This is a genomic window from Pseudorhodobacter turbinis (genome assembly GCF_005234135.1).
In the GTDB taxonomy this organism is placed as follows: domain Bacteria; phylum Pseudomonadota; class Alphaproteobacteria; order Rhodobacterales; family Rhodobacteraceae; genus Pseudorhodobacter; species Pseudorhodobacter turbinis.
The window spans coordinates 1,609,350-1,840,035 of the sequence record NZ_CP039964.1 but is presented as its reverse complement, the minus strand read 5'-3'; the positions used below and the strand labels follow the sequence as shown (position 1 = coordinate 1,840,035).

General features: G+C 58.0%; 202 protein-coding genes, 1 tRNA gene, 5 pseudogenes and 1 riboswitch (2 of these 209 only partly in view). Of the genes and pseudogenes, 98 read left to right on the top strand and 110 right to left on the bottom strand.

The genetic code is table 11. The features are described from left to right. Positions 1-373 carry the 5' portion of a tripartite tricarboxylate transporter TctB family protein gene (locus EOK75_RS08815; protein ID WP_137193596.1) on the bottom strand. The gene continues 68 nt to the left of window position 1, outside the view, so 373 of the gene's 441 nt are visible here — the first part of the coding sequence; the start codon lies at positions 371-373; the stop codon falls past the left edge of the window. A gap of 3 nt (positions 374-376) precedes the next feature. Continuing rightward, positions 377-1,357: a Bug family tripartite tricarboxylate transporter substrate binding protein gene (locus tag EOK75_RS08810; protein WP_168199195.1), complete on the bottom strand. Its 981-nt coding sequence runs from the start codon at positions 1,355-1,357 to the stop codon at positions 377-379. A 183-nt stretch (positions 1,358-1,540) separates the two neighbouring features. On the opposite strand from EOK75_RS08810, the gene EOK75_RS20805 reads away from it, so the two are divergent. Together EOK75_RS20805 and EOK75_RS08805 are read left to right on the top strand one after the other, a co-directional pair. Next, on the top strand, positions 1,541-1,684 hold the full coding sequence (locus EOK75_RS20805; protein WP_168199194.1) for a hypothetical protein: 144 nt from the start codon (positions 1,541-1,543) through the stop codon (positions 1,682-1,684). A 32-nt stretch (positions 1,685-1,716) separates the two neighbouring features. Then, positions 1,717-1,965: a hypothetical protein gene (locus EOK75_RS08805; RefSeq protein WP_137193594.1), complete on the top strand. Its 249-nt coding sequence runs from the start codon at positions 1,717-1,719 to the stop codon at positions 1,963-1,965. A 124-nt stretch (positions 1,966-2,089) separates the two neighbouring features. On the opposite strand, the gene EOK75_RS08800 is transcribed toward EOK75_RS08805, so the two are convergent. Further along, complete coding sequence (locus tag EOK75_RS08800) at positions 2,090-2,683, bottom strand: L,D-transpeptidase (protein ID WP_137193593.1); 594 nt, start codon at positions 2,681-2,683, stop codon at positions 2,090-2,092. A gap of 160 nt (positions 2,684-2,843) precedes the next feature. Here EOK75_RS08800 and dalA point away from each other — a divergent pair, with 160 nt between their 5' ends. After that, positions 2,844-3,356 (top strand): divisome-associated lipoprotein DalA, encoded by a 513-nt coding sequence (gene dalA / locus EOK75_RS08795; RefSeq protein ID WP_137193592.1) that lies wholly within the window; start codon positions 2,844-2,846, stop codon positions 3,354-3,356. A 17-nt stretch (positions 3,357-3,373) separates the two neighbouring features. Here dalA and EOK75_RS08790 read toward each other — a convergent pair whose 3' ends face one another. From EOK75_RS08790 to hslO, 7 genes are all read right to left on the bottom strand, one after another. After that, complete coding sequence (locus EOK75_RS08790; RefSeq protein WP_137194349.1) at positions 3,374-3,874, bottom strand: L,D-transpeptidase family protein; 501 nt, start codon at positions 3,872-3,874, stop codon at positions 3,374-3,376. Positions 3,875-3,962: 88 nt separating this feature from the next. Continuing rightward, positions 3,963-4,748: an ion transporter gene (locus EOK75_RS08785; RefSeq protein WP_137193591.1), complete on the bottom strand. Its 786-nt coding sequence runs from the start codon at positions 4,746-4,748 to the stop codon at positions 3,963-3,965. A gap of 33 nt (positions 4,749-4,781) precedes the next feature. After that, on the bottom strand, positions 4,782-6,002 hold the full coding sequence (locus tag EOK75_RS08780; RefSeq protein WP_137193590.1) for a class I SAM-dependent RNA methyltransferase: 1,221 nt from the start codon (positions 6,000-6,002) through the stop codon (positions 4,782-4,784). Next, positions 5,999-7,843 carry an ABC transporter ATP-binding protein gene (locus EOK75_RS08775; RefSeq protein ID WP_137193589.1) on the bottom strand — a complete coding sequence of 615 codons (1,845 nt, stop codon included), beginning with the start codon at positions 7,841-7,843 and terminating at the stop codon, positions 5,999-6,001. Before EOK75_RS08775 ends, EOK75_RS08780 begins: the two co-directional genes overlap by 4 nt. A gap of 70 nt (positions 7,844-7,913) precedes the next feature. Next, entirely contained in the window at positions 7,914-9,041 is a 1,128-nt protein-coding gene (locus EOK75_RS08770) for a CCA tRNA nucleotidyltransferase (protein WP_137193588.1), read from the bottom strand. Continuing rightward, positions 9,038-9,628, bottom strand: a complete 591-nt coding sequence (locus EOK75_RS08765; RefSeq protein ID WP_137193587.1) for a CoA pyrophosphatase — start codon at positions 9,626-9,628, stop codon at positions 9,038-9,040. The genes EOK75_RS08770 and EOK75_RS08765 overlap by 4 nt, the downstream gene beginning before the upstream one ends. After that, positions 9,618-10,604 (bottom strand): Hsp33 family molecular chaperone HslO, encoded by a 987-nt coding sequence (gene hslO / locus EOK75_RS08760; RefSeq protein ID WP_137193586.1) that lies wholly within the window; start codon positions 10,602-10,604, stop codon positions 9,618-9,620. Before hslO ends, EOK75_RS08765 begins: the two co-directional genes overlap by 11 nt. A gap of 76 nt (positions 10,605-10,680) precedes the next feature. Between hslO and EOK75_RS08755 the strand changes: the two genes are divergently transcribed. After that, positions 10,681-11,139 (top strand): NUDIX hydrolase, encoded by a 459-nt coding sequence (locus tag EOK75_RS08755; protein WP_137193585.1) that lies wholly within the window; start codon positions 10,681-10,683, stop codon positions 11,137-11,139. Here EOK75_RS08755 and EOK75_RS08750 read toward each other — a convergent pair. From EOK75_RS08750 to EOK75_RS08705, 10 genes and pseudogenes are all read right to left on the bottom strand, one after another. Then, positions 11,111-11,761, bottom strand: a complete 651-nt coding sequence (locus EOK75_RS08750; protein WP_137193584.1) for an ABC transporter ATP-binding protein — start codon at positions 11,759-11,761, stop codon at positions 11,111-11,113. The genes EOK75_RS08755 and EOK75_RS08750 overlap by 29 nt on opposite strands. A 2-nt stretch (positions 11,762-11,763) precedes the next feature. Continuing rightward, positions 11,764-12,528, bottom strand: coding sequence for an ABC transporter permease (locus EOK75_RS08745; protein WP_137193583.1), 765 nt, complete (start codon positions 12,526-12,528; stop codon positions 11,764-11,766). Between the two features lies 1 nt (position 12,529). Then, the gene (locus EOK75_RS08740) at positions 12,530-13,735 is read right to left on the bottom strand and encodes a KpsE/RkpR family capsule polysaccharide export protein (RefSeq protein WP_137193582.1); all 1,206 of its coding nucleotides are present in this window, start codon (positions 13,733-13,735) and stop codon (positions 12,530-12,532) included. Next, positions 13,728-15,164 carry a CDP-glycerol glycerophosphotransferase family protein gene (locus tag EOK75_RS08735; protein WP_137193581.1) on the bottom strand — a complete coding sequence of 479 codons (1,437 nt, stop codon included), beginning with the start codon at positions 15,162-15,164 and terminating at the stop codon, positions 13,728-13,730. Before EOK75_RS08735 ends, EOK75_RS08740 begins: the two co-directional genes overlap by 8 nt. Then, positions 15,157-16,896, bottom strand: a complete 1,740-nt coding sequence (locus EOK75_RS08730; RefSeq protein WP_137193580.1) for a hypothetical protein — start codon at positions 16,894-16,896, stop codon at positions 15,157-15,159. Before EOK75_RS08730 ends, EOK75_RS08735 begins: the two co-directional genes overlap by 8 nt. After that, positions 16,893-17,948 carry a hypothetical protein gene (locus EOK75_RS08725; protein ID WP_137193579.1) on the bottom strand — a complete coding sequence of 352 codons (1,056 nt, stop codon included), beginning with the start codon at positions 17,946-17,948 and terminating at the stop codon, positions 16,893-16,895. Before EOK75_RS08725 ends, EOK75_RS08730 begins: the two co-directional genes overlap by 4 nt. A 203-nt stretch (positions 17,949-18,151) precedes the next feature. Continuing rightward, positions 18,152-18,877, bottom strand: a complete 726-nt coding sequence (locus EOK75_RS08720) for an SDR family NAD(P)-dependent oxidoreductase (protein WP_240793953.1) — start codon at positions 18,875-18,877, stop codon at positions 18,152-18,154. After that, positions 18,874-19,575 (bottom strand): IspD/TarI family cytidylyltransferase, encoded by a 702-nt coding sequence (locus EOK75_RS08715; protein ID WP_137193578.1) that lies wholly within the window; start codon positions 19,573-19,575, stop codon positions 18,874-18,876. The genes EOK75_RS08720 and EOK75_RS08715 overlap by 4 nt, the downstream gene beginning before the upstream one ends. A gap of 23 nt (positions 19,576-19,598) precedes the next feature. Further along, positions 19,599-20,774, bottom strand: coding sequence for a polysaccharide biosynthesis/export family protein (locus EOK75_RS08710; protein ID WP_168199193.1), 1,176 nt, complete (start codon positions 20,772-20,774; stop codon positions 19,599-19,601). A 516-nt stretch (positions 20,775-21,290) separates the two neighbouring features. Further along, positions 21,291-21,992: pseudogene (locus tag EOK75_RS08705) on the bottom strand (transposase); the annotation flags it as partial. A gap of 35 nt (positions 21,993-22,027) precedes the next feature. Here EOK75_RS08705 and EOK75_RS08700 point away from each other — a divergent pair. The 5 genes and pseudogenes from EOK75_RS08700 to EOK75_RS21660 all read left to right on the top strand — a co-directional run. Further along, positions 22,028-22,548: pseudogene (locus tag EOK75_RS08700) on the top strand (IS5 family transposase); the annotation flags it as partial. A 61-nt stretch (positions 22,549-22,609) separates the two neighbouring features. Next, positions 22,610-22,992 (top strand): annotated as a pseudogene (locus EOK75_RS08695) (transposase); the annotation flags it as partial. Between the two features lie 102 nt (positions 22,993-23,094). Beyond that, positions 23,095-24,166: pseudogene (locus EOK75_RS08690) on the top strand (IS110 family RNA-guided transposase). Between the two features lie 683 nt (positions 24,167-24,849). Then, the gene (locus EOK75_RS08685) at positions 24,850-25,821 is read left to right on the top strand and encodes an IS5 family transposase (protein WP_137193576.1); all 972 of its coding nucleotides are present in this window, start codon (positions 24,850-24,852) and stop codon (positions 25,819-25,821) included. A gap of 594 nt (positions 25,822-26,415) precedes the next feature. Next, positions 26,416-26,811: a VPLPA-CTERM sorting domain-containing protein gene (locus tag EOK75_RS21660; RefSeq protein WP_137193575.1), complete on the top strand. Its 396-nt coding sequence runs from the start codon at positions 26,416-26,418 to the stop codon at positions 26,809-26,811. Here the strand turns inward: EOK75_RS21660 and EOK75_RS20800 are convergent. Together EOK75_RS20800 and EOK75_RS08675 are read right to left on the bottom strand one after the other, a co-directional pair. Continuing rightward, the gene (locus EOK75_RS20800; protein ID WP_168199096.1) at positions 26,737-26,931 is read right to left on the bottom strand and encodes a hypothetical protein; all 195 of its coding nucleotides are present in this window, start codon (positions 26,929-26,931) and stop codon (positions 26,737-26,739) included. The genes EOK75_RS21660 and EOK75_RS20800 overlap by 75 nt on opposite strands. Before the next feature lie 167 nt (positions 26,932-27,098). After that, positions 27,099-28,367: a PP2C family protein-serine/threonine phosphatase gene (locus tag EOK75_RS08675; RefSeq protein ID WP_240793952.1), complete on the bottom strand. Its 1,269-nt coding sequence runs from the start codon at positions 28,365-28,367 to the stop codon at positions 27,099-27,101. A gap of 165 nt (positions 28,368-28,532) precedes the next feature. On the opposite strand from EOK75_RS08675, the gene EOK75_RS08670 reads away from it, so the two are divergent. Further along, complete coding sequence (locus tag EOK75_RS08670) at positions 28,533-28,862, top strand: Hpt domain-containing protein (RefSeq protein WP_137193574.1); 330 nt, start codon at positions 28,533-28,535, stop codon at positions 28,860-28,862. Positions 28,863-28,866: 4 nt separating this feature from the next. Here the strand turns inward: EOK75_RS08670 and ilvA are convergent, their stop codons facing one another. Then, complete coding sequence (ilvA, locus tag EOK75_RS08665; RefSeq protein ID WP_137193573.1) at positions 28,867-30,114, bottom strand: threonine ammonia-lyase IlvA; 1,248 nt, start codon at positions 30,112-30,114, stop codon at positions 28,867-28,869. A gap of 142 nt (positions 30,115-30,256) precedes the next feature. On the opposite strand from ilvA, the gene EOK75_RS08660 reads away from it, so the two are divergent. Beyond that, on the top strand, positions 30,257-31,495 hold the full coding sequence (locus tag EOK75_RS08660) for an argininosuccinate synthase (RefSeq protein ID WP_137193572.1): 1,239 nt from the start codon (positions 30,257-30,259) through the stop codon (positions 31,493-31,495). Positions 31,496-31,659: 164 nt separating this feature from the next. After that, complete coding sequence (msrA, locus tag EOK75_RS08655; RefSeq protein ID WP_420821908.1) at positions 31,660-32,289, top strand: peptide-methionine (S)-S-oxide reductase MsrA; 630 nt, start codon at positions 31,660-31,662, stop codon at positions 32,287-32,289. Here the strand turns inward: msrA and EOK75_RS08650 are convergent. The 3 genes from EOK75_RS08650 to EOK75_RS08640 all read right to left on the bottom strand — a co-directional run bounded on the left by EOK75_RS08650 (position 32,286) and on the right by EOK75_RS08640 (position 37,261). After that, a complete protein-coding gene (locus tag EOK75_RS08650) occupies positions 32,286-33,152 on the bottom strand; it encodes a ribokinase (RefSeq protein WP_137193571.1) in 867 nt (288 codons plus the stop codon). The genes msrA and EOK75_RS08650 overlap by 4 nt on opposite strands. 65 nt (positions 33,153-33,217) lie before the next feature. Next, entirely contained in the window at positions 33,218-35,476 is a 2,259-nt protein-coding gene (locus tag EOK75_RS08645; RefSeq protein ID WP_137193570.1) for an NADP-dependent malic enzyme, read from the bottom strand. Positions 35,477-35,548: 72 nt separating this feature from the next. Continuing rightward, a complete protein-coding gene (locus EOK75_RS08640) occupies positions 35,549-37,261 on the bottom strand; it encodes a glycosyltransferase 61 family protein (RefSeq protein ID WP_137193569.1) in 1,713 nt (570 codons plus the stop codon). A gap of 172 nt (positions 37,262-37,433) precedes the next feature. Between EOK75_RS08640 and mutS the strand changes: the two genes are divergently transcribed. Beyond that, entirely contained in the window at positions 37,434-40,034 is a 2,601-nt protein-coding gene (mutS, locus tag EOK75_RS08635; RefSeq protein WP_168199235.1) for a DNA mismatch repair protein MutS, read from the top strand. A gap of 43 nt (positions 40,035-40,077) precedes the next feature. On the opposite strand, the gene EOK75_RS08630 is transcribed toward mutS, so the two are convergent. Together EOK75_RS08630 and hrcA are read right to left on the bottom strand one after the other, a co-directional pair. After that, positions 40,078-40,650: a nucleotide exchange factor GrpE gene (locus EOK75_RS08630; RefSeq protein ID WP_137193567.1), complete on the bottom strand. Its 573-nt coding sequence runs from the start codon at positions 40,648-40,650 to the stop codon at positions 40,078-40,080. A gap of 6 nt (positions 40,651-40,656) precedes the next feature. Continuing rightward, positions 40,657-41,736 (bottom strand): heat-inducible transcriptional repressor HrcA, encoded by a 1,080-nt coding sequence (hrcA, locus tag EOK75_RS08625; protein ID WP_137193566.1) that lies wholly within the window; start codon positions 41,734-41,736, stop codon positions 40,657-40,659. A 118-nt stretch (positions 41,737-41,854) separates the two neighbouring features. Here hrcA and rph point away from each other — a divergent pair, with 118 nt between their 5' ends. From rph to hemW, 3 genes are read left to right on the top strand one after another with little or no spacing between them, the layout of a single operon-like run. Next, positions 41,855-42,568 carry a ribonuclease PH gene (rph, locus tag EOK75_RS08620; protein WP_137193565.1) on the top strand — a complete coding sequence of 238 codons (714 nt, stop codon included), beginning with the start codon at positions 41,855-41,857 and terminating at the stop codon, positions 42,566-42,568. Beyond that, positions 42,565-43,176, top strand: a complete 612-nt coding sequence (gene rdgB, locus EOK75_RS08615) for an RdgB/HAM1 family non-canonical purine NTP pyrophosphatase (protein ID WP_168199192.1) — start codon at positions 42,565-42,567, stop codon at positions 43,174-43,176. Before rph ends, rdgB begins: the two co-directional genes overlap by 4 nt. Beyond that, the gene (hemW, locus tag EOK75_RS08610; RefSeq protein ID WP_137193563.1) at positions 43,173-44,345 is read left to right on the top strand and encodes a radical SAM family heme chaperone HemW; all 1,173 of its coding nucleotides are present in this window, start codon (positions 43,173-43,175) and stop codon (positions 44,343-44,345) included. The genes rdgB and hemW overlap by 4 nt, the downstream gene beginning before the upstream one ends. A 3-nt stretch (positions 44,346-44,348) precedes the next feature. Here the strand turns inward: hemW and EOK75_RS08605 are convergent, their stop codons facing one another. From EOK75_RS08605 to hemJ, 7 genes are all read right to left on the bottom strand, one after another. Further along, positions 44,349-45,260 (bottom strand): ParB/RepB/Spo0J family partition protein, encoded by a 912-nt coding sequence (locus EOK75_RS08605; RefSeq protein ID WP_137193562.1) that lies wholly within the window; start codon positions 45,258-45,260, stop codon positions 44,349-44,351. Then, complete coding sequence (locus EOK75_RS08600; protein WP_137193561.1) at positions 45,257-46,084, bottom strand: ParA family protein; 828 nt, start codon at positions 46,082-46,084, stop codon at positions 45,257-45,259. Before EOK75_RS08600 ends, EOK75_RS08605 begins: the two co-directional genes overlap by 4 nt. Continuing rightward, a complete protein-coding gene (rsmG, locus tag EOK75_RS08595; protein WP_137193560.1) occupies positions 46,077-46,682 on the bottom strand; it encodes a 16S rRNA (guanine(527)-N(7))-methyltransferase RsmG in 606 nt (201 codons plus the stop codon). The genes EOK75_RS08600 and rsmG overlap by 8 nt, the downstream gene beginning before the upstream one ends. 28 nt (positions 46,683-46,710) lie before the next feature. Continuing rightward, complete coding sequence (gene mnmG, locus EOK75_RS08590; protein ID WP_168199191.1) at positions 46,711-48,552, bottom strand: tRNA uridine-5-carboxymethylaminomethyl(34) synthesis enzyme MnmG; 1,842 nt, start codon at positions 48,550-48,552, stop codon at positions 46,711-46,713. Positions 48,553-48,563: 11 nt separating this feature from the next. Further along, positions 48,564-49,865: a tRNA uridine-5-carboxymethylaminomethyl(34) synthesis GTPase MnmE gene (gene mnmE / locus EOK75_RS08585; protein WP_137193558.1), complete on the bottom strand. Its 1,302-nt coding sequence runs from the start codon at positions 49,863-49,865 to the stop codon at positions 48,564-48,566. A 24-nt stretch (positions 49,866-49,889) separates the two neighbouring features. Next, on the bottom strand, positions 49,890-51,188 hold the full coding sequence (gene rho / locus EOK75_RS08580) for a transcription termination factor Rho (protein WP_137193557.1): 1,299 nt from the start codon (positions 51,186-51,188) through the stop codon (positions 49,890-49,892). A 132-nt stretch (positions 51,189-51,320) separates the two neighbouring features. Continuing rightward, entirely contained in the window at positions 51,321-51,770 is a 450-nt protein-coding gene (hemJ, locus tag EOK75_RS08575; RefSeq protein ID WP_137193556.1) for a protoporphyrinogen oxidase HemJ, read from the bottom strand. 394 nt (positions 51,771-52,164) lie between these two features. On the opposite strand from hemJ, the gene EOK75_RS08570 reads away from it, so the two are divergent. Genes EOK75_RS08570 through dnaQ form a run of 4 tightly spaced genes read left to right on the top strand, consistent with a single transcriptional unit; the run spans position 52,165 to position 54,878 of the window. Beyond that, positions 52,165-52,764, top strand: a complete 600-nt coding sequence (locus tag EOK75_RS08570; RefSeq protein ID WP_137193555.1) for a Maf family protein — start codon at positions 52,165-52,167, stop codon at positions 52,762-52,764. Further along, the gene (locus EOK75_RS08565; protein WP_137193554.1) at positions 52,761-53,600 is read left to right on the top strand and encodes a shikimate dehydrogenase; all 840 of its coding nucleotides are present in this window, start codon (positions 52,761-52,763) and stop codon (positions 53,598-53,600) included. The genes EOK75_RS08570 and EOK75_RS08565 overlap by 4 nt, the downstream gene beginning before the upstream one ends. Then, positions 53,600-54,190, top strand: coding sequence for a dephospho-CoA kinase (coaE, locus tag EOK75_RS08560; RefSeq protein ID WP_137193553.1), 591 nt, complete (start codon positions 53,600-53,602; stop codon positions 54,188-54,190). Before EOK75_RS08565 ends, coaE begins: the two co-directional genes overlap by 1 nt. Next, positions 54,183-54,878: a DNA polymerase III subunit epsilon gene (dnaQ, locus tag EOK75_RS08555; protein ID WP_137193552.1), complete on the top strand. Its 696-nt coding sequence runs from the start codon at positions 54,183-54,185 to the stop codon at positions 54,876-54,878. Before coaE ends, dnaQ begins: the two co-directional genes overlap by 8 nt. A gap of 28 nt (positions 54,879-54,906) precedes the next feature. Here dnaQ and serB read toward each other — a convergent pair whose 3' ends face one another. The 8 genes from serB to EOK75_RS08515 form a co-directional block, all read right to left on the bottom strand. Then, positions 54,907-55,785, bottom strand: a complete 879-nt coding sequence (gene serB / locus EOK75_RS08550) for a phosphoserine phosphatase SerB (protein ID WP_137194345.1) — start codon at positions 55,783-55,785, stop codon at positions 54,907-54,909. Between the two features lie 80 nt (positions 55,786-55,865). Beyond that, positions 55,866-56,309 (bottom strand): TspO/MBR family protein, encoded by a 444-nt coding sequence (locus tag EOK75_RS08545; protein ID WP_137193551.1) that lies wholly within the window; start codon positions 56,307-56,309, stop codon positions 55,866-55,868. A gap of 7 nt (positions 56,310-56,316) precedes the next feature. Next, positions 56,317-56,502: a Trm112 family protein gene (locus EOK75_RS08540; RefSeq protein ID WP_137193550.1), complete on the bottom strand. Its 186-nt coding sequence runs from the start codon at positions 56,500-56,502 to the stop codon at positions 56,317-56,319. Further along, a complete protein-coding gene (locus EOK75_RS08535) occupies positions 56,499-57,149 on the bottom strand; it encodes an LON peptidase substrate-binding domain-containing protein (protein WP_137193549.1) in 651 nt (216 codons plus the stop codon). Before EOK75_RS08535 ends, EOK75_RS08540 begins: the two co-directional genes overlap by 4 nt. 26 nt (positions 57,150-57,175) lie before the next feature. Next, positions 57,176-58,093: a thioredoxin gene (gene trxA / locus EOK75_RS08530; RefSeq protein WP_137193548.1), complete on the bottom strand. Its 918-nt coding sequence runs from the start codon at positions 58,091-58,093 to the stop codon at positions 57,176-57,178. 68 nt (positions 58,094-58,161) lie between these two features. Continuing rightward, positions 58,162-58,941 carry a 3'(2'),5'-bisphosphate nucleotidase CysQ gene (locus EOK75_RS08525; protein WP_137193547.1) on the bottom strand — a complete coding sequence of 260 codons (780 nt, stop codon included), beginning with the start codon at positions 58,939-58,941 and terminating at the stop codon, positions 58,162-58,164. Next, the gene (locus EOK75_RS08520) at positions 58,928-60,271 is read right to left on the bottom strand and encodes a TldD/PmbA family protein (RefSeq protein ID WP_137193546.1); all 1,344 of its coding nucleotides are present in this window, start codon (positions 60,269-60,271) and stop codon (positions 58,928-58,930) included. The genes EOK75_RS08525 and EOK75_RS08520 overlap by 14 nt, the downstream gene beginning before the upstream one ends. A gap of 114 nt (positions 60,272-60,385) precedes the next feature. Next, entirely contained in the window at positions 60,386-61,906 is a 1,521-nt protein-coding gene (locus EOK75_RS08515; protein WP_168199190.1) for a DUF2125 domain-containing protein, read from the bottom strand. Between the two features lie 177 nt (positions 61,907-62,083). On the opposite strand from EOK75_RS08515, the gene EOK75_RS08510 reads away from it, so the two are divergent. The 3 genes from EOK75_RS08510 to EOK75_RS20795 are packed head-to-tail and all read left to right on the top strand — an operon-like array spanning position 62,084 to position 63,662. Beyond that, positions 62,084-62,827, top strand: a complete 744-nt coding sequence (locus tag EOK75_RS08510; protein WP_137193544.1) for an SDR family oxidoreductase — start codon at positions 62,084-62,086, stop codon at positions 62,825-62,827. After that, entirely contained in the window at positions 62,824-63,447 is a 624-nt protein-coding gene (locus EOK75_RS08505) for an enoyl-CoA hydratase/isomerase family protein (RefSeq protein WP_137193543.1), read from the top strand. Before EOK75_RS08510 ends, EOK75_RS08505 begins: the two co-directional genes overlap by 4 nt. A 47-nt stretch (positions 63,448-63,494) precedes the next feature. Continuing rightward, a complete protein-coding gene (locus EOK75_RS20795; protein WP_168199189.1) occupies positions 63,495-63,662 on the top strand; it encodes a hypothetical protein in 168 nt (55 codons plus the stop codon). On the opposite strand, the gene EOK75_RS08500 is transcribed toward EOK75_RS20795, so the two are convergent. Beyond that, entirely contained in the window at positions 63,663-64,892 is a 1,230-nt protein-coding gene (locus EOK75_RS08500) for a UbiH/UbiF/VisC/COQ6 family ubiquinone biosynthesis hydroxylase (RefSeq protein ID WP_137193542.1), read from the bottom strand. A 123-nt stretch (positions 64,893-65,015) separates the two neighbouring features. Between EOK75_RS08500 and EOK75_RS08495 the strand changes: the two genes are divergently transcribed. The 4 genes from EOK75_RS08495 to EOK75_RS08480 all read left to right on the top strand — a co-directional run bounded on the left by EOK75_RS08495 (position 65,016) and on the right by EOK75_RS08480 (position 71,535). Beyond that, on the top strand, positions 65,016-66,347 hold the full coding sequence (locus tag EOK75_RS08495; RefSeq protein WP_137193541.1) for an amidase: 1,332 nt from the start codon (positions 65,016-65,018) through the stop codon (positions 66,345-66,347). Between the two features lie 147 nt (positions 66,348-66,494). Next, complete coding sequence (locus EOK75_RS08490; RefSeq protein WP_137193540.1) at positions 66,495-67,682, top strand: aminotransferase class I/II-fold pyridoxal phosphate-dependent enzyme; 1,188 nt, start codon at positions 66,495-66,497, stop codon at positions 67,680-67,682. A gap of 3 nt (positions 67,683-67,685) precedes the next feature. Next, complete coding sequence (locus tag EOK75_RS08485; protein ID WP_137193539.1) at positions 67,686-70,757, top strand: DNA translocase FtsK; 3,072 nt, start codon at positions 67,686-67,688, stop codon at positions 70,755-70,757. Positions 70,758-70,914: 157 nt separating this feature from the next. Then, entirely contained in the window at positions 70,915-71,535 is a 621-nt protein-coding gene (locus EOK75_RS08480; RefSeq protein WP_137193538.1) for a LolA family protein, read from the top strand. A 29-nt stretch (positions 71,536-71,564) separates the two neighbouring features. Here EOK75_RS08480 and EOK75_RS08475 read toward each other — a convergent pair whose 3' ends face one another. Beyond that, positions 71,565-72,146: a transglycosylase SLT domain-containing protein gene (locus EOK75_RS08475; RefSeq protein WP_137193537.1), complete on the bottom strand. Its 582-nt coding sequence runs from the start codon at positions 72,144-72,146 to the stop codon at positions 71,565-71,567. 74 nt (positions 72,147-72,220) lie between these two features. Further along, positions 72,221-73,102: an AEC family transporter gene (locus tag EOK75_RS08470; protein WP_137193536.1), complete on the bottom strand. Its 882-nt coding sequence runs from the start codon at positions 73,100-73,102 to the stop codon at positions 72,221-72,223. A gap of 84 nt (positions 73,103-73,186) precedes the next feature. Between EOK75_RS08470 and hspQ the strand changes: the two genes are divergently transcribed. Next, positions 73,187-73,513 (top strand): heat shock protein HspQ, encoded by a 327-nt coding sequence (hspQ, locus tag EOK75_RS08465; RefSeq protein WP_137193535.1) that lies wholly within the window; start codon positions 73,187-73,189, stop codon positions 73,511-73,513. Here the strand turns inward: hspQ and EOK75_RS08460 are convergent. From EOK75_RS08460 to EOK75_RS08445, 4 genes are all read right to left on the bottom strand, one after another. Further along, the gene (locus EOK75_RS08460) at positions 73,510-74,379 is read right to left on the bottom strand and encodes a DMT family transporter (RefSeq protein WP_137193534.1); all 870 of its coding nucleotides are present in this window, start codon (positions 74,377-74,379) and stop codon (positions 73,510-73,512) included. The two genes, hspQ and EOK75_RS08460, sit on opposite strands and share 4 nt — an antisense overlap. Before the next feature lie 19 nt (positions 74,380-74,398). Continuing rightward, a complete protein-coding gene (locus EOK75_RS08455) occupies positions 74,399-74,914 on the bottom strand; it encodes a DinB family protein (RefSeq protein ID WP_137193533.1) in 516 nt (171 codons plus the stop codon). 103 nt (positions 74,915-75,017) lie between these two features. After that, a complete protein-coding gene (locus EOK75_RS08450) occupies positions 75,018-75,305 on the bottom strand; it encodes an HU family DNA-binding protein (protein ID WP_137193532.1) in 288 nt (95 codons plus the stop codon). 145 nt (positions 75,306-75,450) lie between these two features. Then, entirely contained in the window at positions 75,451-76,932 is a 1,482-nt protein-coding gene (locus EOK75_RS08445) for an AMP nucleosidase (protein ID WP_137193531.1), read from the bottom strand. A gap of 136 nt (positions 76,933-77,068) precedes the next feature. Between EOK75_RS08445 and EOK75_RS08440 the strand changes: the two genes are divergently transcribed. Then, a complete protein-coding gene (locus EOK75_RS08440) occupies positions 77,069-77,911 on the top strand; it encodes an SDR family oxidoreductase (RefSeq protein WP_137193530.1) in 843 nt (280 codons plus the stop codon). Between the two features lie 7 nt (positions 77,912-77,918). Here the strand turns inward: EOK75_RS08440 and EOK75_RS08435 are convergent, their stop codons facing one another. After that, positions 77,919-78,191, bottom strand: coding sequence for an NfeD family protein (locus tag EOK75_RS08435; protein ID WP_137193529.1), 273 nt, complete (start codon positions 78,189-78,191; stop codon positions 77,919-77,921). Further along, on the bottom strand, positions 78,188-79,069 hold the full coding sequence (locus EOK75_RS08430) for an SPFH domain-containing protein (RefSeq protein WP_137193528.1): 882 nt from the start codon (positions 79,067-79,069) through the stop codon (positions 78,188-78,190). The genes EOK75_RS08435 and EOK75_RS08430 overlap by 4 nt, the downstream gene beginning before the upstream one ends. Positions 79,070-79,288: 219 nt before the next feature. Here EOK75_RS08430 and hslV point away from each other — a divergent pair, with 219 nt between their 5' ends. Together hslV and hslU are read left to right on the top strand one after the other, a co-directional pair. Further along, on the top strand, positions 79,289-79,852 hold the full coding sequence (gene hslV / locus EOK75_RS08425) for an ATP-dependent protease subunit HslV (RefSeq protein ID WP_137193527.1): 564 nt from the start codon (positions 79,289-79,291) through the stop codon (positions 79,850-79,852). A 12-nt stretch (positions 79,853-79,864) separates the two neighbouring features. Beyond that, the gene (hslU, locus tag EOK75_RS08420; RefSeq protein ID WP_137193526.1) at positions 79,865-81,172 is read left to right on the top strand and encodes an ATP-dependent protease ATPase subunit HslU; all 1,308 of its coding nucleotides are present in this window, start codon (positions 79,865-79,867) and stop codon (positions 81,170-81,172) included. 34 nt (positions 81,173-81,206) lie between these two features. On the opposite strand, the gene EOK75_RS08415 is transcribed toward hslU, so the two are convergent. Continuing rightward, positions 81,207-81,782, bottom strand: a complete 576-nt coding sequence (locus EOK75_RS08415; RefSeq protein ID WP_137193525.1) for a Smr/MutS family protein — start codon at positions 81,780-81,782, stop codon at positions 81,207-81,209. Between the two features lie 147 nt (positions 81,783-81,929). Continuing rightward, complete coding sequence (locus EOK75_RS08410; RefSeq protein ID WP_137193524.1) at positions 81,930-82,589, bottom strand: Tim44/TimA family putative adaptor protein; 660 nt, start codon at positions 82,587-82,589, stop codon at positions 81,930-81,932. Positions 82,590-82,740: 151 nt separating this feature from the next. Between EOK75_RS08410 and EOK75_RS08405 the strand changes: the two genes are divergently transcribed. The 8 genes from EOK75_RS08405 to EOK75_RS08370 all read left to right on the top strand — a co-directional run bounded on the left by EOK75_RS08405 (position 82,741) and on the right by EOK75_RS08370 (position 91,065). Next, positions 82,741-83,223, top strand: a complete 483-nt coding sequence (locus tag EOK75_RS08405) for an FxsA family protein (protein WP_137193523.1) — start codon at positions 82,741-82,743, stop codon at positions 83,221-83,223. A gap of 54 nt (positions 83,224-83,277) precedes the next feature. After that, entirely contained in the window at positions 83,278-83,781 is a 504-nt protein-coding gene (gene secB, locus EOK75_RS08400) for a protein-export chaperone SecB (protein ID WP_137193522.1), read from the top strand. 260 nt (positions 83,782-84,041) lie between these two features. Further along, positions 84,042-84,977, top strand: a complete 936-nt coding sequence (locus EOK75_RS08395) for an iron-siderophore ABC transporter substrate-binding protein (protein ID WP_205965445.1) — start codon at positions 84,042-84,044, stop codon at positions 84,975-84,977. After that, the gene (locus EOK75_RS08390) at positions 84,974-85,972 is read left to right on the top strand and encodes a FecCD family ABC transporter permease (RefSeq protein ID WP_137193520.1); all 999 of its coding nucleotides are present in this window, start codon (positions 84,974-84,976) and stop codon (positions 85,970-85,972) included. Before EOK75_RS08395 ends, EOK75_RS08390 begins: the two co-directional genes overlap by 4 nt. After that, on the top strand, positions 85,969-86,946 hold the full coding sequence (locus tag EOK75_RS08385; RefSeq protein ID WP_137193519.1) for a FecCD family ABC transporter permease: 978 nt from the start codon (positions 85,969-85,971) through the stop codon (positions 86,944-86,946). The genes EOK75_RS08390 and EOK75_RS08385 overlap by 4 nt, the downstream gene beginning before the upstream one ends. Further along, the gene (locus EOK75_RS08380) at positions 86,939-87,754 is read left to right on the top strand and encodes an ABC transporter ATP-binding protein (RefSeq protein WP_137193518.1); all 816 of its coding nucleotides are present in this window, start codon (positions 86,939-86,941) and stop codon (positions 87,752-87,754) included. The genes EOK75_RS08385 and EOK75_RS08380 overlap by 8 nt, the downstream gene beginning before the upstream one ends. A gap of 133 nt (positions 87,755-87,887) precedes the next feature. Beyond that, positions 87,888-90,029, top strand: a complete 2,142-nt coding sequence (locus EOK75_RS08375) for a TonB-dependent receptor (RefSeq protein WP_137193517.1) — start codon at positions 87,888-87,890, stop codon at positions 90,027-90,029. Further along, a complete protein-coding gene (locus EOK75_RS08370) occupies positions 90,013-91,065 on the top strand; it encodes a siderophore-interacting protein (RefSeq protein ID WP_168199188.1) in 1,053 nt (350 codons plus the stop codon). The genes EOK75_RS08375 and EOK75_RS08370 overlap by 17 nt, the downstream gene beginning before the upstream one ends. A gap of 21 nt (positions 91,066-91,086) precedes the next feature. Here EOK75_RS08370 and EOK75_RS08365 read toward each other — a convergent pair whose 3' ends face one another. Genes EOK75_RS08365 through EOK75_RS08335 form a run of 7 tightly spaced genes read right to left on the bottom strand, consistent with a single transcriptional unit; the run spans position 91,087 to position 109,708 of the window. After that, a complete protein-coding gene (locus EOK75_RS08365; protein ID WP_168199187.1) occupies positions 91,087-91,758 on the bottom strand; it encodes a 4'-phosphopantetheinyl transferase family protein in 672 nt (223 codons plus the stop codon). Continuing rightward, complete coding sequence (locus tag EOK75_RS08360; RefSeq protein WP_137193514.1) at positions 91,755-93,062, bottom strand: MATE family efflux transporter; 1,308 nt, start codon at positions 93,060-93,062, stop codon at positions 91,755-91,757. Before EOK75_RS08360 ends, EOK75_RS08365 begins: the two co-directional genes overlap by 4 nt. Further along, positions 93,059-98,314 carry a non-ribosomal peptide synthetase gene (locus tag EOK75_RS08355; RefSeq protein WP_168199186.1) on the bottom strand — a complete coding sequence of 1,752 codons (5,256 nt, stop codon included), beginning with the start codon at positions 98,312-98,314 and terminating at the stop codon, positions 93,059-93,061. Before EOK75_RS08355 ends, EOK75_RS08360 begins: the two co-directional genes overlap by 4 nt. Then, positions 98,311-102,114: a non-ribosomal peptide synthetase gene (locus EOK75_RS08350; protein ID WP_137193512.1), complete on the bottom strand. Its 3,804-nt coding sequence runs from the start codon at positions 102,112-102,114 to the stop codon at positions 98,311-98,313. The genes EOK75_RS08355 and EOK75_RS08350 overlap by 4 nt, the downstream gene beginning before the upstream one ends. Before the next feature lie 5 nt (positions 102,115-102,119). After that, positions 102,120-103,184: an LLM class flavin-dependent oxidoreductase gene (locus tag EOK75_RS08345; RefSeq protein WP_137193511.1), complete on the bottom strand. Its 1,065-nt coding sequence runs from the start codon at positions 103,182-103,184 to the stop codon at positions 102,120-102,122. Positions 103,185-103,214: 30 nt separating this feature from the next. Beyond that, entirely contained in the window at positions 103,215-107,573 is a 4,359-nt protein-coding gene (locus EOK75_RS08340) for a type I polyketide synthase (protein WP_137193510.1), read from the bottom strand. Continuing rightward, positions 107,570-109,708, bottom strand: coding sequence for an AMP-binding protein (locus tag EOK75_RS08335; protein ID WP_168199185.1), 2,139 nt, complete (start codon positions 109,706-109,708; stop codon positions 107,570-107,572). Before EOK75_RS08335 ends, EOK75_RS08340 begins: the two co-directional genes overlap by 4 nt. A gap of 186 nt (positions 109,709-109,894) precedes the next feature. On the opposite strand from EOK75_RS08335, the gene EOK75_RS08330 reads away from it, so the two are divergent. Genes EOK75_RS08330 through EOK75_RS08270 form a run of 13 tightly spaced genes read left to right on the top strand, consistent with a single transcriptional unit; the run spans position 109,895 to position 137,775 of the window. After that, positions 109,895-114,394, top strand: coding sequence for a non-ribosomal peptide synthetase (locus EOK75_RS08330; RefSeq protein ID WP_137193508.1), 4,500 nt, complete (start codon positions 109,895-109,897; stop codon positions 114,392-114,394). Beyond that, the gene (locus EOK75_RS08325) at positions 114,391-115,257 is read left to right on the top strand and encodes a class I SAM-dependent DNA methyltransferase (protein WP_137193507.1); all 867 of its coding nucleotides are present in this window, start codon (positions 114,391-114,393) and stop codon (positions 115,255-115,257) included. Before EOK75_RS08330 ends, EOK75_RS08325 begins: the two co-directional genes overlap by 4 nt. After that, complete coding sequence (locus EOK75_RS08320; protein WP_137193506.1) at positions 115,254-116,675, top strand: aminotransferase class III-fold pyridoxal phosphate-dependent enzyme; 1,422 nt, start codon at positions 115,254-115,256, stop codon at positions 116,673-116,675. The genes EOK75_RS08325 and EOK75_RS08320 overlap by 4 nt, the downstream gene beginning before the upstream one ends. Before the next feature lie 23 nt (positions 116,676-116,698). Further along, positions 116,699-116,890 carry an MbtH family protein gene (locus EOK75_RS08315; RefSeq protein ID WP_137193505.1) on the top strand — a complete coding sequence of 64 codons (192 nt, stop codon included), beginning with the start codon at positions 116,699-116,701 and terminating at the stop codon, positions 116,888-116,890. Continuing rightward, the gene (locus tag EOK75_RS08310) at positions 116,887-117,384 is read left to right on the top strand and encodes a hypothetical protein (RefSeq protein WP_137193504.1); all 498 of its coding nucleotides are present in this window, start codon (positions 116,887-116,889) and stop codon (positions 117,382-117,384) included. Before EOK75_RS08315 ends, EOK75_RS08310 begins: the two co-directional genes overlap by 4 nt. After that, a complete protein-coding gene (locus EOK75_RS08305) occupies positions 117,381-117,938 on the top strand; it encodes a siderophore biosynthesis protein (protein ID WP_137193503.1) in 558 nt (185 codons plus the stop codon). The genes EOK75_RS08310 and EOK75_RS08305 overlap by 4 nt, the downstream gene beginning before the upstream one ends. After that, positions 117,935-119,599: a condensation domain-containing protein gene (locus tag EOK75_RS08300; protein WP_137193502.1), complete on the top strand. Its 1,665-nt coding sequence runs from the start codon at positions 117,935-117,937 to the stop codon at positions 119,597-119,599. The genes EOK75_RS08305 and EOK75_RS08300 overlap by 4 nt, the downstream gene beginning before the upstream one ends. Continuing rightward, the gene (locus EOK75_RS08295) at positions 119,589-123,938 is read left to right on the top strand and encodes a type I polyketide synthase (RefSeq protein ID WP_137193501.1); all 4,350 of its coding nucleotides are present in this window, start codon (positions 119,589-119,591) and stop codon (positions 123,936-123,938) included. The genes EOK75_RS08300 and EOK75_RS08295 overlap by 11 nt, the downstream gene beginning before the upstream one ends. A 3-nt stretch (positions 123,939-123,941) precedes the next feature. Further along, positions 123,942-127,181: a non-ribosomal peptide synthetase gene (locus EOK75_RS08290; RefSeq protein WP_137193500.1), complete on the top strand. Its 3,240-nt coding sequence runs from the start codon at positions 123,942-123,944 to the stop codon at positions 127,179-127,181. Beyond that, positions 127,178-134,737 (top strand): non-ribosomal peptide synthetase, encoded by a 7,560-nt coding sequence (locus EOK75_RS08285; RefSeq protein ID WP_137193499.1) that lies wholly within the window; start codon positions 127,178-127,180, stop codon positions 134,735-134,737. The genes EOK75_RS08290 and EOK75_RS08285 overlap by 4 nt, the downstream gene beginning before the upstream one ends. Before the next feature lies 1 nt (position 134,738). Next, a complete protein-coding gene (locus tag EOK75_RS08280; protein ID WP_168199184.1) occupies positions 134,739-136,364 on the top strand; it encodes a condensation domain-containing protein in 1,626 nt (541 codons plus the stop codon). After that, positions 136,364-137,074 (top strand): thioesterase II family protein, encoded by a 711-nt coding sequence (locus EOK75_RS08275; RefSeq protein ID WP_137193497.1) that lies wholly within the window; start codon positions 136,364-136,366, stop codon positions 137,072-137,074. Before EOK75_RS08280 ends, EOK75_RS08275 begins: the two co-directional genes overlap by 1 nt. Continuing rightward, positions 137,071-137,775, top strand: a complete 705-nt coding sequence (locus EOK75_RS08270) for a DUF2306 domain-containing protein (RefSeq protein ID WP_168199183.1) — start codon at positions 137,071-137,073, stop codon at positions 137,773-137,775. Before EOK75_RS08275 ends, EOK75_RS08270 begins: the two co-directional genes overlap by 4 nt. 139 nt (positions 137,776-137,914) lie before the next feature. On the opposite strand, the gene EOK75_RS21365 is transcribed toward EOK75_RS08270, so the two are convergent. Next, the gene (locus tag EOK75_RS21365; RefSeq protein ID WP_240793951.1) at positions 137,915-138,877 is read right to left on the bottom strand and encodes a VPLPA-CTERM sorting domain-containing protein; all 963 of its coding nucleotides are present in this window, start codon (positions 138,875-138,877) and stop codon (positions 137,915-137,917) included. Between the two features lie 209 nt (positions 138,878-139,086). Between EOK75_RS21365 and EOK75_RS08260 the strand changes: the two genes are divergently transcribed. The 5 genes from EOK75_RS08260 to EOK75_RS08245 all read left to right on the top strand — a co-directional run bounded on the left by EOK75_RS08260 (position 139,087) and on the right by EOK75_RS08245 (position 141,867). After that, the gene (locus EOK75_RS08260; protein ID WP_168199182.1) at positions 139,087-139,416 is read left to right on the top strand and encodes a hypothetical protein; all 330 of its coding nucleotides are present in this window, start codon (positions 139,087-139,089) and stop codon (positions 139,414-139,416) included. Continuing rightward, positions 139,413-139,754, top strand: a complete 342-nt coding sequence (locus tag EOK75_RS21360; protein WP_240793950.1) for a hypothetical protein — start codon at positions 139,413-139,415, stop codon at positions 139,752-139,754. The genes EOK75_RS08260 and EOK75_RS21360 overlap by 4 nt, the downstream gene beginning before the upstream one ends. A gap of 172 nt (positions 139,755-139,926) precedes the next feature. Beyond that, a complete protein-coding gene (locus EOK75_RS21355; RefSeq protein ID WP_240793949.1) occupies positions 139,927-140,214 on the top strand; it encodes a hypothetical protein in 288 nt (95 codons plus the stop codon). A gap of 97 nt (positions 140,215-140,311) precedes the next feature. Further along, positions 140,312-140,557, top strand: coding sequence for a helix-turn-helix domain-containing protein (locus EOK75_RS08250; RefSeq protein WP_137193494.1), 246 nt, complete (start codon positions 140,312-140,314; stop codon positions 140,555-140,557). Then, on the top strand, positions 140,557-141,867 hold the full coding sequence (locus EOK75_RS08245; protein ID WP_137193493.1) for a type II toxin-antitoxin system HipA family toxin: 1,311 nt from the start codon (positions 140,557-140,559) through the stop codon (positions 141,865-141,867). The genes EOK75_RS08250 and EOK75_RS08245 overlap by 1 nt, the downstream gene beginning before the upstream one ends. Positions 141,868-142,014: 147 nt before the next feature. Here EOK75_RS08245 and EOK75_RS20790 read toward each other — a convergent pair whose 3' ends face one another. The 5 genes and pseudogenes from EOK75_RS20790 to EOK75_RS08225 form a co-directional block, all read right to left on the bottom strand. Beyond that, positions 142,015-142,155, bottom strand: a complete 141-nt coding sequence (locus tag EOK75_RS20790; protein WP_168199181.1) for a hypothetical protein — start codon at positions 142,153-142,155, stop codon at positions 142,015-142,017. Positions 142,156-142,172: 17 nt separating this feature from the next. Beyond that, a pseudogene (locus EOK75_RS08240) lies at positions 142,173-144,410 on the bottom strand (VirB4 family type IV secretion/conjugal transfer ATPase); the annotation flags it as partial. Positions 144,411-144,546: 136 nt separating this feature from the next. Continuing rightward, positions 144,547-144,615, bottom strand: a tRNA-Cys gene (locus EOK75_RS08235). A 9-nt stretch (positions 144,616-144,624) separates the two neighbouring features. Beyond that, positions 144,625-145,716, bottom strand: coding sequence for a cell division protein ZapE (gene zapE / locus EOK75_RS08230; protein WP_137193492.1), 1,092 nt, complete (start codon positions 145,714-145,716; stop codon positions 144,625-144,627). Positions 145,717-145,758: 42 nt separating this feature from the next. Next, on the bottom strand, positions 145,759-146,112 hold the full coding sequence (locus tag EOK75_RS08225) for a DUF1428 domain-containing protein (protein ID WP_137193491.1): 354 nt from the start codon (positions 146,110-146,112) through the stop codon (positions 145,759-145,761). A 132-nt stretch (positions 146,113-146,244) separates the two neighbouring features. Between EOK75_RS08225 and EOK75_RS08220 the strand changes: the two genes are divergently transcribed. Continuing rightward, positions 146,245-147,420 carry an acetyl-CoA C-acyltransferase family protein gene (locus EOK75_RS08220; RefSeq protein WP_137193490.1) on the top strand — a complete coding sequence of 392 codons (1,176 nt, stop codon included), beginning with the start codon at positions 146,245-146,247 and terminating at the stop codon, positions 147,418-147,420. A gap of 27 nt (positions 147,421-147,447) precedes the next feature. Here the strand turns inward: EOK75_RS08220 and pbpC are convergent, their stop codons facing one another. Together pbpC and EOK75_RS08210 are read right to left on the bottom strand one after the other, a co-directional pair. Beyond that, positions 147,448-149,466 (bottom strand): penicillin-binding protein 1C, encoded by a 2,019-nt coding sequence (pbpC, locus tag EOK75_RS08215; protein WP_137193489.1) that lies wholly within the window; start codon positions 149,464-149,466, stop codon positions 147,448-147,450. Then, positions 149,463-154,907 carry an alpha-2-macroglobulin family protein gene (locus EOK75_RS08210; protein ID WP_137193488.1) on the bottom strand — a complete coding sequence of 1,815 codons (5,445 nt, stop codon included), beginning with the start codon at positions 154,905-154,907 and terminating at the stop codon, positions 149,463-149,465. Before EOK75_RS08210 ends, pbpC begins: the two co-directional genes overlap by 4 nt. 224 nt (positions 154,908-155,131) lie before the next feature. On the opposite strand from EOK75_RS08210, the gene EOK75_RS08205 reads away from it, so the two are divergent. Further along, complete coding sequence (locus EOK75_RS08205) at positions 155,132-157,681, top strand: response regulator (RefSeq protein WP_137193487.1); 2,550 nt, start codon at positions 155,132-155,134, stop codon at positions 157,679-157,681. 410 nt (positions 157,682-158,091) lie between these two features. Here the strand turns inward: EOK75_RS08205 and EOK75_RS08200 are convergent, their stop codons facing one another. The 6 genes from EOK75_RS08200 to EOK75_RS08175 all read right to left on the bottom strand — a co-directional run bounded on the left by EOK75_RS08200 (position 158,092) and on the right by EOK75_RS08175 (position 164,070). Beyond that, on the bottom strand, positions 158,092-159,111 hold the full coding sequence (locus tag EOK75_RS08200; protein WP_137192363.1) for an IS1595 family transposase: 1,020 nt from the start codon (positions 159,109-159,111) through the stop codon (positions 158,092-158,094). 308 nt (positions 159,112-159,419) lie between these two features. Next, a complete protein-coding gene (locus EOK75_RS08195) occupies positions 159,420-161,651 on the bottom strand; it encodes a tetratricopeptide repeat protein (RefSeq protein ID WP_137193486.1) in 2,232 nt (743 codons plus the stop codon). Beyond that, positions 161,648-162,517 carry a flagellar motor stator protein MotA gene (motA, locus tag EOK75_RS08190; RefSeq protein WP_137193485.1) on the bottom strand — a complete coding sequence of 290 codons (870 nt, stop codon included), beginning with the start codon at positions 162,515-162,517 and terminating at the stop codon, positions 161,648-161,650. The genes EOK75_RS08195 and motA overlap by 4 nt, the downstream gene beginning before the upstream one ends. A gap of 68 nt (positions 162,518-162,585) precedes the next feature. Further along, positions 162,586-163,182 (bottom strand): MotE family protein, encoded by a 597-nt coding sequence (locus EOK75_RS08185; protein WP_137193484.1) that lies wholly within the window; start codon positions 163,180-163,182, stop codon positions 162,586-162,588. Beyond that, entirely contained in the window at positions 163,179-163,574 is a 396-nt protein-coding gene (locus EOK75_RS08180) for a hypothetical protein (protein ID WP_137193483.1), read from the bottom strand. The genes EOK75_RS08185 and EOK75_RS08180 overlap by 4 nt, the downstream gene beginning before the upstream one ends. A gap of 13 nt (positions 163,575-163,587) precedes the next feature. Continuing rightward, a complete protein-coding gene (locus tag EOK75_RS08175; RefSeq protein ID WP_137193482.1) occupies positions 163,588-164,070 on the bottom strand; it encodes a flagellar basal body-associated FliL family protein in 483 nt (160 codons plus the stop codon). A gap of 117 nt (positions 164,071-164,187) precedes the next feature. On the opposite strand from EOK75_RS08175, the gene fliF reads away from it, so the two are divergent. Genes fliF through fliP form a run of 4 tightly spaced genes read left to right on the top strand, consistent with a single transcriptional unit; the run spans position 164,188 to position 167,381 of the window. Beyond that, positions 164,188-165,804, top strand: coding sequence for a flagellar basal-body MS-ring/collar protein FliF (gene fliF / locus EOK75_RS08170; protein ID WP_137194343.1), 1,617 nt, complete (start codon positions 164,188-164,190; stop codon positions 165,802-165,804). Continuing rightward, positions 165,804-166,400 (top strand): FliH/SctL family protein, encoded by a 597-nt coding sequence (locus EOK75_RS08165; protein ID WP_137193481.1) that lies wholly within the window; start codon positions 165,804-165,806, stop codon positions 166,398-166,400. The genes fliF and EOK75_RS08165 overlap by 1 nt, the downstream gene beginning before the upstream one ends. Continuing rightward, positions 166,393-166,662: a FliM/FliN family flagellar motor switch protein gene (locus EOK75_RS08160; RefSeq protein WP_137193480.1), complete on the top strand. Its 270-nt coding sequence runs from the start codon at positions 166,393-166,395 to the stop codon at positions 166,660-166,662. Before EOK75_RS08165 ends, EOK75_RS08160 begins: the two co-directional genes overlap by 8 nt. Further along, positions 166,662-167,381: a flagellar type III secretion system pore protein FliP gene (gene fliP, locus EOK75_RS08155; RefSeq protein WP_137193479.1), complete on the top strand. Its 720-nt coding sequence runs from the start codon at positions 166,662-166,664 to the stop codon at positions 167,379-167,381. Before EOK75_RS08160 ends, fliP begins: the two co-directional genes overlap by 1 nt. A gap of 77 nt (positions 167,382-167,458) precedes the next feature. Here fliP and bhcR read toward each other — a convergent pair whose 3' ends face one another. After that, the gene (gene bhcR, locus EOK75_RS08150; protein ID WP_137193478.1) at positions 167,459-168,292 is read right to left on the bottom strand and encodes an HTH-type transcriptional regulator BhcR; all 834 of its coding nucleotides are present in this window, start codon (positions 168,290-168,292) and stop codon (positions 167,459-167,461) included. Positions 168,293-168,486: 194 nt separating this feature from the next. Between bhcR and bhcA the strand changes: the two genes are divergently transcribed. The 4 genes from bhcA (at position 168,487) to bhcD (ending at position 172,842) form a co-directional block, all read left to right on the top strand. Further along, positions 168,487-169,680, top strand: coding sequence for an L-aspartate--glyoxylate aminotransferase BhcA (gene bhcA, locus EOK75_RS08145; RefSeq protein ID WP_137193477.1), 1,194 nt, complete (start codon positions 168,487-168,489; stop codon positions 169,678-169,680). A 4-nt stretch (positions 169,681-169,684) separates the two neighbouring features. After that, positions 169,685-170,638 carry a beta-hydroxyaspartate dehydratase BhcB gene (gene bhcB / locus EOK75_RS08140; protein WP_137193476.1) on the top strand — a complete coding sequence of 318 codons (954 nt, stop codon included), beginning with the start codon at positions 169,685-169,687 and terminating at the stop codon, positions 170,636-170,638. Between the two features lie 10 nt (positions 170,639-170,648). Further along, positions 170,649-171,812 carry a 3-hydroxy-D-aspartate aldolase BhcC gene (gene bhcC / locus EOK75_RS08135; RefSeq protein WP_137193475.1) on the top strand — a complete coding sequence of 388 codons (1,164 nt, stop codon included), beginning with the start codon at positions 170,649-170,651 and terminating at the stop codon, positions 171,810-171,812. A gap of 64 nt (positions 171,813-171,876) precedes the next feature. Further along, positions 171,877-172,842, top strand: a complete 966-nt coding sequence (bhcD, locus tag EOK75_RS08130; RefSeq protein WP_137193474.1) for an iminosuccinate reductase BhcD — start codon at positions 171,877-171,879, stop codon at positions 172,840-172,842. Positions 172,843-172,876: 34 nt separating this feature from the next. Here the strand turns inward: bhcD and EOK75_RS08125 are convergent, their stop codons facing one another. Further along, positions 172,877-173,800, bottom strand: coding sequence for a LysR family transcriptional regulator (locus EOK75_RS08125; RefSeq protein WP_137193473.1), 924 nt, complete (start codon positions 173,798-173,800; stop codon positions 172,877-172,879). A gap of 105 nt (positions 173,801-173,905) precedes the next feature. Here EOK75_RS08125 and EOK75_RS08120 point away from each other — a divergent pair, with 105 nt between their 5' ends. Genes EOK75_RS08120 through EOK75_RS08110 form a run of 3 tightly spaced genes read left to right on the top strand, consistent with a single transcriptional unit; the run spans position 173,906 to position 176,259 of the window. Next, entirely contained in the window at positions 173,906-175,165 is a 1,260-nt protein-coding gene (locus tag EOK75_RS08120) for a urate hydroxylase PuuD (RefSeq protein WP_137193472.1), read from the top strand. A 30-nt stretch (positions 175,166-175,195) separates the two neighbouring features. After that, on the top strand, positions 175,196-175,546 hold the full coding sequence (locus EOK75_RS08115) for a CidA/LrgA family protein (protein ID WP_137193471.1): 351 nt from the start codon (positions 175,196-175,198) through the stop codon (positions 175,544-175,546). Then, on the top strand, positions 175,543-176,259 hold the full coding sequence (locus tag EOK75_RS08110; RefSeq protein WP_137193470.1) for an LrgB family protein: 717 nt from the start codon (positions 175,543-175,545) through the stop codon (positions 176,257-176,259). The genes EOK75_RS08115 and EOK75_RS08110 overlap by 4 nt, the downstream gene beginning before the upstream one ends. A 3-nt stretch (positions 176,260-176,262) precedes the next feature. Here EOK75_RS08110 and EOK75_RS08105 read toward each other — a convergent pair whose 3' ends face one another. Further along, on the bottom strand, positions 176,263-176,763 hold the full coding sequence (locus EOK75_RS08105) for a flavin reductase family protein (protein ID WP_137193469.1): 501 nt from the start codon (positions 176,761-176,763) through the stop codon (positions 176,263-176,265). Positions 176,764-176,894: 131 nt separating this feature from the next. Beyond that, a complete protein-coding gene (locus EOK75_RS08100; protein WP_137193468.1) occupies positions 176,895-177,851 on the bottom strand; it encodes a LysR family transcriptional regulator in 957 nt (318 codons plus the stop codon). A gap of 134 nt (positions 177,852-177,985) precedes the next feature. On the opposite strand from EOK75_RS08100, the gene EOK75_RS08095 reads away from it, so the two are divergent. The 8 genes from EOK75_RS08095 to EOK75_RS08060 all read left to right on the top strand — a co-directional run bounded on the left by EOK75_RS08095 (position 177,986) and on the right by EOK75_RS08060 (position 184,678). After that, complete coding sequence (locus EOK75_RS08095) at positions 177,986-178,771, top strand: transporter substrate-binding domain-containing protein (protein ID WP_137193467.1); 786 nt, start codon at positions 177,986-177,988, stop codon at positions 178,769-178,771. A 74-nt stretch (positions 178,772-178,845) separates the two neighbouring features. Then, the gene (locus tag EOK75_RS08090) at positions 178,846-179,493 is read left to right on the top strand and encodes an amino acid ABC transporter permease (RefSeq protein ID WP_137193466.1); all 648 of its coding nucleotides are present in this window, start codon (positions 178,846-178,848) and stop codon (positions 179,491-179,493) included. A 21-nt stretch (positions 179,494-179,514) separates the two neighbouring features. After that, a complete protein-coding gene (locus tag EOK75_RS08085) occupies positions 179,515-180,171 on the top strand; it encodes an amino acid ABC transporter permease (protein WP_137193465.1) in 657 nt (218 codons plus the stop codon). A gap of 15 nt (positions 180,172-180,186) precedes the next feature. Beyond that, positions 180,187-180,957 carry an amino acid ABC transporter ATP-binding protein gene (locus EOK75_RS08080; RefSeq protein WP_137193464.1) on the top strand — a complete coding sequence of 257 codons (771 nt, stop codon included), beginning with the start codon at positions 180,187-180,189 and terminating at the stop codon, positions 180,955-180,957. Position 180,958: 1 nt separating this feature from the next. After that, positions 180,959-182,290 carry an aminotransferase family protein gene (locus EOK75_RS08075; RefSeq protein WP_137193463.1) on the top strand — a complete coding sequence of 444 codons (1,332 nt, stop codon included), beginning with the start codon at positions 180,959-180,961 and terminating at the stop codon, positions 182,288-182,290. A gap of 1 nt (position 182,291) precedes the next feature. Continuing rightward, positions 182,292-183,218, top strand: coding sequence for a 3,5-dioxohexanoate:acetyl-CoA acetone transferase (kce, locus tag EOK75_RS08070; RefSeq protein ID WP_137193462.1), 927 nt, complete (start codon positions 182,292-182,294; stop codon positions 183,216-183,218). Continuing rightward, on the top strand, positions 183,219-183,662 hold the full coding sequence (locus EOK75_RS08065; protein ID WP_137193461.1) for a GNAT family N-acetyltransferase: 444 nt from the start codon (positions 183,219-183,221) through the stop codon (positions 183,660-183,662). After that, positions 183,659-184,678, top strand: coding sequence for a histone deacetylase family protein (locus tag EOK75_RS08060; protein WP_137193460.1), 1,020 nt, complete (start codon positions 183,659-183,661; stop codon positions 184,676-184,678). Before EOK75_RS08065 ends, EOK75_RS08060 begins: the two co-directional genes overlap by 4 nt. A gap of 13 nt (positions 184,679-184,691) precedes the next feature. On the opposite strand, the gene EOK75_RS08055 is transcribed toward EOK75_RS08060, so the two are convergent. The 11 genes from EOK75_RS08055 to EOK75_RS08005 form a co-directional block, all read right to left on the bottom strand. Then, the gene (locus tag EOK75_RS08055; RefSeq protein WP_137193459.1) at positions 184,692-185,030 is read right to left on the bottom strand and encodes a hypothetical protein; all 339 of its coding nucleotides are present in this window, start codon (positions 185,028-185,030) and stop codon (positions 184,692-184,694) included. Further along, positions 185,027-186,121: an EscU/YscU/HrcU family type III secretion system export apparatus switch protein gene (locus EOK75_RS08050; protein ID WP_137193458.1), complete on the bottom strand. Its 1,095-nt coding sequence runs from the start codon at positions 186,119-186,121 to the stop codon at positions 185,027-185,029. Before EOK75_RS08050 ends, EOK75_RS08055 begins: the two co-directional genes overlap by 4 nt. Further along, positions 186,118-186,897 carry a flagellar biosynthetic protein FliR gene (locus EOK75_RS08045; RefSeq protein ID WP_137193457.1) on the bottom strand — a complete coding sequence of 260 codons (780 nt, stop codon included), beginning with the start codon at positions 186,895-186,897 and terminating at the stop codon, positions 186,118-186,120. The genes EOK75_RS08050 and EOK75_RS08045 overlap by 4 nt, the downstream gene beginning before the upstream one ends. Then, positions 186,894-188,906, bottom strand: a complete 2,013-nt coding sequence (gene flhA, locus EOK75_RS08040; protein WP_240794044.1) for a flagellar biosynthesis protein FlhA — start codon at positions 188,904-188,906, stop codon at positions 186,894-186,896. Before flhA ends, EOK75_RS08045 begins: the two co-directional genes overlap by 4 nt. 56 nt (positions 188,907-188,962) lie before the next feature. After that, a complete protein-coding gene (locus EOK75_RS08035) occupies positions 188,963-189,664 on the bottom strand; it encodes a lysozyme family protein (RefSeq protein WP_137193455.1) in 702 nt (233 codons plus the stop codon). A gap of 125 nt (positions 189,665-189,789) precedes the next feature. Next, on the bottom strand, positions 189,790-190,929 hold the full coding sequence (locus EOK75_RS08030) for a TIGR03862 family flavoprotein (RefSeq protein WP_137194342.1): 1,140 nt from the start codon (positions 190,927-190,929) through the stop codon (positions 189,790-189,792). A 14-nt stretch (positions 190,930-190,943) separates the two neighbouring features. Next, positions 190,944-192,167, bottom strand: a complete 1,224-nt coding sequence (locus EOK75_RS08025; protein WP_168199180.1) for an HPP family protein — start codon at positions 192,165-192,167, stop codon at positions 190,944-190,946. After that, positions 192,164-193,177 carry a DNA polymerase III subunit delta gene (locus EOK75_RS08020; RefSeq protein ID WP_137193453.1) on the bottom strand — a complete coding sequence of 338 codons (1,014 nt, stop codon included), beginning with the start codon at positions 193,175-193,177 and terminating at the stop codon, positions 192,164-192,166. The genes EOK75_RS08025 and EOK75_RS08020 overlap by 4 nt, the downstream gene beginning before the upstream one ends. Continuing rightward, positions 193,174-193,662: an LPS assembly lipoprotein LptE gene (gene lptE / locus EOK75_RS08015; RefSeq protein WP_137193452.1), complete on the bottom strand. Its 489-nt coding sequence runs from the start codon at positions 193,660-193,662 to the stop codon at positions 193,174-193,176. Before lptE ends, EOK75_RS08020 begins: the two co-directional genes overlap by 4 nt. Further along, positions 193,649-196,201, bottom strand: a complete 2,553-nt coding sequence (gene leuS / locus EOK75_RS08010) for a leucine--tRNA ligase (RefSeq protein WP_137193451.1) — start codon at positions 196,199-196,201, stop codon at positions 193,649-193,651. Before leuS ends, lptE begins: the two co-directional genes overlap by 14 nt. Positions 196,202-196,294: 93 nt before the next feature. Further along, entirely contained in the window at positions 196,295-196,831 is a 537-nt protein-coding gene (locus EOK75_RS08005; protein WP_137193450.1) for a DUF3576 domain-containing protein, read from the bottom strand. 403 nt (positions 196,832-197,234) lie between these two features. Here EOK75_RS08005 and EOK75_RS08000 point away from each other — a divergent pair, with 403 nt between their 5' ends. The 3 genes from EOK75_RS08000 (at position 197,235) to EOK75_RS07990 (ending at position 199,474) form a co-directional block, all read left to right on the top strand. After that, positions 197,235-198,206, top strand: coding sequence for a porin (locus EOK75_RS08000; RefSeq protein ID WP_137193448.1), 972 nt, complete (start codon positions 197,235-197,237; stop codon positions 198,204-198,206). Positions 198,207-198,367: 161 nt separating this feature from the next. Further along, a complete protein-coding gene (locus EOK75_RS07995) occupies positions 198,368-198,724 on the top strand; it encodes a porin (RefSeq protein WP_137193446.1) in 357 nt (118 codons plus the stop codon). 96 nt (positions 198,725-198,820) lie between these two features. Then, positions 198,821-199,474 carry a YggS family pyridoxal phosphate-dependent enzyme gene (locus EOK75_RS07990; protein ID WP_137193445.1) on the top strand — a complete coding sequence of 218 codons (654 nt, stop codon included), beginning with the start codon at positions 198,821-198,823 and terminating at the stop codon, positions 199,472-199,474. 3 nt (positions 199,475-199,477) lie between these two features. Here the strand turns inward: EOK75_RS07990 and EOK75_RS07985 are convergent, their stop codons facing one another. Further along, on the bottom strand, positions 199,478-199,981 hold the full coding sequence (locus EOK75_RS07985) for a L,D-transpeptidase family protein (protein WP_137193444.1): 504 nt from the start codon (positions 199,979-199,981) through the stop codon (positions 199,478-199,480). Further along, a complete protein-coding gene (ribA, locus tag EOK75_RS07980; protein WP_137193443.1) occupies positions 199,978-201,054 on the bottom strand; it encodes a GTP cyclohydrolase II in 1,077 nt (358 codons plus the stop codon). Before ribA ends, EOK75_RS07985 begins: the two co-directional genes overlap by 4 nt. Positions 201,055-201,210: 156 nt before the next feature. Between ribA and EOK75_RS07975 the strand changes: the two genes are divergently transcribed. Further along, positions 201,211-201,897, top strand: coding sequence for a response regulator transcription factor (locus EOK75_RS07975; protein ID WP_137194341.1), 687 nt, complete (start codon positions 201,211-201,213; stop codon positions 201,895-201,897). 249 nt (positions 201,898-202,146) lie between these two features. Beyond that, positions 202,147-202,935, top strand: coding sequence for an exodeoxyribonuclease III (locus tag EOK75_RS07970; protein ID WP_137193442.1), 789 nt, complete (start codon positions 202,147-202,149; stop codon positions 202,933-202,935). Here EOK75_RS07970 and EOK75_RS07965 read toward each other — a convergent pair. The 5 genes from EOK75_RS07965 to EOK75_RS07945 form a co-directional block, all read right to left on the bottom strand. Further along, complete coding sequence (locus EOK75_RS07965; RefSeq protein ID WP_137193440.1) at positions 202,932-203,381, bottom strand: CreA family protein; 450 nt, start codon at positions 203,379-203,381, stop codon at positions 202,932-202,934. The genes EOK75_RS07970 and EOK75_RS07965 overlap by 4 nt on opposite strands. 101 nt (positions 203,382-203,482) lie before the next feature. After that, complete coding sequence (locus EOK75_RS07960) at positions 203,483-204,721, bottom strand: saccharopine dehydrogenase family protein (RefSeq protein WP_137193439.1); 1,239 nt, start codon at positions 204,719-204,721, stop codon at positions 203,483-203,485. A 12-nt stretch (positions 204,722-204,733) separates the two neighbouring features. Next, the gene (locus EOK75_RS07955) at positions 204,734-205,828 is read right to left on the bottom strand and encodes a carboxynorspermidine decarboxylase (RefSeq protein WP_137193438.1); all 1,095 of its coding nucleotides are present in this window, start codon (positions 205,826-205,828) and stop codon (positions 204,734-204,736) included. 68 nt (positions 205,829-205,896) lie between these two features. Beyond that, positions 205,897-206,601 carry a winged helix-turn-helix domain-containing protein gene (locus EOK75_RS07950; protein WP_137193437.1) on the bottom strand — a complete coding sequence of 235 codons (705 nt, stop codon included), beginning with the start codon at positions 206,599-206,601 and terminating at the stop codon, positions 205,897-205,899. Further along, a complete protein-coding gene (locus tag EOK75_RS07945) occupies positions 206,573-206,860 on the bottom strand; it encodes a hypothetical protein (protein ID WP_137193435.1) in 288 nt (95 codons plus the stop codon). The genes EOK75_RS07950 and EOK75_RS07945 overlap by 29 nt, the downstream gene beginning before the upstream one ends. A gap of 141 nt (positions 206,861-207,001) precedes the next feature. Between EOK75_RS07945 and EOK75_RS07940 the strand changes: the two genes are divergently transcribed. Then, on the top strand, positions 207,002-207,637 hold the full coding sequence (locus tag EOK75_RS07940; RefSeq protein WP_137193433.1) for a ribonuclease HII: 636 nt from the start codon (positions 207,002-207,004) through the stop codon (positions 207,635-207,637). A gap of 87 nt (positions 207,638-207,724) precedes the next feature. Beyond that, positions 207,725-208,843: a site-specific DNA-methyltransferase gene (locus EOK75_RS07935; protein WP_137193431.1), complete on the top strand. Its 1,119-nt coding sequence runs from the start codon at positions 207,725-207,727 to the stop codon at positions 208,841-208,843. A 91-nt stretch (positions 208,844-208,934) separates the two neighbouring features. Here the strand turns inward: EOK75_RS07935 and EOK75_RS07930 are convergent, their stop codons facing one another. After that, positions 208,935-210,074 carry an alkane 1-monooxygenase gene (locus EOK75_RS07930; protein WP_137193430.1) on the bottom strand — a complete coding sequence of 380 codons (1,140 nt, stop codon included), beginning with the start codon at positions 210,072-210,074 and terminating at the stop codon, positions 208,935-208,937. 44 nt (positions 210,075-210,118) lie between these two features. Then, positions 210,119-211,141, bottom strand: a complete 1,023-nt coding sequence (gene mutY / locus EOK75_RS07925) for an A/G-specific adenine glycosylase (protein WP_137193428.1) — start codon at positions 211,139-211,141, stop codon at positions 210,119-210,121. A gap of 77 nt (positions 211,142-211,218) precedes the next feature. Here mutY and EOK75_RS07920 point away from each other — a divergent pair, with 77 nt between their 5' ends. From EOK75_RS07920 to EOK75_RS07910, 3 genes are read left to right on the top strand one after another with little or no spacing between them, the layout of a single operon-like run. Then, the gene (locus tag EOK75_RS07920; RefSeq protein ID WP_240793948.1) at positions 211,219-211,761 is read left to right on the top strand and encodes a DUF721 domain-containing protein; all 543 of its coding nucleotides are present in this window, start codon (positions 211,219-211,221) and stop codon (positions 211,759-211,761) included. Beyond that, positions 211,758-212,375 (top strand): DsbA family protein, encoded by a 618-nt coding sequence (locus EOK75_RS07915; protein WP_137193426.1) that lies wholly within the window; start codon positions 211,758-211,760, stop codon positions 212,373-212,375. Before EOK75_RS07920 ends, EOK75_RS07915 begins: the two co-directional genes overlap by 4 nt. A gap of 2 nt (positions 212,376-212,377) precedes the next feature. Further along, entirely contained in the window at positions 212,378-213,511 is a 1,134-nt protein-coding gene (locus EOK75_RS07910; protein ID WP_137193424.1) for a CaiB/BaiF CoA transferase family protein, read from the top strand. 33 nt (positions 213,512-213,544) lie between these two features. Here the strand turns inward: EOK75_RS07910 and EOK75_RS07905 are convergent, their stop codons facing one another. Then, positions 213,545-213,850 carry a DUF1244 domain-containing protein gene (locus tag EOK75_RS07905; protein WP_137193422.1) on the bottom strand — a complete coding sequence of 102 codons (306 nt, stop codon included), beginning with the start codon at positions 213,848-213,850 and terminating at the stop codon, positions 213,545-213,547. Positions 213,851-213,960: 110 nt separating this feature from the next. Here EOK75_RS07905 and pyk point away from each other — a divergent pair, with 110 nt between their 5' ends. The 6 genes from pyk (at position 213,961) to aroC (ending at position 218,679) form a co-directional block, all read left to right on the top strand. Then, a complete protein-coding gene (gene pyk / locus EOK75_RS07900) occupies positions 213,961-215,409 on the top strand; it encodes a pyruvate kinase (protein WP_137193420.1) in 1,449 nt (482 codons plus the stop codon). A 24-nt stretch (positions 215,410-215,433) separates the two neighbouring features. Next, complete coding sequence (locus EOK75_RS07895; protein ID WP_137193419.1) at positions 215,434-215,658, top strand: hypothetical protein; 225 nt, start codon at positions 215,434-215,436, stop codon at positions 215,656-215,658. A 114-nt stretch (positions 215,659-215,772) separates the two neighbouring features. After that, entirely contained in the window at positions 215,773-215,973 is a 201-nt protein-coding gene (gene rpmI / locus EOK75_RS07890; protein WP_137193417.1) for a 50S ribosomal protein L35, read from the top strand. A 12-nt stretch (positions 215,974-215,985) separates the two neighbouring features. Further along, entirely contained in the window at positions 215,986-216,375 is a 390-nt protein-coding gene (gene rplT, locus EOK75_RS07885) for a 50S ribosomal protein L20 (RefSeq protein WP_137193415.1), read from the top strand. Positions 216,376-216,505: 130 nt separating this feature from the next. Then, positions 216,506-217,582, top strand: coding sequence for a phenylalanine--tRNA ligase subunit alpha (pheS, locus tag EOK75_RS07880; protein WP_137193413.1), 1,077 nt, complete (start codon positions 216,506-216,508; stop codon positions 217,580-217,582). Then, positions 217,579-218,679, top strand: coding sequence for a chorismate synthase (gene aroC, locus EOK75_RS07875; RefSeq protein WP_137193412.1), 1,101 nt, complete (start codon positions 217,579-217,581; stop codon positions 218,677-218,679). Before pheS ends, aroC begins: the two co-directional genes overlap by 4 nt. A gap of 25 nt (positions 218,680-218,704) precedes the next feature. Here the strand turns inward: aroC and EOK75_RS07870 are convergent, their stop codons facing one another. The 3 genes from EOK75_RS07870 to EOK75_RS07860 all read right to left on the bottom strand — a co-directional run bounded on the left by EOK75_RS07870 (position 218,705) and on the right by EOK75_RS07860 (position 221,145). Continuing rightward, positions 218,705-220,282: a gamma-glutamyltransferase family protein gene (locus tag EOK75_RS07870; protein WP_137193409.1), complete on the bottom strand. Its 1,578-nt coding sequence runs from the start codon at positions 220,280-220,282 to the stop codon at positions 218,705-218,707. A gap of 71 nt (positions 220,283-220,353) precedes the next feature. Then, a complete protein-coding gene (locus tag EOK75_RS07865) occupies positions 220,354-220,770 on the bottom strand; it encodes an ATP-binding protein (protein WP_137193408.1) in 417 nt (138 codons plus the stop codon). A gap of 39 nt (positions 220,771-220,809) precedes the next feature. Further along, positions 220,810-221,145 carry an STAS domain-containing protein gene (locus tag EOK75_RS07860; protein ID WP_137193406.1) on the bottom strand — a complete coding sequence of 112 codons (336 nt, stop codon included), beginning with the start codon at positions 221,143-221,145 and terminating at the stop codon, positions 220,810-220,812. A gap of 88 nt (positions 221,146-221,233) precedes the next feature. Between EOK75_RS07860 and EOK75_RS07855 the strand changes: the two genes are divergently transcribed. The 4 genes from EOK75_RS07855 (at position 221,234) to EOK75_RS07840 (ending at position 224,254) form a co-directional block, all read left to right on the top strand. Next, positions 221,234-222,406, top strand: coding sequence for a thiolase family protein (locus EOK75_RS07855; protein ID WP_137193404.1), 1,173 nt, complete (start codon positions 221,234-221,236; stop codon positions 222,404-222,406). Between the two features lie 23 nt (positions 222,407-222,429). Beyond that, positions 222,430-222,885 carry a GAF domain-containing protein gene (locus EOK75_RS07850; protein WP_137193402.1) on the top strand — a complete coding sequence of 152 codons (456 nt, stop codon included), beginning with the start codon at positions 222,430-222,432 and terminating at the stop codon, positions 222,883-222,885. Between the two features lie 43 nt (positions 222,886-222,928). Next, positions 222,929-223,576 (top strand): pseudouridine synthase, encoded by a 648-nt coding sequence (locus EOK75_RS07845; RefSeq protein ID WP_137193400.1) that lies wholly within the window; start codon positions 222,929-222,931, stop codon positions 223,574-223,576. Positions 223,577-223,621: 45 nt separating this feature from the next. Continuing rightward, positions 223,622-223,747, top strand: a riboswitch (FMN riboswitch). A 63-nt stretch (positions 223,748-223,810) separates the two neighbouring features. Continuing rightward, positions 223,811-224,254 carry a 6,7-dimethyl-8-ribityllumazine synthase gene (locus EOK75_RS07840; protein ID WP_137193398.1) on the top strand — a complete coding sequence of 148 codons (444 nt, stop codon included), beginning with the start codon at positions 223,811-223,813 and terminating at the stop codon, positions 224,252-224,254. A 44-nt stretch (positions 224,255-224,298) separates the two neighbouring features. Here the strand turns inward: EOK75_RS07840 and EOK75_RS07835 are convergent, their stop codons facing one another. The 7 genes in view from EOK75_RS07835 to soxB are tightly spaced (at most 41 nt apart) and all read right to left on the bottom strand, a layout consistent with a single transcriptional unit that may run on beyond the window. Beyond that, positions 224,299-225,237 (bottom strand): MBL fold metallo-hydrolase, encoded by a 939-nt coding sequence (locus tag EOK75_RS07835; RefSeq protein ID WP_137193396.1) that lies wholly within the window; start codon positions 225,235-225,237, stop codon positions 224,299-224,301. Between the two features lie 3 nt (positions 225,238-225,240). Beyond that, positions 225,241-226,128 carry an MBL fold metallo-hydrolase gene (locus tag EOK75_RS07830; protein WP_137193395.1) on the bottom strand — a complete coding sequence of 296 codons (888 nt, stop codon included), beginning with the start codon at positions 226,126-226,128 and terminating at the stop codon, positions 225,241-225,243. A gap of 41 nt (positions 226,129-226,169) precedes the next feature. Then, the gene (locus EOK75_RS07825; protein WP_137193394.1) at positions 226,170-227,423 is read right to left on the bottom strand and encodes an NAD(P)/FAD-dependent oxidoreductase; all 1,254 of its coding nucleotides are present in this window, start codon (positions 227,421-227,423) and stop codon (positions 226,170-226,172) included. Between the two features lie 16 nt (positions 227,424-227,439). Further along, the gene (locus EOK75_RS07820) at positions 227,440-227,748 is read right to left on the bottom strand and encodes a c-type cytochrome (protein WP_168199178.1); all 309 of its coding nucleotides are present in this window, start codon (positions 227,746-227,748) and stop codon (positions 227,440-227,442) included. Between the two features lies 1 nt (position 227,749). Beyond that, positions 227,750-228,757 carry a c-type cytochrome gene (locus EOK75_RS07815; protein WP_137193390.1) on the bottom strand — a complete coding sequence of 336 codons (1,008 nt, stop codon included), beginning with the start codon at positions 228,755-228,757 and terminating at the stop codon, positions 227,750-227,752. After that, complete coding sequence (gene soxC / locus EOK75_RS07810) at positions 228,741-230,006, bottom strand: sulfite dehydrogenase (protein WP_137193389.1); 1,266 nt, start codon at positions 230,004-230,006, stop codon at positions 228,741-228,743. Before soxC ends, EOK75_RS07815 begins: the two co-directional genes overlap by 17 nt. A 27-nt stretch (positions 230,007-230,033) precedes the next feature. After that, a protein-coding gene (soxB, locus tag EOK75_RS07805; RefSeq protein ID WP_137193387.1) for a thiosulfohydrolase SoxB crosses the window boundary here: on the bottom strand, positions 230,034-230,686 show its 3' end. 1,039 nt of this gene lie beyond the right edge of the window; only the last 653 of its 1,692 coding nucleotides appear in the window; the start codon falls outside the window, past its right edge; its stop codon occupies positions 230,034-230,036.

The window sequence follows — 230,686 nt, the reverse complement described above, 5'->3', positions numbered from 1 at the left end:
CCACCAACGCCAGCAAAACCCGCCAGCCAAGCCTGCGGTCCGGCGCCGCGATCGAGGCGATCAGAACCGTTGCAACAGTCACCGGCACCAGCCCGCCACGTTCCACCCCCGCCGCAAAAACAAGAAGCGCTGCAAGCACTGCAACCGCCTCTTTCCATGCGATCGGGGTTTCCTGACCCGCCCGCGCCCAAGCGGGAATGGCGATCATCAAGCCAAGAATCGCCAGCACACCACCAAGCATGGCAGGGAAAAACCCCGGCCCCATGCGCCGCACAGAGCCCATGTCATAATGGACCGCCGCATAAATCACGACGAACAGGCCGATGGCGGCCAGAATGGCACCACCGGCCAGATCATGGATATCACGCTTCATAGATCAGTTTTTCGTGTCGATCCGGTCAAGAACCGTGCCCCAGATCGCGGTGTCTTCGACGATCCGCTGTTGCAGTTCCGCAGCCGTACCGCCCGCAACCTGCCAGCCCATATCCGCCAACCGCTTTTGCACGGCAGGATCGGCAAGGATCACGTTGATGTCGGCGTTCAGCTTGTTGATGATCGCCTCATCCGTTCCGGCCGGCGCGATGAAAGCGTTCCACAGCTCGGCCCGGAAATCGTCGGGCAGCCCGGCCTGACCGGCCATGACCGGCACACCCGGCGCCTGATCAAACGGTGCCTGCGAGGTAATGCCAAGGATCTTCAAGGTGCCCGCCTCGACATATTGCATGGCCGCCGATGGCGCCATAAAGCCGGAGTCGATCTCACCCCCGATAATCGCGGTCGTCACTTCGGCATAGGAGGTGTAGGGGATGTGCAGCATCTCGACGCCGGCCCGATCCGAGAACAGCTCGGCGGTCAGATGCGCGCCGGACCCTTTGCCAACCGAGCCATAGCTCACCACCTCGGGCTCTTCACCCGCAGCGGCAACAAAGCCTGCCAGATCATCGGCCGCGAAATCGGCGGCAACCACAAGAACCAGCGGCGAGGTTGCGATCATGGCAACAGGGGCCACATCCGCGGCGACGTCATAGCCAAGATCCGGCACCATACGCGGTGCTGTTGTCATCGGCCCGTTGATCGTCGTGCCAAAGGTATAATCCTGATCCTTGGCGTTCAGCATTTGCTGGATGCCAATCACACCGCCCGCGCCGGGCTTGTTCTCAATCACGATCGGCTGGCCGAGTGCGGCGGCCAAGGGTTCGGTCACGATGCGCGCCAAAAGATCCGGCGACGACCCTGCAGGGAACCCTACGAAGGTGTGCAGCGGCTTGCTTGGCCATGCAGCATCTTGCGCCAAAGCAGGTGTTGCAAGCGTTAGAACAGCAGCGCCAATAAGGGCCGCTCGGCGCGAAATGGTCATATCAGTTTCCCTCGAAAAATTAATTGGCAACAAAGAAATGCTATGCCGCGCAAGATCGTCGAAAACACGCCGCATGGCAAGCCAATGCCTGCGTTTGAATAACACGCCATAAACAGGGCCGAAAGCCGCATTCAGGCATGGGCCTCCGGTGTATTCCAGCGTTTTGGGGAAAACTCTAAAACGATGCCCAAGGACTTTACCGATGCCACGGGTGTCGATGTGGACATGGTCTTTCTATCGCCGGGGCCTGCGTTCGGCATTGTTCTTGTCGCCATCGTCATCATTCAGGTGGGGGCTGAACGGATGCCCCGCCTTCCGTTTCGGTGAAAGTATAGCATGACATCACGGCCCAGCCGGTCTTGGCCGTCAGCAACGTCAGCTTTGATATCGAACCGGCGGAGCTGGTCACGCTGCTTGGCCCCTCGGGCTGTGACAGGCATATGAACCGACGTGATACGACAATAGTGTTCGAATATTACACGATCTTTCCACACCTGAGCATCTTCGAGAATGCCGTTTTTGGCACGCGTCTGAAGTCGCTCAAGACTGCCGCGCTGGAAAAACAGGAACGGATATGGTCGAGGTGGCGTACACCGAACCGTAGTTGAACGGCGCATACAGCAGCATCTTTAAACTTGGCGAATGGTACGCCTGTCGCTGCCCGCCACAGCGCTGCATGTTCTTTTGGAATAACGGCCTTTGGCGGCACAGCGCCAAAGGCCGAAAACAGTCCTAGATCAACAGAACCTGCGTTCCAACTTTGGTCAATTCAAACAATTGGGCGATATGTTCGTTATAAAGCCCGACACAACCGTTTGAGGACCGCCGACCAATCTTGCGCGTGTCATGCGTGCCGTGAATGCGGTAGTAGGTCCACGACAGATGCAGCGCATGAGTGCCCATCGGATTCTCCGGGCCTGGCCCAACGACATCCGGCCACTCGGGGTTACGCTTTTTCATTTCCGGTGTTGGCCGCCATGTCGGGCCGACAACTTTTTTGGTAATCTCGGTCCGGCCCAGACGCGTCAAATCGTCGGTCAGCGGAACAGAGGTCGGGTAAAGCTTGTAGGTGGACTGGTCTTCGGACCAGAAATGAAGCGCGCGTGATCTGGTATCAACCAAAACCGCCCCGTTCTTGGTGTCCGAGAAATAGGGCTGCCAATCCAGCATCCGAAAGCTGGAGATGTTGTTGCGTGTTGTGCTCTGGGGCTCAAACTCGGTGGAACCATCCTGCGCAAATCCGGGAACAGCCGACATAGCCAAACCGGCAGTGGCCGCACCCAAAAGCGTACGACGGTTCAAATTGATGGCGCGGACGGTTTTCATCCGACGAACTCCTTTTACGTTTCTGCTGGGCAAAGTAACCCTTATTGGTGTCTTTTTCAAATCACAGACCTGTTGATCAGCCAAGTCACGCAGAGTTGCGTTTGCTCATGCTTGTGCAAACCGCTAAAGACACGTGTGGCTTGCACCGAATGGAATTGAAATGAAAGCTTTATCAGTTATCGTCATCTGCTCATCCTTTGCGCTTGCCGCATGTGGGACGGGAAACCAGATCCGGGTGGGTGCCGATGGCCGACCCTTGTCGCAAGTATACACCATTAACAGCGCGCAAGAGGCGAAAATCCCCTTCCGGCTGCTTGATTCCGTCAATGCGTTGCGTGCGGCCAAAGGGGCTGTTCCGCTGCAATATAATGCCCAGCTGAACGCCGCCGCGGCCACCCATTCACGCGATATGTCGGTGCAGAACCGGCCGTGGCATTTCGGATCTGACGGGTCATCGCCCTTGGACCGCGTAAGGCGCGTTGGCTACACCGGCCATCTGATTGGTGAGAATATCTCTGAAACATTTGAAACAGAACTTGAAACGCTGTCCGCGTGGATGGCCGAGCCCAGCACACGTGAGGTCATAATGGACCCCAAGGCCACCGAGGTCGGCTTTGCATGGTTCCAAGAGCAGAACGGCAAGATCTGGTGGACAATGGTGACCGGCACCTAAGCGCCGGTCTTACCCCCTTAGCGGTAAATGTGGATCGGGGTTCCGTCGCGGACCATGGAGTAGATTTCTTCCATCTCGCGATCAGTCACAGCGATGCAACCCCACGTCCAGTCACCCTTGTTCCCACCGTTATAGCCACTTCTGCCGTGGATGAAAATCTCACCGCCCGGCTCTTTGCCGCGGGCTTTGGCATAGGCGATATCGGCCTTGTTGGGATAGCTGATCCCGATAGACAGGTGGAACCGGCTGCGCGGATTGCGGCGGTCGATATAATAAAGCCCCTCCGGCGTTTTGCCGTCACCCTCAAACTGTTTATGGCCCTCAGGGGCAAAGCCCATCGCCATGTCATAGGTTTTCAGAATTTTTCCGTGGTGGAATAGCTGCATTTTGCGCGCGTCTTTATAGACCACAACCTTGGTCACTTCTGGTCCATTATAGGTCCGGAACTTTGGATCACCGCCACAGGCCACAAGGCCCAAAACCACAAAGAGTGCCGCAATAAGTTTTAGCGCCCGCATCATATGCCTCATGTTTTTCCTGCATCGCAGGTTTTCGTACCCTCTACGCTGGTTTGCATTTAAGGCACAGCGACTTCAGCCGTGTTCACTATTTCTTATCGCGGTTAATATTTGCCAAATGTTGCTCAATTAGCATCAGACGCTGGCGCACATCATCGCGGTATTCATCGGTCCGCAGGTTATCCGCCTCGTTATGTGCATCCTGCATGGAGTTGACGATAAGGCCGACCAGAAGGTTCACCACAGCAAAGGTTGTCACCATGATGAAGGGCACGAAAAACGCCCAGGCATAGGGGAACACCTCCATCACTGGGCGTACGATCCCCATCGACCAGCTTTCCAACGTCATGATCTGGAACAACGAATAGGCCGATTGCCCGAGGGAGCCGAACCATTCGGGGAAATCCGCCCCGAAAAGCTTGGTCGCCATCACCGCCCCGATATAAAAGATGATCGCCATCAGCACAAAGACCGAGCCCATCCCCGGCAGCGCCGTCACAAACCCCTCGACCACCCGGCGCAGCGATGGCGCAACCGAGATAACGCGCAGCACCCGCAAGATCCGCAACGCCCGCAGCACCGACAGCGATTGCGCCCCCGGAAGCACCGCTATGCCAATGATAATCGCATCAAAGATATTCCAGCCCGATTTGAAAAACCGCAAATCAAAGGCATAGAATTTGAGCAAAATCTCAATGACGAAGATCGTCAGGCAAAGCGTATCCAGCGACCGGATTAACGGGCCAAACGCATCCATGACAGGTTGCGAGGTTTCCAAGCCCAACAGCACAGCGTTGAACAGAATCACACCGATAATAAATCGCTGGGTGGCAGGTTTATTGATCAGATCGGCAACGCGCTGGCGCAAGGTCATCGGGGACTCATGTTTCAAGTTTCAATGCGCCGCTTACAGGCTAAATCGGGCGGCAAGCTCCACATGGGCAGACCAGCGGAACTGATCAATAGGCTGCACCCAATCAAGTTTATATCCCGCATCCAGCAAGATCCGCGCATCACGCGCAAAGGTGACAGGATTGCACGAAACAAAGGCGATGACCGGCACGCGCGCGGCGGCCAGCGTTTTGGTCTGCGCCTCGGCGCCGGCGCGTGGCGGGTCAATCACCACGGCTTGCACCTTTTTGAACTCATCCGGTTCCAGCGGGCGGCGGAACAGATCGCGGGCCTCGGTGGTGACACGCTTTAGCCCCTCGGCCATGCGCCAACCTTTATCGAGGGCCGCCGTCATTGCGCTGTCGCCTTCTACCGCGTGCACCTCTGCCTTTTCGGCAAGGGGCAGGGCAAAGGTGCCGGCACCTGTAAAAAGATCGGTGATGCGCTTGGCACTGCCCACGGCCTCTTGCACCGCAGCCAACAGATCGGCCTGACCTTCCTCGGTCGCTTGCAAAAACGCACCAGGGGGCGGGGCGACCATGGCACGGCCCAGCGCCTGCATCGGGGCCATGCGTAGGGCAATCACCTCATCCTTCCACGTCAACCGTGCAAGGTTATGGGCCTCGGCCACACGCGCCAGCTCAAACCGCAGATCCACGTCCAGCGGCTTGCCACCCGTCACCACCACATCCGGCCCCGCAAGGGTGCGCGTTACCGTCAAGGACAGTTCGGTCTTCCGCGACCCGCCGGCAATCACCAACGCCTCAAGCGCAGGGAAAGCGGCCTTGAGGTCGGGGTGCAAAAGCTGACATTGCGGCACCGCCACCAAAGTATCCGACCCGCGCGCGTGAAAGCCCAAAAGCGTACCACCTTTGGTGCGCCTCCCCGCAAGCGTCGCCCGCCGCCGCGATAGAGGCGGCGAGGTTTTGATCGGCCGCAACACCGCCTCAATCCCCTGCCCCGCCAGTGCCGATCGCACAACATCGGTTTTCCACTCTGCCACGAAATCATCATTGGCATGCTGCATCAAACACCCGCCACAGGTGCGCGCATGGATACACGGCGGGCGCACCCGATTGGGCGAAGGCGTGATGATGCGCGGGTTTTCCAGACGGTTGCCCGCAAGCTCCCCCTCGACCACCTCACCGGGCAGCACTTGCGCCACAAAAATCGGGCCGTTTTCACCCTGTGCAATCGCGTCGCCCAAATGGCCAAGCCGTTCGATGGTTACTATCACTCTGCTGCCTCTTCCGATCCGATGAAGCCGCCGGATTGACGGCTCCAGTAGCGCGCGTAAAGCCCCTCTTGGGCCAAAAGCGCTTCATGACTGCCTTCTTCGACTATGCGACCATTGTCCAGCACGACTATGCGGTCCATCTCGGCAATCGTTGACAGGCGGTGCGCAATTGCCAGCACGGTTTTGCCCTCCATCACGCGGCCAAGGGTGGCCTGAATGGCGGCCTCTACCTCACTATCAAGCGCGCTCGTCGCCTCATCCAGCACCAAGATAGGCGCGTCTTTCAGAAAGGTTCGCGCCAGTGCAATGCGCTGCCGCTGCCCGCCCGAAAGCTTGACACCCCGTTCCCCCAGATAGGCATCATAGCCCTTGCGGTCATTGTGGTCGACCATGTTGACGATAAAGTCATGCGCCTCGGCCGCGCGGGTGGCTGCAATCACATCGGCATCATCCGCATCGGGGCGACCATAGCGGATGTTGTCGCGGGCCGATCGGTTGAACATCGCGGTTTCCTGCGTGACCATACCGATCTGACGCCGCAAGCTTTCTTGTGTCACCTCGCGCACGTCATGCCCGTCGATCAAAACAGCGCCTTTTTCGGCATCATAGAGCCTTAAAAGCAAGGAAACCAAGGTCGATTTACCAGCACCGGATGCCCCGACAATCCCCAGCTTTTCGCCCGCGCGAATGGTGAGCTTGATGTTTTCCACCCCGCCTCGCTTGCGACCATAAGCAAAGGTAACATTGTCAAAGGTCACTTCGCCCTTCACCCGTGGCAAGCTCACCGCATCCGGATTGTCGCCCAATGTATGCGGAACAGCAAGCGTCTGCATCCCGTCCTCAACCTCGCCCACCGAGGTATAGATCGACATCAGCGTAAAGCTGACCCAGCCCGACATTTGCGCAATCCGCATTGAAATCGCACCCGCCGCCGCAATCGCCCCCGCCGTCGTCTGGCCACTTGTCCAAAGCAAGATCGTACCGCCGATCAACATCAAGGGCAGCGCCCCCGCCAAGGTCATCAACGAAAAGCGAAACAGGGTAGAGATTTTCCCGAATTCTAACGAGCGGTCACGAAACACCTGCATCGCCTTCAGCGCGACGCGATCCTCAAACGCGGCATGGGCGAACAGCTTTACCGTTTTGATATTGGTGATCGTATCAACCACCTGCCCCGTAACCATCGCCCGCGCCGAGGCTCGCGCCGCCGAGTTCACCCGCACCCGCGGCATGAAAAAGCGGATGGTGAACACAAAAGCCACCAGCCACGCCAGCAGCGCCAGCGCGACGCGGTAATCGACCGCAACCAGAAACACAATCGACCCGATCACCGAGGCCAGCGCAAAGGCCACGGTGTTGATCACCTCGGTCGCGACATCAGTCACGGCGCGCGCCGCCTGCATCTGTTTTTGTGCGATTCGTCCGGCAAAATCATTGTCAAAAAACGTCACCGCCTGCCCCAAGGTCCAGCGATGCAACCGCGACAGCACAAGCGGCAGCACATTCGGGCCCACAATAATCGAATTGGACGCAGCCGAGGCCGCAAAGGCCAAGGGCCGCAGGATCAGGTAAAACCCGACGAAAGCAACCAAAAGCCAGAAATGCTGGGTAAAGAACACCTCGGCCCCCGTTTCGACGGCCGCATCAATCACCCAGCCAAGGAAGAGGGCCGAGACCACCTCCATCCCGCCGGCAATCGCGGAAAGCACGCCGGCGATCCACAGCATTGGCCAGCTGCCCGAAAGGCACCAACGGAAAAACGCGCCAAGCGTTTGCGGGGGCGGGCCTTCTGCGGGACGAAATGCCTCAATCAGACCGCCGATGCGTGTGACAATGCTCATCCCAAATCCTTATTCGTCCCGGAACCTAACCAGCCTCCGATATAGTGCTGCGGGGGCGAAAGGGAAACACTCAACCCAGAAGATCGGTTTTTGACAGCGTGAAGCCGGAAGCAATCCAGCGATCCTCCAACATATGCAGTTGCGCACCAAGGGCGGCACCTTGAAATTCGGGCATCAAATCCGCCGCGCTGACAGGAAGCCGCGCTTGCGCCCCAAGCTGCACCTGCGCCTGCCAGCCTTCTGGCGGCGGGGTCTCAAACATCGCGGCGCGCGACAGGGTAACGGCCGCGGCCACATCTGCGCCGAAGCGATAGCCAAGCTCTGCCGGGCTGCGCATATTGCCAACCTCGTTGCGGATCAGGGTGATCTGGGCCAAATCGCTGCGCGACAGGCGCAAGGTCTCAACCGCACCGCCCAAAACCGCCAGCCGCCCTTGCCATGACCCTAGCCCAAAATGCACCGCAATCGGCAAGGCCCGCGCATCGGCCCCCGGCAAAGCAGCGGCAAGAACCCCAGATTGCGCCATGCTTGCCACGGCAAGCGATGGATCGGGCGCGGACAGCAGTTTGCAAAGTTCAGCGCCGACACGTTCCCGCGAAAGTGTCTCTATTCCCGCGGAATTTGCGGCACAAGCAGCCAAACCTTCGGCATCGAGGCCCAGCGCAGGGTCGCCGTACCACGCGAAAAACCGAAAGAAGCGCAAGATACGCAGGTAGTCCTCGGTGATACGCAGCGTTGCATCGCCGACAAAACGCACCCGCCGCGCTTGCAGGTCAGGCAATCCGCCCAAAGGGTCCACGACCGTGCCGTCAATGCGGGCGTAAAGCGCGTTCATGGTGAAATCCCTGCGCGCGGCATCCATCGCCACATCGGTTGAAAAGCGCACAGTGGCGTGACGGCCGTTTGTCTCTATATCCTGGCGAAAGGTCGTCACCTCATGCGGCAAGCCCTTGGCGATGACCGTGACCGTTCCGTGGTCAATGCCAGTAGGAATGACGTTGAAACCCTGACTTTCTGCAATATTAGTAGCTGTTTCAGGTAAAGCATCGGTGGCAATATCGATGTCATTTACCGGCGCGCCCAAAAGCGCGTTGCGCACGCAGCCACCCACGAACAGCGCCTGATAGCCTTTGGCCTCTAGCGCGCGGCACAGGGTTTGCGTTCCCACATGGTGCAGCCAAGCGCCGTCAACCTTCATGCTTTCAACCTTTCGGCCAAGCTGAACAACATCCGCGCTGTGGCACCCCAAATGTAGTAGGGGCCGTAAGGCACAGTATAGTAGCGCCGCATACTGCCCTGCCAAAACCGCGCCTCTACCCGAAAATTGGCGGGGTTTGTGATGAAATCCAGCGGCGCCGAGAACACCTCTTCCACTTCGCCCCTCTCGGGGATGGGGCTAAAGGGGGCTGTGATCTGCGCCAGAATAGGCTGGACGGTAAAGCCCGTCACGGTTTCATGGCTTGGCAAGCTGCCCACAACCTGCACCAGACCTGTCGGCAGCCCCACCTCCTCATGTGCTTCGCGGAGGGCGGCGGCGGTGGGGCTTGCATCCGACAGTTCCACCTTGCCACCCGGAAAAGAGATCTGACCCGGGTGATGCTTGAGGTGCGAAGCGCGTTTGGTCAGCAAAACACGCGGTCCGTCGGGAAATTCTTGCACGGCGATCAAGACGGCCGCCGCGCGCAGGATCCGCCCCGGTGGCAAAACTGTTCCCGGGTTCAGATCAAAATCCGAAGATGCACCGGTTTTGCCAAGCAAAGCACGGCGCAATACATCAGCCTTCATTGGCCTCAACCCCAAGCGTTTTCGGATCGAGCACATAATGCGCCCCGCAGAACTGGCAATCGGCGGTCAGAACTCCGTCCTCCGTTGTCATTTCCGCGATATCCTCGGCACCATAGATCGACAGCGACTGACGCACGCGATCCTCGGAACAGGTGCACCCGAACCGGATGGGCTGGGTGTCAAAGACGCGGGGCTGTTCTTCGTGGAACAGGCGGATCAGCAAATCGGTCGGCGCGACTTGCGGGCCGATCAGCTCCAGCTCCTCTACCGTGTCCAACAGCAGGTTCACGCGATTCCAGTTTTCACCTTCATCGCCATCAACCAGATCGCTATGCGACAGCAGGCCACCGTCACCCGATCCGCCGTTATCGGAGGCATAAGGCGATGCCTTGGGCATCATCTGCAACATCATGCCGCCGGCGCGCCATTGATCCGCCTCTCCCGGAAGGGTGCTTTTGCCGAAGCTAAGCTGAAAGCGGGTCGGCAATTGTTCGGATTGGGCAAAATAAGTCTCGGCGCAATCCGAAAGCGAGGTGCCCGCGATCGGCGTGATGCCCTGATATGGCACCATGCCCTCTCCTTGATCAATCAGAATGGCAAAGAAGCCCTCACCGATCAGGGAAAAAGGGTCCACGTCGGTCAAATCCGCCTCTGGATCGAAACTGGCATAGGCGCGCAGACGGGCAGGTTCGCCGTCTTCTGTCGGGCCGTAATAATCGGTTGCGATCAAGCTAACCGGGCCATTGCCGCGAATTTGCAGCGACAACTTCCAGCGCAATTTTATCATTTGACCGATCAATGCGGTCAAAAGCGTGGCTTCGGCGACAAGCGCCTCTACCGCAGCCGGATATTCATGTTGTTTCAGCACAGAATCCAACGTGCCATCCAGCCGCACAACGCGGCCCCGGACGTCAGAGTGATCAAGCTGAAATGGTAGGACTGTGTCGTCCCAAGCAATTTTTGTTCCGATGGTCATGGGGTTCCCTTGGCAAGCCAGCCTTGGCATACCGTGAAGATATAGGTACGGCAACCAAAGGACCAAGGGCAAAACGATGATCAAATGCTATGGCGGGGCGCCAAAACCCGAAAAACACTATATCCGGCGACCCGGAGCCTATGCAATTTTGCTGCGCGATGGGGAAATGCTTGTCACCCGTCAAGCGGCGCCTGTGCCGGAAATCCAGCTTCCGGGCGGTGGAATCGACAAGGGCGAACACCCGATCACGGCTTTGCACCGCGAAGTGATGGAGGAAACCGGCTGGCGGATGGCGCTTTTGTTTCGCTTTGGGACCTTCCGGCGGTTCACCTTTATGCCGGAATACGACATCTGGGCCGAAAAGGTCTGCACCATTTACGTTGGCCGCCCCACCCTGCGCATGTCAGATCCGACAGAACCGGGGCATGAGGCGCTTTGGTTGCAGCCGCAATTGGCCGCTGACGCGCTTGGAAACCCTGGCGACCGCGCAATGCTGAAACGCTTTCTCAGCAAAACTTGCGATAGTCGGCAATGATCCCGTCTATGCTGTCGTAATAATACAGCTTTGATTGATATACCAAGACGCCCGAGTCGCAATAATCGCGGATCGTGCTTTCGGAATGCGAAATCATGATGACACGGGCATCCCGGATTTTATCATGCAGCGCGGCCGAGCTTTTCTTTTTGAACCGGCGGTCGCCAACTGCGGTGATTTCGTCAATCAGATAGCACTCGAAATTAACAGCAAGCGAGAGCCCGAAGGCCAGACGCGCCTTCATCCCACTGGAATAGGTAGAGATCGGCAGGTCGATGGATTTGCCCAATTCGGCAAATTCCTGGACATCCTCTAGCACACGGTGCGGATCTTCGCCGTAGATACGGGCCACAAAGCGCACGTTTTCAACGCCCGTCATCAAACCGTTAAAACCCGATGCAAACCCAAGCGGCCAGCTTACTTTTTCGTCACAGCTCACCACACCCGAGGTGGGCAATTCGATGCCTGCCATCATCCGCATGATGGTCGACTTCCCAGCGCCATTATGCCCCATGATCGCAATGTTCTTGCCCGATTCAAATGCAAAGGAAGCCTCGTCCAGAATAACCTTCCGAACGTTTTTGACGTTATAAATCTTGGTGACGGTATCAAATTCTATCATGCTCAGGCTCGCTGCTTGCGGGTCATGCGTTCCCAGAACAAACCCAACAAGACCGCAATAGTGGCAACAGAAAGCGGGTATCCAATATTCAGCACATCACTTTCATAGTTCGGATAATACCCTTCGCGGGTCCATTCCACGAGATGCAAAATCGGGTTCCACTTGATCACTGCAATCGCCTGCGGCGGCAGGTTTGACGGGATGTAAAACACGCCGGACAGAAAAAACAACGGGCGGCCAAGGATCTTCTCGATATGCTGCCAAACCTGATTTCGCTGATACATGATGGCATTTATCGTCCCTATACCAAAGCCCAGAAAACAGGTGCTTAGAAACGCGAGGATCAGCTTGTCAGGATGGGCGGGCAGTTGCGCCAACCCAAGGCCGATAAGCCCGCCATAAAAGATCGTATTTATAATCACAAAGGTACAGGCAATCAGGACCCAACGCGCAAAGAGCGTGTCCGTTTCCTTGATCATCGGATATGTCAGCAGCGCCTTGTTGGATGTAAAAGCCCGCATAAGGGAAACGCTGGTTTTATTGTAAAGTTCGAGTGTCAGAATGGCCGTCGAAAAGAAAAGCGCAAGCGACGCGCCATAGGGCGACTGTCGCCCCGCGATGAAAAACAGGAACACCATAAAAGAGATCGAAACAAGCGGCTGTATGATCGCCCACAAATACCCCATGTGCGACGAACCAAAAGTCATTCTGGTTTCTCGCAAAACAAGGGCCACGATAACCCGTATCTGTGTGATGATCAGGTTCATCCTAGCGAAGGTGGTCGCGAACGGCAAAGACAACAAGGGAACCTATCCCCCAAATCGCAAAGGCCAGCGCTGCAACCAGCAAGCTATCGCGGATACGGTACGGATAGACCGCATCATCGGGTTTGAAGGGCCGTGCGAAAACGGCCAAATAGCGCTGCTGGCGCCCTGCATCCATGCGCGCACTTTCAAGCGATGATAGCGCCGAAGCATAGCGTTGCTGTGCGAAAGTTTGCTCGATGCTCAGCCCTTCGAACTTGCTAAGGGCATCTGCCGAAACGGCCCCGCTTTTCGTTGTTTCACTCGATCCCATCGCCGCGCGCCGCTGATCTATTTGCTCTTGCAGTGCTTCTGCCTGCAAAACCAATTGCCGGAGCACCAAGGCGCTTGGGTCAACCGAGGCGCGCAAAATCTGAATCCGCGCGTTCAGATCTGCCAGCTGCGTATCCAGCCGCGCGATCAGCTCTGCATCAAGCTGGGCGTTTACAGTCGGGTTAAAGGATCCGCTAGAGGAACGCAGTTCACGCAGGGCGATCTGCGCCGCAAAAAGCCGACCTTCCGCAAGCTCAACTTCATTTGTTGCAAAGCGTAGCGAGTCAAGCCGCGCCTTTTCGGAAAGCTCGTTAATCAGGTCATCCGCAGCACTCAGGACCGCCTCTGCCAGCTTGTGCGCCATCTCGGGATCAAATGCCTGCACCTCGAATGACACAATGCCGGCCGTGCTGTCGTAGGTGGTCGTAATCCGGCGCTGCCAGTATTCGACAAAATCCTCAAACGGGACGCCTTTGGGAAACCGTGAAATGAAATCGATATCGGGGTTGGAGAAATGCTCTTGCAGCTGCAACTCGCTATCAAGCGCGCGCAACAGATCCGGGCTAAGCATATATTTGCGGATGATATAGCTGTCAGACGTGGTGGACCCGGTTGAGGCCAACCCTGTGAACGAGCTTACAAGGTCGGATGGCCCACCGCTTTCAAGGCCGCGCACCACAAAGCTGGCACCTGCGGCATAACGATCGCTGGCAAGAAAAGTGTAATACACCCCCCCAAACAAGGCCGGCACAACAAAGAGCAGGATGAAAGACAAGGCTAGCCTTCGCTTGCCTTTCTTTTCCCGCCCGACCTGACGCGGCATCTTTTGAACGCCCGAAGGCCCTGAACGGGGCTTGGCGGCAGGCTTTTCAGCGCTGGGGGTTGCTTCCTCACTCATCAGGATTCGCTCTTTCAGTCAGCTGTTTTTGCGCATTTTCGCCCAACAAGGCTTGCACCGTCTCAACGAAGGCCTCGCCCGGTGGCCGACCATAATCGCCAAAGGCATATTTCTGCATTTCTAGGCGCTTGGCGCGCATCGGATCATCTGTATTGGCCGCGGTCAATATTTCAGTCAGGTTTTCCAGCTTTGCATCCACCAGATAGGCAGCACCCAAAGACGGATATCGCCATGCATTTTCAGATGTATAGAGCTCTGGCAAGACCACAATCAACGGTTTACCGGAAAACAGAAAATCAATCATAACAGAGGAGATATCCGTGATCAGCGTATCGACCTCGTTATAGATATCAAATGGCTCGCTTGCCTGATCGGCAAACCGGCCATGCGGCCCCAGCGCGGCGGTAATTGCCGCCTTATAGCGCGCCCAATCGGGGTCTTTGTAGGAAAGCGGATGCGGCTTGAATACTATTTTGGCGTTGGGTGTGGTTTCGCGGATACCCTCAATAACCCGCGCAGCCCGGTCCAGAGATGAGAATTGGCTATCCTCATAAAATCCGCGCCATGTCGGCATATAGCCAATGATCGGGGCTGTCCCATCATGCACCCTATCCGGACCTGACTTGATCGCGGCAAACTGTGGCCGCCCGACAATACGAAAGCGCTCTTCGGGGATAATGACACCGTTGTCGCGGTAACGATCAACCGCCATTTGGCCTGCGACAAACACAAAATCGTAAATTTTGGTCAGTACTGAATAGGATGGGGGTTCATCGCTATCGCCATGCAGCAGTTGCACGTGCAAGACCTGCGGATTAGCTGCAATCATTGCCCGGTTTTTCTGTGCGTTATTGGCATAGAATACCAACTTTGTCGGTGGGGGCAAAACTCCGCCAAAAAGCGATGCATCGTTCACCAGAATCGCGGGAGGCATATCATCACCCCCGAAAAATGCGCGGTGATGCACCTCGCTCAGGACGGCAAGCCAAGGGCGGCCCAAAGAATCCAAAGATGCTTTCCACATTTGAAGGTGTTGTGGCTCTGCAAGGTCTATTCCGGAAAAGAAAAAGGCGATCTCGGCCTGCTTAATCTCGGGTGCTTTCACTGCGTCAAATAGCAGCCCCAATTGGCTGCTTTGCGCATGCTGCCTGAACAACGCGAAAAGGCTGTATCGAATGCCGATATAAGCAACCGTCAAAAGAAGTAAGGCCCAACTGCCCCCAAGCACGACAATACCCAGCAACGCAATCAGAGTGAGCCCCGCCACGCCAAGCCGCAAGCGTGTATCCGTAGACGACAAGGCAACACACCCCGCCGGGCCAGAGGCCACGCGAGCCGCATCTGCGGCCATGACCTCTTGGCGGTGAAACCAAGCCGACGCACCAATGACGATGGCGACGCAAAAGCCAAATACGATCAAATCAGCCATTCTGATCACCTTTCACAGCTTCTGGCGTATCCAAGCTTTGGATAAATGCGCCAAGTGTCGCGTAGACCGGTATTGCGGTCCCACGCAAGGATAGGCGCGTCTCTGCCAGCGGATCGCCGGATCTTATCCGTCCCAGCATAGCCGCCGGACCCTCAAGATCATAGTAACCGGCGGGTGCCACCCCCGAACCCAGCCAGACAAGCGGCTTTTGCGCCTCGATCAGGGCGTCATAAGCGTTGATGCTATGGGTGCAGAATATTTCGCAGCTATTGGCCGCAAAGGCAAAATTGCCAATATTTTCGGTTAACCTGCGCGACAGCCCTTTATCGGCTTTCCACGCAGAAATGGCGCGGGCAAGCCGGTAAAGCGATGCCGATTTTGCCCCTGCTTCTGATGAATAGGTGATGGTAACATGCACATCATCCATCGTCTTCAGGCTGTTCAGCAACTCTAGAGTTTGGCCGATAACACCGAAGCTATCGTCACCAAAGGCCGATGGCTGGACAAAGATACCGACCGTTGGCTCTGTCGAAATGTGTCCGTGCTGGCAATTGATGGTGCGGGCGGCGGCGCCTGCAACGACAATCTTCTCTCGAACGCCCGCGCTGGAACTTTTGATCCAAGTTCTGGCCAAATCGGTGCTTGGTGCAACGATCCAGTCATAGATCTGAAAGCTCTGTGGTAGCTTAGTCGCATTCAAAATTGGTCCGGAAGCGATAAGGACATGATTATACTGTTGAAATCTAGTGGCATGACCGTTTCTAATGGCGTCATTGACGTATAAAAATGTTCTTAATCCTTCGGCAGTATAACTGCTCATATCCATTATGGTCGGGACAAAACTAATGACGTCCGGCGCCGCCTTTGTGATCGGTGCAACCGCTTTTGCCTCACGCGCAAAGACAGCAAGCGCAACGCCCTCTTTCTTTAGCTTCGTCACCAATGCGGTGGAGCTGCCATAGGCCTTGGCTTTAGGATCGCTGATGTAATGTGCCACGGTGATGCCGGACGCATTTATTTTTGCCGTTGCAAGCGTGGACACGACCGTTTTTGTATCCGTCAACCGGCTATTCAACTTGCGCCAGCTTGCATATCCGATCACCGCGCCCCCGACTGCCAGCACAAGGCAGAAAATCGTAGCCGTGCTTAAGGGGATATAAAACAGGCTATCACGCCCCAATTGCAAAACGGTTTGACAGGCAACCATAAGCGAAAAAGCCGCTACCCCGACACGCAAGGAGTAGATGCTCTTCTTGGCCAGTGTAAGATCGGTACCACCTTTTGCGTGCTGCCAAACCTCTTCATTCACGCTCAACCGTTGCGCTTCAAGATCAAGCAGACGTAGCGCGGCAAAGTGCAGCGCCACAGTCAGCGCAAATACCAAACCCATCATGGAACCAGCCAGAAGAACGCCGTAAAACCAACCTATCTGTAGCCAGAACAAAAACGCGACAATGGGAAGCGGAGCCTCAATATACCGCAGTTTTTCAATGGGCGCGCCAAAGAGTGTTCGCAAAACCTTGGCAGGCAGCGCCAAAAGCGTATGCAGCAAGATAGCCTCGACAACGATCAAAACTGCCACGCCATATTGCGCAAGAAACGCAAGAGACCGACTGGAGACCTCGGTAAGGCTCATCTGGATCATACTGTCAAAAGCGCTTGGCAGGGCCTGCAAGATCAAGCTTGCGACCGCGAGAATAGCAAGGCTTAGGGTGAAGATGATCAGTTTCATTGCTCGCCTCTTTGAGTATTGCGCCAGAACGGGTTTTGACGGACGTAATCAATCAACCAGGCGCGGCGTTCAGGGCCCGTCATATTTTGCAAAGACGGATCATGCCAACCAAAGGAAAGCTCCCTGTGGCATGTGTCTATATGCTCTGCATCGTCGTTATAGGCCAAGGCTTTTTTGGCCATATCGTCACCGGGTATGATTGCTTTATGGCTGTAGACCTTCGTCAACCCATCAGGAAACGCCTGACCCCGCGACATTACCATATGAGGCACTCTTTGCTTGAGAAAGATGGCCTCCATTCCGGAAATATCGCAAACGCCCATCCGGACCTTTACCGGCTGGGCATCGCTGACATCCACCTTTTGCACGCCCGTTAGTGTCATACGACACAGAAGCTTCAGCGGGATATTGGCGTCGGACAAAGCAAGCTGTACCGAAAACCCGTCCGCGACCAAACCGCGGACACCCTCAATGAATTTCCGAAACATGCCGCGCCTGAGTAGGCCAAGATAGGGGTGCGGCTTGATGACAATCGCTTGGGTGCCCAAGGCTCTGGAAATCTGTCTACAAGCCTCAAACCCGCTTAGATCCGTGATCGAGCTGAAGTTATTAGTTTGATTTCCGTAACCTTCCCAAGTCGGGCAATACAGCACCGCGCCATCCTCGGTGGAGTCTGCAGGCTGGATCCATTGCTGAGCTTGAACAAAACTGTCGCCCATCATAATCAGACGACCGCGATCAACATCGTCCTTTGTGAAAATGCGATTGCTTATATAGCGATCGCGCCCAAGGGGTCCGGCCACACAAATGTAATCATAAAGGCGCGCCGTAGGCCTGTTGGACGCAAACTTGTTGCTTTCGCCATGTAGCGTCAAGACATGATGAACGTCCCGGTTTGTCACAGCAGTCATGTTGGACAAGGAATTGAATGGGTAAAATAAAACCGCATCATCGGCCAACGGCAAATTGCCGGGCCTAACCTTGTGGATGATCAAATCCTTGGGCAGGGAAAACAGTGCGGTTTGTGCTGCAATGACCTTGCGGCGGCGCATCAATATCGGTGTTTCCGATGCGCCGAATATCCCGTCATCAAAATAAGGGCGGATCTGTCGCAAAGCCAAAATAATCGGGCTATCAAGATAGATCGCCTGCTTCAGTCCTGCCATTTAATTCTGCTCCGCAGCTCAAGACCCGTCAAAAGCCTGTTTTAGTTGATACGAAGATCAACTGTTATTCGCCCTAATACAGATATTGATCAGGTCCGGACAACAAGGTTTTGACTTTTGAGCAACTGCCCAAGCGGCGAAATCATCAGTTTTATGACAGAAGCCACCTCATCCGGTTGCATGATCGTGTTTGGATCCTCATCAGGGGCAAGCGTTTTGCGCAGGTCGGTCGCACAGCGGCCGGGCGACAGGCAAATGACGTCGATGCCATAGGGTTTCAACTCTTCGCGCAACACTTCTGACATGCTGATCACGGCCGCCTTTGAGGCAGAATAAGTTAACCAGCCACTCCGACCACCGATGCCGGCCGTCGATGCAATGTTGATCAGATGCGTCAAAGGGTGGTTGTGCCGCAATGCACCCTGAATCAACTGAAACGGGCTATAAACGTTGACCTGCATGGTTTTTTGAAAGTCAGCGAGCTCTGCCTCGTTTATCGATGCTGGGCGCGTGAAACCCGCATTGTTCACCATCGTGGTCAGTCTGATCTTCTGGCTGTCCAACACCCCAAACACATGATCAGCCGCTGCTGGGTCCGACAGATCCGCCTCCAGCTTCACAACCTCACAGTCCGGATTGATCGAGGCGACATAGTCGCAGCCGTCAGATAGCTCTTGGGATGGCCGCGCCAACATCACGATTTTTGAAAAGCCGCTTTCCGGTAGGGCGAGTGACTTTGCCGTCTCAAGGCCGATCCCCCTGGAAGCGCCCGTGATCATGACAGCTTTTTGCGGGTGTGTTGCTGTTCCGATCATGTTTTTTTGCTCTTCATTAAGTTCTCCGCGATAGTGAAATCTTCCCGTGATGTGACCTTCAAATTTCGACTTGAACCGATTAACGCGTGCACTTTGGCCTCCGTCATTTTGGTAACCATAACAGAATCTTCTGTGTAGGCCTTGCCCGCAGCAAGTGCGGCATGATGTGCTTCAATCAGGCTTTCGCGATTGAATTTTTGGGGAAGCTGAACGTCAAAGACCTTTGCCCGCGACACGCCCTTCACAACCATCTTGGTTTTGAGATCGATCTTGCACATAGAGAAAGGAATGTCGTGGAAATAGCCCGCGTTCCCTTCCAGATCATCCAGCAACGTCTGGTACATCTCTCGCGTAACAAAAGGCCGCGCCGTCTCGTGCAGCAGAATGGTGTCATACTGCGCCGCTTGCGCCAGAATGAACGAACTCTCTTGTCTGGTCTTGCCGCAATCAAGCACTTTGAACGGCTTGCCACCACAATAATTGGCCATAATCTCGTGCGTTCTGTCGTGGAACTCTTTTGGGGCATTGACCAGAATTTCAGAGATGGCGTCTATTTTTGTTGCGGCAATTACCGCGTAAGCCATCATCGGGTGACCACATAATTCAAAAAACTGCTTTGGCTCGTGATGCTGGGATCGTGCCCCTACGCCACCAGACAACAGCAAAAGAGATGCAGGTTTTTGGGAAAACTCGTTCATAATATCTCCGGTCGATTTAGGGTTTAATTCGCCAAGTCATTTACAGAGCCAGTCGTGCTGACAAATGGGGCGACTATAATCTGTACGAATTTGCGGAATTCACTCGCGGGGGCTGAAGCAACATACACAATGTCTTTGTCTGTCATTTCAACGGATTGGGCGAGAAAGTACGCATTGGGAGTGCTTAGATCGAGTTGATAGATTGTGGGAACCATTCTGGCGCCGGTCAGCTGTTCTGGCAGTGGAATTCTGGCCGCATTCAGCCGTTCCCGCGGTTCAAACCGAAACAAGAAGACCCCACCCTTATCTGCCCGGCTATCGCTCAACCCGCCGACCTTTGCCAAAGCCTCGGCAAGGCTAACGGTTTCTGTCTCGAACATTTGTTGACCGTTCGCGCTGACAGCCCCGAAGGCGGTGAAACTCCGCGGTTTGTGCAGCAGTTGAACTGTATCGCGAGGGACCAGCCAAACATTTTCGGCGTTTGTCTTTACCACGTCATCCAGCCGGATACCGGCTGTCTTGCCCGCACGATTAACGATGACCTCGGTGTCAAAGCTTGCCTGGCTTGGCCCGCCGGACAGCGCAACCGCATCCAGCAACCGCAGCCCGCTTGGCGGCAAATCAAAACGCCCGGCGCTTTTTACATCCCCGACGACAGTAACTGACTGCGCGCCGTTTTCTTTCACAACTACAACAACTTCGGGATCTACCGCTTTGCCCGTCAAAGCCTGCGCAATGCTGCTACGGATTTGCTCAATGCTCTGACCACGCGCCGGCAATGTCCCGACATAAGGCAAATAAATATTGCCCTGACCGTCTACTGTCGCAGCTATTTCGGCACTTCTTGCCGTAGGGGTTGAAAAAAGCCCGTCTGGCGAGGCTTCCCAAATCTGAATGCCGAGGACGTCACCAATTCCAATACGTACCGCCCCAGGCTGGCGAGGCCCACGCGGCAACGCCGAACTAAAGGCCCGGCGTGGTATTTTACCCATTGCGCCCACAATTTGCGGCGTCAAATTGACGACCGCATATTGCGAATCTTGCACAGCCTCTTGACCAGCCGCCAATTCAACGATTTTGGACTTGCTCGGCCCCTGCCCAGGCAGCGATGCGCAACCAATCAGCATCAGCGCCAAAGCCAAGGACATACCCGAGCGCCCCAAGGCTTTGCCTGAAATTCGAAGGCTCAAAGGCTTCAAACCTATATCTTTCTCAATTCGGCCAGCGCGAAAGGTAAAATGCACAGCTTTGTTTGGGCGGCCTTGCCTAAGTTTCACTTACTATTTATCCTGACTCACGCTTAAGGCGTTTTAAACACCTATATGTACCCATAAAAAAAATTGTGTAAAGGACTCCAGCGGCTACAGCGGCGGAAAGCGCCTGCTTACGCCATTTAGAATCATATAGTTTCAGAAGCCACCCCAACTTATGCGACCGTACTTAAGGTCATTCGGCACGCAGGGCCTTCATAAGCGTGGATATTATTGCTAGCGTGGTAAAATCGCAATGCCGCACGAAGTAAAAATATCGGCCAAACCGCAGAGGTCCCACCTTTGCAATGGCCACAAACCCGTTGCAGGTCCGCAAAACAGGTCTCTGTTTCAATGGAAGCCGGGATAATCGGCTCCCGCATGCACAGACCGAAACCATTGCTCTTGGCTGACTCTGTTGCGCAAATCAGCTGACGAACGGTTCGCGCCTTTCCCCAGACGGATTTACCCCACGGCTTCCGCGACGGGGATGCCAAGGGCGGTGTAGCCGTTCAGGATCGCAACGCGCACTTGAACCTCGGCGACCAGGCGGTCGAAGTCGCGCGCCATCAGGCTCTGGCCCAGCAGTTTCATGCAATGCATCCGCTGCCCGGCAGGGTTATGCGAAGCATGAGCCCGAAAGGGTTTGTCTAGACGCGGCTCCGGCGGAGGTATCCGCTCCAGTTTCGCCAGAGCGCCCGACCCAGATATCTTGATGCGCGGAGTGCGTCGTTCCTGGCCATGGCCCCGGCAGTGGTTGGCTTCCATGGCCGGGCATTTTTGCGTGGGGGGATGACCGCAGCCGATCTGCCGATCTGCCGATCTGCTGATCGCGTGGGATCTGGTTGAGCAGATAGGGCAACATCGGTGCATCACCGGTATTGCTGCCCGTGATCTCAACCGCTCTGGCTTCCGGCGTTTGCTCATCGATACCCCCTCTCGGCAGATTGCTTTGCAATCGCCTACCGGGCAGTGGATGTGGATCCTGCGCCAGACGCGTCGCTTGGGGCCGCCGTGCTTGCGGGCGTTCCATTCGCCTTCACCCTCGACCTTGATGCCTGAGAGGGCAGTGGTCAGGCACGTCTGGATGGCAGCGTCACTAAATGTCCGCGACCTGCCCCGCTTGCCGGAAGGTTCGGCATCCCAGTTCATCTCGGGATAGAACCAGCCTTACGGCGATTACACGTAATCTGCCGAGAGGGGGCATTGATGAGCAAACGTTAGAAATCAGAGCAGTCGAGATCACGAGCAGCAATACCGGTGATGCACCGATGTTACCTCATCTGCTCAACCAGATCCCACGCGATCAGCAGATCGGCAGCGTAACTGCGGATGGTGCATACGACACGCGCCGATGCCATAACGGCATCGCCGAGCGCGGTGCGGCTGCGGTGATACCGCCACGCAAAAATGCCCGGCCATGGAAGCCAACCACTGCCGGGGCCATGGCCAGGAACGACGCACTCCGCGCATCAAGATATCTGGGTCGGGCACTCTGGCGAAACTGGAGCGGATACCTCCGCCGGAGCCGCGTCGAGACAAGCCCTTTCGGGCTCATGCTTCGCATAACCCTGCCGGGCAGCGGATGCATTGCATGAAACTGCTGGGCCAGAGCCTGATGGCGCGCGACTTCGACCGCCAGGTCGCCGAGGTTCAAGTGCGCGTTGCGATCCTGAACGGCCACACCGCCCTTGGCATCCCTATCACGGAAGCCGTGGGGTAAATCCGTCTGGGGAAAGGCGCGAACCGTTCGTCAGCTGATTTGAGCAACAGAGTCCCTTCTGAGACCAATCCGCCTCTTCATCACAGCAGGACAAGTCAGATACTGGTGCAGCCGCCTTAATGAATGGTCAGCCGACCGCCGAATGGCTTCTCGCTGATCGAGGGTATGATGCTGATTGGTTCCGTGAATCCCTTGTAGGCAAGGGCACAACGCCCTGCATCCCCGGTCGCAAGTCGCGTAGTAAGCCCGTCAAGTACGACAAGCGCCGCTACAAACGACGTAACCGCCTTCTCGCGCATGCAAACATGCGCTGCCAGGTAACACATTGAGAGGATGTTCGGCAGGCTCAAGGATTGGCGACGCATCTCAACCCGCTACGACAGATCCCCAACCGTCTTCCTCTCAGCAATTGCTCGCGCCGCAGCCGTTATCTTTTGGTTATGAGATGCCGTAACGGGGCCTGCGTTGCACACTGCCTGTTACCGCTTGCAAGATCAGGGGCAATTTGTCGACCATCCCGTATTGGATCCACATAGAGGGCACAGGATGAGACTGTTTGTTGGGTTGGATGTATCGCTGGCAAAGACCGCAATTTGCGTGATCAGCGAGCATGGCAAGATCGTGAAAGAAGCGCAGGTCGCCAGTGAACCTGAAGAATTGGTGCGTTGGGCCCGCGAACAGGACGGCACTATTGCCGCCATTGGGCTCGAGGCTGGCCCATTGTCGCAATGGTTGCACCGTGGGCTGACGTTAGCAGGTCTGGATGTCATCCTAATGGAAACCCGCCAGGTAAAAAGCGCCCTGAAGGCGATGCCAATCAAGACGGACCGGCGGGATGCCGAGGGCATTGCGCGCCTGCTTCACCTTGGCTGGTTCCGGCCCGTTCACTGCAAATCCGTCTCGGCGCAAGAAGTTCGTGCCGTGCTCGGTGCCCGAAAGGCCATCCAGCAAGGTATGATCGCCCTGGAAATGTCTATGCGTGGGCTGTTGCGGAACTTTGGGTTGAAAGTTGGTGCCATCTCTCGGGGCAGGTATGACCACCGGATCCGCGAACTGGCGGACGGCAATTCGATGCTGGAGGCCGCGACAGGCCCTATGCTTCGGGCGCGTGCGTCCCTTCGACAAGAGCTGGCGGTATTGGAACGCCTTGTCCGCCAGATGGCTCAGGATGCCCCTGTATGTCGTCGACTTATGTCGATGCCCCCTCTCGGGCCATTGCTTTGCAATGCCCTGCCGGGCAGCGGGAGTGGGAGCTGTTGTCGCGCTAACCTACAGATCAGCCGTCGATGACCCCACCCGGTTCACATCTCCCAAGAATGTTGGCCCGTGGGTCGGCATGACGCCATCACGCAACCAGTCGGGCGAACGCGATGTCTCAGGCGGCATCACCAAGGCAGGTGATGTCAACCTGCGCCGCGCGCTATGTCAGGCTGCGACCGTGATGTTGCACCGCGGGCGTTCGACCTGGCTGAGAACATGGGCAGCGCAAGTCTCCCGCCGCAGAGGTGGTAAGCGCGCCATGGTCGCGCTAGCCCGGCGTATCGGGGTGATCCTGCACCGGATGTGGGTTGATGACACCGATTTCCGACCACACACTGCCGTGCCCCATGCCACCTGACGGATTGTATTCCCAACCGATGCCTGCCTGACCGCAGGCCTTCGAGGTTCCCCCAGAGGCGTGGTTCCGATAATGCCGTGCTCCGGACTGTTGCCGACCAACATTGAGCACACCTATGAGATGGGCACATCGGAATTGCATTTGAACCAGCACGATGTTGGCAGCCATCGCGCTGCCCACGGGTCGAAGCATGCACCCGGGATGATCTCCGACGAAGGCCGCGGCGAAAGCAGAACGGCTCAGAAAGCAACTGTCATCAAATCTGCAACTATGCGGTCGGATGCGTATGTCAAAAAGCACTTGACGGAGACGTCCCCGTTACCGAAGGCTGGAGCCTAAAAAGCACCGCGTAGAGGATCACCGATTTTGGGTAGTGGTTTCCTTTGAAATCAATTGTCACAGTTGATTGCTCGCCTTCAAGTGTAAAGGCATGCTGCTAGCACAATCGAACCGCTACGACCAACAGCGAAAACTTTGCGACAGAACCAAACAAGTCTGGTCTTCCCTGAATCTGGCAGTGTCGAATACACGGACCCATGGAAGCGGCTGGCCCGTGAGAATTGCAACTGGGATCACGGCAAGATTGCAGACGCCTTCCGTTCGTTCTGCACACAAACGGCGTTGTTGCAGAACTCTGTCTGTGGACGATTCACACTGTGAATCCAAGTGGTTATACAGGCTGCATGAGCAAGCCATCACCCGCCCGCTACCGCACCACGGACTGGTCCAGCTACACCGCGTCATTAAAGAAGCGCGGGTCGTTGCTGATCTGGCTAGACAAGGAGATGACTTGGCTCGCGCCGCATGACGGGAGCCCCGGCCGCCCTGCGGTGTTCTCTGATGCCGCGATCCAGTTCTGCTTGACGATCAAGGTCCTGTTCAAATTGCCACTGAGGCAGACGACAGGGATGGTTGCAAGCCTACTGAAGATGGCGGACCTGAACTGGGCCGTTCCGGATTACACGACGCTGTGCCGCAGACAGAAGACGCTCGCAGTCCAGATCCCGTATCGCCGCGCTGAAGGTCCCTTGAACCTGCTCGTTGACAGTACCGGGATCAGGTTCCTCGGCGATGGCGAGTGGCAGGCGCGCAAGCATGGCGTTCAGGGCCGTCGTCAATCGTTGCCCGGCAACGGTTTTCCTGCAAACCGTGAGAGGGGGCGTAAGGTGCCTCTGGCCATGGACACGGCCACTTCGGACATCCGGGCGGTGGAGTTCACCCCCAGCAGAGATGGCGACAGCCCGGTCTTGCCGGAGTTGCTCGACCAGATCCCCGAGGGCGAAGTGATCGGCACGGTGACCGCAGATGGCGCCTATGACACCCGCCGCTGCCACACGGCCATCATCGACCGCCAGGCCACGCCGATCATCCCCATCCGCAAGAATGGGCGGCCGTGGAAAGAGGATTGCCCGGCGGCGATTGCGAGAAACGATACCCTGCGGGCCACTCGGCACTACGGCAGGGCGTTCTGGAAGCGCTGGACCGGATATCACGCACGAAGTCGGATCGAGGCAAAGATGCGGTGCCTCAAGGCCTTTGGGGAGCGGATCGCCGCGAGAGACCCAGACCGGCAAACTGCCGAAATCCAAGTCCGCATCGCCCTCATAAACCGCTTCAACGCACGCGGCACCGCCGAGATCGTTCGCGTGGCCTGAAGCCAACGGGGAAAGGGGAAGTCATGCCCTTAGGCTGCAGTTGCGCAACAATGCCCACCCAAAAGCATATCACACTGGGCGCAAAGAACATCGAAACGGTATTTGTGGATTTCTGCAAAAGCCAGATCCGGATATAATTTGACCGTCCGACAAACGGTGATTTTGAGAGGGTTGCTAAAGCGCTGCGAATGGCCGGTTAGAGCCCACAACCTACCGTTTGCAAAGCTCGACCATCGTTTTGTCGCTGGAAGCCCGCAACAGAAGATAGAGTGCTTTAATGCCTATCAGCGACTTTATCACCCGCTTCGAACCGATGCTGTAAACGGGATGGGGATGAAGGTGGCAATAAATTGGGATGTATACTTTACATCCACCTTATGCCCAAATGTCCTTGACCAGTATAAGCCGTGCGTGAAAAATTGAACCTTTAAACGCTAACTATGCGTATTATATTTTTTCGGTGGAGTGGCTTTAATGAAGATCAGATCACTAATTGGAATGACATGCCTGGCACTCGGGCTGGCGTCACCGAGCTTTGCCGCGTATTATGATGTTGGTTTCAGCTTAAAAGGCTACACTGCGCCCTAGTACGTGATGGGCACACTTACCTTTTCGTCGGTAGCCGACGGAGAACAGCCGATTTATGCGCTTTCGGACGCCATAACCGGGAGGCGCTGGGAGTATGTTTCAGGGACCTTCACTTTCCATAATGGACAAGTCACCTCGGCCAGTTTTTCCGCAGATCTACCTTTCGGGATGTCGTACTACTCTTTTTCTGGCGACAACAACACCGCGAGATTTACCATTTGGGAACTTCACGAGCCCTGGAATGACAGTGATTGGCTAGTGGGAGGAGAGGTCAGGGGTCCTATCCATTTTGACGTTCCAATCGCCCCTGTTCCACTTCCGGCCTCTTTACCTCTCCTGTTGGTGGGACTGGCGGGATTTGTTGGCCTTCGCCACAAGAGAAAGCAAACCGAGCAGGTTTAAGATCACCTGCGCGTCGTGTTGCAACGTGACCCGATGGCCTTCTGGGGTGCGATAGGCAGGTTCACTCGTAGCGAAGCTGTCAAACTTCACATCATAGGTCGGCGAGGTCGGTTTACTCATGCAGGGAAGCTACCACACTGGTTTCACGACATGAATCCCTCAACCCCTTTGTGCAACAGTGCCCTCTTGGCTCAATCCCTCTATCGACTGATTTTCTATTAAATTACCTGAGTGCCCATTTTTCAAATGTCTGCACCAGAAAGTTGCCGAGCTGCAAATGGGCAGCCTCAATCCTTCAAACGAAATAACGCGCCGGAAACATCATCGGGGAAATCTTCTCCGCCAAAATAGGATGCAAGATCCCAAACAAGCGCTTCGAGCAGGGCCGGATTCGTCATATCCTTGTTTGCCTGCAAAATACGCGTCAAGCCCTCCTCTCCCAGCTCCACCCCCTCGGGCGAAGGGCACTCTGTCACCCCGTCAGAGACCAGAAAAAGCCGATCCCCCGGGAAAAGCTGCGCCTCCACACGTTCGAATTCTGCGTCCTGGATCAGGCCAATCGGCATGCCACCTTCACCGATATAATCAACCGCGCCTGACTTTCGAATCACCGCAGGGTGTGGGTGCCCCGCTTGAACCAACTGCACCCGCCCCGAAAACAAATCGATATCGGCGTAGGCAAGTGTGAAGTATTGCTCAACCTGGATATCTTCGAACATCATTCGGTTCAGCCGCGCCGCGACCTCTTCTGGTGGATGGGCATCTCGTTCACCTTGGGAATTGAGTGTCAGGGCAACGTTATGATCCGGCGTCGAACCGGTCAAAAGCCCCGCAAGCCGCGCCGTCATCATGGCCGAGGCAACCCCATGCCCCGAAACATCCACCGAATAAACACCGATTCGCTGGGGATTAATCTCAAAAAAACCGACTAAATCACCACCAACATGGCCCGAAGGGCGCAGAAGGGCCGACACCTCCCCCTTGCCGAAATCCCGAAATCGTTCTCGGATCAAGGTTTGTTGCAGCTTTCTTGCCTCGATCAGATCCCGATCCAGCGAATCATAAAGGTTTTGCAGCTCGTTCAGCGTTGCCCCGACAAGCCGGTTCTTTTCCATCAGCTCCGCTTGCATACCAATAATACGTTCGCCCGCGCGAAAACGGGCGCGCAACTCATCCGAGTTTACGGGTTTCGCCAGAAAATCATCCGCACCGCAGTCCAAACCATCCGCAATCTCTGCCTTTTCCGACTTGGAGGTAAGCAGGATGAAATATCCGTAGTTCTCACGTGGTAGCTTCTTGAATTCCCTGCAAAATTCCAGACCATTCATTCCGGGCATCATCCAGTCGCTCAACACGATATCAAAATCCGTTTCACAACAAAGCGCCAAAGCAGACAGGCCACTATCCGCCTCTGTCACGCGATACCCCGCGCGCGCCAGAACCATTGCCAAGATACGTCGTTGGGCACGGCTGTCATCAGCAACCAACACATGCAACTTTGGCGCACTGGACAGCACTAAACCTTCCCCTGAATCCTTTGGCAAAACTGTCGACACAGCATTTCCTTTGCTACTAGTTCCTTCGGATATGCAGACAAAACCTTAAGGGCCGGTGAAGCCTAAAATTTGCAGTTCATTGGGCAAGCGGGCTTACCTGTTGTTAAGTCCTAACCTGCAAACTCGCTGTCGGGTGGCTAATGAGAGTGACGTATTGGGGTAATGATGATTGATTGGGATCGCATAAATGAATTGCGCAATGAAATCGGTGCAGAGGACTTCGCCGAAGTCGTGGAAATGTTTCTCGAAGAGGCCGATGAGGTCGCGGTAACGATAGCGGCAGGCATTGAGCCTGACGCAGTGGAAGCCGCACTTCATTTTCTAAAGGGCAGCGCCCTCAACCTCGGGTTTCAGGAATTGGCGCAGCTTTGCCAGACCGGCGAAAAAGCCGCCGCCAAAGGTGATGCGGCGACGATCGACCTTGGTAAGGTCATCTCTGTTTATGAAGAGTCAAAAACCAGCTTCACGCAGGGTAAGGAAACTTACGCCGCGTGAAGGGTTAGATCAGAAAAGCGGCCAGTGCCTCATCTGCCGTAATATCACGGTAGGCGAAGCCCGCTTTGGTCATCGCAGCAAAAAGCGGCGGGAAGTTCTCGGCGCGGGTCGTTTCAATCCCGATCAGGACAGAGCCAAAATTACGCGCGGATTTCTTAAGGTACTCAAACCGCGCGATATCATCATCCGGGCTAAGCATCATCAAGAACTCTTTCAATGCGCCCGGACGCTGCGGCATGCGCAGGATGAAATACTTTTTCAGCCCCAGGAACTGCTGCGCGCGCTCCTTCACCTCTGGCAAACGTTCAAAATCAAAGTTCCCGCCAGAGGTCACGCAAACCACCGTTTTCCCGGCGATCTGATCGGCGATGCTCGGCAGGACATCAACCGAAAGCGCGCCGGCAGGTTCGAGCACGATGCCTTCGACGTTCAGCATGTCCAGCATTGTCACGCAAATCCGATCCTCGGGCGCAAGATAGACCTGCGACGGCTCGGCCCATTTCAACATCTCATAGGTGCAGGCGCCCAAACGTGCGACAGCCGCGCCATCAACAAATGAATTCACCTCGGCAAGTGTCACCGGCCCACCTGCCGTCAAAGCTGCGGTCAGGCTTGCTCCCCCCAAAGGCTCTACAAAACAAAACCGGGTTTCAGGGGCTTCTTGCCGCAAATACCCCGTCACGCCAGAGGCAAGACCACCACCTCCAACAGGCAAAACAACCAGATCCGGCGCGCGGCCAAGCTGTTCCATAATCTCAACCGCGACACTCGCCTGCCCCTCAATCACATCAGGGTCATCGAAAGGCGACAGAAAATGCGCGCCCTTTTCAGTGCAAAAGCTTTGTGCAGCAGCCAGTGTCTGATCAAAGTAATCGCCTGTCAGAACGATTTCGACACTATCACCGCCAAAAACACGGGTCTTTTCGATTTTCTGCTGCGGCGTGGTAACCGGCATAAAGATCGTTCCGCGCACTCCGTAATGCTTGCACGCATAGGCCACGCCTTGCGCATGATTGCCGGCACTTGCACATACAAATTGCTCTTGCTCGGGGTTGGTCGCACGGACCTTGCGCATCGCATTCACCGCACCACGGATTTTATAGGAGCGCACCGGTGCCAGATCTTCCCGCTTCAGCCAGATATCCGCGCCAAAACGGTCAGAAAGATAGTCATTACGCTGCAACGGCGTCGGATCAAAGAGATCACGCAGGGCGGCAGTGGCAAGGCGGGCGGCTTGGGCAAAATCATGCATAATCCCGATTAGACCCATCCACAGACCAAAGACAAGTTAAACAGCCGCTTTTATGATGTAAATTGTTAACCGCACGCAGGCCCCACCGCTTGCTCTTGCAAGGAATACCCAGTATTTGCAGGAAAATCGTGAAGGAGAAGCCATGTCTGCCGCCACCACATTTGCCCCGAAAAAAGTCGTTCTTGCCTATTCGGGGGGGCTTGATACCTCGATCATCCTGAAATGGTTGCAAACCGAATACGGCTGTGAGGTGATCACCTTCACCGCCGATCTCGGCCAGGGGGAGGAGTTGGAGCCTGCCCGCGCCAAGGCAGAATTGCTGGGCATCAAACCGGAAAACATCCATGTCGAAGATGTTCGCGAAGAATTTGTCCGTGATTTCGTCTTTCCGATGTTCCGCGCAAATGCGCTTTATGAGGGGTTGTATTTGCTTGGCACCTCAATCGCGCGGCCATTGATTTCCAAGCGTCTGGTCGAGCTGGCACATGAACATGGTGCCGATGCAGTTGCGCACGGGGCGACAGGTAAAGGCAACGACCAGGTTCGGTTTGAACTTTCTGCCTATGCGCTGGACCCTTCGATCAAGGTCATCGCGCCATGGCGGGAGTGGGATTTGACCAGCCGCACCAAGCTGATTGAATTTGCCGAGAAAAACCAAATTCCAATTGCCAAGGACAAGCGCGGTGAGGCGCCGTTCTCGGTTGATGCGAACCTTTTGCATACCTCTTCGGAAGGCAAAGCGCTGGAGGATCCGGCGGTTGAAGCGCCCGAATACGTCTATCAGCGTACGGTCGCACCCGAAGATGCCCCAAACACACCGCAATATATCGAGGTGACGTTTGAAAAAGGCGATGCTGTTGCGATTGACGGTGAGGCGATGTCACCGGCCACCATCCTGACCAAGCTGAACGAGCTGGGCGGCAAGCACGGCATCGGGCGGCTCGACTTTGTAGAAAACCGCTTCATCGGCATGAAATCCCGCGGGATCTATGAAACCCCCGGCGGCACCGTTCTGTTGGAGGCCCACCGCGCGATTGAGCAAATCACACTGGATTCGGGCGCAGGCCATCTGAAAGACAGCATCATGCCGCGCTATGCAGAGCTGATCTATAACGGCTTCTGGTTCAGCCCCGAGCGGGAAATGCTGCAGGCGCTGATCGATAAATCCCAAGACCATGTGTCGGGTACGGTTCGCTTGAAGCTTTATAAAGGGATGGCAAGCTGTGTCGGTCGCTGGTCCGATCATTCGCTTTATTCCGAGGCGCATGTGACCTTTGAAGATGACGCCGGCGCATATGACCAAAAAGACGCGGCGGGCTTCATCCGCTTGAATGCGCTGCGTTTGAAATTGATCGCGACCCGGAACGCCAAGTTCAAATAAAGCCGATATTAGGCGTAACCTATTGAAATTAAATAAAACCGCGCAGAACACTGTGCGGTTTTATTATTTCCAATGCTTCACCTTGCCGTGAGATCACGGGCAGGTGCATTGCGCGAAGGGGCAACTCAGGCAAACTGGTTCAAACATTGGAAAAGAGGTCTGCTATGATGAAATGGGTTTTAACTGCGGCGGTGCTGGCAACAACTGTCGGCATGGCGCAGGCAGAGACCGAAAAGGCAATCGTAGCGGGCGGTTGCTTTTGGTGCGTAGAGGCTGATTTTGAATCTGTCGACGGGGTGAAATCGGTTGTGTCGGGTTATACTGGCGGCAGCACTAAAAACCCGACTTATAAAGAGGTAGGTCGCGGCAACACCGGCCATTTTGAAGCCGTCGAGATTACCTTCGACAACGCCAAAATCAGCTATGCCAAGGTGCTGGAAATGTTCCTTCGTTCGGTTGATCCTTTGGATGCAGGCGGGCAGTTTTGTGATCGGGGTGACGTGTACCGCACTGCAATCTTTCCGCTGAATGACACCCAAAAAGCCATTGCCGTTTCGGAAAAAGAAAAGGCAAATCAGGCGCTTGGCCGTGATGTCGTAACGCCTATCCTTGCGGCCCAGACATTCTACATCGCCGAGGACTACCACCAGGATTACTACAAAGGGAGTAACCTTGTGCTGACCCGTGGCGGCCCGAAAAAACAGTCAGAGGCCTATAAATTTTACCGCGAAGGCTGTGGCCGGGATGCGCGCGTGAAAGAAGTTTGGGGCAACGCCGCCCCCTTCGCGCATTAAGGCGCATTTTCTAAAAACGCGTCGACCTCTGCGCGGCTTGGCATCGCAGAGGTCGCGTCGGCTTGGGTAACCTGCAAAGCGCTTGCGGCAACGGCGCGGCGCAAGGCCATTTCCGGGTCAAGCCCCGCATCCAATGCAGCCGCGATCGTACCGGCAAAACAATCGCCGGCGCCCGTGGTATCCACCGCCGTCACGGGAAACGCAGGCGCATGCAGCGGGTCTTTGCCCCAGCGATGCCACTCCGCGCCCTTGCTGCCCTTGGTGATGATAACATCGCAATCGGGCAACGAACCAAAAGCCGCGACCATTTCCTCTGCCTCGCCCTCATTCATCAGCAAAAGAGAGGTAAAGCGAACCACCTCTTTCAATGGCCCCAGCTCAAACGGGGCGGGGGAATAGAGCACGCGCAACCCCATATCAGCGGCCAGCCGAACCGAGGCAGATTGGGCTGAAGTCTCATTTTGCAGTATCAACATATCATCAGGACAAGCAGATTCCAGCACGCGGGCAACATGGCCATCAGGGATATGGCGGTTTGCACCGGGGAACAGAATTATGCTGTTTTCGGCCGACCGATCCACTTGAATGATCGCGTGACCGGTCGGTGTATTGAGCTGCAACACATTGCCAAGATCCACATTATGGCCGCGCAATGCCTCCATCATCCAATCGGAATCCGGGCCGATTGCACCGATGTGAAATACCTTTGCGCCAGCCTTCGCCGCCGCAACCGATTGATTGGCCCCCTTGCCCCCCAGCCCGCGGCTATATTCCAATGCACAAAGCGTTTCGCCGGGACGGACCAAATGCGGCACCTGATAGACGTGATCAATGTTAATCGATCCAAGATTATAAACCGCCATCTGATGCCTTTTCGGGTTTGTTCGGGATGTTTTCGGGGCGGATCGATCCCGCCCCGAAAAACAGATTAGCCAACCTTGCAGGCCGCCAAAACGGCCATGTTCAGGATGTCATTCACCGTAGAGGCACTGCTACAAATCTGGATCGGACGGCTGACGCCGGTCAGGATCGGCCCGATAACGGTTGCCCCTGCCATTTCCTGCATCAGCTTCACCGAGATAGAGGCAGAATGCCGCGCAGGAACCACAAGAATATTCGCAGGCCCCGTCAAACGGCTGAACGGATAATGTGCGGCCGCCTCTCGGTTCAGGGCGACATCAACAGTCATTTCACCTTCGTATTCAAAGTCCACGTTGCGCCCGTCCAACACCTTTGCCGCCAGATGCATTTTCGTGGCACGTTCCGACACAGGATAGCCGAAGGTAGAGAACGACACGAAGGCCACGCGCGGCTCCAGCCCCAAATTGCGGGCAACTTTTGCAGCTTGGGTGGCGATGTTAGCAAGGTCTTCCGGTTCGGGCCATTCATGGACCAAGGTGTCACTAATCAGCACAATCCGGCCTTTGTGCAGCAAGGCCGTAACGCCCACCGCACCGTCGGTGGCCTTTGCATCGAATACATTATTGATCAATGACAACACATGCGCCGATTTGCGCGTGGCACCCGTGACAAGCCCGTCACCATGATCATGTGCCAGCATCAATGATGCAAAAACATGCCGGTCACGGGCCGCAAGACGGTGGATATCTTGCTTGTCCTGACCTGCCCGTTGTAGCCGTTTGTACAGAAAATCACGGTAGGCATCGAGGTGGCGGCTGTTGGCTGCGTTAACAATTTCCAGCTCTCGGTAGCCATCCGCAAGGCCTGCCGCTTCGAGCTTTTCCCTAACATCCGCATCGCGGCCAACAACGATGGATTTGCCAAGCCCCGCACGCTGATAGGCAACGGCGGCGCGCAGAACACGCGGGTCATCACCTTCGGCAAAGATCATCCGGGCCTGCGCCTGACGGGCGCGGGCATAAAGCCCCTGCACGATGGTGGCGGTCGGGTCCATGCGGGATTTCAGCGTCAGCTCATAGGCGTTCATATCCACGATCGGACGGCGGGCAACGCCGGTATCCATCCCTGCCTTGGCAACCGCCGGCGGGATCACATAGATCAAGCGCGGATCGAACGGCGTGGGAATAATGTATTCACGTCCAAAGGCCAGCTTGCGGCCGTAGGCCATCGCCACCTCATCGGGAACATCTTCGCGCGCCAGCTTGGCAAGGGCCTCGGCGCAGGCGATTTTCATTTCATCATTGATCGCGCGAGCATGGATATCCAGCGCGCCACGGAAGAGGTATGGAAAGCCAAGAACATTATTGACCTGATTGGGGTAATCAGAGCGCCCCGTAGCAACAATCGCATCGGGACGAACGGCATGCGCCTCTTCGGGGGTGATTTCGGGGTCGGGGTTGGCCATTGCGAAAATAACCGGATCTTCGGCCATAGCAGAGACCATTTCAGGCGTCACAGCCCCCTTGGCCGAGACACCAAGAAACACATCCGCCCCCGCCATCGCCTCTTCCAGCGTGCGCAGGCTGGTATTGGCAGCATGGGCCGATTTCCACTGGTTCATACCTTCGGTGCGGCCTTGATAGATTACACCCTTGGTATCGCACATGATGCAATTGTCATGCTTGGCACCCATCGATTTCAGCAGCTCAAGACAAGCAATCCCCGCCGCCCCTGCCCCGTTTAAAACGATCCGAACGTCGCCGATTTTCTTGCCCGAGATCTCTAGCGCGTTAATCAAGCCAGCCGCACAGATAACGGCGGTGCCGTGCTGATCGTCGTGGAAAACCGGAATATCCATCATCTCTTTGAGGCGCTGCTCGATGATAAAACACTCTGGTGCTTTGATATCTTCCAGATTGATACCGCCAAAGGTCGGCCCCATCAGGGACACGGCCTTGATGATTTCCTCTGCGTCTTCGGTGTCCAGCTCAATATCGATCGCGTTCACATCCGCGAACCGTTTGAATAGGACCGCCTTACCCTCCATCACCGGCTTGGAGGCCAGCGCGCCAAGGTTGCCCATCCCCAAAATCGCGGTGCCATTGGTGATAACCGCAACCATATTGCCCTTGACCGTATAGTCATAAGCCGTTTCCGGATTATCCGCGATCGCCTGAACCGGAACCGCAACACCCGGGCTATAGGCCAGCGAAAGATCGCGCTGGGTGGCCATAGGGGTTGTGGCGGTGATCTCAAACTTACCGGGACGTGGATCCATATGGTAGGCGAGCGCTTCTTCGGGGGTAACGCGGTTATTGGTGGTCATTGAGCAAAATTCCTTGGTTCTTTATTTATTATTAGCCAGACAGCCCATGTGGCACAATCCATTTAGAAAAAGTCAGGGCAGCAACGCCACCCAAGGGTTGGACTTGACGATCAAGCCATAGCGGTTCGGGAAATCCTGGCGTAAACGAGACCGCGCCCAAGACATAATATCCGACCGGTCGGCGCGTTTGGCACCCCAGAAAATACGCAGCAATATTGTCACATCGCTTTTGTCCAGATCGTAGGCGAGGTAAAGTGCTGCAATTTCCTGATAGGGTTCGCCTCGCGCCTTGTGACAATCCGCTTTGGCAACGCACAGCCCTGCATGGGTTTTGACCAGATCGCTGTGGTTCTCCAAAAGCTGCAAGGCGTGGTCGCATTCCCCCACACCAATCAAACGCCCTGCAAGGGTAAATAGCGAATGCGCGGTGGGCAGATTTGGAAAATACCCCAAAATGCATACGATAAAGGCCAGAATCTCGGCCACGGTCTGGTCTGAAAGTGCTACGGGAACAATGCCATCAAGATCAATCGAGGGGCTGGTTTTCGGGTCCGGCGTGTCAAAATCTGCAAAGAAGCTAACGTAACGGCAACCCGAAACATGGGCAAAGCCCCAATATTCATCCCAACGATGCACAGCCGTTTGCAGCGTGCCCAAGGCCAGAACAAAGGTTTGCGGGCTAGCAAACATCATATGGGTCAAATTCGCGGTATGGGGGGTGATTACCATCTCCGCATTGACCATAATCGCGATCTGTTCCAGCGGCGAAAGCGTGTCAAAAGCGACCTTTGCAAATCCGAACATCTGCAACATTTCAAACAGTTGCTGCGCCCCCACTATGCTGGCATCGCCGTCCGACAGGGTTACGAAAAACCGCTTTGGCAGATAGCTGAAATCCTTGCCCTCAATCGCACGCAGGGCCCGACGGCGCAGGGCAACCAAGCTGCTGCTAAAGGCGTTCATCGACAAGATCGTCCGCGACTCGACGTACCCATCATGCCCGCGAAACATTGCATCGGACGGCGCAAGATGGCCGACCGAACCGACCACCTCTGTCGGGAATTGGTAATATGCGTGAAGAAGGTCCAGCACCGTCAACACATGATCATAGCGCTTTGGTGCGGGCTCAAAAAAAACCCGGCCTACAAGCTCTGGGAAAAGATCGGCTATGATCTCTTGCACAGAAGGGTGTGGGCTCTTGACCCTGTTGGAAAAGTGGAAATAGACATCCCCGCGAAATCCGCACTCTACGATCTGTGCAAGCCGCGGCAACGCCTCGGCAATAAACGCATAGGGGTTGGTGATGCTGCGGCAGGCAATCGCAACGGCCAGATTTTTGGGCAAAGGCTGCTTGCACAAGGGAATGGAGGCTTCGATATTCTGGCTCTGGCACTCCTGAAAATAAGAGACAAGCTGCTCTTCGGGGTCGAGATCATCCTCTTGGTTTTCCCAACAATATCTTTTCAAAAACCGCGCACCGGGTAAAAGGACCTTACCTTGCGCCATGGCGAAGGATTCTGAAAAAGATGCATGCTCTAGCAAAACGGGAACGGTATTAAACTCAACTGCTCGCGAAAAGATCTTATGGCGTTTCGTGACGTTGAGATAGGCGTTGATTTTATAGTTCACCTCCTCAAACGCGCTGGCCGCAAAACCTTGGATCAAAGCGGGTGTCGCCGGGCGCCAGAAAAACTCTGCAGCATTCAACAACGATATTCCACCATCCCTGGCAGGGTTCAGGAACAGGTCCTGCGCGGGTACGGAAAAGTTGACTTGGCTTTGCATTCGCTCTTCGGTCCTTGCGGGAATATCGTCTTAGCGCAAGATGCACCATACGGGGGTAAAAGGTCTACCCGATATAGCGGTTTGATGTTGAATGCCCTTTCGCCTTGCCCTTCGGTTTTGTAGGATCGGCGCAAACTGGGGGTGGCGGTTGAACACTGAAAACGTAACGCCGATGATGGCGCAATATCTGGACATCAAATCCCGTCATCGGGATGCTTTGCTGTTTTACCGGATGGGCGATTTCTATGAAATGTTCTTTGAGGATGCGGTAAATGCCGCTGCCGCTTTGGACATTGCCTTGACCAAACGCGGCAAACATATGGGCGAGGATATCGCCATGTGCGGCGTGCCGTATCACGCCGCCGAGGGGTATTTGCTAACGCTGATCCGCAAAGGGTTTCGTGTGGCGATTGCCGAGCAGATGGAAAACCCCGCCGAGGCAAAAAAGCGGGGGGCAAAGTCCGTTGTTGCGCGGGATGTCGTGCGGCTGGTCACACCCGGCACATTGACCGAAGACACGCTTTTGGACGCACGTCGGCACAACTATCTGGCCGCTTTTAGCGAGGTTAGAGACGAATCTGCACTGGCTTGGTGCGATATCTCCACCGGTGAGTTGCGGGTGATGCCTTGCCCCCCAACGCGTTTGGGGCCGGAGTTGGCGCGGCTGTCGCCCAAAGAGCTTTTAGTGATCGACGGGTTCGATCTGGCGCTGGATGACGGGCCGGCCCTGACGCAGCTTGCTCGGTCCAGCTTTGACAGTGCCGGTGCCGAACGAAAACTGGCCGGTCTGTTTGGTGTCGCCTCATTGGAAGGTTTTGGCCAATTTGATCGCGCCGAGGTTTCCGCGATGGGTGCGCTGGTCGATTATCTGGACCTAACCCAGCGCGGTAACTTGCCGATGCTGCGCCCGCCCGTAAAGGAAGATCCCGGCGGTTTGGTGCAGATCGACACCTCCACCCGCCGCAATCTTGAGATAACAACAAGCCTGTCAGGCGCCAAAGACGGATCGCTTTTGGCTGTGGTGGACCGGACATTGACCGCCGGCGGCGGGAGGTTGTTGGAGCGCAGGCTTTCAGCGCCATCACGTGACCTGTCCCTGATCCAGTCGCGGCTGGAAGCTGTTGGTTTTCTGCAAGAACAGAGCCGTTTTCGTGCCGATCTACGCGACGCCCTGCGCCGCTGCCCTGACATAGACCGCGCCCTTTCCCGGCTTGCACTCGACCGGGGCGGGCCTCGCGACCTTGCGGCAATTCGGTCCGGCTTGGAACAAGCGCAGGCCCTGTCCCGCACATCCGCAGGCAAGGGCCCCGACCTGCTGCAACAGGCCACCGCAGAACTGACAGGCCACGAAGATTTGCATGCGCTTTTGGACGCCGCACTCGTGGCCGAGCCACCGATTCTAGCCCGTGACGGTGGCTTTATCGCAAGCGGCTATGATTCAGAACTGGATGAGGCACGCCAATTGCGTGATGAGGGCCGCGCGGTGATCGCCGCGATGCAGGCGGAATATGCGCAGCTTTCAGGGATCAGCAGCCTCAAGATCAAGCATAACAATGTGCTTGGCTATTTTGTGGATGTAACAACGACCCACGCGGAAAAGATGCAATCCGCGCCGTTGTCGGAAACCTTCATCCACCGGCAAACCACGGCGGGCCAAGTGCGCTTTACCACCGTCCGGCTGTCAGAGATGGAGACCAAAATCCTCAACGCCGGTAATCTTACGCTGGAAATCGAAAAGCGTCACTTTGCCAGCCTTCGGCAACACATTCTGGACCACGCCGCAGCACTTTCTAACACCGCGCGCGCGATTGCAGAGATTGATCTGAACGCAAGCTTTGCCGATCTGGCAGCCGAGGAAGGGTGGACAGCGCCTATCGTTGACAACAGCCGCGCCTTTAACATCCATGACGGTCGGCATCCCGTGGTGGAACGTGCCTTGCGAAAGCAGGGAAATACGCAATTTGTGGCCAATGACTGCGATCTGACGGCCAAGGACACCGCCGCAATCTGGCTGCTAACAGGCCCTAACATGGCGGGTAAGTCTACTTTTCTGCGCCAAAACGCGCTAATTGCACTGCTTGCACAGGCGGGTAGTTTTGTTCCGGCGAAATCGGCGCATATCGGGCTGGTCAGCCAGCTATTCAGCCGCGTTGGCGCATCGGATGATCTGGCCCGCGGGCGATCAACCTTCATGGTGGAGATGGTGGAAACCGCCGCGATCCTGCATCAGGCCGACGACCGTGCGCTGGTTATCCTCGATGAAATCGGACGCGGTACGGCGACCTATGACGGGCTATCGATCGCTTGGGCCACGCTTGAATATCTGCATGACAAAAACCAGTGTCGCGCACTCTTTGCCACCCATTACCATGAGATGACTTCCCTTGCGGACAAGCTGGCGGGGGTGGAAAATGCCACCGTCAGCGTAAAGGAATGGGAAGGCGACGTGATCTTTTTGCATGAAGTCAAAAAGGGCGCGGCGGATCGATCATACGGGGTGCAGGTCGCAAAACTTGCAGGGCTGCCGGATGCGGTAACGGATCGGGCTAAACTGGTTTTGGAAGCCTTGGAAAAAGGCGAGCGCGAAGGCGGCAAACAAAAGACGCTGATCGACGATCTGCCGCTGTTTCGTGTGGCACAACCTGCACCGCCCGAAAAACCCGCCAAAAATTCCAAGGTTGAAAACCGGATCAGGGAGGTCTTGCCAGATCAGCTGACGCCAATGGAGGCGCTGAGTTTGATCTATGAGCTGAAAGCGCAACTGGGCGGATAGAAATGGAAACGCCGGGACGAACCCGGCGTAACTTAAAACGAAATTAAGCAGGTGTAGAGGAAACACCAACCTGCGCCGGGCGCAAAAGACGGTCATGCAGAAGGAATCCTTCGGACATCACCTGAATAATCTGACCGGATTTAGTACCAGGCAAAGCTGCCTCGAACATCGCCTCATGCAACTGGGGATCAAACTGATCACCAATCTCAGGGACAATCGGGGTGACGTGGTGCTTGGTCATCACGCTAAGCAATTCGCGCAACGTCAGCTCTACCCCCTCAAAAAAGGCTTTGGCGTCGGCGCGGTTTTGGTCTGTCGCGGCATCAAGGGCACGGCGCAGGTTGTCATAAACCGGCAACAGATCGCGGGCGAGCTTGGAGCCGCCATATTGCTCTGCCTCGCGGCGGTCACGTTCACTGCGCTTGCGCGAATTTTCTGCATCGGCCAGCGTGCGCATAAACCGGTCACGGAATTCATCACGTTCTGCGCGAAGCGCAGCCAGTTCATCCACAGGGGCGGCATCAAACTCCGACAGATCGGCCTCTGTCATTTCAGGGTTCATTGCATTGGCTGCCTGTTCTTGGGACATTTCGTCGTCTTTCTTTGTTTCAGTCATCTTAACTCATCCCCTCGTCCGGTCAGAGATTAACCGCCCGACAAGTTGCGCTGTATAATCAACGATGGGTACGATGCGACCATAATTCAACCGTGTCGGCCCAATCACACCCACCGCACCAATAATCTTTCGATCAGCGTTCATATAGGGAGACACAACAAGAGACGACCCCGAAAGTGAGAACAACTTGTTTTCAGAGCCAATAAAAATGCGCACACCTTCGCCATCTTCGGTTAACTCCAGAAATTCGGCGATATCGCGCTTGCGTTCCAGATCATCAAAGAGGGTCCGGATACGTTCCACATCCAAAGCCTCGGTAGAACCATCAAGAAGATTGGCGCGACCACGCACGATCAACCGCTCGCTTTGCTCTCCTGCGTTTTGCCAATCGGCAAGACCGGTTTCTACCAGTTGATGCGCAAGGGTATCAATTTCCTGACGGCGGTTTTGAATTTCCGCGCCAACAGATTTGCGCAACTCCGACAGGGTTTTGCCAGCCGCCAGTGCATTCAGGAAATTCGCCGCCTCACGCATCGAAGACGGGGTTTGGCCGGGTGGCGGCGTGAACACGCGGTTTTCCACATGGCTGTCAGCAAAAACCAGAACGACCAAGGCACGATCCGGCCCCAGGCTGACAAATTCGATATGTTTGATCGGCGCTTCATGCTTGGGCGTCAAAACAAGGCTGGCACCATGGGTAATCCCCGAAAGTGTGGACCCAACTCGATCCAGCAGGGATGAAACGCCCGATTGATTGTTACCCATCGTGGCATCGATCAAATTGCGATCTTCAGAGGCGACTTCACCCACCTCCAACACGCCATCAACGAACATGCGCAGGCCCATTTGGGTCGGTATCCGGCCAGATGAAGTGTGCGGGCTGCCCAAAAGTCCCAGATATTCCAGATCCTGCATCACGTTGCGAATGGTCGCGGCACTGATCTTTTCCGACATCGTCCGCGTAAGAGAGCGCGAACCAACCGGATCGCCAGACGCCAGATAGCCTTCGACGACACGCCGAAATACCTCTCGGGAGCGTTCGTTCATATCGGAAATAACTGCGGCGTGCTTCGTTTGGTCGGTCATTTATCTGCTCTTCAAGGCTTCATCACCTTATGGAGGATGTGGCGCACGCGTCAATGATACTTGCATCCTTATCCACAGGGTGGGTATTTGTGCATAAATTCGTATTTAGGAGCATACCATGCGGCCATCATCACGCAAACTAGACCAAATGCGCAGCGTTTCGATTGAAACGGGTGTTATGAAACATGCCGAAGGGTCGTGTTTGATCAAGATCGGTGAGACACATGTGCTCTGCTCTGCCTCGATTGAAGACAAAGCGCCATCGTTTTTGAAAAATACCGGCCAAGGGTGGATCACAGCGGAATACGGAATGCTGCCCCGCGCCACCAATAGCCGGAACCGTCGCGAAGCGGCGATGGGCAAGCAAACCGGGCGTACGCAGGAAATTCAACGCCTAATTGGCCGTGCATTGCGGGCCGGCGTTGATCGGCGCGCTTTGGGCGAACGCCAGATTGTGATCGATTGCGATGTCTTGCAGGCCGATGGCGGCACCCGTTGCGCCGCTATTACCGGCGGTTGGGTTGCGTTGCGTTTGGCAATGAACAAGCTGATCAAGGCCGGGATTGTGAGCTCCGATCCCATTGTCGATCACATTGTTGCAGTCTCTTGCGGCATTTATGCGGGCCAGCCGGTGCTGGATCTGGACTATGCCGAGGATTCTAACGCTGGCACAGACGGGAACTTCATTCTAACCGGTGCGCCAAAACTGATCGAAGTTCAATTGTCGGCAGAGGGCGCCAGCTTCTCTCGTGCTGAAATGGATCAGCTGATGGATTTGGCAGAAGCAGGCTGTTCCGAATTGGTCGCAGCCCAAAAAGCGGCGACAGAGTGATGCGGAAATTTACGGAACAGAAGCTTTTGGTTGCCACCCATAACGCGGGCAAGCTTGTAGAGATCGCCGATCTGCTGAAGCAGTTCAACATTGAGGTTGTCTCGGCAGGTGCGCTTGGTCTTCCGGAGCCTGAAGAAACCGAAGACAACTTTGTTGGAAACGCGCGGATCAAAGCACATTCAGCGGCGCGTGCGTCGGGGTTGGTAACCTTGGCTGACGACTCTGGTATTTGCATCGATGCACTTGGCGGCGCGCCCGGTGTCTATACGGCCGATTGGGCGGAAACCCCGAACGGGCGCGATTTTCACGTTGCCATGGATCGGACCTGGCATGAACTTGAAGCCGTCAGTGCGCCCTACCCTCGCCATGCGCAGTTTTGCTGCACGCTGGTAATGGCGTGGCCCGACGGTCATGATGAAGTGTTTGAAGGGGTTATGCCCGGCACTGTAGTTTGGCCCAAACGCGGTGAGCTTGGGCATGGATACGACCCGATCTTTCAGCCGAAAGGTTATGATATTACATTTGCGCAAATGCCGGCGGAAACCAAGAATAAGATCAGCCATCGCGCAGACGCGTTCAAGAAGCTCGTCTCTGGCTGTTTCACGTGAAGCCGCTTTCTTCGGTTGAAGACTGGCAGGCCGGTGGGTTTGGCTTGTACATCCACTGGCCGTTTTGCCAATCCAAATGCCCGTATTGTGACTTCAACAGTCACGTATCTTCCTCCATTGATCAGGATCAGTGGAAAGCCGCATACCTGTCAGAGATCAAAAGGATTGGGCAACAAACCCCCGACCGAACACTTCAATCCATTTTTTTTGGCGGCGGCACACCGTCGCTAATGGATCCGGATCTGGTTGCCAGTATTCTTGAAACGGTGCGTGGCACGTGGCAACCCGCAAATGATATTGAAATCACCATGGAGGCCAACCCAAGTTCTGTCGAGGCCGGAAGATTTCGCGCCTATCGCGATGCCGGTGTGAACCGTGTTTCAATCGGGGTGCAAGCGCTGAATGACTTTGACTTGCGGCGGCTTGGGCGCATGCATTCTGTGACCGAAGCGAAGGCGGCCATCGAAACCGCAAAGGCTACATTTGATCGCTTTAGCTTTGATCTGATCTATGCACGACAAGATCAAAGCCTGAAAGATTGGCAGGCCGAGTTAACCGAAGCCATTGCCATGGCCGGGGATCACCTATCGCTCTACCAGCTCACAATTGAAGATGGCACGGTTTTTGGAGACCGCTTTAGGCGCGGGTTGTTACGCGGGTTACCTAATGATGATCTGGGGGCAGATATGTATCTAGCGACCCAAGAGTTGACCGAGGCTGCTGGCTTTGGATCTTATGAAGTCTCTAACTATGCTAGATCTGGCCATGAATCGCGCCACAATACTATATATTGGAACGCAGGTGACTATGCCGGGATTGGACCCGGCGCACACGGACGGCTAACCCTTGCAGGCCATCGCTATGCAACAGAGGCTGCATCGAATCCAGCCCTTTGGCTCAACGGGGTTTTACAAGGCGAAGGATCGGAAAAGCACGATTTACTGTCCGAGCAAGAACAAGGTCTCGAATACCTGATGATGGGGTTGCGGCGCGATGTCGGCATAGATCTTGATCGCTATGAGCGAATTTGCCACATTCCGTTGGATGAAAAGAAAATTGAAACCCTACAAGATCTGGGGATGATACAACAAAAAAACCGCCATCTGATCGCGACGACCAAAGGGCGGTTACTGTTAAACGCGGTTATCGAAGATCTTATGCCCCAGTAACCTTTAATCGCGATCCATCATAGAAAGGGTGCGGCAAAGATTATCCAGGTCTTCCAGTGTATTGTAGCGGATTGTCAGCGTTCCGCTATCACCACCGGGCTCGTGGTTGATGCTAACCCCCATCCGAAGATTTGCTGAAAGATCCGCCTCAAGAGCGCGCGTGTCCGCATCTTTTTCTGGCTTTGAATTCGCTTTAGACTGCTTTGTTCGGGCTGGTGTCGATGAGGTATCACGGGCCAGCTTTTCCGTTTCGCGAACAGACAAACCCTTTTCTATGATGGTATTTGCAAGCTCGGATGGATCTTTTGTTGTAATTAGCGCCCGCGCATGACCCGCTGACAGCCGACCCTCGCGAATATGAACCTGAACATCACTTGGCAGGTTCAGCAACCGCAAAAGGTTCGCAACATGGCTTCGGCTTTTTGATAGGGCCTCAGCTATTTTTTCCTGCGTATGTCCAAACCGATCCATCAATTGACGGAACCCCGCAGCCTCCTCGATCGCATTCAGGTCAGCACGCTGAATATTCTCGATAATGGCGACCTCGAGGACCTCGGTGTCGCTAAAGTCCCGGACAACGGCCGGCAGTTCATGAACCTGCGCCAACTGAGCGGCGCGCCAACGACGCTCCCCCGCGACAATCTCAAACGTATCAGTGCCTGCGATCGGACGCACGATAAGAGGCTGCAAGACACCCTTTTGACGGATGGACGATGCAAGATCTTCCAGCGCCTCAGGTGTAAAATCCCTGCGTGGCTGATTGGGGTTCGGGATCAGTTTTTCAACGGCAACAAAATGTGCAAATCGATTATCGCCAGATGTTGAAGTCTCATTCTCTACTGAAACATTTATATCCGCCATCAAAGCTGACAAACCACGGCCCAACCCGCGGCGCTCTGGCTTTCGATCATTCATTCCGTGGCCTCATGTATTTTTTGCTGCAAGCCATATCTATTGGCAATTTCCAAGGATAGCGCACGATATGCTTCAGCTCCCTTTGACCCAGAGTCATACGAGAGAACCGGCAATGCATATGAAGGCGCTTCGCTTATTCTTACATTTCTAGGGATGATGTTTTTGAAAACGAGCTCCCCTAGATTTTCGCGGGCGTCGGCCTCAACCAACTGCGAAAGATTATTCCGTTTATCGTACATTGTTAGCAGCACACCCTCAATCCGCAGGTCGCTATTCGCAGTTTGCCTGACCTCACGAATGGTTAGCATGAGCTGAGAAAGGCCTTCCAATGCGAAAAACTCGCTTTGTAACGGAATCAGAACGGAATGGCAGGCCACCAGCGCATTAATGGTAAGAAGGCTAAGCGATGGTGGGCAGTCAATCAGGATAAAATCAATATCGAGCAATGCCATATCAGGTTGGCGCAGCGCATCATGTAGCAAAAAGCTTCGTTTTTCATTCGAAACAAGCTCCATATCCGCAGAGGACAGATCAGAGTTTGCAGGGCAAATCAGAATACCTTTTGTAGTTGTTTCCTGGATAACAGCATCTAACGGCAACTCACCAACCATAAGATCATAGGTCGTAAGAGTTCTGCCTGACACCTCAATACCTAGGCCGGTCGACGCATTTCCTTGGGGGTCGAGATCAATTACCAGAACTTTGGCACCCAACTCCACCAAACCAGCTGCTAAATTGATAGTTGTGGTCGTCTTTGCCACCCCACCTTTTTGGTTCGCCAAAGCAATTATACGTGGTGCATTTTCAACAAGATGCCTAGGCATTTTTTAATCCGCTAATTTTTAGGATCATTCCCGTGGTGTCTGTTTGACTTGGTATCAGGTCATAGTCAAATGAGAAGATCTTCAGAGCCTCTACCAATTCACTTTTGTAGTTTGAACCCTTTGGGAAAAGGCAAGTTCCCGTAGATTTCAGGTGAAGAGAAGCAAAGCTTAGTAGTTTTGCCAGTGGTGCAAGCGCGCGCGCCGTTAAAAAGTCCGCATTCTGTACTCGTAATCCCTCTATTCTGACTGAATGCACCTCAACAGGAAGCGCCAACACCCTACTAACCTCTCTAAGAAACGTGGCTTTCCTTTGATCTGACTCAACGAGTTGAAACACATGGTCAGCTTTTTCGCCAGATGAAAGAATTGCAAGCACTATTCCCGGAAAACCACCTCCGCTTCCTACATCGACAAACTTCAGCGCACTACCAGTAGCCAAGCCATACAGTTGAGCAGAATCAGCAATATGGCGGTCCCAAATCTGATCCAAGGTACTTTTTGAAACAAGATTTATCACCGGGTTCCACTTTCGAACCAGTTCAACAAAAATCTCTAATCTGTTTTGTGTTTCACGTGAAACATTTTCGCCGATCAGCATATCAAAATCACCAAACTTTAGTTACACGTTACTGTTTCAGTCGCGAGAGAATGAGAACCAAAGCCGCTGGTGTCATACCTTCAATTTTACTCGCATGAGCGATAGAAGTTGGCTGAAACCGCATCAGCTTCCCGCGAAGTTCAAGTGATAGCCCTGCTATGCTTTGATAATCGAAAGAAGCTGGAATTTTCTTGTTTTCATCCCTACTTAAAACGCCAGCCTCCTGACGCTGGCGTTCTATATAGCTTGAGTAAAGCGATTCACGCCACAACTGGATAAGATCCCCGCTCGGAATCGTGGGGAATCCCGGCAAACGAGACCCAATCTCTTCTGGGGATCCAGCTAATTGTGAAAGAACTGAAAAGGCAGAACGCCGCGCACCATCAAGTCGAACGTTAAACCCAGAAGCTGCTAGCTGATTTGGCGTATATGAAAGCTCGGACAGTTGTTTTCGAGACAGGTTCAAACTTGCAACTTTCTTCTCAAAGACCTTCTTACGTGAGTCAGAGACGCAGTCAATTCCTATTGCTTTTGGCGTCAATCGTTGATCCGCGTTATCCGCTCTTAGCATCAATCTAAACTCTGCACGAGAGGTGAACATCCGATAGGGTTCCGTAACACCTCTAGAGATCAAGTCATCAATCATCACCCCAATGTAGCTCTCAGAACGGCTAAATATTACCTCATCACGCGCCAATGCACTTGCAGCAGCATTCAGACCAGCAACAAGTCCTTGCGCAGCAGCCTCCTCATATCCTGTAGTACCATTAATTTGGCCTGCAAAATACAAACCACGAATCGTTTTAAGTGAAAGCGTGGCAGTTAAACAGCGTGGATCAAAAAAATCATACTCGATTGCATATCCCGGTTGCAGGATCTTAGCCTCTTCCAAACCAACAATGGAATTTACGAACCTCTTCTGGACATCCAATGGGAGAGAAGTTGAAATACCGTTTGGATAGACTGTTGAATCCTCTAACCCTTCAGGCTCAAGAAAAATCTGATGCGAAGATTTATCAGAAAATCTAACAACCTTATCTTCAATCGAAGGACAATACCGCGGGCCTATCCCTTCAATATTACCACTATGTATTGCCGATAACGAGATGTTGTCTTCAATAATACTATGCGTTTGCAGATTTGTTTCGGCTATTCCGCAGCTAATCTGCGGAACAAGAGGTCGATCGTCTAAAAAAGACATCATAGTTGGGGATTCATCCCCTTTCTGCTTTTCCAATCGCTCCCAATTGATCGTCTTGCCGTCTAAGCGTGGTGGCGTCCCTGTTTTCAGTCGCCCTCGTTCTAATTGAAGTTCAGCCAATCGGCTTGCCAGCTTCACCGACGGCTTTTCGCCAACTCGCCCACCAGATTTTTGCTCATTCCCAATGTGAATCACACCATTAAGAAATGTACCAGCGGTCAGGATAACCGAGTCGCAAAGGATGTCATCGCCACTTTCAAGTTTAACACCACAAACTTTCTCACCTTGAATAATGAAATCAATGACTTCACCTTCAATAATATCCAACCCCTGTTGTTTTCCAAGCCGACTCTGGATTGCCATACGGTAGAGCATGCGATCGGTTTGAACGCGCGGTCCCTGAACTGCAGGACCCTTACTACGGTTCAGAAGCCTATAGTGGATTCCGGCTTCATCAGCTGCACACCCCATAAGCCCATCAAATGCGTCTATCTCCCTAACCAAATGACCTTTTCCAAGTCCGCCAATGGCTGGATTGCAGGACATTACCCCCAACGAATATTTGCTCAGGGTAACCAGGGCAGTTTTTGCACCCATCCGTGCGGAAACAGCCGCAGCTTCACAACCAGCATGTCCACCGCCAACAACAATAACGTCAAACTGTTTCACGTGAAACATCCTCACTTTCCGATGCAAAAACTCGAGAAAATCTCCCCAAGCAACGTTTCAACACCAACTTCCCCTAAAAGAAGTTCAAGATGCTGTGATGCTGACCTTAACTCATCGGCTGCAAACTCTACAACTGGAACACTATTGAAAACCTCATCATAGGCCAGACGTAATGAGCTAAGCCCATTTTGCAACGCCATTCTATGGCGCTCTCGGGTAAGCAAGCCAGCGCCAGAAACCCGCTGCCTAAGTAAATCGGAAATATCTTCTAAAAGACCGCTAATACCTTCACCAGTGACACCCGAAATCCGGTGATCCGACTTAATACCAACAACACCAGCCAGGCTGTCAAATTTTCCCAAGGCAATGATATCTCCTTGGGCAAAGTCAACGCCCTCAATTTTCTCACCATTTTCAGTCAAAAATACCCTAAGGTCCGCAGCATTAGCACGTTCTATTGCCAATGTGACACCCATCGCCTCAAGCCGATCATCAGTTTCTCGAATACCAGCAGTATCGAGAAAAGTTACAGCAAGCCCATCAAGATCCATGCGAACTTCAATGACATCACGCGTTGTACCGGCAATTTCGGATGTTAATGCTGCTTTCCGGCCTGAAAGAGCGTTCAGCAAGGTAGATTTACCAACATTAGGGCGCCCGACAATAGCAACCTCGAACCCTTCCCGGATCCGCTCAGCCATTTTCACGCCACCAACTTCCGCTTTAAAATCAGAAATCAATTCACACAGAAGTTCCTTAACTTCAGGCATCACATCGACGGGAACATCCTCATCCGCAAAATCGATTGTGGCTTCTAAGAGTGCCCCTGCCCGAATGATTTTTTTCCGCCAGCCGTCAACCTTTTTGCCTATCGCACCTGATAACACCCGAAGAGATTGAACTCTCTGCGCTTCAGTCTCCGCATCAATAAGATCAGCCAAGCCCTCAACCTGAGTCAAGTCTAGCATACCATTTTCAAGTGCGCGCCGCGTGAACTCACCAGCTTCGGCCAACCGCAGCCCTGGAACTGACATTAGAACGTTAAGAACAGCGCTGACAACTGCACAGCTTCCATGCAGGTGAAGCTCTACTGATTCTTCGCCCGTAAAACTGGCACCTTCACCAAATGCAATAACAAGTGCCTCGTCTAAAAGCACCCCATCCCAATACAGCTTGCGCACACTCGCTTTGCGCAACTCAGGAACGGTTGCCATCATCCCAAGGACTGCATGCGATTTAGGCCCGGATATCCGAACAACGGATACCCCGGCCTTCCCTTGCGCAGTCGCAAGAGCAAAAATAGTGTCTAACATTGCAAAACCCCAGCTTTGGGCGGGTCAGGAATTCATGGAATCGAAGAAATCCGAATTGGACTTGGTCTGTTTCAACTTGGAAATCAGGAACTCAATCGCATCTGTCGTCCCCATCGGGTTCAAAATGCGCCGCAGAACATAGGTTTTCTGCAAATCGATTTTATCAACCAACAGGTCTTCTTTCCGCGTCCCGGATTTCAGAATATCCATAGCTGGGAACACACGTTTATCCGCAACCTTACGATCAAGAACAATCTCGGAGTTACCAGTCCCTTTGAACTCTTCAAAGATAACTTCATCCATGCGGCTACCCGTATCGATCAAAGCAGTCGCGATGATCGTCAAGGATCCGCCTTCTTCAATATTCCGAGCCGCACCAAAGAAACGCTTTGGCCGTTGAAGCGCATTGGCATCAACGCCACCCGTCAGAACTTTGCCTGACGATGGCACCACAGTGTTAAAAGCACGCCCAAGCCGCGTGATCGAATCAAGCAAGATTACAACATCCCGCTTATGCTCCACCAAACGCTTTGCTTTTTCAATCACCATCTCGGCAACAGCCACGTGCCGTGTCGCAGGCTCATCAAAGGTTGAGGAAACAACCTCACCCTTCACCGACCGCTGCATATCCGTCACCTCTTCAGGCCGCTCATCGATCAGCAAAACGATCAGATAGCACTCTGGATGGTTGGTCGCGATGGAATGCGCAATATTCTGCAGCAAAACCGTTTTACCCGTCCGCGGAGGCGCCACGATCAAGCCACGTTGCCCCTTACCAATTGGCGATACCAGATCAATAATCCGGGCTGAGCGATCCTTCAATGTTGGGTCTTCGACTTCCATTTTAAGCCGCTCGTCAGGGTACAGCGGCGTCAGGTTGTCAAAGTGAACTTTATGGCGCGCACGATCGGGGTCAACAAAGTTGATCTGCGTCACTTTTGTCATGGAAAAATAACGCTCTGCCTCACGCGGGGCCGCAATCACGCCTTCAATTGTGTCACCCGTCCGCAGTGAAAACTGCCGGATCATATCGGGAGAGACATAAATATCATCTGGGCCCGGCAAGTAGTTCGCAGAAGGCGACCGCAGAAAGCCGAAGCCATCCTGCACCACTTCCAATACGCCGTCACCGCCGATTTCCCAGCCTTCTTCCGCATGCTCTTTCAAAAGGGAGAACATCATCTCCCCTTTCCGCATCGAAGGCGCGTTCTCAATATCCCATTCTTCTGCCATCGCCAAAAGATCAGCAGGAGTCTTGGCCTTCAGATCAGCCAGATTGAGGCGCTGCACATTATCTTCGGTGATGACGGTTTCGTCGTTCATGCTCGTAAAATCCTTGGCCTACAGTCTGTAACGGACCACGCCTGTAACATAAAAATGGGGAATCGCTTTTCGGACCGGATGGCCCTGCTGCGAATTGGGTAAACCAAAGCCCCGTATATGTCAATATTTCCTTCAGAATTTAAGGATAACTGACAGAACAATCACGATCATCAACAAAGTGGGTACTTCGTTCATCATCCGGTAACGCCGCCCTGCCAAATTATTCTGACCAGCTTCAAACGCCTTACGCCGAACGGAAAGCCACATATGAAACCATGTCATCCCCAGCACAGACAGCGCCTTGGTCCAGGGCCAGATACTTGTCCAATCGACAATCCCTGGGGTCAAAACCAAGATTAGGCCCGCAATCCATGTCACAATCATGGAAGGGTTCATAATCAACCGCAGCAGCTTCATTTCCATTGTCTGGAACAGTTTGTCCGTAGGTTCGCCAATCGCAACCTGTTCTGCGTGATAGACAAACAGACGGGGCAAATAGAACAACCCTGCCATCCATGAAATGACCGCCATGACATGCAGGGCTTTTACCCAAAGGTATATGTCTGCGAAAAATGAGGTCATGCCTTGGCCTTCGTTGAACACTCTCTTCTTAAATATAAGATATTTATAGAAAGATAGTAGTTTATGATGGGCCTATGGATAACAGGATTACTTGGTCTATCCTAGTCCTTATCCACATCTTTGGCGCTGTGCATAACCTGGTGCGTACTAATTTAAAGACTTCGTTAATCGCGCAAAAACAAAATCTTAATGCGGTATGGATGAAAAAAAATTATCAACAGCATGCCAGATTGCAAGCTTTGTCCGCCCTCCCCTTGAGCGACTGTACACATGTGGATATGATCCTTGGAAGCTTGACAAAAAGCCCTTATTGCCCACAGCAATTGGGCTCCTCGTGCTTCTCCACAAAAGCGGCATGTGGAACATATCATGATTTTCCACAGGACTGTTCACAGTGATACCACAGCTTATTCTTGCCTCGGCCTCCTCCACGCGCTTGCGTCTTTTACAGTCTGCAGGGCTTGATGTGACTGCACTGCCGGCCCGTATTGATGAGGAATCCTTGCGTGCTAGCCTGGAGGCTGATGGTGCAAAACCGCGTGATATTGCAGATTTTTTGGCAGAGGCGAAAGCCCGAAAGCTTGGTGAAAAGAACCACGATGCTTTGGTTCTAGGTTGTGATCAAGTACTTGATTTTAAAGGTAAAGCATGGGGAAAACCCCTGACCCCAAAAGATGCGACGACCCAGTTACAACAATTGCGCGGTCAAACCCATCAGCTTTTGTCAGCAGTGGTGATCTATCATGAGGGCAGCCCCATATGGCGACATATAGGCAAGGCGCGACTGACGATGCATGATTTCTCTGATCATTGGCTCCAAGGGTATATCGACCGGAACTGGGCATCGATCCAGCATTCTGCCGGTGGCTATCTGCTGGAAGAGGAAGGCGTTCGTTTGTTTTCTGCGGTCGAGGGGGATTACTTCACCATCCTTGGGCTTCCCCTGTTGCCCCTCTTGGGCTATCTCAGAACGAGGGGGTTCCTAGAGACATGACAGACCATCCACGCATCCCGTTGGCCGGGGTTATAGGCACGCCGATTGCGCATAGCAGATCACCGATCTTGCACAATTACTGGCTCAAGCGCTACGGGCTTCAGGGGTATTATATCCCGATGGATATCGCGCGGGCCGATTTGGAAGAGGTCCTGCATACATTGCCAAAAATGGGATTTGTCGGGTTGAATGTGACCCTTCCCCATAAGGAATCCGTGCTCAAACTTGCCGATATCGTGACCGATCGGGCCGCCCTGATTGGTGCCGCCAATACCCTTATCTTCCGCGCTGACGGCAAAATTCACGCCGACAATACGGATGGTTACGGTTTCATGGCAAACCTCCGCCAACATGCCCCCGATTGGGAACCAAAGTCGGGGCCGGCGGTGGTTTTCGGTGCAGGTGGAGCCGCGCGTGCAATCTTGGCCGCCTTGATTGATGCCGGTGTGCCAGAGATCCGCCTGACCAACCGAACCCGCCCGCGTGCCGAAGCTTTGCGCACCGATTTTGGCGCAAAAATCACCGTGGTGGATTGGGTGCAAGCACCACATCAGCTTTGGGATGCCGCGACGGTTGTTAACACCACGTCACTGGGGATGGTTGGCAAGCCAGAGTTCAATCTGTCTTTGGCCGAGCTGAACCCGAAAGCGCTGGTGACCGATCTAGTCTATACGCCGCTTCAAACCGAATTTCTGACGGCGGCCGCTGCGCGCGGCTGCAAAACGGTGGATGGTTTGGGCATGCTCTTGCATCAGGCCGCCCCGGGGTTTGAACGGTGGTTTGGCCAGCGTCCGGATGTCGATGACGAAGCCCGCGAGAGGGTAATGGGGGTGTAATGCCATACCGTCTTGGCCTGACCGGATCCATTGGGATGGGAAAATCCACGACCGCAGGGTTCTTTGCGGCTGCGGGCTTGCCTGTCTGGGATGCGGATGCAGCCGTTCACCGGCTTTATGCGCGGGGCGGTGCAGCGGTGGCGCCGATTGCCGCTGTTTGGCCGCAAGCGGTCATGGATGGTGCTGTGGACAGGCCCGCGCTCAAAACCATCATCGCGGCCGATGACACAGCCCTTTCCAGCATTGAGGCAATCGTTCATCCGCTTGTTGCTACCGACCGTGCGGATTTCTTGGCCAAAGCATCGGCCGATATCGTTGTTTTCGACATCCCGCTTTTGTTCGAAAAAGGCACCGAGGTAGAGATGGACGCCACCTTGCTTGTCACTGCGCCCGCTGCCCTGCAACGTGCCCGTGTGATGGCGCGTGACGGGATGACCGATGCACAATTCCAAACCATCCTGTCGCGTCAAATGCCTGATGTGGAAAAACGCGCGCGCGCGACCCATATTATTGAAACGTTAAGCATGGATGCAGCAGGCGCATGCGTTACCGCGCTGGTCGCCTATATCCGAAAGGCTAGAAATGCGTGAGATCGTTCTTGATACCGAAACCACAGGGTTTGAACCGTCCGAGGGCGACCGTATCGTTGAAATCGGCGCAGTAGAGCTGTTCAACCACATGCCCACGGGGCGCACCTTTCACGAATATATCAACCCCCAACGCTCTATGCCTAAGGCCGCCTTTGAGGTGCATGGCTTGGGCGATGATTTCTTGCGGGATAAGCCGCTTTTTCGGGATGTCGCACAGGCGTTTCTGGACTTTGTTGGCACCGATATAATGGTCATCCACAACGCCAGTTTTGATATGAAGTTCCTCAATCATGAGCTGGGCGCGATTGGCTTGCCGAAACTGCCCAATGCGCAGGCTTTGGATACTTTGGCGATGGCGCGGCAAAAGTTTCCGGGCTCCCCCAGCTCTCTCGATGCGCTTTGCCGGCGCTTCGGGGTTGATAACTCGGGGCGTGAAAAACACGGCGCGCTGTTGGACAGTGAAATTCTGGCCGAGGTTTATCTGGAGCTTATCGGCGGCAGGCAGCCGGATTTTGTGCTTTCCACCGAGAACAACCGCAGTAAGGAAGGTGCAGAGATCGCTACCGCCTGGCGCCCCCAGCCGCGTGCCACCGCCCTGCCCTCACGCTTGACGGGGGATGAGGCGGCGGCCCATGCGGCTTTTGTAGAAAAGCTGGGTGAAGCTGCGATCTGGGCAAAGCGTCAATAAGCCCATCGCACGTAGAAATACTGTGATTTCAAATACCTACGAAGTCTTTGATGGCATAGCCTTGCAGATACAAAAGCGCCGTCAGATCACCGTGGTTGATGCGGATATCACATTGCGCGGCCACGCTCGGCTTGGCGTGGAGTGCGACACCAGCCCCCGCCAGTCCCAGCATCCCCAGATCATTCGCGCCATCGCCGACGGCAATCACCTCGGCGGCCGTGATACCCATTTGGGCTGCGATCTCTTGCAGGGCCTGAACCTTGGCCTCGCGTCCAAGGATCGGCTCGGCGACGGTGCCGGTCAATACGCCATCCGCGATATGCAAAACATTGGCGCGGTTCTCATCAAAACCAAGCGTGGTGGCAACGCGTTGCGTGAACTCGGTGAACCCGCCCGAAACCAGAGCCGCCCGCGCGCCATTGGCCTTCATCGTGGCCAGCAACACCCGCCCACCCGGCATCAAGGTGATATGGTCGCGGTAGACCTGCTCAATCACAGCCTCGGGCAAACCCTTGAGCAAGGCCACGCGTTCACGCAGGGCATCGTCGAAATCCAGCTCTCCGTTCATCGCGCGGGCGGTGATGCCTGCCACATGCGTACCGATGCCAGCCGCCGCTGCGAGCTCATCAATACATTCTTGCTGGATCATGGTGCTGTCCATATCGGCAAGCAGCAGGTGTTTGCGGCGGTTGGCAGTGGGCTGCACGATCAGATCAATGCCAACCGCTTGCATGCCTTCCCACGCGTCCCACAGGTTTTCCGGGCGGGATTCCAACGGAAATTCTGCGGCAATGGCGGGGTTCAGCCAGCGGGCATCGCCACCGCCCCATGCATTGCGCAAACTTTCAACAGTGGTGCGGTCAAGGATGGGGGTGGCGGGGTTGGTCAAAAGCGTGGCTGTGAACATCTTGGTTTCCAAAGGTGCTGAACGGGGTTGGTCCAAATCTACGGCAAAGGGCCGCACAGCGCCAGTTCATTTGAAACCTGTCAGTTCAACACCACGATGCCGACGTTCAGGGCCGTCGCAAGGCTGACCCACGCAAGATAGGGCAGGAACAGCGCCGCCGAGAGCCGGTCACTGTGCTGCTCTTTTACGATGAACGCGGCGATCAACAGCCACATGACAATGATCACAGCAAGCCCTGCAAGTGGCATCTGCAGCGCGAAAAACACCGGCGACCAAAGGAAATTAGCCGCCATCTGCGCCCACCAAAGACCGCCTGCGCCGCCATAAAGCCACTTACGCGCGCCAACCCAACCGATCAGCACATAAAGCGTGGTCCAGACCGGCCCGAACACCCAGTTCGGCGGGGTGAACCATGGCTTCTCCAAGCCCGTGTACCACATGCCAGGCAAGGTGATCAGCCCGATGCTGGTGCCAATGGCAACAACGCCGAGGATGAAAACCGCATAGGTCAAAAAGTTGCGCATAGCCGCCTCAATCCAGTGCGCGGGCTTCGGCGATCAACATGATCGGGATGCCGTTACGAATAGGAAAGGCCATTTTCGCGGGTTTTGAGATCAGCTCTTGGGCTGCCGCGTCATAGGTCAGGGTGGCTTGTGTCATCGGGCAAACCAATGCCTCTAGCATACGGCGGTCGATAACGGGGGGGGTGTTTGTCATTGCATTCTTTCCTTTCCCGATCCGCCATGAAGGGCAAATTCGATCAGGGTTACCATTGTTTCGCGCCGTGTGATCAGGGTTGGCGCCTCTAGCAAGGCTTGCTTGTCCTCGGGGGAAAACGGGCACAGCATGGAAAGGGAGTTTATCAAAAGCTCCTCATCCGCGTCGCGCAAGCTGTCCCAATCGGTCGAAAGATCCAGCGATTCAAAGAACCGCTGCAACAAAGCCATGAAATGGGCCCGCTCAAATCGTGGATCTTTTTCTACATCGCCCTGATCGCGTTCAAAGCCCTTCCAATCCACCTCGGCGCGGCGATAGGGGGAAAATCCCTCTATCTCTTTGCGCAGACGAAAACGGGAAATGCCCGAAAGCGTGATCATATAGCGCCCGTCCTCGGTTTCGGAAAACCCTGTCATACGGCCGGCACAGCCGATGGCATGCAGGCGCGGCTCTCCGCCTTGGTTGGCCGGCACATCCCGCGTCTGGACCATGCCGATCAACCGATGAGGGGTCTTCATGCAATCTTCCAGCATTTGCAGGTAGCGCGGCTCAAATATATGCAGCGGCAAACGGGCGCGCGGCAACAGCAATGCGCCGGGCAGCGGAAAGACGGGAATGATCTCGGGTAAATCGCGTATGTGTTTCATATCCAGCAGCTAGGCCGCATTTTCCGTTAGGCAAATATCATTGACGATAGTTTGCGCCGACCTGTCAAGGCAATCGGGTCTTTGGGGGTCAGTGCCTCAAAGATCGTGAAGAGCTGGGTCTTGGCGGCGGCGTCGTTCCATTCGCGGTCACGGCGGAAGATTTCGAGCAATTCATCGACGGCTTCCTCTACCTTGCCGGCCGCATGAAGCGCTTGGGCCAGATCAAAGCGCGCCTGATGGTTTTCAGGATCGGCCTCGACTGCGGCGCGCAGCTCGGCCTCGGGGCCGGCGTTGGCGGCTTGATGCAACAGCGCGATCTGGGCGCGTGCAGCTTCTACCTCTTGGGCGTTGGCGATTTTGGCGGGAACAGCGGCCAAAAGGGCCTCGGCCTGTGCCACCTCACCCAGCGCAAGATGGGCGCGCAAAAGCCCGCCAAAGGCCAGCGGGTTTTCGGGTTCCTCTTCCAGAATGGCGGCAAAGGTTTCGACGGCATCGGCGAAATCGCCATCGGTCAGCATCCCCTCGGCGGCCTCAATCGCATCGGCCAGCCCACCATCGCCGGCAAGGGCGGCAAGTTTATCAACAAAGGTTTTCAACTCGGACGCGGGCAGCGCACCTTGAAAGCCGTCAACGGGTTTGCCGTCGTGAAAGGCATAGACGGTTGGGATGGACTGGATGCGCAGCTCGGCCGAAATTGCGGGGTTTTCATCGACGTTGATTTTGACCATACGCACCTTGCCCTTGGCTGCGGTCACAGCCGCCTCCAGCGCAGGGCCAAGTTGCTTGCAGGGGCCGCACCAAGGCGCCCAGAAATCCACGATCACCGGGATTTCTTTACTAGCCTCGATGACATCGGCCATAAAGGTGGCCTCCGTCCCTTCCTTGATCAGATTTTCATCCGCAGCGGCGTTTACCGCACCCGATTGTTCGCCAAACGTCAACATAGCATCCCTCTTTCGTCGAAACTGTTCTGTTATATATGCGCATCCAAGGGCCAAAGGCCAAGGGGTGTTTAGCCGCGCCGTGCGATCAGATCGGCATGAAGTCCGCGTGGGGCCACGATAATCCCTGCGGTACGCGGATCAGCCTCATTGAATTTGAGCGCGGCACCCTTGCCATCACTGGCCACAGCGCCGGCTCGTTCGGCAATTAATGCCCCCGCCGCAATGTCCCATTCCCATGTCGGACGAAAGGCCAGCATTGAATCGTAACGGCCCTGCGCCACAAGGCAAAGCCGGTAGGCAAGCGATGGCCGGAAGGCGCGATCCAGCGTCGGCACCCCTGCGGGCCAATGCCCTGCTGCCATATTGGGTTTAGAGGTCAGCACGCTTGCGTTATTCGCCTCTATCGCCGCCGAGGCCGCGATCAATTTACCGTTGCACAGGGCCGGCCCCTGCGCGTGGGCGCTATACATGCGGTCTTTGGCGGGAAGATAAACGGCGGCTGCGATGATCACGCCATCCTCGGCAATCGCAAGCGAATGGGCAAAGCTGTCCTGCCCGTCGATAAAGGCGCGGGTGCCGTCAATCGGGTCGATGATAAACACACGCCGCGCACGTAGGCGGTCGGTGCCATCGGGGGTCTCTTCGGATAACCAGCCGTAATCGGGGCGCGCAGCTTGCAGGCGCGTGGCCAACATATCGTTCACGGCCAAATCCGCCGCCGTTACTGGCCCCGCATCCCCGCCCTTGTCCCACACCTGCGGGTTACGGCGGAAATGCTGCATCGCGATTGGCCCCGCCGCACGCGCGGCATCGACCAAAAGCCCTAGATCGGTATCAAGCCCCGGCAAGCGTCAACCCTTCGATCAGCAAGGACGGCACGCGCGTGGACATATGCATCCGCGCATCATTCGCAGGCGTCATCCGCATTAGCATATCGCGCAGATTGCCGGCGATGGTACATTCATTCACGGCATAGGCGATCTGACCGTTTTCGACCCAAAAGCCCGATGCCCCGCGCGAATAATCGCCCGTTGTGGGGTTAATCGACGACCCGATAAGCGAGGTCACCAGCAGCCCCGTGCCCATATCGGCCAACAGCTCTGCCCGCGATTTTGTACCTTGGGTCAGGTCGATATTCGATGTACCGGGCGAGGGTGGCGAAGACGTGCCGCGTGCCGCATTGCCAGTGCTTTGCATCCCCAGCTTGCGCGCTGTGGCAAGGTCCAGGACCCAGCCGGTCAAAACGCCATCCTTGACAATCGCGCGGCGCGCCGTCGGCAAACCCTCGCCGTCAAAGGCGCGGCTGCCGGAAATGCGGGCGCGGTGCGGGTCCTCGATCACCGAAAGGCCCGAGGGCAGGATTTGCCGGCCCAGCGCATCACGCAACCAGCCCGAACCACGCGCGATCGTGGCCCCGTTGATCGCGCCCAGCATATGGCCGATGATCCCCGAGGAAATGCGTTCATCATAAAGCACCGGATAGGCGCCGGTTTTGGGCTGGCGCGCCCCGACACGTTCCAGCGCGCGGGATGCTGCAAGCGCACCGATTTCATCCGCGCTTGGCAGGTCGGCGGCGAAAATGCGGCCCTCGGCGGCCCAATCCCGCTCCATCCCTGTGCCGCTACCGGTAAAGGCCACGGCCGAGACCGACCGCGAGGACCGACCGTAGCCGCCTGAAAACCCGTTGCTGGCGGCCATGTGGATTTGGCGACGTGACTGGCTGGCAGAGGCTTCGACTTGGGTAATGCCCTCCACCGCCATCGCGGCGGCTTCGGCGCGGCGCGCATCTTCTTCCAGCGTTGCGGCGGGGACTTCCTCGGACGGGTCGCACAGTTCCAATGCGGCCATATCCCAGCCTTGCGCCAGTTGTGACGGATCAGCGAGGCCGGCATAGGCATCCTCGGGGGCTTCGCGCGCCATCGCCACGGCGCGTTCGGCCATGGCAGCAATACTGGCATCGGAAGTATCGGAAACCGACACACAGGCCTGCCGTTTGCCCATCAGCACCCGCAGCCCCAGCTCCACCCCTTCGGAGCGTTCTGCCTGTTCCAGCTTGCCTGCACGAATATCAATTGCGGTGGCAATACCGTCTACGGCAATCGCATCGGCAGCCTCTGCGCCCGCGCGTTTTGCGGCCACCAACAGCGCCTCGGTCAGCGTTTCAAGCGAGCGTGTCATCGGGATCTCCTTCACTGTGCCATAGGCAGGTAAGCCGCAACGGGCGTCAAAGCAAGCATTCAGAATAACAAAGGGCGGCCCGTTGGCCGCCCCTGTTCACCAAATTTCAAAACCTTAGAACGGCATCGGCGCGCCGTTTACGGTGATCTTGCCACCCTCAAGGAACTCCACCTGAGATGTAAAGCTGTCCGGCTCGGTTCCCGGTTTACCCAGCATGGCGGCCATCATACCAAAGGTCATAACCATGTCTTGCTGCACGAACCCCAAGGCCTGCAACTTGCCCAAAAGCGTATTTGCACCCACCAGCGACAGGTCCAACTTGCCCGTCGGCATCGGAAGCACATCACCCAAAACCAGCGGCTGCGAATTGTCAAAAGCCAATGTGCCGTTGCCCTTGAATTCAGCACCCGCAACGGTCAGCTGAACCTCCTCAACATTCACGGACTCCACCTCAAACGGCGGGGGATCTTGTGGCGCGGCTTCGGGGTCGCCGGAAAGCATGTCGATCAACGGCTTTGCCTTGCCTTTAAGCGAAACAATCAACGTTGCCGGATCACGCGGCAGGCTGGCGCCCGAGTCAATCATGCCCCAGATCGCGTCGGAAACGGTCAAACCTTCCAGCCGTGTCTCGATCGAGAAATCCTTTGCCTCATCCGACTTGGAAATTGGCAGCGTCAGGTTAAAGGCCGCCTGATCATAGGCGCCTGCCAGTTCTGGAAACGGAATGGAACTGCCAGAGACTTTCATCTCTACACCCTTGCCAATCACGCCATACGACATGCGGTCCTTGTCAATTGCGACCTTCAGGCTGCCGCCCTTGGACTTGCTGTCAAAGTTAGAGGTAGCGCCGCCTTCACCTTCGGCCCGCACCTTCAGGCTGCCGCGGTCATAGGTGAACGCACCGTCAGAACTCATACCTTTGGCAAGCTGGCTGACAATATCACTTTCCGCCATCTCGGCTGGAATTGCGGATGCGGTCACGCCTGCGATGTTATGCGCCTCACCGGCTATATCAAATGCGCCCTCGCCATCGTTACCCGTTCCTTTGGCCGAAAACATCAACGCCTTGCTGGCAAACGTAGAGGCGACAGACATGATGTCGCCCGGCTCGACATTATACGTCATCGCAAGGTCCAGAAGGTTCATGTCAATCGCCATATCGCGTGGCATACCGTCGGTTACAAAGTCGACAACGCTGACCTTGAGGCTGTCGGCGTTGTAATCATGGCTCATCGCTGCGGGCGTTCCGCTGGTGATAAGCGAGGCACCGCTTTGGGTAATGTTAAACGTACCGCTGACAGGATCACCGCCGGCATTCTCGCTTTCCATATTGAACGTGTAGGCGTTGCTCATCGTTACTTCAACGCGACCATCGCCCATTTCGCGAAAGCGGACCTCGGGGATAACACCGGCGACTTTGGCGTCATCTTGGACCAATTCGATGGTTAGATCGGTAATGGTCAAGGTGTCGCCGGCACGGTTTTCGGACCCTGTGGTTAGGGTTTGACCATGGGCGGTGCCAAGGTCTTTCCAGCTGTTCCAGGCCTCCTCGGCCGTAATGTCGGCAAGGGCAGGGGCCGCAAGAAATGCGGTAAGGGCAGAAATAGATGTAATCGTCAAAATGCGCGAGGTCATCGGTCGGGTCTCCGTATACGATTGTTGTGGCGTAGCATCTGCGTGTGGTGAGGGCGGGTCAAGAGGGCACGCGGAGTAAGATGGTAACGATTGAATATGATTTCCGTGATTGGCTGGCTGGAGCCTACCGTAAAACTGCGTTAGCATTTGGTAAATAGGCTGAATTGGGGGGTAAATATGCAAGGCAAAGTGGTGGTTATCACAGGCGCAAGTCGCGGTATCGGGGAGGCAACAGCGCGGGTTTTCGCCGATGCGGGTGCACAGGTGGTGCTGCTCGCGCGGACGGTTAGCAAAATAGAGGCGATTGCCGCCGAAATCGGGCGCGGTGCCATGGCCTTGCCTTGCGATGTCAGCGATATGGGGTCCGTGCAAACCGCGTTGGGCCGTGTGGCTGTGGAATGCGGCGGGCTGGATGTGCTGATCGGCAATGCGGGGATGATTGATCCGATCGCTCGTATCAGTGACGCCAACCCCGATGAATGGTCGCGTGCGATCGACACCAATCTCAAGGGCGTGTTTTACGGTATGCAGGCCGCGATCCCGTTGATGCGGGCGCGGGGCGGGACGATTATCACCGTCTCCTCCGGTGCGGCCCATAACCCGCTTGAGGGGTGGAGCGCCTATTGCGCCGCCAAGGCCGGTGCTGCCATGCTGACCCGTGCCGCCCATCTGGAAGAAGGTGCCAACGGATTGCGCGTCATGGGCATGTCGCCCGGAACCGTCGCAACCAATATGCAGGTGAAAATCAAGGCCAGCGGTATCAACCCGGTAAGTGAGCTGGACCCCTCAGTTCACATCCCCGCCGACTGGCCCGCACGCTTGATGCTGTGGATGTGCGGCCCCGGTGGCGATGACTGGCTTGGGCAAGAGGTCTCTATGCGCGATGAAACCATCCGCCGTGCCGTGGGGTTGATCGCATGATAGAGCTTGCAATCGAGGAGGGCGTCTGGACCGTAACCATCAATCGCCCCGAAAAAGCCAACTCGCTGACAGCCACGATGCTGGGTGAATTGGCGGATATCGCCGAGCGGGCCGCCACCGAGGGCGCACGCGCGCTGATCCTAACCGGTACAGGCCGCGTCTTTTCCGCAGGCGCCGACCTAGAGGAGGCCCACGCAGGGCTGGCCACCAATCCGGTATGGGAACGCCTTTCAGGGGCCATCGCGGCCCTGCCTTGCCTGACAATCGCCGCCCTGAACGGCACGGTTGCCGGCGGCGCGATGGGGATGGTGCTTGCCTGCGATCTGCGTATTTCTGTGGCTGGGGCCAAGGTGTTTTACCCCGTCATGCGGCTGGGGTTCTTGCCCCAACCCTCTGACGTGCCACGGCTTGTGCGGCTGATCGGACCGGCGCGGGCGTCCATGATCCTGATGGCCGGCCAAAAGATCACGGCGGCCGAGGCGCAAACATGGGGCCTTATCGACCGCGTGGTGGACGAAGACGTGGTGACCCTCGCCCATACGCTGGCGGGTGACGCGCTGGCCGCCGCCCCTGCCCATGCAAGTGCAATCAAGCGGATGATCTGGGGCTTGGCATTGTAGGTCGCGCGGTTTTCAGGCAAAAGCGCGCATCGCCATAGGAGAATATTATGGATTACGGCAAATCGGGTGCGCCTAATAAAGGCAAGAACACCGCACGTTATTCGGAACATAACGCCAAGGGCAGCGACAAAAACCCTTACGGATCGCAAGAATCCAAGGCCGATCTAGTCGCGCGCATGAAAGCGGCGGTTGAGGCAAAGAAGGCCGCGAAATAACTAAATAGGCTGGCCCTGCAACAAGCGGGGCAAGTCGCCCTCCAGCCCCGCTGCCGTGCGGATAAAACGGCGGCGCAGGCCGGGCATGGCGTTGATCGCTCCCATGCCAAGATCGCGCCCCAGTCGCAAGATCGGGTTATCGTTTGAAAACAGCTTGTTGACCGCATCCATGCCCAGCGCAAGGCTGGTCACATCAAAGCGCCGCCATTGCTGGTATCTGTCCAGAACATCCGCAGCGCCGATATCTTCGCCCCGCCGCGCAGCCTCTATCAAGACCTCGGCCAAGGCGCCGACATCGCGCAGCCCAAGGTTCAACCCTTGGCCCGCAATCGGATGCACCCCATGCGCCGCATCCCCCACCAGCGCCAGTCGTGGTGCGGTAAAACTATTGGCCAGCGTCAGGTTCAGCGGATATGTGAACCGCGTTCCGGCCAATGAGATCTCACCCAGAAAATCACCGAAACGCGGGCGCAAGGCGTCAAGGTAATCCGCGTCGCCCAGCGCGTTGATGGCATTGGCGCGGGCTGTCTGCTCGCTCCACACGATCGACGACCGATTGCCGCCGGGCAGCGGCAAAATCGCCAGCGGGCCTTCGGGCATAAAGAACTGATGCGCGATACCGTTATGCGGCAAGCTGTGGTTGATCGCTGTCACCAAGGCGGTCTGGCCATAATCCCACCCCGTGCGGGGGATGCCTGCGCGCCGGGCCACGCCGCTTTGCCGGCCGTCACAGCCCACTAGCACCCGTGCGCAAAGCACCTGACCCGAGGTGAGCGTGACCGTGGCGCCATTGGCCGAAACCTCTTGTGCCACAACGGTTTGGCCCGAAAGCAAGGTGATGCCGGGCGCATCAGCCATCGCGGCCAAAAAGGCGGCATAGAGGTGGCGATCCTCAACCATAAAGCCCATCGGGCCTTCCTCAATTTCGGCATGATCGAAGTGCAGGAAAAACGGTGCTGCCCCTTGGCCTGCATGACCGTCCGAGGCTTTTATCTCTAGTATCGGTTGTGCCTTATCGGCAATGCGCGGCCACACGCCAATCACCGAAAGCAACCGTTTCGACCCCAGCGCCAGCGAATAGGCACGCCCGTCAAAACCGGTCTTTGCACGGGTCGGCGCTGGGCGGGCATCGACCACCGTCACTCGCAGCCCGCCTTGCGCCAAAGCCAATGCCAATGCAGGCCCGTTCAGCCCACCACCCACAATCAAGATATCGGTATCATGTTCCATAGGGCTAAATATGTCTCTTTCACCGGCTTTGTCCATGCGACCAAGGCACACGGCCCTACATATACCATTGTCCAAAGGCGGGCTTAACGTTAGCTTTTGCTAATTATTGGCAAAAGGTGGGTTATGACGGGCAATTGGCTTTGGATGACGGCGGCGGATTTGGGGCGCGGGATTGAGGCGGGCAAGATCCACCCCGTAGAGTTGACCGAGGCCTATCTGGATGCGGCGGATAAACACCCCGAGGCCGGCCGCATCTATTCACGTATCACCCCGCGCCGCGCAAGGTCCATGTCAATTGCTGCGGCAGATCGGGCCCGGGCAGGGCAGCGGATTGGCCTGCTGGATGGGGTTCCGATTTCATGGAAGGACCTGTTCGATGCCGCCGGCGCGCCCTGTGAGGCAGGGTCCGCGCTGCTGAAAGGCCGTGTGCCGGAAACCGATGCGCAAGTGCTGACAACCGCCACCGCGCAAGGGCTGGTGTGCTTGGGCAAAACCCATATGTCAGAGCTGGCCTTTTCAGGGCTGGGGCTGAACCCCGTTACCGCCACCCCGCCAAATGTGAATGACGCGGCGGCGGTGCCGGGGGGGTCATCCTCGGGGGCGGCGGCATCGGTTGCCTTTGGGCTGGCGGCGGCGGCGATCGGGTCTGATACCGGTGGATCGGTGCGTATTCCGGCGGCATGGAATGATCTGGTCGGGCTGAAAACCACGCCGGGGCGGCTGTCAAATCAAGGGGTCGTGCCGCTTTGTGAACGCTTTGATACCGTTGGCCCATTGGCCCGCAGTGTCGAGGATTGCGCCCTGTTATTGGCCGCGATGGAGGGCAGAAAGCCCGCGGATCTGACTGGTGCAAGCGTGAAGGGCGCGCGGCTTTTGGTGCTTGAAACCGTGGCGCTGGATGACCTGCGCGAGGAACCCGCCCGCGGGTTTGAGGGCGCGGTAGAGGGGCTTGCCCGCGCCGGCGCCCGCATCGAATCCGGTAAGATAGAGGAAGTGACCGAAGCAATGGGCCTTGCCGCGATTTTGTTCACCGCCGAGGCCTACGGGATCTGGGGTAAAACCATCGAGGCCGCGCCCGAAAAGATGTTTCCGCGCATTCTGGAGCGGTTCCGGTCCGGTGCCGCCTTTGCCGCGTCTGACTATGTCGCCGCTTGGCGTCGGTTAGAGGAATTGCGCAAGATCTGGGCGCAAAAGACGGCGGCCTATGATGCGGTCATCCTGCCCACCGCGCCGAACCTGCCCCCTGATGCCAAACGGCTGATGGAAGATGATGAATATTACGTTACCGAAAACCTGCTAACCCTGCGCAACACGCGTATCGGCAATATGTTCGGCCTTTGCGGCGTCACTTTGCCAACGGGTCAACCCTCCTGCGGGATCAGTTTTATTGCCCCGCCAATGCAGGAAGAGCGCGTTTTGCGCCTTGCATCCGCGGCAGAACGGGCACTGGGCTAAGGCCAGTAAAATTTTGGGAGAGGGACGCAAAAGACACAATCGCCCCCCCCAAGCGCACTAAATCAAAGCGTTTTTCTGGACCCGCGGGCAAACCATCGTTATCCTGCTTTCAAACGGGGCGAAATGACCCCGATAAATGAGGCAGCAATGGCATTTCCTGAGCGGTTTTCGAACCTGCCAGAATACGCGTTTCCGCGACTACGCGCACTTCTGGATTCCCATCCGGCGGGTGGTGAGGCGATCTCCATGACGATTGGAGAGCCGCGACACCCCATGCCCGATTTCGTCGGCCCGATTTTGGCACAAAATCTAGATGGTTTTGCCAAATACCCCCCAAATGATGGGACGCCCGAACTTCTGGCGGCAATCGCGGCTTGGGTGCAGCGGCGCTATGGCGTGGGCCTTGGCACCAATCAGATCATGGCATTGAATGGAACCCGCGAGGGGCTGTTCAACGCCTCGGTGGCACTTTGCCCTGAAATGAAATTAGGCAAACGGCCCGTGATCTTGATGCCCAACCCGTTCTATCAGGTCTATGCCGTGGCCGCATTGGCGATGGGGGCTGAACCTGTTTATGTGCCCGCAACCGCCGCCACGGGGTTTTTACCCGATTACGCCGGTCTGCCGCGTGATATTCTGGACCGCACGGCGATTGCCTATTTGTGCTCACCTGCCAATCCGCAGGGCGCGGTTGCAAGCACGGATTACTGGGCGGACCTGCTGACCTTGGCCGAAAAGCATGATTTCCGCATTTTCGCGGATGAATGCTATGCCGAGATTTACCGCAACGCGCCGCCCCCCGGCATCCTTGCCGTGGCGCAAACCATCGGCGCGGACCCGGAACGCGCGCTGACGTTTCATTCCCTTTCCAAACGATCGAACTTGCCGGGGCTTCGGTCCGGTTTTGTGGCGGGCGGGGTGCAATCCATGACCCGCATCCGCCAGCTGCGTGCCTTTGCCGGCGCGCCCCTGCCCTTGCCAATCCAAAAGGTATCGCAAGCGGCGTGGGAGGATGAGGCGCATGTCACCGCCTCTCGTGCGCTTTATGCCGATAAATTCGACCTCGCGGACCAGATTTTCAGCGGTATCCAAGGCTACCAATCCCCCGATGCCGGTTTTTTCCTGTGGCTTTCGGTGCAGGACGGTGAGGATGCGGCGTTGAAGCTTTGGCAGGAAACCGGCGTGCGTGTGCTGCCGGGGGCTTATCTTTCGCGCGATGTGGCGGGTGAAAACCCCGGCGCGGGCTATATCCGGGTGGCTTTGGTCGCCCCAAAAGAAGAAACACAGCGCGGGCTGACCCTGCTCCGCGACTGTCTCTACGGGCAAGGACATTAGAGCATGGCATCTTATCAGATCAGGCAGCGCGATCCTTTGGTGGATCAAAACACAGCGGCAATGCTGGAACGGCGCGGGCGCGAGTTGCTGGGCATCGGGCTTATTGTTCTGGCCTTGGCTTTTACCGCCTTGCTGGGCAGCTATTCGGCCACAGATCCGGGCTGGATGGTGGCAACCGATGCGCCGGTCAACAACTGGCTGGGCCGGCTTGGGGCCTCCATCGCGTCGACATTGTTTATCATCGGCGGGCTTGGGTCTTGGGGGATTCCGTTGATCCTTGGCGCTTGGGGTCTGCGCTTTGTGAGCCATACGGGCGAGGATCGTGCCATGGGGCGTGTGGTCTTTGCCGTGATTGCCGTGGCGCTGGCGTCGGTTTTTGCGGCAACCCATGTGCCGGGGCCAAACTGGCCGCACGCCGCGATCGGGCTGGGGGGGCTTTTTGGCGATACCGTTCTGGGCGCGATGCTGGCGATTTTGCCGATTGGTGCGGGGTTCGGGCTAAAGCTGCTTTCGGTTGCCTTCGGTGCCGGCCTGCTGGCGATGGGGCTGTATGTCACCGGCTTTGATATGCGGGAAATCAACGTGATCAAGCGCTTCGTCATCTTTGGCGCGATCAGTGCCTATGCGATGGCGGCCTCGGTTGCGGGACAATCTGCCGCTGGTGCTGCCCGCGCCGCGCAAAGCTATGCCGAAAAGAAGCGCGCCCAACGTGAAATGGCTGCCAGCCATTCGCAAGATGATCTTGTCTATTCCGATCGGGTTCCGCACGCGCCTTTGCGGGCTGACCCCGCAATCGGTGGCTTTGGTCGCCCGAAATCGCTGCGCCCCAACGCGACCCACGGCTATGATTTGCATTCCGCCCAGCAGCCAGAGGCCGAGCCTTTGGTTGCGCAACGCTACAGCGATGAGGTCGTGGAAAAGCCGGCCGACAAACCGAGCCTTCTGGCGCGTATGCCGCAGCTTATCCGCCGCGCTGCCATGCAGCAGGCAGAGCATGAGCCCGTGGCCGAGCCGCCTTTGCGCAGCGAAGATCGCATCAAGGCGCGGATCAATGATGTTATTCGCTCTCGGGTGCGGCAGAACCCTTCGCCCCAAGCGGCCACGGTGCAATCCGCGGTTCAGGCCGCAATTGCCCGTCGTGAACCGCCGTTGACAGGCCAACGTGCGCCCGCAGTGCAATCTGCGCCAAATCATCGGCCTGTGGTACATGCGCAAGCGTTGACACATGGCCCCAATATGGAACGCCTCGGGGCGCCGTCCCGCGTGGTGCCCAAGGCACCGGAATGGCTGAATGCCGATGAAGATACGGAAATCGCCGAAACACCCGACGTTTGGGATGAGGAAGTCGCAAACTTCGATCACAGCCAAGAACAAGACGACTCCGTGTTTTCCGATGATGATGATGATATAGCACCAGAGGTTATCCGCGTCTCGACCCCCCTGCCCCGCGCGCCGGTGGTTGAACAACGCCGCATCGTGCAACCTGCCGCGGCCAAGCCGATTGCCCCCTCACGCCAAGCCAAGGCAGAGGCGCAACCACATTTGAAGTTTGAGGAAAAGCACAGCGACTATGAGCTGCCACCGCTGAGCCTTTTGACCAGCGCCGATACCGTCCAGCGCCACACCCTGTCCGAGGAAGCGCTGGAAGAAAATGCGCGAATGCTGGAATCGGTGCTGGATGATTACGGCGTGAAGGGCGAGATTGTCGCCGTGCGCCCCGGCCCAGTGGTTACACAGTATGAACTGGAACCCGCTCCGGGCCTCAAGGCCAGCCGTGTGATCGGCCTTGCGGATGATATCGCGCGGTCTATGTCGGCGCTTTCGGCACGGGTGTCCACCGTTCCGGGCCGTTCGGTCATCGGGATCGAGCTGCCGAATTCATGGCGCGAAAAAGTGGTCTTGCGCGAAATCCTTGCTGCCCGTGATTTTGGTGACAGCGCGATGAGCCTGCCACTGGCGCTTGGCAAGGATATCGGTGGAGAGCCTATTGTCGCCAACCTTGCCAAAATGCCTCACTTGCTGATTGCGGGGACAACCGGCTCGGGTAAATCCGTTGCGATCAACACGATGATCCTGTCGCTGCTCTATAAGCTGACGCCCGAGGAATGCCGGCTGATCATGATCGACCCGAAAATGCTGGAGCTTTCGGTTTATGACGGCATCCCGCATTTGCTTTCGCCAGTTGTGACCGACCCGAAAAAGGCCGTTGTTGCCCTGAAATGGGTGGTCGGCGAAATGGAAGAACGTTACCGCAAAATGTCCAAAATGGGCGTGCGTAACATTGAGGGCTATAACGGTCGCGTCCGCGAGGCGCTGGCCAAAGGCGAGATGTTCAAGCGCACGATCCAGACCGGCTTTGATGAAGATACTGGCGAGCCGGTGTTTGAAACCGAAGAGGATACACCCGTTTCCTTGCCCTATATTGTGGTGGTCGTCGATGAGATGGCCGACCTGATGATGGTTGCCGGCAAAGAGATTGAGGCTTGCATCCAGCGCCTTGCGCAGATGGCGCGGGCGTCGGGGATTCACCTTATCATGGCGACACAACGCCCCTCGGTGGATGTGATCACCGGCACGATCAAGGCCAACTTCCCGACGCGGATCTCGTTCCAGGTAACGTCGAAAATCGACAGCCGCACGATTTTGGGCGAGATGGGTGCCGAACAACTTCTGGGCATGGGCGATATGCTTTACATGGCCGGTGGTGCCAAGATCACCCGCATCCACGGGCCGTTTGTCTCGGATGAGGAAGTCGAAGAAATCGTGAATCACCTCAAGAGCTATGGCCCGCCGTCCTATATGTCGGGCGTGGTTGAGGGCGTGGATGATGACAAAGAAAGCGATATCGACCTTGTTCTTGGTCTCGGCTCCAGCGACAGCTCGGAAAATGAACTTTATGATCAAGCGGTTGCTGTGGTTGCCAAAGATCGTAAATGCTCCACGTCATACATCCAGCGCAAACTGGGGATCGGTTATAACAAAGCCGCAAAACTGGTGGAGCAGATGGAGGAAAATCACGTTGTTACCGCCGCCAATCATGTCGGCAAGCGCGAGATTTTGCTGCCCGAGCATTGATAAAATCCGCTGGACGGTGGGCAGTACCCCGCCGTCCAGCGTGATCTTCGGGCAAAAACTTGCTCACATCCGCGTGTTGGCATCGCGCAAATGGATGCAGGGCGCGCCCGTCATGCCTATATGTATCTGATAAGGCGTAATGAGTGGGACCAACCCGATGAACCGCAGATCTTTTTTCCGTTCGATTGCAATGCCCTTTGCGGCGATGACATTCCTGACCGCATTGGCCATACCTGCCGCTGCTGAAAAAATCACGCTCCAGGAATTGTCGCGCTATCTTAATGCGCTGACCACGGCCGAGGCAGAGTTTACCCAGATCAATTCTGACGGCTCCATCGCCACGGGCCAGATTTACATTCAGCGCCCCGGCCGCGTGCGCTTTGAATATGCCGCGCCTGACAACAATCTTGTTATTGCCGGCGGTGGGCAGGTCGCGATTTTTGACGCGAAATCCAACCAGCCACCAGAGCAATATCCGCTTTCCCGCACACCTTTGTCGATCATCCTTGATAAGAATGTCGATCTGGGCCGCGCCAAAATGGTTACGGGCCACAGTCAGGATGGCAACACCACCCGCGTTCGCGCCCAAGACCCCGAGCATCCGGAATATGGTTCTATCGAGCTAGTCTTTACCTCAGCGCCGACAGAGCTGCGGCAATGGATCATCCGCGATGATAGCGGGGCCGAAACGACGATGATCTTGGGGGAAATGAAAAAGGGCGCAAAACTGAAGGCGTCGCTGTTCAATATCTCTATGGCGACGCGGCAGCGGCAATAAAAAAGGGGGCGATTTGCCCCCCTGCCCCGCTATTTTCCGCAACTTACCAATTGGGCGCGGTATTGCGCAGCCCTGTCAGCCACCTTTTGGGAAACCAGCAGCAACCATGGCTTGCTGCGATAGGTGCCGCGCGCATAGCCGGTGCGCCCTTCGTGATAGGCAAGGTAATGGGCGCGCGCATCCCATTTTGACAGCCCGAGATCCTTTTCCGACTGGTCCATATACCAGCCCATGAAATCGGTGGCATCCGAAATGCGGTCCCGTCTGGCAGAGCCGCGGCGCTGTTTTTCTCGGTATTCATCCCATGTGCCATCCAGCGCCTGGCTATACCCATAGGCAGAGCTTTGACGCCCAAGCGGAATGATCCCCAAAGCCCATTTATGCGGTGTCTTTGCATCACCGATGAACTTCGATTCCTGATGGATCGTCGCCATCTGCACATGCACCGGAACACCCCATTTGCGTTCTGTTGCCTTCATGGCGCGGTAATACTGCGGTCGCTCGCGCGCAATGCTGCACGCGTTATCCAAATCACGGGGCGCCGAGAAATTGCCACCGCCACAAGAGCCTAGCAACAACATCAATACCGACGCGCGGAGAAACCTGCTCATATGCCCTCGCACATTATATTTTGCATGTACCTTAGGGCAGATTTCGCAAAAGGGGAATGGGGCAGCGCACCGCCTCAGATCAGAAAAGCGAGAGTGAGCGGTAAAGTGATGACCGACAGCAACGTCGAGACAATCACCATCCCCGCCACCGCATCGGCATCCGCGCCGTATTTGGCGGCAAGCATATAGGTCGTGACCGCAACCGGCGTGCTGATCTGCAAAACCAGCACCGCCAGCGCGACAGGTTCCAGCGCAAAGCCAAGCCCTACCCCCAGTGCAACCGCAACGCAGACCGCAACCCGCAGCAACGACAGCCACAACGCCTGCCCCAACCGCCCCGGCGAAAGCCGCGCGACGGCCACGCCCAGCGTGATCAGCATCAGCGGAATCGCCATCTGCCCGATCATCTCCAGCGCGTTGGTCAGCCATGTCGGCGTATGCCAGCCTTGCCACAAAAACAGCGCGCCAAGAAGGGTGCTGACCACCAAAGGTTCGCGCAACACCTTCAACGGCGAGCCGCCTTGGGAAACCAGCCATATCCCGTAGGTAAAGCCCCAGATCCCCGCCACAGCAAAGATCACCACGGCATAGCCGATCCCAGCCTCACCAAAGGCAAACAGCGCCAAGGGCAGGCCCAGATTGCCGGTATTGCCAAAAATCAACGGTGGCAGATATGTCCGGCGCTCCAGCCCCAACACGGCGGTCAGCCCCCAAAAGAGCAACGTCAGCGCGCCATAAGTCGCAATCGCGGCAAGCAGCATGCTGGTAAGCGCGGCAGGCTCAATCTCGGTTTTCATCAGGGCGGTAAAGACCAAACAGGGTGTCGCCAGCATCATCGCCAAGCGGGTCACAAACTCCATCCGGTATTCAAAACCGGCCTTAACCCAGATAAAACCGATTGATGCCAAGATCGCGACGGGAGCCACTATTTCCAATACTGTTAAAATTAGATTCACAGTCTGTTTCCCTGTTTTGCTGCCTTGCCCGGTGGACAAGACCCAGTGCATGGCATTACTAGTCGGCCCAATGGGGTGCAACTAATGCTTAAATCACGCGCGAAATATCATCTGGGCCAAGTTTTGCGCCATCGTAAACACCCGTTTCGCGGGGTGGTTTTTGATGTCGATGCGATGTTTTCCAATACCGACGAATGGTATGAAAACATCCCCGAAGAAAGCCGTCCGAACAAAGAGCAGCCGTTTTACCACCTGCTCGCGGAAAATGATCAAAGCTACTATGTGGCCTATGTGTCAGAGCAGAACCTGATGCCGGATGAAACCGGTGAACCGGTAAGCCACCCCGACCTCTCTGATCTGTTCGGAGAGTTTGAGGATGGCTTTTACCCGCTTCAGTTCAACCTGAATTAAGCACGCACCGCACGTGACATTTGCACGGCCAAGATCCCGCCGGCGATGATGACAACCCCTGCCACATCCCAAAGTGTCAGGCTTTCGCCCAGAAACAGCGCCGCTATTGCCACCCCGAAAAACGGGTTAAGGAAATGGAACGCCGCCGCGCGAACCGCCCCGATCCGGGCAACCAGCAAGAACCAGACCCATGTCGCCAAAAGCCCCGGCACCAACGTGGTATAGGCAAAGGCCAGCCCCAGACGCGGTGTCCAGTTCACATCCCATGTTTCCAATGCGACGGCGGCAACTGCCAATAACGAGGCGCCAACCAGCATTTGCAAACCGACAATCATCAGCAAATTGCCACCGCTTGAGGCCGTGCGCACCGAAAGCGTCGCAAAAGCAAGCGCCAGCACCCCGATCCCGCAAAACAGCAGCCCGACCAAATCCACCCCGTCCGAAATCCGGTGGCCCATAATGATGCCCACGCCGACCATCCCGGCCAACAAGCCCGCATAGCCCAAGGGCCGCAACCGTTCCTTAAAGATCGCCCAGCCGGCAAGCGCCACCAAAAGCGGCATGGTAGAGGCCACGATGGCGGCCAGTGAGGCCTCTACCCATTGCATCGCGACAAAGTTGAAGCCGAGATAGAGCGCGTTCTGACACAGGCCAAATATGATCGTCGCCCGCCACTGGCTGCGTGTCAGCCGTGCGGTTTGCCCAAGGGCGGCGGCAATCGCAATCCCGATCAACCCCGATGCAAAGAAGCGCAATGCCAAAGCCGTCAACGGTGGTGCATCGGCCACAATCATCCGCGCCGAGGTAAAGGCAGAGGACCACATGAACGCAAAAGCCAGCCCCATGAATATCGCGCGTACATCCATTCCGTTCGTCCCTTGTTCGTTAAATTTCGTTATATTGGTCGGGCATAAACGGCACGTCGGTATCACCCGGCTTGGCGCCTGCCGCGGTCAACATCGCGTGGATTTGCCCGCGATGATGGGTCTGATGGTTAAAGAGTTGCAGCACCAGAATGCGTTTCGGTTTGGTCACATCCTTGCCCAAAGCGCCGGAATGCCATGTCAGATCGCCCTCAAACCACGCAGAGTCCACCCCATGCGCCCATTTCAGGATCTGGCGATCAAAAGCGGCGCGATCAGCGCAAAACCGCGCCCAGCCTTGGGGCAGGGCGGTTGATTGCGCGATGCCACCTTGCGGGGCGGGGGTTTCGGCAAAACGGCTTAGCCAGATGCGATCCCCCCAAAGCAAATGCGCAAAGGTCGCCTCGATGTTGTCAAAGAAACTGCCGCGCGCCTTTTGCCGTGTAGGTTGGTCCAATCCGGTCGCGGCCTGAATCAGGTTTGCGTTTTGCCACACATTATAGCGCGCCATGGCAACGGCATATTCCTTGTTCGGCATCACGCCCCCCTTATCTGAAAACCAGAAAGCGCCAAGCCAAAGAAAAAGGCCACCCCCATCACGCGGGGCGGCCTATTAAATCCGGCAAAGCCGCGATCAAAGATCAGTCGTTGACCGAATCTTTCAAAGCTTTGGCGATGGTGAATTTCACCTGCTTGTCAGCCCCTTTGGTCATGGTTTCACCCGTTGCAGGGTTGCGCACCTGACGCTCGGGGCGTGCGCGGCATGCCATTTTGCCCAAGCCGGGAAGCGTGATCGCACCACCGCTTGCAACTTCACGGGTGACAATCGCTGCAACTGCTTCGAGAGCGGTCGTCGCGACTTTCTTGTCGGTGCCCATTTCTTCGGCCAGCGCTGCAATCAACTGCGTCTTTGTCATTGGCTTGTTCATTAGTCCTGTCTCCATTGTCTTGCCCTGCCGTTCGTTGGGGGCATATATGCAGCCCTTGTGGGCGAATGCCCCCGCTACACAGGTTTTTACGCCTTAAATCAAGCACAAATTCCGGTAATGAGTGAATGTTGAGTGGGTTTTCCCTTTATAGGAAGGCTGTTTCCTCAAAGCTGCGCAACTTACGGCTATGGATACGCTCCAGCGGCATCTCGCGCAGGCGCTCCATCGCGCGGATGCCTATCTGCAAATGTCGCGCCACTTGCGTTTTGTAAAAGTCCGAGGCCATCCCCGGCAGCTTCAGTTCGCCGTGCAACGGCTTGTCGGAAACGCACAAAAGCGTGCCGTAAGGCACCCGGAACCGAAAGCCGTTGGCCGCAATCGTGGCGCTTTCCATATCCAGCGCAATAGCGCGCGACTGGCTTAACCGCATCACGGGGCCAGAGTGATCGCGCAGCTCCCAGTTGCGATTGTCGATCGTGGCAACGGTCCCCGTTCGCATGATCCGTTTGAGGTCAAACCCTTGCAATTGCGTCACATCGGCCACCGCATTTTCCAGCGCGATCTGGATCTCGGCCAGCGCGGGGATGGGCACCCAGACGGGCAAGTCATCATCCAACACGTGATCCTCGCGCAAATAGGCATGGGCAAGGACAAAATCCCCAAGGCTCTGGCTGTTGCGCAAGCCGGCACAGTGGCCCACCATCATCCAGGCATGCGGGCGCAGCACGGCAATGTGGTCGGTCGCGGTTTTGGCATTGCTTGGCCCGACCCCGATATTGACCAAGGTTACCCCCTGCCCGTCGGCACGTTTAAGGTGATAGGTCGGCATCTGCGGCAGCTTCAGCGGTGTCGGCAGCTCCCCATCTGCCGTGCGCAAGACCGCGTTACCGGTGCCGACAAATTCGGTGTAGCCGCTGTCGGGATCAGCCAGCATCGCCCTTGCGTAGGCCTCGAACTCCTCCACATAAAACTGGTAGTTGGTGAAAAGCACATGGTTCTGGAAGTGCTCGGCATCGGTGGCGGTATAATGCGACAGGCGCGCAAGGCTGTAATCCACCCGCTGCGCGCTGAACGGGGCCAGCGGATAAGAGCCGTCCGCAAAAGCACCATGCGTGCCGTTCACGATGTCGTCATTCGTGGTCTGCAAATCTGGCACGTCAAACACATCACGCAGGCTAAAGCTTAACACACCCTCTTGCGGGATAGAGATGCCCGGATTGCCCGCCACCGCGAAATGCACGGGGATCGGCGTATCCGACGGGCCGATCTGCACACCAACGCCGTGGTTTTTCATCAACAGTTCGATCTGTTGGATCAGGTATTTGCGAAACAGATCGGGGCGGGTGATGGTGGTGGAATAGGTACCGGGATGCGCCACATAGCCAAAGCTGAACCGCGAATCGCTTTTGGTAAAGCTTGTCGTTGTTAGCCGGATTTCAGGGTAATAGGCCCGCACCCGCGCGTCCGGCCTGCCTTGGGTGACGGCTGCGCTGAACTGTTGGGCCAAAAACTGCGTGGCCTCGAAATACAACTCCTCTAGCCGGTCCACTGCCGCCAATGCCGAGGTGAAGTGGTCACTTAGCGGGTCTTTCGGCGTTAAAATCGGAAGGCTCATACTATCGGTCATGCGATCTACTTTTCCCTACAGCTTTGCTGGCGGCATTAAGGGCGGGTTGCGATAAGACTTCAAGCCTTTTGATTGGTGTGCTTCGCCTTACCAGTTTCAAGTTGCATAGGCCGGCAACGGGCTTGATACTGAACGGATGAAAACACTTCTTTCTATTGGTCACGGCTATTCGGCGCAGGGCTTGGCCCGGCTTTTGCAACCTTTGGGCTGGCGCATTATCGGCACCACCCGCAACGCGCAAAAAGCCGCCAAGATGCGCGCGAACGGGATTGAAGCGGTGATCTGGCCGGGTGAGGACATCGCGCCGGCCTTGGAGCAGGCAAGCCATCTGCTGACCTCTGTCGCGCCGGATGCGGGCGGTGATCCGGTACTGGCAGCCCTTGGGCCGCAGATCTTGGCGTCAGATCTGGAATGGGTCGGTTATCTATCCACCACGGGGGTTTACGGCGATCATCAAGGCGGTTGGGTTGATGAAGAAACCCCGCTGACCCCAAGCACCCAGCGGGGCCAGCAGCGCGTATTGGCCGAGGATCAGTGGCAAGCCTTGGGCCTGCCGTTGCATATCTTCCGGCTCGCCGGCATTTACGGCCCCGGCCGCGGCCCCTTTGCCAAGGTGCTAGAGGGCAGCGCGCGCCGCATCCTCAAGCCGGATCAAGTGTTTTCGCGCATCCATGTTGATGATATCGCGCAGGTGCTTGCCGCCTCTGTCGCGCAGCCAAACCCCGGTCGCACCTATAACATTTGTGACAATGATCCAGCCCCGCCCGAGGATGTCATCGCCTATGCCGCCGAGCTTTTGGGCCTGCCCGTTCCGCCAAGTGAAAACTGGGATACGGCAAAGATGACCCCGATGGCGCGCAGCTTTTACGCCGAAAGCAAACGCGTGCGAAATGACCGCATAAAAGAGGAGCTTGGCGTAGAGCTGATCCACCCCGATTATCGCAGCGGCCTGCGCGCGTTGTTTGACGCCGAATTCTGACTTTCTGTTAGTTGTCGTTGATATCGCGATCCCATATTTTGACCTTGCTTGCTTGGGAGCCCAACAGTTTGCGCATCACGATCCACGCAAGCAAGGAGGCCACCGCAAAGATCAGCAATGTCGTGGGCAAGCTGCCCAAGACCCCGATGCCGACCAAAACACCGGTCGCCACGGCCCCCAAGGCAAAGCCAAGGAAAATATAGCCGGGCGCAAGCACCTCCAGCACGCCAAGCGCAAAGCCCAGAACGATCCAGACCCACCAAAGGCCATACCAGCTCATGTTCGGCCCTTCAGCATTTTGAAGGCGTCGCCAAAGGCCTCCAACGCCTGCGCCGGCACGATAATCGTTTGCTTGCCGGCCCCCTGCCCCACGGCTGTCAATGCCTCCACCTGCTTAAGTGCTACTTGATACTGCGCCGCCTCCAACCCGTGCAGGCGGATCGCCTCGGCAATCACGCCGGTCGCATAGGCCTCGGCATCGGCCAGAACGCGGCGTTCCTTGGCTTCTTGCTGGGCGGCATAAAGTTCGGCGTCCGCGTTTAATTCCATCGCCCGCTTCTTGCCCTCGGCCTCTGTTACTTGTGCCCGCCGTGCGCGTTCAGCATTCAACTGCTGTAACATCGCGGCGCGCGTGGCCTCATCAAGGTTCACGTCCAGAACCTCGGCCCGCGTCACCTCAATCCCCCAGTCATCGACCATCGCCGCTACCAGTTCGCGCACCATGCCGATCAACTGGCTGCGGTTGGATTGCACCTGATCCAGCTCCATCTTGCCGATCTCGGAGCGCACAATCCCCGCGACCGTTGTCGCGATTGCGGCATCGACATCGCGGATGCGGTAAACCGTCTTTTCCGGCTCGATAATCCGGTAGAACACTGATGTTTCCACCTTTACCAGCACGTTATCTGCGGTAATCGCATCTTGCATGGCGTTGGGCAGCTGGCGTTCCAGAATAGAGATTTTATGCGCAACCTTATCCAGAAACGGCACGACAAAGTTGATCCCCGGCCCCAAAACCGAGCGCAGCTTGCCAAAGCGTTCCACCACATGTTGCTCTGATTGCGGCACAATCCGCACGCCCAGAAAAATACAAACAATGATGAAAACGGCGATCGCAATCGCCACCGCATTCCCACCGATAAACTGCTCAATATCCATCGCTCTGCCCTTTTCGCGAGTTCTTAACCATAATTGGTCCCTTATGCCCGTCCACGCAAGGTAAACCCTTGTTTCACCGGTGTCGGCATCATCCGAACCTAGATCGCATGCATCAATTAATTATTCCTTGTCGTCAAAGCCAGACGCGCCAATTCGCACCCTTCACCTTGTGCAGCCCCGCCCCCACCGCCATATTGGGCACGAAACGCGGAGGATACTATGGCAGATGATAAATTCCCCGGCTGGCACGGAACAACCATTCTGGCAGTGCGGCGCGGCGGGGAAGTTGTGGTGGCGGGTGACGGGCAGGTAAGCCTTGGGCAAACGGTTATCAAAGGGTCGGCCCGCAAGGTGCGGCGGCTTTCGCCGGGCGGGCGCGATGTGGTTTGCGGCTTTGCCGGATCAACCGCCGACGCCTTTACCCTATTGGAACGGCTGGAGAAAAAGCTGGAGGCGATGCCGGGGCAACTGGCGCGCGCATCGGTCGATCTGGCCAAGGATTGGCGGATGGATAAATATCTGCGCAATCTTGAGGCGATGCTGATTGTGACCGACGGCAAGGACCTTTTCATCATCACCGGCGCCGGCGATGTGTTGGAGCCTGAGCATGACATTGCGGCAATCGGCTCTGGCGGGAACTTTGCTTTGGCGGCGGCACGCGGGTTGATGACAACCGACCTGCCGGCCGAGGATGTCGCCCGCAAAGCCATGGCAATCGCCGCCGATATTTGCGTTTACACCAACGGCAATCTGACCGTGGAAACAATAAGCGCGACTGACTGACAGGAACCCATAATGACCGACCTTACCCCCCGCGAAATCGTGTCCGAGCTGGATCGCTATATCATCGGCCAGAAAGACGCCAAGCGTGCCGTTGCTGTGGCCCTGCGCAACCGTTGGCGGCGCAAGCAGCTTGGCGATGACTTGCGCGATGAAGTCTATCCGAAGAATATTCTGATGATCGGCCCGACCGGCGTCGGCAAAACCGAGATCAGCCGCCGGCTGGCCAAGCTGGCCCAAGCACCCTTTCTAAAGATCGAGGCCACCAAGTTTACCGAGGTCGGCTATGTCGGCCGTGATGTTGACAGCATCATCCGTGATCTGGTCGATGCTGCGATGATCGACACCCGCGCCCGCATGCGTGAGGATGTCAAAGCCCGTGCCTTTGCCGCCGCCGAGGATCGCGTGATTGAGGCGGTCGCCGGCAAGGACGCCCGCGAACAAACCCGCGAGATGTTCCGCCGCAAGCTGAAAGCCGGCGAGCTGGACAATACGGTGATCGAACTGGAAATCGCCGACACCACCAATCCGTTCGCGGCCTTTGACCCGAACGGTCAGGGTGCCGGCGGGCAAATGGGCGGCATGATGAACCTTGGCGATCTGTTCGGCAAAATGGGCCGCACCCAGAAACGCAAGCTGACCGTCGCCGAAAGCCACGAGCTTCTGGTGTCAGAAGAGGCAGATAAACTGCTGGATGATGAGGCGGTAAAGCTGGCGGCATTAGAGGCAGTGCAGGAAAACGGCATCGTTTTCATTGATGAGATCGACAAGGTTTGCGCCCGTGCCGATGCTCGTGGTGCCGATGTTTCCCGCGAGGGCGTGCAGCGCGATTTGCTGCCACTGATCGAGGGCACGACGGTTTCGACCAAGCACGGGCCGGTGAAAACCGACCATATCCTGTTCATCGCCAGCGGTGCCTTTCATGTGGCAAAACCATCGGACCTGCTGCCCGAACTTCAAGGCCGCCTGCCGATCCGCGTAGAGCTTCGCCCCCTCACCGAGGATGATTTCGTCCGCATCCTGACAGAGCCGGACAATGCACTAACCCTGCAGTATACGGCCCTTATGGGCACCGAAGGCGTGACCGTCAGCTTCACCGAGGATGGCATCAAGGCCCTTGCCCACATCGCCGCCGAGGTCAATCAGTCGGTTGAAAACATCGGGGCGCGCCGGCTTTATACCGTGATTGAGCGTGTGTTTGAGGATCTGTCCTTCAACGCGCCCGATCGCGGCGGGGAAACGGTAGAGGTCAACGCCGCCTTCGTCGAAGAGCATCTAGGCGAGCTTTCGCGTTCTGCCGATCTTTCGCGTTACGTTCTTTAATCAGTCGGGGTGCGGGACCGCGCCCCGACGTAATTTAACGAGACCGGCGCAAATAAACGTAAAATGCGCCGTGCCCGCCATGGCGTAAATGCGCCTCGGTCACTTGCAAAATCGCCGATGCAAGCGGCTGTTGGCGCAACCAATGCGGCAGTTGTTGGCGCAAAATGCCGGTCCGGCGCGGCATCACGCTGGTATCCATTCCCGGCTTGCCCTTGCCCGTAATCACCAGCACCAGACGCAACCCTTTGCCATGTGCATTCAGGATAAAGCGGATCAATTCGGGGTGCGCCTCGGCCAATGTCATGCCGTGAAGGTCAATGCGCGATTCAGGCGCAAGCTTGCCACGGGTCAGCTTGCCAAAAGCCTTGGCATCCATTTGCAAGGCCGATGGGGGTGCGGGATTGGGCTTTGGTGTACCCGGCTTTTCACCCAAACGAAACGGTGCGATGCGATGAGCCGGCGCGGGTTGCGTGGCGGGCTGTGGCAACGGGGCCGGCGCATCCTTGGGTTTTCTTTTGACAACAGGGGCATGCATCGGTTTGGCCGTTCGCGCAACAGCATCCCAAAGGGCTTCCTCCTCTGGGCCAAGCGGACGGCGGCGGCGCGACATTAGCCTGCCTCCGCAAAGGCGGGGGCAGCACGGTGATTATCCGCCGCCCAGCCCTTCAGTTCCGAAAACTTCAACAGTTTCGCCATGGCCTACCCCAAGCCTAACGCGCAGACAGGCAGAGCGCCCGCCGCGAAAAAGCAGGCCGCATCAATCGCCGGTGGCAACCAGCAACCAGTTGGGATCATCAGCACCCATCTGGCGCGCAAAGGTCCAGACATCGCGCTGGCGCTTGATCTCGGACGGGCTGCCTTCGACAATCTCACCCAGCTTGTTGCGCACGACCGAATACAGCTCTGCCACAAAGCGAACGGAAACCTCACCCTCACGGCTGGTCGTATCAAATTCTGCGGATTGAACCGCAAGCTCCCGGATGCCGATAAAGTTTGCCTCTACCGTTAGGCCTTGCGCCTCACGGGCGGCGACGGCTTCGGCAAAGCTTTCATAAACATCGGGGGACAGGAACGGTTTGATCTCTTCAATCTCACCCTTCTCGAACGCCATAAAGATCATCTCATAGGCGCCGCGCGCGCCGCCCAGAAACTCCCCTACCGAAAAGCTTGGCTCGGCTTTTTTCATCGTGTAAAGCGCGTTGGCGGCGTCAGAGCCATCGGCGACATGGTCAACGATATCGCGGTCCGGCCCGCCTTCGATAACCTCAAACCCTTTGCGGGCACTTGGCTTGTCGTCGTCCAACGGCAAAGGCGGCTTTTCAAACCCCTCACGCGTGCCCAGAACGCTTTTCAGCTTCAGGATCAGGAAAACGGCAATTCCCGCAAGAACGAGAAGTTGGATTAGCGAAGAATTCATGTCAGTCCTCAGAAAGCCGGGGCAAATGGCCCGATGCGGTTTGGGGTGTTGGTAAGTCACCTCTTTATACTTATGTAGGGTGTGGGGTGCGCCAAGTCTACCGCCCCGACTGTAAAGAAATCACCGGGTATCCGGGAAAGGAGGCCCGATCATGTGGCTACTGCTTGCGTTTGTTGTCGTTCCCTTGATTGAGATCGGCCTTTTTATTCAGGTCGGGGGCTGGCTTACGCTTTGGCCCACGCTGGCGATTGTTCTTGCAACCGGTATTATCGGGACGGTTTTGGTGCGCAGACAAGGGCTGCGTGTTCTGGCTGAATTGCGCAGCTCCATGTCACAAATGCGCGACCCTTTGTCACCGCTGGCACATGGCGCGATGATCCTTTTTGCGGGGGCATTATTGCTTACACCGGGGTTTTTTACCGATACGGTCGGCTTTTTGCTGCTGATCCCGCAATTGCGGCAAATGATCATCACTGCCATTGCCGCCCGCGTGACAGTTGTGGGTGCAGGGGCCACGACCGCGCATCGCCCGCCCGGGAACGATATTATTGATGCCGAATATATTGATGTCTCGGACGATAATGAGCCGAATGATCCCAAAAACAATCGCCCCTCCCGCTGGACAGAGCATTGAGACCACGACAATCACCTGCTAAACCACGGCTAATAATTTTTTGGGAGATATATAATGACTGAAGCAAATGGTGCCGCAGCTGCGCCACAACCCGCAGCACAAGTAAAAATGCAAGTTCTGGGCCAGTTCGTTCGTGACCTGTCCTTTGAAAATGCTGTGGCACAACGTGGCATGCAGGGTGGCGATGTCCAGCCCGACACCCAAGTCGCCGTTAGCCTTGATGCCCGCAAGCGCAGCACGGACAACCAGTTTGAGGTGATTACGAAATTTCGCGTAACTTCCAAGAACAAAGCCAACGACGAGGTTTTGTTTGTTGTGGAGCTGGATTACGGCGGTATTTTCCACATTGAAGGCGTGCCAGAAGATCAGATGCATCCGTTCTTGCTGATCGAATGCCCGCGCATGTTGTTCCCCTACGTGCGCCGCATCATTTCCGATGTGACCCGCGATGGTGGTTTCCCGCCGCTCAACATCGATACCGTGGATTTTCTGGCCCTGTACCGGGCAGAGCTTGCCCGTCGCGCCGAAGAGCAAAAGACCGACAAACCGGTTTCCTGATTTTTCACAAGGGCGGGGTGTGCCCCCCTTGCGGACATTCAGACAAGAAAGCCTGCTGCGGAAATCGCGGCAGGCTTTTGATTTAGTAAGGGTACGAAGGCGCTGGGTGCCTGCAAATTGCGGGCGGTTACCGGATCAAGACCGGCCCCAAAAGCCGACCTCGTCAAAGAAATTGACTGCCCCGCTTTAATTTGACATTAAGCTGCGTAGCCAGGAAGCCGCTAGGTTCTCAGCCATTATGTGTCTTAATGGGGCTGAATATGGTGAAACTTTCCGGATATATCCTAACCGTCCTGTCGGTCGTTTTTGCCAGTTCTGCTGTTGCATGCGAAGGCATTGAGCTGGACCGTGGTGATGTTTTTAACGCCCCTCTGTGCATTCCCGAAACGCCTGCCCGCGTGGTTGTTCTGGACCCAAGCTTCGGGCTGGGCGTCGGGTTGGATGTCGGGTTGCCTGTTGTTGGTGCCCCCCTTGAAATGATGAGCGATGAAGCCCTTCACAAGCGGGCGGTGGAGCATGACATCACCAGCACCGGTTTCGTCACCGAACCCAGCCTTGAGACCATCGTGGCACTACAGCCAGACTTGATTATCGGCTTCGTCGGGTCGGAGTCGGTTGCCTCGGGGATTTACCCGATGGCCGCGCGCGTGGCCCCTACCTTGCTTTTCACCTCGACCGATTGGCGGGAATTCTACCGCCTTCTGGCAAGTTTGAGCGGCAAGGAACAAGAGGTAGCAGACGCGCTTGATACGCTTGACCAGCGCATTGCGGATATCAAGGCGCGGATGCCAGATACGACCGTTTCGGTGCTGCGCATTACCTCATGGGATTTTCAGGTCTATCTTGATGCCCCCGAAACATATGCGCCCTTTGAGATTATGAAACAGGCGGGCGTCCGGCGCAGCGCCTATGAGACAACGGATGATCCGTCGTTGGCCCTCAAGCGGCCCGACCGTGAGGAACTGGCGCAGCTGGACGGCGACATTTTGCTCTATATTGTCGGGGGGACCAATGCCTCTGACCAGGACGGTCGGCACGCCGAAGTGCTGAGTGATCCCTTGTGGAAAATGCTGCCTGCTGTCCGGTCCGGTCAGGTTCATCGTGTGTCGCACGGGACATGGATGCAGTTCAGCGGGATCGCCTCGGCCCATCGTGTGCTTGATGATCTTGAAGCCTATGTGGTGGGGGCACCTTGACCGATATTCGCCGGGACTGCTTGGGACTGGTGTTGCTATCAGCGGGTTTGCTGGCCTTGCTGGTCTGGGGGCTGACGGTCGGCACATCTGATATATCATTGTCTGATGCCTGGCGCGCGCTTTGGTCAGATGCAAACCAGCGGGTAGAGATTGTCGTGCAAGAGGTCCGGCTGCCAAGGTTGCTGGCCGCCATTGTGGTTGGCGCAGCTTTGGCCGCAGCGGGGACAATCATGCAAGCCGTCACCGGCAACCCCATGGCCGATCCGGGGCTGTTGGGGGTCAATGCCGGGGCCAGTTTTGCTGTCGTTCTAGCCATCGCGCTGGGCGGGGTCAGTGATGCGGGCAGTTTGGTCTGGTTCGCGTTTTTTGGTGCAGGCTGTGCGGCGGCACTTGTTTATCTTTTGGGGGGTGCGGGCCGTGCGGGTGCCACGCCGGTCAAGCTGGTTTTGGCGGGTGTCGTTGTTGCCAGCTTTTTGGGGGCGTTGACCATGTCTATTCTGGTCGTCGATATGCAAACCTTTGACGAGGTGCGCCTTTGGACCGCCGGCTCCCTAAAGGGCCGCGATATGCAAAGCGTCTTGTTGTTGGCCCCCTATGCGGGTTTGTCGCTTGCTGGCGCGATCTTGCTGCGGCAGCAGTTCAACGTATTGGCGCTGGGGGCTGATACGGCCGGCAGCTTGGGGCAGAACCAGCCGCTTTGGCTGGCGATTTCAGCCCTTTTGGTGGTCGGACTGGCCGGAAGCGCGGTTGCGCTGGCCGGCCCTATCGGCTTTGTCGGGCTTGTGGTGCCCCATTTGGTGCGGATGTGTATAGGCAGCAACTATGCACGCATCCTGCCGTTTGCCTGCGTGGTCGGGGCGGGCTTGACGTTATTGGCCGATACGGTCCCGCGGGCAATTTTCGCGCGGGATGTGCCGGTTGGCATCTCGCTGGCAGCCATCGGCGCGCCCTTCTTTATCTGGCTGGCCCGCCGTGAAAGGGCGGGTAAGCCATGAGGGCGAGTATCTGGCTGACACTTGCACTGGCTATATCCCTGATGGCGTCCCTTTCTGTCGGAGATCAGCGCATCCCTGCACTCTCGGTTCTGGGGGCATTGGTTGGCGCGGATAGCACGCCCATAACCAACGGATTCATCGTGATCGAGCTGCGGCTGCCGCGCGCAATTCTGGGCGCATTGGTCGGCGCGGCATTGGCGGTGGCCGGTGCCGCCACGCAAGCGTTGATCCGAAACCCGCTGGCCGAGTCGGGCCTGCTGGGCATCAATTCCGGTGCAGCACTGGCCGCTACAATTGTCATTGTTCAAGCAGACAATCTGCCCGAAAGCCTGTTGCCGCTGTTCGCTGTCGGCGGCGCTTTGGCGATGTCGGCAGCGATCTATGCGCTGGCCTGGCGGGCGGGTACAAACACCCTTCGGCTGATCTTGGTCGGTATCGGTTTGGGGGCGCTGGCGGGGGCTGCGGCCTCGTTTCTTTCTGTCTTTGGGCCGGTGGCGCAGGCACAGCGCGCGATGGTCTGGTTGGCGGGGTCCTTGAACGATGCGCGCTGGGTCAAATCGCTGTGGCTATTGGCCGGGGGGCTGCCTGCCGTCGGGGTTCTGTGGCTGATGAAACATGATCTTGACCTTATTTCCTTGGGCGATACCACGGCCCGCGCCTTGGGCCAGCGGGTCCATATGGTGCGCGGGATCGCCGTTTTTGCGGCTGCGGGGCTGGCGGGCGTGGCTGTGGCCGCGGCCGGCCCGATTGCCTTTGTTGGTCTTGTTGCCCCTCATGTTGCGCGCAGGGTGGTTGGTGCCGGCCACGCCCGTCTGATCCCGGCGGCGGCATTGACGGGCGCGGTGATGGTCGTGCTGGCGGATCTGTTTGCGCGCCGTGTCTTTGCGCCGGGGCAGTTGCCGGTGGGGTTGGCAACGGCCCTTCTGGGGGCGCCGTTCTTTGGTTATATTTTGTGGAAGAAGCGTCATGATTAGGCCCAATACCGATGAGTTACAGACCAAAGCTGTCGCGGTGGACTATGGGGCCACCCGGATTGTCGAGGATCTGGATTTGAAAATTGCGCCGGGTCGGCTGACCGTGCTTTTGGGGCCGAACGGATCGGGTAAATCCACCATCCTGCGGGCGCTTGCGCGGCTGCAACCTGTTGCTTCGGGGACGGTTTTGCTGGACGCGCAGGCCATAACCCGCATGAGCACCAAGGAATTTGCGCGCCGCGTTGGCCTGCTGGCCCAAGGGGCGATGGCCCCCGACGGCTTGCGTGTGATCGATCTGGTCCGGCAGGGCCGCTATCCGCATCGGCCCTTGTTTGGTGGCTGGACTGCGGATGATGACGCAGCCGTGGCCGAGGCGCTTGCGCTCACCTCCTTGCAGAAGTTGCAAGACCGGCCGCTTGATGTGCTGTCGGGCGGGCAACGGCAACGCGCCTGGATTGCGATGACCCTTGCACAGGCGACCCCTATCTTGTTGCTGGATGAACCGACAACCTATCTTGATATCGCGCATCAGGTCGATCTGATGAACCTGATCCGGCGGTTGGTCGATGCGCGGGCCATGACTGTTGTCGCCGTCTTGCATGATTTAAATCAGGCGGCCCGATATGCCGATCATCTGATCATGCTGAAATCGGGGAAAGTCATGGCCAAGGGCCCGGCAAAGGATATCATTACGCCAGAGGTTATCGCCCGCGCCTTTGGTATCGAGGTCAAAGTTTTCCAAGATCCCGATAGCGGGTTGCCATTTTGCCTGCCTCAACGGACGCTGAGTGATCCCGCTGATGCCTAAGCGTCACACCCTGTCATAGCATTAGATTCCGGGGCGTTTACCCTTTCCTTACTATATTTGTCGTGTATTGTGCCCGTCAATCGCCAGCCTGAAGCCAGCCACATCACCAGTGCCAGATATTCAGGATCGCGATATGATTTTTAACAGACTTATTTACTCTGTCACGCTTGCCGGAAGCGTTTCCATTCTGTCGATCAACGCGGCAATGGCGCAAGATGTGGCGTTTGATCTGGGAACCTTGGTTCTTTATGGCGACCGGACAACGGGCCAGGCCGAAAAAACCAACAGCAGCGTTGCAATCGTGACCGCCGCCGAGCTAGCCGATCCGACGATCTCCAATTACCGTGACGCCTTTCGGCACATGGCCAACGTTCAGGCCGGCGATTTTGTCGAAAGCGGCTTTGTTTTGCGCGGCATCAACTCTGAGGGTCAGACACCGGGGGGGCTGGGCACACCGCTGGCCGCCTATTATATCGACGGGGTCCAGCAAACCGTTGAGGGCACGCGTCGCGGGATCAACGGGGTTTTCGACGCTGAACAGATCGAGGTGTTCCGCGGCCCGCAATCGACCCTTAGCGGGCGTTCGGCCTTGGCAGGTGCAATCCATCTGCGGACCAAAGACCCCGAGTTTGCGCGTTCCGGCAAGGTTGAGCTGGGCTATGGCTCTGACAACAAGAAATCTGTGGGCCTCGCCTTCGGGGATACGCTTGCGCCCAACCTTGCCTACCGGATCAGCGGTGAATATTACAGCAAGGACAACGACCTAAACTATCCGTCCTATACCCGTTTTGACCGTTATGACGATATCACCTCGGACGAACAATACACCCTTCGCGGCAAGCTTTTGTGGCAGGCAACCGATCAAACCGACGTTCTGTTCAGCTATTCGCATTCATATGGCAACCCGGCCCCGAATGATATTGCAGGCCCTTATTGGTCAACGGCCTCGACGGGTTATGGCGCGCAACGCGGCGACATCTGGGGCAATATCCTGCCCGACTTCTACACCGCATTGATACCGGAATTCCCGGGTTTTCAGGATGTGCGCAACACAAAGGTGGATAACTTCGGTATCGAAGTCACCCATCACGTCAATGATAACCTGACCTTTACCGCGCAAACCGGTTACTCCTCATCGCTGACCGAACGTTATTCCATCAACGAAGGCACGGCGGGTGAATTCCTGACCGTTGCCGGTGAATTTGATCAAGAGCTGCTGACACAAGAATTCCGCCTGAACTATGAGGCCGAGGGCCTGCGTTGGGTCGGGGGCTTCTATATTGGCAAGGAAGAACAGACATCGTTCCGCGATGCGACCCTGCCCAGCTTTACGACCTACCTGCCCGAAAATCAGTATTCCGAGAATACCGGTGACATGCTCAACATCGCGGCATTTGGCGAGGTTGCCTATGAGTTCGCGCCAAGCTGGACCGTCATCGCCGGCGGTCGTCTGGATTACTTTGATCAGGACCAGACAGCTTCGCTGGTGACGGACGGCGTTCCGACCAGCAACAGTGAATCCTCCTTTAGCGATACGGTTTTCGTGCCGAAGGTCGGGATCGAATATGAGCTGGCCAACAGCAACAAGATCGCGCTGATTTATCAAGAAGGCTACCGCCCCGGTGGGTCCGGCATCTTGGCAGCGACGGGCGCTGCATTTGAGTATGACGCGGAAAAAGCAAAAAATCTGGAACTGTCCTACCGTGGGCGGGGGCTTGATGACAAACTCGGCTTTGCAGCAAGCGTGTTCTATCAGGACTGGGATTCCCAGCAGGTTGAGGTGGGTTCTTACCCCAACAACTACATCACCAATGCGGGCAAATCCAAATCCTACGGTGCCGAGCTGGAGCTGAGCTATGCCGCGACCGACATCGTGGACCTTTATGGGTCCGTCGGCTTGCTGCACACCGAGTTCAAAAGCTTTGAGGCCAATGGCATCGACTATTCGGGGCAATCCTTCCCCGGCGCGCCCGAAGCGTCGATCTCTTTGGGTTATTACGCCGGAGAGGCGACCGGCTGGTTCAGCACCGGTTCGATCCAATACACCGGCAGCAGCCTGTCGCGGCTTGAAGGTGGCGTGGCACAACCCGTCAAGCTTGACAACTATACGACCGTGGATCTTTCCGTTGGCTATGCTTGGGAGAAATCAAAGTTGACGGCCTATGTGACCAATGCCTTTGACACCGATTATTTCACCTATGAAAACGGTCCCGGCGTCCTGGCAACACAAGGAGAGGGCCGCGAGATTGGCCTCGTCTATGGCTTTACATTTTAAGATGGCGGCGGCAGGGCACCAAACTTTCGCGACGGTTGCCCTACCGTTTGCTTTGACCCGCGATAAATTCACCGAATATGCGACCGCGCAGGGGCTTACTGTCGAGCAGAATGCCGACACCAGCCTGATCCAGTTCCAACGCGGCGTGGTGCAGGTTTCGGGTGATGCGGCGCAAACGCGGCTGGATATCTCGTCCGAGACGGCCGCCGCCTTGCAGCTGCTGCGTGATACGCTTGCGGAACGGATGAAGGCCCTGCACATCCCGGTGGTGTGGAAGCCCGAAGCAGACAAAGGCCGTCCCGCCAACCTGAGCACCGCAACCGTCGTTGGGGTGCTCCACCTTTCCCCGGCCTATGCGCGGGTTACGATTGAAGGTCCCGATCTGGCGCGTTTTGCCGATGGGGGCCTGCATTTCAGGCTATTGTTCGGGCCGAAAGATGCGGGCTGGCCCTATACGGATGAAACCGGCGTAACCCAATGGCCCGGTGGCGACAAAGCGTGGCATCGGCCGGTTTACACGGTGCGCTCGATCGTCTGTAGCGCGGGCGGATCTGCGTGCATCGATTTTGATATCTTTTTGCATGATGGCGGCCGCGTGACGGAATGGACCAAATCTGTGACGCTTGGGGATGAGGTTGCCCTGACGGGGCCAAATGGTGGCCGCGCCGATCGCAAAGCCGGATGGCAGCTGTTGATCGGGGATGAAACGGCGGTGCCTGTCATTGCCAGACAGCTTGCCGTCTTGCCTGAAAAAACAGCGGGCAAGGCCGTACTTTTTGTGCCCGATGCTGCGGATATCCAGTCATTGGCGCATCCGGCCGGCATGACGGTCCAGTGGGCCCTGCGCAAGGATAGCCAGACACCATTAGATGCCTTGCATGCAGCGGCCTTGCCCGAAAAAGACCGTTTTGTCTTTTTCGCGGCCGAACGCTCAGAGGCGGTGGCGGCCCGCGGGTATCTGGGTGAACAGGGTTTGGCCAAGGATGAATTCCAAAGCGCGGCATATTGGACGGCCCCGACATCTGATGCACAATAGGGCGGCGGTTTGGGTGTATCGTTAGCGCTGGGCCGTTTCCAATCTGGCCAGCGTGATACATTCTGCCGTCCGTGCGGCGTAATCCACGGGAACACGCCACCCCCGGAATGCGAGGATTAGCCGGTTGGCGTTGGCCTCAACAATCGACGCCTCGCTGAAATCGGGGATATCATTCAGATGGTCTGACAGCGCCTTGTAAAGGGATTCCTTGGCCGAAAAAACCACCGTACAAAAATGTGCCGGATCGGCATTCGGCGGGATGTGGGCAAGGTCCTGTTCCGTCAGAACCAGCGCGGAAATCTCCTCTGCGGTTTGCGATGTCATCCATGTTTCGCAATCCACACCGATGCCAAACAGGCTTGACGACACCACCGCCACCGCACGGGTGGCGTTGTGGCTGATGGATCCGACAAACCCTTGCGGCCAGACCGGCGCGCGGCCACGGCGGTGGACCTGCCCGTCACTTCCCGCCGCGCGCAGGGCAACAGTTGCACAAAGCCGCCCCGCCAGAAACTCGCTGCGCCTTTTGTCCACCGCGCGGGCAAGATCGGGGGGCAGATCAACCACAACCCTACCGAATTCGGTCTCCGCCTCATGCCGATGCGCCGGGCCAACGGTGAAGCTGCATGACCGCCAAATGACACCCTGCGACTGGATCAAGGGGCGCGAAGAAAGGCAATGCGCGGCGTTCATGAGACTTTTGTCCAACGGTAGAGCATGACAGCGGCCTTGCATAATTCCTCGGCGATGAAAGCATACCAGACACCGATAATCCCCAGCCCCATCGGCACGCAAAGAAACCACGCCAAAGGCAGGCCGAACAGCCAGCTTAGGGATTGGCTGGCCAAGACCGGCCAACGCACGTCCTCGATGGCGCGCAGGGCGTGGAACAATATCATGTTAAAGGCAAAACAGGGTTGCAGGAAAATGGTCAACCATAGCAATCGGCGGGAAAGTTCAAGCACCTCGGGATCATCGGTGAACAGGTGGATAAACGGGTTTACGGCTGCGAAAATCATAATGGCGCAGATCGTCGAAAGGGCTGCGGCGATCCAGGAGGAGCGCAAGCCCTGGCGCTGGGCGGCCTTGGTGTTGCCTGCCCCCAGGCGGTATCCGATCAGAACTTCGCTGCCCTGACAAACCGCCATAATCACCATCGTCAGAAAGGACATCGCAATCATGACATAGGCGCGTGACAGAACCGCAACCTCTCCTTGGGTGGCGATCACGCCCAGCAGGATCATCTGATAAAAGCCGTAGGCCACAAAATCCGAAACGCTTGGCAGGGCCAAGGCCGCAAAACGGCGTATCTTTGCGATATGGTTCCACATTTGCCGCAGGCTGAACCGAAGCCCCAGCGCTCGCGCAAGCAAGATAACCAGCACGATAGAAACCACCACCCGTGTCACAAGGTTCGCCGCCCCCGCACCCGTCACCCCCAATGCGGGCACCGGACCGGCACCAAGGACCAGCAGATATTCAAGCGACAGATAGAGCACCGCCCCCAGCACAGACAACGCCATGACCGTGCGGCTTTGCCCGAATCCTCGCAGGCAGGCCACCGCGGCGTTGCCCAGAAATAAGAACACCATCGTCGCGCCGGAAAAATACAGATAGGTTGTCGCTGATGCCTCGATCTCTGCGCTGAGTGTCATCAGCTTTAATATCCACGGCCCCATGACCGCCAGCAATACCCCCATGACGCCGCCAAGGATGGCATTCGCCGTGCAGGCGATATCAGCCGTCAGTCGCGCGGCATCGGTCTGCCCGCTGCCCAGTTGCTGCGAGATTGTGATAACCGCGCCAATCCCCATCACGGCAGAAAGCTCCACAGCGACGCGCAAGACTTGTCCGGCCACGCTAAGGGCTGCGGCCGTATCGGGGGAATGGGCGCTCCAGATCATCATATCGATGACCATCACGGTAAACATAACCAATGACTGTAAAAACAGGGGATAGCTAAGCTGGAACAGCGTGGCGTTGGTTGTAATCTTCATTCGTGGTTGAACGAAACAAGAGCTGCCAGCGCGTCAAGCGCTGCCAGATCGGCTTCTCCAGCCAAAGGCAAAACAATGGAGTCCGCCACCGGTTTTGCCTGTGCGGCAAGTGCGGCGATGGTTTGATGACGGAACACGTCCAGTACCTCGATTTGCACACCCTGCTCGGCGGCGCGTGCTGCCATTTGAATGGCAAGAATGGAATCGCCACCCAAGGCAAAGAACCCTGTGTTCCGGTCAGGCCGCGATACCCCCAAGAGATCGGCCCAGATTTTGGTCAGGACCGCCTCGATCAAGGGATCGGCATCCGTTGTCGGCCCGTCCTTTCCAGTGCATGCAGGCATATCTGGGGCCTGCGCACCGGGAAGGGTTTGGGCCGGGGGCGGCGCATCGCAGATGTGAAAGCTGCCGTTATATCCCTGTTTTGCAAAGCAACCTGTGTGAAACAGCACGCTGTCGGTGACATGAAATGCCTGTGGATCGACAAGCGGGTTGGGCCGGAAGGCTGCGGCACTGCGTATGGGGTCGCCCGCATAGCCCTTCGCCAAGGCCGGCCCTGCGATCGCCAATTGGCCGATCTGTCCGGGCGGGGCGGGCAGCCCGTCGGCATCCAGAACGGCGGCGCGCACGCCCTTGGCCGGTCGCAACCCATCCGCATCACGCCGGAAGGCTGCCGGATATTCCGGCGGTCCGACCAGCTTGGCCTGCGTATCCTCAAGGCGGCCCATCTTGGCCCCGCCGCCAACCGCCGCCAGATGCGCATGCAGGGCTGCTTGGTCAAAGATCAGCCCATTCTGAATACAGGTCTGCAATGGAGGCTGGTCGGGATAACGGGGCGGGACAAAGGCCAAGGCATGATCTGCATCTGTCATCAGGGGCAGGTCGCAAAGGGGCTGTGCGGCCTCTTGCGCGAGGGATGCAAGAAGGGTTTCGAACCGTCGCGCCAACCGCTCGGCCGTTTCTTGGCCAAACAGATCCGTCGCGAAATCGAAATGCCCCTCTAGGCCATTCGCGTTGCGCGACACTGCTAGCGCCAGATCGAAACGTGCCCGCCCCGTGGATGCCGGTATCGCGTTCCAATGCAGGTCTGTGGTGATTTCCCCGCTGCGCGGCAGCTCGGCCATCGAGAACATCGTCTGCACAAGGGGCGCATGGGTTTCGCTACGCGGCGGCGACATCAGTTCCAACATCTGCTCAAAGGGAAGATCCTGATTGTTATGGGCAGATAAGACAGTGTCACGGGTCCGCTCCAGAAGGTGGGCAAATTCGGTTTGCCCGTCAATGCGGGTGCGAATGGGCAGGGTATTTACAAACAACCCGATGACATCGTGGAACTCGGCCATATGCCGGTTGCTGACCGGTGTGCCAACGATCATATCGCGGCGACCGGTGTGGCGATACAGAAACGCGGAATAGGCGGCAAGCAGACACATAAACAGGGTCGCGCCATTTTCGCGGGCGATCTGTTCCAGCCTATCTGCCACCTCACGGGAAACCCGCAGCGGCACCTGCCCGGCCTTGCGATTGCGCTGCGCGGGATATGGGGTGTCGGTCGGCAGGGCGGTCAGTGCCGGGGCGCCCTCCAGCTGGTCCCGCCAATAGTGTCGCTGATCCTCTAGCGGCACCTTCTTTTGCCAAGCTGCAAAATCCGCATATTGGGCACGGGGCTTGGGTTGGGCCGCAGCGGTATAGCCCGCGCTCAGGTCCTGCAAAATCACGCCAAAGGACCATTCATCCGCAAGAATATGGTGCAGGGTCAATAGCAGTATATGCTCTGTCTGCGCCAGCTTGATCAGCCGCGCACGCCACGGGGGGGCGGCTTGCAAATCAAACGGCATTTCCGCGTCTTGCTTTGTCAGCTGCGCTAGCCGTTTCTGTTGTTCGGATGCGGAAAGGGCAGAGACGTCAGTCCGTTCAAGAACAGGCACGAAGTTGTCCAAGGTTTCGACCCTGGCCGCGCCACGGTCATCGGGAAAACGGCTGCGCAGCACATCATGGCGTTGCGCCAAAGCGGTCAGGGCATTGGCCAAGGCCTCGGCATCCAAATCGCCCGACAATCGCACTGCCAGCGGCAGGTGGTAATCGGCATTGCCTGCATCCAGACGCGCCAGAAGCCATTGGCGGTGCTGGGCGGCAGAAAGGCTTGGCGCATTGCCGACCTCCACCGCAGGCAAGGCCCGCGACACCGTCAATTGGTCAAGCCTTTGGCAAAAACCCCTGAAGCTGCCGGCCTCAAACAGATCGCGCAAAGACACCTCTAGCCCGAGATGGCTGCGCAAATCGCCAATCACGCGCAGCGCAATCAGCGAATGGCCGCCAAGCGTGAAAAAGTCATCCTCGGGGTCTATTTTTGCAACGCCCAAGGCCGTGGCCCAGATGCCTGCAACCAGTTCCTCACGTTGTGACGTCAACTGTGACGTGGTTTGCGGATGTGCCATCTCTGGTGCGGGCAAGGCGTTCCGGGCGATCTTGCCGTTCGGGGTCAGCGGGAAGCTGTCCAAGGGAATAAACAGGCCCGGCACCATATAGGCGGGCAGCGTTTCACCCAGATAGGCCCGCAATGCAATGCGGCTTGGGGCGGGGTCGGTCGCGCGAATATAGGCCACCAGCCGCGCGGCATTCCCCTCACCCCTTATCGCCACAATCGCCTGTGCAATGCCCGGGTGGCTTTCAAGCCGGGCCTCGATTTCGCCCAGCTCGATCCGGTAGCCGCGCAGCTTGATCTGGTTGTCAAACCGCCCGAGGAAGTCAAACGTACCATCCGCCGTCATCCGTAACCTGTCTCCGGTGCGGTAATGCCGCGTGCCATTGTGCATGACGAAGCGGTCGGCCGTCTGGTCAGGCCGGTTGATATAACCGGGGCTAAGCCCCGCGCCGCCGATCCACAGCTCCCCCGCCACGCCGACGGGCACTTGCCGCCCGACCTGATCGCGCAGGCTTAGCGTGGTGTGATCCAGCGGGCCGCCCACTGGCACCTTGGGGCCATGCAGCAGCGCAAGGGTTACCCGAAGTGCGGCCGACCAGATCGTTGTTTCCGTGGGGCCGTAAAGGTTCCACAACTCTGCACCCAACCCCAAAAGATCGCGTGCCAGCGCCGAATCCAGCGCCTCGCCCCCTGCAAGCATGCGCAAACCGGACCGCCCCTGCCAGCCGCTGTCGCGCAAAACGCGCCAGCCCGCAGGGGTCGACTGCATGACCGTTATCGCGTGATCCTCAATCATCCGCGCCAACGCCTTGCCGTCCAGCGCCGCACCAGCCCCCGCCATGACCACGGTGCCACCGGCCACCAAGGGCGCAAAAAGCTCCAGCGCGGCGATATCAAAGGAAACGGTCGTCAGCGCCAGCATCCTGTCGTCTTTGCAAAATCCGGGCACTGACAGCATCGACGCAATGAAATTCGACAGCGCCCCATGCGAGATCGGCACCCCCTTGGGCAGCCCCGTGCTGCCGCTGGTATAAAGGATATAGGCCAGATCCGATGGCCCTGCCTGATCGGGCACGGCGGCCTCACCTTGGCAATCGGCAACCCGCAGCACCGTCACATCCTGTTGGGGCAAGGCCGTGGCGCTGATGTCATCCACCAGCGCCATACGCGCGCCTGAGTCCGACAGAATATGCGCAACCCGTTCAGCCGGGTAGAGCGGGTCCAGCGGCAGATAGGCCCCGCCCGCCCGCCAGACCGCGATCAAGCTGGCCAAGAGGTCGGGGGTGCGATCCTGACAGACCGCCACAACATCGCCCGCCCGCAGGCCCGCATCGCGCAAACCTGCGCCGATCTGCCCTGCCCGTGCGAGCAACCCCGCATAATCAAGCGCCGGACCCGCCACGGTTTCCACCGCCGTATGGTCGCCAAACCGGGCTGCCCGATCCAGCAATTGCAGCAGCACGGGCGGCTTGCTTGGCGGCGTTGGCCCCTGTCCGGCCTTGGCGATCAGCCGGTGTTCTTGCGTGGTCAATATATCGATTTCATCTAGCGTCGCGGCCCCTTGCGCCAGCGCGGTCAAGACCTGCCGAAGGTGCCCACCCAGACGGTCCAGCGTATCAGGCGGGATGCGCGCGCGATCAGCATTAAGGGTGATCCTGATATCATCCTCGGGCAGTACCTTGATTGTCAGGGCGAAATCGGTGCGTTCATGCAGTCCGGCACCACTGAGGCGCAGGCTGCTATGGTCATCCGCCACGGTCAGGATCGTTTCGGGATAGGTTTCAACAATCAAAAGGCTGTCAAACAACGCGGCCCTGCCGGTGATTTTCGAGCAGGCGCGGATCTTGGCCAGGCCCAGATGGCCGTGCAGCTCTCGTTGTCTTTGCGCGCTTTGTATCGATTGCAACCATGGCAAGGTTTCCCGTGCGCCGGTTCGCACGCTGACAGGCACGGTTTGCAAGAATAGGCCGATCATTTCCTCTGCGCCGGCCAGATCGGCCGGACGCCCCGATAGAACCGTGCCGAATGTCACATCCTCCAACCCGCTGTAACGTGACAGAACCAGCGCCCAAGCCCCCTGCATCAGCGTGGCCAGCGTAAGCCGCTTTTCCCGCGCCAAAGCCCTGAGTTGATCGCTAAGGGCGCGGCCAAGCGTGAAGTCATGCGCGTGCAAACCAGTGCCACTCGACGGCTGTTTAATGCCCAAGGGTGTCGGTTCCGAAAGCCCCGCCAGCGTCTCGGCCCAATAGGCCTTTGCAGTGACCTGATCCTGTGCCGCAAGCCAGTCGATATAATCCGAATAAGGGCGCGGCGCAGGACCGGCCGTGCCACCCGCATAGGCATTCAAAACCTCACGCACGATCAGCGCGCCGCACCAACCATCCAGCAAAAGATGGTGAAAGCTCCAGACAAACTGATGCTTGTTATCGGTCAGGCGGATCAAGGCAAACCGCATCAAGGGTGCCGTATCCATTGCAAATCCGGCCGTGCAATCCGCGTGAAGCCAATCTTGCAAGGCGGCCTCCTGCTCTGCTTCAGTGATCCCGCGCCAGTCAAGGAATTGCCAGTCGGGCTGCACCTGCCTTTGGATAATCAGCGCCGGATCATCCAGATCCTCCCAATGGCAACGGGCGCGCAGAATGTCGTGACGGTTGATCGTTGCCTGCCACGCATCGCGGAAGTGGTTATGATCCAGCTGCCCCTGCAACCGGCCCCAGTATTGCTGTACATAAATGCCGGAACCGTCTTGATACAGCGATTGAAACAGCATGCCTGCCTGCCCCGCAGACATTTCAAAGACATCCTGGACGTCGTCGATAGCATTCATTTTGAGGTGTCCTTCAACTGTGCGCGCAGTTTGTTGAGCTTGTTGTTTCCGGCAGTGCTGCCGCTTGCCTGCCCGCGCAATTCCGCCACATGCCGCGCCGCAAGCCTGGCAATGGTTGCGCCGGAAAACAGGCCGGGGTCGTATTCCCATTTCAGCAGGATGCCATCCTCCATGGCCTCGGCCCGCAGGTGTAACCCCGTAGGTGCCAGCACTTGTGCCAGTTGTTCGGCCGGTGCTTGCCACGACGCGATAACTGCCTTTTCAACAATCCTGCGTGGATCGATACCGGCCCGATCACCGACCGCCAGCGCATCTGTCAGGGCCTTTTCCGAACCCGCAACCCCCGAGGGCAAAGCCGCCAGAACGGCAGGCATGGCGCGGACCTCGGTCTCTGTTCCATCAATCAGCACCAGCGAAAAGGGGGCCTGTCGCCAATGCCAGATCGTGCGGGCCAGCGCCGCTGTCATCAGCCGTGCGGGTGTCGTATTGCGCAGCTTGGCATCTGCATGCAGCTTGGCCAGATCTGCCGCGCCCAGCATTTGCTGTACTGGCGCGCCACCGCCGCCGATGCTGTCGCCCGCGACAGGGGCCAGACCGGCGATATCATTGCCAATCGGCCCGCCTGACAGCGCCACCTGCCACGGGGTCTTTGCGGATTGTGCGGCAGCCGCTTGCAGGGCCACGGTCTGGTTTTCGAACATCTGGGCAGGGGTCAGGATCAGGCCGCTCTCTCGGGCACGGGATGCGATTTGTATGGCCCGCACGGAATCGCCGCCCAAGTCAAAGAAATTGTCATCAACGCCAAACCCGTTTTTTTGAAGCACATCTGCCCAGATCCCATGCAGCAAAACTTCGGCCCCGGTTGTGGGCGTGCGCCTCGGGGCCTGTTCGTCCGCATCCGGTTTCGGCAGTTGCGCGCGATCGATCTTGCCGTTGGGATTCAACGGAAATGCGGCAATGCGAACATATTGGGCAGGGATCATATAGGATGGCAGGGAGTCGGCCAACTGCCTGCGCAAGGCCTGCGCATCAAGCGTTTGGTCACCGCGGTAATAGGCAAGCAGGCGGCCACCATCAACCATTGCCAATGCCTCGGCTATTTCGGGCAGGGCGGTCAGCGCGGCTTCGATTTCTCCGGGTTCTATCCGGTATCCGTTCAGTTTGATCTGGTGATCGACCCGACCCAGAAACTGCAAGGTTGTATCCCCTTGCAGCACCACGCGGTCACCGGTGCGGTAAAGCCGCTCATTCCCTGATGTCAGAAAGCTGCGCATATTCATATCGGGCCGGTTGCGATAGCCGGGGCTAAGTCCCGCGCCCCCGATAGCAAGCTCACCCGCAATGCCAGCGGGCAAAACCGCCCCATGGGGGTCGAGTACCCGCAGGCTGGTATTTGCGACCGGCCCGCCAACCGGCACAACCGGCCCGGCCAGATTCCTGGGGGTGATTTTAAGCGCTGCCGACCAAATGGTCGTTTCGGTCGGCCCATACATATTCCACAAGCTCTTGACGTTTGCATGCAGGCGTTGTGCCAAACCGGTCGGCAATGCCTCACCGCCGCTAAGCGCGACAAGTTCAGGCGCGCCATGCCAGCCGTGATCCAGCAAAAGCCGCCACGTTGCCGGTGTGGCCTGCATATGGGTGATGCCGTGGCGGGGAATTAAACCGGCCAGTTGCGCGGGCATCGCTGTGTCTGCAGTGCCAGCCATGACCAATGTGCCGCCAACAGACAGCGGCAGGAAAATCTCAAGCGCGGAGATATCGAACGCGACCGTGGTCAGGGCCAGCATGCGCAGGTCTTGTCCGGTCCCCAGAATATCTGCCGTCGAGGCGATCAGGTTCGACAAAGCGCGGCGCGTGATCGGCACGCCTTTGGGCCAGCCGGTGCTGCCGCTGGTATAGATCAGATAGGCGATGCGGTCCGGATCCGGCGCAGGCAGATCGCCCTGCCCCGTCAAGGTGGCAGGATCGACCAGAGGGCAGATGGTATCCAGCGGGTGATCCGAGAGGACAAGCGCCACATCCGCATCTTGCAGGATATAGTCCCTGCGCGCGACCGGCATCTCGGGGTCAAGCGGCACATAGGCCAGCCCTGCGCGCAGGGCGGCTAGCATCGCCACCACCAGATCCGGCCCGCGCCGCATAGAGATCGCAACGCGCGCATCCGGTCCGTGCAGCTCTGGCCGCGCCAAAAGCCCATTGGCCATTTGCCCCGCACGGTCCCATAAATCAGCATAGTCCAAGGATTGCCCGCTTGTCGCACAGATCAGTGCCTCTGCGCCCTTTTGCTTTTCTATCTGCTGCAGAAGGTCGGGGATATTGCTGTCAGGGCCGCGTAAAACGGCATCGCGAGTCTGATCCGGTGGGATAAAACTGAACGCCGAGAGGCACATATCAGGCGCATCCGCCACGGCATGCAACAGCGTTTCAAACTGGGCCTTCATGCCTCGGATCTGATCCCCGGAAAACAGGGCCGGACGGTATTCGATGATGACGCCGTAACCGCCGGGTTGATCCATCACATGCCAGCTTAGGTCGAACTTTGCCTGTGGCAGGGGCAAAACGCGCTGACGCACCGCAAGGCGGGGATCGCCAAGATCGATTTGCGCGGCGTTCTGATGGGCATAGCCGCCGGTTTGCACTTGAAATAGCGTCTGAAATAATGGCGTTTGCCCCGCATTTCGGGCCGCGCCGACCGTGTCAACAACGCGGGCGAAAGGCAGGTCCTGATGCTCGAATGCACGGGCGAACCCCTTGCCAACCCGTGCCAGAAAGGTGCGGAATGTCATATCCGGTTCGATCCGGTTTCGAAGCACCAAGGTGTTGACGAACAACCCGATCAGCCCTGATTTTTCCTCAGAATCGCGGCCGGCGGTGGGGGTGCCGACCGCGATATCCTCGGCGCCGGTCAGCCGGTGCAGCAACAGTTGGAACACCGCCAGCATCAGCACATATTGCGACACGCCAAGCTGTGCCGCCAAACCGGCGATCCTTGCGGACAGATCCGCGCCCAAAGGCAAGGTAACGGTTTCGGCAGAGGTATCTGCGGCGCGTTTCCATGATGACAGGCTTTGCGGGGCAATGCCTTCCAGCTCTGCACGCCAGAAGGCTGCCTGCGCTGTGGCGTCGGATGAGGCAAGCCACTCTGTCTGATCCAGCACGATATCGGCGAAGTGGCGCGTAATCGGGGGGAGATCTGGCTCCTGCCCTGCGACATAAGCTTGGTAACTGGCCGCCAGTTCACGCAGAAAGATACCGCGTGACCAGCCGTCGCAAATGATATGGTGAAACGCGAACAGGACCGAAAAGCGGTCTTGGGAATGTTGGAGCAGCCGCACACGAAACAACGGTGCCACACCAAGATCGAAAGCTTGGGCAACAAAATCGCTTTCGGCGGTGGCAATGGGGGGAAGGCTGGTGGCCAGATCAAAGGGCACTGTTGCCCGAACCTGCTGGGTCGGAGTGCCATCCTTGATGGTGAATGCCGTCCGCAAAGGCTCGTGGCGGGCAATAAGATAGGTCAGCGCCCGACGCAGGGCATCCAGATCAAGCGCCCCCTCGACATCCCATGCAAATGCAATGGACAGGGCGGTTGTCTCGGGATGCACCTGCTGCAGCAGCCAGAACTGCATCTGTGCCGGTGATAGCGGCAGATGATCGGGGCGGGGCCGTGGTGGGGTATCGGCAACAATGAGGGACCAATCGATTCCGCGCGCCTCTACTTTGGCGCGGAATCCGGCGCGTTCCTGCGGCGACAGGGCGGCAACACGGGCCCTGATGGCTTCGATTTGGTCATGCATTTGCGTCAGGCAGTCTTTGGCGGGCGGCTTGCGGCGTTCGCGCTCGCAAGCCGCGCGATCTTGGGCAAGCCGCCCATGACCAAATCGTAATCCTGCACAAAGTCGATCAGACAGGCGGTCTCATCGACCCCCGCATCGGCGAGGGCCTGCACAAAGGGTTGCACGCTTTCGGGGCTGCCGATTAACGAGCGGCCGTTCATAAACCCTTCGACCCCGAATTTCAGCAAGGTTTCCAGATCATCCTCGCTGAAATCCGAGAGCTTGACGTTCAGGTTCATGCTTTTGGCAAGGCTTTCGAGCAGGTGATAATGCGTGCGTAGATATTCGGTAAAGGGTTCAATCACATTGGCCTTGGCCGTCTCGACATCATCGGCCAGAAAGGTGTGGACCATCATCGTGACCTTGCCCGCATCCGGGTCATGGCCGTTCTGGTCCAAAGCCTCACGGTAGGCGCGGATTTTGACGGCGACATCATCAAGCGTTTCGCCCAGCAAAGAGCACAGCACATTGATGCCACGGCGCCCCGCCTCGATAAAGGTTTCGGTCGATTGGCAGGCCACCCAGAAGGGGATGCGCGGCTGCAAGGGGCGCGGCAGGGTTTTGGCCGCGACCAGATTGCCGTCGGCATCCTCGAATTCAACGCTGTCGCCGGCCAGCAGGCGCGTGACCTGCTCATAGCCCTGCCACATCTGGGTGCGGCGGAACCCATGCGGTTCACGCGACAGCACAAATTCCTCCATCGTCCAGCCAGAGGCCATGGCGATGCCCGCGCGCCCGCCCGAGAGGTTGTCGACAACGGCCCAATCCTCGGCCACGCGTACGGGATGGTGAAGCGGCATCACCACACTGCCCGACCGCAGCTTGACGTTTTTCGTGGCCACCGCCAAGGCGGCATGGATCACCGCCGGATTGGGGTACAGCCCCCCGAAGGCATGGAAATGACGTTCCGGGACCCAAAGCGCCGACAACCCGTTGGTATCGGCAAACGCGGCGCTATCCATCAACAGACGATATGCGTCGGGGTTGCGGGTTGCGCCGTCACCGTCGAAATAGAACAGGCTGAACTGCATGGCTGGCTCCTTATGGGGCATTGAATATTATTATTTCGTTTCCGTGGGTTGGATTTCGAATTCGTCCAAAAGGCTATCAAGCAGCGACAGGTCGCGCGCGGCATCCGCGCTGGCCTTTTCAACAGCGGCGGCAATTCCGGCAACGGTTGGCGCCTCATAGAGTAAGGCCCGCACAGGCAGCTCCACGCCGAAATCCTTGCGAAGGCGGTTGATGATCTGGATCGCCAGCAAAGAGTGCCCGCCCAGCTCAAAGAAGTTATCCTCGGCCCCGATGTCGGCCACGCCCAGCATTTCCGACATCACATTGGCCACGGCAATTTCATAGTCATTGCGGGGCGCGACAAAGGCGGTTTTCAGCTGTCTTTCTGTCGGTTCGGATGGCTCGGGGGGGCGGGCAAGCAATCGTTCGCGCAGATCACCATGGGAAACGGAAACCAGCCCGGCCTGTGGTTGGGCCAAGACCGCATGAACGGCCTGCCAGACGTCGGATTCTGTCAAAACACGCGTGGCCGAGGCCTGTGCTGCGGTCCCGATCGATCCGGTTTCTGCCACATCCCAGCGCACGGCTTGCCAGATTGTTTTCCCCTGACGCCGCGCACAAAGCGTTTCTGTGTCAAGCCAGGCATTGGCAGCCGCATAGGCGGCAAAGCCATGCCCCCCCACGACGGAGGACAGCGAGGATTGCAAAAGGCAGAAGGTGGCCGAGCGCTTGGCCAAGGCCTGTCGCAACGCCCGCATCCCGCGCCGTTTCACATCAATCACGCGTTTGGCCTCGGCCAAGGTGATTTGGGTAAGCGGGGCGAAATGGGCATCCCCCATCGCGGCGCTGTGAAACACACCGGCAATCGGCCCCATCTCCCCTTCGGCATCGGACAAAACAGAGTCCAGCCACAAGGGATCACCATCATCGCCGTTGTATATCCGCGCATCCAACCCGCGCAGCGCGGCAATCATCCGCGACGCCGGATTTTGCGGGCCATGTGTGGCCAGCCAGCTGTCCCAATCCTTGCGGTCAGGCAGGCCGGTTCCGGCCAGAACAAGCTGCGCGTTCTGTTGCCCCAGCGCTTTTACAAACACATGCGCCAACCCATTCACCAGATCGCCAACGATAAGGAACGGGCCATTGGCAAGGGGCAAACCCTCTGCTGTGGCAAGCGGGGTCGGTGTGTCGTCCAGCTGCCAAAGATAGCCGCCGCGCAAGGCCAGATGCAAAGCGTCGCCATGATCCATGGCCAGAACGAGACCCAGCGCAGGGTCAGCGCCGCTTTCAGGCAGATCAATGGAACGGCAGGTCACGCCCGGCAGCTCTTGTCGCAGGACTGCAACCAAACCAAGGGCCGCCGCCGTATCGGGGCAGAGGGTCTCAGCGCCCGTGACCTCTTGCATGCCGGTGCCCAGCACCGTCACATCGGCCTGATCGCCCAATTCGGTCAGCGCCGCGGCCAAAGCCATCACGCGAGCGGCAAGATCCTTGGTGCCTGTGACGATTATACGGCGCGTCTCAACCTTGCGCAGAACCTGAACGTAGTGATCGGGGTTGAGCGGATCAATCCGGAACCCGTGGTCCGTTTCCTGAAAGCTGCCATCGTCGGAGTCTTTGACCGCAAGCATGCCCTCCAGCGGCAATACCTTACCGAAGACCAACCTAGGGTCATTGCCGCAGGCCTGGGAAATTGGAACGCGTTGCCAAATGGGTTGATAGAACAGGCCACGATTGGATGCGGGTTCGGCCCCTTGCGGCTTGGGGGGCAGCCAGAAGGTTTGACGCTCAAACGGGTAGCCCGGCAGGGGAACACGCCGACCGGCTGCTTTGGGCCGCAAGGCAACGCCTGCCGCCCAAAGCGCACCACTGGCCTGCTGGGTTTCAATGGCCCCGTCGCGCGCGCCCGCATCGGGCAGCGTGGCGATGCTGCGCCCCTTTTGCCCAAGCTGTTGGCGCGCCAGACGGCTAAGGCCGACACCGGGGCCGATCTCAACCAAAAGCGGATGATCCAGCGCCATAACCTCTGCCACGCAATCGCCAAACCGCACAGGTGCGCGCAGATGCTTTACCCAGTATGCGGGGTCCGTCGCCTCGGCCTCGGTCATCCAGTCGCCGGTCACATTGGACAGGATTGCGGTTTGCGGCGGATGAAGCGTGACCTCGCCCAGCACGGCCCGAAACCCGTCCAACGCCGGTTCCATCGCGGCACTATGAAAGCCATGCGAGGTGCGCAAAGTCCGGCAGCCGATACCGCTTTGGTCAAACTGTCGGGCCAGTTCAGCTATTGCCACAGCGGGGCCGGACAGGGTGACGTTGCGCGGGGCATTCACCGCCGCGATCTCGACCCCCTCGGGCAAAGCGCCTTTGGCCTCACGTTCCGACATCATGACCGACAGCATCGCGCCGGGCGCGCAAGCCTGCATCAGCGCGCCTCGGGCACAGATCACACGCAACGCATCAGCCAAGGAAAACACCCCCGCCAGCGTGGCCGCGACATATTCGCCAATGCTGTGGCCCAACATCGCCACCGGAGCCACCCCGCGGGCCATCCACATACGGGCCAGCGCATATTCTGTGGCAAAAAGCGCGGGCTGCGTATAGCGGGTCTCATCGATTTTTGCATCATCGCAGGCCGTAAGCAGCAGACGGCGCATGTCCAGATCGGCGGGCAACAACGCAAGGCATTCATCCAAGGCCGCCGCAAAGACGGCATCGGCCGCATATAGATCACGGCACATGCCGGAGCGTTGGCTGCCCTGCCCCGAAAACACAAAAACAGGGTCGGGGGCCTTTAGGGGCGCGATAGGCTGACTTGCCTCATCGCGCAATGCGGCAATGGCATCTTGGCGGGTCGCGGCCACGACAAATTGCCGATGGTCAAACGCTTTGCGGCCCGATTGCAGCGTATAGGCGCAATCGGCCAGCGATGGCGCATCTGCACGCTCCAGATGATCGGCAAGCTGTACGCGCATCGTCGCAAGGCCCTCTGGTGTGCGGGCCGACAGGGGCAGCATATGGGTGCCATCGGCAGGGGTTGTGCGCTGTTGGGCGGGGGGTTCCTCGACAATCAGATGGGCGTTGGTGCCACCGATGCCAAAGGCGCTTAGGCCGGCGCGGCGGGGCCTGTCGGCATCTATGGGCCAATCGCGCCCCTCGGCCAGCACATCGAAGGGGCCGAAATCACATTTGGGGTTGGGCGCATTGAAATGTACCGTTCCCGGCAGGTAATCATGACGCAAGGATAGCAATACCTTAAGAAGCCCCGCCATTCCGGCTGCCGCGTCCAGATGGCCAAGGTTCCCCTTCACCGCCCCCAATGCGCATCGTTGGCCCACCGCGATCAAGCCCTTGCCGTAACTGCGGTTAAGCGCAGCCAGCTCAATAGGATCACCCAGCGCGGTGCCGGTGCCATGGGTCTCGATGAAGTCGATATCCTTGGGCGTGACCCCCGCATTGCGCAGGGCGGCGGCAAGCACGCCCGCTTGGCCCGCAACGCTGGGCGCTGTTATGCTGACCTTGTTACCGCCGTCATTGTTCACGGCCGAGCCTAGCAAAACACCGTGGACCGTATCGCCATCGGCCAAGGCATCGCCAAGCCGTTTAAGCACAACAACGCCCGCGCCATTGGTAAAGACCGTCCCTGCGGCATCGGCATCAAAGGGCCTGCAGCATCCATCGGGTGCAGAAATGCCGTCGGGCTGGTGCAGATAACCTTCGGGCCGGGGCTGGTTTACCGCGACGGCCCCGGCGATTGCCATGCTACAATCACCATTGCGCAAGCCCTGGATTGCCTGATGCAGCGCCACAAGCGCGCTGGAGCATGTCGTCTGTACCCCGACCGAAGGGCCCGTCAGATCCATATGAAATGACGCCCGCGCCGCAACCATACCGCCGATATTGGCCAAGCCCGCCGCCAGCTGATCAGCCCTGTCAGCCACCCGCAAAAGATGCCCCGCCAAGGCAGACCCCGCATAGACGCCAACGGCGCGATCAAGCCGCGTCGTGTCATAGCCCGCATGTTCCAGCGCGTGCCACGCACATTCAAGAAACATACGTTGCTGGGGGTCCAGAAGCTCGGCTTCGCGGGGGGCATAACCGAAAAACGCGGCGTCAAAGCCGTCAGCTTCGGGGGGGCCACCCCAAACGGGCACATATTGGGCGTCTTGCGCCTCTTTGCCGGCCTGTGCCGCTGTCAAATCCTTTGGCGTGACCGCGCGCAGGCCCGAGGCCCGATCCCGCAGCAAATCCCAGAACTCATCCAGATCTGCCGCGCCGGGCAGCCGGGCCGACATGCCAATCACGGCAATCTTTTCGTTGGCCGGTTGGTTGCTCCGTTCAATCTGTACCCGTGCGCGATGCAACAGATCCTGCATCTCGCCCATATCCGCTTGGGTTGGATCGGTCATTCTTGCCTCCGTGGGGATTGCGCGGGATCCAGCAATGCCCGAAGGGCCCGCATATCCTCGGTCTTTGATGATTGCTCTGTGTCTTGCTGCCGGAACAGCCGCGCCAACAGGTGATCGGCCAGTGCTTTTGGGGTGCTGTGTTCAAAGATCACGGTTGCATCCAGATCAAGCGCCAGCTCTTGCTCCAGCGCGGCAATGAGTGACACAGCGCTGACCGAATCCAGCCCCATCTCGAAAAAGCGGCCATCGTCTGTGACCGTATCCGTGTTGCCGGTTGCCTGCGCCAAAGCCTTGCGAAGATGCGACAACAGCCGCCCCTTGCGCAAAGGTGCGGGCAGGCTTTTCAATTGAGTCAAGAATGCCCCGTGCGGCGCCGCAGGGGCGCTGTTCTGCACGGCATTTGCCTGCCATTCAGCCACCGCGTCCTGCCACTGGGCGGCCTTGCAGGCCAAACGCTGGATCTTGCCGCTTGGCGTGACCGGAAGCTGGGCGGGGCGCAGCAAGGTGATACGGTCCGGCGCAAGGCCGTGACTTTGCCCCAAGCCATTGCGAATATTGGAAAAGACACTATCCGGCTGCACATCCCGACAGGCTTGCCGTGTCAGCTCGCACAGGATGCCAAGCCCGCCGTTCACTTGCTCAAAGGCGGCGACGCGGCCCTCGGCGATGGCTGGGTCAGAGTCGGCAACGCTGCGCTCCAGATCTTGCGGGTAATGGTTTTGCCCGCGCAGGATGATCAACTCTTTCAGGCGGCCGGTTACAAACAACCGACCTTCTTGCACAAAGCCCAGATCGCCCGTGCGCAGCCAGCCCCCGGTGCCTTCCAGATGCTGATTAAAAAGCTCAGGGGCGCCGGTCTTCCAATAGCCTTTTGCAACATTCGGCCCGCGCAACCAGATCTCCCCCACCCTGTCGGCGGGGGCGCGTTGCAGGGTGCCGGAGTCGACAATCGCGATTTCTTGCGGATCTGTCGCGACGCCGCTTTCCGGCAGGGTCACATCCTGACCTGCCGCAATACGCCCCTGCCGAAGTGCTGCGGCGTCAAGGCGGGCGTGGCGCGCCAGCTTTGCAGGGGGGGTGACGCTGACGCACAGCGTGGCCTCGGCCAGACCGTAGCAGCCGACCCAGTGGCAGGGCGTGAACCCCGCACCGGCAAAGACCTGTTGAAACTGTTGCTGGGTGTCGGCACGGATCGGCTCGGCACCTGAAAACGCGACCCTAAGGGCGGAAAGGTCAATGCCTGCGATTGCCTCGGGGGTGGCGCGGCGCAAGATGTGGTCATAGCCAAAGTTCGGCCCCCCCATCACCGTGGCTTCGTACCGGGTCACCATTTGCAGATAGCGCAGCGGATCGCGCAGGAACGATGTGGGCGTCATCATCGTGTTGGAAATGCCCAGATGAACCGGCGTTAGTATCCCCCCGATCAGCCCCATGTCATGGTAATGCGGCAACCAGCCCACGATGCGATCCAGCGCGGTAAAGCCAAAACCTGCACGGATCTGCGCCAGATTGGCCTGCAACATTCCGTGGGTAATCATCACGCCTCTTGGCGCCTCGGTCGAGCCGGATGTGTATTGCAAGAAGGCAAGATCCTCGGGGCCGGCCTGAAACCCGATGGCCGCGCGATCAAAAGCTATTGGCCCCGCCCCTGCTGCCAATGGGGCATGACAGGCTGCAAGACCCGCCTCTGCGGCTTGGGCCGACAACCGGTCAAGATCATCCGCGCTGCATAGGATCATCGAGACGCCAGCATCGCGCGATACATGCCCCCAACGGCTAAGCCGTTCACGCGGGCGAGGTAGCGACACGGGCACGGGAACAGCCCCGATACAAAGGCACCCCAGAAAGGCCGCGATAAACTCAAGCCCAGTCGGATAGGCCAAAAGCACCCGCGCGCCGCGCCCGATACCTTGCTGCGCCAAATACTGTCCCACGGCCCATGCCTGCGCATCCAGCTTGGCCCAGGTCCAGACTGTTGCACCGGCATCACCGCGATCGGGAAGAAACCGGAACGCAATTTCGGCAGGTTTTTGAAGGGCGTGGCTGGCCAAATCGTCGACAAGGCTTTGGAACACCCCGCCGGGATGGGCGGGCAGCCATGCAGCGTCTTTGAACCGTATTGATTGACTTGCCATTGTTCCGCCTAGAACCACGATGGGAGACATAGATGTCTGCTGCGATGGGCTTGGCGGCGGCTGGAACCCGTTAATTTCTGCCTTGCATACAAAGGCAAAGTATTTTAGTCAACTATTCAAATCGGGAAGCCAGGCAATTGATAACCCCAGCTTTCACCCGCCATTGTGAATATTTGCGGGGGAAACATGAACAGCGGCTTGGCCATGGAAGATGGGGCTTTGGGTGTCGCTGTCTTGGCGCAATCCGGCACCGAGGATCTGCTGGCGCGTCTCTATCAAGGTGGGGTTCGGGTTTCGGTTACGGGCGGCAACCTGCGCTGCACCGGCCCGCGCGCGGTATTGACGGGACCGCTTGGCGCAGAGATCCGCGACCGCAAGCCTGAAATCATCGCATTCCTGACCGCCCGACAAGATGCAGCGCCGATTCCGGCCCTTCATGCGGCCGGCCCACCCCTAAGCGATGCCCAGATGCAGCTATGGGTTGCGGGGCGCATGACCCCGCAGGCCGCCCATCACATCCCCTTCGCCCTTGAGGCCGAGGGGCAGCTGGATATCGATGCGCTAAAATCGGCCTTGTCCGGGGTCATGGGGCGGCATTCCGTCTTGCGGATGCGCATTGCGGAACATGAGGGCATCCCGGTTCAGCATATCGCCACGGATAGCACCGCCCCTGTGTCTTTGCTTGATGTCCTTGGCACGGCGCGATCCGACATCGATGCGCTGATCGAAAAAGAGGCCACCCGCCCCTTTGATCTGGCCATAGAGCCGCCGCTGAGGCTGTGCATCCTGCGGCGCGCTGACGATCGCTTTTTGCTGTTGTTTACGCTTCACCACATTGCGGCGGATGGCGGGTCGGTTGAAATTTTGATGGCAGAATTTGCGGCGCTTTATACCGAGGCGGTTCTGGGCGCACCCGCGGGCCTGCGGGCCTTGCCGGTGCAATTCGGCGATGTGGCCGCGTGGCAGAACTCTGACGAGCAGCGCGACAGGCAAGCGCGTCGTATGGCGTTCTGGAACGATCACTTGGGCAAAGAGTTGCCGGTCACGCGGCTGCCCGTCGATTACCCGCGCCCCGCCCTGCAAAACCACAGTGGCGCGCTGCACCCGCTGGCGTTTGCGCCAAGGCTGGATGCGGATCTGCGGTCGCTGGCCGCCCTGCAAGGCGTCACGCTGCACACATTGTTGTTGTCGGCCTTCAAGGTTCTGATCCACCGCTACACCGGTGAGGTTGATCTGATCCTTGGCACACCTTCTGCCAACCGCAGCCGCCCCGAGACAGAGCCGTTGGTCGGCCTCTTTGTAAATCCGTTGCCGGTCCGCAGCCATATCAGCCCCGTCGCGCCGTTTTCGGATTATCTGGGCGAAATGCACCAAAGGTTGATCAAAGTTATCGATCATCAGGATACCCCGTTCGAGGCATTGGCGAAAACCTTTCAGGCCACCCGTGATCCGGGGGCAAGCCCGCTGTTCCAGCTTAAATTCCAACTGGACCGCGCCCCGCGCAACAGCTTAGCATTACCCGGCCTTACCTTGCACCGTTTGCCACGCAGCGCGGCCTTTGCCCGCCATGACCTGTCGCTTGATCTGGTTGCAGGGGGAACAGATGGCCTTGGCGGGCATATTGAATATGCCACGGCTCTTTTTGCCCCTGAAACCATCGCACAGATCGGTCGCCATTATCTGACCTTGCTGGCGAACATCGTCAAAGCGCCCGACATGCCGATCGCTCGGTTGGGCATGTTGGACGTTGACGACAATCTGAAAATTCAGGGCTGGAACGACACCGACGTGCCGCTGGACCCGACCGAACGCTTTCCCGCGCTGTTTGAACATTTCGCAAAGGCAACGCCGGATGCGGTGGCCGTGGAATACGTCACGAATGATACCCTGCACAGCCTGACCTACGCCGAGCTCAACCGCCGCGCCAATACCTTGGCCCATGCGCTGCGCGATGCAGGGGTTGGGCCGGATACTGTGGTCGGGATTATGCAGGACCGTGGCGTTGATATGGTGGCCTGCTGGCTTGCCGTCTTGAAATCGGGCGGTGCTTATTTGCCGCTGGACCCTGCCTATCCTGCCGACCGCCTGCACTATATGCTGGCGGATGCCGGTGCGAAATTGGTACTCAGCCAAAGCCATCACAGCCTGCCCGATGGTGTCACCCGCTGGGATCTGGATCGCGGCTGGCCAAGCGGGCCAACCGACAACCCCGCCCCCAATTCGGACCCCGACGATCTGGCCTATGTGATCTACACCTCGGGCTCTACCGGCCTGCCGAAAGGTGTCGAGGTGCCGCATGCGGGCTTAGTCAACTTGACCCGCGACAAAATCCGCAAATGTGATGTGCGCACGGGTGACCGTGTCTTTGCGTTTTTCAGCTTTTCTTTTGATGCCTCGATCCCCGATCTGGTGATGGGCATAGGCACCGGCGCAAGGTTGATCCTGACCCCCGCCGAGGATGCATTGCCCGGCGCACGGATGGCAAAGATCCTGCGTGACCGAAAGGCCACCCATCTGACCATCGCCCCCTCTGCCCTATCTGCGTTGCCGCCCGACGACCTGCCCGATCTGCGCATGGTGCTGGTCGGGGGTGAGGCCCCTACGCCAGAGCTGATCCGGCGCTGGGCCCAGAACCGCCTGTTCATCAATGCTTACGGGCCAACGGAATGCACGGTGAATGCCTCTATGGTGGCTTGCGGCAATGGCCACCCCCTTGAGCCGACGTTAAGCGCGCCGGCAAACAAGCAGCTTTATGTGCTCGACGCTGCCTTGCGGAATTTGCCGGTCGGCTGCGCGGGTGAGCTGTGTATCGGCGGCATCGGACTGGCGCGCGGCTATCGGGGGCAACCGGGCAAGACGGCGGCGGCCTTTGTGCCCAATCCGTTTTCCAAAGGCGGGCGGCTGTACCGTTCGGGCGACCGTGCGGTGCGTCTGGCCGACGGGCGCATTCGCATTTTTGGGCGGTTGGATGATCAGGTCAAGATCCGCGGCTACCGGATAGAACCGGATGAGATCGCGCGCCATTGCATCGCGTATCCATCCGTTGAAACCGCAGTCGTCTTGCCCCGCGTCGGGCCGTTGGGCGATATGTGGCTGGTGGCCTATCTGGTGCCAAAGCTTGACGCCGCCGATGAGGGGAATCTGCGGGCGCATCTTGGCCGTTTGCTGCCGCGCTACATGGTGCCGGATGCTATTGTCTGGCTGGATCACTTGCCCTTGACCGCGAACGGCAAGCTGAACGCTGATGCGCTGCCCGAACCCAAAGTCACCGCCCACAAGGGTCGTGCGCCCGCCACGGCAACGGAAATCGCGCTGGCCCGCATTTTTGCGGAACTGCTGAAGATTGACAGCCCCGCCGCCGAGGCGGATTTCTTTGATCTGGGCGGCACGTCGATCATGGCCACGCGCCTGCTGGCACAGATAGAGCAACATTTGGGCATCGCCCTGCGCGCCGCTGATCTGTTTGCGGGGTCGACCATTTCCGCATTGGCTCGCAGGGTTGAGGGCACCGAAGGCGATGAAGCCGTGCTTTGCCCTTGGGAACAAGATCTGACGCTGGATGCCACGATCCGGCCAGCACAAAACATGGCGATGCCTGCGGGCCTTCCGAATTGTGTGATCCTGACGGGCGCCACGGGTTTTGTTGGTGCCCATCTTTTGGCCGCCCTGTTGGAGGATCCGAACCGCCATGTGATCTGTTTGCATCGGTCGGGCGATGTTCGGGCCATCGAAAAGGCGCTGAAGGCACATGGGATTCTTGTGGCGGGCTATGTCAGCCGCATTATCCCGTTGCGCGGGGACCTGTCCCAAGCGGATCTCGGGATGGATCAAGCTGCCTTGGACGGAATGCCGCCCTGTGCCATCCTCCACTGCGGGGCAGAGGTGCATCACATGCGCCCCTATCGCGCCCTGCGGGCCACGAATGTTTGCGGCACCCGCGAGATGCTGCGCCTTGCCTGCCGCTTGAATGCGCCGTTTCATCATATCTCGACCCTAAGCGCCCTGTGCATTGGCCCCAAGCCGGTGGATGAGGCCATCGCCGCAAGCACGTTAGGCGCGCCCGAGGGCGGCTATAACCAAAGCAAATGGGTTGCCGAGCAGTTGGTGATGCAGGCAGGCGCAAGGGGGCTGCCCGTTGCGATTTACCGTCTGGGTTCGGTCGCGGGGCATAGCGAAACGGGGGCTTTCAACGCCAGTGACATGCTGACACGGCAGATGCGTGGCTATCTTGCCTCGGGGGTCGCCCCTGGGGGCAAGGCGCTGATCAATCTTTTGCCCGTTGATCATGTCGCCCGCGCGATCCTGCATCTGGCCAATGCCGCGCAAAGGGGTGGCGCGACATATCACCTGTCTCATTCCGCGCCGGTCTCCTCCGAGCTGCTGTTTGCGGCCTGCGCAGGCCTGGGCCATCCGGTCAAACGCATTCCCCCCCAAGACTGGCAAGCACATCTGGCGGGTATCGCCCGCAATGAGCCCGATCATCCGCTTTATCCCATTGCCGCAATGGGGGGCGCACAAGGGTTTACCGGCGACCGTTGGCCCTATGCCTGCACCGCCACGCGCGCGGTGCTTGATCCGGTTCTGCCCGAGCCTGCGATTTCACCCGAACTGCTGCACCTTTACCTGCGCGCCATTTTGCAGGCCGACACGCCCCCAGACCCCATTTTGCAGGAGAGATCACAATGACCAAGGCAGATTATGACGACTGGGCTTGGCTTTATGACCGCACGCTTGGCCCCGACTATTGCAAAAGCAAACTTGAGGCACTGGACCGGATGATCCTTGGGCATCTGCCCGTGGGCGGGCGTGTGCTTGATTTGTGCTGTGGCACGGGGCAGATGCTGATCCCGATCTATGGGCGCGGGTTTCAGGTCACTGGCCTCGATATCTCGGCAGAAATGCTGAACTACGCCAAGGAAAACGCACCTGTCGCCACCTTGATGCAAGGCGATGCGCGCGATTTTGAGCTGCCGGAACAGGTCGATGGTGTGGTCTGTGCCAGCGCCTCGTTGAACCACATGCGAAACATTGACGAGCTGTCGCAGGTTTTCAAATCCGTGCATAACTCGTTGAAAGAGGGCGGAATTTTCGTCTTTGATATCAACCACCACGCACAGATGGTCCGCCATTGGGTCAACCGCCCTGCGGCGGGTGAAATCGCCGCTGACTATGCGTGGATGATCACGCCCCGCTATGATGCCACCAGCGCAAGCGGCGCGTTTCGCGTTGATATGTACCGCCGCCCGGATCACGCCAAAAAACACGGCACCGCGCTTTTGCGGTTGTTGCTCAACCGTCCGTTCCTGCGCCGGTTCAAGCTGGCCGCGCTTGCAAAATTCGGCATCGATCACCCCGATTGGGATCATCGCGGGGCCGATTATGCCGTCTATGGCCATGATCTGGATGCGGTTTTGCATTGCCTGAAGGGCTGCGGCTTTGACGCCCGTGTTGAAACCATAACCGGCGCGAAAGAGGTGGGCGAAAACACGGCGGCCTATTTTATCTGTCAGCGGCGCGATGACGCCCTTGATCTGGCGGCCGCAGAATGAACGCTCCGAACCACACCGATCTGACCGCCGAGGTTATCGCCTCTTTTTGCGCGCGCACCCCCGCCTCCAAGGCGATGGCGCAAAACAGCCGCCCCCATCTGGCCGACAAAACGGCCTTGTCGATGCCCTTTTCCCCTGCCCTAAAAGAGGCCTATTACCCGATTGTCTCGGACCGCTCCGAGGGCAGCGCGCTGTGGGATATCGACGGCAACCGCTATGTCGATATTCTGATGGGGCTGGGCTGCAATCTGTTCGGGCATAACCCTGCATTTGTCCGCGAGGCGCTGGAACAGCGGTTGCAAGCAGGCATCCAGATCGGCCCGCAATCCGAAATCGCGGGTGAGGCAGCCGAGCGGTTTGCCGCGCTGACAGGGCATGAGCGCGTTGCCTTTTCCACCACCGGCACCGAGGCGGTGATGACGGCCATCCGCATTGCGCGTGCGGCCACAGGGCGGCGCAAAATCGCGGTGTTCACCAATTCCTATCACGGGCATTCCGACACGGCTTTGTTCAAGTCGCAACGGCTGGAATATGTCCGGCGCGGAGCATTGGCACGGGCACAAAGTGGGCCGTTAGCCATGCTAAAACCGCTCTTGCAACGGATGATGTTGACGGGTGCCACGCCGGCGTTTGCGGGCATTCCAAGAACGCAGGCGCGTGACATTATTATGCTGGAATACGGCAACCCCCATGCGCTGGAGATCCTGCGGCGGGCAGGTAAATCACTCGCGGCTGTTCTGGTCGAGCCGGTGCAAAGCCGCGTACCTGATCTGCAACCGCGCGAGTTCCTGCTCGGCTTGCGCGGGGTTTGCGACCAGACCGGCACGGCGTTGATCTTTGATGAGATGATATCAGGGTTTCGCGTGGCACAGGGCGGCGCACAGGAATATTTCGGTGTCAGGGCCGATCTTGCGACCTATGGCAAGATCGCGGGCGGCGGCCTGCCCTTGTCACTGATTGCCGGATCACCGCGTTTCATGGACCGGATCGACGGCGGGCAATGGCAGTTTGGCGATGACAGCACCCCGCAGGTTCCCACCACCCTCTTTGCCGGCACCTATTGTCGCCACCCGCTTGCGCTGACTGCGGCACTGGCTGTGGCCAAACGGTTGCAGGGTGAGGGGCCCATGCTCCAGCAAGGGTTGAACCAGACGACGCGCGGGTTGGTAGAGCGCCTTAATGCGGGGCTTGAGCAACGCGGCCTGTCGGCACGCTTTACGCATTTCGGATCATTTTTCACCATGACAGGGGGTGCCAGCCCGTTGCTATCGCTGATGGCATTGGCTGGCGGTCTTCATATGCGCCCGGGTGACAAGGGCGGGTTCCTCTCGACCGCGCATGACCCCGAGGATCTGGATTTCATTACCACGACCTTCATCCAAAGCATCGACCGCCTTGAAGGGGCCGGTGTGCTGTGACCCATCCAAAGGCAAAATCAGACATGAACGATAAAGTTGAATCCGAACATGCCGTTGTCATAAGCGAGGACGGCCGCCATTCGATTTGGCCAAGCTTTCGCCCGCTGCCATGGGGATGGCGCGAAGAGGGCTATCGCGGCCCTCGTGAGGCCTGCCTTGCACATATCGAACAGGTCTGGACCGATATGCGCCCTGTAAAAGGTGCAGGCAAATGACCGTCGTTCAGGCAATAGCGGCCGAAGACAGCATCGCGGCCGACCAAGGCAGCGGCGCTTTGCATCTTCTGTTGCCGACAAACCTTCCCACTGAAATTACGCTTACCCCCGAGGACCGAGTGGCCATGCGGGATGCCGTGACCCGTTTCCTGACAGTCCTGCAAAGCCAGGACCCTGCTGCGGGTATTGCCGAAATCCTGCAGGGCCTTGCCACGGGTAAACCGTATAAGGCCGTGCCGGTTGGCTCTGTTGGCATCCCTGCACAAGTCTCCGAGGTCGAGGATTTTGACGCCTATTTCAACGTGCGGCGGATTGCCCCCGAACATCCGGCGCACGCTTTGCTTGTCGGGCTGTTGCAAACGTCAGCCGCCGCTTTTGCTCTGGCGGCCAGAGATACACGGATGCCCCGCGATTTGCTGGGGCATCAGGCGAAAGGCTTTGCCGCGTATGCCCGTTTGTTGGGGCGCATCTGCGGGATCGACGGTTTATCATGACCCCACCCCATGCACGCGAAATCTGGCGAGAGTTCCACTGGGCATTCTTTTTGCACACGCAGGGCATGATTTTATGCCTGCGCCGCTTTGCCGGTTGTCTGGAGTGCAACGATTTGAAAGGGGCCGAAACCGAGCTGGAAACCGCCACTACGCTTATGGATGCCTCGGCCGCCGCGATGCAGCTTGCCGGCAGTTTCACGCGTGCGGAATATGAACGCGATATCCGCATCTCGATGACCCCGCCCAATGTGAAATCCGAAGGGTTTAGCGGGCTGATGTCTTGGGAGCATGGCGCCTTGGTCAATCTGTGGCGCAGCCTCCGGCCGCATTTCGCCAATTTGCCCGTAGCATTGCAACCGGCCCACGCGGAATTTGCCGCCGCTTACCGGCGTATGGCTGACGGGCATGTCAAGGTATGTGCGCGTTTCGTGGGGGAGGATGCCATCAGCCTACGCTACGGCGACCGTGATGCCTTGGCCAGTTTGCGCCGGTTTGGCAAAAGCCGTCATGCGCTTATTAACCCCGAGGCCGAACCCGAGGGGACCGACGCATGAGCAAGATCACCGCGGCATATCCGCTTGCCCCCGGGCAGGCAGGCATCCTGTTCCAATCGCTTGGTGATGGTGCCAATGGTGCCTATGTCATCCAGATCGCGCTGGACATCCAAGGCACGCCCGATCTGCAAACCGAGCGCGCAAGCTGGGATGCGCTTGTGGCCCGGCATGATGTGCTGCGCACGGCCTTTGTCTGGAAAGATCGCAAACAACCCTTGCAGGTGGTCGGCAGCCACGCGCGCGCCAAGCTGTCGGTGATCGACCTCGGCGATCTGGACGCCGATGCGCAATCGGCCCGCCTTGATGCGTGGCTGGCCGCGGACCGCAGCGCGGGTTTTGATCTGTCGCATGCACCATTGTTGCGGATTACACGGTTCCAACGGGGTAAGGACCGGCACCGGATTATCGTGACCTTTCATCACGCAATCCTTGACGGGTGGTCTATTCCTTTGCTGCTACAGGACTGGATCGCGCTTTATTCCGGCCAGACATTGCCAACAGCACCGGCCTTTCGCGATTATGTGGCATGGGCGCAATCACAAGACCGGACCGCCGCACAAGAGTTCTGGCACGACCATCTTGCAGGCCACAGCCATCGCGTGCTGCGACTGCCTGCGCCCGATATGCCGCCGACGTCCCCGCGTGGTGATCTGTCGGCCGCGCTGACACATGACGAAACGCGGGCGCTGACGGCCTCGCTTTTGCCCCTTGGGCTGACGATGGCCACGGCCGTTCAGGGCGCTTGGGCGCTGTTGCTGGCCCGTGCGACGGGTGAGGATGACGTGATCTACGGGCTGGCCCGATCTGTGCGGCCGGTGTCGTTGACCTCTGCCGATCGCCGCGTGGGCATGTATCTTAATACCTTGCCGATGCGTGCGCGCATTCCGGCCCAAACCCCTTTGCACCTGTGGTTGGCGGATTTGCAGGCAGCCACGTATGCCCAAGTCAGACATGAGGCATCCACGCTTGCGGATGCGCTTGGCGGTCATGCGCAACATGGGCTGAACACGGCCGTTGTCTTTGAAAACTACCCCCGTGATCCCGCCTTGCTTGGGCGTTTGGACGATTTCTCTGTTCGGCATATCGAGGTTTTTGAACAAACCAGCCTTGATCTGACCCTCTTTGCCGTTCACGAGAACGGGCTTGTCCTGCGCCTGCTTTTTGATGCGCGGACCACGGACGCCGGATTTGCCAAGGGGCTGTTGCAGGATCTGCGCCACATTCTGTGCAAGATGGGGGATACGCCGGCGATGCTTGTGGGCGATATCGCCATCGCCTCGCGCGTGCCCTTGGCTGCCATTCCGGCTAGGCATCCACCCTCCCCAAACGGCCCCGCCCTGCCAGAGGTCGCGGCCATCTGGCGCGCGCTTTTGGAACTGCCGGCCGTTTCCGGCACCGATAATTTCTTTGACCTCGGCGGGGATTCCTTGCTGACCCTCAGCCTGCAAGACCGGATTCGCGTCGCATTGGGGGTCGAGGTCGAGATCCCCGATCTGTTCCGTCATGCGACCCTCTCTGCGCAAAGCGCACATGTGCAACGTCTTTTTGACAATGCCACCCCCGCCCTTCCCCCGCGCAGCAACAACACCGGTCATCGCACACGCCTGCACCACCGGCGCGCATTGTTGAAAGCCAAGGAGCCGACCCAAAATGCCCAGTGAAACCACCCTTGATCTGCCCGAACCAAACGGGTTGGAAATTGCCATCATCGGCATGGCCGGTCGCTTTCCGGGGGCTACGGATATTGAGGCGTTCTGGGCAAACCTGCGCGACGGTGTCGAAAGCATCACGACGCTGGGCGCCGACGCATTGCGCAAGCGCGGTGTGGCGCAAGCCACTTTGGACGCAGAAGATTTCGTGGCGCGCGGTGCGCAGGTCGACGCTTTCGACCAATTCGATCCCGCCTTCTTTGGCTATTCCCCCGCCGAGGCAGAGCTGCTGGACCCGCAACAGCGCATGTTTCTGGAATGTGCATGGCACGCGCTTGAAAACGCGGGCGTTGTACCGGGCGCGCAAGACCAGCCGATCGGCGTCTTTGCCAGTGCGGGGATGAACGGATATTTGCTCAACCTCTTTGGCAATGCAGATCTGCGCCAACGGATAACGCCCTATGAGATTTTTACCGCCAACGACAAGGATTTTCTGGCAACACGTGCGGCATATAAGCTTGATCTGCGCGGGCCGGCTGTCACCGTGCAGACGGCGTGTTCCTCCTCCTTGGTGGCGGTGCATATGGCGGCCCAAAGCCTGATTGCAGGCGAATGCAGCATGGCCTTGGCGGGCGGTGTGGCCTTGTCGCGTCAGGATGGATACCGCGCGCTTGCGGGCAGCATTTTGTCGCCCACCGGCCAGTGCCGCGCCTTTGACGCCACGGCGGATGGCACAGTGACGGGCAACGGCGTTGGTCTTGTCCTGCTCAAACGGCTTGAGGATGCGCTGGCCGAAGGGGACCGGATCGATGCGATTATCAAAGGGTCCGCGATCAATAATGACGGTGCGGGCAAGGCCAGCTTTACCGCCCCTGATGTGGCTGCACAGGCCGATGTGATTGCCGCCGCCCAAGCCGCCGCCGAGGTTCCTGCCGATACCATCACCTATGTCGAGGCGCATGGCACCGGCACGCCCTTGGGGGATCCCGTGGAAATCACCGCCCTGAGCCGTGCCTTTCGTCGTCAGACAGATAAGACCGGATATTGCGCCATCGGCTCGGTCAAAACAAACATCGGCCATCTTGATACCGCGGCGGGCATCGCGGGGCTGATCAAGACGGTGCTTATGCTGCGCGCGGGCAAAATCGCGCCGACCCTGCATTACACATCCCCCAACCCGAAAATCCGGTTGGACGACAGCCCCTTTCACGTGGCAAACAGCCTGCAAGACTGGCAATCAAGTGGCCCCCGCCGCGCAGGGGTCAGCGCATTTGGCATCGGTGGCACCAACGTCCATGTGATCCTTGAGGAAACGCAGGGCACGCCCGCGCAGGTGGACCCCGACACCCCCGTGATCCTGCCTCTCTCGGCCAAAACGCCTGAGGCTTTGGCGCAAAATGTCGCCGTGCTGGCGCGTCATCTTGAGGGCGAAACCGCCCCGCTTGGTGCTGTGGCTCGGACCTTGGCGACGGGGCGGCACCAGTTTCGTTGGCGTCAAGCCGTTGTCGCAAGCAGCAAACCCGATGCAAGCACCCGGCTGCGCGCCCTGACATCCCCCCAAAAGGCCGCGGCCGACGGGCCTATTTTCCCTGTGTTCGTCTTTCCCGGACAGGGCAGTCAATATCCGTTGATGGCGCGCAAATCATACGATGAAATCCCGACCTTCGCGCGTATTCTGGATCAGGCGGATGCCCATCTGGGCGGCACGCTCCTGCCCTTGTTGCGCGATGCCGGTGCAGCCATCCATCAAACTGAAAACGCGCAAATCGCGTTGTTCGTGACCCAATATGCCTATGCGCAGACCATGCGTGAGGGCGGGATACATCCCGCTGCGATGATCGGCCATTCATTGGGCGAACTTACCGCCGCTTGCATCGCGGGGGTGTTTTCATTGCGGGACGGGATAGAGATTGTACGCGAACGTGGTCGCCTGATGCAGGCCGCACAGACCGGTGCCATGCTGGCCGTACTCCACCCTGACCAGCCCCTTGATGCGCTGTTGCTCGACGGTGTCGAGATCGCGGCCCGGAACGGCCCCGGCTTGACCACGGTGACCGGCCCGCATCAGGCAATCGACCAATGCGCCGCCGTTCTTGAGGGCGCGGGGGTGACATGCCGCAGGCTGCAAACCTCGCATGCCTTTCATTCCGCGATGATGGACGAGGCCGCGAAAGGCTTTGGCCGTTTTGTCGCGGGGTTTACCCTGTCTGCCCCGCAGGTCCCTGTCGTTTCGAACCTGACAGGTGATTGGCTAAGTGCAGATAGCGCCACCAATCCGGCCTATTGGGCGCGCCACATGCGTGCGCCGGTGCAATTTGGTGACGGGCTAAAAACACTGGGCCAGCTGGATAACCCTGTTTTCATCGAAACGGGGTCGGGGGGGGCAATGACGTCCCTGCTCAAACAGCAAGGGATCGGCCCGGTGTTGCATGGGTTTACGCAGGAAACCGAAGGGCTGGCGGGCCTGTATTCAACGCTAGCCAATGCATGGGAGCAGGGGGCAGAGCTTGACTGGCAAGCGCTGATGCCCGTCAAACATGCGCCTGTCGCCCTGCCCGGCTATGCGTTTCAACGCCAACGCTATTGGATCGAACCCGACAGCCAGCTCCGGCAGGACAACCTGCCCGGCGAGGCCCGTATCTATGTGCCGGCATGGCAGCGCATAGACCTGCCAGAGCCCAAGCGCGCCGAGCGGCAAAACTGGCTGATCTTTGACGATGGCTCCACTGGCACCGCATTGGCAAACGCGATTGAGCGGACGGGCGATGACGCCTACCGCGTCGTCACCGGCGCCGCGTTCGGCGAGCCGGGGTATCGCTGTTTTGCGCTGGCACCGGACATGGCCGACATCGACCGCCTGCTAGGCCTCTTGGCCGATCGCGGATCACAGCCTGCGCATATTGTCTTTGGCTGGCCCCTGAACGGCAATGATCACGCGCTGCAAACGCTCATTCTGGCCTTGGCCGATTTGGGCAAGGATATCCGCCTGACCTTGCTGACCAAAGGGGCCGCCGATGTGACGGGTGCCGAAATACTGTCACCGGAACAAGCGCGCCTGCACGCTGTGGTGCAGGTCGCAGGGCAGGAACATCCTTGGCTCGGGTGCCGCATTCTTGACCTTGATCCGCAAGAACGCGCAAAGCCCGCAGATCTGGCACCCGCCCTGAAACGGGCGCTGGTGGACCATGATGCGCCGATCCTCGCGCGGCGCGGTGGCCGGTTCTGGAGGCTGTCGCATCAGGTGCAGGAATTGCCCGACGCCATGCCGCTGCGCAAAAACGGGCGCTATGTGGTGCTTGGGCATATTGTCGGCGGGATGGGCCGTGTCTGGGCACAAAAACTGGCCCAGCAGCCGAACCTGCGGGTGGCCTTGATTGATGACAGTAACAGCCTGTCAGAGACGGAAAACACGCTGCATTTGACCGCCGATTGCGCCGATCCGATGGCTGTTGGCGCAGCACTGGATAAGGTTGCCGCGAAATGGGGGGGAATTGACGGTATCTTCCTCAGCTCTTTGTTCAGTGGCGGCGAAACAACAGCCCCTCTGGCGCTGTTGGGGGGCGCGCAACGAGACCGTGCCGCGGCCAGTATCACGGCACCATTGACCGCCTTGGCGACGGCTGTCGCCACGCGCCGCGTCGGGTTTTGCTATGTCCAATCCTCTTTGTCCTCGGTGATCGCCGGTATCGGCCTTGGGGCCTATGCGGCGGCGCATCACCAGCTTGACCTTGCCATCGCAGAGCTGGATCGCAACACCCCGGGCCGTTGGTATGCGACCGGCTGGGATGCGTTGGAGGACGGGGGGGACGGCCCGCGCATGTCCGGCGCGGGTAATGACCATGCGATCTCTGGCGATCAGGTCTGGAAAACCACCTGTGCCGTTCTTGGAGTCGGCCTGTCGGGGAACAGTATCCTGTCGCGCGCAGATGTGGATGCCCGGCGCCAGCAATGGCTTAACATCCGCCCTGCAACCCGCAACGAATCCACCGCCAAAGGCCGCGAACGCCCCGCGCTTGAGACGCCATTTGTCGCGCCAAGATCGCCGCTGGAACATTCTGTTGCCGCCATTTTGCAGGATTTGTTGGGGCTGGACAGGATCGGCGCGGATGACGGGTTTTTTGAACTTGGCGGCCATTCGCTTTTGGCGATCCGGGCCATCGCCCGCCTACGTGAGGAATTCCCCGTAGAGATCGAGATGCGGGAGCTTTTGTTCGACAACCCCAGCACCGCCAGCATCGCCGCCTTGATCGAGGCCAAACTGGCCGGGGACGCCGATCTGCTTGCCCTGCTTGATGAAGTGTCCGGCCTGTCCGAACAGGATCTGCACGACGCGCTAAAGGATAGTGTTTAAGCCATGAGTGATATCGCCAGCAAGCTTTCCCGTCTGTCGCCCGCGCAACGTGCCTTGTTGCAAAAGCGCCGCCGTACCGTGGCGCCCGCGCGTGATCCGCAGGCCCCCGCACCGTTGTCTTTTGCCCAGCAACGGCTGTGGTTTGTACAGCAGCTGGCACCGGACAGCACCGCTTATAACATGACGATTACCCTGCGTTTGCGCGGCCCGCTGGATGCCAGTGCGATGCAAAAGGCCTTTGACGGGCTGGTCGCACGCCATGCAGCCCTGCGCAGTTGTTACCGGCCCGATGCGGATGGCAACCCGCAGCAAATGGCAGGTACAGCGCCGCGCCTTGCCTTGATCGATTGTGCAGATGCCACTGCGGAGCTGGCAAAAATTGTGGAACCGCCTTTTGATTTGAGGCAGGTGCCACTGCGCGCCGCCTTGCTGCGCGAGGCGCCCGAGGATGCCATCCTTGCCATCGGGTTGCATCACATCGTGGCGGACCGCTGGTCCATGGGGCTGATGATCCGCGAATTGGCCGTGCTATTTGATGCCGCCTGCCGCGATGAGGCCGGCCCCCTGCCCCTGCCCGACTTGCAAATGCCCGACTATGCGGCTCGGCAACGCGGGACACAGGTTGCCGGTCTGGATGCGCAAATCGAATGGTGGCGGAACACGCTTCGGGGTGCGCAGGCATTGGAGCTGCCGCGTAAGTCCAGCGGCAATGCGGCCGGCGGTGCAACCCATGAATTCGCCGTGCCGGATGATCTTGGCTTTGCCCTGCGCCAAGAGGCACGGCAGCGCGGCGTTAGCCTGTTCACCTTACTGCTCGCGGGGTTCAACCTGTTGATGTACCGCTATTGCGACACCGACGACATCACCGTAGGCAGCGATATATCCAACCGCGACAGCAAAGAGACCCAGGGCATGATCGGGCCGTTGGTCAATACGCTGGCCCTTCGCTGTGATCTTTCGGGGCATCCCGATTTTGATACGGCCCTGACACGAACCCAGCAGGTCTTGCGCGATGCTTTCGCGCATCAAGATGTCCCCTTGGATCAGGTGGTCGAATCCCTGAACCCGGACCGGACAAGCGACGAGATGATCCCGCTGTTTCGCGCAAAGTTCGACCTGCAGCAGGCCGAGCGTTTGCCCGACCGGATCCACGGTGTCCGTCTGGAACGCCTTCCGCGTCAGGATCGCACGACAAAATACGAATTGCGGATGAACCTAGAGGATGACGGCGCGACCCTTTCCGGTCGGGTGGAATATCGCGCCGACCTTTATGCGCCCGAGGTCATCTCGGGGATGGGCAAACATTTCATTAATCTGTTGCGGGCGGCGTTGGATGATCCCAAATGCCCTGCGTCACGGCTTGCCATGCTGGACGTGGATGAGGCCCGCAAGATGGTCTCCCTTGCCACCGGCCCCGCCTTGCCACAGCATGCCGAGACCCTGCATCAGGCATTCTTGGATCAGGTGGACCGGACCCCTGACGCCATCGCCATTACCGATGGGCAGCAGGAAATCACCTACCGTGATCTTGATGTGCAATCGGGCGCTATTGCGGCGGCCTTGGGTCAGCGCGATATGCCTGCTGAATCCCGTATCGGGATATTAATGGCGCGCAGGCCCGATCTGGTGGCGACGATCCTTGGGGTCTTGCGGGCCGGATGCGCCTATGTCCCGCTTGATCCGGCCTATCCCGCCGCGCGCCTTGCCTATATGGCGCAGGATGCGGGTGTTGGCCTGATCCTGACCGATGGCGGCGTGGGTACGGTTGGCGATACCCTTGCCGTCAATATCCATGACCTGCCCCCTGCCCGCGCGCCGATGCCACGTGGCAAAGGTGCGGATCTGGCGGTGATCATCTATACCTCGGGCTCTACCGGTCAGCCAAAGGGGGTGGCGCTGGAGCATCGCAATATCCTGTCGCGCATCGCTTGGGCCGGCACGGTGTTTGAACCACAAGACCTTTCCGGCGTTCTCTTTGCAACCTCGGTTTCCTTTGACCTGTCACTGTTTGAAATCTTTGCCACGCTGGCCAATGGCGGGCGGATGGTGATGGCGCAAAGCCTGCTCGACCTGCCTACCGATGCCGGTGTGACCCTGTTGAACACGGTGCCAAGCCTTTTGCGCGAATTGGTCAAAAACAACGACCTGCCCGCATCGGTGCGTTGCATCAACCTTGCCGGAGAGTTCTTTCCCCCCGCTTTGCTGGAACGGCTGCTGGAGTTTCCGCAGCTCAAAACCATCAACAACCTCTATGGCCCCACCGAAGACGCCATCTATGATGCCGGCAATCCGGTGCAGGATGAACCCGAACGCCCGATGCCCATTGGCCGCCCCTTTCCGGGGTCGCGCATCTATGTGCTGGACCGCAACGGCGCCTTGATGCCAACAGGCCTAACCGGAGAGCTTTGCGTCGCGGGGGCCGGATTGGCGCGCGGCTATCTGAACCGGCCCGAGCTGACGACCGAGCGGTTCTTGCCAGACCCTTTTCAGGATGGGGAGACCGCACGGCTGTACCGCAGCGGCGATCGCGGGCGTTGGCGGGCGGACGGGCGTATCGACATTTTGGGCCGCATCGACACGCAGGTAAAATTGCGCGGCCAACGTATTGAGGCCGGCGAGATCGAGAACCGGCTGGAGACCCACCCGAATGTGGCCGAGGCCGCGGTTCTGATCACAGGTGAGCCCGCCGATATCGACCGTCAGCTTATCGGCCATATTGCGCCGGTGCCGGGGCAGTCCATTGCACCCGAAACCCTGCGTGACTTTTTGGCGGCACAGCTTCCGGCCCATATGGTGCCAACCCTTTGGCAGGTCCATGACACCCTGCCCCGTATGCCCAATGGCAAGGTGGACCGGCCCGCGCTGAATGCCTTTGCAGGGGGTGAACACCGCCCCCATGTTGCACCTGAAACCGAAACCGAGCGGCGGGTTATCGCGATCTGGCACGCGTTTCTGGACCAGCCGGAAATCGGGGCCGAGGATGACTTTTTCGCGCTTGGGGGGCATTCCTTGCTGGCGATGCGCCTGCTGGCCCGCTTGCAACAGGATTTCACCGTTCATCTGACTTTGGGCCAGATGTTCAACGCGCTGACACCGCGCAAACAGGCCGCCCTGCTGGATGCCACAATCGGGCAGTCGCCCGACGCCCCCCAAGCTTCCGATCCGACCGCGGGGCTAAGCGATGCCGAAGTTGACGCCTTGCTGGCGCAGATGGCCCCCAATACAACAAAGGAACAGGCATGAGCCCCCAAGACACCACCACGCTTGATCCGGCCGCCAAACGCGCGCTCTTGGCAAAAATGTTGAAACAGGCCGCCCCTGATGCGCGGCCCCGCCATGCCCCGCTTAGCTCGGCCCAACACCGTTTGTGGTTCATCGACCAGCTACAGCCGGGCCAGTCGACCTATACCATCGCCGCCGCCCTGCGTCTGCGCGGTGCTCTTGACCTCACCCGCCTGCAGGCAGCCCTGGATGCGATCGTTGTCCGTCACGAACCCTTGCGCACAAGGTTCACCGATCACGAGGGTGCCGTGCTTCAGACCATTGGCGCGCCTGCACCCGTGGCACTGGAAACCGCCGATATCGCGGAACCCGCCTTGCAAGATGCTTTGGCCGGTTTCGCGGCCCGCCCCTTTGATTTGACCAAAGGTCCGGTGTTGCGCGCCGCCTTGTTCCGGATGGACAACCGCCATCATGTTCTGGCGATAGCGGTTCATCATATCGTGGCCGATTATCACTCGCTTCAGGTCATGATCGCAGAGTTTACTGCCCTTTATGAGGGCAAGACCCTCCCGCCCTTGCCCCTGCAATTTGCCGATTATGCGCTGGCCCAACGTGGCCATAACCGGACAGGGCAGGTCGCATTCTGGCAAGAGGCGCTGCACGGTCTTGCGCCGCTTTTGGACATGCCCACGGATTTCATGCGCCCCAAGCAGCAGGATTATGTCGGCGCGCGGTTGCGCTTTGATCTGCCCGAGGGGTTGGCCTCGCGCCTGCGCAGCCTTGCCAAGGCCCGTGCTGTTACGCCTTTTACGCTGTTGCTGGCGGGGTTTCACATTCTGCACCAACGCTACAGCGGCACGCGGGATGTTTGCATCGGCACAACCGTGTCCAACCGGGGTCGCGCCGAACTGCAGGGGCTTGTTGGCTATTTCGTCAATACACTGGCGATCCGTTGCACGGTGGCGGAGGATGACAGTTTTGACGACTTTCTGGCGCGGATGCAGGGGCATATTTCAGGGGCGATGGCCCATCAAGAGGTGCCTTTTGAACAGGTAGTCGATGCCACGGTGATTGAACGCAGCCTTGCCCATGCGCCGCTGTTTCAATCCATGTTCAACCTGCATGAAAAGCAGCCCAATGCCGTCAGGCTGACGGGGTTGACGCTTGAAACCCTGACCCTGCCTGCGAAAACGGCGCGGTTCGACCTTTGCCTTGATATGTTCATCGGGGAGAAAATCACCGGCGTTCTGGAATATGCCACGGCACTGTTCCGGCCCGAGACCGCACAGCGGATGGTCGACGACTATATCCGTATCCTTGAGGCCGTGATCGAGGCACCGCAAGGCAGGCTGGCCGATATCGACCTCTTTACCGCCGCTGACAAAGAGGCGCTTTTGGCATTCAACGCCACAGATCGCACCATACCGGAGCCTGATCTTGCAAGCCTGATTGCGCAGGGCACCCAACAACCTGACGCAACCGCCGTCATCGCGGGAAATACCCGCCTGACCCATGCGCAGCTTGATGCCGCCGCCAACCGTTTGGCGCAGCATCTTGGCGACAGGGTGCAAACCGGCGACAGGGTGGCCGTTTGCCTGCCCCGCACCGCTGATCTGGTGGTCACGCTGCTGGCCCTTCTCAAACTAGGCGCGCCCTATATTCCGCTGGACCCGACCCATCCACCGCAACGGTTGCGTGATATCTTGCAAGACAGCAATCCCGCCTTGTTGATCGGCACCGGCGCGCCGCCGGTGCCATCCGAATGCCTCTATCTGGATCTTGAGGTCAGCCGCGACGACATAAACGCCTGTGCCGACAAGCCCCCCTTGGGGGCGATCACGGGTGAGGATCTTGCCTATGTCATCTTTACCTCCGGCACGACGGGGCGGCCCAAAGGCGTGCCGATCCGGCAACGCAGTTTGGTAAACTTGCTGACCAGCATGATGCGTAGCCCCGGCATGACGGCGCAGGATTGCTTGGTCAGCGTCACCACACCCGCATTCGACATCGCAGGGCTAGAGCTGTTCTTGCCCCTTTTGTCCGGAGGCACACTGGTCATCGCGGATCAGTTTGATGTCATTGACGGCTTGGCCCTGTCGCGGCTTTTGGAGCGGGTGGATGCAACGGTGATGCAGGCGACGCCCTCAACCTGGCGGCTGCTGGTCGAAGAGGGTTGGCAGGCACCCAAAAGCTTCAAGATGCTCTGTGGCGGGGAGGCGCTGGATATCGCCCTTGCCCGCCGGTTGCTGGCCGGGGACGGACGGCTCTTCAACCTTTATGGCCCGACAGAGACCACGATCTGGTCAGCCTGTGCCGAGATTACCGCGGGTGGTATCGCGCGTGGCCAAATCCCTTTGGGTCGCCCGGTTGCCAATACTTGGCTGCACATCGGGGATGCCGATGGCCGCCCTTGCCCTCCCGGCGTGGCGGGTGAGATCCTGATCGGTGGTGACGGCCTTTCGCCGGGCTATCTGGACAGGCCGGAACTGACCGCGCAAAAGTTCATCACCCGCGATGGCCAGCGCCTTTACCGGACCGGCGACCGCGCGAAGATGACTGCCGAGGGGGAAATCATCTATCTCGGGCGGACCGACTTTCAGCTCAAGCTGCGCGGTTTCCGTATCGAGGCGGGCGAGATCGAGACATTGCTGACCCAGTATCCGGCGGTCGAGCAGGCGGCGGTGACCCTTTTGGGGGATGGCGACACGGCCATGCTGGTTGCCTATTGCCGTGCCGCCGCCGAACCCGACCTGCAAGACCGTTTGCGCGCACATCTCGGGGCGCATCTTCCGGCCTATATGATCCCGTCGGCTTTCGTGTTTCTTGACCGCTTTCCATTGAACGCAAGTGGCAAGGTCGACCGGCTGCGTCTGCCCGCGCCTGAAACGCAATCCACGCCACAAGCACCAACAACCGGAGCCGAAGCGATGCTGGCAAAAATCTGGGCCGAGGTTCTGGGCATTGACGCACCGGGACCGGAGGATGACTTCTTTGGTCTGGGCGGGCATTCCTTGCTGGCGATGCGCATGGTGGCGCGGCTGGGCCATGACGGCCCCCGCGCCGTGCCACTACGCCTGCTGTTCGAGAACCCCCGCCTTGCTGCCTATGCCCGTGCCTTGGAGCAGGCGGGGATCTTGCGGGATGTGCCCCGTGATCCGATCCCGCGCCTTGCGTCAGGGGCCAAACCGCCACTGTCTCATGCGCAATCGCGTCAATGGGCATTGGCATCCTTGGACCCGGATCAAACCGCCTATCACATCTCATCGGCGCAGCGCCTGAAGGGCACAATCGACAGCGCGCGCTTGGCCCGCGCCTTTGCCGCCTTATGCGACCGGCACCAGATTTTGAGATCGGCCTATCCGGCCACGGGCGGAACACCGCAGCATGCGGCACATTGCACGACAGACCCCTCATTTTGCGCCGAACCCGTAACCGAAGATGCCTTGCCCTCTGTGCTATTGGCCAAGGTGCAGCGCCCCTTTGACATCACAAACGGGCCGCTTGTGACACTTGATCTGCTGTCTGTGGATGCCGAGAACCATGTCCTGTTGATGGTCATGCATCATATCATCGCGGATGCAGCCAGTGTGCAACTGGCGCTTGGTGAATTGATGGAGTGCTATAACGCGCTGACCAAGGACCCTGCGTGGTTGCCCGCCCCCTTGCCGCTGCAATATGCGGATTATGCTGCATGGCAAGCGGATCAGGATTTCAGCGAAGGCTGCCAATATTGGGTCGATCATCTGCGCGGCGCGCCGCCGTTGTTGGAGCTGCCAACAGATTTCCCACGCCCCGCACAGCAGGATTTTTCCGGCGGGAATGTTGATTTCACCCTTTCAGGGGCTGCGCTTACGGGCTTGCGCGCCTTGGCCACACAAACGGGTGCGACGCCCTATATGGTGCTGCTTGCGGGGTTCACGGCCTTCCTCGGCCGTTTTGCCGAGACCGATGACGTGGTGGTCGGCACCCCGATCAGCACCCGCCCCCATCCTGATCTGGACCAACTGATCGGGATGTTTGTCAACACGCTGGCGCTGCGGTTGCGCATGGATGACAAGGCCGGGTTCACCGCCCTGCTGGACGTTTGTCGCCAGCGGGTTCTGGATGGTTTCGGCCATCAGGACACGCCGTTTGAAAAAGTGGTAGAGGCTTTGGCGCCCGACCGCACATGGAGCCATAACCCCGTGTTTCAGGCGATGTTCTCATGGCGGGTTCAGGCCCAAAGGCCCGCGCATGAGGGGCCGGAATGGGCGCCTTTGGCCATGCCGACCACATCGGCCAAAATGGATTTGCATCTGGCCGTGCTGGACCGGGGCCATGATCTGGCGCTGCGGCTGGAATACCGCCGCGATCTTTTCCTGCCAGAAACAGCCTCGAATATGGCGCAATCCTTTGAGGCGCTTATCCTGTCGATCCTCGATGCCCCCGATGCGCCGATCAACAGCCTGTCGATGTTGCATCCCGAACAGTCCCGCGCCATCGCGCGCTGGAACGATACCGGACAGTTGCCGGTGGCAAATACCGACACGCTGCATGGCTTGGTCGCGGCCTGTGCCGCACAGGTGCCGACGCGGGTCGCCGTTCGGGATACCTCGGGCGCGCTCAGCTATGACGCGCTGGAGGCGCGCAGCAACACGCTGGCCGCATATTTGCAAGGCCGTGGTATCGGGGCGGGTGATCGTGTCGGGGTTGCCTTGGGGCGCGGGGTGGATCTGGTTGTCGCAATCCTTGGGGTGCTGAAAACGGGTGCGGCCTATGTTCCGCTTGATCCCAATTACCCCGTCGAACGTATCGCCTATGTCGCCGAGGATGCGGCGCTGTCCTTGATCCTTGGCGATCGCGATGCGGCAAACACGCTTGGCCTGGCCGGATTTTGGGAGGGGCGACCGCCACAAATGCCAACCCCTTGCGTCACAACACAGGATGATCTTGCCTATTTGATCTATACCTCAGGCTCGACCGGCAAGCCAAAGGGTGTCGCCTTGAACCACGGCAACGCGGTCGCACTGGTTCGCTGGGCCGAACGCACATTCAGCAAGGAAGAACTGGCCGGCGTTCTTGGCTCAACCTCGGTCTGTTTCGACCTCTCGGTTTTTGAGATTTTCGCCACCCTCTCGCTGGGCGGCACGCTGTTCATGGTTGAGGATCTCTTTGCCCTGCCCTCGGCCCCTTTTGCCGAGCAGGTGACACTGATCAACACCGTTCCCACCCCCATGGCCGAACTGATCCGGCTGGGGCCGTTGCCCAAATCCGTGCGCACCGTTTGCCTTGCCGGCGAGACACCCTCACCCGCATTGGCACGGAAAATGACCGAAGCCGTTGACCGTTTCGTCCACCTGTACGGCCCGTCAGAGGATACTACCTTTTCCACCGGCATGGATGTGCCGCGCGGGTTTGAGCGTTTCAATCTGGGCCATCCTGTGGCCGGCACGCAGGCCTATATTCTGGATGCCCTAATGCAACAGCTTCCCGTCGGGATGCCCGGTGAGCTGTATCTGGCGGGGCAAGGTGTTGGGCGCGGGTATTGGAACCGGCCGGGGATGAGCGCGGAACGTTTCCTGCCCAACCCCTTTGATCACGACGGCAGCGCGCCGGTGATGTACCGCACCGGCGACCGCGTGCGACGCACCTCGGACGGCTCGATCGACTATTTCGGGCGCGGCGACAGGCAGCTTAAAATACGCGGTTTCCGCATAGAGCCGGGCGAGGTAGAGGCCGCGCTTAGCACACTGGATGGTGTGACCGCCGCCGTGGTCGACCTTTGGCAGGTACCCGACCGGCCCGCGCGTTTGACCGCATGGGTCGAGGGGGACGCGCTGCAATCCGACCTTGTCGCAGAGTTGACAAAACGCCTGCCCGCCCATCTGGTCCCCACGCAATTTGTTATCGCCGCCTCCCTCCCGCGCTTGCCCAATGGCAAGCTGGACCGCAAATCCATGCCCGCACCATCGGACAGTAAACCGATGCAGCAGGCGGGTGACGAGATGCCCCTGCCGGGGTTGGAGCAACAACTTGCCGGGATCTGGAAACGCGTATTGGGCCGCGAGGCCATCACGCGGAACGCAGGGTTTTTCAGCATCGGTGGGGATTCCATCCTTGCGATTCAGGTGGTCGCCGAGGCGCGTGATCTTGGCATCGCCTTGACGCCGCGCGATCTGTTCCAGTTTCCCACCCTTGCCGAACTGGCCGCAGCCGCAGTGGGCCGTGAAACGGCGGGGCAATCAGGAGGACCGGTCATCGGCCCGCAACCGATGACGCCTGTACAGCATTGGTTCCTGAACCGTGATCTGCCACAGGCGCAGCACTGGAATCAGGCGGTTGTTGTTACCCCGACCCGCCCGTTGAAGCCCGACACGCTGGACCGGGCCTTGGGGCACTTGTCTGAATGGCACGCCTCTTTGCGGGCGCGGTTTACCTGCACGGATGGTGCTTGGGAACAGATCATCGCGCCGGTTCAGGACCAGCCCTATCTGACGCGCACCTCTGGTGATGTCGGCAAGGCCGCGCAGGCGTTGCAGCAAAGCTTTGATCTGGCTGATGGGCCGATGTGGGGCGCGGCCTTGTGTGACCATGCAGATGGTGGCCAGCGGCTTGTGGTCGTGGCGCATCACCTGCTTGTCGACGGTGTGTCATGGCGTATCCTGATGGCTGACCTGCAACGGCTTTATAGCGGGCTGGAGCGTGGCGAAACCCCGACCCGCCGCCGCTCAACGCCGACAGGCACTTGGGCCTCCCATCTGCAAAATGCCGAAACCTTCACGACCCAGCGCGACTATTGGCAGGATGTGCTTTCGGTGCCAAGCGCCGCGCTGCCGGTTGATACCCCTGACGGCCAGAACACCGAGGCAACGGCCAAGCGCCATGAAACGCGGCTGGATAGTACGCTTAGCCAGCAGGTGTTGCAGGACGTGCCTGCGGCCTATCCCGTCACCAGCGAGGAGTTGATGCTGACGTCACTGGCGCTGGCCCTGCGCGATTGGACCGGCCAAGCCGCCACCCGCATCGAGATGGAAAGCCACGGGCGCATCGGCGAGGACCAGATAGACCTGAGCGGCACGGTGGGTTGGTTAACGGCAATCTATCCCTTTGTCCTGAGCAGCCCACCGGATGGGGTGGCCCATGATGCCTTGCGCAGTGTCAAAGAAGCGCTGCGCACCGTCCCAAGCGGCGGTATTGGGTATGGGGTTTTGCGCTATCTGCACAATGCCCTGCCAGATACAGAGACTGATATCCGGTTCAACTATCTTGGTCAGGCCGGCGCTGTTCTTGGTGCCGACAGCCTGTTCCAGCCCGCAGATGAAAGCGCGGGCCCTGCACGTGCGGTTGCGAACCCATGCGACACGTTGCTGGAGATTAACGCGCTGGCCACCCCCGACGGGCTGCGCATCGGCTGGAACTACGCCGGCGATATGATTGCCACCCCCACCATTGAACAGTTGGCCACTGATTTCACCCGCCACCTGATCGCGCTTGTTGCCCATTGTCTGGGGGGGGAGGACACCGGCCTAAGCCCTGTCGATTTCCCCGACATGGATTTTGCCGCCGACGATCTTGATGACCTATTGCAGAGCCTTTGACATGACAAACAACACCGCAGACCGCCGCCGGAATATCGAAAACATCTATCCTCTTGCCCCTTTGCAAGAGGGCATCCTGTTTCACAGCCTGATCGCGCCGGAAAACGCAGGCGTCTACATGCCGCAGATGGCCTATCATCTGTCCGGCCCGATTGATGCCGTACGGCTTCGCACGGCTTGGGAACAGGTGCTGGCGCGCCATTCGGCCCTGCGCAGCGCGATCCATTGGGAAGAAAGAGACGAACCCTTTCAGGTCGTTTACCGCCAGCTGCCCCTACCGTGGCAAGAGCTGGACTGGCAGGGCCGTGACCCGCAGGCCGAACTACAGCAGCAATTTCAGGAGAACCGCGATTCACCCTTTGACCTGCGCCGCCCGCCCCTGATGCGGTTGCAGCTGGCGCGAGTGACGGCGGACCGGCATATCCTGATCCTATGCCACCACCACATCATCCTTGATGGCTGGTCGCAGGCGCGCATGCTGCAAGATGTGATGGCCTATTATCACAGCGCAACCCATCTGCGCCCGCCACAGCCCTATGTGGAATATATCCGCTGGCTCAAACGTCAGGACCGGGATGCGGCCATCGGGTTCTGGCGTGACTATCTGGAGGGGGTTCCCGGCCCCAGCCTTGCCTTTGGCGGCCCCGGTGAGGCGCCTGAATTCTTGCGCAGCGAATGGGCGCTTCCCCCCGCCTTGGCACGGCAAGTTGGCCAGTTCTGCGCAGATCAGGGCGTCACGCTGAACACCTTGCTGCAGGCCGTTCTGGGCCTGATCGTGGCAGAGCGCCTTGGGCGGCGTGACATTACCTTTGGCAGCGCGACCGCCGGCCGCCCCACCAGCCTGCCCGGCGCGGCGGAAATGGTCGGGCTTTTCATCAATGCCTTACCCGTGCGGTTAAGGGTCGAACCCGACGACCGTATCGGGGATTGGTTGCGCCGCCTGCAAAGGCAGCAGGCGGAAACCATCGAGCATGAGCATGTGGCCCTGCGCGACGTTCAGGCCGGTCATGGCACCCTGTTTGATTGCCTTTTGGTGGTCGAGAACTACCCCGTCTCTTTGGATACGGAGGGTCATGAAATCGCACTGGACCGGGTCGAGTTTGATGAGTGGACACATTTCCCCCTGACCTTGCTGGTCGCGCCGGAACAAGCGGGGATGAAACTTATCCTGCGCTATGACCGGACCGTCATTTCGGACGAGAAGCTGGCCGCCTTCACGGACCGTTTCAAGACCTTGATCAGCCGGATCATGGCCGAACCGGACGGCCCCGTTGATGCCCTGATAGACGGCATAAAAACCGCGCAGCCTGCCCAGACATCCGCCGCGCCGCAACCCGCCCGCGCGCCCGCTACCCAGACCGAAAAGCGCCTTGCCGCGATCTGGGCCGATCTGCTGAAACGGCCCGCCCCCGCGGCGACCGATAACTTCTTTGCGCTTGGAGGGCACTCCTTGATGGCCGCCCGCATGATCAGCCAGCTTCGGCGGGAGCTGGCGCTTGAGCTGACGGTGCGCGCCCTGTTCGAACGTCCTGTTCTGGCCGATTTTGCCAATTATATTGATGCCATGCAAATCGGACAGGCCCCTGAAACCAAAGCCGATGACGACACTGTCGCGATGGAGTTCTGATGTCAGACCTGTCCCAACTGATCTGCCTTCCGCCCGCCGGCGCGGGGCCAAGCCTGTTCCGGCCTTGGCAGCAAAATGATCCGACTGTAATAGCCCCTGCGATACCGGGCCGGGAGGCCTTGTTTCGCGCGCGTCCCCTGCCCGATCTTGCCACGCTGGCCGAAGATATCGCAAAGCGGGTGGCCGCAGAAATTACCCCCGGCTACGGGCTGTTTGGCTATTCCCTTGGCGGTACCCTTGCCTATTTGCTGGCAGAGCGATTGGTCGCGCGGGGCCTGCCCGCACCCGAGGTGGTCTTTACGCTGGGGGCACTGGCACCGCACCGTCTTGGCGGTGGCATTCAGGACATTCTAACGCTGGATGGAAATGCCTTTTGGGACGAGATCGCGCGTATCGGCGGCACCCCGCCAGAAATCCTCAATGATCCAGAGCTGCGGGCGTTTTTCGAGCCCGGGCTTAGGGCTGACTTTCGACTGTGCAAAACGTATCAGCCGCCCAAACGTGGCTTTCGCCTGCCCTGCCCGATTGAGGTGTTTGTGGCAGATCGTGACCATCTTGTCGGTTCCGACAGCGCCGCGGATTGGTCCGAATATACCAGACAGCATGTATGCCTGAACCGTATTGCGGGCGGTCATATGTTGAACGCTGTTCAATTCAAGGCACTTCTTGGACGCATCCGCAAACACTGGCCGGAAAAGGTTTCGACATGATCCAGATCACCCTCTCGAATGGCCTTCGCCGCTTTATGCCTGCGCGGTGGCTGGTCGCTATTGTCGTGCTGTTTGTGCTGATGGCCGGCTTTGTCCGTCACTCTGCCGGGCTGGGGATTGCGGGTTTGATCCGCGATCTGAACGGACTTAGCCCGTTTTATGCCGCCGATGCGCCATGGATCACCGGGATCATGTTTTTGCATATGTTTACGGGGGCCGTACTGACGTTGCAGGCCCCGCTGCAACTGGTCGGGGCAATCCGGCGGCGCTCTCGCCGGTTTCATCGCTGGAACGGGCGGGCCATGATTATATTCGGGCTGTTCACCGGATTTGGCGGCATCGTCTATGCCACATTGCGCGGCACAACCGGCGGGTTGTTCATGGATATATCCTCAACCTCTTACGGTATCTTGATTTTCATTGCAGCCGTTCAGACATATCGGCTGGCGCGCGCCAAAAAGTGGAAACAGCATGAGCGCTGGGGCTGGCGGTTGTCCGTGCTTGTCATCAGTTCGTGGCTTTACCGAATGCATTATGTAATCTGGGACAGGCTGACAGGCGGGTGGGGCGTAACCCCCGATATGACAGGGCCGTTTGACAGGTTTCAGGCATGGGGCTATTTTCTGGGGTATCTTTTGTTGCTTGAAATCTATTTTATTTATGCACAGTCACGGAAAAAACGAGGCCTTGCGCGGGGATGAGCCCTGCTGGTCACGTCCCGCGCAATAGAACGCCAGATTGATACCGGCCAATGCGAAAAGCCGCCCCTTGGGGCGGCCTTTCTTTAGTGTAACCAAGTTAATTCGTTAAGAACGAGGCATAGGCCTCATACCCATAAAATTATGCGTTGGCTTTGTTACGACGACGGCGAACGAAGCCCATTGCACCCAAACCAGCCAGCAACAGCGGCAAACCGGCAGGAAGCGGAACAGGCGCAACAACAACACCGGAGTCGAAGGCATAAGAAACCGTGCCGATCACGTCACCCCCAGCAAAGTTCAGGTAACCTGCACCACCGGGCTGCAAAGCGGCCCAACCGTCCAACAGGGTTTGACCATCAGCGAAGGCATATTCTGTGTAGCCAAAGTTCAGGTAAGACGCCAAGGTCTCTGTCAGGCTAAGGCCCCAAACGTCTTCGGCGTCAGTCGCCACCAGATCGAAGAAGTGGAATTCATCACTGGCATCGATCACGCCATCAAAGTTGATGTCACGCTCTGCAATGTTGTCAATCACGCCATCAACCGTCATGTTGGCGGTATTGATTTCCAGCGACCCCAAAGTATGTGTGCAGCAAAGACGCAGCTGGCTGTCATTCATCAGGGCGACTTGTTCGTCCGACAAAGTATAAGAGACGCTTGGGTCTGCTTGGTTGGTGAATACGTTTGGATCATCGGTCGCGACGTAGTTGATGTCTTTCATCTCATCGGTAACGCTTGGATCCGTTTCCCGGAAAGAAAAGGTTTTAACCGAAGCAAAGGATTCGACCTCTTCGCCAGCAGCATCTACGGGAGAGATATAGGCCGTCGCACGGCGCAGGGAAAGCAATGCACCGCCGTCGATGAACTGGCTGCGGCTGACGCTGCCGTCGTCGTTCACACGTGTGGCGTTAACGTCCACAGTGCGTTCCGGATTGCCGGCTTCGTTATCGCCCCAGTTTGTTGTAAGCGATGCAGCGCCAAAATCGGCGGTGAATTCGAATGTCGCCGAACCGCCGGTGATCACGTCGATCGTGGCAGCAGCAGCGGTGTTTGTAAGGGCAGCACCTGCGATAATTGTTGCAGAAAGAAGTTTAGTCAGTTCCATTTCAAGTCTCCAGTTTGGGATACAGAATGGGTGCCGACTAGGTGCCTGATACGGGCAAATATAGTAAATTGTTAACGACGTCAATAAATTGATCACTGTATAATCAAATACTTGTGAAGTCTCTGCTCTGCATCGTTAAGACTTTGATGGGCGTTGTTTTATGGCTTCGGCAAAAGTCTGCGCTGCAATGCAGGGAGGCAGATGGCGGCATGCGCGACCCTGCACCATCTGGCTACAAGGCGGGATATGGGATATATTGGTTTCTGGAGAGGGTGCCAGAATCGAACTCGGGTACACGGATTTGCAATCCGGAAAATTTCGCTGATTTAATAGGGAAAAAATGTAAACGGACTTGTTTCGTTCACGGTCACTTTTCAATAGGTTACGAGCGCGAGGTAAACGGTTTTTCGCAGGCCAAAAGGCAAAGAAAAACCGCTGAGGGGGCGGCCACCCACCTCAACGGCCCAGAAGAATTTTTCCTCCCTCATGATTACGCGAATTTCGGGCTGACCTCAAGCCAATTGGCGGTGCGGTTATGAGTTGGCGTGTTGCAAATGAATGCGCCGAGCGTCGTTTTGGCAGTGCCGCGCGCAAACAGATCATTATGTTTCTTGCAGATAAGGCGAGCGATGACGGCTCGGGCATCTGGTGCTCCAAAGGAACGATCCTGCGCCACACAGAGCTCAGTGAAAGCACCGTGAAGCGCACCGTCATCGACTTCCTTCGGGAGGGGATTTTGATTGAGACGGGGCGGCGGCACTGTAAGAACGGTTACACGGTCATCTACCGCATTGCTCTCGAACGCGTGGCGGCGATGGAAACCACGGCGGAACCCGATATCGAGACGGGGGTCACTGTGAACCCCGAACCATCCTAAAACCATCCATAAACCACCTACGCGCAGGCGCGAGGCGACGGAGGAGGTTGAAGATTTAGAATTGGAGAAGATCCTAGCGACCTATCCCGAAGACAGGATCCGAGATCGACCGACCTGCCTGCACCAGATTTCAATGTCCGTCAGAGAAGGCATTCCGCCTGGGGACCTGTCGATGGCCGTCAAAGCCTATGCTGCGGAGACTGCAGGTTATACGCGCGGCAAAGTCTGTTTCTCAGACAACTGGTTCAAATCGCGGCGTTGGGAAAAGGGGCTTGCCCAGGTCCAAGCCGATCGCGAGAAGGCGCGAGAGGCCGAAGTCAACGGCCGTACCCGGCTCGCCAGCTGGATCCATGAGCGTCATCCTATGTGCCGTCATATTACCAATCGACAGATTGAGGATCTGGTCGCCTCAAAGCTGGTGACGCCAGAACAGGTGCGTGCAGCGGAGCTTTCGGCATGAGCTCAGCCAGTAAGTTACGCTATAGCGTAAAGTATGTAAATTTACGTTGCGGCGTAATTTGTTTTCATTTACGCTGTAACGTAAAAGGAGCCGCATCATGGACCTCACAGCACGAACAGCCGAACAGATCGGCGAAGCACTCCGCCGAACCCGCAAGGCGCGCGGCTGGACCCAAAGCGATATCAGCGCGCGCACCAATTTGCGTGTCGCGACGATTTCATCGCTCGAGAATGGCGATGCAGGCACCAAGCTGGCCACGGTGCTGGCCATTATGGCCGCGCTTGGGCTCGAGTTTCGGTTGGTTGAGCGCGGCGGCTCGCTTGAGATTGAGGACATCTTCTGATGGCGAAGCGCGGGAGTAGCGGCACGATGCAGGTGCTTTTGAACGGACGGCTAGTGGGGGCCCTGCGTCTCGCGGGCTCTGGCGCAATTAGCTTTATCTATGATCCGGAATGGTTGGCATGGGAACATGCCATGCCCATCTCGCTTTCGCTCCCTTTGCGTGAAGAGGGACACCAGGGCGGGCCAGTCATCGCCTATCTGGAAAACCTCCTTCCAGACAATCAGGCGATCCGAGAGCGCGTTGCGGCGCGGGTTCGTGCGGGCGGCACTGATGCCTGGCACATGTTGGAGAAGATCGGGCGCGACTGCGTAGGGGCGTTGCAATTCGTCTCGGGCAATATTTCCGAAATGGGCGCGCTCGAAGGTGAACCTGTTACGAAAGCACAAATTGCCGACATGCTGCGCAATCTGGCGAGTGCTCCTCTAGGGTTGAAGGAAGATGATGACTTTCGCATTTCCATCGCAGGTGCGCAGGAGAAAACCGCGCTTCTTCGCCATGAGGGTGAATGGATCCGCCCATCGGGCATGACCCCCACGACCCATATCTTCAAGACCCAACTCGGTGTGCTGCCAGGTGGCATCGATCTGTCCGACAGCGTCGAAAACGAATTCTTCTGCATGAGCTTTTGCCGCGCCATGGGCATGGATGTGGCAGAGGTCGAGATCGTTGACTTTGAGGATGTGCGCAGTCTTGTGGTTACGAGGTTCGATCGACGCTGGACCAAGGACGGCCGGTTGATCCGCCTGCCACAAGAAGATTTCTGCCAGGCGCTATCGGTGCCGCCCAGCCAGAAATACCAAATGGAAGGCGGGCCGGGGATCACCGAAGGTATCGGCCTACTGGCTGGTAGTGATGATCCTGAGGCTGATCAGCGCGCCTTCTTCCGCGCGCAAGTGCTGTTCTGGCTCTTAGGGGCGACGGACGGGCACGCAAAGAATTTCAGCATTGCGCTGCGCCCCGGAGGTTTCCGTATGACCCCGCTTTATGATGTACTGAGCGCTCAAAAAGCCGTGGATGACGGGCAAATCCGCCAAAACCGGATGCGCCTCGCCATGGCTGTTGCTGGCCACTACCGGATCAACGAGGTGGTGCCGCGCCATTTCCTACAGTCTGCAAAGGCGGCGGGGTATGGTGTTACGCTGGCGGAGGAAGTGTTGGCGGATGCCGCAGAACGAATTGAGCTTGCCATTGAGAAAACGGTTTCGGGTATGCCCACGAATTTCCCTGAAGACTTGGCTCAAATCATTGCAGACGGCGTCAGGCAGCGAACGGCATCCCTTATGATTCACAAGGGGGACCGCACGGAATGACCAAGCTTGAACTTCCAAATGGGATTCTGTTGGAAGAGATAGAGGAAGGCCTTCTCGTTCAGCAAGGCACGGAGGCTTGGCACGCCTTGTGCAAACGCCATGGGCGCTGCGAGCGAGATCAAGCCCGCAAAGATATGCGGGCAAAGGCTATTCATTCAGGACGCCAATCGGTCCAAGCAGCTCAAAATTGCAATTGCTGCGGCTGACCTCGGCAAAGGAGGTGAAACATTCTGCCTCAGAGGGCCGGTACTCCGCGCAGGCCGTGAGGGTCAGAAGGGTGAGTGTCATGACGAAAAGCTTGTGCATCAAATCTGTCTCCAAAAATCAGGGTTCTGGCGATAATCCGCGCCGACCAGCGCTTCGCCTTTTTCCATGCCGCCAAGGATCGTGAGATACGGGCCAAGGGCGCTGAGGTCGGCATCGATCACGACCGAGCCTTGATCGTCGCGCACCAGCGCCAGACGGGAATTGCTGCCGGTGCCGAGCAGAACGCTGAGCTCTTTGTCAGTGAGCCCCAGCATCGCGTAATCACTGGCCGAAGCACGAATATTGGGAAGCAAGACTTGCGTAGGAACGGCCTCGACAATCGTTTTTCCAGTTCGGGTTTTCTCAAGCTGGCTTGCGTATTGGGTCATCATCACGACAACCGCGTTTTGTTTGCGCGCGGTCACAAGCCAGTTGCTAAGGCGTTCCGCGAAATACGGGTTATCGAGCGCTTTCCAGGCTTCATCGATGATGATCAGCGTCGGTTTGCGATCCTCAATTACGCGTTCCACCCGCCGAAACAGATAGGACAGCACCGCCATCCGCTCTTTCTCGCTTTCGCTGTCGAGAATGCCGGTTAAATCAAAGCCCACCACATCGCCCTCGAGCGAAAAGCTGTCTTCGAGGCTTTGCCCGAAGATCCAGCCGTAGCGCCCATCAGCCGTCCATTCATGGATCCGCTCGAACATGTCTCCTTCATCGGCCTCAGCCACGAAGAGAGAGGCCAGGTCTTGCCAGTTGCGCAGGGCTGCATCGTTGGCACCGGCGTTCTGGCGCACCACCTCTTGGATGCGGTTGATCTGGACCGGGCTCAGGGGCTTGTCTGCGCGATGTAGAAGCGTGGCGAGCCAATCTGACAGCCAGGCTTGCCCGCGCCCATCAATTTCTGTGCGGAGCGGATTGAGGCCGGTTGCTTCGCCCGCCTTGATCGAACTGTAGAGGCCGCCGCTTGCGCGCACCGCCATTTCCATGCCCATGCGATAATCAAAAACAAACACCCGTGCCTCGCAGCGCCGGGCTTGGGTCATGAGGAATGCTGACAAGACCGATTTATCTGAACCAGGACGACCGAGGATCAAGGTATGACCACCGGTCGGTTCTTTGTCGGGCTGGCCAGTCTCGTGGTAGTTGAAGAGAAAGCCCGAGCGTTCTGGCGTTGGGAACAGCGTGATCGGTTTGCCCCAGGGCACTTTATGGCCAGCCTTGCCCAGCTGACTGCGATGAAGCGCTGCGAGGTCGGCAAAATTCGTGTTTGTGATGGCAGCCTTTCGGCTGCGCATCTGCCCGTTGCCCGGATGTTGCGCGAAATAATGGGTGCGGGCGGCAAAACTTTCATTGACCAGATTGACGCCTTCACTGGCGGCGATATTGCGCACCTCGGCAGCGATGGTCTCCAACTTTTGCTCAGAATCGGCGAAAACCGTGACCGTCATGTGATGATCACCAAAGCTGAGCCGCTTGGATTCTAGATCATCCAGCGCGTCGACCAGTTCTTCGGCCAGTGAGATGGCCCCGTCATCACTAGCCTTCATTAGGCGTTGTTGCCGTTTGATCCGGCTGGCCATGATGTTGCTGTTGATCGGCGCGAAGGAGTGGGTGACAACCATGTCGATGGGCAGATTGAGCTCATCGAACATGGTGCAGCTGGTTCTTGCAGGATAGGTCTTGATCGCGAAGCTGGTGCCGAACCGCGTGCCTGCCGTTCCGTCGTCCAGCTTGAAGCTTCGCCCCTGAAACGTAACCCGTGTGTTGGCCACATCCTTGGCAACAATACCAAAGCGCGATTTTGCGAAGAGCGGCCGTTCCTGACCTATGTTGAGTGCGCCAAGGAAGCCCAGTAGCTCGCCGCTTTCGGCCCCGAGAAGGCGCGGGTTCATCTCGGCAAATGATGACAGCAGAAACCCGACGACCTCGCTGAGCTTGCGCAATTGCTTGGCAGTCTAGTCTTTGAGTTGGGCGATCGAGTCTGAGCGTTTCAGGCGCAGCCGCGCGCCAAGGGGTGGACGCTTCAGAACCGTGAACGTGAGCGTTTTGTCGCGCAGACCCGATTGCGCCATGGCCGCCTGCCAACGGGTATCGAGCGCCTGCGCAAATCCCCCGTCGGGCACCGGTGGCAACGTGGTCTCGATCGCTTTTGAAACCTTGTGCACGTAAAAACTATATTCGGGCCCGATCTGCGCGATGATGGCAGCGAAGAGAGCCCGGATCTTCTCTAGGTGCGCGTCATCGCTGGTCATGCTGTTGACGCCATCGAGGCGGATACATTGCAAGAGCGCATTAGCCCCGACGAAAGCGATGCCGTTTTGCGCAAGCTCAATAGGGCAAAAACACTGTCTCAAGGCACAAAAATGTAAACGCCCCTGTAAACGGTGGGCCCAAGCATGGGAAGGAATACTCTAAGTGTTTGATTTTAAATGGAGGCGAGTACGAGAATCGAACTCGTGTACACGGATTTGCAATCCGTTGTTGACCATTGCCATCACCGTGTTTGCGCTATGGCAACGGCTCTGACTGGCCCCAATCTGCGGCCTGCATTTCGCGCAAACGACTTGCGGTGCGTTCAAATTCAAAGCTGCCGGCACCCTCGATATAAAGTCGTTCCGGCGTATCGGCGGCCGAGGCCACCAGCCGCACCTTCGCCTCATAGAGCGCGTCAATCAGGGTCACGAACCGCTTTGCCTCATTGTAGTTGCTGGATGAAAGCTGCGGGATATCTTCCAGCACCAACACACGCACAGCTTGTGCAATCGCCAGATAATCGGCGGGGCCAAGCGGCTTGGCGCAAAGATCCCAGAAGGTGGCGCGCCCGACGCCATTGGCATAGCGCGGCACCTCTACCTCGCGGCCATTTACCGGCAGGCGCAGCACCTCTTCGTCACCGCCTGAAAGATCGGCCCAGATTGCATCGATATCGGCCCGCGCCTTGCCTGCGGGATGGAAATAGACCTGCGCGCCCTCAAGCCGGTGCTGGCGGTAATCATTTGGGCTTTCGAGTGCGACAACCTGCATTTGGTCGCGCAGCAGGTCGATAAACGGCAAGAACAACACGCGGTTCAGCCCGTCTTTATACAGCTCTTCGGGGACGCGGTTTGAGGTGGTCACAACCACAACGCCGGCGGCAAACAGCTTTTCAAACAAACGCCCGACGATCATCGCATCGGTAATATCGGTGATCTGCATCTCATCAAAGGCGAGCAGGCGAATATCGCGGATGATCGCATCGGCGACCGGTTCCAACGCGTCATCGACGCCTTGTTTGCGGGCCTCATGCATACCGCGGTGGATTTCTTGCATAAAGGCATGGAAATGCACGCGCCGTTTTGCAGGGCTGTCGGTGGCGGCGATGAAAAGATCCATCACCATGGATTTCCCGCGCCCTACGCCGCCCCATAGATACAAGCCTTTAGGGGCCGGTGCGGGCTTGCGAAACAGGCTCGACAGTAGGCCTGATTTGCGTTCTCCCTGCGCCTCGGCCCAGACACGGATGGTTTCCAGCACCGGCAGAATGGCGTGTTGTGCCGGATCAGCCCGCAGGCTGCCCTCGGCGATTTTGGCATCGTAGATCTGGGTCAATGTTTGTCGCATGAAGGCGGTTTAACCCGTGCCGCAGCCGGACGCCAGAGGGTGTTAAGCGTCCGTTTCGATCGTAAACCCGCCAAAGATCATGCGTTTGCCATCCATCGGCGCCTCCATCATCAGCTTGCCGATCTCGGGGTCGGCCATCGCCGCCTCCATAACCGCGTCGCGGTGGGCGCGGTCGCGGTAGGTCATGTAGCCAAACACAGGCACCTCACCCGGGCCGCATTGCACGGCGCGCGGAAAAGAGGTGACCTTGCCCATTGGCACATCATCCGGCCGTGTCTCTACCACGGAAAGCACGCCGTGGGCCTTCCACATAGGGGCCATTTTCGCGGCAATCACGAAATACTCGTCCAGCTTGCTCTTGGGAACGGGGGCCACGAACGCATCAATATATGTCATATCACTTCTCCCTTTTCGAAAATTGTAGTGCGCAAAATTCGTGACGTCGAATCCCAATATTGGGTGGGTCTTGCGATGGGTGCGCTTCAATGCGATCCTTGGCACAAACCCATGTATCAAAAGGCTGTTCCCATGACTGATATCGTCATCCTTTCCGGCGCGCGTACCGCCATCGGCACCTTTGGCGGCGCGCTTTCGGGCTTTGCCCCGATTGATCTTGCCACCCATGCCGCCAAGGCCGCGATTGAGCGTGCAGGTATTGCACCGGACCAGATCGGGCAGGTGGTGTTTGGCCATGTTATCAACACCGAGCCGCGCGATATGTATCTGTCGCGTGTTGCGGCAATTCAGGCGGGCATCCCTGATGTGACACCTGCGATGAATGTGAACCGTCTGTGTGGCTCTGGTGCGCAGGCGATTATCTCGGCGGCGCAGGCCCTGATGCTGGGCGATGCGGATTTCGCGCTGGCCGGCGGCGCGGAATGCATGAGCCGCAGCCCCTATATCCTGCCAGCCGCGCGCTGGGGTCAAAAGATGGGGGATGCTGCGGCGCAAGATATGATGACGGGCGCGCTGACCTGCCCGTTCGGCACCGGCCATATGGGGGTGACGGCTGAAAATGTTGCCGCTGAATCCACCATTTCCCGCGCCGATCAGGATGCCTTTGCCCTGCAAAGCCAAACCCGCGCCGCGGCGGCGATTGCAGCGGGCCATTTCACCGATCAAATCGCCCCGATTGAGGTGAAATCCCGCAAAGGCGTCACGGTGTTCGACACCGACGAACACCCCAAAGCCACCAGCCTTGAGGCGCTTGCGGGTCTGCGCACCGTGTTTCAAAAAGACGGCACCGTGACGGCGGGCAACGCCTCGGGGATCAATGACGGCGCCGCGGCCTTGGTGCTTGCCCGTGCCGATGCGGCCGAAAAAGCCGGCCTGACACCGCGCGCCCGTATCCTTGGCTATGCGGTGGCCGGTGTGCGTCCCGAGGTGATGGGTTATGGCCCGATCCCTGCCATTCGGGCGCTGATGGCAAAGACCGGCCTTAAGGTCAGTGACTTCGATGTCATTGAATCAAATGAAGCTTTTGCCGCCCAAGCCATTGCCGTTTCGCGTGAGCTGGGTCTGGATGATGCCCGCGTCAATCCAAATGGCGGGGCGATTGCCTTGGGCCACCCCGTCGGGGCAACGGGTGCGATCCTGACCGTAAAGGCGCTTTATGAGCTGGAGCGCACGGGCGGCAAGATCGGCCTGATCACCATGTGCATCGGCGGCGGTCAGGGCATCGCAATCGCGATTGAACGCATCTGACGTGACTGGCTGGGGGCGTTCGCGCCCTCAGCGCAACCTGACGTGTGCCTGTGCCGATTGCCCCGTGCCATCAATGACGGAAACTGCGACAAACCCCGGCCCCGTCACCTGCACCACCGACGCGCGGGAACGTTCCGCAACAACAACAGGTCGCCCGTCGACAAGCCATGTGAACGGCCCCACGCCCCCTTGCACGCGCAACAGCAGGCCATCCTCCATCAGCTCCACCTCGGCACCATCGGGCGGGAAAGCCACCACGGGCGCATCCACCGCCGCAAAGACCGCATTGCGCGACCGGAACTGTCGTAGCGGCTGTGGCAGGGCGGCATTGCCAACCATCAAGGCAGAGGCGGGCGGCGAGGGCAGGGGGGTCAGATCGCGCTTGATCCGCGCAAACGCCTGAAACAGCACGGGAGCGGCCAGATCGCCGCCAAAGACGCCCGGCACAGGCGTTCCATCCGCCCGCCCCATCCAGACGCCCACCACATGCGCGCCGTCAAAGCCGATTGCCCAAGCATCGCGGTGGCCATAGCTGGTGCCGGTCTTATAGGCCAAGCGATTGACCGGCGCGCCGACGGGCGGTGCCATCCCCGACAGTATATCCGCCACTTGCCACGCCGCCACGCGCGACATTACCCGCGCGCCATCCGCACCCGCACCGGTTACCCGCAAGGGCCGCGCCACACCGCCCCGCGCAATCATGGCGTAAAGCCCGACCATATCCTCTAGCGTTACGCCCACCCCGCCAAGCGCCACCGCAAGCCCCGGTTTGCCGCGCAGTCGCGCATCCACCCCTGCACGGCGCAAAGCCGACATCAGCTTGGCGGGACCAAGCGCATCCGTCAGCGCCACCACCGGCAGGTTAAGTGACAGCTGCAACGCCTCGCGCACTCGCACCATACCGCGAAAGATCTTGTCGAAATTTTGGGGTGCATAGCCGCCGAAATCCATCGGCCTGTCCTCAATCAATGTTTCGGGATGGGCCAAGCCTTCGTCAAAAGCCAGCGCATAAACCAAAGGTTTTAGGGTGGATCCGGGGCTGCGATACGCCCGCGTCATATCGACAAACCCTTGCCGCAGATCGGCGCGGTAGGCCGCTGATCCAACGCTTGCCAACACCTCAGCCGTGCGGTGATCGGCCACCACAATCGCCACTTGCAAGCGGTCGCCATGGGCCGCCACCGCCTCGGCTGCCAAGCTTTCAATCCGCGATTGGAGGGCAGCATCAATCGTGGTGCGGTGCAGGGCGGTATCGGGTGCCGCGCGCACCACCCGATCTGCCAGATGCGGGGCGAGGGCTGGAAAAGCCTTGCGCAGGGTCGGGACAGCCTCGCGCCGCGCGGCCTGTGCTTGATCGGGGGCAATTACCCCTGCCGCTGCCAGCCGCGTCAGCACCTTGTCGCGTGCCAGTGTCGCGGTATCAGGCGCGCGGTCTGGCCGGCGCGCCTCGGGCGCTTGGGGCAGGGCGACCAACAGCGCCGATTGGGCGGGGGTCAACCGCGTCGGTTCCTTGCCGAAATAAGCAAGTGATGCCGCCCGCACCCCCTCCAGATTGCCACCGTAAGGCGCAATCAGATAGTAAAGCTGCAAGATCTGCTGTTTGCTTAGGTGCTGTTCAAGCGCCAGCGCCAGCCGCACTTGGCGCAGCTTGCCCGCCAGTTGGCCCGTACCGCTGTCCTCAAGCAACCGCGCGACTTGCATCGTCAGCGTGGACCCGCCCGAGACCACCTGCCCGTGCCGGACCGCCTGCGCGACCGCGCGCAACGCCGCCCGGATATCGACGCCGGAATGGCTGTGAAACCGCTTGTCCTCATAGGCAATCAACATCGCGGCAAAGCGCGGGTCCACCGCATCCACAGCCATCCGCCAACGACCGTCTGCAACCGTATAGGCGCGCAGCAAACGGCCGTCGCGGGCCAGCACCTCTACCGAAGTCTCCACGCCCAGATCGGGCAGCACGGTCGCGTCAATCCACGCATCCCCCGCATCACGCGCCACGGCCCCCAGCCAAAGCGCAAGGGCCAGCGCGAAAAGCCTGCCCGTCATTGCGTGATCATCACACGGCCCGCTGCAGTTTGGGCGCGGTAGTCGGGGCGGTACATATCCTCGACCGAGGCTGCGGGGTGGTGGAAGCTGCCGGGCGATACCGCGCGCACGACATAGGCCAGCCGCATCGCGTTTTGCCCCTGCCAATCGACCTGAGAGATAAAGCGATCTTGCCGGAATTCGGTATGTTCAGCCTCATTTTGCACGTCCAGCCAATCCAGCCCGCCGACATCACCGCCGCGCAAAAGGTTGGGGTTATCAATCTCAAACCCGGCGGGCAGCGGGTCTGCGACCATCAAGCGCGCCTCGGCCTTGCCGAAAGGAATGACCTCTAGCACCACAACCATTCGGTCGCCCGCCGCAACACCCGATTGCAGCGAAACGGGCGCGCCCTCCATCGTGAAATAGTTGCGGGTGATGGCATAACCGTTGCCCGCCGCCGGCCCCGGCACCTCTGGCACACCATAAGCGGTGAGGGTCAGGGTGGCGGGTTTTCCCGACCCGTTGGTGACGGCTACGGGTTCCGAACCGGTTTTCAGCACGCGCACCAGCGGGCCATCCACCGGCTGGCCGTTAAGGGTGATACCATCCGCGCCGGGTCCGTCGATCAGGGCATTGGCGGCAAGCAAAGTCCATGTTGCCTCTTGCGTGGAAAGATTGCGCCCGTCGGGGCGAAGCGCCACGGCGAGGGCCTCTGTATCCAGCACCTCTGATCCGGCCTCGACGGCCAGCGTCAGCACGGCTGCCACATCGCGTCGACGAGTGCCGTAATCGATGCGGTAAACCTGCGCATCATCCAGCGATTGATAGGACGCAATCTGTGCGCCGGCCCGCGAGAACATCATATCGGCGCGCCGCTGATCGCCATAACTGGCAAGCGCTGCCCCAAGCTGGGCCTGCGCGATTGGCGTGGCAAAGGCATCGGCTTTTACATCGGCATAGTAACGCAAATCCCCGATGGCCGCCGCCCCTTCACGCGCCAGCACCATCAACGCATAGGCAAGCGCCTCGCCGCCTTCATCGAAATCGGCGGTGTAATTCACGCGGTTGCGCAGGTTATCCAAGGCCGAACGGAAGGCGCGATCGGGCACCGTATGGCCCTGCGTCCTTGCGCGGCTTAGGAAATCGGTGACATAGGCATCCAGCCAATAATCGCCCTGACTTGGCCCCCAAAGGCCAAAACCCCCTTCCGAGGATTGGTTGGTCAGCACTTCCTCCACGGCTTGGGTGATACGGAGCGCGATGTCTTCGGCCCCTTTCAACTGCATCGCCTGCGCTACTTGGTCAAAGTAGATCAACGGCAGCGCGCGGGATGTCACCTGCTCGGTGCAGCCATAGGGATAGCGGTCCAGCGCCGCCAACAGCCCCGGCGCATCCAGTCGCGCAATTGGCCCCACCGCCATGGTCGCAAGGCCGGACCCCGGCGCAAAGCCGTCAAAGGTCGCCTGATCCAGCGTGAAGGTCGCCCCTGCCGCCAGCTCCAGCCGTGTGGTCCGCGCAATTTCAGGATCATTGCGCTGCACGGGGATCGTTAGTGCTTTGGTCAGTTGCTTGCCGTCAGGTGTTGTTAGCGATACCGAAACCGTTTGCAGGCCCTCCGGCCCCGCCATAACAGGCACCGCGAAGGTGGCCTTGCCGCCTTCCTCCAGATCGAACCCCGAGGGCACTTCGCCCAAAGTCAGACCCTCGGCCGTGATATCAAGACCCATGCGCCCCGCAGGCCCTTTGGCATGCATAATCTCCAGCAGCATCCGGCTTTCGTCACCCGGGGACATAAAGCGCGGCAGGCTTGCGGTCACAACCACCGGATCGCGGACCAGAACGTCTGCTTCGGCCTGCCCGACACCGGTTTTGGACCAAGCAACCGCCATCACCCGCACCGTGCCGTTAAAGGAGGGCAAATCGAATGTCGCACGGGCATAGCCATCCGCACCGACCGTCACCGGCCCGCTGAAATAGGCGACCAGTTCCTCGGTCGGAGGCGGGGCCTCTAGCCGCGCTTGGGCCGCCGCATCGCCGCCAGACCGCACCACGCCTGCCGCCCCGTTCAGCCCGTCAATCAACCGGCCATAAACATCGCGGATGCCCACGCCAAGCTTGCGTTGGCCAAAGTAATGCCCCTTGGGGTCGGGCGAGGCAAAGGAGGTCAGGTTCAAGATCCCCACATCCACAGCGGCAATCGTGGCATAGGCGGTTTCACCTGCCGCCACACCGTCCAGCTTTACGGCAACTTCCAGAGGGCCGCGCGGCGCGACCTCATCGGCCACCTCGATCACCGCATCCAGCGCTTTGTGGCCGGGGTCGATGGTGGCATGGGCAAGGCCCATCGCCCGCGCCGGGTTGCGCCCTGCCGCCACATCCATCGGCCGCAAGACCGAGGCCGTGACATAGACACCTGCACCCCAATCATCGGTCACCTCCATCGGGATGATGTTTTCACCTGCCGTCACCTCCACCACTTTCATCGTGACCAGACGGTTCGACAATACCGACACCAAGGCCGTCCCCGCCGCACGCGGCACGATGCGCAATTGCGCCTCCTCGCCGGGCTTATAGGCGGGTTTGTCCAAGGACAGTTCCAACGTATCGGGCGTCGAGGTCACATCTGCAGGCGCGTACCAGCCAGCGTAAAACCGTGTCGAGGTTTGCGCCACGCCACCATCGGTTTGGGTGATGGTCAGCTCATACTCGCCCCATTCCACGGCGGCGGAAATCTCTGTTGCTGCTTCCAGATCGGCGCGACCCTCGGCCACGCGCGTGCGGCGGGTTACGGGCTCCCAGTTCCAGTTGCCATATTCCTGGTACCACTGATAACGCGTCTCAATCCGCGACAATTCCCAAGATACGGTCATTGGTACGGGGGTAGCGTCCGGCCCCACCGCAACAAGCGAGAATTGCGCATCGCTGCCTTCGCGGACCACATCCTCAAACATGGGTTTTACGCCGATCATCGCGGCCGAGGGTTGCAAGGCGCGGGTCACGCGGCGCTCTACCGGGCGGCCTGACCCTTCGGCGATACGGGTGACGACTGTTACTTCCAGAGGGCGGGCAGGGTCGTCGACTTCAGGCAGGGGCAGCGCGATTGTGGCGTGGCCGTCGCTATCGGTGGTCTGGCCGCCAAAGCCGTCCATGCGGGTTTGAAACGGCTCATCCTCTAGCCCGAAGCGGTAGCCGGGAAAGGCAGCAAGCCCCTTGGCTGCGCGCAAAATTACATCGCCTTCGATCGCCAGATCTGCACCCGGTGCGCCAAAGAGGTAATCGGCCTTTACCGTCAGGTTCGGTCTGTCACCCAGTCGCAGCGGTGTTTCGGGTAATGTTAGTGTGAAATCAATGCGCTCGGGCAGGAAGTCCTCAACGAGGAAGGTCTTGGCGGTCAGGGGTGCGGCGTCCAGATCGGCGCGCAATTCCAGCCGCCAAACGCCACGCGGGGCGCTGCCTGCGATGGGCAGGGCAAAGACATGACCGCCGCCGGTCCCTTGCGAAAGGGTGCGGGAATATTCGACGCCATCGGGACGCTTGACGATGGCAGTTAGTGGTAAGCCCTCAATCGCCTGTGCGCCTGCATCACGGGTCAAAGCGGTGGCATAGACGGTTTCGCCCGCGCGATACGCACCGCGATCCGTGGTCAGGAAAACATCAATTGGCGGGGCAGGTTCACGCCCCTCGACCCCGCGATCCGAAAGGTCAAATTCAGGATCGGTAAGTGACAGGAACGCCATATCGGTATCGCCCTCTTTGGCGACGACCATCGCGGGGGCAAGCGCCCCTTGGCCCCGTGTCAAACCTGCCGGAAAACGTGCATAGCCCTGCGCATCGGTCTCCACCGTGCCCAAAACCTCATTGCTGCGGCTGAGCAGATCCACGGAAACGCCAGTTTTGGCACCGGCCGTACCAAGGCTGCGCACCACGACATGCAGCCCGTCGGTGCCGCTCAGGGTGCTGATCCCAAGGTCCGAGACCACAAACCATTGCCATGCGGGGGCGGTATCATCACCATCCGTGCCGGGAATGCTGGCCCGCAGCGCGAAAATCCCTGCGCCTTGGTCGGCTAGGGCCTCGGCCATTGGCAGGCGGGTGGTCATGTCGCGGTTGACCTCCATCGCAAGCTCGGCGCTGCCCTGCCAGATATTTGCGCCGATGCTGCGGGCAAAGTCAGCCTCGCGCCAATAGGGCATCGGATCGCCGAAATAATCATCCTGAATGGCCCGCAGGATGTTGCGGTCGGTCACGCGAAACAGGGCCAAATCCGCCTTGTCGGCATTCACGGAGTCAATGGGAAGGGCAGCCCCTTCGCCCAGTTTCGGCAGCACATAGGCCCGTCCGGCAAAGCGCAAAGCGGGCGTGCGATCGCGGACATAGGCGGTGATTGTCACGGGGTTCACCGTTACCTGCCCGTCTGCTGCCGGAATGCCCGCGCGGAAGGTCAGCGTATGGCGCGCCCCGTGAGAGACCCCCTCAACACAAAGCTGGCGGTCGCCGGATTTTTCGACCGTCAGGCCGGTTGCATCCAACTGCACGAACTTGGCGAAATCATCGGCGGTTTGGGCCAGATCATCGGAAAATTGCGCGCAAATCCGGGGGCGGGCGCTGTCGGATTGCACATCATGTTCAGTTACGCGAAAGCCGTATTTCGCGATGGCCGCGTCCAAGGCCGTTTCGGTATCGCTGCGGGCCTGCAAGGATTGCGCAAGCCGTAGCGCGGGCACCATGTCGCGACCCCGGCCACGGTCTTCCAGAACCTCGGCCATCTCCACCAGAATACCGTGGCGCAGGGCAGGGTGCTCCGCCCGCAGATAGCCGTTGATCGTGGCGGCAAGGGCGCGGTCTTGTAGTTCGCTGCGGGCCTCGGAATCGCTTGCAGCGGCGGCCCGCAACAGGCGCGCGTATTCGGCCCAGTCAATCGCGGCATCGGTGATGTTCAGCGCGGCACCGACATGGGCACCGGCGCGGGCGGGGCTACCGGCGGCTTCGGCGCTTGCTGCCTCGGCCAGATGGTCTTGGGCGGTCCATTGGCCGGTCAGATGCCGCGCGGCAAGGCCGGTCGCAAGGCTGTGCGCATTGGTGAAATCATCTGGCCGCAGGAAATCAAGCTCCTTCGCGCGGGTTTGGGCAAGCGTGGCTGCGCCGGGGGCTGCCTTGGCCACATAGCCCGAAAAAGCGCCCGCATAATCGGCAGGCGCGCCCGGTCCGGCCTTTAAAAAGCACGAGCCATTGCGCGAATTGAAGGTGATCGCGGTGCAAGCGGTATTGGTGGTGCAGGCCTTTTGGCAGGCCGCCAGATTGGTATCGAAAAGCGATGCAATATCGCCCCCCGGCAAATCCACATCGCGCGACAGCACAAATCGCTTTTCGGGAACCAGATCCTGTGCGGCTAGGGGCAGGGCCAAACCTAGGATTGCCGCGAAAACTACACCGAAGTTGCGTTTGCGAAATTGCGCCATTGGGGACCCTTTGCCGACTGCTGTGGTGGCTGTGCCCTGAAAACCGGCAGAAGCCTGAAAATACGGGCCAATCTTGCCACGGGTCCAAGCAGAAAGGCAAGGATTTCAACGTTTTTTATGCCGGAGTTAACGCTCGCTTCATCTTGTTGGGCGAGGTTTGCAATAGTGAGGGATGCCCGACATCCGGAACGTCGAGAATTCGATTTAGAAAGAATGAGTTGCTGATGGATATCGTGGACAGGTTGGCCAAAGAACGGCGCGCTCGTATGGCGGCAGAACGGTTGCTGGAGCAAAAGCAGCGGGAGCTTTACGCAGCCAATGAAAAGCTGGCCCTGCATGCACGTGCCCTTTCCAGCCAGATTGTCGAACAACGCCACGTTACCAAAGCCGCCGTGACCCAAGCGGAGATGCTTAAAGGGCAGAATCTGCAGTTTATATCCGATCTGGAAGCGGCGCACACAACTGCCGTGATGGCCGAACGCCGGTTGCACGATTCTTTCAATGCCCTGCACGACGCCTTTGCGATATTTGATTCCAGTGCGCGCCTGCGGGTGGCAAACCGTGCCTATCTTGCCCCCTATGCCGATTATAATATTGGCCCGGGAACGCCATACAAGGAAATTGCTAAGATCTCGGCAGAGGAGGGAATTTTCGACATCGGCGATGCGACACCCGATGAATGGGTGGAGCGTATGCTTGCCCGCTGGGACGGTTTTCCGATTGAGCCGGAAGTTGTGCAGATGGCCAATGGTGAATGGTTTCGTCTTGTCGATCAGCGCGCGCGTGATGGTGATACGGTGTGCCTTGCGCTGAATATCACCGAACAGATGCGCATTTGGGCGGCGCTGGAGGCGCTACCGGACGGGTTCGTGTTGTTTGATCGCGAAGAAAACCTGATGAAATGCAATCAGCGCTACCGTGAAGTCTATCCCGAAAGCGCCGAGGCCATGCAGCCCGGCACACCCTACGAAGTAATTCTGCGCGCAGGGTTGGAGAAGGGCGTTTATGTTGATGCTATCGGTCGCGAAGAAGCCTGGCTGGAGGAACGCGTCGGGCGCGTCCTCGATGGCCCCGTGGTGCGTGAGCAACAGCTTGCAGATGGCCGTTGGCTGCGTGTGTTGGACCAGCCAACACCTGACGGGGGGCGCGTGGGTCTGCGGGTCGATATTACCCAGCAAAAAGAACAGCAAGCCGCGCTGGAGGTGGCCCGCAAAGAAGCGGAAGCCGCAAACCGTGCGAAATCAGCATTTCTTGCAAATATGAGCCATGAAATCCGCACTCCGATGAACGGGGTTGTCGGTATGGCTGAATTGCTGTGCGATACAGCGCTGACCGAAGAACAGCGTCTGTTTGCTGATACCATCCGTTCATCGGGTGAGGCGCTTTTGGTCATTATCAATGACATCCTCGACTACTCCAAGATCGAGGCGGAACGGTTGACCCTCCATCCCGAACCTTTTGACCTGGAGCGGCTGATCCATGAGGTTGCGATGCTGTTGCAACCCAGAGCCCGTGAACGCGGGCTGGACCTGATGATTGATTTCGACTTGTTCCTGCCAACGCGTTTTGTCGGTGATGCCGGTCGTTTGCGGCAGGTGCTGACAAACTTGGTCGGCAATGCGGTAAAGTTTACCGAAAAGGGTTATGTTTTGATCCGCATCGTCGGCATCGAAACCGAACCACAGCAGCAGCAACTTCATATTTCGGTGGAGGATAGCGGTATAGGAATCCCGGCTGATCAGCTGGACCTGGTCTTTGGAGAATTCAATCAGGTGGAAGCCGAAGCAAACCGTAAATTTGAAGGTACGGGTCTTGGCCTTGCGATTACAAAAAGCTTGATTGAACGTATGGGCGGCAGCGTATGGGTAGATAGTGAGGTTGGAAAAGGCTCTTGCTTTGGGTTCCGGCTGGTTCTGCCTGTCGCAGAGGAACAGACAACAAGGCAGACATCCGTGTCCCTGAGGCGTGCGCTGGTGGTGGATGACCAATTCATCAACCGTACAATCCTTGAACGGCAATTGGTTACCTATGGCATGGAAGTAAGGCTTTGCCGTTCAGGCGCTGAGGTACTGGCAGTGCTGGCGGTCGACAGTGCGTATGATCTGCTTATCACCGACCATGAGATGCCAGAAATGAACGGCATTGAGTTGGCTGAACGGGTTCGCGAACTGGGGCTTGATCTGCCTATTGTCCTGTTCTCCTCCAATCCGGCGGGGGCGAGGGAAGGGGCAGGCGCGGTGCATCTGGCTGCGGTAATGCAGAAGCCTCTACTGCGCGCTGAACTCTATCGTAAGTTGCAGAATTTGTCTGGCCCTGACAAATCAGCGCTACCAAGCCCTGAAGTTGCGCCCAAGCCAAGAGCCGGGCAGATGATGCGTGTTCTGGCCGCCGAAGACAACCGGACAAACCAACTTGTATTCCGCAAGATGGTAAAAGATTTCAGCATAGAATTGGTCTTCGCAAATAACGGGCATGAGGCGGTAAACCTCTTTGAAAGCTTCAAGCCGGATCTGATCTTTATGGATATTTCCATGCCCGAAATGGATGGTAAAGAAGCAGCCCGTGCTATCCGCGAAAAGGAAAAAATTAGCGGCGGCCATGTGCCGATTGTGGCGTTGACGGCACATGCTATGGAGGGTGATGATACCTCTATCCTTGCCGCTGGAATCGATAAGTATCTTACCAAGCCGCTACGTAAAACTGCCATTACAGCAGAATTGGTCCGTCACTGCCCGAAAACAGCCCTTCCGGTCATTGAAATTCAGCCTGCCTAAGCGAACGCAGATTTGCACCGAGGCGTGCATGCGTTCAGCGTTGCCGTTCAGATACATATTGAAATTGACGAATAAACACTGGAGTTGTGGTGGCCGAGGTCAGCGGCAGAAAGGTTAAAGCCTTTCGCGACGGCCTCCGTTGACAGGAGGCATTTAGCCAGTTCCTGGCCGGCGGGCGTCTGGCCATCAACAACAATTCCGACGCGGGCATCCTGCGCCCGATTGGGACTGGAAGAAAGAACGGGCTATTCGCCGAGGTTCGAGCAGGCGCGGAAACTTCGCAGCGTGCGATGACGTCATTGAAAGGGCAAAGCTGAATGGCTTAGATCCACGGGCACCCTAAATCGCAGCCACGACCATAAAATTAGGTTGTGTCGCTATATCGTGTTGGGAATGTTCGCGCTTCCTATTCAGGCTGCTGCGAGGATGCTCCGAAATGCGGCTTCGGGCTTGATCTTGGCGCGAAGAAGGAACCAGCGCAGATAGCGATGGAGATATTTCGTCGCTGGTCCGCAGAACGGCCGGATAAAAGCATCATATCGCGCGTGCAACGCATTGACGTTCTGGATGTGAAACGCACCGGCGACGACACGTTTCCCAGGTTTGTTCGAGACCTCGTAGTGTGTGAGGCTGTGCTTTTTGCAGAAAGCGCGATATGCCCTCATACCATCGCTACATAACACCGCATCATCTGGAACAATCGGCGCCAGAGCGATTTCGATTGTCCGGTTTCGACGGTTTGCGATCGGTGCGAAGAGACGCCTGCCGCCCCGATCCATCACCGTCAGCAAAGGAATCTGCCACTGCGAGAGGCCACGTGCCATCTTGATCCGTCCGCTGCGATAAACATACCACTGCGGCCGAGGCGGCGCGGGATGCTGGTTAGAGTTAGCCGCGTGATTTGCCCATTCACGAGAGCCCTTCCGGCTTTCTCGCTGATAGGTCTCATCGACCTCCACAACGCCAGAGAAATCCTTGTCACAAGCCTCTGCAAGTGACTCCAGAATGATCATCCGCCACCGCCATATCGTATCTTTCGTAAGCCCAAGACGCGCGGCGAGCTTGCGACACGAGAGGGGCGTGTCCGATAGCATATTCCGAATAACCTCCAAGAAAAGATCGTGCCGGTGCAGTCCGCAGATCTGGGTTCCGGTCAGCCCAGAGTAAGTTCGCAAACAGCAGTCGCAACGATATCGCTGCACACCGGTTCGTGTCTGCCCCCATTTCTGGCGACCATCTTCGCTGCAATACGGACACTTGCGTTCTTGTTCTGTTCGTGTCTCTATTTCAGCCAGTGCCGCCCGTCTCTGACGGACATCGTGCGTCCGTGAAAGGAGATCCTCGATCTGTCGTGGGGTAAGGTGGATGATCCGATTGAGGAACTCACGGAATGCGTGCTGACTGATGTTTCTGGTTTGCTTCAATGACACGGAGGCCTCCGGTTTATTGCGACCAGAGTGGGATATTGGCCATTTCTGGCAAAACGAAGGCCGACCAACACGATATCAAGACACAGCCTAAAATTAACAGGCTCGTTGTCTGGCTGCAGTGGTGCGGGACGCTAGCGATATTCGCAATGGACAGCCAAGCAGTCGCATCAAGGGGGCGGTTGCTATCCGTCACTGGAGTGGGAGCTTAAGTCCGTTCAGAAATGAGGGGGCCATTTGAAATGCCGTGGTACAAGTGGAACATCTCGACTGGCGGACAAATGATCTCGCCCCCGGACCTAAAGGAGGCTCTATGGAATAGGCTGATCTGAGATCAGTTTTTCTAATAGGGCGCGGGCTGCGGTGCTTTCCTCCAATGTTGCACGGCCTTGCGCCAATGGGCCCGTTTCTTCGGATTCAACTTGAAGACTTGCCCCCAATTCTATGTTGGTTGAAGGGTCTGTGTCCACAACGAGCGCTGCGGCCTCTTGCCAGATATCTCCTTGTGCCAAGGAAATCAGCTTGGGCCATTCCCCTTGTTGCCGGGCTGTTCGGGCGGCCTCACCTTGCTGTCCGGCGTTTGCCAATTGTTCAACCGCGTCAGGTGCTCGTAGTGCTGCGAGCGCCTTGACTCGCAATAGTTCTGCAGCCTCACCTGAAATGCCTGCGAGATAGTCTAATGCAGTGATGGCATCGCTGCGTGCGATTTCAGATTCTGCTCGCAATAGCAAAACTGAAGTATCCATTTCATTAGGATTTGGTGCGCTGGAATCAAGCCACTGAATGGCCTGATCTGGAAAATTAAGGTCAAGCAAGCGGCGTGCCAGCTGTTGTTGAGTCGTTTTAGAAACACTCGGGATTTGGGCTGATTTTTGCAAAATCGCATGGTTTATGATGGCCCGGTCCGTACCGCGCTCTGCAAGTATTTGCCAAATGGGAGTGGCCTCTTGCACCGGGCTAGCCGATGTTTCGAAAGCTAAACCGTAGCGGTCTTGTGAAGCGTATGCCAATGCAAGCGCGTTGCGTAAGTTGTTCTCATCAACACCGCCCTTGGCCTCTTTTAGCAAGGCTTCGGCGGTAGTTGCTAGGTCTGAATTTATTTCTTTCCCATCGTTTACTAAAGTCTGAATAAGAGCAATTGTTGACTCAAACCCGGCAGGTCCTGCACTACCCGAAAGAGGCGTAAGAATGGCTTGGGCATTAGTGGTGTCGCCGTTTGCGAGGTCAATTCTGGCCTCCATTAACTGTACAGCTGCAGTTTCGTCACCTGGTGCACGCAGGATCGCGTCGCGAATTGCTCTCGCGGAAGCGGTATCACCTTTTGCCAAGAACCTCTTTGCCAGGCTTGGCCCAAGCTGCCGTCGTAGATTCAATGGGAGTCCGGAAAAACTGCGCAAGATTGCGGGAATGGCAATTTGATTAAGCGAGGGTAGTTCTGGTTTGGAAAGCACTGCCCAGAAGGACGCAAGAGAATCACAGACCTCCATACCATCGAAAACAGTTCCGGGCGGGATCTCCAAGTCCACTATGTAGGACATTGTTTCCCATATTTTTCGATCAGGCATATCAACTTTCAAGGCCGATAGTGTCTGGCGGGCCTCTGCCCCAAACCCCAAGGCAAGGAGATAGTGTACACGACGTGTGATCGCTTCCCTCGCTGGACGGTCAAATTCACCGACCAGACCGGTCGTATTTAATGCGAAATCTGTCGCGGGATTGCCTGCACCTGCCCAGCTTTCGATATCGAGTTGATCATCAGCTAAACAGGGGTTTCCGATTCCGGTCATGCTGTCCAGGTGGCGTATAGATGCATTCGGATCAATGCCGATGTGGCCGCCGGTGGAGATATTGTTTTTGGCTGCTGTAGTGGTGTCTGGTAAATCTGCAACGTCCAGATTTCCGTTGGCTTCAACCATGCCTGCGGCGACAGCCTTGCTCAGCTGCCACAAGAGCTCATCCCGGGCTTTATTGAGTTGGGCGGGCGAGTTTGTCGTCGGAATGGTGTGCTCTGGCTGGGGGCTGCGCGCCGCATGATCTATCGCCTCGGCGAAAGATTTTGCTTCAGGGGGTGGCGTTATGTCCTTGGGCATGGATGTTGGTGCCGAAGGTTCTTCTTCGGCTCCATTTCGTAACGAGGGCAACTTCGTACCATCCGCCGCCAATTCAAAGGATGAGCCTTCAGGGGCGCTGCCATCCTTGATGTCCACCACTAAGATACCGGGTTCCAGCTCAAAGGGCATTGCGAAGCAATCGCAATCCAGCGTCATGCGCAAAGAGGACGAGTTGGATTCTACCGCGATCTTAGAGAGCCGCTTGGTTGTCAGTCGACGATATACATCGCTGAGATCATAGCGCGGATTCGGACCCTTCGTGTTCAATATATAGCCATCGTCACTTCTGCTCAAAGACCAGTCGGTTGGCTTTGAATAGCTGAAGACAAGTCGTGAAAAACCTGCGTGTTCGCCAGAGGTTACGACTATGCTTTGCGCATTTGCCGTTTGGAGTGAAGTTAATACGAATAGAATAGAGATGAGTAACTTCATGCCGCTTCCTGTTTCAAGCCACGCAATGCTTCTTCAAGGTCTGAAAAGCTGGGTCTGACGTGATGTGGCGTGTTTTGACGACCGACTTCGATACAAATATTTGCGGGATGGTTGTGAAGGTTGGCGATCAAGACTTCTCGGATCAGAAGATAAAAGTGGTTATCGTCTTCGGTCACCGATTTTACCCGTGATGCAAACGGTCCGACCAGCCCATATGCAAGAAACACACCCAAAAATGTCCCGACCAACGCACCACCGATCATCTTCCCCAAGATCTCGGGGGGTTGATCCAGGGAGCCCATGGTTTTGATAATACCCAAGACCGCAGCAACGATACCGAGAGCAGGCAAGGCATCGGCCATGCTTTGCAGCGCATGGCTCGAATGCATTGCATGGTTCTGGGTGGTCTCCATGCGCTTGTCCAACACTTCTTCCACCTGATGAGGATCATCATAATTCATGGATGCTGCGCGCAATGTGTCGCAAATCAATTCGACGGATTCGTGATCTTTCTGAATGTTGGGATACCGTTGAAATACAGTCGATTCTGAAGGATTTTCAATATGTTCTTCAAGCCCGACGGGGTTTGATTTCGCAATACGAATAAGTTCGAATAACAGGCACAGAAGGTCGCGATAGTCGCCGGGTTTCCATTTCGGCCCTTTGAAAACCTTCCCAAGGTCTCTCCCCGTGGCCTTAACCGCAGCAAAGTCGTTTGATACAAAGAATGTGCCGATTGCAGCACCACCAATCATAATCATTTCAAACGGCATTGCCTTGAGAATGATTCCGAGTTTGCCACCAGCAAGCACAAAGCCGCCGAAGACCATGACAAAGATGACAAGGATACCTATGAGGCCAAACATGCGCTGCTCCTGGAGTTGTTCACTGCTGCCAAAGTGGCAGAGACCGGTTAATAAAACTTGATGTCAGCTCAGTTTTTTGGAACTTTTGCGTTGCGGCCGGCCAAAAGAACGCTGACGGTATATGCGTCTTCCGGCGTCATGCCTGACAGGATCGCAGCGGATGTTTCCGGGCGCATACGTCCAAGAAAACCGGCAGCAAATTCGGGAGCCATGGTTGCGAACAATGCCGCGGCATCTTTTGGTTTCATGGACTGGTAAACTTCGGTGAGGCGCGTGAGATCGGCTTCCGATGCGCCATCCGCACGAGCCAGGGTATCGCTTAATTTTGCTTCTGCCTCGGCAAGTTTGGCAAGGCGTTGTTCTATGGCATCATCCGCTAGCGAGAGTGCTGCAAATCGATCAGTTAGGGCTACCTCGCGTGCTGAAACGCGCATTTCGCGTTCGGCCAGTGCTTCGGCCAATGCAAGCGGAGGCGCGGGGCAGCTCAGTGCGGCAGCAGCCGGTTTACCCTGTGCATCATCCATTTCTGTGCCCGTGCGTGCCATCGCCAAGCCGATTCCGTCCCCCAGCCTGATAACGCCAGAGACGGCCATGAACATGGCAAGGGTTACCAATGCCCCCCGCCCCGTTTTTTTCCGGGCAGAAACCTTTTTCGGCGTTTTCATTCTGCGGCCTCCAAATTGTCATGCGAGGACTTCCGGCGAACGAAACGGAGGCGTTTTTCAGGCTCATGGCCGGACGAACCCGATGTTGCGGAGCCGGATTTTGGTGCGTCTGGCAAGTCATGCATGGAGGCAAGCAGAAGTTCCAGCCGCGCGGCGACGCCTTCGCCCCTTTGGGTCAGTGTATCAAGTGACTTCGCCTGATGGTCGGCCGCGCCCCGTGCTTTTTCAAGCACGCGTGTCATGTCATCAACCTGCGAGGATAAAACGGCAATTGCCCCCCCCATACCCGTTTCGAGCGTCTGCAGTTTTTTGAGCCGCCGTGCCAGAATGTAACAGTAAGCCGCGGCGCCAAATGCACCGGATGCCAAAAGAATGTCAGCGATTAGTTGCATTTTCTTACCTCACTCAGTTCAATACAAATTCGGTTATCAAGAGATCGCGTACGCGCCCCTCACCGGTGACGATTTGGATACGGCGCAGCATATGCGCACGTATGCGAATCAGGGCGGATGGATCTTCTAGCTGGGTCACATCAACCGCTCGAAGATAGCCGTTCATGATATCCATGATGCGCGGCATAAGGAGCGTTACCTCGTCAACCATCGGCTTGTTCACCTCGATCTGAGAGGTGAACCGCAAGTGTCGGGAAGAGGAACCGGGGATCAGTGAAATGATGATCGGTTCTACCGGTACAAAGGCGATATCTGGCAGAGGGCTGGCTGTGACTTCGGCCACTTTTTCTTCATGTGTGCCGAGAATCATCCCGGACCAAGTGGCGTAAAAACCGCCCCCGCCCAGAACGAGCGCCAGAACCGCGCCGATTATAATCGGCAGCTTTGATTTCTTCTTCGGGGTGACTTCTTCGTCTGGGGTCTCTGCCTCGGCCATCGGGTTCTCCGTCCATTGCTCATAAATTATCTATAAGCTGGTGGTCACTAACCGATTGTTAATATCAATCCGCGAAACCTGAGGGTGAGTGGGGCAGAAGCCTCGAAAATGGAAAGAATGTCCGTGCAAAACCTTATTTCGCTTTGGTCTTCCCTCAATATGCGTCGTCGAATCATTATTGTCGGCGCGACGGTTGCAATGTTTTTGGCCGTTATTGGCTTGTCTCGTATGGCCACAACCCCGGAAATGTCGCTGCTTTATGCAGGGCTCGACAGCAGTGCGGCTGGGGAAGTTGTGCGCGCTCTGGATCAAAGGGGCGTTGTCTACGAAGTGGTGGGCGATACGATTCGGGTCGATAGCAGTCAGCGGGACTCACTGCGAATGACGCTTGCTGCCGAAGGTTTGCCAACGTCCGGCGGCGCCGGTTATGAACTTCTTGATGGCCTGTCAGGATTTGGGACGACCTCCCAAATGTTTGATGCGGCCTATTGGCGCGCAAAAGAAGGGGAGCTGGCGCGAACCATCGTCGCAGCCCCGGCGATTCGTGCCGCGCGGGTCCATATCGCGCAGTCGCAGGCCCAACCTTTTCAACGTGACAGGCGCCCTACGGCGAGCGTTACAGTTACCTCTGCATCCGGCGCGCTGGGGGCGGGGCAGGCAAATGCCGTGCGCCACCTTGTTGCCGCTGCGGTTGCGGATATGCAGCCCGATGATGTTTCGGTAATCGATAGCGTTTCCGGGTTCATTCCTTCGGGTGATGAGGCATTCTCTCCGGTTCAAGGCGGGGATGCGCGTGCAGAAGAATTAAAGCGGAATATCGAGCGGTTGCTTGTGGCCCGTGTCGGCCCGGGCAAGGCAATTGTCGAGGTGGCCGTCGATGTAGAAACAGATCGTGAGCAGATCACTGAGCGCCGGTTTGACCCCGAAGGACGTGTTGCGATTTCCTCGGACACGGAAGAGCGCAGCAATTCGGCAACACAGCCCAGCAATGATGTCACTGTTGCGTCGAACTTGCCTGAAGGTGATGCGGGGGCAGGTGGGCAAGGCACAAGTAATTCCACCGAAACGCGTGAGCGGGTGAATTATGAAGTATCTGAAACACAGAGAGAAATAATCAAATCTCCAGGCGCATTACGCCGCATCTCGGTCGCCGTGCTGGTTGATGGTGAGCAAGTAACAGCGCCGGATGGAACTGTTCTATGGGAGCCACGCAGCGAGGAAGAGCTTGATATCTTGCGCGAGTTGGTCACGACTGCGGCCGGTCTGGACGAGGCGCGCGGAGATGTTCTGGTATTGAAGTCGCTTGCGTTTGAGCCGATCGCCGAAACGGGCAGCCTTGCCGAGAGCAGCATAATGTCTGCGGTCGGTCCGCTTGATATTATCTCGCTGGTTCAGGCTGCTGTTTTGGGGGTTGTCGCTCTTATTCTGGGCCTGTTCGTGCTGCGTCCTCTTATGATGAGCGGGACACGCAATGACGCCGTGACGGCGGAAAGTGCGGCACTTGCATTGCCACCCGGTGAGGGAACTGCAGGCGTGGCGCAGGCGCCCAGAGTGCTTACTGGCGAAATTGATGATCAAGATATGCCAGACCTCGCGGTCGTCTCATATGATGAGAATGGCAAGGTCGACGCAGATCCAATGGCCCGCCTTCGCCGTCTAATTGATGAACGGCAAAGCGAAAGTGTGGAAATCCTTCGTGGTTGGATGGAAACCGATGAAGAGGAGAATGCGTAATGCCACCCCTTCGGCTGGAAGTTTTTGAAACCAAATCTGATGAAGGTGCTGCAACCCTCGTCACTGATCTGAACGCGATGGAGGAAGCACGCCTCGCAGCATATGAGCAAGGATACGCCGCCGGTTGGGAAGATGCCGTGGCGGCGCAGGATAGCGAGCGGAACCAGATGGCCGCCGATCTGGCCCATAATCTGCAATCCTTGAACTTTACGTATCATGAGGCGCGCTCGCATGTCTTGAAAGGATTGGAGCCGCTTTTGATGGATATGGTTGGGCGCTTGTTGCCAGAGGTTGCATGCGCCGTGCTGGCGCCCATCGTTCAGGAATCGTTGTTACCGATGGCAGAAAAAGCCGCCGATACGCCGATACAACTTTTGTTCAACCCCGCAGCGCGCGATGTAATCGAGCCCCTGATCAACCATGAAAACGCCCCGCCGCTGGTCTTGGTGGAGGAGCCAACTCTTGGTGAGGGCCAGGTATTCCTCCGTCTCGGTGACTGCGAAACACGGGTCGATCTTGATGGCGTCATCGCTGAAATCAAGGACGCGCTTTCGGATTTCTTTACCCTTTCAACCAAGGACCAAAATCATGGATGATCTTGCTGATAACAACCCGTTCAGCCAAGTGCCGATCGAGATAACCATATCTGTTGGTCGAGCGCGGCCACAAGTTAAAGAGCTTCTGAAGTTGGAACGTGACGCCGTTCTTGCACTGGACCGCCGCGTCGATGATCCTGTTGAGCTTTGGGTCGGTGATCGTCTGATTGCGCGCGGAGAGCTGGAAGAGATGGAGGGCGAAAACGCGGGCCGCTTGGCTGTCCGACTGACCGAAGTTGCAAACCTGAAGGGTGGGCTTTGATGCAGCGACTTCTTGGCCTTGCCTTACTCCTGACGGTCGTCGCATCCCCAAGTTTCGCACAGCAAGTGACGCTTGATATGGGGGATGGCGGGTCACTTTCCGGCCGTGCCGTGCAGTTGATGGCTTTGGTCACAGTGCTAAGCTTGGTGCCCGGTATCGCGGTAATGGTGACCTGTTTTCCCTTTATCGTAACGGTGCTGTCTATTTTGCGGCAGGCGATCGGTCTGCAGCAGTCGCCTCCGAATATGCTGATTGTCAGCCTTGCGATGTTCTTGACATGGTTCGTCATGGAGCCGGTTTTCACCGAGGCCTGGCTTCAGGGCGTCAAGCCTTTGACAGAAAATGCGATCTCCTTTGAAGAGGCGTTCTATGCCACACTTGGCCCCTTCAGGGGCTTTATGTCGGCGCGAATGGATGGCGATACATTTGCGGCTATGCAAGCGCTGCGCCCCGGAGAGGCGAGCGCGCCGATCGACTCACCTTTGTCGCTGTTGGTGCCATCGTTTTTACTGTCGGAGATCCAACGGGCATTTGAAATCGGTTTCCTTATCTATCTTCCATTTTTGATCATCGACCTGGTTGTTGCCGCGGTTTTGATGTCGATGGGGATGATGATGGTGCCGCCCGCCGTTGTTTCGATGCCATTCAAGCTTGCATTCTTTGTTGTGGCGGATGGTTGGGCGCTGGTATCCGGCGCGCTTGTACGAAGTTATTTTTGAGGGGGCCCTCGGGTGGCTTGCCAGCAGAGGCGCGTTTAGCCAAAAAGCTAGGGTCATGTTCACGGCAAGGCTGTTCCCTATCGCGCAGCATCTGTTGGAATCGGTTGTGCTCCCAAACTGGCAGAGACTTGTTCCCCCGCTTGCTGTATCAGCTTGCCGATTGCGGCGGTTTGCTCGGGGGGCAAGCGGTGCGAGGGGCCGGAGATGGATATCCCGCCAACGGCCTCGCCATGAAAATTGAGAATGGGCGCCGCAATGCACCGCATGCCGATGGCCTTTTCTTCATCGTCAAAGGAAAAGCCCTGGACGCGGATCAGGGCAAGTTCCTCCCTGAGACCCTCGGCGGTGCAGATAGTATTCTGCGTGAAGGACGGCAGGGGGGTATTGGCCAGATAGCGGGCAAGGTGCTTTTCGGAATGCATTGCCAATAACGTCTTGCCGATGCCCGAGGCGTGCATCGGCGCCTGCGTGCCGGGCGGGAAAAACGCGCGGATGGATTCGTGGGTTTCAACTTGGGCAACAAAAACCACATTGTCGTCGCGCTCTATTCCTAAATTGGAAGTTTCGCCAGTTTGATCGCGCAACTGCTGCATCACAGGCATGGCGCGGGTGATGAGGTTACTGCGCCGCAAAAAAGCGCTACCAATTCGAAATGCCTCTGCCCCGATTGACCATTCTTGTGAGGCGGGGTTCACCTCGGCCATGCCGCGCAGCCGGAATGTGGACAACACGCGGTAGATCGTTGCGGGCGATTGCCCCATGTTTGCGGCGATCTGCGACAAGGTCATCGCACCACCTTCGGCCAAGGTTTCTAGGACGTCAATCGCACGGTCTAGCGATTGGATGATGTTCTGGCTTTCGTCACCATCAAACCGTTTCGGGCGGCCTCTGCTGCGGTGCTCATCGGTCATTTTTCGGATCTTTCGCGATATTTCTATTCGCGTGAACCTTTCAGTGAAAAACGATTTCTGTAAATGAAAAAATACAACATGCTGAATAATATATATAAAAATGACATATTAATGTTTTGAAAAACGATTCCAAAAAAATTGAGGCTACATGCGACTCCCCCTAATCTGATGCCAACCCTATGGAGGAGAATGTCATGACCTTTCAAAATCCGGTTTTTATCCCCGGCCCGACCAATATGCCGGAAGCGATCCGTCAGGCCTGCTATATGCCAACGATCGACCACCGCTCCCCCGTGTTTGGCAAGATTCTGCATCCGTGCCTTGAGGGCGTGAAAAAGGTTCTGAAATCGACTAGCGCCAAGATTTTCATCTTTCCGTCGACGGGAACGGGCGGCTGGGAAACGGCGTTGTCGAACACGCTGAGCAAGGGAGACAAGGTTCTTGCCGCGCGCAATGGCATGTTCAGCCACCGTTGGATTGATATGTGCCAGCGTCACGGCTTGGATGTGCAGGTCGTTGAAACCCCTTGGGGGCAGGGTCTTCCTGCTGACAAATATGAAGAGATCTTGCGCGCCGATAAATCCCACAGCATCAAGGTTGTTCTGGCGACGCATAACGAAACGGCGACCGGCGTGAAGTCCGATATTGCGGCCGTCCGCCGTGCCTTGGATGCCGCAGGCCATCCGGCGATGCTGTTTGTGGATGGGGTGTCTTCGATCGGGTCGATGGATTTCCGCATGGATGAATGGGGCGTTGATATTGCGGTGACCGGCAGCCAAAAGGGCTTTATGCTGCCCGCCGGCCTTGCGATTGTCGGCTTTTCCGAAAAGGCGATGAAGTCGATGGAAACCGCGACCCTGCCGCGCACTTTCTTTGATGTGGGCGATATGGCCAAGGGCTATGCCAACAACGCCTACCCCTACACGCCGCCGGTTGGTTTGATGAACGGCCTCAAGGCATCCCTTGCGATGATCGAGGCTGAGGAACTGGAGAATGTCTTTGCCCGCCATAGCCGCATTGCCGAGGGGGTGCGCCGCGCGGTGGATGCTTGGGGCTTGAGGCTTTGCGCGGCCTCGCCTGATGTCTATTCCGATACGGTTTCCGCGATTTGTACCCCTGAAGGTTTCAACGCAACCGACATCGTGACGGTTGCCGCGCGCGATTACGACATGGCCTTTGGCGTGGGCTTGGGCGAGGTTGCGGGCAAAGTGTTCCGCATCGGCCACCTTGGCAGCTTGACGGATGCGATGATGCTTTCGGGGCTGGCGACGGTCGAAATGGTGATGGTGGATTTGGGGCTTGATATCAGGCTTGGGTCCGGTGTTGCGGCGGCGCAGGAATATTACCGGCTTGGTTCCGGTAAATCCAAACGCATCGCGGCGGAGTGAGCGCATGTATATCCCCAGCCTCGCCGATATGTTGGTCGCGCATGAACGGATCAAGCCGCACATCCACCGAACGCCGGTTCTGACCTCGCAATACCTTAATGATCTGACCGGCGCCGAGTTGTTCTTCAAATGTGAGAACCTGCAAAAAGCCGGTGCCTTCAAGGCGCGGGGGGCGTCCAATGCCGTGTTTGGTCTGACGGCAGAACAGGCCGCCAAAGGGGTTGCCACCCACTCCAGCGGCAATCACGGGACGTGCCTGTCTTATGCCGCCGGTCGGCGGGGTATTCCTTGCACGGTGGTCATGCCGCGCACCGCACCTCAGGCCAAGAAAGACGCCGTGCGCGGCTATGGTGGTCGTGTGGTGGAATGTGAACCCTCGACCACCAGCCGTGAGGCGGTCTTTGCCGAGGTGGTGGCCGAGACCGGCGCGGAATTTGTGCATCCCTATAACGATCCGCGTGTGATTGCGGGGCAGGGAACCTGTTCAAAGGAGCTTGTCGAGCAGGTATCGGGCCTCGATGCGGTGATTGCCCCGATTGGCGGCGGCGGCATGATTTCGGGCACTTGCCTGACGCTGTCTAACCTTATGCCGCAGATCAAGATTTATGCCGCAGAGCCTGAGCAGGCCGATGACGCCTATCGCAGCTTCAGGGCCGGTCACATCATCGCCGATGATGCGCCGGTGACCGTTGCGGATGGGCTAAAGGTGCCGCTCAAGGATCTGACGTGGCATTTCGTGCAGAACCACGTCACCGATATTCTGACGGCCTCGGAACAAGAGATCATCGACGCGATGTTATTGATCTGGAAGCGGATGAAGATCGTGATGGAGCCGTCAAGCGCGGTGCCTTTGGCGACGATCATCAAGAACAAAGACGTTTTCGCGGGCAAGCGCGTGGGCGTTATTATCACCGGTGGCAATGTCGATCTCGACATGCTTCCTTGGCAGCAAAAGTGAGGGCAGGACCATGAACACCAAGACGAATTTTGATGACTTCGAGGTCGGTTACGACATCCCCGCCAAACCGGGCATGGATGAGGCGGATATCCAAACGCCGTGCCTGATCCTTGATCTGGATGCGCTGGAACGGAACGTGAAAAAGATGGGTGACTATGCCAAAGCCCACGGTATGCGCCACCGTGCGCATGGCAAGATGCATAAATCGGTCGATGTTCTAAAGCTGCAAATGGAGATGGGCGGCGCGATTGGCGTTTGCTGCCAGAAGGTGTCAGAGGCCGAGGTTTTCGCCCGCGCCGGCATCAAAGAGATCCTCGTTTCCAATCAGGTGCGCGAGGCGGCCAAGATCGACCGGCTGGCAAAGATGCCGAAACTTGGCGCCAATGTGATTGTCTGCGTTGATGAAGTGGCCAATATCGCCGACTTGTCAGCAGCCACACAAAAACATGGGACCGAGCTGGGGATTTTTATCGAAATTGACTGCGGCGCGGGCCGTTGCGGCGTCAAGACAACCGAAGCGGTGGTGGAGATTGCCAAGGCCGCTGCCGCCGCGCCGGGGCTGACATATCGTGGCATCCAAGCCTATCAGGGCGCGATGCAGCATATGGACAGCTTTGATGATCGCAAGGCCAAGCTTGATGCGGCAATCGCACAGGTTTCCGATGCGGTGGGCGCGCTGAAAGCCGAAGGGATGGAGACAGAGCTGGTTTCCGGCGGTGGCACGGGGTCCTATTATTTTGAAAGCAATTCAGGTGTTTACAATGAATTGCAGTGTGGATCCTATGCATTCATGGATGCTGACTATGGCCGTATCCACGATCAGGATGGCAAGCGTATCGACCAAGGCGAATGGGAAAATGCGCTGTTTATCCTGACCAGCGTGATGAGCCACGCCAAAGCCGATAAAGCCATTGTTGATGCCGGCCTCAAGGCGCAATCCATGGACAGCGGCCTGCCGTTCATCTTTGGCCGCGACGATGTGAAATACATCAAATGCAGCGACGAACATGGTGTTGTTGATGATCCCGATGGTGTGCTGAAGGTCAATGACAAGCTGCGTTTGGTGCCGGGCCACTGTGACCCGACCTGCAACGTGCATGATTGGTATGTGGGTGTGCGCGGCGGCAAGGTCGAAACGGTCTGGCCGGTTTCGGCGCGCGGTAAGGCCTATTGATTGCCCCCAAGGGGATGGTTTGAACAGATGAAGGGCAGGGCGTGGCCTTGCAGGAGGGATGTCTATGTGGATTGTACCAGAGGCGAAGATTGCCGATTTAATGGATCGGGCGACCTGTTTTACGGCAATCGAAGGGGTGTTTGCCGCGATGTCGCGCGGGGATGCCTATAACTTTCCGGTCATCCGCGAGTCCATTGGCCATGCCGATGCGCTTTATGGGTTCAAGTCGGGGTTTGACCGGCAGGGGTTGGCGCTGGGCCTTAAATCCGGGGGCTATTGGCCGGGAAATGAGGCCAAGGGGCTGACCAATCATCAGTCTACCGTTGTCTTGTTCGATGCAGATACCGGCAAGGTAAAGGCGCTGGTGGGTGGGAACCTGTTGACGGCCCTGCGTACGGCGGCGGCTTCTTCGGTCTCTATCCGCCATTTGGCGCGCGAGGATGCCAAGGTTTTGGGTATGGTCGGCGCGGGGCATCAATCCGCCTTCCAGATGCGTGCGGCAGTGGAACAGCGCCAGTTTGAAAAGGTGGTGGGCTGGAATTTTCATCCTGAAATGCTGGACCGCCTTGCCAATACCGCCCAAGAGCTGGGCCTGCCCTTTGAGGCCGTCAGCCTAGACGAGCTGGGCGCGCAATCGGATGTGATTATCACCATTACCTCCAGTTTCGACCCTATTTTAAGCGCGGCACAGATCAAGCCCGGCACGCATATTGCCTGCATGGGCACTGATACCAAAGGCAAGCAAGAGGTGGGCGCCGATCTGGTGGCGCGCGCGACGGTGTTCACCGATGAGGTTGCGCAGGCGATCAGCATTGGTGAATGCCAGCATGCGGTTGCAGACGGCCTTCTGGACAAGGCCGATATTGCCGAGCTGGGCGCCGTGATCAACGGCACCCACACAGGCCGCAGCAGCGCCGAAGAGGTGACGTTGTTTGATGGCACCGGCGTTGGCTTGCAGGATCTGGCAGTGGCGGCGGCGGTGGTTGATCTGGCTATTGCCAAAGGTGTGGCCATCGAGGTGGATTTCTAAAACCCGGCCCTCTTTTTCACAAAGGGGGCCGTTTTTACAAAAGCGTTTCCAGACGCAGGTCACCGATACTTTGTGCCATTCGCGCAACCATGAAATCAATGAAAAGCCGCGCTTTGGGGTCTTGTTTGCGGCGGTGTGAATAGAGGCAGGCCATCTGAATTGGCACAGGCGGGTGCTGGCGTAAAACCGGCACCAGCAGCCCGTCCTTGATGTAATCGGACACCTCAAACAATGGCTTCATAATGATGCCCTGCCCCTGCAACGCCCAATTCGTCAAAATGTCCCCATCGTCACATTCAAAGGGGCCCGAAATCTCAACCCGTTTCGGGCCATCCTTGGTTTGCAGCGGCCAGCGGAACTCTGGCGCGCCGGGATAGCGCAGGTTTAGGCAATCATGCGCAGACCTCAACGCCTCGATGCTGTCCGGTTCGCCGCGCGCCGCGATATAGTCCGGAGAGGCACATAGAACCCGTTCGCAATCGGCGATCTTGCGGATGCGCAGGCTGGAATCCTCGGGGATGCCAAGAAAAAAGGCAACATCCAGCCCCTCCATCGCCAAGTCGATCTTGCGGTCGGACAGGCGCAGGCGGATCTTTATCAGCGGGTAGTCTGCGCGAAAGGCGGCCGCCTCGGGGGCGATAAGGCGACGGCCAACCCCCAAGGGTGCCGAGACGTGCAAAATGCCGCGCGGCACCAATGTAACCTCATTCACCTCTGCTTCGGCCTCATCCACCGCATCCAGAATTTTGCGCGCACCGGGGTAAAAAATATTGCCCTGCTCGGTCGCGTTCAGCATCCGTGTTGTGCGCTGAAACAGCCGCACGCCCAAATGCTCCTCCAGTTGCGATATGCGGGCTGAGGCCACCGCCGCCGATATCCGCATGTCGCGCGCGGCCGAGGACATATTCCCCAGCTCGTATACGCGGATGAAAGTTCTGATATTATCAAGATATGCCATGCGTCGATTGATAGTACAATTTTGAAACAGCTAGAAGTCTTTTTGTAATGCAATCAAATGGCGCATCGGTTTAGGGTTGTATGATAGACCACGAGGGAGATCGACATGTACGAGATGGCAATCATCTGGGATTGGCTGGGCTTTGCTGTACGGTGGGTGCATGTCATCACCGCGATGGCCTGGATCGGCGCATCCTTTTATTTTATCGCGCTGGATCTTGGCCTGCGTAAGGTGCCGAACATGCCCGAGGGTGCCCATGGCGAAGAGTGGCAGGTCCATGGGGGCGGGTTTTACCACATTCAGAAATACCTGGTCGCCCCGTCGAATATGCCCGAGCATCTGATCTGGCATAAGTGGCAAAGCTATACCACTTGGCTGTCGGGTGCGGCCTTATTGATGATTGTCTATTGGGCGGGTGCAGAGCTGTATCTGATCGACGCGCAAAAGGCCGATCTGTCGCAGTTGCAGGGCATTGTGATCTCCGCGGCATCGCTGACCCTTGGCTGGATGATCTATGACTTTTTGTGCAAATCCAAGCTTGGCGAGCGTCCGACGCTGTTGATGGTCTTGCTGTTTGTTTTGCTGGTGATCATGGCTTGGGGTTACAACCAGATTTTCACGGGCCGCGCGGCCTTGCTGCATCTGGGGGCTTTTACCGCCACGATCATGACCGCCAATGTGTTTTTCATCATCATGCCGAACCAGCGCATTGTGGTGAAGGACCTTCAGGAAGGCCGCACCCCGGCCGCGAAATACGGCAAGATCGCCAAGCTGCGGTCGACCCATAACAACTATCTGACGCTGCCGGTTATCTTCTTGATGCTGTCCAATCACTATCCACTGGCGTTCGGCACTGAATACAACTGGCTGATCGCGGCGCTGGTGTTCTTGATGGGCGTCACGATCCGGCATTTCTTTAACACCATGCACTCCACCGGTAAGGGGCCGCATTGGACGTGGTTTGTGACGACGGTGCTGTTCATCCTGATCATGGCGCTGTCCACGGCCCCCCTTATGCAAGACAGCTATGAAGAGGCTGAGGCCCGCGATCTGACCAAGCTGGAGCAGGTTTTCGCCAATGCCGAGGGGTTTGAGGAGGCGTCCGGGATCATTCCCGGTCGTTGCGCCATGTGTCATGCGCGCGAACCGGGCTGGGAAGGTATCCACCGCGCGCCCAAGGGGATCTTGCTGGAAACTGCCTCTGATGTCGCGAAAAATGCCAAGCTGATTTACCTTCAAGCTGGCGTTACCCATGCGATGCCCCCCGCCAACCTGTCCTTCATGGAAGAGGAGGAGCGCACCGCGATCCGTAAATGGTATCGCAACGCGTCAAAAAATCTGCCTATTGCCGTGGCGATGGATTAAGCTACCCAAAAGCAAGGGTAGAGGGTTGATATGATTGTCCATCTGGCAACGCTATTGGCGTTCCAACTGGCGGGGGAGGCCCTGTCGCGCGGGCTGGGATTGATTATCCCCGGTCCGGTTCTTGGTATGTTGTTTCTGTTGGGGTTCTTCATCCTGCTGCCACGGGCGGCGGCGGCGATTCAGCCCACAGCATTAGGCCTGTTGTCCCATCTGTCCTTGTTGTTCGTGCCAGCCGGTGTCGGGATTGTGGGGCATCTGGACAAGCTCGGCTCTGACGGGGTGGCGATATTGCTGGCGATCATGGGCAGCACCGCCTTGGCGATTGTGGTGGGCGCGTTGGTTTTTGTCGGCCTGTGCCGTTTGACGGAGAAAAGCCCATGACCGGCCTGCCCGAAATCTGGACCTATCTTGCCCAAGAGCCCTTGCTTTGGTTGACGGCGACCTTGATTGCCTACGGTGTGGGGGATGCGCTTTTCGGGCTGTCGGGGCGCAAGCCCTATGTGAACCCGGTGATGATCGCGGTTATCCTGCTGGCATCGCTTTTGTGGTTCGCGCGCGTGCCATATGCGACCTATTTCGAGGGCGCGCAATTTGTGCATTTCATGCTTGGCCCGGCAACGGTGGCCTTGGCGGCACCGCTTTATGCCAACCTTGGCAAGATAAAGACTACTGCCATTCCGATGATCGGGGCCTTGATCGCGGGATCGGTTACGGCGATGCTTTCGGCGCTGGGTATTGCCTATGCCTTGGGCGTGCGGGGGGAAGTGCTTTTGTCGCTGGCCCCCAAGTCGGTCACCGCACCCGTTGCATTGGGGGTGTCGGAATCCATTGGCGGGTCGCCCACATTGACGGCTGTGCTGGTTATTTTGACTGGGATCATGGGGGCGGTCATGGCGACGCCCTTGCTTAATCTTATACGGATTAAGAACTGGCAGGCACGGGGCTTTGCGGTTGGGGTTGCCTCGCACGGGATCGGCACGGCGCGGGCGTTTCAGGTGAATGAAACGGCAGGGGCTTTTGCCGGTATCGGGATGGGCATGAACGCGGTTTTGACGGCGATCATTGCGCCGATCCTTGTAAGGTTGTTCCTGTAACCCTTATTCGGACGCAGAAAACTGGCCGTATCGCCCTTGGGTGAATACCAAAGGCGCGCCTGCATTCCGGACACAACGCAGCACGCGGCCCACGATAATCAGGTGGTCACCGCCATCATGGGTGGCATGTTGCACACAGTCAAACCGCGCCAGCGCACCCGCGATCAGGGGCACCCCCTCGGCGTTGTGGTGATAGGACATGCCCTCAAACCCCAGCCCGCCACGAATGAAGCGCTGGATCAGATCGCCTTGGGCATCGGCCAGAACATGAATGGCATAGTGCCGCGCCCCCGCGAATTGTTCGAACCGAGAGGACCGCTTTGCAGGCGACCAAAGCACCAGCGGCGGGTCCATCGACAGGCTGGCAAAGCTGTTGGCGGTAAACCCCATCGGCCCGTGGTCACCCGCAACCGTAACAATCGTCACGCCGGTCGCAAAGCAGCCCAAAGCATCGCGAAAAGCGCGCGCGTTGGTGGCGTCGGGGGTAAAGCTCTCGTCTGTCATTTCGTCTCCGTCGGGCGGTGGAATGGCGTTGTCGCCCTTTGGGCCGACCATATGGCCAACCCGTTAACGGGAACAGCCCTAGGCCGCATCTTTGTGCGGAATAAGGTGATTAACGGGCCGGACCACGTCAGTCAGCTATAGGTGCGCGCAGAAAGAGATGTCTCTTCCAACGTGGTTTGCAGCAAGGAAAGTATCCCGACTTCGGCCCGGTTCATGGTGCGTTTTGGGTTGGTCACAACATGGATATCGATTGCGGGCAGGGCGGTATAGGGCGGCAGTTGCCACAAAAGGCCCTGAGCCACATCGCGGCGGGCCACATGTACCGGCAGCGCACCAATACCGATGTTGGAGATGATCATCCGCCGTACCTCTAGCAAGCTGGACGAGATCCCCTTAAGCCCCGGCTGTAACCCCAATTGCACCCGCAAGGCGGCGACACCAAACAGCGGGCCAGTCGTCTCATCCGTCTCAAATGACACGGCATATTCGTCGCGCAGCTCTGACACGGGGATATCTTTGCGGCCAAAGAGCCGATGCTTTGGCCCGCAATAAAACCCGAAATATTCACGGTAGAGGATGCGTTGATCCAGCTTGCGGCTGTTATCCTCTAGCAAACAGACCCCCAATGTGACGCGGTTTTGCTGCACATCTGCCAGCACCTCGGCGCTTTCTAAGGTTAAAAAACTATAGGTGACCTGCGGGTGGTGCGCGTTGAACTGTTCCAGCACCGCATCAAAATGAGAGGAGACAACATGGCTGGCCACGGCGATGCTGATATGGCCGCTCACCTCGTCATCCAGCCCGCTCATCAGGTTGGGAAGCTGTGAGACAGTGCCAAAGACCGAACGTGCCTCGGCATAGAGCACCTGCCCGCGGGGTGTGACGCTGAAATGTGTGGGGGAGCGGTTGATGAGCTTGCAGCCAAAGCTGTCCTCCAGCCGCATGAGCGCGGCGGAGATGGTGGGCTGTTTTAGCCCCAGAAAATTTGCGGCGGGCGTGATGCCACCTTCGTCCACGACCACCATAAAAGTGCGCAGCAGGTTCCAATCCAATTGCCAGGGCAGGCGCTGTTCGTATTTTCTAAGCATAGATGAAATCTATTTTCAATATTTTCAATATCTATTTGCCCTATGACCTCATGCAATGCAACTCTGCTTGTGGAAAACATATTTGGGCGCGATAATGACCCAATACCAAGCAAACAACCGGGAGAGATTTGCACATGACAAAGATCACTAACATCCTTCGCCGTAGCGTCCTTGCAGGCGGGATTGCCGCATTGGGTCTGACCCTCGCCCCCGCCGCCTTCGCGGATGAGCTGGAAGGCCTGAAGGAACGCGGCGTGATGAAGATCGCCATGACGGGGCAATACCCGCCTTTCAACTTCGTGAACGACCAGAACGAAGTTGTCGGCTTTGACCCTGCGATCGGCGCAGAGATCGCCAAGCGTATGGGCATCGAGGTCGAGGTGGTGACGACCGCTTGGGACGGGATCATTGGTGGGTTGCTGGCCAATAAGTTTGATGCGGTTGTAGGCTCTATGTCGATCACGGCAGAGCGGCAAAAAGTGATCGATTTTGTCGGTCCTTATTATAACACCAAGCGCGCGTTTTTCACCGTGGCCGGTTCCGATATCACCACGCTGGAACAGCTGGACGATGCCGTTATTGGCCTGACTTTGGGCGAAACCCATGATGAATGGGCCCGCGCGCAGGGTTACAACGTAAAAACCTACAAAGGCCTGCCAGAGCTGCTTATGGAGCTGACAAACGGCCGGATTGATGTGGTGATCAACGATTCCATCCCGGTTTTGTTGGCGATGAAAAGCGGGCAGTATGATCTGGCTGAAATCCCGGCGCCAGATGCCGAAAAATTCCCCGCAGGCATCGCCATTCGCAAGGGCAACCCAGAGCTGAAAGCCGCAATGCAGGCCGCGCTGGATGAGATGATGGAAGACGGCACCTATATGGAGCTTGCGAACGAATGGGTCGGCGGCGACATCCGCTAAATCCACTTCGTGAAAAGCCTGCCGGGGGTTCCGGCGGGCTTTAAGCGCGCAAAACTATCTCCAAAGGGACTAAAATGGATATTGACCTGATCCTTCGCGTCTATCCCTTCTTTGTGGAAGCGGCGTGGGTCACGATTGAATTGTCAGTTCTGACCACGATTTTAGGGCTTACGTGCGGGGCCTTGGGGGCTGCTGCCCGGCTGTCGCGTAACGTGGTGTTGCGTGCGATCGCGGCGGTGTACGTCAGCATTTTTCGCGGCACGCCTGCGCTGATCCAACTGTTCATCCTCTATTTCGGGGGACCGCAGATTGGCATCAATCTGGATGCCTTTGATGCCGGGGTGATCGGGCTGGGCGTCAATATCGGTGCCTATATGACCGAAACCATACGGGGCGCCATCGTTTCCGTCGACAAGGGCCAGACAGAGGCCGCGCGCACGCTTGGCATGTCGCGTTGGGAAACTATGCGCAAAGTTGTGCTGCCGCAAGCCATGCGCATGATGATCCGGCCCTTGGGCGTGAACATCAACGCGCTGATAAAAGGCACGGCCCTGGTTGCCGCCATTTCGGTGGTGGAGCTGACCTACACCGCGCAGCGCTACATCGGGTCCACCTATAAACCGTTCGAGATGTTCCTGCTGTCGGGCATTTTGTACATGGTCATCATTTATATCGTCGGCCAAGGCATTTCATGGTTGGACCGCAAGGCGCGGATCGTATGACCGGGCAAGGGGAGAACCGCTATGGGACTTGATTTTAGCGTCGTGCCCGGCTACTTCGGCGTGCTTTTGCAAGGCATGGCATGGACGGTGGCCATCACTCTAGGTGCCGGTATTCTGTCGTTTTTCGGCGGTATCATGTTCGCCGTGGCGGCCCTTTATGCACCTTGGTTTATCCGCCTGCCGATGCGCTTGTTTGCGTGGCTTTTCATGGGCACACCACTGCTGCTGCAACTGTTCTTGATCTATTTCGGGCTGATCCAGATCGGGATCGACCTGCCTGCCTTTGTTGCCGGCATCATCGGCTTGGGGCTGCATTTTGCGGTTTATAATTCGGAACTGATCCAATCCTCGATCTTGGCGGTGGATAAGGGCCAATATGAGGGCGCGCGCACGCTTGGTCTTTCACGCGGGCAAACCCTGCGCCGGATCGTTATTCCGCAGGCGGTTCATGCGGTTATCCCGCCGATGGGCAACAATATGATCGCCCTGCTCAAGGATTCCGCGCTGGTGTCCGTGATCGGCGTGATGGAGCTGACGCTGGCCGCACAGCAATCTATCAGCCGCACCTACCGGCCCTTTGAATTCTACCTCGCCGCTGCTTTTTGCTATTATATCATCAACCTCGCGCTGGAGGCTGGCTTGCGTCGGCTAGAACGCCGCATAGCCGCTTCGCGCTAAGGAAAGGAGGCAAAGATGACATCATCCGCCTTTGTGGAAATCAAGAACGCCGCCAAGAGTTTTGGCAATTTGCAGGTGTTGCGGGATATTAACCTGACCGTTGAACGCGGGCAGATCGTGGCCATTATCGGGCCGTCGGGGTCGGGTAAATCCACCCTTCTGCGCGCGATAAATGAGCTGGACCCGCTGACCTCGGGTGAGGTGTGGCTGGAGGGTGTGCAGATCAACCGCAAACTGCCGCCGCGCCAGTATGAAAAGCATGTGAACCAGGTGCGTCAGGATATCGGGATGGTGTTCCAGCACTTCAACCTGTTTCCGCATCTGACCGTGCGCGGCAATATCACGCTTGCGCCGCGAATGTTGAAAGGCATCAGCGAGGCCGATGCGGATGCGCTGGCCGAGGAGCAACTGCTTAAGGTTGGCTTGTTGGAGAAGATCGACGAATACCCCTCGCGCCTGTCGGGCGGTCAAAAGCAGCGTGTCGCCATCGCGCGCGCCTTGGCGATGAAACCCAAAGTGATGCTGTTTGACGAGGCGACATCTGCGCTTGACCCCGAGCTGGTCGAAGAGGTCAATCAGGTCATGAAGCAGCTGGCCGAGGAACATATGACCATGGTCATCGTCACCCATGAGATGGATTTCGCCGCCTCGGTTTGTGATCGGGTGATCTTTATGGACGGTGGTGTGGTGGTCGAAGAAGGCCCGCCAAGTGTGCTGTTCAAAAACCCGCAAGAGGAACGCACACGCAACTTCCTGCGCAAACATCTTGCACGCAACGGGGACTAAGATGTCAAACCTGTTCTATCAGACCAAATCGCCCCGCCCTTTGCTGGACAGGGCGCAGGGCATCTATATGTGGGATGTCGATGGCAAACGCTATATCGACGGGTCCTCGGGGGCGATGGTGTCGAACCTCGGGCATTCCGACCCTGACGTGCTGGCGGCAATGCGCGCGCAGATGGATAAATCCACCTTCGGCTACCGGCTGCATTTCCAGACCGAAAGCTCTGAGGAACTGGCGCGTAAAACCGCCGCCCTCGCGCCCGAGGGTCTGAATAAGGTTTTCTTTGTTTCCGGCGGGTCCGAGGCGGTGGAAAGCACGCTTAAACTCGCACGGCAATATGTACTGACGCAGGGTCAGGCGCAGCGCTACAAGGTGATCTCGCGCTATCCATCCTATCACGGCTGTACTTTGGGCGCTTTGGCCATCACCGGCTATGCGCCGATGGCGGCCCCCTTTGATCCGATGATGCAACGGATGCCGAAAATACCGGCGCCGCGCGCCTATCTTGATGGTTTGGATGCGGATGATCCAGCGACGGGCCTGCATTACGCCAACATGCTGGAGGCGGCGATTTTGCAAGAAGGCTCCGAGACCGTTATGGCCTTTGTGGTGGAGCCTGTCGGCGGGGCCTCTACCGGGGCATTAGTGCCGCCTGCGGGCTATATGCAGCGGATCCGTGAGATATGCACACAATATGGCGTGTTATTGATCCATGATGAGGTGATGACAGGCGGAGGCCGAACGGGGCGGTTTTTCGGCGCGGAACATTGGGGCACGGTGCCGGATCTGATCGCGCTTTCCAAAGGTTTTGGCTCTGGCTATGTGCCTTTGGGGGCGATGATCGCACGGGATGATATCGTTGAGGCCGTAATGCAAAACGGCGGTTTCATCCACGGTTTCACCTATGCCGGCAACCCTTTGGCCTGTGCGGCGGGGGCGGCGGTGCTGGACCAAATCGCCAAGCGCGATCTTGTCGGTAACGCGGCGCGTGTAGGTGCGGTGTTGCAAGAGCGGCTGGAAGGCTTGATGCAACGCTACGCCCTGATCGGGGATGTGCGAGGCAAAGGCCTGCTGACAGCATTTGAGCTGATGGCCGATCGCGCGACCAAAGCGCCGCTTGATCCGGCGCTGAACGCCCATGCGCGGCTGGTTGATATCGCCTATGATAACGGGTTGATCATCTATTCGCGGCGCACACGGGGCGGCACTTCTGGCGACCACTTCCTTGTCTGCCCGCCGCTGATCACAAGCGAGGCGCAGGTTGATGAGATCACCGAGATCCTCGACCGTTCCCTTGCGCAATATATGGCGGAACTGCCCGCAAAGGTGGCCTAAGATGTCAAAAATCATCATCACTTGTGCTGTGACCGGCTCCATCCACACCCCCTCGATGTCGCCCTATCTGCCGGTAACGGCGGATGAGATCACACAAAATGCGGTGGATGCCGCCGCTGCCGGTGCCGCGATTTTGCATCTTCATGCTCGCGATCCACTGGATGGTCGCCCGTCATCCGCGCCTGAGCATTTCATGGCCTTTCTGCCACGGATCAAGCAGGCCACAGATGCGGTGATCAATATCTCGACCGGCGGTAGCGCCACGATGACGCTGGATCAAAGGCTCGCCGCCCCGAAACTGGCCGCGCCAGAGATGTGCTCGCTTAATATGGGCACGATGAATTTCGCGCTTTATCCGGCGGCTGACCGGATTACCGAGTGGAAATTTGACTGGGAAAAGCCGTTCTTGGAGAATTCCGACGATCTGGTGTTCAAGAACACCCCCCGCGATATGGCCCATGTGATGGAGCAGATGGGTGCGCAGCGCGGTGCCAGGTTCGAATTTGAATGCTATGATGTAAGCCATCTCTATATGCTGCGCCATTTTGTGGATCGCGGATTGGTGCAGGCGCCGCTGTTTATCCAGTTTGTCTTTGGCGTTTTGGGGGGCATCGGGCCGGACCCGGAAAACCTGACGCATATGAAGCTGATCGCGGATAAGCTTTTCGGGCAGGACTATACGTTTTCGGTGCTTGCAGCGGGTCGTCATCAAATCCCGCTGATCACCATGTCGGCGATTATGGGCGGGCATGTGCGTGTCGGGCTGGAAGATAACTTGATGATCTCGCGCGGTGTTTTGGCAAAATCCAATGCCGATCAAGTCGCAAAAATTCGCCGGATCGTCGAAGAGCTGGGCCGCGAAGTCGCCACGCCCACAGAAGCGCGCGCGATGTTGCATCTGAAGGGTGCTGACCGGACGACGATGTAGATGCGTATCTTTCCTGTCACCACAGCGGATATTCCCCTTCTGCACGAAGCGCTTACCCGGCTTTCGCAAGATCTGGGAGATCAGCATTTGGCCAGCCTTTCCGCGCTGACGGCTGCTGCACCAACGTGGCGCGCACTTTTGGCTGTGGATCATTCGCCAATTGGCGCGCTGTTGGCGACGCCGCTTTTCTCGACGACGCGGGGCGGCATGGGGCTTTATATTTCCGATCTGTGGGTGTCAGAAGAGGCGCGCGGGCAGGGGGTCGGCCAGCGTTTGTTAGCGGCAGCTTTGCAGGAATGGGACCCGGCTTTTGTGAAACTATCTGTCTATGATGCCAATTTACGCGGGCAGCAGTTTTATGAACGCGTAGGGTTTTCTGCCCAAGATGAAACCAACATGATTTTGAACGGGGTGGCGCTGGATCGCCTGAAAGGACAGCCATGAAGGCGATATTTGACGAACGGCAATGGAAGCATCAGCCCAAGAATTTTATGGCCAACGGCGCGCTTTTGCCCAACCCCGAACAGCCGGAGCGCATTGACCGGCTGTTGATCGGGGCAAAGGCTGCAGGCTGCACGGTGCAGGCGCCGGATGATGCGGGGCTTGGCCCGATTGCCGCAATCCACTCGGCGGAATATTTGACGTTTTTGCAAAATATCTATACGCGATGGCGGCGGATTGATGGCGCTGGGGAAGAGGTTATCCCCAATATACACCCCGCAAATAGGACCGACAGCTACCCGAAATCCGCGATCGGACAGGCTGGATTTCACCAAGCTGATACCGCCTGCCCGATCGCAAGCGGCACTTGGGAGGCCGCTTACTGGTCTGCCCAAAGTGCTATAACCGGTGCTGATCTTTTGACGACAGAGCGTGCGGTTTATGCGCTATCGCGTCCGCCGGGACACCATGCCTTTGGCGACCTTGCAGGGGGTTTTTGTTTCTTGAACAATTCCGCCATCGCCGCCGAACGGCTTTTGGCGCAAGGAAAACGGCCAGCGATTCTGGATGTCGATGTTCATCATGGCAACGGCACGCAGGGCATTTTTTATAATCGTCGGGATGTGTTGACGGTCTCTCTCCACGCGGATCCGGCGCGGTTTTACCCGTTCTTCTGGGGCCACACCGATGAGAGAGGCGAGGGCGCAGGGCTGGGGTATAACCTTAATCTTTGCCTGTCTCGTGGCACGGATGATGCGGGTTTTCTGGCGGGGCTGGATGTTGCATTGCAACAAATTCGCAGTTTTGGTGCGGATGTGGTGGTGGTTGCCTTGGGCCTTGATGCGTTTATTGACGATCCGTTTAAAGGTCTTGCGGTCACGACCGAGGGGTTTGGCCGAATTGGTGCTGCAATTGCGGGTCTGGGCCTGCCAACCCTTTTTGTCCAAGAGGGTGGATATCTGTGTAAAGAGCTTGGCGATAATTTGACCAGCACGTTGACCGGGTTTGAGAGCGCGTAACGCAGGCTCCGGCCTAGCTTTTTTTGTTAAGCTTGTGTTGCAAGCGGCCCAAAACCTGCGCCCGACCGAACGCTAGCTGTGCCTCTTTGCGGGCCTCCATCCATTCCGCAGTTTGGCGGGCGAGTGTGATATTGATCTCTGCCCGCCGTGCATCTGCCCATTGTTCATATCGCAGCATGGTTTGGGCTTGGGCGATGGGCTCCATCTCCGGCTTTTCCGTTACGCGCAAACCTTCCAGACGCTGTTGGCTTACCGTACGAGCGGCGGCGCAGGCTTGTAGCTTACCAAGATGCTGATCAACGATCATATCCGACAGCGCCTTCAGTTTTGCCAGCCGTTTCAAATCGCTCATCGGGGCGTCCTAGGATTGGCGCGCATCTTTTTGCGCATGGCTTCGGCAAAGCGGATGGCGGCCGCAACGGCGCGGAATTGTTCTGGATGAACCTCCTCCCCGATCTTCAAATTGGCATAAAGCAGGCGCGCGGTTGGTGGATCTGAATGGAGGGGAACGCCCGCCTCGGTCGCTTTTTCCCGGATACGGGCCGCAATTTCGTCAACACCCTTCGCCACACAAATCGGAGCCCGACGAGAGTTTTTATCCCATTTCAAAGCAACAGCGAAATGGGTCGGGTTGACCACGATAACATCAGCAGTTGCGACATCGGCCAGCATAGAGTTGGTGGCGATCTCTTGCGCTTTTTGTCTGCGCTTCGCCTTCATGTGGGGGTCGCCCTCCGAGTTTTTATGCTCGTCCATCATCTCTTTTCGGGACATGCGATTGGATCGCATATGCTCTGCCCGCTGCCAGAAGTAATCGATGCCGCCGATGGAAAATGCAATTAGCGCAATCAAAGCCAAAAAGCGGAGTACTTTTTCCATCAGCATCGCCGTGGCCAAGGCAGGAGAGAGATACATCATGCGCAAGATCCCCTCTGCCTCATACTTGAGAAAGGTGAACAACAAAAAGCCGATCACAAATAGTTTGGCAGCACTTTTCGCAAACTCGAACAGGCCTTTTCGGCCAAATTTATTCTTGGCGCCAGATATCATCGAGATACGGTTCAGCTTCGGTACCAGCTTTGACGGGGCGAACAGCATGGCTCGTTGGGCAATTACCATTAAAACAGCTGTGATGAAGGGAAGTAAAAAGAAGGCAGAGAGAGCGGTGGCAAAAGTCAGAATGATGCCGCCGATGCTACCGCCCGCGCCATTTTTCATCATGGTCGACAGGCGGTCAGATTGCCCGAGAAGTACAGCGCCTGCTTCGCCTGCCTTGATCAGGGATGCACCACCAACGGTCACACCTGCCAATAAGAAACCTGCATAGGATGCTGCGGTCGTTAGATCAGCTGATCGCGGGATTTCCCCCTTTTTTCGGGCGTCGTCCAGTTTCTTCTGTGACGGCTCGTGTTCCTTTTCTGATGGGCTTTGGTCGTCGCTCATGGCGCGACTACATATGGATTGGCAAGATATGCATCAAGCGCTGTCATCCAAAGGCTCAACATAAGGGGGGTGGCGATCGCCATTAAAACAAGGCCGCCCAATGTCAACGCAGGCGCCCCCACAAGGACCACCATCAACTGCGGCATCGCGCGGTTGATGACGCCAAGCGCGATATTGTAAATCAACGACGCGGCGAGAAAGGGGGCTGCCATTGAAAATGCTAGGGAAAAGGCCGCGCGTATCTGCGCGACACCCCAATCTGACAGGATGGAGCTATCGGGAAAGATGCCGAAGGGAAGCACGTTATAGGATAGGATTAAAACCTCGGCCACGCGGACATGCAGGCCTGAAGCGACCGCTAACGCCAGACCGGCCATCACGAAAACATGGGATATTGCAGGCTGCGGTTCTGCACCCTGCCCACCAAAAAGCTGCGACAGAGAGGTCGACTGTGCGACCAATGTGCCGGCAATTTGTAGGGCAAAGACAAACATCCGAAACCCGATACCAAGGGCCAATCCGGCAGCAACCTCGGTCGCAAGGGGGAGTGCGAACCCCTCCTCTATGCCGGGGGCGCGTGCGACAACGGCTGGCGCGATGATCATTGTAAAGCAAACAGTCAGGGCGAGGCGAACGCGTTGTGGGACGGATTGCTCACCAAATGCGGGAAGCAGCGCCATCACCGCGCCAACCCGTACGAAAACCAGTAAGGTGGCCCAAAGCCAGCTTTCTGTCTGGTTCGTCGCTGCAAGCAAACCGTTCAGCAGATCGTTCATACGGGGACTTGCCCTATCATCGCGGCCCGGACTTCCAACCCGATTTCATCGTAAGAAAGAACCGGAGTCGTCAATCCTTTTGTCCCCAAGACCGTGCGCAAAAACCGTCGCCTCAGGGTGGAGGTGACAAGGGCGGGTTGCACCCCGGTTTCTGCAGCCTTGTTAAGCTTTTCAGCAAGGTTATTGGCCAAACGGTTAAATTGATCTGGCGGAAGGGCGACGTCGCGCTGCCCTTTTTCGCCATCAATTTGATAAGTCGTGAATTGGGTTTCCCACTCTGGCGCGAGCTGGATGAGGGGGACAGTTCCATCTTCACGACGCAAGGCGGCAACCAGTTGGAACCCCAGTCGTTGACGAACATGCTCAACGATCGTTTCCGGAGGGCCCATGCCGCGAGCCTCGGCGATCGCTTCAAGGATCAGCGGCAGGTTCCGGATGGATACACGCTCTTCCAGCAGCAAGCGCAAAACGGCGAGCAGCAGATCAACAGGCACCTTGTCGGGAACAAGCTCATCCAGCAGGCGGCGGTTTGCCTCTGCCCGAACAGGGTCAGAAAGGTTGACAAACTCATCCATCAACCGGCGCAGGCCACGTAAGCTAAGCAGACGCGACAGGTTGTTCTTGAGAACCTCCAGCAAATGGGTTGCCAAGACTTCTGTCGGGGACACAACGGTAAAGCCAATGATCGACGCATCCTCTTGCGCGTCAGGCGGGATCCAGCGGGCGGGCGCGCCATAGACCGGTTCGCGCACATCCATACCTTCGGGCGGCGGTAGATCGTCGGATAGCAGGGCGAGGACACGATCAGGGAACAACCGGTCGCGTACCTGCTCTACGCCTTGCAGACGAATGCGGTAGGTGCCAGGCGGCAATGACGCCTCATCTGTCAGGCGGATTTCGGGCAGGATCAGACCGAAAGAACTGGCGATATGATTGCGCATATTGGCAATTCGGACGTCGAGACCTGTTGCGGGATCCAGTACCATCGCGACAAGGTCGGGTGCAAATTCAATATGGATATCATCAAAATCAAGGACATCGCCAAGACGCTTTTCTGGGGGTGGTGCAGGGGTGTTGGCTTCCTCTGCTGGTTGCCTTGCTGCGGCGCCTGCGACCCAATAGGCAGACCCGCCCAGTATCAGCGCACCCGCCATGAAGGGAAGAAACGGCAAGCCAGGAACAAGAGCGAACAGTGCCAGCAGGAATGCAACAGTTGCCAACGCGCCCGGGTAACGCCCCAATTGCGCAAAGAAAGAAACGTCGGCCGCACCGACCGCCCCGCCCCGCGCCAACAAAAGGGCCGCCGCGATAGAGATGACAACGGCCGGAATTTGGCTGACAAGCCCATCGCCGATCGTCAAAATTGCATATGTTTCAAAGGCCTGACCAATAGGCATGCCATGGACTAAGGTGCCCATCACCAGACCCATGACAATGTTGAGCAAGGTAATCAACAATCCTGCAACCGCATCCCCTTTTACAAATTTCGAGGCGCCGTCGAGGGAACCAAAGAAATTCGTCTCGGCCAGCTCATCCTCACGACGGCGTTTTGCCTCGGCGTGGTCAATCGCACCGGCTGACATATCGCTGTCAATCGCAAGCTGCTTGCCGGGCATCCCGTCCAAAGCAAAACGTGCGCCAACCTCGGCCATTCGGCCTGCGCCTTTGGTGATAACCATGAAGTTCACGATCAAAAGCACGCAAAACGTCACAACGCCCAGCAAGACAGAGCCGCCCATAATGAAATTGGCAAAGCCCTCAATCACGTTCCCGGCCGCGGAAGTGCCGGTATGTCCTTGGCCGATAATCAGTTTCGTGGATGATACGTTAAGTGCCAGCCGCAGCATCAGGGATGCAAGCAAAATGGTGGGAAACGCCGAAAACTCTAACGGGCGTTGGATGAATAGCGTTACGGTGAACATCAAGATCGCCAAAGCGAAAGAGATCGACAGCCCAATGTCCAGCATCCATGAGGGCACGGGTAGCACCATCATTACAATGACGGCCATCAGCGCCAGTGCCAGCAGGATCGTCGGCTGAAAAATCGTGCGCAGATTAAGGTTGTTCACTGCAGACCTCCGATCATGGGGCGCCCTTTTCGGCGCAAATTGATAAGAGGACCGCGTGCCCCGACCAAGCCATATCGACTTGGTACCGGCGCAACCTTACGTACTTGGGGCTGTCGGACCGGTGGCGCGGCGGCAAGATGGGCTTCGTACAGCGTTTTCAAGCGGCTGACATAGGCCTGCGCGCGTGGCTCACTGCGGGAATGATAATGGCCGACGGCCTGACGCCAATCACCCGTTTCAGCATATAGGCGTTGCAAAAACTGCGCTGCATATAGTGCATTATCACGCGGGGAGAACATCGTTTCTATATTCGGGAATGCTTGGCCGTGCCAACGGAAATTCAACTGGAAGCAGCCAACGTCTATATTGCGTGTGCCTTGTGCCATCAGCCCGTTGACGTAGGAAATCGCCGACGGCGCATCCGCGAACCAGTTGCCCTTGTTGCCGGATTGCACCGCCCATGGCCATGCTGCAAAACGATCTTCCTGCTGGTTTGTGCGCCCGGTTTCGGCAAGCGTAACGGCCCGTAAAATGGAGAGCGGCACCCCTGTCTCTGTCGCCGCATATTGCGCCGCCGATTCACACAGCATCGAGGGGGAGGCAACGCCACGCCCGACAAAGGCCCCATGCGCCGCAAGGAAGGTAAAAAGCGCGGATAGCAACATTCGCATTGGCAACCCATCAATATCGAGGGGCATTCTGCACCCACATACCCGACAGTAGGGTCAAATCCTTTCCAATCAGTAACCAAGAATTTGGAAACAGCAGATAATCGCGCCAAGATCAAAAAACTGCGGTGCAAAAGCGATGTGATTATCGCGTATCAGGCAGCCGCACGCCCCGCCCAAAGGCCGGTCGCAAGGCAAGCTGTCAGCAAATAGCCGCCCGTCGGCGCTTCCCAATCCAGCATCTCTCCGCAGACGAAAACACGGGACAGGGCGCGCAGCTCCAACCCTTCGGTCAAGGCCTCCTGCGCAATTCCACCGGCCGAGGAAATTGCTTCATCCAGTGGGCGCGGGCCCGCCAAGGGCACGGGCAGCGCCTTGAGCAGTATCGCCAGATCATCGGGCAGCGGGCGGCCCCATTCTTGCACCAAAGCGACCGCAACAGGCGAAAGGCCCAGCTTGCGCAACCGTGCAGACACACTGTCACCACGCCGCCCCTTTGCCAGACGAGTACGGATGGTTTCGGGTGCCAGATCGGGCATCAGATCCAGATGCAAGCTGGCCCCTTGGCGCAGGTCACGGCTGATCGCATAGATCCCGCCACCCTCTAACCCCTTGGCTGAAACAACAAACTCTCCCCGCTCACGCGGACCATTTGACAGGCAAAGTGCAGCCCCCTTGATCGGCTGACCGAAATGGCGGGCCATATGGGCTGACCAATCTATGCCAAAGCCCATATTGGCCGGTTGGAACGGGGTGACCTTCACGCCGCGTGACTCCAGCATCGGCACCCAGGCCGCATCGGAGCCGAGCCGCGCCCAGCTTGCCCCGCCAAGGGCCAGAACGGTGACCGTAGGCTTTACGGCTACGCGCCCATCAGGGGTGTCAAAGGCGAAATTCTCGCCCTCGAATCCGGTCCAGCGCCACCGCGTGCGCAGATCCACCCCCGCCCCTGAAAGGCGCCCCAACCATGCCCGCAATAACGGTGAAGCCTTCATCGCCACCGGAAACACCCGCCCTGATGACCCTGTAAACAGCTCTTGCCCCAAGTCGCGGCACCATTCCTGAACTTGCGAAGGGCCAAAGTCGTGCAGCATCGGGGCCAGCCAAGGGGCATCAAAGGCCGCATTAAAATTCGCCCCCGCATGGGTGATATTGAGACCGGATTTTCCGGCCATCAGAAACTTGCGGGCGGGGCTTGGTTTGGCTTCTGCCACCAAGACCTTGTGGCCGACGGCGGCCAGCGCCTCGGCGGCCATCAAACCGGCGGGACCGGCCCCGATGACCAAGGCATCTATGGTAACCGTATCGGTCATGCTGTCTTTTGCTGAACTGGAGAAACCGCAGCTGTGGTGTCGCTGTCGCTTTCTGTATCGTCGGGCAGCTCGGCCACCGATTGCGCCTTTGCCAAGGCGGCAACCAGATCGGCGCGGGTGACAATCCCGACCATGCGCCCCGCGTCCAGAACGGGGACGGCTTGCTGCCCGCCCTTGGCCAACAGATCAATCAACATACCCAGAGGCGTCTCCTCGGTCACGGTGCCGACTGTTGTGACCATCACCTCTGCCGCGACGGGTTCAACCACATCCCGACTGGCCCGCAAAAAGCGCGATAGAACGCCGTCTTCGGATTCCGGCTTTTGGAGGGTGCGGACCAAATCCGTCTCGCTGACAAGGCCTTGGAACATGCCATCAAAACCGATCACCGGCAGGGTCCGCACTTTGTGCTGCCGGAAGAGGGCGGCAATCTGGCTGACCGGCATTTGCGGATGGGCTGTCACCAGCTTGCGGGTCATGATCTGGGCGCTTTGCACACCGTCAAACAGGTGTTCAGCGGCAAGGTTATGGGCAGCGTCGATCAGCCGGGCAAGGTCTGCGGGGCCAATGTTTACGTCCAGCCGCAGCCGTTGCAGGATGGCCGACAGATCTGCGCTTTCGATCATCGGGCGCAGGCCAGCCTCTCCGACGGCACGGGGGGCGTGATCAACAGGCTGGCGGAACGGATAGACGCGCCCCGTCATGCGGTTATAAACCACGGCGACCGCCAGCAGCAAAACCGTATCAAGCAAGACCGGGCTGAAGACATAGGAAAAGCCGACCTCGCGCACCGCATCTGCTGTAAGCACCGCGCCAAGGGCCACCCCCGCAGCCGGGGGATGTGTAGCGCGCAAAAGCATCATCGCAATCATCGAGCAGGTGACAGACAGGCCAAGCGCCAGCCATGGCTCGGTCACCAGCATCACCATAATCACGCCGACAAGCGCCGAAACCGTATTGCCGACCACCGCCGACCATGGCTGTGCCAAGGGGCTGGAAGGCACGGCAAAAGCCAGCATCGCCGTGGCCCCCAATGGCGCGATCAGCAGTAATGTCGGGTCAAGCCCGGTCGTGCTTGTGGGGGTCATGGTCAACCGCACAAGGAAGGTGCAGCAGGTCAGGCCAACGCCGGCCCCGATACAGGCGCGCAGCATCTCGCGGGTGGGCGGGCGACCTACGGAGGGGCCAAGCGCCCGCATTATGCGGCGCCAGCGTGTCACTTCGGCGCCATCGCAAGCCGGATCAACGCGCGTTCCATCACGGCCATAGTCGGGGCGCGACTGGAGGAGCGGAGGGTTAAATCGGTTTCCAGTAATTCCCCCAAGGCCCATTCCAGCACCGGCACCCGCCAGCCTTGCAGCTGCCGTAGCATCCTGTCTCGACGCGGTCCGAATACCCGCGCCCGCAGCAAGCCATTGGCCGCCCCGCCACCATCGGTCGCCGCCGCGTGTAGCGCTTTGAAATGCCGCATTGCCCCGATGCACAGGGTTACGGGGGCGACGCCCTGCCCCTCCAGCCGCCGCATCAAGGCACCGACCTGCCGCTGGTCACGCTCTGCCACGGCGTGGATCACGTCATCCACCTCGGTATCGATTGTGGCGGGCGCACAGGCGGCCACGGCATCGGACCCAAGCGGCGTATCAATGCCCCAATGATACAGCGCTATCTTTTCAAGCGTTTGGCGAAAATCACCGGGGTCCAGCGCACGGGCCAACACGCCCAGATCGGTCATCGCCTCGGGTGAGATTGCGCGCAAGCCGGCGCGTTTGAGTTCGGCCTCGATCTCTTCTCGGCTTGGCGGATCATCATACAGCCCGATTGAGACCGCCGACCCCGAATCGTCAAACACCTTCTTCAGTGCCGATTTCCCCGTAAGGTTACCCGCCGTGACCACGATCACCGCATCGCCGGGCCGCCATTCGCGCAAAGCATTCGCCAGCATCGGGGCAAGCCCGTCGGTCGCCTCCTCGACAAAGGCGACGCGCGGGCCGGGAAAAAAGCCCTGCGTGCGGATCGCATCCGACAAGGCCGCCCCGTCACGGCGCAGATCGGCGGCGGGTAGGCGGGTCAAGCGCATCTCGGCCTCACCCTCCGGGCCAACCAGCGCCAGAATCGCCTCTTGCCGTTTAAGCGCGACCCGCATCGCATCGGCGCCAAAAATCAGCAGCCCGGCCTTTGTGGCATCGGGCGCGGAAAGATATTTCGCCGCCTGCTGCCCCTTCAGGTTCATTGCGCGCCGGACCAGTTTGCCGAGGTTGCGATGATCTGGCTGACGATCTGATCCGCCAGAATCCGCATCAAACGAAGGGAGGCATCTTCCTCGGCAGCCAATCCCGCCACGGTCGATCCGGTCGCAGAATAGGCGGTAAAGCTTCTGGCCTGCCCGCCCGTCACCTGCGCACCGCTTGCCACATTGGCCAGTTGCCAATCCACGGTGCCAACCAGATGATAGCGGGTGGTGGCGTTATCGGTCGAAATGCCGACACCATCGGTGGTCAGCTTGATCGTATAAGACAGCGCAAAACGCGGCACATCGGACGGGCCAAGCCGCTCTTCCAGCCGTTCCACCAGATCAAAGGCGGGTTTGTCGCGCGGCTCATCCGCCAGAATCGCGTTTTGCAGATTGGAGGCGGCCCCCCCCGGCGCATAGGCCGGGGTGAAGCCGCAGGCCGCAAGGGCCAGAACACAGAACAAAAGTGCTTTAGATAACCACATTGACGATACGCCCCGGCACCACGATCAATTTCTTTACAGGTTTGCCTGCAAGGAACTTTACCACAGCATCATCCGCCAGAACCCGTTTTTCAACCTCGGATGTGGGCATATCTGCGGGAATGGTAATTTCCCCGCGCCGCTTGCCGTTAATCTGGATTGGCAAGGTGACCGTGTCCTGCACCAGCATTGCCGGATCCGGCTGGGGCCACGGGGCCTTTGCGACCAAGCCGGTGCCGCCTTGCTGCGCCCAAACTTCCTCGGCCAGATGGGGAACCATGGGGGACATCAACTGCGCAAGGGTGCGCATCGCCTCTTGCATCGCAGGCTTGCCCGCTTGCGATTTCGACAGCGTATTGGTGAACTCATAAAGCTTGGCGATTGCCTTGTTGAAGGCAAAGCCCTCAATCGCTTGGGTCACATCCTGTGCGATACGGTGCATGGCGCGCAACAGGTCGTCATCGCCCTTGCCCTCGGCATCGGGCATTTGTGCGATCCGTTCGCTTAGGACCCAAACTCGGTTGAGGTATTTCGCCGTCGCCTCTGCGCCCGAGGCAGTCCATTCCACATCACGTTCGGGCGGGCTGTCGGACATCACGAACCAACGTGCGGTATCGGCGCCGTAAGTCGCGATGATATTCATCGGATCGACCACGTTCTTCTTGGATTTCGACATCTTGATGATCGGGCCAACCTCAACCGGCGTGCCGTCTTTCAGGCGCGCGCCTTTGTCGGTTTTCTCAACATCTTCGGGCATTTGCCAGACAGGGCGGCCATCGGCCCCTTTTGTGGCATAGGTTTCATGGGTCACCATGCCTTGGGTAAACAGCGCGTTGAACGGCTCAATCGCGGATGCGGGCAGATGTCCGGTTTTATGCATCGCGCGTGCAAAGAAGCGCGAATAAAGCAGGTGCAAAATCGCATGTTCCACCCCGCCGATATATTGGTCGACGTTCATCCAGTATTCGGCCTCGGCCGGATCGGTCGGTGTCGCGGCATGTGGCGAGGTAAAGCGCGCGTAATACCAAGAGCTATCCACGAAGGTATCCATCGTATCGGTTTCCCGCCGTGCCGCAGCACCACATTTCGGGCAGCTGCAATCGCGCCATGTCGGGTGCCGGTCCAGCGGGTTGCCGGGGATGTCGAAGGTCACATCATAGGGCAGCTCGATCGGCAGGTTTTCTTTGGCCTCAGGGACCACGCCGCATTTCTCACAATGGATCACGGGGATCGGGCAGCCCCAATAGCGCTGACGGGAGACCCCCCAATCGCGCAGACGGTAATTGGTGACGCCGCGCCCCACGCCCTTTTCCTCGCAAAAGGCGATGGCGGCATCAACGGCATCGGCGCCGGTCTGCACCTCTTCGCCCGCAAAGCCGCGGATATAGCGGACGGGTTCGGATTTCATCGGCACGAAGGCCTCGGTCAGCACCTCTTCCTCGGCGCCCTCGGGGACAAAGACGGGGGGAATCGGCAGGCCGTATTTGCTCGCAAATTCGAAATCGCGCGGATCATGCGCCGGGCAGCCAAAGATCGCGCCGGTGCCATACTCCATCAACACAAAGTTCGCGATATAGACAGGCAGCTCCACCGCTGTATCAAACGGATGGCGCACCCGAACGCCGGTATCAAGCCCGCGCTTCTCGGCTTTTTCCAACGCTTCTTCCGAGGTGCCGATCTTGCGGCATTCCGCGACAAAGGCTGCAACCTCGGGGGAATGACGTTCCAGATGTTTGGCCAATGGGTGATCCGGAGAGATCGCTGCAAAGGAGGCCCCCAGCAATGTATCGGGCCGGGTTGTGTAAACCTCTATCCGGTCAAACCCCTCGGGGGCATCCACGGTGGAAAAGGCAAATTGCAAGCCGCGCGATTGGCCGATCCAGTTTGCCTGCATCAGGCGCACCTTCTCGGGCCAGTTTTCTAACCCGTCCAACGCTTCAAGCAATTCCGCAGAATAATCCGAGATTTTGAAGAACCACTGCGTCAGCTCGCGCCGCTCCACCGCCGCGCCAGACCGCCAGCCTTTGCCATCAATCACCTGCTCATTTGCAAGCACGGTCATATCCACAGGGTCCCAGTTCACCACGGCATTCTTGCGGTAGACCAGCCCTTTTTCCATCATATCGATGAACATCGCCTGCTGCTGGCCGTAGTATTCGACATCACAGGTCGCGAATTCCCGGCTCCAGTCGATCGACAGGCCAAGGGGCTGCATTTGCCCGCGCATGTCTGCGATATTGCTGTAGGTCCAGTCCTTGGGGTGGCCCCCCCGCTCCATCGCGGCATTCTCGGCGGGCATCCCGAAGGCATCCCAGCCCATCGGGTGCAGCACGCTAAACCCGCACGACCCCTTATACCGCGCGACAACATCGCCCATGGTATAGTTGCGCACATGCCCCATGTGGATGCGCCCCGATGGATAGGGGAACATCTCCAGCACATAATACTTGGGGCGGGTGGTGTCGCGCTTGGCGGTGAACACGCCCGCATCAGCCCAGGCCTTTTGCCAACGAGATTCAATAACAGCGGGATCATAGGGCATGACGACGGGCCTCTTAGCAGGGGATCAAATATCCCGAGCAGTTAACCCACAAGGCCCCATAACGTCCAGCCGTAATGCCCAAATCATATGGGGTTAAAGCTTGCTGTCCCTGATCCGCAATTGGCGCGCACGGGTCAAAATCGCATCTTCCACGGCGCGCTGGGTGTCACGGCTAACCGACGCCCCGCCCCGCGTTTGCAACGAAAGCTTCAACGACCGCGCATCAAGCGCCGGATCTTGCACGTAAACCGTGGCGCGATAGGCACGCCCGCCACCCGGCGGCACACCGTATCCGGTCACGATCACGCCGGTAAACGGATCAACCGTCTGTACCGGCAAAAAGTTCAGAATATCCAGCGAGGCGTTCCAGATGTACTTGTTCACCTCAACCGTGGTGTTCGGATCATCGGCATTGCGGAACAAGTCCCAGACGGTTCCGCCCCGCGATTTGCCCACTTGTGGCAGGTCGTCCTGCTCTGCGCGCATATTGTATTCGGCGTCATTGTTGCGCTGTGCGGCGTCACGAACCGCTTCAGGGTCGCTGGGGCCACCCATAAACCCTCCGCCACAAGAAGCGGTTGCTACGACCGTCACAGCCATCACTGTGGCGCGAAGAAGAAAAAGGCTCATACGGATCTCCCGGCTCTGATAGCCGTTTGTCTAGCTTAGCGACCCCTTTGGAACAAGGGGTTTCAATACATCTGCTATAGGGCGCGCCAGAAACAGGCGCAAACCCCCATTTTGCACCCCTTATATATGCCCCCACCGGAGAATCGCCCGCCCCAGCGATTCCGCCGGTCTACCGCCCCAATTCCACGCAATCTGGCGGTAAAGGCTGCCCGCGGCCCGCAATCCCGCCCGAATCCTGCAGCCGCCCGCATCAACTGTGGCATTGACGCACCACAAGACACGTGTTTCCCGCCGCGCCTTTGGTCAGCGTTGCAAAAAGTGCGGGAAACGGTGATGAAGCATGCATACCCAGTTTGGATTTCCCCGAGTTGGGCAGCACCTTTAAAACACACGAGGGAAGACGATGAAAAAAATCCTTATCGCGACAACCGCACTCATCGCAACTGCTGGCCTGGCCCAGGCTGACATTGCAATCTCCGGCGTTGCAAAAGCTGGTTTGATCTACAACAGCGAAGGCGAAGAAAGCACACGCGTACACAACGAAGTCTTGCTGACATTCGACGGCACTGGCGAAACTGATGGTGGCCTGCAGTTTGGCTTCAACACCAACATCATCATCGAAGACAATGGCGGCGTTGCAAACGACGACACCACTGTGTTCTTGTCCGGCGCATTCGGCAAACTGTCCTTCGGTTCCGTTGCTGAAGCTGACGAAGTTGCTGGCCTGTCCGACATCGGCTGGGAAGGTCTGGACGTTGATGACGTTGCAGAAGCCCTGGTTGGCGACGAGCTGGAAGACATCCTTGACGTAGACCTGAGCCACAACGTAAACTACACATACGCAACTGGCGCCCTGACATTCTCCTTGTCCGGTCAGTTGGCTTCCGGCGGCCACGGCGCTGACAACGTTGACAGCTATGCAGCTGGCATCAAGTACAGCTTCAGCGACGCATATGTTGGCCTCGGCTACGCTGACCACGGCGTTGGCATTGCTAGTGCAGACGTTGTTTCCGTATTCGCTGGTGGTACATTCTCCGGTGTTAAAGTTGCAGCTCTCTACTCCGACGCGTCGCTCAAAGACGGTCTGGGCGGCAAAGCTGACGCAAAAGCATACGGTCTGAACGCTTCCTACACCATGGACGCACTGACATTGTCCTTGGGTCTTGGCAAAGCTGACTACGACGGCGTTACTGACCACACTTCGGTTGGTATCGGTGCTGCTTATGACCTCGGTGGCGGTGCATCCGTACACGCTGGTCTCGCACAGGTTAAATCTCCTGGCGACGAAAACCTCGAAGCGTTCCCAGACGGTGCTAAAGCTCTTGCTGACGACAAAGAAGTCCGCGCTGACTTCGGCGTAACTTTCACATTCTAATCTAACCGATTAGTTTATGGGGAAAGAGCGGGCCTTGTGCCCGCTCTTTTCTTTTTTGCGATAGGGTTATGCCGATTCTGCCCAAACCAAGGCACCGGCTTGCCAATGCGCTTTCCTTGGGGCACCCTGAACCTCTACCGACCGGATAAAAGGCGCAGGTCATGTCTTTCAACACCCTTGCAACAGCCCTTGTTTTGCTCGCCAGCCCCGCCATGGCAGAGCTGAAACTTTCAGGCGAGGCTAAGATGGGGCTTGTCTTTGACGGTCAGGATTTGGCGGCCCTAAGCGGCGCACAAGTCACCGCCCATGCTTACGGCACCACCGATGGTGGGCTGGAATACGGCATTATCATGGATATGGACGTCAGCAACTTTAACCGCGACGATGATCCCCGCGCCCAAGTGTATATCTCTTCGGGGGGGCACAATCTGCGCGCAGGCACCGGCGTGAAAAGTGCTGTCACATCGCTGCAAGGCCCCTCAATCTCGGATGCGCCATGTTGCAAGCTGGGCTATTGAGTGGCTAATATACTGAAATCAAAGATTTAGAAGTGATGGCTGCGGCCGATCACCTTCATCCATCGCATTGTAAAACCGCCAAAAAGGCCGTCCGTTATGTCCCTTCCTGCCATTCAGTCCCGTTTGATCTCTGCCTGCAAGGCCGCTGGCCGTGACCCTTCGGATGTGACGCTTATCGCTGTCTCCAAGGTTCAGCCGCTTGAACTGGTGCGCGCGGTTCTGGTCGAGGGGCAAAAGGTTTTCGGCGAAAACTATGTGCAAGAGGCGCAAGGAAAATGGCCCGACCTGCGCGCGGAATTCGGCCCGCTTGAGGTTCATATGATCGGCCCGCTGCAAACCAATAAGGCCAAGGTTGCGATGGATCTTTTTGATGCGATCCATACGCTTGATCGCCCCTCACTCGCGACAAAACTTGCCAATCTTGCGCAGCAACGCGGCAGTTGCCCCAAGCTGTTCATCCAGATCAACACAGGCGAAGAGCCGCAAAAGGCCGGTGTTTTGCCCGCCGATACCGATGCTTTCATCGCCACCGCCCGCGCGCTTGACCTTCCCATCACCGGCTTGATGTGCATCCCACCGGAAGGCGAAGACAGTACGCCACATTTCAACGCCCTTGCCGCATTGGCCGCCCGTAACGGCTTGACGGGCCTTTCGATGGGGATGAGCGGTGATTTTGAGGCTGCTATTGCCGCAGGGGCCACCCATGTTCGCGTCGGCTCTGCTATTTTCGGCGCGCGCGACTATAGCTAGGGGCTATTGCCGCACGATCAGCCGGGTGCCCAGCCGTACCCGCGCGGCAATCCACAACAGATCCGCCCGCGCAAAGGCCACACAGCCCGCAGTCGGATAGCCCATCCGCCGCCACTGGTGCAAAAAGATCGCCGATCCCCGCCCCGGCACCGCATCGGGCCAGTTCCAATCGGTGATCATCACCAGATCATAAAGCGGGTCGGCGCGGCGCATGTCCTCATGGCTAAACCCGTGCGGCGCCCGCACAAGGTGGTTATAGTCGGCGTCCCGTACATCATCCGACCACAGGTCCCCCAGCCGGATAGGCTGCGCCCATTCCGGCAAATCCGCGCCGCGCAAGCGATCCGGCCGGTAATACATGCCCATAATCCGGTGGACGCCGACAGGGGTCGCACCATCCCCTTCGCGCTTATTGGCGGTTATGCCGCCCCGCCCGATGGAACAGGCAAACCGCCGACCGGCAAAGCGAACCCCCGAAGGGGTCAGGACAAGGTCATGCACTCTCATATCAAATGTCCCGATTTGGCGGCCTTGGTCGCCAGATAACCCGCATTCTGGTCGGTTTGCCCGACATGCAGCGGCACGCGTTCGGTCACGGTGATGCCATTCGCCTCCATCATCGCGATCTTTGCGGGGTTGTTGGTGAGCAGGCGAACGGCAGAAAATCCAAGCCCGCGCAGGATGTCGGCCCCAAGGCGAAAGTCGCGCTCATCATCCTCGAAGCCCAAGCGGTGGTTGGCCTCTACTGTGTCAAAGCCTTGATCTTGCAAGGAATAAGCGCGCATCTTGTTGGCCAGCCCAATCCCGCGACCTTCCTGATTCAGGTACAAAAGCACGCCCGCACCGGCCGCCCCCATCTGGGTCAGGGCGGCATGAAGCTGCGGGCCACAATCGCATTTCAAACTGCCCAGAACATCGCCGGTAAAACAGGCCGAATGCAGCCGCGCCAAAACCGGAGCTGTGCGATCAGGGCGGCCAACCTCAATCGCGTAATGCTCGGGGCCGCCATCTTCGGGGCGCAAGACATGCACATGGCCCGCCCCAGCCGCAGCCATTGGCAGTCGTGCAGCGCTGACAGGATGCAGCGGCGAGGCGCGCCCAAGCTCTGGCAGGATCGCGGGTAGGGACAGGCGGGTGAGCCCGGCTGTGGGCATATCGGGGGGCACCTGAACGGCCAGAACGGCCGGCAAAAGCGGGGCGGATTTCACAAGCTGGATCGCGGCGCGGTGCAACGCGGCAGAGCCGTCGCGCAATGAGCGGAACGGGCCTTTCATCGGAAAGCGCAGGTCATCCGCCGGATCGGCCAATGCGCGCAGCCATGTCATGTCTGCATCATCGGGCACCGCAATTCGCACCAGATCACCGTCATAAGCGGGGGTCTTCAACGTCTCGGCGCGCCGCGCGGTCAGAACCAGTTCCAACGGCCCAAGCGTGCGCAGCGCGGCTAGCCGTTCCGCGCTCAGCGCCTCAACGGCGACGACAAGAATGGCCCCGTTATCCGCCAACATCACCGGCACGCCCATGCGCAAATCCCCCCGCGCGCGGGTCAGTTGTTCGACGATAGACAGGCCAAGCAGCATGGCATCCCCCTTTATTGCTGCCGCAAGATGTAACCGCAGCGCATGGAAATTGAAACATACCGCCCGAAACTCACACGTCAGCGTGAGAAGTTTGACGCATATCTTGCCGAAACCGTGCGCCGCACGCATCTGTCTAACAACACAGAGGAGCGCGTTATGGGACAATTGAAAAAAATTCTATTGGTAGACGACGATGATGACCTGCGCGAAGCGTTGAGCGAACAGCTGGTCATGTCTGAGGAATTCGATGTATTCGAGGCCGCGAATGGTGCGGATGGCATGGAAAAGGCAAAGGCCACCTTTTACGACATGGTCATTCTGGACGTGGGCTTGCCCGATACGGATGGCCGAGAGCTTTGCCGTCGGATGCGCAAAGCAGGTGTGAAAAGCCCGATCCTGATGCTGACAGGCCATGATACCGATGCCGACACGATCCTTGGCCTTGACGCCGGCGCGAATGATTACATCAGCAAGCCATTTAAGTTTCCGGTGCTTCTGGCCCGTATTCGTGCGCAGCTGCGCCAGCATGAGCAATCCGAGGATGCGGTTTTCCAGCTTGGCCCATATACGTTCAAGCCGGCCCAAAAGATGTTGCTGGACGAAAAAGAAAAGAAGATCCGGCTGACGGAAAAGGAAACCAATATCCTGAAATTCCTTTATCGTGCAGGCTCTTCCGTGGTTGCCCGGGATGTGTTGCTGCATGAGGTTTGGGGCTATAACGCCGGGGTTACGACCCACACGCTGGAGACCCACATCTACCGCCTTCGTCAAAAGATCGAACCCGATCCATCGAACGCGCGTTTGCTGGTGACGGAATCGGGCGGTTACCGACTTGTTGCCTGACTGCCATACTGTTGACTAAATCGGCATCAATATCATGGTTAACGACCGAATATAGCGTATACAGGTTGTATTAGTTTCGATTCCCCTTGTCGCGTCGGGGTTATGGCGTGACATCCTCCCTGTTGGACCTTGGCCGGGCTTCGTGCCCGGTCTTTTTTTGTCTTGCCCCAAGGTTTGACCAAGAAAGGGTTGAGGGTATTGCACCCGCGCCTTACGGTACGCCCAACCCGCAAGCAGGAGAGATGCCGGATGACCTTTACCCTTGCCACCTGGAACATCAACTCTGTCCGTCTGCGCGAGAACCTTGTCGCGCAACTGTTGACCGATGAGGCCCCTGACGTTTTGTGTTTGCAGGAATGCAAAAGTCCGGTGGAAAAAATTCCGGTGGAGCAGTTTCAAGCGCTTGGTTACCGCTACATGGTGGCGCGGGGGCAGAAGGGCTATAACGGCGTGGCGATTTTGTCAAAGCTGCCGATTGTGGATGCTGGCGATAAGGATTTTGCGCAGCTGGGTCAGGCGCGCCATGTGGCGGCGCGGTTGGAAAATGGTGTGACGATCCACAACTGCTATGTGCCTGCGGGCGGTGACATTCCCGACCGGACGCTGAACGAAAAATTCGGCCAAAAGCTGGATTACCTGACCGAGATGCGCGATTGGTTCCGCTGGGAAAAGCCCGACAACGCGATCTTGGTGGGTGATCTGAACATCGCCCCGCGTGAGGATGATGTCTGGAGCCATAAGAAGCTGTTGAAAATCGTAAGCCACACACCGGTTGAGGTAGAGCATTTCAATCAGGTGATGGAGGCGGGCGATTGGGCTGATGTTACCCGTGCCGATATCCCCGAAGGTTTGCTTTACAGCTGGTGGTCATACCGCGCCAAGGACTGGGACGCCGCCGATAAGGGCCGCCGTTTGGACCACATCTGGGCCACTGGCGACATTGCCAAATCTGCCCATTCAAGCCGTATCTTGCGCCCCGTGCGCGGCTGGGAAAAGCCAAGCGACCACGTTCCCGTCTTTGCCACCTTTGACCTTTAGGGTTGATAGAGCGGGATAGTTGAAAGCGAGGTTTTCGCCGACCCTTTACTGACCTCGCTGCCATGCGCGAGATAGATCAGCGTCTGGTTCGCCTCGTCAAAGACCCGCGTGACCCTGATCGATTTCAGGATGATGGACTGGCTTTCACGAAACACTTCCTCGCCGCCCTTGCCGCGTTTGATATCGCCCAATTCGATCGGGCCGGTTTGCGTGCAGGCGATTGAGGAGTTCGAGGGATCCTCAAACCAGTTGCCCTGTTGCAAACGGTCGATGATGCCGCGGTCGAAATAGGCAAGATGGCAGGTCACGCCCTTTACCTCGGGGTCACGGATGCTTTCGATGATGATGTCGTTGCCGAACCAATCCACGCCAACCTCTCCGACTTCTTCGGCATGTAGGGGGGCGGTGCACAGCGCAACTGCTGCGGCAAGGATCAGTCGGTTCATAATATCTCTCCGTAAGGGGCCATGTGACGCAACGCACAGATGGGGTATTCGGTTCCCTGCCTGAGAAAATTGGGGCGCACCAACCGGCACGCCCCAATAGATTACAGATCCAAGGCCCGATCGCCAGCGGCATCCTTGATCCGCGTTGGCAACCCGATTTTGTTGAGCAAGCCAAGGAACGGTCTGGCGTCAAGGTCTTCGACATTCGCCATATGGCCCACGTCCCAAGTGCCTTCGGCGATCAGCATCGCGGCCGCAACGGGCGGCACGCCGGCGGTATAGGAAATCCCCTGAGAGCCGACCTCGTTATAGGCGTCCTTGTGGTCCGAGATGTTATAGACGAACACCTCAACCGGCTGGCCGTCCTTGGTGCCTTTGACAAAATCCCCGATGCAGGTTTTGCCGGTATAATTCGGGGCAAGGCTGCTTGGGTCGGGCAGAACGGCCTTGACCAGTTTCAAAGGCACAACCTCCAGCCCTTCGGCGGTGGTGACGGGCTGTTCGGACAAAAGCCCAAGGTTTTGCAGCACGGTAAACACGTTGATATAGTGATCGCCAAACCCCATCCAGAACCGCACATCGGCGTTTGGATAGCGGTTGGAAAGCGAATGCACCTCATCATGGCCGGACATATAGGATTTCTGCTTGCCGACGACTGGCAGGTCATCCTCGCGCATCACCTCGAACATCTTGTTCTCTTGCCACGCGCCCTTTTGCCAGCTGTAAACCGTGCCGGTGAATTCGCGGAAGTTGATCTCAGGATCAAAGTTGGTCGAGAAATACTTGCCGTGGTTGCCCGCGTTAATATCAACGATATCAATGCTGTGCACCTCATCCATGCAAGCATCAACCGCATAGCGCGCAAAAGCATTCACCACGCCTGGATCAAAGCCCACACCCAGAACAGCCGTCACACCAGCGGCCTTGCAGGCCTCGCGCTTCTTCCATTCGTAGTTGCCATACCACGGCGGGGTCTCGCAGATTTTGGTCGGATCTTCATGGATCGCCGTGTCGATATAGGCAGCCCCCGCATCAATGCAGGCGTCCAGCACGGTCATATTCACGAAGGGGGAGCCGACGTTAATCACGATCTGCGCGCCGGTCTGGCGGATCAGCGTTTTCACGGCCTCTATGTTGGTGGCATCAAGGGTATATGCGTGGAACGGCCCCGGAACCTTCATCGCGGCTTTTTCATGTACCGTTTGAATGATCGCTTCACATTTGGACAGCGTGCGGCTTGCGATATGGAGATCGCCCAGCACGTCGTTGTTTTGCGCGCATTTATGCGCCACAACCTGTGCCACCCCCCCAGCGCCGATGATCAGAACATTGCGTTTCATTTCAAGCCTCCTTCAGCCCAGATTGCCTTCAAAATCACTATAGTCAAACGTCCGCGCTACGGTCAGCGCGCCGTCAAGCTCTCGTAAAACGATCGCAGGCATCTTCACGCCGTTGAACCAGTTTTTCTTTACCATGGTATAGCCGGCAGCATCGGCAATGCTGAGCCGGTCCCCGATTTTCAATGGCGCGGCAAAGGAGAACTCCCCGAAAACATCGCCAGCAAGGCAGGATTTGCCGCAGATCATGAACGGGTGGTCGCCCGTCACATCCATCTTGGCAGGTTCTCGGTAGATCAGCAAATCGAGCATATGCGCCTCAACCGAGGCATCCACAATCGCCAGATCCTTGCCATTGTTCAGCACGTCCAGAACCGTCACCTCAAGGCTGGCGGTTCCTGTTATCGCGGCCTCTCCGGGTTCCAGATAGACCTGCACGCCGAATTTATCGGCAAAGGCCCGAAGCCGTTTCGCCAGCGCCTCTAGCGGGTAATCATCGCCGGTAAAATGGATGCCGCCGCCAAGGCTGACCCAATCCAGACCTTGCAAAAAGCTGCCGAACTCGGTCTCGATCCGGGTCAGCTGTTGGTCGAACAGGGCGAAATCATCATTCTCGCAGTTGTAATGGATCATCACGCCAGTGATCTGATCGGCCACCGCCATCAGCTTTTGCAGGTCCCATTCACCCAAACGGCTGAACGGGCGCGCCGGATCGGCAAGATCAAAATGTGAGGTCGAAAACTGCGGGTTCAGCCGCAAACCGCGCGCCAGTCCGGTGGTTTTATCGGCAAACCGTTCCAATTGGCTGATGGAATTAAAGATGATCTTATCGGCATAGCCGACCGCCTCATCCACTTCATCATCCGCCCAAGCCACGGAATAGGCGTGGGTTTCACGGCCAAACTTCTCACGCCCCAAGCGCAGCTCATAGAGGCTGCTGGAGGTGGTGCCATCCATATGGTCGCGCATCACGTCAAACGCGGGCCAAGTGGCAAAACATTTCAATGCAAGCAGGCATTTCGCGCCAGAAAGCGCGCGCAGACGGTCCATCTTGGCCATATTGGCGGCGAGTTTCGTCTTGTCGATCAGGTAGTAAGGCGTCGGTATCATGGCGTCCCCCCGAAAAATCCAAGAGCGGCGCGTATAGGACAAGCGCGCGCCTGCTGCAAGCGTTTGCCCTACATCATACGGATAACATCTTTGCCCACCGCCAAAACATAACCCCGCCGCGCAATGGTTTTGACCAGCAGCTCCGACACCAGCTGATTTCCCAAAGTATCGCGCAGCCGTTTGATGCGCGTGGCCCCTGCCGCCTCCTCGCAATCAACCGAATCGCGGCCCGAGATCACACCCTCGATCTGCGCGCCGGTCATCACATCGTCATCCATCCGCGCCTCGGCCAGAACCGACAGCGTTTCAAGTGCTGCCTCGGTCAGTTTGAATTCCAGATCATTGATGTAGACCGCATTGCTTTCCCGGCTGATCAACAGGCTGGAAACCTGAATCCCCGACCGTTGAATCGCCGATATCCGCCGGTTCAGCGCAACAATCGTGACCAAAAACACCAGTGCTGCGATCATCAGCGCCGTCGCAAAGACCAGCAGCACAAAAATCACAACACGGTAGCTGGCCAGAACATCCGAAAACGCCGTGCCCGATTGCGCAAGGATTTCCAGAAGCTTGATTTCGGCCCCCGTGGTCAAGCCATCGTTCTCGACAAATATCCGTTCCACCCGCGCATTAAAGGCATTCGCATCGGGCAGGTTCATGAACAACAGCACCGCCGCCCCCAGCAAGATCAGCACGATGGCCGCAATCCCGCCTGCAACCACGCGGTTGCCCGCCCGCAGATTATCAAAGGGAGAGGAAATAAGCGCCCGCATTGGCTTTCCTTTCTGCAAGGCCTTCAGGCCCGAAAACGGATAGGACATTCAGCAAGGTCCACCCCTTTTGCGCCAAACGCGGGGCGATTGCCCGTGCGGCGGCATCTGCCGAGCAGGCAGACTGTGGCAAGGCAACAACGCCGTAGTGCAAACGCAAGGGGTCGTCGCGTTTTGCCTTATAATCGGCATAGCAATCGGCATGTGCAGCACCGGCAAATGCCAGAACAAGCAGGGCGGCAGCCCCAAGTTTTTTGATCACAACAAGACCCTCCTGATCTGCGGCAATCTTGCCCGCAAGTGGTAAAGATATTCAATATCAAAGCCCGCGATTAGGGCGGTTATGACATATCGGCAGGCATGGCTCTTTTCATTTGCCGCTGGATGGGTTTTGCTTGGTTGCATGAAAAGCACACCAGATGACAGATATGAAACAGAGGCCCAAGCGCGGGGCGCAACCTGCATTGCGGGCGTGGATGAGGTTGGGCGCGGCCCCTTGGCGGGGCCGGTCACAGCGGCGGCGGTGCGTTTGCTGCCGGGCAAAGTGCCGGTCGGCCTTGGGGATAGCAAGGCCCTGACGGCCAAACGCAGGGATGCCTTGTTTGATTTGATCATGGATATGGCCGAGGTTTCTATCGCACACGCCTCTGTCGAAGAGATCGACGAGATCAACATTCTGCGGGCCAGTCATCTTGCCATGGTGCGCGCCTTGCAAGGCCTGCCGACTCCGCCTGATTTCGCACTGATCGATGGCAACCTGCTGCCGCGCGACATGCCCTGCGCGGGTCAGGCGATTATTAAAGGCGATGCCCTGTCGCTTTCGATCTCAGCCGCGTCGATTGTTGCAAAAGTGACACGCGACAGGATGATGGTGGGTTTGGCGCAACAGTATCCGGGGTATGGATGGGACCGAAACGCCGGATATCCGACAAAAGAGCATCAGTCGGCGCTCCTAAATCTTGGGGTGACCCCGCATCATAGACGTTCGTTCAAGCCGGTACACAACATCTTGTATCAAGAAAAATATATAACCCCTTGATTCAATAAAGAATTTGACGACGAATCACTAATGACTCATCCTTAGCCTTAACAAAACGACGCAAAATGCGCGGGGCAGAGGCAGAAGATGACAACCAAAACAAAAGCGCCAGAGGCGGCAACTTTACCGCTTAACCAAATTCTTGGAGGGGATTGCATTGATGTGATGAACAGCTTGCCGGCAGGCTCTGTTGATCTGATCTTTGCGGACCCTCCGTACAACTTGCAGCTGAAAGGCGATTTGCATCGTCCGGACAACTCCAAGGTGGATGCGGTTGATGATCATTGGGACCAGTTTTCCAGTTTTGCGAAATATGATCAATTCACGCAGCTTTGGCTGGCGGCGGCAAAACGGTTGCTGAAACCCAATGGTGCTATTTGGGTAATCGGGTCTTATCACAACATTTTCCGCGTTGGCGCGACATTGCAGGACCAAGGGTTTTGGGTGCTCAATGATGTGGTTTGGCGCAAAACCAACCCCATGCCGAACTTTCGCGGCAAGCGTTTGACGAATGCGCATGAAACCCTGATCTGGGCCAGCCGTGATGAGGGTGCGAAATACACTTTCAACTATGAGGCGTTGAAGGCGCTTAACGAAGGCGTGCAGATGCGGTCGGACTGGGTGTTGCCGATCTGCACCGGGCATGAACGTCTGAAGGATGAGGCCGGCGATAAGGCGCATCCGACCCAAAAACCGGAAAGCCTGCTCCACCGCGCGCTTATTGCAACAACCAATCCCGGTGACGTTGTGCTTGACCCGTTCTTTGGCACGGGGACCACAGGGGCTGTGGCAAAAATGCTTGGCCGTGATTTCATCGGGATTGAGCGGGAAGAGGCATATCGCAAGGTCGCGGAGCGCCGCATTGCAAAGGTGCGCAAATTTGATTCCTCGGCGCTGGAGATTACCGGTTCCAAGCGGGCGGAACCTCGGGTGCCGTTCGGGCAGGTTGTGGAGCGCGGCATGCTGCGCCCCGGTGAGGAACTCTATTCCATTGGCAGCCGTTTCAAGGCCAAAGTACGTGCCGATGGCACTTTGATTGGCAATGATGTGAAAGGCTCCATCCATCAGGTTGGTGCGGCATTGGAAGGCGCGCCAAGCTGTAACGGCTGGACGTATTGGCACTTCAAGCGGGATGGGAAGATGGTTTCCATCGATATCCTGCGCCAGCAAATCCGCGCAGAGATGAGCGAAGGCCGCCCGCACTAATCCTAATAACTTCAGTTTTGTACCGCCTGCATCAGGGGCCAGCCCCCTGATGCAAACTCCCGCCGTGCTTGGTCATGGCGGGCTTTTTGGTTTAACGCGGTGCGGGATTCAACGCCTTGTTGTAGCTGTGCCAATCGGTGATGTCGGGGTAATATTTCCGCCGCCATTCCCGCACCCGCCGGTTCATCATGCGTTTATACAGCGGCGGGAACATCGCGGCCGTTGTCATTATCGGATAACCATATGGAAGCTGTGGCGCTTCATCATCACCGTAGGTTTGCAGCAGGGGAAAGCGGCGGTCCGGTTTGTAGTGATGGTCCGAGTGTCGTTGCAGGTTGATCAGCAACCAGTTTGACGCGGTATGATCCGCATTCCATGAATGGCGCGGCAAGACGTGTTCATATTTGCCCTCGCCCAAATGGCGGCGGGTCAGGCCGTAATGCTCAACATAATTCACCAGTTCCAACTGCCAAATGGCGGTGATGGCCTGATAGATGAATAAGGCCAGCCCAACCCAGCCGCCCAAAGCAAATGCCAGCACCAGCATCGCGATTTGCAGCACCGCATAGCGCCAGAACGGGTTGCTGGAATGTGTCACTGGCAGTTTGCGTCGCGCCAGCATCGCCTTTTCCGCTTTCCAGCTAGAGACCAGCGACTGCTGCAAAACCCGCGGGAAAAAGCGGTGAAACCCCTCGTTATAGCGGGCAGTGACCGGATCGCGCGGCGTGCCGACATAGAGGTGATGTACGCGCAAATGTTCGGACCGGAAATGCGAATAAAGCACCGAGGCCAGCAGCAGATCTGCCATCCAGCGTTCCAGTTTTGATTTTTGGTGCATCAACTCGTGGCTGTAATTGATACCGACGGTGCCCGAAACCACACCCATTCCAAAGAAAATCAGGATGGATTCCAGCGTGCCAAGATGCTCTGCGCGCGGGACATAATAAAGCAGCCAACACAGCAGCGCGAACTGCACCGGAAACCAGATCAGCGTGATCACCCGGTACCAAAACAGCCCCGCGTCGGGCGTTTCAGGGTCGGGGTTATCGAGGTTCTGTCCCAGCACCGCGTCCAGCAGCGAAAACAATCCCCAAGAGGCAAGCGGCATCAAAATCACCGTCCAGCCACCGACCAGCGCCGAGACAACAGCGACGGGAATAAGCCCCAGCGACAGCCAGAACGGCAGGGCTTGATCAAACCGGGTGACCTTGGCAGCGGGGATGATGGACATGAGGAACCCTTTTTACCGTATGATGCTGCGGGGGTGGGGTGCGGTCAACGTGGCAAAAGGGTCGCGGCGGCAAGGTCAAAGGCTTTTCGCATCAATGTGGGCAAGTTTTCGGGGTTAACCGGCTGAAACATACCGTGATCTGGGCGCGCGCTTGTGGTGGCGGCTAGCACCGTGAGGGCCGCGTGGAAATGGGTGAAGGTGTGCCGGATCTGGCCGACATCCTGCCAGTTTGCGGTGACGGGCGGGGCATCATGGGCGGTCTTGCTGTCCCAGCCCATGCCGGGAAATCCGATCATGCCACCCAAAAGCCCTTTTGCTGCCCGCTCCTCTGTTAACCAGCGGCCATCGGGGTGACGCGCCAGCCAAAGGGTACCGGTCCGGGTCGGCTTTTCCGGTTTCGGAATCTTGCGGGGGAGGGTGCTTTGGGTGCCCTCGGCCTGTGCGGCGCAAAAAGGGCGCAGGGGGCAGATGCCACAGGCCGGATTGCGCGGGGTGCAAATGGTGGCGCCCAGATCCATCACCGCTTGGGCATAGTCACCGGGGCGGGTTTGCGGGGTCAGCTTGGCGGCAAGCACAGTCAGCTCCGGCTTGGACAGCGGCAAGGGTTTTTCAACATTGAACAGCCGTGCCATAACGCGCTCTACATTGCCGTCCACAACGGTTGCAGGCTGATCAAAGGCGATCGCGGCGACGGCGGCGGCGGTATAGGGCCCAACCCCCGGAAGGGTCAAAAGCCCGTCATATGTTTCGGGAAACCCGCCCGCCTGCGCCACAACCCGCGCGCATTTCAGCAGGTTGCGGGCGCGGGCATAATATCCAAGGCCCGCCCATTCGGCCATGACATCGGCATCCTGTGCCGCGGCCAGATCGGCGACCGTGGGCCAGCGTGTTGTGAAACGGTCGAAATAGGCGCGCACGGCGGCCACTGTGGTTTGTTGAAGCATCACCTCGGACAGCCAGATACGGTACGGGTCGGGGGTGTGCCTGCTGCCCGGCGGGCTGCGCCACGGCATTTCGCGGGCGTGGTGATCATACCACTCCAAAAGGGCGGCCGTTTCCTTGCGCATTTTCTGTCGCCTTTTACATTCCTGCTGGCACCTGTCGCACAGCGCGCTAAGATAGGGCAAGTGAGGGGAATGACCAGATGAAGCAGGCGAAGAGCGGGCAGTTTCAGGGAAGATCCCGTCGGATGCGCGGGTTTGAGGCGGCCTCTGGCCTGCTGAAAGAGCGGATCCGGACGGCAGGTGAGGCGCGCGGTTTTGCGGTGACCCGGCTTTTGACGGCTTGGGCAGAGGTTGTCGGCCCCGATCTGGCGGCCATCACCCGCCCTGTGAAAATCGGCCATGGCAAGGGCGGCATGGGGGCCTCTCTTACCCTTCTGACGACCTCGGTGAATGCGCCGATGGTGCAGATGCAATTGCCCGCGATCAAGGAAAAGGTGAATGCCTGTTATGGCTATGCCGCGATTTCACGGATCAGCCTGACACAAACCGCGCCCACGGGTTTTGCCGAAGGGCAGGCCAGTTTCACCCATGCGCCGGCCCCGAAACCCGCCCCCGATCCCGCAATTCAGGCCGAGGCAAGCCGGGTCGCTACGGGTGTTCACGATAACGCGTTGCGCGAAGCACTTGAAACTTTGACTCAAAACTTCTTATCTCGTGCCAAATCACAGAGAGGCAGATCATGAACCGCAGAGAATTTTCCATCGCCTTGGCTGCCTTGTTGGCAACCACCGCCGCGCCAAGCTGGGCACAGACCGCTGATGCCGATTTGCCCGAAGTGCCGGATATGGTCTTGGGCAATCCCGATGCGAAAGTGGTTCTGACCGAATACGCCTCTTATACCTGCCCGCATTGCGCGACATTCCACGCGACCGTTTTCAAAGAATTGAAGCGCGATTACATCGACACCGGCAAGATCAAATTCGTGTTCCGCGAGGTGTATTTTGACCGCTATGGCCTTTGGGCCGCTATGGTGGCGCGTTGCGGTGGCGAGATGCGCTATTTCGGCATTCAGGATATCTTGTTCAACACGGTGCATGAATGGGCCGCATCCGATGATCCGGCGACAGTGGTGGAAAACCTGCGCCGCCTTGGCCGGACCGCCGGTCTGGAAGACGCGGCGCTTGATGCCTGCATGAATGATGGCGCGATGGCGCAGGCGATGGTGAATAAATATCAGGCCGATACCGAGGCTGATGACATCAACTCCACCCCGTCATTGGTGCTGAACGGGACCAAGCATGGCAATATGAACTATGCCGACCTTAAGGCGCTTCTTGACGCTGAACTGGCGAAATAGATATGACAGCTCCGCTGAATGGATTGAAAGTGATTGAGCTGGCGCGGATTTTGGCAGGCCCTTGGGCCGGTCAGACCCTTGCCGATCTGGGCGCGGATGTGATCAAGGTAGAGGCCCCCGAAGGCGATGATACCCGCCGCTGGGGCCCTCCTTTTGTGGAGCGGGAGGGGGACCGCTCTGCCGCTTATTTCCATGCGACGAACCGTGGAAAACGCTCTGTTACGGTGGATTTCCGTACGCCCGAGGGGCAAGAGGCCGTGCGCAAGCTTGTGGCCGATGCCGATGTGGTGATCGAGAATTTCAAGGTTGGCGGTTTGGCGAAATACGGGCTTGATTATGCAAGCCTGGCAAAGGTGAACCCCAAGCTGATCTATTGCTCTATCACCGGGTTCGGGCAAACCGGGCCTTATGCGCATCGTGCGGGCTATGATTTCATCATTCAGGGCATGTCCGGCCTGATGTCGGTTACGGGTGAGCCGGATGGCCAGCCGCAAAAGGTCGGGCTGGCGGTGACGGATATTTTCACCGGCATCTATGCGGCAACGGCCGTTTTGGCGGCGGTGCATCAGCGCAGAACCACGGGGCTGGGCCAGCATATCGACATGGCGCTTTTTGATGTTGCGACAAGCGTTATGGCCAATCAGGCGATGAACTATCTGACCACGGGAACGCCGCCGACAAAGATGGGCAATGCCCACCCGAACCTTGCGCCCTATGCTGTGTTCGATTGTGCCGACGGGTGGATTATTATCGCCACCGGTAATGACGGGCAGTACCGCCGTTTGTGTGACCTTTTGGGGATGCAAGCGATGGGCACCGCGCCGGAATTTGCCACCAACGCCGACCGTGTTGCCAACCGCGTCGCCCTGACCGAGGCGCTGACCCGCGCCACCAAGCAGCGCAGCAAAGAAGATCTTTTGGCGGCATGTGAGGCAGCTGGCGTACCTGCCGGCCCGATCAACGATCTGGCAGAGGTCTTTGCCGATCCGCAGGTGGTCGCACGCGGATTGCAGATTTCGCCGGAGGGGCTAAAGGGCGTGCGTTCGCCCATGACCTTCGTCGGCACCGATCTTGCACTGGACCGCCCCGCCCCCAAACTGGGTGAGCATCAGGCAGAGATACTAGGCGAAGGTTGATCTTTCGCCCAGCGTTGGGATGTCCGCAGTGGATTAGCCGACATTGTCCTTAAAGGCCGATGTGAAAGCCGCCTGCTTTTCCGCATCGGCGGGGGTTTGGTGCATGTCGCGCCATTCTTCATAGGGCATCCCGTAAACGATCTCGCGCGCGGTGGCCTTGTCCATCTCGATCCCGCGGTCGTTCGCGGCCTCTTGATACCAACGCGACAGACAGTTGCGACAAAATCCGGCCAGATTCATCATATCGATGTTTTGCACCTCTGGCCGTTTTTCCAGCAGATGTTCCATCAGGCGGCGAAAAGCGGCTGCCTCCAGCTCGGTGCGGGTAGATTTGTCCATCTTATTCCCTTTTGTTTGCGCTATCATTGAGCCGTTGCCCAAGGCAGATATTTCCGCCATAAAGGGGGTGGCCCATTGTATTCAATTCAACCGACAGGAACGTGGCACGCATGAGACGTCTTCGCAATGTAAAGATCGTGGCTACGCTTGGCCCATCCTCCTCCACCTATGAGACCATTCGCGCTTTGTTCGAGGCGGGGGCAGATGTTTTCCGCCTGAACATGAGCCATGGCACACATGACGAACAGCGTGCGCGCTATGACATCATCCGCAAGATCGAGGCCGATGTTGGTCGTCCGATCTGTGTGTTGGCCGATCTTCAGGGGCCAAAGCTGCGCGTCGGTGTCTTTGCCAAAGAGGGCGGTGAGGAGCTGGTCGAGGGCGCATCCTTCCGCATGGATCTGGATGATACGCCCGGCGATGTGAACCGCGTAAACCTGCCGCACCCCGAGATTTTTCTTGCGCTGGAGCCGGGCTCGACGCTGTTGGTCAATGATGGCAAGATCAAGTTGACGGTGGATAGCTGTGGCAAGGATCACGCAAATTGCACCGTTGTGGTGGGCGGTGTGATTTCCAACCGCAAGGGCGTGAACGTGCCGGATGTGTTGCTGCCCTTGGCCGCGCTGTCCGAAAAAGACCGCGCCGATCTGGAATTTGCCTGTGAGATGGGCGTGGACTGGCTGGCGCTGTCCTTTGTTCAGCGCGCCGAGGATGTTTTGGAAGCGCGGGAACTGGCACGGGGTCGTGCCGCGATCCTGTCCAAGATCGAAAAGCCTGCTGCCGTGAAATCTTACGATTCGATTTTGGCGGTGTCTGACGGGATCATGGTTGCGCGCGGTGATTTGGGTGTGGAGCTGCCGGTTCATGCCGTGCCGCCGATCCAAAAACGTCTTGTGCGTGGTGCGCGCGCGGCGGCCAAGCCGGTGATCGTGGCCACGCAGATGCTGGAATCGATGATCGAATCGCCGGTGCCGACCCGCGCCGAAGTCTCGGATGTGGCGACTGCGATTTATGAGGGTGCCGATGCGGTTATGCTCTCGGCGGAATCAGCGGCGGGGCAATATCCGGTTGAGGCTGTAACCACGATGAACAACGTGGCGATCAGCGTCGAATCCGACAAGCTTTACCGCGAAGTGATCGAGTCGAGCCGCAAGGCGCATAAGACCACCGTGGCCGATGCGATTGTATCCGCCGCACGTGAAATCGCGGAAACGACGGATATCAAAGCGATCTGCTGCTTTACCCAGTCGGGCACCACGGCAAGCCTTGTGGCCCGTGAACGCCCGCGCACGCCGATCATTGCGCTGACGCCCTTGGTGCGTACTGCGCGCCGTCTGACCATGACTTGGGGCGCGCATTGCGTCATCACCGAGCCGCAGGGCCGCTTTAAAGGGGCTGTTTTGGCAGCTGTTCGTGCCGCACGCAGCGCTGGTTTCGCCAAAGAGGCAGAGCAGATCGTGGTCACCGCCGGTGTGCCATTCAACGTTCCGGGCACCACCAATATCTTGCGGGTGGCACCTTGTGATGAACGGTTGATCTACTCATCCGAGTCTGAATAACGCCCGCAATTTGGTGGAGGCAGCATGGACCCCGATCTGATATTGGTGGTTGGCTTTGTGATCGGCCTGCTTGCCATTCCATCACTGCTTGCAGCCTTTGCAGAAAGTCGCCCGCCGCGGGTCGCGGCGATTTTAGCGTTGGTTTCCGTGGGCTTGGTCTTTGGGGCTGTTCAGATCAATGATGGTGGCTATTCTGTCACTAATATTCCGGATGTGTTCTACAATGTGATTGGCCGCTACTTTCGATAGGTTTTGGCTTGCGTTCGGGGCCTGTCCGGCCTATATCCGCCGCTCTATTACTGCGTGACCGGCCATAAGTGGCATGCCGAGTCGCGTGTTAACCGCTCAATCAAGGAGATGGAAATGCCCAAGATGAAAACCAAATCTGCGGCCAAGAAGCGCTTCAGCTTCACCGCAACCGGTAAGGTAAAGGCCGGCCCCGCCGGCAAGCGCCACGGCATGATTAAACGTACAACGAAATTCATCCGCGACACCGCCGGGACTATGATCCTGTGTGATGCGGATGCGAAACTCGTTAAAAAATACATGCCGTATAACCGGTAAGGAGAGCCAAAGATGTCCCGCGTAAAATCTGGCGTCGTTACCCACGCCCGTCACCGTAAGGTGATCAAAGCTGCCAAAGGCTATTATGCCGCGCGCAGCACGAACTTCCGCACTGCAACGCAGGCGGTCGATAAAGCCAACCAATACGCCACACGCGACCGTAAGAACCGCAAGCGCAACTTCCGCGCCCTGTGGATCCAGCGGATCAACGCTGCTGTGCGTTTGTTTGATGCCCAGTTCACTTATTCCCGTTTCATCAATGGTTTGATGCTGTCGGGTATCGAGGTGGACCGCAAAGTTCTGGCCGATCTGGCAGTGCATGAGCCGGAGGCGTTCAACGCCATCGCAGCATCCGCCAAGGCCGCGTTTGACAAGTCGGAAGCTGCTAAAGCCGCTGCTTGATCAAAGCGACACGATTTTGAAAGGCCCTGCTGGTTTAAAACCGCGGGGCCTTTTTTATTGCGCGGGGGGCAGTCTTGCATTTGGGGGCCTGCATCGCTAGCAACAACGCAAAGAATTTCGGAGGCTGACGATGAGCGCGCTTGATGATCTGAAGGGTAAATACCTGACCGCCGTAGGGCAGGCCGCGGATGAGGCGGCGCTGGAAGAGGTGCGCCTTGCCGCCTTGGGCAAAAAGGGTGAGATAAGCCTGAAAATGCGTGAGCTGGGCGGCATGTCGCCTGAGGATCGCAGCACTTTCGGTGCCGCACTGAACGCCCTGAAGGACGAAATTGACGCCGCCCTTCGTGCGAAAAAAGCCGCGATGACCGATGCCGCCCTTGATGCACGGCTGCGCACGGAATGGCTGGATGTGACCATGCCGGCGCGCCCGCGCCCTGCGGGCACCATCCACCCCGTTTCCCAAGTGACCGAGGAACTGACCGCGATTTTCGCCGATATGGGCTTTGCCGTGGCCGAAGGGCCGCAGGTGGAATCGGATTGGTATAACTTTGACGCGCTCAACATCCCGCCGGAACACCCCGCGCGGCAGGAACATGATACCTTCTTCATGAACCGTGCCGAGGGCGATGATCGCCCGCCCCATGTTTTGCGGACCCATACCAGCCCTGTGCAGATCCGCTCTATGCTGGATCAGGGTGCGCCGATCCGCATCATTTGCCCCGGCCGTGTGTACCGGATGGATATGGATCAGACCCATTCGCCGATGTTCCATCAGGTCGAAGGTTTGGTGATCGGCAAGGATATTTCGATGGCCAACCTGAAATGGGTGTTGGAAGAGTTCTTTTCCGCCTTTTTCGGCAAGCCGGTCCAAACCCGTTTCCGCGCTTCGCATTTCCCATTCACCGAGCCTTCGGCAGAGGTCGATATCCAGTGTTCATGGGTTAACGGCCAGTTGCGCATCGGTGAAGGCGACGGATGGATGGAGGTTCTCGGCTCTGGCATGGTGCATCCCAAGGTTTTGCGCGCGGCAGGGGTGGACCCTGACGAATGGCAGGGCTTTGCCTTTGGCATGGGGATCGACCGGTTGGCGATGCTGAAATACGGCATCCCCGACCTGCGCGCGTTCTTTGAATCCGACCTGCGCTGGTTGCGGCACTACGGCTTTTCCGCGTTGAATGTGCCGGAATTGGCGGGCGGCGTGGCATGAGCTTTAACACCTTTGGCCATCTGTTTCGTGTGACAACCTGGGGCGAAAGCCACGGGCCGGCCTTGGGTGCCACTGTTGATGGCTGCCCCCCCGGCGTGCCCTTGACCGAGGCCGATATTCAGCCGTGGTTGGACAAGCGCAAGCCCGGCCAAAACAAGTTCACCACGCAACGGCAAGAGGCCGATCAGGTGCGGATTTTGTCAGGGGTCTATGAAGGGCGCACGACCGGAACGCCGATCCAGCTGATGATCGAGAATACCGATCAACGGTCCAAGGATTACGGCGATATCTTGCAAAAGTTCCGCCCCGGTCATGCCGATATTTCGTATCATCAGAAATACGGGCTGCGCGATCCGCGTGGCGGCGGGCGGTCCTCGGCGCGGGAAACAGCGGCAAGGGTGGCGGCGGGTGGCGTGGCGCGGGCTGCGTTGCGTGCCTTGGTGCCGGGGTTGCGCATAACCGGCTATATGGTGCAGATGGGCCCGCACAAGATTGACCGCGCGCAGTTTGACTGGGACCAAATCCCGGAAAACCCGTTTTGGGTGCCGGATGTTCAGGCCGCAAGCGATTGGGCGGAATATCTGGACGGGTTGCGCCGCAGCCATAATTCTGTTGGTGCAGTGATCGAGGTGACGGCGCGCGGCATGGTGCCCGGCCTTGGCGCGCCGATTTATGCCAAGCTGGATACTGATCTGGCGGCTGCGATGATGTCGATCAATGCCGTTAAGGGCGTTGAGATTGGCGAAGGCATGGACGCCGCGTGCCTAACCGGCGTGGACAATGCCGATGAGATCCGCATGGGGCCGGACGGGCCGGAGTTTTCCTCCAACCATGCGGGGGGCATCTTGGGCGGGATCTCTACGGGACAAGATGTGGTGGTCCGTTTCTCGGTCAAGCCGACATCTTCGATTTTGACACCGCGCCGAACGATCACGATCGCCGGTGAAGAGGTGGAATTGATCACCAAAGGTCGCCATGATCCTTGCGTTGGTATTCGCGCCGTTCCGGTGGGTGAGGCGATGATGGCTTGTGTTTTGCTGGACCATTTCCTGATGGACCGCGGCCAGACCGGTGGCCAGCGCGGGCAGATCGGCTAAGGGGGCATTTGCCCCCTCGCCGGTGCTAATATCCCAAGGCGCAACCGTCTTTGCGTGGGTCAGATGCCCCTTCAAGCAGGCCATCCGCATGAAGTTTGATCGCCTGAGAGCCGCCAAGCGGAACCTTTGGCGCGATGACATTATGGCCACGTGCCGCCAGATCGGCGCGAACCGTGTCAGCGTAGCCCCGCTCCACCTCCATACCGTCTACGCCGGAAAAGCAGCGTGGGGCATCCATTGCGCTTTGCAGATCCATCCCGAAATCAACGGTGTTCGAGACGAAGCGTGCGTGGCCGGTGGGCTGATAAGCCCCGCCCATCACGCCAAAGGGCACAGTTATGCGCCCCCCTTCGGCAATCATGCCGGGGATGATGGTGTGCATGGGGCGCTTGCCGCCAGCGGCCTCATTCGGGTGGCCTTTTTCCAGCGTAAAGCCTGCGCCGCGGTTCTGGAAATTGATGCCGAAACGGTCGCTGGCAAGGCAGGCCCCGAAGCTGTGATAGACGGAATAGATCAATGAAACCGCCATGCGATCCTTATCCACCACGGTGATATAGATTGTATCCTTATGCACCGATTCCGTCAGCGGGGCGGCGGCGGGCATGGCTCGTTTTGGATCAATAAGGGCGGCCAACTTCATGGCTGTTTCGGGGGCCAGCATATGGGACAGCCTTGTGGTATGGTCCGGGTCGGCCAAAAAGCGGTTGCGCGCATCATATGCAAGCTTGGTCGCCTCGGCTTCAATATGGGCGCGGTCGGCGCCTAGCGGGTCCATCGCGGCGATGTCGAAATGCGAGAGGATATTGAGAAGCAAAACCGCCGTTGCACCCTGACCGTTTGGCGGATGTTCCAACAACTCCACGGTTTTGTACGGGCCAGAGATTGGATCGACATAGGCGCATTTGGTGGCAGCAAAATCATCAAGCGTGTGCGTACCACCGAGGGCGCGCAGCGATTCGACCATATCTTGTGCCACCTCACCTTCATAAAATCCGGCGCGGCCTTGGGCGGCAACGCGGCGCAGCGCCTCGGCCTGGCCCGGCGCGCGGAAGGTTTGGCCCAGCGTCAGGGCCTTGCCATTCAAAAGCAGGGTTTCGCGGGCGCGCCCTTGCAGCAAATGTTCGGCTTCTGCCCAATCCTTGGCGACACGCGGGGCGACGGGAACGCCCTCTTCGGCATAGTGGATGGCCGGGGCGAGGGTATCTGCCAGCCCGATACGGCCCCAATCGGCGGAAAGCTGGCAAAAGGCATCAACAGCACCGGGTAGGGTGACGGCTTCTACGCTATAAAGCGGCATCGCGGTCAGGCCACGGGCGCGCAGAGCATCGGCATTCAGTCCCAATGGCGCACGGCCCGACCCGTTCATCGCGTGAACGGTTTCGCCTCCCGCCGGTTTGAACAGCACAAAGCAATCCCCGCCCAAGCCGGTCATCTGCGGCTCACAAAAGCCAAGAAGGACAGCGCCGGCAATCGCGGCATCCATGGCGTTGCCACCGGCCTTTAGAATATCGATCGCGGCACCGGCCGCCAAAGGGTGTGATGTGGCGCACATCCCGTTCGCAGCATATACGGCAGAACGTCCGGGCATTTGAAAATCGCGCATTACTATCCTCCAGCGAGCAACCTCATTCAGCTATGAAAGCTGAATGTAGCGGCCTGTGCAAGGTGCAGCCGTTAATGCGCGGCTTTATATGGCAGGCAAAATGTCAGATGGTTGGTCTTACCCTCTCGCCGATAGGCCAGATGCCGAACTTGAGAGCGGATCAGGTACCAGCCAAACCCTCCCTCGGGCAGATCGTCCGATGACTTAACCTCGGGGAGCAGACCTTGCGGCAATTGTTGCTGCGGGAAGGGGATGCCGCTGTCGGTGACGGTCACCAAAACGCCCTCGGGATGGTCCTTCAGACACACTTCTATCTTGCCCTGACTGGTGGCGTAGGCATGTTCGACGACATTGTTGAACACCTCTGCCAAGACGATTTCCGCCGCGCCACGTGCGTCCTGTTCCATTGCACAAAGGGCATCGCTGGCAAGCAAATCAGCTAGTCCGGTGCGGACAGCATCCAAATTACTTTCAAACACCAATTTCATGACTTCCTTGTCGTTTAGGCAAAAGCTGGGTTTCCTACATTAGCCGGCTTGTTGAAGCTCGTCGGGCAAACTGGGGTGAATTGTAAACACTGTGTCCATACGTGTCAGGCGAAAGACTTTGGCCACTGTTGGCGTCAGGCCAGAAAGTTCCAGTTTACGGTCAGGGCCCAGCAATTTCATCACTGCAACCACGGCACCAAGGCCGGAGCTGTCCAGAAATGCCACAGAGGAGAGGTCAAGGATCACGCGTGAGGAGGGGGATTGCGTCAACTCACGCATACGTTCTTTGAACTGAATGGCGCAGGCAGCATCGATCCGGTCTTCGCTTACGGTGACAACGATCAAGTCATCATGGGCGTCGGCGGTTATGTTCATCTAAACGGCTCCTTCACAAATTGCCTCTTGGCAGCGTAAGTTGTGAGTGGTTAGCATTCGGTAACTAAATTTCGTTTAGAGGGTGGAAATGCATAAAGTTGTTATAGCAGGTGCTGCGCGCACCGCGATGGGCGGGTTTCAGGGCGTTTTTTCCGGCGTGCCGGCCGCGCAATTGGGCGGGGCTGCCATTCGTGCCGCTCTTGGACAAGCGGATCCGGCCTTGGTTGAGGAGCTACTGATGGGCTGTGTTTTGCCGGCGGGTCAGGGGCAGGCCCCCGCGCGGCAGGCAGGCTTTGCGGCGGGGTTATCCGATGCGGTTCCGGCGACGACGCTGAACAAAATGTGCGGCTCGGGGATGAAGGCGGCGATGGTGGCGCATGATCAGATTGCGCTGGGACAGATGCAGGTCATGGTGGCCGGCGGCATGGAAAGCATGACAGAGTCCCCCTATCTTTTGCCCAAAATGCGCAGCGGTGCGCGGCTGGGGCACACCACCTCGCTTGACCATATGTTCCTTGACGGGTTGGAGGATGCCTATGACAAGGGCCGCCTGATGGGCACCTTTGCTGAGGATTGCGCGCAGGCTTTCGGGTTCAGCCGCGAGGATCAGGATGCCTATGCGCTGGCCTCGCTGAGCCGCGCGCTGGAGGCGCAGAATTCGGGCGCGCTGACCGCCGAGATTGCGCCCTTTACCGTGACCACCCGCAAGGGCGACACCACCATCAGCACGGATGAGCAGCCAAGCAAGGCCCGCCCCGAAAAGATCCCGACGCTAAAGCCCGCATTTCGCAAGGACGGGACGGTGACGGCGGCCAATTCGTCCTCTATCTCGGATGGGGCGGCGGCGCTTTTGATTGCATCGGAAGACGCGGCACAGGCACATTCCCTGCCAGTTCGCGCCTATATTCGCGGCCATGCCAGCCATGCACATGCCCCTTGTGATTTCCCCACAGCGCCGGTGCCTGCTGCGCGCAAGCTGTTGAAATCCTTGGGATGGGGCGTGGAAAGTGTTGATCTGTGGGAGGTGAATGAGGCCTTTGCCGTTGTCCCTATGGCCTTTATGCGTGAGCTGGATATCCCGCATGACAAGGTCAATGTGAACGGCGGTGCCTGTGCATTGGGTCATCCTATCGGGGCCTCGGGTGCGCGGATCATCGTGACCTTGCTTCATGCGATGGAACACCGCGGCCTCAAACGCGGGATCGCGGCGATCTGCATCGGCGGGGGTGAGGGCACGGCCATCGCGATTGAACGCCCTTAAACCCCAACAACAGGAAAACCCCGATGCCTGATTACACCGAGCTGACGAAAACGCTGACCTCCCTGTGCCACGGCGAAACCGATGCCGTTTCACTGATGGCCACCATTGCGTGCGAATTGCACCATGCGCATGAGATGTCTGACTGGACGGGATTTTACCGTGTGACGGAACCGGAGGTCTTGAAGGTCGGCCCCTATCAAGGCGGTCACGGCTGCCTTGTTATCCCGTTTTCAAAGGGGGTGTGCGGGGCGGCGGCGCGCTTGGGGCAAGCACAGCTTGTCCCGGATGTAGAGGCGTTCCCCGGCCACATCGCCTGCGCGTCGTCGACAAGGTCAGAGCTGGTCTTGCCGGTGTGGAACGGCGCGGGCAGGTTGCTGGGGGTGTTGGATCTTGATAGCAACACGCCTGACGCCTTTACCCAAACCGATGTGGACGCGCTGACCAAGCTGATGGCGCGGCTTTTTGAGGCGGCAGCCTAAGCGTGTGATTGCCCACAGAGCATCGCTGCGATAACAGGCCCACATGAGATTTATCTACACCCCCCCCGACACCCCGCTTTCCGTGCTGTTCGCGGATGAACACATCGTGGTGGCGGATAAGCCCTCGGGGCTTTTGTCGGTGCCGGGGCGGGGGGATGATCGGCAGGACTGTTTGATAGGTCGGCTGCGTGAGGTTTATCCCGATATCTTGCTGGTACACCGGCTGGATCTTGATACATCCGGCGTGATGATTTTCGGGCGGAGCAAAGCGGCGCAGGGGTTTTTGGGCCAGCAGTTCGAAAAACGCCTGACCAAGAAAATCTATCTTGCACGTGTATGGGGTGAGGTGCCCGAGGATACCGGCCGCGTCGACCTGCCCCTGATCGTGGATTGGCCCAACCGCCCGCGCCAGCATGTGAATTTTGAGACCGGAAAGCCGTCGATCACCGATTGGCGGGTGCTGAAACGTGGCAATGGCGAAACCCGGATGAAGCTGACCCCGCAAACCGGCCGTAGCCATCAGCTGCGGGTGCATATGCAGGCGATAGGGCACCCGATCTTGGGCGACCCGCTTTATGCGACAGGTGCTGCGGCTGATTTCCCGCGTTTGATGCTTCATGCCGACAGCCTGAAGATCCGCCACCCCGAAACCAGTGCTGCGATGAATTTCTCTGCGCCCTGCCCGTTTTAGATGCCCAAGCAATCTTGCATGCCGGATTGCTTGATTCTAAGTTCACGATGTTCTCGGGGCGGGGTGAGATTCCCCACCGGCGGTATAGCCCGCGAGCGCCCTTTTCGAAGGGGTCAGCAGATCCGGTGAGATTCCGGAGCCGACGGTATAGTCCGGATGGAAGGAACAACGGTTGGGGTGGTTTTACCGCCCCGGTCGCGCCTTGGGGGCCTGACATGTAAAAGGAAGGTTCCTATGACTAAAAAATTGAAAATCGCTTTTATCAAGGCACGTTGGCACGCTGGCATCGTCGATCAAGCGCTGACGGGGTTTACCGATGAAATGAAGGCCGCAGGGCAAGCCGCCGATATTGTGCCCTATGATGTGCCCGGCGCGTTTGAGATGCCGCTATTGGCAAAACGTCTGGCGCAAAAGGGCGGGTATGACGCCGTGGTTTGTGCGGCTTTGGTGGTGGATGGTGGCATCTACCGGCATGATTTTGTCGCCGCCGCTGTGGTCAACGGGTTGATGGATGTGCAGTTAGAAACGGGCGTGCCTGTGTTCTCGGTCTCTTTGACGCCGCATCATTTCCAACCCACGGATGAACATATCATTTTCTTCACCCAGCACTTTGTCAAAAAAGGTGCCGAGGCCGCGCAGGCAGTGCTGGCTGTTGCGGCGATTGATTTGAACGGTTGATCGGACCGCCCCCCGTTACGGTGTAAATCGGGGGGCGCGACCACCTATTCGAATTCCATTTCCTCATAGACAACGCCCGCGTTTTTGGTGGCCAGCTCCTCAAACGTATCCAGATGGCGATAGGCGGATTGGTCAACGTAATAGGCATCCGTAAGGTCGCCACCATTGTCGATATGGGCACCGATCACCGAACGTAGATGCACTAGATAATCACGGGTATAACGGGTGACTTGGGCAAAGTTGGTCGGATGGCCATGGCCGGGGATGATATAGGTCGGCGACAGATCGGTCAGCGGGCCTTCCCATGTCTCGATCCAGCAGCTTGTGCAGGTGCCTTGGAAAATCGGCGGCATGCGCTCGTGAAAGGCGATATCGCCCGCGATCATCAGGCCCTGTTCGGGCAGCCATACCTGAATATCACCGGCGGAATGTGCTGGGCCAAGGTGGAGCACCTCGATCTTGAAATCCCCCATGGTGATGTCGCGGCGGTCGGTGAAGGTCTCTGTCGGCCCCATCGGGACGGTCCCTTCGGCATTTTCCAGCGCATAGGCCTGAAGGCCGGCCATTGATTGCCCGGCAGTATCGGTAAATTCGGCGGCGGCCTCGGCATGCGCCAGAACCGGAACGCCCTGATCGATCCAGTAGTTATTGCCCAGCATGGCGTGGCCTTGGCCGTTTTCATTGATCACCAGTTTGACGGGCTGATCTGTGACGGTTTTGATCTCATCATGCAGGGCCTTGGCCAAAAGAAATGACGCGCCGGAATTGACCACGACCACGCCGTCGCCGGTAACGATAAAGGACAGGTTGTTGTTATGGCCCGCGTTTTCATAGGTGGGCGGTGCGGTGGCCCCGATGGCGGAAAACACATGGGGGATCACCTCGACCGGTTTGGAATAAAGTACCGATTGCGGGTATTGATCGGGAATATCCTCGGAGGCAAAGACGGGTGTCGCAAGCAGGAAAAGGGCAAGATAGCGCATGATTTATCCTTCGATATAGGTGTAGCTGTCGCCCTCACGGGTGGCATGGCCCAAGCCGCCGGGCAGGTGGAACCCCGCGATGGCAAGCTCGTCCGCGGTGATCTGATCCAGCAGCGCGACCCGTGTTGTGGCCGCCAGATCGGGGTCTTGATCCGACGGCGAAGGCGCATCGGGGCGCAGAAACGCCAGATGGTTGTTGGAGATGGCATCCCCCGTCACCAGCACCTTACCGCCAAGAACAAAGGCCATATGGCCGGGTGTGTGGCCGGGGGTCAGACGTGCGGTAATACCGGGCAGGGGTTCGGCGCCATCCTCGATAAACTGCAACTGCTCCGCGATACTTCCCAGCCTGCGGGCGGCCCCAACGGCAAAGCTGGCGCGGGCATCACCGATGGTATGGACGGTATTCGGGTTCAGCCAATAGTCAAACTCGGCGCGGCCAATCAGATATTCGGCATTGGCAAATTTCGGGTCGTCAAAATCATCCAAAAGCCCCCACAGGTGGTCGGGATGTGCATGGGTGAAAACCACATGGGTGATGTCATCATGCGTCAGCCCGACCGCATCCAGCGCCGCATCCAGCTTGCCTGCCGAGGGCATGAAATCGGGGCCCGCACCCACATCAAACAACACATTGCGCGTGCCATCTTGATAGAGCGTGAGGTTGCAGGGCGGTGTGTAGCTGTCGGGATCAAGGCCGAACTTTTGGCGGATCATCGCCGCTTCTGCCGCGTCCAAACCGCCCAGCACGAAATCGCCCGGCAGGGTCAGCTTGCCATCCGACAGCATCGTCAGCTTTGCATCGGGCAAGGTCATCTCGGTCGCGGCAAAGCCTGCGCGCGGCAAGGCAAGGGCGGCGGCGGAAAGCGCCAGAAAGTCACGTCGTTTCATAGGGGGTCCTTTTCAGCAGATGGGATGGCAGCACGCGGCGACTAGCCGAACATGTCGGCGGTGATACCCGCATACCAGCCAAGGCTTTCCTCATAGGTTGCTTTGCGCAGGGCGCTATCCTCGCCCCGCTGGCTGATGAAGCCTTGCACGGAGGCGATTTTTTCGGGCGTCGGCTCATAGCTGGCACCCACCTTCACACCGTCCTCGTGTGCGATCAGTGACCAGCAGGTGTTGGAGTATTTCGCCGGAAATACCTTTGATCCGGTCAGCGCGCCGCGGATATGATTGGCCGCGACCTTGGCCTGCGAATTGGCAGAAAAGGCCGATTTCGGCATATCCCCCTGATTGGTGGCGTCGCCCAGAACATAGATATTCTTATCCATTTTTGACAGCATGCTGTCGGCATGGACAGGTGCCCAACCGCCTTCGGTCACATTCGCAAGGCTGGCAATATTGCCCGCGCGCTGTGCGGGGATAACGTTGCAGACATCGACTTTTTCAACCTCCCCGTCGACCACAAACTCCATCGCGTCGGGCCGCACCTCTAGCATATTACCGCCCATATCGGGACCGATACGGGTGATCATGCCGGGGTAGTGCTTGTCCCAGCCCTCCTCGAACAACGCCTGTTTGGAGTAGCCCTCCTTGGGGTCGAGGATCAGGATCTTGGCCGTCGGATTGTGGGACTTCAGATGATGCGCGACCATCGAGACCCGCTCATAAGGGCCGGGCGGGCAGCGGTAGGGGTTGGGCGGTGCGACCATGGCAAAGGTGCCGCCCTCGGGCATCGCGGCCAGTTGGGCCTTTAAAAGCTGTGTCTGGCTGCCACCTTTATAGGCATGGGGCATGGCGTTTTGCGCCGCCAGCGACCAGCCGGGAACCGAGCCTTCGATAAAATCAATGCCGGGCGACAGGACCAAACGGTCATAGGGCACAACCACCCCCGAGCCGAGCGTGACCGTCTTGGCATCCCGATCCACGCCGGTCGCAAGATCATGTACCACGTTGACGCCATACTCCGCAGCCAATGTGCCATAGCTGTGGCCAAGGCTTTCATATTCGCGGAACCCGCCCAGATAGAGGTTGGAGAAAAAACAGGTGTAATATTTGCGCGTCGGCTCCACCAACACCACATCCAGCGCGCCCTTGCTGTCCTTGGCCAAGTAGCGCGCGATCGTAGCCCCGCCGGCACCCCCGCCGATGATGACGACACGCGGGCGGGTTTGGGCGACAACCATCGGGGCGGTGAGGGTTGCTGTCAGTGTGCCAATGAATTGCCGTCTGTTCAGTGCCATCATAAATCCTCCCGTTTCAGTTTTTGATTGTGGCGTAATAGGCAGCAAGCGCGGCGATTTCCTCATCCGACAGGCGGGCGGCCAGCATTTGCATCACCGGATGGGGCCGCTGTTTGGCCCGATAGGCGAACATGGCGGCCATAAAATCCTCCTCCGGCCAGTTGGTGATGGAGGGGATCCCATCAAACGATCCATCGCGCTGGTGACAGGTGGCGCATTCCGCCGAGAGGTACGCTCCGTATTCTGGATCGCCAAGGGTTTGTGCCGCGGCGCCACTGGGCAGCGCCGCGAGAAACGACAGGAGGAAGCGCGCCCCCCAGTTCATTCTATTCCCCGAAAGTCGCGAGATAGGCGATGACGGCATCTCGGTCTTCGGCCTTCTTCAGCCCTGCAAAGGACATCTTGGTTTTCGGCACGACGTCGCGTGGTTTTTCAAGATAGGCATGCAGGGTCGCATCATCCCAGATCATATCACCCGCACCCGCCTCAATCATCGAGGGGGAATATTTGAACCCGTCAACAGTGCCCGCCGTCCGGTCGATCATCCCGTTCAGGGTCGGGCCGGTGCGGTGCTTGGCGCCTTCACCAACCTGATGACAGGCGGCGCATTTCTTGAACACCCTTTCGCCGGCTTCGATCAGGGCCGGATCAACAGCCGCTTCGACAACCGGTTCCGGTGCTTCGGCCTCTTCAACCGGATCGTCATCGGTCAGGTCATCGGGCGTCACATCCAGCACGGTCGCATGCATCGTGATTTCCACGCTGTCCTTGCAGTTTTCCATACAGGCAGGCGCCGAGAATTGCGGATATTCGGTGGTTTCCCGATCATCGACGAAAAACCCGCCCACATTGGGCAACTCGAAATCCGCAAGATTCTCATTCGACAGAACGAAATCATCCTCGATCAGATCGTTGGAATAAAGGATATAGGCGACAATGGCATAGACGTCGTCTGGCGCCAGCGTTTGGGCCGCGCCAAAGGGCATGGAGCGGTTGACGTAATCCCAAACGGTCGACACATGCGGCCAATAGCTGCCCACTGTTTTCAGCGGGTCCTCGCGGTTCAGCGTGTTCATGCCGCCCGCAAGTTTCGGCCAGTTGTCGACGCCCTCGGCAAAATCACCGTGGCATGAGGCGCATTGATCGGCAAAGATCTCCTCACCCACCAGCGCATCGCCGGACCCGACAGGAAGGCCCTTGCCATCGGGGCGCACGTCCTTGTCCCATGCGGCAATCTCTTCGGGCAGGGCGGCACGGCCAAGGCCCAGTTTATCCGCCATGGCAGGGGTTGCGAGCAGGCTTGCCGCAAGCGCGAGATTAAGAAACTTCGACATTTTCAGCCTCCCCATTGGTTTTGACCCACCAGGTTTGAATAGCATTGTTGTGATAGACGGAATTAAGGCCGCGAACCGCACGCAGCTGCGCCTTGGTCGGCTGCACATAGCCGGTGCTATCGGTGACACGTGATTGCAACAGCATCTCTTCGCCCTGCCAGTTGTAATCGAAATAGAAACGCGTCAAGGCCATTTCCTGCCCCGGTGCGGCAAGCCGCGCCTTGGCCCATGTCTTGCCCCCATTGACCGAGACATCAACGCCCGTAACCGCGCCGCGCCCCGACCATGCCAGCCCGGTGATAACCAGGGGGCCATGGCCGTGCTTGATCGGCATTTGCGGGCTTGGCGCGGTGATCACGGATTTCGCATCCATCACCCATGTCCATTTGCGCGAGGTGCCGTTTTCCATCGTATCGGTATATTTCGAGGTTTCCTCACGGCTTTCCACCGGCGCATCGGTCACTTCCATCCGGCGCAGCCATTTGACCCAAAGGTTGCCCTCCCAGCCCGGAACGATCAACCGCACCGGATAGCCATGCTCCATCCGCAGCGCCTCCCCATTGGCTTTGAAGGCGATCATGCAATCATCCAGCGCCTTTTCCATGGGGATCGACCGTCCGTTCGATGACGCATCCGCGCCCTCAACGTAAAGCCAGTTTCCCTCAGGCTTGATGCCCGCCTCATCCAAAAGCGTGCGCAGGGTGACGCCGGTATATTCCATATTGTGGATCATGCCGTGGGTGAATTGCGACCCGTTCAGCTGCGCGCCGGCCCATTCCATCCCTGAATTCGCCGCGCATTCCAGAAAGAAGGTGCGGGTGACACGGGGGAACCGTTCCAAGTCCTCATAGGTGAAAACCAAGGGCGTATCGACCAGCCCGTTGATCATCAGCCGGTAATCTTCCTTGGCCAGTTCGATCGCGCCGGAGTGGTGGCGCTCAAACGCGCAGCCTTGGGGCGTGATCGTGCCATCCAGCGCATGGATCGGCGTGAAGTTGATCGAGGAGATCACATCCGCCGTCAGCCATTCCACATTGCGGCGTACCACATCCGCCTCAAAGTGGATGGGCATGCCGTAGGGCGCATCATCGACGCCAAGGCCAAGGCCGGACGCCCATTCCTGCACCTCGGTAATCAGCGGATCGGGGGTTTGCGCAGCCGCACCGCCCGCAACAAGGGCCGTGCCTGTCGCCGCACTGGCGGCCAGAAAGCCGCGGCGGGTTGTGCCATTGGTGGGTTCGTTTGTCATGACGAAACCTTTCTGAAGCGGTTGGGTTTAGACGCCGGTCACTTTGACCGAGGTATTGGGATCAAGTTTGACGGTGCCGATCTTGCGGATATGGTCCTCGACCACGTCCCAAATTGGCGGGCCTTCGGTGCCTTCATTCACCGATGCCCAGCCGGCCACGATATAGGTCCGCGCGGGGTCAATCGCCTCGCCGGTTTTCAGCAGGGTCATGTTGGAGATCCGGCTGCCGATGGGCCTGGAGACATCGATGGAATAGCCAAGACCGCCCACCCGCACCATATCGCCGCCCTGTTGGTAATAGGGGTCGGTGTTGAACAAGTTGTCGGCCACATCCTCTAGCACGACGTTCAGGAATTCACCCGTCATCTCGGTGCGGTAGCAGTTGGGATAGGTCATCGAGGTGGCGTTATGGATATCCTCACGGGTGATGTCCTGACCGGGCATCACGCTGGCACCCCAACGCACACCGGGGGACATGGCAATTTCTGCGTCACGCTCTGACAGCATGGCATCGCAGATCAGGTCATCCCATGTGCCGTTGAAATTACCACGACGGTAGAGCAGGCTTTCGGTCTTGCCGATCACCTCTTCCAGCTGGTCCTTGAAGGGCGCGCGTTCGGCGTCGATCAGGTCGGCCATCTCGGTATCTGGCGTAATCACATCCGCGAAAATCGGGATCA

Coding starts and splice junctions, on each gene's coding strand:
- EOK75_RS08810 (WP_168199195.1), bottom strand. CDS start 1,357: ATGACCATTTCGCGCCGAGCGGCCCTTATTGGCGCTGCTGTTCTAACG.
- EOK75_RS20805 (WP_168199194.1), top strand. CDS start 1,541: ATGCCCAAGGACTTTACCGATGCCACGGGTGTCGATGTGGACATGGTC.
- EOK75_RS08800 (WP_137193593.1), bottom strand. CDS start 2,683: ATGAAAACCGTCCGCGCCATCAATTTGAACCGTCGTACGCTTTTGGGT.
- dalA (WP_137193592.1), top strand. CDS start 2,844: ATGAAAGCTTTATCAGTTATCGTCATCTGCTCATCCTTTGCGCTTGCC.
- EOK75_RS08790 (WP_137194349.1), bottom strand. CDS start 3,874: ATGCGGGCGCTAAAACTTATTGCGGCACTCTTTGTGGTTTTGGGCCTT.
- EOK75_RS08785 (WP_137193591.1), bottom strand. CDS start 4,748: ATGACCTTGCGCCAGCGCGTTGCCGATCTGATCAATAAACCTGCCACC.
- EOK75_RS08775 (WP_137193589.1), bottom strand. CDS start 7,843: ATGAGCATTGTCACACGCATCGGCGGTCTGATTGAGGCATTTCGTCCC.
- EOK75_RS08770 (WP_137193588.1), bottom strand. CDS start 9,041: ATGAAGGTTGACGGCGCTTGGCTGCACCATGTGGGAACGCAAACCCTG.
- EOK75_RS08765 (WP_137193587.1), bottom strand. CDS start 9,628: ATGAAGGCTGATGTATTGCGCCGTGCTTTGCTTGGCAAAACCGGTGCA.
- hslO (WP_137193586.1), bottom strand. CDS start 10,604: ATGACCATCGGAACAAAAATTGCTTGGGACGACACAGTCCTACCATTT.
- EOK75_RS08755 (WP_137193585.1), top strand. CDS start 10,681: ATGATCAAATGCTATGGCGGGGCGCCAAAACCCGAAAAACACTATATC.
- EOK75_RS08750 (WP_137193584.1), bottom strand. CDS start 11,761: ATGATAGAATTTGATACCGTCACCAAGATTTATAACGTCAAAAACGTT.
- EOK75_RS08745 (WP_137193583.1), bottom strand. CDS start 12,528: ATGAACCTGATCATCACACAGATACGGGTTATCGTGGCCCTTGTTTTG.
- EOK75_RS08740 (WP_137193582.1), bottom strand. CDS start 13,735: ATGAGTGAGGAAGCAACCCCCAGCGCTGAAAAGCCTGCCGCCAAGCCC.
- EOK75_RS08735 (WP_137193581.1), bottom strand. CDS start 15,164: ATGGCTGATTTGATCGTATTTGGCTTTTGCGTCGCCATCGTCATTGGT.
- EOK75_RS08730 (WP_137193580.1), bottom strand. CDS start 16,896: ATGAAACTGATCATCTTCACCCTAAGCCTTGCTATTCTCGCGGTCGCA.
- EOK75_RS08725 (WP_137193579.1), bottom strand. CDS start 17,948: ATGCGCCGCCGCAAGGTCATTGCAGCACAAACCGCACTGTTTTCCCTG.
- EOK75_RS08720 (WP_240793953.1), bottom strand. CDS start 18,877: ATGATCGGAACAGCAACACACCCGCAAAAAGCTGTCATGATCACGGGC.
- EOK75_RS08715 (WP_137193578.1), bottom strand. CDS start 19,575: ATGAACGAGTTTTCCCAAAAACCTGCATCTCTTTTGCTGTTGTCTGGT.
- EOK75_RS08685 (WP_137193576.1), top strand. CDS start 24,850: ATGAGCAAGCCATCACCCGCCCGCTACCGCACCACGGACTGGTCCAGC.
- EOK75_RS21660 (WP_137193575.1), top strand. CDS start 26,416: ATGGGCACACTTACCTTTTCGTCGGTAGCCGACGGAGAACAGCCGATT.
- EOK75_RS20800 (WP_168199096.1), bottom strand. CDS start 26,931: ATGAGTAAACCGACCTCGCCGACCTATGATGTGAAGTTTGACAGCTTC.
- EOK75_RS08670 (WP_137193574.1), top strand. CDS start 28,533: ATGATTGATTGGGATCGCATAAATGAATTGCGCAATGAAATCGGTGCA.
- ilvA (WP_137193573.1), bottom strand. CDS start 30,114: ATGCATGATTTTGCCCAAGCCGCCCGCCTTGCCACTGCCGCCCTGCGT.
- EOK75_RS08660 (WP_137193572.1), top strand. CDS start 30,257: ATGTCTGCCGCCACCACATTTGCCCCGAAAAAAGTCGTTCTTGCCTAT.
- msrA (WP_420821908.1), top strand. CDS start 31,660: ATGATGAAATGGGTTTTAACTGCGGCGGTGCTGGCAACAACTGTCGGC.
- EOK75_RS08650 (WP_137193571.1), bottom strand. CDS start 33,152: ATGGCGGTTTATAATCTTGGATCGATTAACATTGATCACGTCTATCAG.
- EOK75_RS08645 (WP_137193570.1), bottom strand. CDS start 35,476: ATGACCACCAATAACCGCGTTACCCCCGAAGAAGCGCTCGCCTACCAT.
- EOK75_RS08640 (WP_137193569.1), bottom strand. CDS start 37,261: ATGCAAAGCCAAGTCAACTTTTCCGTACCCGCGCAGGACCTGTTCCTG.
- mutS (WP_168199235.1), top strand. CDS start 37,434: ATGATGGCGCAATATCTGGACATCAAATCCCGTCATCGGGATGCTTTG.
- EOK75_RS08630 (WP_137193567.1), bottom strand. CDS start 40,650: ATGACTGAAACAAAGAAAGACGACGAAATGTCCCAAGAACAGGCAGCC.
- hrcA (WP_137193566.1), bottom strand. CDS start 41,736: ATGACCGACCAAACGAAGCACGCCGCAGTTATTTCCGATATGAACGAA.
- rph (WP_137193565.1), top strand. CDS start 41,855: ATGCGGCCATCATCACGCAAACTAGACCAAATGCGCAGCGTTTCGATT.
- EOK75_RS08605 (WP_137193562.1), bottom strand. CDS start 45,260: ATGAATGATCGAAAGCCAGAGCGCCGCGGGTTGGGCCGTGGTTTGTCA.
- EOK75_RS08600 (WP_137193561.1), bottom strand. CDS start 46,084: ATGCCTAGGCATCTTGTTGAAAATGCACCACGTATAATTGCTTTGGCG.
- rsmG (WP_137193560.1), bottom strand. CDS start 46,682: ATGCTGATCGGCGAAAATGTTTCACGTGAAACACAAAACAGATTAGAG.
- mnmE (WP_137193558.1), bottom strand. CDS start 49,865: ATGTTAGACACTATTTTTGCTCTTGCGACTGCGCAAGGGAAGGCCGGG.
- rho (WP_137193557.1), bottom strand. CDS start 51,188: ATGAACGACGAAACCGTCATCACCGAAGATAATGTGCAGCGCCTCAAT.
- hemJ (WP_137193556.1), bottom strand. CDS start 51,770: ATGACCTCATTTTTCGCAGACATATACCTTTGGGTAAAAGCCCTGCAT.
- EOK75_RS08565 (WP_137193554.1), top strand. CDS start 52,761: ATGACAGACCATCCACGCATCCCGTTGGCCGGGGTTATAGGCACGCCG.
- coaE (WP_137193553.1), top strand. CDS start 53,600: ATGCCATACCGTCTTGGCCTGACCGGATCCATTGGGATGGGAAAATCC.
- dnaQ (WP_137193552.1), top strand. CDS start 54,183: ATGCGTGAGATCGTTCTTGATACCGAAACCACAGGGTTTGAACCGTCC.
- serB (WP_137194345.1), bottom strand. CDS start 55,785: ATGTTCACAGCCACGCTTTTGACCAACCCCGCCACCCCCATCCTTGAC.
- EOK75_RS08545 (WP_137193551.1), bottom strand. CDS start 56,309: ATGCGCAACTTTTTGACCTATGCGGTTTTCATCCTCGGCGTTGTTGCC.
- EOK75_RS08540 (WP_137193550.1), bottom strand. CDS start 56,502: ATGACAAACACCCCCCCCGTTATCGACCGCCGTATGCTAGAGGCATTG.
- EOK75_RS08535 (WP_137193549.1), bottom strand. CDS start 57,149: ATGAAACACATACGCGATTTACCCGAGATCATTCCCGTCTTTCCGCTG.
- trxA (WP_137193548.1), bottom strand. CDS start 58,093: ATGTTGACGTTTGGCGAACAATCGGGTGCGGTAAACGCCGCTGCGGAT.
- EOK75_RS08520 (WP_137193546.1), bottom strand. CDS start 60,271: ATGACACGCTCGCTTGAAACGCTGACCGAGGCGCTGTTGGTGGCCGCA.
- EOK75_RS08515 (WP_168199190.1), bottom strand. CDS start 61,906: ATGACCTCGCGCATTTTGACGATTACATCTATTTCTGCCCTTACCGCA.
- EOK75_RS08510 (WP_137193544.1), top strand. CDS start 62,084: ATGCAAGGCAAAGTGGTGGTTATCACAGGCGCAAGTCGCGGTATCGGG.
- EOK75_RS08505 (WP_137193543.1), top strand. CDS start 62,824: ATGATAGAGCTTGCAATCGAGGAGGGCGTCTGGACCGTAACCATCAAT.
- EOK75_RS20795 (WP_168199189.1), top strand. CDS start 63,495: ATGGATTACGGCAAATCGGGTGCGCCTAATAAAGGCAAGAACACCGCA.
- EOK75_RS08500 (WP_137193542.1), bottom strand. CDS start 64,892: ATGGAACATGATACCGATATCTTGATTGTGGGTGGTGGGCTGAACGGG.
- EOK75_RS08495 (WP_137193541.1), top strand. CDS start 65,016: ATGACGGGCAATTGGCTTTGGATGACGGCGGCGGATTTGGGGCGCGGG.
- EOK75_RS08490 (WP_137193540.1), top strand. CDS start 66,495: ATGGCATTTCCTGAGCGGTTTTCGAACCTGCCAGAATACGCGTTTCCG.
- EOK75_RS08485 (WP_137193539.1), top strand. CDS start 67,686: ATGGCATCTTATCAGATCAGGCAGCGCGATCCTTTGGTGGATCAAAAC.
- EOK75_RS08480 (WP_137193538.1), top strand. CDS start 70,915: ATGAACCGCAGATCTTTTTTCCGTTCGATTGCAATGCCCTTTGCGGCG.
- EOK75_RS08475 (WP_137193537.1), bottom strand. CDS start 72,146: ATGAGCAGGTTTCTCCGCGCGTCGGTATTGATGTTGTTGCTAGGCTCT.
- hspQ (WP_137193535.1), top strand. CDS start 73,187: ATGCTTAAATCACGCGCGAAATATCATCTGGGCCAAGTTTTGCGCCAT.
- EOK75_RS08460 (WP_137193534.1), bottom strand. CDS start 74,379: ATGGATGTACGCGCGATATTCATGGGGCTGGCTTTTGCGTTCATGTGG.
- EOK75_RS08455 (WP_137193533.1), bottom strand. CDS start 74,914: ATGCCGAACAAGGAATATGCCGTTGCCATGGCGCGCTATAATGTGTGG.
- EOK75_RS08450 (WP_137193532.1), bottom strand. CDS start 75,305: ATGAACAAGCCAATGACAAAGACGCAGTTGATTGCAGCGCTGGCCGAA.
- EOK75_RS08445 (WP_137193531.1), bottom strand. CDS start 76,932: ATGACCGATAGTATGAGCCTTCCGATTTTAACGCCGAAAGACCCGCTA.
- EOK75_RS08440 (WP_137193530.1), top strand. CDS start 77,069: ATGAAAACACTTCTTTCTATTGGTCACGGCTATTCGGCGCAGGGCTTG.
- EOK75_RS08435 (WP_137193529.1), bottom strand. CDS start 78,191: ATGAGCTGGTATGGCCTTTGGTGGGTCTGGATCGTTCTGGGCTTTGCG.
- EOK75_RS08430 (WP_137193528.1), bottom strand. CDS start 79,069: ATGGATATTGAGCAGTTTATCGGTGGGAATGCGGTGGCGATTGCGATC.
- hslV (WP_137193527.1), top strand. CDS start 79,289: ATGGCAGATGATAAATTCCCCGGCTGGCACGGAACAACCATTCTGGCA.
- hslU (WP_137193526.1), top strand. CDS start 79,865: ATGACCGACCTTACCCCCCGCGAAATCGTGTCCGAGCTGGATCGCTAT.
- EOK75_RS08415 (WP_137193525.1), bottom strand. CDS start 81,782: ATGTCGCGCCGCCGCCGTCCGCTTGGCCCAGAGGAGGAAGCCCTTTGG.
- EOK75_RS08410 (WP_137193524.1), bottom strand. CDS start 82,589: ATGAATTCTTCGCTAATCCAACTTCTCGTTCTTGCGGGAATTGCCGTT.
- EOK75_RS08405 (WP_137193523.1), top strand. CDS start 82,741: ATGTGGCTACTGCTTGCGTTTGTTGTCGTTCCCTTGATTGAGATCGGC.
- secB (WP_137193522.1), top strand. CDS start 83,278: ATGACTGAAGCAAATGGTGCCGCAGCTGCGCCACAACCCGCAGCACAA.
- EOK75_RS08395 (WP_205965445.1), top strand. CDS start 84,042: ATGGTGAAACTTTCCGGATATATCCTAACCGTCCTGTCGGTCGTTTTT.
- EOK75_RS08385 (WP_137193519.1), top strand. CDS start 85,969: ATGAGGGCGAGTATCTGGCTGACACTTGCACTGGCTATATCCCTGATG.
- EOK75_RS08380 (WP_137193518.1), top strand. CDS start 86,939: ATGATTAGGCCCAATACCGATGAGTTACAGACCAAAGCTGTCGCGGTG.
- EOK75_RS08375 (WP_137193517.1), top strand. CDS start 87,888: ATGATTTTTAACAGACTTATTTACTCTGTCACGCTTGCCGGAAGCGTT.
- EOK75_RS08370 (WP_168199188.1), top strand. CDS start 90,013: ATGGCTTTACATTTTAAGATGGCGGCGGCAGGGCACCAAACTTTCGCG.
- EOK75_RS08365 (WP_168199187.1), bottom strand. CDS start 91,758: ATGAACGCCGCGCATTGCCTTTCTTCGCGCCCCTTGATCCAGTCGCAG.
- EOK75_RS08360 (WP_137193514.1), bottom strand. CDS start 93,062: ATGAAGATTACAACCAACGCCACGCTGTTCCAGCTTAGCTATCCCCTG.
- EOK75_RS08355 (WP_168199186.1), bottom strand. CDS start 98,314: ATGAATGCTATCGACGACGTCCAGGATGTCTTTGAAATGTCTGCGGGG.
- EOK75_RS08350 (WP_137193512.1), bottom strand. CDS start 102,114: ATGCATGACCAAATCGAAGCCATCAGGGCCCGTGTTGCCGCCCTGTCG.
- EOK75_RS08345 (WP_137193511.1), bottom strand. CDS start 103,184: ATGCAGTTCAGCCTGTTCTATTTCGACGGTGACGGCGCAACCCGCAAC.
- EOK75_RS08340 (WP_137193510.1), bottom strand. CDS start 107,573: ATGACCGATCCAACCCAAGCGGATATGGGCGAGATGCAGGATCTGTTG.
- EOK75_RS08335 (WP_168199185.1), bottom strand. CDS start 109,708: ATGGCAAGTCAATCAATACGGTTCAAAGACGCTGCATGGCTGCCCGCC.
- EOK75_RS08330 (WP_137193508.1), top strand. CDS start 109,895: ATGAACAGCGGCTTGGCCATGGAAGATGGGGCTTTGGGTGTCGCTGTC.
- EOK75_RS08325 (WP_137193507.1), top strand. CDS start 114,391: ATGACCAAGGCAGATTATGACGACTGGGCTTGGCTTTATGACCGCACG.
- EOK75_RS08320 (WP_137193506.1), top strand. CDS start 115,254: ATGAACGCTCCGAACCACACCGATCTGACCGCCGAGGTTATCGCCTCT.
- EOK75_RS08315 (WP_137193505.1), top strand. CDS start 116,699: ATGAACGATAAAGTTGAATCCGAACATGCCGTTGTCATAAGCGAGGAC.
- EOK75_RS08310 (WP_137193504.1), top strand. CDS start 116,887: ATGACCGTCGTTCAGGCAATAGCGGCCGAAGACAGCATCGCGGCCGAC.
- EOK75_RS08305 (WP_137193503.1), top strand. CDS start 117,381: ATGACCCCACCCCATGCACGCGAAATCTGGCGAGAGTTCCACTGGGCA.
- EOK75_RS08300 (WP_137193502.1), top strand. CDS start 117,935: ATGAGCAAGATCACCGCGGCATATCCGCTTGCCCCCGGGCAGGCAGGC.
- EOK75_RS08295 (WP_137193501.1), top strand. CDS start 119,589: ATGCCCAGTGAAACCACCCTTGATCTGCCCGAACCAAACGGGTTGGAA.
- EOK75_RS08290 (WP_137193500.1), top strand. CDS start 123,942: ATGAGTGATATCGCCAGCAAGCTTTCCCGTCTGTCGCCCGCGCAACGT.
- EOK75_RS08285 (WP_137193499.1), top strand. CDS start 127,178: ATGAGCCCCCAAGACACCACCACGCTTGATCCGGCCGCCAAACGCGCG.
- EOK75_RS08280 (WP_168199184.1), top strand. CDS start 134,739: ATGACAAACAACACCGCAGACCGCCGCCGGAATATCGAAAACATCTAT.
- EOK75_RS08275 (WP_137193497.1), top strand. CDS start 136,364: ATGTCAGACCTGTCCCAACTGATCTGCCTTCCGCCCGCCGGCGCGGGG.
- EOK75_RS08270 (WP_168199183.1), top strand. CDS start 137,071: ATGATCCAGATCACCCTCTCGAATGGCCTTCGCCGCTTTATGCCTGCG.
- EOK75_RS21365 (WP_240793951.1), bottom strand. CDS start 138,877: ATGGAACTGACTAAACTTCTTTCTGCAACAATTATCGCAGGTGCTGCC.
- EOK75_RS08260 (WP_168199182.1), top strand. CDS start 139,087: ATGCGCGACCCTGCACCATCTGGCTACAAGGCGGGATATGGGATATAT.
- EOK75_RS21360 (WP_240793950.1), top strand. CDS start 139,413: ATGAGTTGGCGTGTTGCAAATGAATGCGCCGAGCGTCGTTTTGGCAGT.
- EOK75_RS21355 (WP_240793949.1), top strand. CDS start 139,927: ATGGCCGTCAAAGCCTATGCTGCGGAGACTGCAGGTTATACGCGCGGC.
- EOK75_RS08250 (WP_137193494.1), top strand. CDS start 140,312: ATGGACCTCACAGCACGAACAGCCGAACAGATCGGCGAAGCACTCCGC.
- EOK75_RS08245 (WP_137193493.1), top strand. CDS start 140,557: ATGGCGAAGCGCGGGAGTAGCGGCACGATGCAGGTGCTTTTGAACGGA.
- EOK75_RS20790 (WP_168199181.1), bottom strand. CDS start 142,155: ATGACACTCACCCTTCTGACCCTCACGGCCTGCGCGGAGTACCGGCCC.
- zapE (WP_137193492.1), bottom strand. CDS start 145,716: ATGCGACAAACATTGACCCAGATCTACGATGCCAAAATCGCCGAGGGC.
- EOK75_RS08225 (WP_137193491.1), bottom strand. CDS start 146,112: ATGACATATATTGATGCGTTCGTGGCCCCCGTTCCCAAGAGCAAGCTG.
- EOK75_RS08220 (WP_137193490.1), top strand. CDS start 146,245: ATGACTGATATCGTCATCCTTTCCGGCGCGCGTACCGCCATCGGCACC.
- pbpC (WP_137193489.1), bottom strand. CDS start 149,466: ATGACGGGCAGGCTTTTCGCGCTGGCCCTTGCGCTTTGGCTGGGGGCC.
- EOK75_RS08210 (WP_137193488.1), bottom strand. CDS start 154,907: ATGGCGCAATTTCGCAAACGCAACTTCGGTGTAGTTTTCGCGGCAATC.
- EOK75_RS08205 (WP_137193487.1), top strand. CDS start 155,132: ATGGATATCGTGGACAGGTTGGCCAAAGAACGGCGCGCTCGTATGGCG.
- EOK75_RS08195 (WP_137193486.1), bottom strand. CDS start 161,651: ATGAAGTTACTCATCTCTATTCTATTCGTATTAACTTCACTCCAAACG.
- motA (WP_137193485.1), bottom strand. CDS start 162,517: ATGTTTGGCCTCATAGGTATCCTTGTCATCTTTGTCATGGTCTTCGGC.
- EOK75_RS08185 (WP_137193484.1), bottom strand. CDS start 163,182: ATGAAAACGCCGAAAAAGGTTTCTGCCCGGAAAAAAACGGGGCGGGGG.
- EOK75_RS08180 (WP_137193483.1), bottom strand. CDS start 163,574: ATGCAACTAATCGCTGACATTCTTTTGGCATCCGGTGCATTTGGCGCC.
- EOK75_RS08175 (WP_137193482.1), bottom strand. CDS start 164,070: ATGGCCGAGGCAGAGACCCCAGACGAAGAAGTCACCCCGAAGAAGAAA.
- fliF (WP_137194343.1), top strand. CDS start 164,188: ATGTCCGTGCAAAACCTTATTTCGCTTTGGTCTTCCCTCAATATGCGT.
- EOK75_RS08165 (WP_137193481.1), top strand. CDS start 165,804: ATGCCACCCCTTCGGCTGGAAGTTTTTGAAACCAAATCTGATGAAGGT.
- EOK75_RS08160 (WP_137193480.1), top strand. CDS start 166,393: ATGGATGATCTTGCTGATAACAACCCGTTCAGCCAAGTGCCGATCGAG.
- fliP (WP_137193479.1), top strand. CDS start 166,662: ATGCAGCGACTTCTTGGCCTTGCCTTACTCCTGACGGTCGTCGCATCC.
- bhcR (WP_137193478.1), bottom strand. CDS start 168,292: ATGACCGATGAGCACCGCAGCAGAGGCCGCCCGAAACGGTTTGATGGT.
- bhcA (WP_137193477.1), top strand. CDS start 168,487: ATGACCTTTCAAAATCCGGTTTTTATCCCCGGCCCGACCAATATGCCG.
- bhcB (WP_137193476.1), top strand. CDS start 169,685: ATGTATATCCCCAGCCTCGCCGATATGTTGGTCGCGCATGAACGGATC.
- bhcC (WP_137193475.1), top strand. CDS start 170,649: ATGAACACCAAGACGAATTTTGATGACTTCGAGGTCGGTTACGACATC.
- bhcD (WP_137193474.1), top strand. CDS start 171,877: ATGTGGATTGTACCAGAGGCGAAGATTGCCGATTTAATGGATCGGGCG.
- EOK75_RS08125 (WP_137193473.1), bottom strand. CDS start 173,800: ATGGCATATCTTGATAATATCAGAACTTTCATCCGCGTATACGAGCTG.
- EOK75_RS08120 (WP_137193472.1), top strand. CDS start 173,906: ATGTACGAGATGGCAATCATCTGGGATTGGCTGGGCTTTGCTGTACGG.
- EOK75_RS08115 (WP_137193471.1), top strand. CDS start 175,196: ATGATTGTCCATCTGGCAACGCTATTGGCGTTCCAACTGGCGGGGGAG.
- EOK75_RS08110 (WP_137193470.1), top strand. CDS start 175,543: ATGACCGGCCTGCCCGAAATCTGGACCTATCTTGCCCAAGAGCCCTTG.
- EOK75_RS08105 (WP_137193469.1), bottom strand. CDS start 176,763: ATGACAGACGAGAGCTTTACCCCCGACGCCACCAACGCGCGCGCTTTT.
- EOK75_RS08100 (WP_137193468.1), bottom strand. CDS start 177,851: ATGCTTAGAAAATACGAACAGCGCCTGCCCTGGCAATTGGATTGGAAC.
- EOK75_RS08095 (WP_137193467.1), top strand. CDS start 177,986: ATGACAAAGATCACTAACATCCTTCGCCGTAGCGTCCTTGCAGGCGGG.
- EOK75_RS08090 (WP_137193466.1), top strand. CDS start 178,846: ATGGATATTGACCTGATCCTTCGCGTCTATCCCTTCTTTGTGGAAGCG.
- EOK75_RS08085 (WP_137193465.1), top strand. CDS start 179,515: ATGGGACTTGATTTTAGCGTCGTGCCCGGCTACTTCGGCGTGCTTTTG.
- EOK75_RS08080 (WP_137193464.1), top strand. CDS start 180,187: ATGACATCATCCGCCTTTGTGGAAATCAAGAACGCCGCCAAGAGTTTT.
- EOK75_RS08075 (WP_137193463.1), top strand. CDS start 180,959: ATGTCAAACCTGTTCTATCAGACCAAATCGCCCCGCCCTTTGCTGGAC.
- kce (WP_137193462.1), top strand. CDS start 182,292: ATGTCAAAAATCATCATCACTTGTGCTGTGACCGGCTCCATCCACACC.
- EOK75_RS08065 (WP_137193461.1), top strand. CDS start 183,219: ATGCGTATCTTTCCTGTCACCACAGCGGATATTCCCCTTCTGCACGAA.
- EOK75_RS08060 (WP_137193460.1), top strand. CDS start 183,659: ATGAAGGCGATATTTGACGAACGGCAATGGAAGCATCAGCCCAAGAAT.
- EOK75_RS08055 (WP_137193459.1), bottom strand. CDS start 185,030: ATGAGCGATTTGAAACGGCTGGCAAAACTGAAGGCGCTGTCGGATATG.
- EOK75_RS08050 (WP_137193458.1), bottom strand. CDS start 186,121: ATGAGCGACGACCAAAGCCCATCAGAAAAGGAACACGAGCCGTCACAG.
- EOK75_RS08045 (WP_137193457.1), bottom strand. CDS start 186,897: ATGAACGATCTGCTGAACGGTTTGCTTGCAGCGACGAACCAGACAGAA.
- flhA (WP_240794044.1), bottom strand. CDS start 188,906: ATGGCCGTCATTGTAATGATGGTGCTACCCGTGCCCTCATGGATGCTG.
- EOK75_RS08035 (WP_137193455.1), bottom strand. CDS start 189,664: ATGCCCCTCGATATTGATGGGTTGCCAATGCGAATGTTGCTATCCGCG.
- EOK75_RS08020 (WP_137193453.1), bottom strand. CDS start 193,177: ATGAACCTGAAGGGGCAGCAGGCGGCGAAATATCTTTCCGCGCCCGAT.
- lptE (WP_137193452.1), bottom strand. CDS start 193,662: ATGTGGTTATCTAAAGCACTTTTGTTCTGTGTTCTGGCCCTTGCGGCC.
- leuS (WP_137193451.1), bottom strand. CDS start 196,201: ATGCCCTATGATCCCGCTGTTATTGAATCTCGTTGGCAAAAGGCCTGG.
- EOK75_RS08005 (WP_137193450.1), bottom strand. CDS start 196,831: ATGAGCCTTTTTCTTCTTCGCGCCACAGTGATGGCTGTGACGGTCGTA.
- EOK75_RS08000 (WP_137193448.1), top strand. CDS start 197,235: ATGAAAAAAATCCTTATCGCGACAACCGCACTCATCGCAACTGCTGGC.
- EOK75_RS07995 (WP_137193446.1), top strand. CDS start 198,368: ATGTCTTTCAACACCCTTGCAACAGCCCTTGTTTTGCTCGCCAGCCCC.
- EOK75_RS07990 (WP_137193445.1), top strand. CDS start 198,821: ATGTCCCTTCCTGCCATTCAGTCCCGTTTGATCTCTGCCTGCAAGGCC.
- EOK75_RS07985 (WP_137193444.1), bottom strand. CDS start 199,981: ATGAGAGTGCATGACCTTGTCCTGACCCCTTCGGGGGTTCGCTTTGCC.
- ribA (WP_137193443.1), bottom strand. CDS start 201,054: ATGCTGCTTGGCCTGTCTATCGTCGAACAACTGACCCGCGCGCGGGGG.
- EOK75_RS07975 (WP_137194341.1), top strand. CDS start 201,211: ATGGGACAATTGAAAAAAATTCTATTGGTAGACGACGATGATGACCTG.
- EOK75_RS07970 (WP_137193442.1), top strand. CDS start 202,147: ATGACCTTTACCCTTGCCACCTGGAACATCAACTCTGTCCGTCTGCGC.
- EOK75_RS07965 (WP_137193440.1), bottom strand. CDS start 203,381: ATGAACCGACTGATCCTTGCCGCAGCAGTTGCGCTGTGCACCGCCCCC.
- EOK75_RS07960 (WP_137193439.1), bottom strand. CDS start 204,721: ATGAAACGCAATGTTCTGATCATCGGCGCTGGGGGGGTGGCACAGGTT.
- EOK75_RS07955 (WP_137193438.1), bottom strand. CDS start 205,828: ATGATACCGACGCCTTACTACCTGATCGACAAGACGAAACTCGCCGCC.
- EOK75_RS07950 (WP_137193437.1), bottom strand. CDS start 206,601: ATGCGGGCGCTTATTTCCTCTCCCTTTGATAATCTGCGGGCGGGCAAC.
- EOK75_RS07940 (WP_137193433.1), top strand. CDS start 207,002: ATGAAAAGCACACCAGATGACAGATATGAAACAGAGGCCCAAGCGCGG.
- EOK75_RS07935 (WP_137193431.1), top strand. CDS start 207,725: ATGACAACCAAAACAAAAGCGCCAGAGGCGGCAACTTTACCGCTTAAC.
- EOK75_RS07930 (WP_137193430.1), bottom strand. CDS start 210,074: ATGTCCATCATCCCCGCTGCCAAGGTCACCCGGTTTGATCAAGCCCTG.
- mutY (WP_137193428.1), bottom strand. CDS start 211,141: ATGCGCAAGGAAACGGCCGCCCTTTTGGAGTGGTATGATCACCACGCC.
- EOK75_RS07920 (WP_240793948.1), top strand. CDS start 211,219: ATGAAGCAGGCGAAGAGCGGGCAGTTTCAGGGAAGATCCCGTCGGATG.
- EOK75_RS07915 (WP_137193426.1), top strand. CDS start 211,758: ATGAACCGCAGAGAATTTTCCATCGCCTTGGCTGCCTTGTTGGCAACC.
- EOK75_RS07910 (WP_137193424.1), top strand. CDS start 212,378: ATGACAGCTCCGCTGAATGGATTGAAAGTGATTGAGCTGGCGCGGATT.
- EOK75_RS07905 (WP_137193422.1), bottom strand. CDS start 213,850: ATGGACAAATCTACCCGCACCGAGCTGGAGGCAGCCGCTTTTCGCCGC.
- pyk (WP_137193420.1), top strand. CDS start 213,961: ATGAGACGTCTTCGCAATGTAAAGATCGTGGCTACGCTTGGCCCATCC.
- EOK75_RS07895 (WP_137193419.1), top strand. CDS start 215,434: ATGGACCCCGATCTGATATTGGTGGTTGGCTTTGTGATCGGCCTGCTT.
- rpmI (WP_137193417.1), top strand. CDS start 215,773: ATGCCCAAGATGAAAACCAAATCTGCGGCCAAGAAGCGCTTCAGCTTC.
- rplT (WP_137193415.1), top strand. CDS start 215,986: ATGTCCCGCGTAAAATCTGGCGTCGTTACCCACGCCCGTCACCGTAAG.
- pheS (WP_137193413.1), top strand. CDS start 216,506: ATGAGCGCGCTTGATGATCTGAAGGGTAAATACCTGACCGCCGTAGGG.
- aroC (WP_137193412.1), top strand. CDS start 217,579: ATGAGCTTTAACACCTTTGGCCATCTGTTTCGTGTGACAACCTGGGGC.
- EOK75_RS07870 (WP_137193409.1), bottom strand. CDS start 220,282: ATGCGCGATTTTCAAATGCCCGGACGTTCTGCCGTATATGCTGCGAAC.
- EOK75_RS07865 (WP_137193408.1), bottom strand. CDS start 220,770: ATGAAATTGGTGTTTGAAAGTAATTTGGATGCTGTCCGCACCGGACTA.
- EOK75_RS07860 (WP_137193406.1), bottom strand. CDS start 221,145: ATGAACATAACCGCCGACGCCCATGATGACTTGATCGTTGTCACCGTA.
- EOK75_RS07855 (WP_137193404.1), top strand. CDS start 221,234: ATGCATAAAGTTGTTATAGCAGGTGCTGCGCGCACCGCGATGGGCGGG.
- EOK75_RS07850 (WP_137193402.1), top strand. CDS start 222,430: ATGCCTGATTACACCGAGCTGACGAAAACGCTGACCTCCCTGTGCCAC.
- EOK75_RS07845 (WP_137193400.1), top strand. CDS start 222,929: ATGAGATTTATCTACACCCCCCCCGACACCCCGCTTTCCGTGCTGTTC.
- EOK75_RS07840 (WP_137193398.1), top strand. CDS start 223,811: ATGACTAAAAAATTGAAAATCGCTTTTATCAAGGCACGTTGGCACGCT.
- EOK75_RS07835 (WP_137193396.1), bottom strand. CDS start 225,237: ATGCGCTATCTTGCCCTTTTCCTGCTTGCGACACCCGTCTTTGCCTCC.
- EOK75_RS07830 (WP_137193395.1), bottom strand. CDS start 226,128: ATGAAACGACGTGACTTTCTGGCGCTTTCCGCCGCCGCCCTTGCCTTG.
- EOK75_RS07825 (WP_137193394.1), bottom strand. CDS start 227,423: ATGGCACTGAACAGACGGCAATTCATTGGCACACTGACAGCAACCCTC.
- EOK75_RS07820 (WP_168199178.1), bottom strand. CDS start 227,748: ATGAACTGGGGGGCGCGCTTCCTCCTGTCGTTTCTCGCGGCGCTGCCC.
- EOK75_RS07815 (WP_137193390.1), bottom strand. CDS start 228,757: ATGTCGAAGTTTCTTAATCTCGCGCTTGCGGCAAGCCTGCTCGCAACC.
- soxC (WP_137193389.1), bottom strand. CDS start 230,006: ATGACAAACGAACCCACCAATGGCACAACCCGCCGCGGCTTTCTGGCC.